At 51.0% G+C, this 230686-nt stretch carries 192 protein-coding genes, 1 tRNA gene and 3 pseudogenes (1 of these 196 running past the window's edge); 83 read left to right on the top strand and 113 right to left on the bottom strand.

What is annotated here, in order from left to right; all coding sequences use genetic code 11:
- Both HF324_RS13980 and HF324_RS13975 read right to left on the bottom strand, forming a co-directional pair.
- On the bottom strand, positions 1-642 hold the 5' portion of the coding sequence (locus tag HF324_RS13980; RefSeq protein WP_168860070.1) for an AraC family transcriptional regulator. 180 nt of this gene lie to the left of the window's left edge; 642 of the gene's 822 nt are visible here — the first part of the coding sequence; it begins with the start codon at positions 640-642; its stop codon lies off the left edge, out of view.
- A gap of 13 nt (positions 643-655) precedes the next feature.
- Positions 656-1111 carry an Lrp/AsnC family transcriptional regulator gene (locus tag HF324_RS13975; protein ID WP_168803053.1) on the bottom strand — a complete coding sequence of 152 codons (456 nt, stop codon included), beginning with the start codon at positions 1109-1111 and terminating at the stop codon, positions 656-658.
- A gap of 287 nt (positions 1112-1398) precedes the next feature.
- Here HF324_RS13975 and HF324_RS13970 point away from each other — a divergent pair, with 287 nt between their 5' ends.
- The gene (locus tag HF324_RS13970; protein WP_168803052.1) at positions 1399-2553 is read left to right on the top strand and encodes a cysteine desulfurase family protein; all 1155 of its coding nucleotides are present in this window, start codon (positions 1399-1401) and stop codon (positions 2551-2553) included.
- Positions 2554-2659: 106 nt separating this feature from the next.
- On the opposite strand, the gene HF324_RS13965 is transcribed toward HF324_RS13970, so the two are convergent.
- On the bottom strand, positions 2660-3934 hold the full coding sequence (locus HF324_RS13965; protein WP_168803051.1) for an epoxide hydrolase family protein: 1275 nt from the start codon (positions 3932-3934) through the stop codon (positions 2660-2662).
- Between the two features lie 217 nt (positions 3935-4151).
- On the opposite strand from HF324_RS13965, the gene HF324_RS13960 reads away from it, so the two are divergent.
- Complete coding sequence (locus tag HF324_RS13960; protein ID WP_168803050.1) at positions 4152-5033, top strand: DMT family transporter; 882 nt, start codon at positions 4152-4154, stop codon at positions 5031-5033.
- Positions 5034-5107: 74 nt separating this feature from the next.
- Here HF324_RS13960 and HF324_RS13955 read toward each other — a convergent pair whose 3' ends face one another.
- The 3 genes from HF324_RS13955 to HF324_RS13945 form a co-directional block, all read right to left on the bottom strand.
- Positions 5108-6457 (bottom strand): DNA/RNA non-specific endonuclease, encoded by a 1350-nt coding sequence (locus tag HF324_RS13955; protein WP_168860069.1) that lies wholly within the window; start codon positions 6455-6457, stop codon positions 5108-5110.
- 41 nt (positions 6458-6498) lie between these two features.
- Entirely contained in the window at positions 6499-6900 is a 402-nt protein-coding gene (locus HF324_RS13950) for a nuclease A inhibitor family protein (protein ID WP_168860068.1), read from the bottom strand.
- A gap of 344 nt (positions 6901-7244) precedes the next feature.
- Positions 7245-8003 carry an SDR family oxidoreductase gene (locus HF324_RS13945; protein ID WP_168860067.1) on the bottom strand — a complete coding sequence of 253 codons (759 nt, stop codon included), beginning with the start codon at positions 8001-8003 and terminating at the stop codon, positions 7245-7247.
- A 565-nt stretch (positions 8004-8568) separates the two neighbouring features.
- Between HF324_RS13945 and HF324_RS13940 the strand changes: the two genes are divergently transcribed.
- From HF324_RS13940 to HF324_RS13930, 3 genes and pseudogenes are all read left to right on the top strand, one after another.
- Positions 8569-9375, top strand: coding sequence for a helix-turn-helix domain-containing protein (locus HF324_RS13940; RefSeq protein WP_168803046.1), 807 nt, complete (start codon positions 8569-8571; stop codon positions 9373-9375).
- Positions 9376-9439: 64 nt separating this feature from the next.
- Positions 9440-9928 (top strand): GNAT family N-acetyltransferase, encoded by a 489-nt coding sequence (locus HF324_RS13935; RefSeq protein ID WP_168803045.1) that lies wholly within the window; start codon positions 9440-9442, stop codon positions 9926-9928.
- 5 nt (positions 9929-9933) lie between these two features.
- Positions 9934-11750, top strand: a pseudogene (locus tag HF324_RS13930) (DUF885 domain-containing protein).
- Here the strand turns inward: HF324_RS13930 and HF324_RS13920 are convergent.
- The 3 genes from HF324_RS13920 to HF324_RS13910 all read right to left on the bottom strand — a co-directional run bounded on the left by HF324_RS13920 (position 11695) and on the right by HF324_RS13910 (position 16424).
- A complete protein-coding gene (locus HF324_RS13920) occupies positions 11695-13641 on the bottom strand; it encodes an early set domain-containing protein (RefSeq protein ID WP_168860064.1) in 1947 nt (648 codons plus the stop codon). The pseudogene HF324_RS13930 and the gene HF324_RS13920 overlap by 56 nt on opposite strands.
- Positions 13642-13674: 33 nt before the next feature.
- Positions 13675-15363 carry an FAD-dependent oxidoreductase gene (locus HF324_RS13915; RefSeq protein WP_168803042.1) on the bottom strand — a complete coding sequence of 563 codons (1689 nt, stop codon included), beginning with the start codon at positions 15361-15363 and terminating at the stop codon, positions 13675-13677.
- Between the two features lie 149 nt (positions 15364-15512).
- A complete protein-coding gene (locus tag HF324_RS13910; protein ID WP_220101311.1) occupies positions 15513-16424 on the bottom strand; it encodes a helix-turn-helix transcriptional regulator in 912 nt (303 codons plus the stop codon).
- A gap of 122 nt (positions 16425-16546) precedes the next feature.
- Between HF324_RS13910 and HF324_RS13905 the strand changes: the two genes are divergently transcribed.
- Entirely contained in the window at positions 16547-18253 is a 1707-nt protein-coding gene (locus HF324_RS13905; protein ID WP_168803040.1) for an amidohydrolase family protein, read from the top strand.
- A gap of 65 nt (positions 18254-18318) precedes the next feature.
- On the opposite strand, the gene HF324_RS13900 is transcribed toward HF324_RS13905, so the two are convergent.
- Entirely contained in the window at positions 18319-19653 is a 1335-nt protein-coding gene (locus tag HF324_RS13900) for an amidohydrolase (RefSeq protein WP_168860063.1), read from the bottom strand.
- Positions 19654-19850: 197 nt separating this feature from the next.
- On the opposite strand from HF324_RS13900, the gene HF324_RS13895 reads away from it, so the two are divergent.
- The 9 genes from HF324_RS13895 (at position 19851) to HF324_RS13855 (ending at position 32581) form a co-directional block, all read left to right on the top strand.
- A complete protein-coding gene (locus HF324_RS13895) occupies positions 19851-21071 on the top strand; it encodes an amidohydrolase (RefSeq protein ID WP_258539523.1) in 1221 nt (406 codons plus the stop codon).
- A 111-nt stretch (positions 21072-21182) separates the two neighbouring features.
- Positions 21183-21671 carry a DUF4822 domain-containing protein gene (locus HF324_RS13890; protein ID WP_168860061.1) on the top strand — a complete coding sequence of 163 codons (489 nt, stop codon included), beginning with the start codon at positions 21183-21185 and terminating at the stop codon, positions 21669-21671.
- A gap of 112 nt (positions 21672-21783) precedes the next feature.
- The gene (locus HF324_RS13885; RefSeq protein ID WP_168803036.1) at positions 21784-22641 is read left to right on the top strand and encodes an AraC family transcriptional regulator; all 858 of its coding nucleotides are present in this window, start codon (positions 21784-21786) and stop codon (positions 22639-22641) included.
- Positions 22642-22736: 95 nt separating this feature from the next.
- Entirely contained in the window at positions 22737-23045 is a 309-nt protein-coding gene (locus HF324_RS13880) for a DUF6660 family protein (protein WP_168803035.1), read from the top strand.
- 85 nt (positions 23046-23130) lie between these two features.
- A complete protein-coding gene (locus HF324_RS13875) occupies positions 23131-27582 on the top strand; it encodes a CusA/CzcA family heavy metal efflux RND transporter (protein WP_258539522.1) in 4452 nt (1483 codons plus the stop codon).
- A 21-nt stretch (positions 27583-27603) separates the two neighbouring features.
- Entirely contained in the window at positions 27604-28908 is a 1305-nt protein-coding gene (locus tag HF324_RS13870) for an efflux RND transporter periplasmic adaptor subunit (protein ID WP_168860060.1), read from the top strand.
- A gap of 151 nt (positions 28909-29059) precedes the next feature.
- Positions 29060-29962, top strand: coding sequence for an AraC family transcriptional regulator (locus tag HF324_RS13865; protein WP_168860059.1), 903 nt, complete (start codon positions 29060-29062; stop codon positions 29960-29962).
- A gap of 232 nt (positions 29963-30194) precedes the next feature.
- Complete coding sequence (locus HF324_RS13860; RefSeq protein ID WP_168862360.1) at positions 30195-31880, top strand: GMC oxidoreductase; 1686 nt, start codon at positions 30195-30197, stop codon at positions 31878-31880.
- Between the two features lie 41 nt (positions 31881-31921).
- Entirely contained in the window at positions 31922-32581 is a 660-nt protein-coding gene (locus HF324_RS13855; RefSeq protein ID WP_168860058.1) for a gluconate 2-dehydrogenase subunit 3 family protein, read from the top strand.
- A gap of 109 nt (positions 32582-32690) precedes the next feature.
- Here HF324_RS13855 and HF324_RS13850 read toward each other — a convergent pair whose 3' ends face one another.
- The 3 genes from HF324_RS13850 to HF324_RS13840 all read right to left on the bottom strand — a co-directional run bounded on the left by HF324_RS13850 (position 32691) and on the right by HF324_RS13840 (position 34219).
- A complete protein-coding gene (locus HF324_RS13850; RefSeq protein WP_168860057.1) occupies positions 32691-33641 on the bottom strand; it encodes a hypothetical protein in 951 nt (316 codons plus the stop codon).
- A 74-nt stretch (positions 33642-33715) separates the two neighbouring features.
- Positions 33716-33853 carry a hypothetical protein gene (locus HF324_RS13845; RefSeq protein WP_168860056.1) on the bottom strand — a complete coding sequence of 46 codons (138 nt, stop codon included), beginning with the start codon at positions 33851-33853 and terminating at the stop codon, positions 33716-33718.
- Between the two features lie 51 nt (positions 33854-33904).
- The gene (locus HF324_RS13840) at positions 33905-34219 is read right to left on the bottom strand and encodes a hypothetical protein (RefSeq protein WP_168860055.1); all 315 of its coding nucleotides are present in this window, start codon (positions 34217-34219) and stop codon (positions 33905-33907) included.
- Positions 34220-34612: 393 nt separating this feature from the next.
- On the opposite strand from HF324_RS13840, the gene HF324_RS13835 reads away from it, so the two are divergent.
- Positions 34613-34735 (top strand): chromate transporter, encoded by a 123-nt coding sequence (locus HF324_RS13835; RefSeq protein WP_258539521.1) that lies wholly within the window; start codon positions 34613-34615, stop codon positions 34733-34735.
- Between the two features lie 221 nt (positions 34736-34956).
- On the opposite strand, the gene HF324_RS13830 is transcribed toward HF324_RS13835, so the two are convergent.
- The 10 genes from HF324_RS13830 to HF324_RS13790 all read right to left on the bottom strand — a co-directional run bounded on the left by HF324_RS13830 (position 34957) and on the right by HF324_RS13790 (position 46719).
- The gene (locus HF324_RS13830) at positions 34957-37656 is read right to left on the bottom strand and encodes a cation-translocating P-type ATPase (RefSeq protein ID WP_168860054.1); all 2700 of its coding nucleotides are present in this window, start codon (positions 37654-37656) and stop codon (positions 34957-34959) included.
- Positions 37657-37771: 115 nt separating this feature from the next.
- On the bottom strand, positions 37772-38926 hold the full coding sequence (locus HF324_RS13825) for an efflux RND transporter periplasmic adaptor subunit (RefSeq protein ID WP_168860053.1): 1155 nt from the start codon (positions 38924-38926) through the stop codon (positions 37772-37774).
- A 10-nt stretch (positions 38927-38936) separates the two neighbouring features.
- Positions 38937-40115, bottom strand: coding sequence for an efflux RND transporter periplasmic adaptor subunit (locus HF324_RS13820; protein WP_168860052.1), 1179 nt, complete (start codon positions 40113-40115; stop codon positions 38937-38939).
- 77 nt (positions 40116-40192) lie between these two features.
- Positions 40193-41455, bottom strand: coding sequence for a TolC family protein (locus tag HF324_RS13815; protein ID WP_168860051.1), 1263 nt, complete (start codon positions 41453-41455; stop codon positions 40193-40195).
- 13 nt (positions 41456-41468) lie between these two features.
- On the bottom strand, positions 41469-41735 hold the full coding sequence (locus tag HF324_RS33595) for an efflux RND transporter permease subunit (RefSeq protein ID WP_258539520.1): 267 nt from the start codon (positions 41733-41735) through the stop codon (positions 41469-41471).
- Positions 41732-43414, bottom strand: coding sequence for an efflux RND transporter permease subunit (locus HF324_RS13810; RefSeq protein WP_258539519.1), 1683 nt, complete (start codon positions 43412-43414; stop codon positions 41732-41734). The genes HF324_RS33595 and HF324_RS13810 overlap by 4 nt, the downstream gene beginning before the upstream one ends.
- Positions 43415-43425: 11 nt before the next feature.
- A complete protein-coding gene (locus HF324_RS13805; protein ID WP_168860050.1) occupies positions 43426-44697 on the bottom strand; it encodes an efflux RND transporter permease subunit in 1272 nt (423 codons plus the stop codon).
- A gap of 28 nt (positions 44698-44725) precedes the next feature.
- Entirely contained in the window at positions 44726-45208 is a 483-nt protein-coding gene (locus HF324_RS13800) for an SRPBCC family protein (protein ID WP_168860049.1), read from the bottom strand.
- A 63-nt stretch (positions 45209-45271) separates the two neighbouring features.
- The gene (locus tag HF324_RS13795; RefSeq protein WP_168860048.1) at positions 45272-45847 is read right to left on the bottom strand and encodes a hypothetical protein; all 576 of its coding nucleotides are present in this window, start codon (positions 45845-45847) and stop codon (positions 45272-45274) included.
- A 566-nt stretch (positions 45848-46413) separates the two neighbouring features.
- Positions 46414-46719, bottom strand: coding sequence for a DUF1905 domain-containing protein (locus tag HF324_RS13790; protein ID WP_168803026.1), 306 nt, complete (start codon positions 46717-46719; stop codon positions 46414-46416).
- Positions 46720-47320: 601 nt separating this feature from the next.
- Here HF324_RS13790 and tnpA point away from each other — a divergent pair.
- The 3 genes from tnpA (at position 47321) to HF324_RS13780 (ending at position 49987) form a co-directional block, all read left to right on the top strand.
- A complete protein-coding gene (gene tnpA / locus HF324_RS33400) occupies positions 47321-47587 on the top strand; it encodes an IS66 family insertion sequence element accessory protein TnpA (protein ID WP_168804560.1) in 267 nt (88 codons plus the stop codon).
- A gap of 23 nt (positions 47588-47610) precedes the next feature.
- On the top strand, positions 47611-48477 hold the full coding sequence (locus tag HF324_RS13785) for an IS3 family transposase (protein ID WP_220100703.1): 867 nt from the start codon (positions 47611-47613) through the stop codon (positions 48475-48477).
- A gap of 298 nt (positions 48478-48775) precedes the next feature.
- Positions 48776-49987: an IS256 family transposase gene (locus tag HF324_RS13780; protein WP_168860047.1), complete on the top strand. Its 1212-nt coding sequence runs from the start codon at positions 48776-48778 to the stop codon at positions 49985-49987.
- A gap of 132 nt (positions 49988-50119) precedes the next feature.
- Here HF324_RS13780 and HF324_RS13775 read toward each other — a convergent pair whose 3' ends face one another.
- Both HF324_RS13775 and HF324_RS13770 read right to left on the bottom strand, forming a co-directional pair.
- Positions 50120-50383 carry a hypothetical protein gene (locus HF324_RS13775; protein ID WP_168860046.1) on the bottom strand — a complete coding sequence of 88 codons (264 nt, stop codon included), beginning with the start codon at positions 50381-50383 and terminating at the stop codon, positions 50120-50122.
- On the bottom strand, positions 50373-51350 hold the full coding sequence (locus tag HF324_RS13770) for a sensor histidine kinase (protein WP_168860045.1): 978 nt from the start codon (positions 51348-51350) through the stop codon (positions 50373-50375). Before HF324_RS13770 ends, HF324_RS13775 begins: the two co-directional genes overlap by 11 nt.
- Before the next feature lie 494 nt (positions 51351-51844).
- Between HF324_RS13770 and HF324_RS13765 the strand changes: the two genes are divergently transcribed.
- Positions 51845-52189 (top strand): helix-turn-helix domain-containing protein, encoded by a 345-nt coding sequence (locus tag HF324_RS13765; protein WP_168860044.1) that lies wholly within the window; start codon positions 51845-51847, stop codon positions 52187-52189.
- A 266-nt stretch (positions 52190-52455) separates the two neighbouring features.
- On the opposite strand, the gene HF324_RS13760 is transcribed toward HF324_RS13765, so the two are convergent.
- From HF324_RS13760 to HF324_RS13750, 3 genes are all read right to left on the bottom strand, one after another.
- Entirely contained in the window at positions 52456-53541 is a 1086-nt protein-coding gene (locus tag HF324_RS13760; RefSeq protein ID WP_168860043.1) for a site-specific integrase, read from the bottom strand.
- A 316-nt stretch (positions 53542-53857) separates the two neighbouring features.
- A tRNA-Leu gene (locus tag HF324_RS13755) sits at positions 53858-53941 on the bottom strand.
- A 96-nt stretch (positions 53942-54037) separates the two neighbouring features.
- Positions 54038-54442, bottom strand: a complete 405-nt coding sequence (locus tag HF324_RS13750) for a carbohydrate-binding protein (RefSeq protein ID WP_168803019.1) — start codon at positions 54440-54442, stop codon at positions 54038-54040.
- Positions 54443-54591: 149 nt separating this feature from the next.
- Between HF324_RS13750 and HF324_RS13745 the strand changes: the two genes are divergently transcribed.
- Together HF324_RS13745 and HF324_RS13740 are read left to right on the top strand one after the other, a co-directional pair.
- A complete protein-coding gene (locus HF324_RS13745; RefSeq protein WP_168803018.1) occupies positions 54592-55218 on the top strand; it encodes a TetR/AcrR family transcriptional regulator in 627 nt (208 codons plus the stop codon).
- Between the two features lie 104 nt (positions 55219-55322).
- A complete protein-coding gene (locus HF324_RS13740) occupies positions 55323-56375 on the top strand; it encodes an AOC03_06830 family ribosome hibernation factor (protein ID WP_168803017.1) in 1053 nt (350 codons plus the stop codon).
- 77 nt (positions 56376-56452) lie between these two features.
- Here HF324_RS13740 and HF324_RS13735 read toward each other — a convergent pair whose 3' ends face one another.
- The 8 genes from HF324_RS13735 to HF324_RS13700 form a co-directional block, all read right to left on the bottom strand.
- Positions 56453-57520: a glycoside hydrolase family 76 protein gene (locus HF324_RS13735; RefSeq protein WP_168860042.1), complete on the bottom strand. Its 1068-nt coding sequence runs from the start codon at positions 57518-57520 to the stop codon at positions 56453-56455.
- Positions 57521-57525: 5 nt separating this feature from the next.
- Positions 57526-58671: a glycoside hydrolase family 76 protein gene (locus tag HF324_RS13730; protein WP_168860041.1), complete on the bottom strand. Its 1146-nt coding sequence runs from the start codon at positions 58669-58671 to the stop codon at positions 57526-57528.
- 7 nt (positions 58672-58678) lie between these two features.
- Positions 58679-59812 carry a SusE domain-containing protein gene (locus HF324_RS13725; protein ID WP_168860040.1) on the bottom strand — a complete coding sequence of 378 codons (1134 nt, stop codon included), beginning with the start codon at positions 59810-59812 and terminating at the stop codon, positions 58679-58681.
- Between the two features lie 27 nt (positions 59813-59839).
- A complete protein-coding gene (locus HF324_RS13720; protein WP_168860039.1) occupies positions 59840-61447 on the bottom strand; it encodes a RagB/SusD family nutrient uptake outer membrane protein in 1608 nt (535 codons plus the stop codon).
- Positions 61448-61466: 19 nt separating this feature from the next.
- The gene (locus HF324_RS13715) at positions 61467-64982 is read right to left on the bottom strand and encodes a TonB-dependent receptor (RefSeq protein WP_168860038.1); all 3516 of its coding nucleotides are present in this window, start codon (positions 64980-64982) and stop codon (positions 61467-61469) included.
- 40 nt (positions 64983-65022) lie between these two features.
- Positions 65023-66033 carry a FecR family protein gene (locus HF324_RS13710; RefSeq protein ID WP_168860037.1) on the bottom strand — a complete coding sequence of 337 codons (1011 nt, stop codon included), beginning with the start codon at positions 66031-66033 and terminating at the stop codon, positions 65023-65025.
- Positions 66034-66119: 86 nt separating this feature from the next.
- Positions 66120-66725 (bottom strand): RNA polymerase sigma-70 factor, encoded by a 606-nt coding sequence (locus HF324_RS13705; RefSeq protein WP_168860036.1) that lies wholly within the window; start codon positions 66723-66725, stop codon positions 66120-66122.
- A gap of 43 nt (positions 66726-66768) precedes the next feature.
- Positions 66769-67656 carry a LysR family transcriptional regulator gene (locus tag HF324_RS13700; protein ID WP_168803009.1) on the bottom strand — a complete coding sequence of 296 codons (888 nt, stop codon included), beginning with the start codon at positions 67654-67656 and terminating at the stop codon, positions 66769-66771.
- Between the two features lie 108 nt (positions 67657-67764).
- On the opposite strand from HF324_RS13700, the gene HF324_RS13695 reads away from it, so the two are divergent.
- From HF324_RS13695 to HF324_RS13685, 3 genes are all read left to right on the top strand, one after another.
- A complete protein-coding gene (locus HF324_RS13695) occupies positions 67765-69033 on the top strand; it encodes a serine hydrolase domain-containing protein (protein WP_168860035.1) in 1269 nt (422 codons plus the stop codon).
- 702 nt (positions 69034-69735) lie between these two features.
- Positions 69736-70857, top strand: a complete 1122-nt coding sequence (locus HF324_RS13690; RefSeq protein ID WP_168860034.1) for a lipid II:glycine glycyltransferase FemX — start codon at positions 69736-69738, stop codon at positions 70855-70857.
- A gap of 253 nt (positions 70858-71110) precedes the next feature.
- Positions 71111-71866 (top strand): XRE family transcriptional regulator, encoded by a 756-nt coding sequence (locus tag HF324_RS13685; protein WP_168860033.1) that lies wholly within the window; start codon positions 71111-71113, stop codon positions 71864-71866.
- Positions 71867-72032: 166 nt separating this feature from the next.
- Here the strand turns inward: HF324_RS13685 and HF324_RS13680 are convergent, their stop codons facing one another.
- From HF324_RS13680 to HF324_RS13660, 5 genes are all read right to left on the bottom strand, one after another.
- Positions 72033-72419 carry a DUF4402 domain-containing protein gene (locus HF324_RS13680; protein WP_168860032.1) on the bottom strand — a complete coding sequence of 129 codons (387 nt, stop codon included), beginning with the start codon at positions 72417-72419 and terminating at the stop codon, positions 72033-72035.
- 192 nt (positions 72420-72611) lie between these two features.
- On the bottom strand, positions 72612-73025 hold the full coding sequence (locus tag HF324_RS13675; RefSeq protein WP_168860031.1) for a carboxypeptidase-like regulatory domain-containing protein: 414 nt from the start codon (positions 73023-73025) through the stop codon (positions 72612-72614).
- Entirely contained in the window at positions 73013-73630 is a 618-nt protein-coding gene (locus HF324_RS13670; RefSeq protein WP_168860030.1) for a fimbrial biogenesis chaperone, read from the bottom strand. Before HF324_RS13670 ends, HF324_RS13675 begins: the two co-directional genes overlap by 13 nt.
- Positions 73631-73721: 91 nt before the next feature.
- Positions 73722-74033, bottom strand: coding sequence for a hypothetical protein (locus HF324_RS13665; RefSeq protein WP_168860029.1), 312 nt, complete (start codon positions 74031-74033; stop codon positions 73722-73724).
- A 509-nt stretch (positions 74034-74542) separates the two neighbouring features.
- Complete coding sequence (locus HF324_RS13660) at positions 74543-74938, bottom strand: TFIIB-type zinc ribbon-containing protein (RefSeq protein WP_168860028.1); 396 nt, start codon at positions 74936-74938, stop codon at positions 74543-74545.
- Positions 74939-75099: 161 nt separating this feature from the next.
- Here HF324_RS13660 and HF324_RS13655 point away from each other — a divergent pair, with 161 nt between their 5' ends.
- The 3 genes from HF324_RS13655 to HF324_RS13645 are packed head-to-tail and all read left to right on the top strand — an operon-like array spanning position 75100 to position 76809.
- A complete protein-coding gene (locus HF324_RS13655; protein WP_168802999.1) occupies positions 75100-75441 on the top strand; it encodes an ArsR/SmtB family transcription factor in 342 nt (113 codons plus the stop codon).
- Positions 75428-75928, top strand: a complete 501-nt coding sequence (locus tag HF324_RS13650; protein ID WP_168860027.1) for an SRPBCC domain-containing protein — start codon at positions 75428-75430, stop codon at positions 75926-75928. Before HF324_RS13655 ends, HF324_RS13650 begins: the two co-directional genes overlap by 14 nt.
- 26 nt (positions 75929-75954) lie before the next feature.
- Positions 75955-76809 (top strand): alpha/beta fold hydrolase, encoded by an 855-nt coding sequence (locus HF324_RS13645; RefSeq protein ID WP_168860026.1) that lies wholly within the window; start codon positions 75955-75957, stop codon positions 76807-76809.
- A gap of 36 nt (positions 76810-76845) precedes the next feature.
- Here HF324_RS13645 and HF324_RS13640 read toward each other — a convergent pair whose 3' ends face one another.
- The 7 genes from HF324_RS13640 to HF324_RS13610 form a co-directional block, all read right to left on the bottom strand.
- On the bottom strand, positions 76846-77352 hold the full coding sequence (locus HF324_RS13640) for an SRPBCC family protein (protein WP_168802996.1): 507 nt from the start codon (positions 77350-77352) through the stop codon (positions 76846-76848).
- A 28-nt stretch (positions 77353-77380) separates the two neighbouring features.
- Entirely contained in the window at positions 77381-78547 is a 1167-nt protein-coding gene (locus HF324_RS13635; protein ID WP_258539514.1) for a peroxiredoxin family protein, read from the bottom strand.
- Between the two features lie 20 nt (positions 78548-78567).
- Positions 78568-79770: a TlpA disulfide reductase family protein gene (locus tag HF324_RS13630; protein WP_168860025.1), complete on the bottom strand. Its 1203-nt coding sequence runs from the start codon at positions 79768-79770 to the stop codon at positions 78568-78570.
- Positions 79771-79793: 23 nt separating this feature from the next.
- On the bottom strand, positions 79794-81173 hold the full coding sequence (locus tag HF324_RS13625) for a RagB/SusD family nutrient uptake outer membrane protein (protein WP_168860024.1): 1380 nt from the start codon (positions 81171-81173) through the stop codon (positions 79794-79796).
- Positions 81174-81182: 9 nt separating this feature from the next.
- On the bottom strand, positions 81183-84656 hold the full coding sequence (locus tag HF324_RS13620) for a SusC/RagA family TonB-linked outer membrane protein (RefSeq protein WP_168860023.1): 3474 nt from the start codon (positions 84654-84656) through the stop codon (positions 81183-81185).
- Between the two features lie 212 nt (positions 84657-84868).
- Positions 84869-85831 (bottom strand): FecR family protein, encoded by a 963-nt coding sequence (locus HF324_RS13615; protein ID WP_168860022.1) that lies wholly within the window; start codon positions 85829-85831, stop codon positions 84869-84871.
- A gap of 69 nt (positions 85832-85900) precedes the next feature.
- On the bottom strand, positions 85901-86449 hold the full coding sequence (locus HF324_RS13610) for an RNA polymerase sigma-70 factor (protein WP_168860021.1): 549 nt from the start codon (positions 86447-86449) through the stop codon (positions 85901-85903).
- Positions 86450-86553: 104 nt separating this feature from the next.
- On the opposite strand from HF324_RS13610, the gene HF324_RS13605 reads away from it, so the two are divergent.
- A complete protein-coding gene (locus HF324_RS13605; RefSeq protein ID WP_168860020.1) occupies positions 86554-87321 on the top strand; it encodes an APH(3') family aminoglycoside O-phosphotransferase in 768 nt (255 codons plus the stop codon).
- 6 nt (positions 87322-87327) lie between these two features.
- On the opposite strand, the pseudogene HF324_RS13600 reads toward HF324_RS13605, so the two are convergent.
- From HF324_RS13600 to HF324_RS13530, 15 genes and pseudogenes are all read right to left on the bottom strand, one after another.
- A pseudogene (locus HF324_RS13600) lies at positions 87328-88362 on the bottom strand (IS256 family transposase); the annotation flags it as partial.
- A 470-nt stretch (positions 88363-88832) separates the two neighbouring features.
- Positions 88833-89294 carry a hypothetical protein gene (locus HF324_RS13595; protein ID WP_168860018.1) on the bottom strand — a complete coding sequence of 154 codons (462 nt, stop codon included), beginning with the start codon at positions 89292-89294 and terminating at the stop codon, positions 88833-88835.
- Position 89295: 1 nt separating this feature from the next.
- Complete coding sequence (locus tag HF324_RS13590) at positions 89296-91683, bottom strand: RHS repeat domain-containing protein (RefSeq protein ID WP_168860017.1); 2388 nt, start codon at positions 91681-91683, stop codon at positions 89296-89298.
- 309 nt (positions 91684-91992) lie between these two features.
- Complete coding sequence (locus tag HF324_RS13585) at positions 91993-92418, bottom strand: hypothetical protein (protein WP_168860016.1); 426 nt, start codon at positions 92416-92418, stop codon at positions 91993-91995.
- A gap of 392 nt (positions 92419-92810) precedes the next feature.
- Entirely contained in the window at positions 92811-93353 is a 543-nt protein-coding gene (locus tag HF324_RS13580) for a hypothetical protein (protein ID WP_168802984.1), read from the bottom strand.
- 5 nt (positions 93354-93358) lie between these two features.
- Positions 93359-93811 carry a polymorphic toxin type 44 domain-containing protein gene (locus HF324_RS13575; RefSeq protein WP_168860015.1) on the bottom strand — a complete coding sequence of 151 codons (453 nt, stop codon included), beginning with the start codon at positions 93809-93811 and terminating at the stop codon, positions 93359-93361.
- Positions 93812-93852: 41 nt separating this feature from the next.
- Positions 93853-94227, bottom strand: a complete 375-nt coding sequence (locus HF324_RS33395) for an RHS repeat domain-containing protein (protein WP_220101310.1) — start codon at positions 94225-94227, stop codon at positions 93853-93855.
- A 98-nt stretch (positions 94228-94325) separates the two neighbouring features.
- Positions 94326-94847 (bottom strand): hypothetical protein, encoded by a 522-nt coding sequence (locus tag HF324_RS13565; protein ID WP_168860014.1) that lies wholly within the window; start codon positions 94845-94847, stop codon positions 94326-94328.
- Between the two features lie 940 nt (positions 94848-95787).
- Positions 95788-96321 carry a hypothetical protein gene (locus HF324_RS13560; protein WP_168860013.1) on the bottom strand — a complete coding sequence of 178 codons (534 nt, stop codon included), beginning with the start codon at positions 96319-96321 and terminating at the stop codon, positions 95788-95790.
- Between the two features lie 5 nt (positions 96322-96326).
- A complete protein-coding gene (locus HF324_RS13555; RefSeq protein WP_220101309.1) occupies positions 96327-100736 on the bottom strand; it encodes a DUF6443 domain-containing protein in 4410 nt (1469 codons plus the stop codon).
- Positions 100737-101100: 364 nt separating this feature from the next.
- On the bottom strand, positions 101101-101730 hold the full coding sequence (locus HF324_RS13550; protein WP_168860012.1) for a hypothetical protein: 630 nt from the start codon (positions 101728-101730) through the stop codon (positions 101101-101103).
- 91 nt (positions 101731-101821) lie between these two features.
- The gene (locus HF324_RS13545) at positions 101822-102358 is read right to left on the bottom strand and encodes an ORF6N domain-containing protein (RefSeq protein WP_168802978.1); all 537 of its coding nucleotides are present in this window, start codon (positions 102356-102358) and stop codon (positions 101822-101824) included.
- Between the two features lie 145 nt (positions 102359-102503).
- Positions 102504-103007, bottom strand: coding sequence for a DinB family protein (locus HF324_RS13540; protein ID WP_168860011.1), 504 nt, complete (start codon positions 103005-103007; stop codon positions 102504-102506).
- Between the two features lie 2 nt (positions 103008-103009).
- Positions 103010-103450 (bottom strand): PaaI family thioesterase, encoded by a 441-nt coding sequence (locus tag HF324_RS13535; RefSeq protein WP_168802976.1) that lies wholly within the window; start codon positions 103448-103450, stop codon positions 103010-103012.
- 10 nt (positions 103451-103460) lie between these two features.
- The gene (locus tag HF324_RS13530) at positions 103461-104156 is read right to left on the bottom strand and encodes a DUF2461 domain-containing protein (protein WP_168802975.1); all 696 of its coding nucleotides are present in this window, start codon (positions 104154-104156) and stop codon (positions 103461-103463) included.
- A 163-nt stretch (positions 104157-104319) separates the two neighbouring features.
- On the opposite strand from HF324_RS13530, the gene HF324_RS13525 reads away from it, so the two are divergent.
- The 5 genes from HF324_RS13525 (at position 104320) to HF324_RS13505 (ending at position 112851) form a co-directional block, all read left to right on the top strand.
- A complete protein-coding gene (locus tag HF324_RS13525) occupies positions 104320-104883 on the top strand; it encodes an RNA polymerase sigma-70 factor (protein WP_168860010.1) in 564 nt (187 codons plus the stop codon).
- A gap of 77 nt (positions 104884-104960) precedes the next feature.
- Positions 104961-106076 carry a FecR family protein gene (locus tag HF324_RS13520; protein ID WP_168860009.1) on the top strand — a complete coding sequence of 372 codons (1116 nt, stop codon included), beginning with the start codon at positions 104961-104963 and terminating at the stop codon, positions 106074-106076.
- Between the two features lie 279 nt (positions 106077-106355).
- Positions 106356-109592, top strand: coding sequence for a SusC/RagA family TonB-linked outer membrane protein (locus tag HF324_RS13515; RefSeq protein WP_168860008.1), 3237 nt, complete (start codon positions 106356-106358; stop codon positions 109590-109592).
- A gap of 176 nt (positions 109593-109768) precedes the next feature.
- Positions 109769-111262, top strand: coding sequence for a RagB/SusD family nutrient uptake outer membrane protein (locus tag HF324_RS13510; RefSeq protein ID WP_168802971.1), 1494 nt, complete (start codon positions 109769-109771; stop codon positions 111260-111262).
- A gap of 5 nt (positions 111263-111267) precedes the next feature.
- Positions 111268-112851: a fibronectin type III domain-containing protein gene (locus HF324_RS13505; protein ID WP_168860007.1), complete on the top strand. Its 1584-nt coding sequence runs from the start codon at positions 111268-111270 to the stop codon at positions 112849-112851.
- A gap of 75 nt (positions 112852-112926) precedes the next feature.
- Here HF324_RS13505 and HF324_RS13500 read toward each other — a convergent pair whose 3' ends face one another.
- Complete coding sequence (locus HF324_RS13500) at positions 112927-113466, bottom strand: GNAT family N-acetyltransferase (protein WP_168802969.1); 540 nt, start codon at positions 113464-113466, stop codon at positions 112927-112929.
- 83 nt (positions 113467-113549) lie between these two features.
- A complete protein-coding gene (locus tag HF324_RS13495; RefSeq protein ID WP_168802968.1) occupies positions 113550-114080 on the bottom strand; it encodes a DinB family protein in 531 nt (176 codons plus the stop codon).
- A 67-nt stretch (positions 114081-114147) separates the two neighbouring features.
- On the opposite strand from HF324_RS13495, the gene HF324_RS13490 reads away from it, so the two are divergent.
- Complete coding sequence (locus tag HF324_RS13490; protein WP_168802967.1) at positions 114148-114615, top strand: hotdog fold thioesterase; 468 nt, start codon at positions 114148-114150, stop codon at positions 114613-114615.
- Between the two features lie 144 nt (positions 114616-114759).
- Positions 114760-114963, top strand: a complete 204-nt coding sequence (locus HF324_RS13485; RefSeq protein ID WP_168802966.1) for a CsbD family protein — start codon at positions 114760-114762, stop codon at positions 114961-114963.
- Between the two features lie 48 nt (positions 114964-115011).
- Here the strand turns inward: HF324_RS13485 and HF324_RS13480 are convergent, their stop codons facing one another.
- On the bottom strand, positions 115012-116397 hold the full coding sequence (locus HF324_RS13480; protein WP_168860006.1) for an MmgE/PrpD family protein: 1386 nt from the start codon (positions 116395-116397) through the stop codon (positions 115012-115014).
- Positions 116398-116471: 74 nt separating this feature from the next.
- Here HF324_RS13480 and HF324_RS13475 point away from each other — a divergent pair, with 74 nt between their 5' ends.
- Entirely contained in the window at positions 116472-116987 is a 516-nt protein-coding gene (locus HF324_RS13475) for a CinA family protein (RefSeq protein ID WP_168860005.1), read from the top strand.
- Positions 116988-117022: 35 nt separating this feature from the next.
- Here the strand turns inward: HF324_RS13475 and HF324_RS13470 are convergent, their stop codons facing one another.
- From HF324_RS13470 to HF324_RS13455, 4 genes and pseudogenes are all read right to left on the bottom strand, one after another.
- A complete protein-coding gene (locus HF324_RS13470; RefSeq protein WP_309475674.1) occupies positions 117023-117733 on the bottom strand; it encodes a type IX secretion system membrane protein PorP/SprF in 711 nt (236 codons plus the stop codon).
- Positions 117631-117891: pseudogene (locus HF324_RS33780) on the bottom strand (type IX secretion system membrane protein PorP/SprF); the annotation flags it as partial. The gene HF324_RS13470 and the pseudogene HF324_RS33780, both read right to left, overlap by 103 nt.
- 79 nt (positions 117892-117970) lie before the next feature.
- On the bottom strand, positions 117971-126580 hold the full coding sequence (locus HF324_RS13460) for an Ig-like domain-containing protein (protein WP_168860003.1): 8610 nt from the start codon (positions 126578-126580) through the stop codon (positions 117971-117973).
- 133 nt (positions 126581-126713) lie between these two features.
- Positions 126714-126860 (bottom strand): hypothetical protein, encoded by a 147-nt coding sequence (locus HF324_RS13455; RefSeq protein ID WP_168802961.1) that lies wholly within the window; start codon positions 126858-126860, stop codon positions 126714-126716.
- Positions 126861-127438: 578 nt separating this feature from the next.
- On the opposite strand from HF324_RS13455, the gene HF324_RS13450 reads away from it, so the two are divergent.
- Positions 127439-129196: a hybrid sensor histidine kinase/response regulator gene (locus HF324_RS13450; protein WP_168860002.1), complete on the top strand. Its 1758-nt coding sequence runs from the start codon at positions 127439-127441 to the stop codon at positions 129194-129196.
- A 70-nt stretch (positions 129197-129266) separates the two neighbouring features.
- Complete coding sequence (locus tag HF324_RS13445) at positions 129267-130250, top strand: terpene synthase family protein (RefSeq protein WP_168860001.1); 984 nt, start codon at positions 129267-129269, stop codon at positions 130248-130250.
- Here the strand turns inward: HF324_RS13445 and HF324_RS13440 are convergent.
- Positions 130236-131396 carry a cytochrome P450 gene (locus tag HF324_RS13440; RefSeq protein WP_168860000.1) on the bottom strand — a complete coding sequence of 387 codons (1161 nt, stop codon included), beginning with the start codon at positions 131394-131396 and terminating at the stop codon, positions 130236-130238. The two genes, HF324_RS13445 and HF324_RS13440, sit on opposite strands and share 15 nt — an antisense overlap.
- Before the next feature lie 203 nt (positions 131397-131599).
- On the opposite strand from HF324_RS13440, the gene HF324_RS13435 reads away from it, so the two are divergent.
- Positions 131600-133402, top strand: a complete 1803-nt coding sequence (locus tag HF324_RS13435) for an ATP-binding response regulator (protein ID WP_168859999.1) — start codon at positions 131600-131602, stop codon at positions 133400-133402.
- Between the two features lies 1 nt (position 133403).
- Here HF324_RS13435 and HF324_RS13430 read toward each other — a convergent pair whose 3' ends face one another.
- The 4 genes from HF324_RS13430 to HF324_RS13420 form a co-directional block, all read right to left on the bottom strand.
- Positions 133404-134351, bottom strand: coding sequence for a terpene synthase family protein (locus HF324_RS13430; protein ID WP_168802956.1), 948 nt, complete (start codon positions 134349-134351; stop codon positions 133404-133406).
- 749 nt (positions 134352-135100) lie between these two features.
- Positions 135101-135295 (bottom strand): LytTR family transcriptional regulator DNA-binding domain-containing protein, encoded by a 195-nt coding sequence (locus tag HF324_RS33585; protein WP_258539513.1) that lies wholly within the window; start codon positions 135293-135295, stop codon positions 135101-135103.
- Positions 135256-135861: a LytR/AlgR family response regulator transcription factor gene (locus tag HF324_RS13425; protein ID WP_258539512.1), complete on the bottom strand. Its 606-nt coding sequence runs from the start codon at positions 135859-135861 to the stop codon at positions 135256-135258. The genes HF324_RS33585 and HF324_RS13425 overlap by 40 nt, the downstream gene beginning before the upstream one ends.
- Positions 135842-136867 carry a sensor histidine kinase gene (locus tag HF324_RS13420; protein ID WP_168859998.1) on the bottom strand — a complete coding sequence of 342 codons (1026 nt, stop codon included), beginning with the start codon at positions 136865-136867 and terminating at the stop codon, positions 135842-135844. The genes HF324_RS13425 and HF324_RS13420 overlap by 20 nt, the downstream gene beginning before the upstream one ends.
- Positions 136868-137186: 319 nt before the next feature.
- Here HF324_RS13420 and HF324_RS13415 point away from each other — a divergent pair, with 319 nt between their 5' ends.
- From HF324_RS13415 to HF324_RS13350, 14 genes are all read left to right on the top strand, one after another.
- The gene (locus HF324_RS13415; protein WP_168859997.1) at positions 137187-137654 is read left to right on the top strand and encodes a protein-disulfide reductase DsbD domain-containing protein; all 468 of its coding nucleotides are present in this window, start codon (positions 137187-137189) and stop codon (positions 137652-137654) included.
- A 40-nt stretch (positions 137655-137694) separates the two neighbouring features.
- Entirely contained in the window at positions 137695-138126 is a 432-nt protein-coding gene (locus tag HF324_RS13410) for an organic hydroperoxide resistance protein (protein WP_168859996.1), read from the top strand.
- 2 nt (positions 138127-138128) lie between these two features.
- Positions 138129-138902 (top strand): alpha/beta hydrolase, encoded by a 774-nt coding sequence (locus HF324_RS13405; protein WP_168859995.1) that lies wholly within the window; start codon positions 138129-138131, stop codon positions 138900-138902.
- Between the two features lie 79 nt (positions 138903-138981).
- Positions 138982-139758: a DUF1223 domain-containing protein gene (locus tag HF324_RS13400; RefSeq protein ID WP_168802950.1), complete on the top strand. Its 777-nt coding sequence runs from the start codon at positions 138982-138984 to the stop codon at positions 139756-139758.
- Between the two features lie 123 nt (positions 139759-139881).
- A complete protein-coding gene (locus HF324_RS13395; protein ID WP_168859994.1) occupies positions 139882-140865 on the top strand; it encodes a heme-binding domain-containing protein in 984 nt (327 codons plus the stop codon).
- Complete coding sequence (locus tag HF324_RS13390; protein ID WP_168802948.1) at positions 140862-141278, top strand: cytochrome P460 family protein; 417 nt, start codon at positions 140862-140864, stop codon at positions 141276-141278. Before HF324_RS13395 ends, HF324_RS13390 begins: the two co-directional genes overlap by 4 nt.
- Positions 141279-141280: 2 nt before the next feature.
- Complete coding sequence (locus tag HF324_RS13385; protein ID WP_168802947.1) at positions 141281-142270, top strand: alpha/beta fold hydrolase; 990 nt, start codon at positions 141281-141283, stop codon at positions 142268-142270.
- Positions 142271-142303: 33 nt separating this feature from the next.
- Positions 142304-142708, top strand: a complete 405-nt coding sequence (locus HF324_RS13380) for a DoxX family protein (protein WP_168802946.1) — start codon at positions 142304-142306, stop codon at positions 142706-142708.
- Between the two features lie 104 nt (positions 142709-142812).
- A complete protein-coding gene (locus HF324_RS13375; RefSeq protein ID WP_168802945.1) occupies positions 142813-143871 on the top strand; it encodes a tellurite resistance/C4-dicarboxylate transporter family protein in 1059 nt (352 codons plus the stop codon).
- 16 nt (positions 143872-143887) lie between these two features.
- Positions 143888-144952: an MFS transporter gene (locus HF324_RS13370; RefSeq protein WP_192023251.1), complete on the top strand. Its 1065-nt coding sequence runs from the start codon at positions 143888-143890 to the stop codon at positions 144950-144952.
- A 38-nt stretch (positions 144953-144990) separates the two neighbouring features.
- Positions 144991-147204, top strand: coding sequence for a molybdopterin oxidoreductase family protein (locus HF324_RS13365; protein WP_168859993.1), 2214 nt, complete (start codon positions 144991-144993; stop codon positions 147202-147204).
- Positions 147205-147228: 24 nt separating this feature from the next.
- Entirely contained in the window at positions 147229-147798 is a 570-nt protein-coding gene (locus HF324_RS13360; protein ID WP_168802943.1) for a 4Fe-4S dicluster domain-containing protein, read from the top strand.
- A gap of 10 nt (positions 147799-147808) precedes the next feature.
- Positions 147809-148336, top strand: coding sequence for a QcrA and Rieske domain-containing protein (locus HF324_RS13355; RefSeq protein WP_168802942.1), 528 nt, complete (start codon positions 147809-147811; stop codon positions 148334-148336).
- An 11-nt stretch (positions 148337-148347) separates the two neighbouring features.
- Positions 148348-148605, top strand: a complete 258-nt coding sequence (locus HF324_RS13350; RefSeq protein ID WP_168802941.1) for a DUF6755 family protein — start codon at positions 148348-148350, stop codon at positions 148603-148605.
- Here HF324_RS13350 and HF324_RS13345 read toward each other — a convergent pair.
- Positions 148592-149482 (bottom strand): cation efflux transmembrane domain-containing protein, encoded by an 891-nt coding sequence (locus HF324_RS13345; RefSeq protein WP_168802940.1) that lies wholly within the window; start codon positions 149480-149482, stop codon positions 148592-148594. The genes HF324_RS13350 and HF324_RS13345 overlap by 14 nt on opposite strands.
- Before the next feature lie 158 nt (positions 149483-149640).
- On the opposite strand from HF324_RS13345, the gene HF324_RS13340 reads away from it, so the two are divergent.
- The gene (locus tag HF324_RS13340; protein WP_246269526.1) at positions 149641-150210 is read left to right on the top strand and encodes a hypothetical protein; all 570 of its coding nucleotides are present in this window, start codon (positions 149641-149643) and stop codon (positions 150208-150210) included.
- Positions 150211-150215: 5 nt separating this feature from the next.
- On the opposite strand, the gene HF324_RS13335 is transcribed toward HF324_RS13340, so the two are convergent.
- Both HF324_RS13335 and HF324_RS13330 read right to left on the bottom strand, forming a co-directional pair.
- Positions 150216-150500 (bottom strand): T9SS type B sorting domain-containing protein, encoded by a 285-nt coding sequence (locus HF324_RS13335; RefSeq protein WP_168859992.1) that lies wholly within the window; start codon positions 150498-150500, stop codon positions 150216-150218.
- A gap of 99 nt (positions 150501-150599) precedes the next feature.
- Positions 150600-151241, bottom strand: a complete 642-nt coding sequence (locus HF324_RS13330; RefSeq protein ID WP_168802938.1) for an NADPH-dependent F420 reductase — start codon at positions 151239-151241, stop codon at positions 150600-150602.
- A gap of 195 nt (positions 151242-151436) precedes the next feature.
- Here HF324_RS13330 and HF324_RS13325 point away from each other — a divergent pair, with 195 nt between their 5' ends.
- The gene (locus tag HF324_RS13325; protein WP_168859991.1) at positions 151437-152567 is read left to right on the top strand and encodes a hypothetical protein; all 1131 of its coding nucleotides are present in this window, start codon (positions 151437-151439) and stop codon (positions 152565-152567) included.
- Positions 152568-152620: 53 nt separating this feature from the next.
- Here the strand turns inward: HF324_RS13325 and HF324_RS13320 are convergent, their stop codons facing one another.
- The 14 genes from HF324_RS13320 to HF324_RS13255 all read right to left on the bottom strand — a co-directional run bounded on the left by HF324_RS13320 (position 152621) and on the right by HF324_RS13255 (position 168105).
- Entirely contained in the window at positions 152621-154129 is a 1509-nt protein-coding gene (locus HF324_RS13320) for a pyridoxal phosphate-dependent decarboxylase family protein (protein WP_168859990.1), read from the bottom strand.
- Between the two features lie 22 nt (positions 154130-154151).
- Positions 154152-155270: a Fe(II)-2OG oxygenase family protein gene (locus HF324_RS13315; protein ID WP_168859989.1), complete on the bottom strand. Its 1119-nt coding sequence runs from the start codon at positions 155268-155270 to the stop codon at positions 154152-154154.
- Positions 155267-156226 (bottom strand): sterol desaturase family protein, encoded by a 960-nt coding sequence (locus tag HF324_RS13310; protein WP_220101308.1) that lies wholly within the window; start codon positions 156224-156226, stop codon positions 155267-155269. Before HF324_RS13310 ends, HF324_RS13315 begins: the two co-directional genes overlap by 4 nt.
- Before the next feature lie 27 nt (positions 156227-156253).
- Complete coding sequence (locus HF324_RS13305; RefSeq protein WP_168859988.1) at positions 156254-156859, bottom strand: nitroreductase family protein; 606 nt, start codon at positions 156857-156859, stop codon at positions 156254-156256.
- Entirely contained in the window at positions 156856-158712 is a 1857-nt protein-coding gene (locus HF324_RS13300) for an IucA/IucC family protein (protein WP_309475673.1), read from the bottom strand. Before HF324_RS13300 ends, HF324_RS13305 begins: the two co-directional genes overlap by 4 nt.
- Before the next feature lie 7 nt (positions 158713-158719).
- Positions 158720-159295 (bottom strand): GNAT family N-acetyltransferase, encoded by a 576-nt coding sequence (locus tag HF324_RS13295; RefSeq protein WP_168802934.1) that lies wholly within the window; start codon positions 159293-159295, stop codon positions 158720-158722.
- Positions 159292-160470 (bottom strand): MFS transporter, encoded by a 1179-nt coding sequence (locus tag HF324_RS13290; RefSeq protein ID WP_220101307.1) that lies wholly within the window; start codon positions 160468-160470, stop codon positions 159292-159294. The genes HF324_RS13295 and HF324_RS13290 overlap by 4 nt, the downstream gene beginning before the upstream one ends.
- Position 160471: 1 nt before the next feature.
- Positions 160472-161776, bottom strand: a complete 1305-nt coding sequence (locus HF324_RS13285; RefSeq protein WP_168802933.1) for a lysine N(6)-hydroxylase/L-ornithine N(5)-oxygenase family protein — start codon at positions 161774-161776, stop codon at positions 160472-160474.
- A gap of 212 nt (positions 161777-161988) precedes the next feature.
- Positions 161989-162648, bottom strand: a complete 660-nt coding sequence (locus tag HF324_RS13280) for a response regulator transcription factor (RefSeq protein ID WP_168859987.1) — start codon at positions 162646-162648, stop codon at positions 161989-161991.
- 58 nt (positions 162649-162706) lie between these two features.
- Entirely contained in the window at positions 162707-163912 is a 1206-nt protein-coding gene (locus HF324_RS13275; protein WP_168859986.1) for a PepSY-associated TM helix domain-containing protein, read from the bottom strand.
- 5 nt (positions 163913-163917) lie between these two features.
- Positions 163918-164622, bottom strand: coding sequence for a hypothetical protein (locus HF324_RS13270; protein WP_168859985.1), 705 nt, complete (start codon positions 164620-164622; stop codon positions 163918-163920).
- 25 nt (positions 164623-164647) lie between these two features.
- The gene (locus HF324_RS13265) at positions 164648-167056 is read right to left on the bottom strand and encodes a TonB-dependent receptor (RefSeq protein ID WP_168859984.1); all 2409 of its coding nucleotides are present in this window, start codon (positions 167054-167056) and stop codon (positions 164648-164650) included.
- Between the two features lie 141 nt (positions 167057-167197).
- Entirely contained in the window at positions 167198-167803 is a 606-nt protein-coding gene (locus HF324_RS13260; RefSeq protein ID WP_168859983.1) for a DUF6630 family protein, read from the bottom strand.
- A gap of 17 nt (positions 167804-167820) precedes the next feature.
- Entirely contained in the window at positions 167821-168105 is a 285-nt protein-coding gene (locus HF324_RS13255; protein ID WP_168859982.1) for a hypothetical protein, read from the bottom strand.
- A gap of 474 nt (positions 168106-168579) precedes the next feature.
- Between HF324_RS13255 and HF324_RS13250 the strand changes: the two genes are divergently transcribed.
- The 9 genes from HF324_RS13250 to HF324_RS13210 all read left to right on the top strand — a co-directional run bounded on the left by HF324_RS13250 (position 168580) and on the right by HF324_RS13210 (position 180181).
- A complete protein-coding gene (locus HF324_RS13250; RefSeq protein WP_168802926.1) occupies positions 168580-169080 on the top strand; it encodes a DUF4199 domain-containing protein in 501 nt (166 codons plus the stop codon).
- A 311-nt stretch (positions 169081-169391) separates the two neighbouring features.
- Positions 169392-171056 (top strand): vitamin K epoxide reductase family protein, encoded by a 1665-nt coding sequence (locus HF324_RS13245; protein WP_168859981.1) that lies wholly within the window; start codon positions 169392-169394, stop codon positions 171054-171056.
- 68 nt (positions 171057-171124) lie between these two features.
- A complete protein-coding gene (locus HF324_RS13240; RefSeq protein ID WP_168802924.1) occupies positions 171125-171436 on the top strand; it encodes a hypothetical protein in 312 nt (103 codons plus the stop codon).
- Between the two features lie 205 nt (positions 171437-171641).
- Complete coding sequence (locus HF324_RS13235) at positions 171642-172232, top strand: RNA polymerase sigma factor (protein WP_168802923.1); 591 nt, start codon at positions 171642-171644, stop codon at positions 172230-172232.
- Positions 172233-172318: 86 nt separating this feature from the next.
- Positions 172319-173497 carry a FecR family protein gene (locus tag HF324_RS13230; protein ID WP_168859980.1) on the top strand — a complete coding sequence of 393 codons (1179 nt, stop codon included), beginning with the start codon at positions 172319-172321 and terminating at the stop codon, positions 173495-173497.
- 126 nt (positions 173498-173623) lie between these two features.
- Complete coding sequence (locus tag HF324_RS13225; RefSeq protein ID WP_220100738.1) at positions 173624-176779, top strand: SusC/RagA family TonB-linked outer membrane protein; 3156 nt, start codon at positions 173624-173626, stop codon at positions 176777-176779.
- 56 nt (positions 176780-176835) lie between these two features.
- Complete coding sequence (locus tag HF324_RS13220; RefSeq protein WP_168802920.1) at positions 176836-178437, top strand: RagB/SusD family nutrient uptake outer membrane protein; 1602 nt, start codon at positions 176836-176838, stop codon at positions 178435-178437.
- A gap of 88 nt (positions 178438-178525) precedes the next feature.
- Entirely contained in the window at positions 178526-179101 is a 576-nt protein-coding gene (locus HF324_RS13215; protein WP_168859979.1) for a Crp/Fnr family transcriptional regulator, read from the top strand.
- Positions 179102-179170: 69 nt separating this feature from the next.
- A complete protein-coding gene (locus HF324_RS13210; RefSeq protein ID WP_168859978.1) occupies positions 179171-180181 on the top strand; it encodes an NAD-dependent epimerase/dehydratase family protein in 1011 nt (336 codons plus the stop codon).
- 51 nt (positions 180182-180232) lie between these two features.
- Here the strand turns inward: HF324_RS13210 and HF324_RS13205 are convergent, their stop codons facing one another.
- The 8 genes from HF324_RS13205 to HF324_RS13170 form a co-directional block, all read right to left on the bottom strand.
- Positions 180233-180595 carry a DUF2200 domain-containing protein gene (locus HF324_RS13205; protein ID WP_168859977.1) on the bottom strand — a complete coding sequence of 121 codons (363 nt, stop codon included), beginning with the start codon at positions 180593-180595 and terminating at the stop codon, positions 180233-180235.
- A 69-nt stretch (positions 180596-180664) separates the two neighbouring features.
- A complete protein-coding gene (locus HF324_RS13200; protein ID WP_168802916.1) occupies positions 180665-181873 on the bottom strand; it encodes a TlpA disulfide reductase family protein in 1209 nt (402 codons plus the stop codon).
- Positions 181874-181919: 46 nt separating this feature from the next.
- Entirely contained in the window at positions 181920-183008 is a 1089-nt protein-coding gene (locus HF324_RS13195; protein WP_193114994.1) for a TlpA disulfide reductase family protein, read from the bottom strand.
- An 18-nt stretch (positions 183009-183026) separates the two neighbouring features.
- Positions 183027-184451: a RagB/SusD family nutrient uptake outer membrane protein gene (locus HF324_RS13190; RefSeq protein ID WP_168802914.1), complete on the bottom strand. Its 1425-nt coding sequence runs from the start codon at positions 184449-184451 to the stop codon at positions 183027-183029.
- A 21-nt stretch (positions 184452-184472) separates the two neighbouring features.
- The gene (locus tag HF324_RS13185) at positions 184473-187919 is read right to left on the bottom strand and encodes a TonB-dependent receptor (protein WP_168802913.1); all 3447 of its coding nucleotides are present in this window, start codon (positions 187917-187919) and stop codon (positions 184473-184475) included.
- Positions 187920-188315: 396 nt separating this feature from the next.
- A complete protein-coding gene (locus HF324_RS13180) occupies positions 188316-189452 on the bottom strand; it encodes a FecR family protein (RefSeq protein WP_168859975.1) in 1137 nt (378 codons plus the stop codon).
- Between the two features lie 80 nt (positions 189453-189532).
- Complete coding sequence (locus HF324_RS13175; RefSeq protein ID WP_168859974.1) at positions 189533-190093, bottom strand: sigma-70 family RNA polymerase sigma factor; 561 nt, start codon at positions 190091-190093, stop codon at positions 189533-189535.
- Positions 190094-190233: 140 nt separating this feature from the next.
- The gene (locus HF324_RS13170) at positions 190234-190752 is read right to left on the bottom strand and encodes an Lrp/AsnC family transcriptional regulator (protein WP_168802910.1); all 519 of its coding nucleotides are present in this window, start codon (positions 190750-190752) and stop codon (positions 190234-190236) included.
- A gap of 205 nt (positions 190753-190957) precedes the next feature.
- Here HF324_RS13170 and ppsA point away from each other — a divergent pair, with 205 nt between their 5' ends.
- From ppsA to HF324_RS13125, 9 genes are all read left to right on the top strand, one after another.
- On the top strand, positions 190958-193381 hold the full coding sequence (ppsA, locus tag HF324_RS13165; RefSeq protein ID WP_168859973.1) for a phosphoenolpyruvate synthase: 2424 nt from the start codon (positions 190958-190960) through the stop codon (positions 193379-193381).
- A gap of 124 nt (positions 193382-193505) precedes the next feature.
- Complete coding sequence (locus HF324_RS13160) at positions 193506-194111, top strand: RNA polymerase sigma-70 factor (protein WP_168802908.1); 606 nt, start codon at positions 193506-193508, stop codon at positions 194109-194111.
- Between the two features lie 75 nt (positions 194112-194186).
- Complete coding sequence (locus HF324_RS13155) at positions 194187-195353, top strand: FecR family protein (RefSeq protein WP_168859972.1); 1167 nt, start codon at positions 194187-194189, stop codon at positions 195351-195353.
- A 306-nt stretch (positions 195354-195659) separates the two neighbouring features.
- Complete coding sequence (locus HF324_RS13150) at positions 195660-199013, top strand: TonB-dependent receptor (protein ID WP_168859971.1); 3354 nt, start codon at positions 195660-195662, stop codon at positions 199011-199013.
- Positions 199014-199024: 11 nt separating this feature from the next.
- Positions 199025-200659 carry a RagB/SusD family nutrient uptake outer membrane protein gene (locus tag HF324_RS13145; RefSeq protein ID WP_168859970.1) on the top strand — a complete coding sequence of 545 codons (1635 nt, stop codon included), beginning with the start codon at positions 199025-199027 and terminating at the stop codon, positions 200657-200659.
- Positions 200660-200692: 33 nt separating this feature from the next.
- Positions 200693-202408 carry a DUF5018 domain-containing protein gene (locus HF324_RS13140; RefSeq protein WP_168802904.1) on the top strand — a complete coding sequence of 572 codons (1716 nt, stop codon included), beginning with the start codon at positions 200693-200695 and terminating at the stop codon, positions 202406-202408.
- A gap of 56 nt (positions 202409-202464) precedes the next feature.
- The gene (locus tag HF324_RS13135; RefSeq protein ID WP_168859969.1) at positions 202465-203634 is read left to right on the top strand and encodes a DUF4855 domain-containing protein; all 1170 of its coding nucleotides are present in this window, start codon (positions 202465-202467) and stop codon (positions 203632-203634) included.
- 35 nt (positions 203635-203669) lie between these two features.
- A complete protein-coding gene (locus HF324_RS13130) occupies positions 203670-204800 on the top strand; it encodes a DUF4855 domain-containing protein (RefSeq protein WP_168859968.1) in 1131 nt (376 codons plus the stop codon).
- 3 nt (positions 204801-204803) lie between these two features.
- Entirely contained in the window at positions 204804-207056 is a 2253-nt protein-coding gene (locus HF324_RS13125) for a DUF6259 domain-containing protein (RefSeq protein ID WP_168859967.1), read from the top strand.
- A 58-nt stretch (positions 207057-207114) separates the two neighbouring features.
- Here the strand turns inward: HF324_RS13125 and HF324_RS13120 are convergent, their stop codons facing one another.
- The 9 genes from HF324_RS13120 to agaR all read right to left on the bottom strand — a co-directional run bounded on the left by HF324_RS13120 (position 207115) and on the right by agaR (position 218834).
- Positions 207115-208209, bottom strand: a complete 1095-nt coding sequence (locus tag HF324_RS13120) for an amidohydrolase family protein (RefSeq protein ID WP_168859966.1) — start codon at positions 208207-208209, stop codon at positions 207115-207117.
- Between the two features lie 8 nt (positions 208210-208217).
- Positions 208218-209036, bottom strand: a complete 819-nt coding sequence (locus HF324_RS13115) for a glycoside hydrolase family 16 protein (RefSeq protein ID WP_168802899.1) — start codon at positions 209034-209036, stop codon at positions 208218-208220.
- 20 nt (positions 209037-209056) lie between these two features.
- Entirely contained in the window at positions 209057-209755 is a 699-nt protein-coding gene (locus tag HF324_RS13110) for a carbohydrate-binding family 9-like protein (RefSeq protein WP_168859965.1), read from the bottom strand.
- Positions 209752-211194, bottom strand: coding sequence for a RagB/SusD family nutrient uptake outer membrane protein (locus tag HF324_RS13105; RefSeq protein ID WP_168859964.1), 1443 nt, complete (start codon positions 211192-211194; stop codon positions 209752-209754). Before HF324_RS13105 ends, HF324_RS13110 begins: the two co-directional genes overlap by 4 nt.
- 11 nt (positions 211195-211205) lie before the next feature.
- Entirely contained in the window at positions 211206-214145 is a 2940-nt protein-coding gene (locus tag HF324_RS13100; protein ID WP_168859963.1) for a SusC/RagA family TonB-linked outer membrane protein, read from the bottom strand.
- Positions 214146-214284: 139 nt separating this feature from the next.
- The gene (locus tag HF324_RS13095; protein ID WP_168802895.1) at positions 214285-215373 is read right to left on the bottom strand and encodes an amidohydrolase family protein; all 1089 of its coding nucleotides are present in this window, start codon (positions 215371-215373) and stop codon (positions 214285-214287) included.
- Positions 215374-215469: 96 nt separating this feature from the next.
- Entirely contained in the window at positions 215470-216858 is a 1389-nt protein-coding gene (locus tag HF324_RS13090) for a hypothetical protein (RefSeq protein ID WP_168802894.1), read from the bottom strand.
- A 113-nt stretch (positions 216859-216971) separates the two neighbouring features.
- Positions 216972-217835, bottom strand: coding sequence for an EamA family transporter (locus HF324_RS13085; RefSeq protein WP_168859962.1), 864 nt, complete (start codon positions 217833-217835; stop codon positions 216972-216974).
- Positions 217836-218051: 216 nt separating this feature from the next.
- Positions 218052-218834, bottom strand: a complete 783-nt coding sequence (gene agaR / locus HF324_RS13080) for a transcriptional repressor AgaR (protein ID WP_168859961.1) — start codon at positions 218832-218834, stop codon at positions 218052-218054.
- A 176-nt stretch (positions 218835-219010) separates the two neighbouring features.
- Here agaR and HF324_RS13075 point away from each other — a divergent pair, with 176 nt between their 5' ends.
- From HF324_RS13075 to HF324_RS13065, 3 genes are read left to right on the top strand one after another with little or no spacing between them, the layout of a single operon-like run.
- Entirely contained in the window at positions 219011-220177 is a 1167-nt protein-coding gene (locus HF324_RS13075) for an SIS domain-containing protein (RefSeq protein ID WP_168859960.1), read from the top strand.
- Positions 220178-220191: 14 nt separating this feature from the next.
- Positions 220192-221145 (top strand): carbohydrate kinase family protein, encoded by a 954-nt coding sequence (locus HF324_RS13070; RefSeq protein ID WP_168802890.1) that lies wholly within the window; start codon positions 220192-220194, stop codon positions 221143-221145.
- Positions 221136-221945 (top strand): class II fructose-bisphosphate aldolase, encoded by an 810-nt coding sequence (locus HF324_RS13065; protein WP_168802889.1) that lies wholly within the window; start codon positions 221136-221138, stop codon positions 221943-221945. The genes HF324_RS13070 and HF324_RS13065 overlap by 10 nt, the downstream gene beginning before the upstream one ends.
- On the opposite strand, the gene HF324_RS13060 is transcribed toward HF324_RS13065, so the two are convergent.
- From HF324_RS13060 to HF324_RS13050, 3 genes are all read right to left on the bottom strand, one after another.
- The gene (locus HF324_RS13060; RefSeq protein WP_168859959.1) at positions 221942-223120 is read right to left on the bottom strand and encodes a helix-turn-helix domain-containing protein; all 1179 of its coding nucleotides are present in this window, start codon (positions 223118-223120) and stop codon (positions 221942-221944) included. The genes HF324_RS13065 and HF324_RS13060 overlap by 4 nt on opposite strands.
- A 77-nt stretch (positions 223121-223197) precedes the next feature.
- Positions 223198-223764, bottom strand: a complete 567-nt coding sequence (locus tag HF324_RS13055; protein WP_168859958.1) for a hypothetical protein — start codon at positions 223762-223764, stop codon at positions 223198-223200.
- Between the two features lie 8 nt (positions 223765-223772).
- Positions 223773-224573, bottom strand: a complete 801-nt coding sequence (locus HF324_RS13050) for an alpha/beta hydrolase (protein ID WP_168802886.1) — start codon at positions 224571-224573, stop codon at positions 223773-223775.
- A 268-nt stretch (positions 224574-224841) separates the two neighbouring features.
- Here HF324_RS13050 and HF324_RS13045 point away from each other — a divergent pair, with 268 nt between their 5' ends.
- Positions 224842-225258 (top strand): DUF4345 domain-containing protein, encoded by a 417-nt coding sequence (locus HF324_RS13045; RefSeq protein WP_168802885.1) that lies wholly within the window; start codon positions 224842-224844, stop codon positions 225256-225258.
- A 64-nt stretch (positions 225259-225322) separates the two neighbouring features.
- Here the strand turns inward: HF324_RS13045 and HF324_RS13040 are convergent, their stop codons facing one another.
- Complete coding sequence (locus tag HF324_RS13040; protein ID WP_168802884.1) at positions 225323-225682, bottom strand: nuclear transport factor 2 family protein; 360 nt, start codon at positions 225680-225682, stop codon at positions 225323-225325.
- A 214-nt stretch (positions 225683-225896) separates the two neighbouring features.
- Here HF324_RS13040 and HF324_RS13035 point away from each other — a divergent pair, with 214 nt between their 5' ends.
- From HF324_RS13035 to HF324_RS13015, 5 genes are read left to right on the top strand one after another with little or no spacing between them, the layout of a single operon-like run.
- Positions 225897-226847, top strand: coding sequence for a 1-phosphofructokinase family hexose kinase (locus HF324_RS13035; protein ID WP_168859957.1), 951 nt, complete (start codon positions 225897-225899; stop codon positions 226845-226847).
- A 3-nt stretch (positions 226848-226850) separates the two neighbouring features.
- On the top strand, positions 226851-228095 hold the full coding sequence (locus HF324_RS13030; protein ID WP_168859956.1) for an NRAMP family divalent metal transporter: 1245 nt from the start codon (positions 226851-226853) through the stop codon (positions 228093-228095).
- 30 nt (positions 228096-228125) lie between these two features.
- Complete coding sequence (locus HF324_RS13025) at positions 228126-228647, top strand: flavodoxin domain-containing protein (RefSeq protein WP_168859955.1); 522 nt, start codon at positions 228126-228128, stop codon at positions 228645-228647.
- A complete protein-coding gene (locus HF324_RS13020; protein ID WP_168859954.1) occupies positions 228647-230152 on the top strand; it encodes a L,D-transpeptidase family protein in 1506 nt (501 codons plus the stop codon). The genes HF324_RS13025 and HF324_RS13020 overlap by 1 nt, the downstream gene beginning before the upstream one ends.
- A 27-nt stretch (positions 230153-230179) precedes the next feature.
- A complete protein-coding gene (locus HF324_RS13015) occupies positions 230180-230458 on the top strand; it encodes a zinc ribbon domain-containing protein (RefSeq protein ID WP_168802879.1) in 279 nt (92 codons plus the stop codon).
- Positions 230459-230686: the final 228 nt, after the last annotated feature.

Raw genomic sequence — 230686 nt, 5'->3', positions numbered from 1 at the left:
CTGGTTCACCGCCTTGCGGCAGGCTGCATTTAAATTCTGCGGGGAGGTGTTCAGTTGTTCGGCATAGTACTGTACCTTATTGCGGATGACTTGTTCCCCGCTCAGCAACGACAGCAGGGAATGATACAGGTTAGCGGAGGTTTCCGCTTTGCCGGCAAACGGCTTTCCGTCTTCCGACACCAGCGCCAGCAATGCTTTCAGCAACCCTTCTTTCATCCGGAAGGCATTCTTTCCATTTTTCCGGTCTGTTTCGATCAGCAATTCAAACAGGGAACGGACCATCTCATGCTCCTGGGTATATACGCAGTTTTCCTTGCTGATATGGGTAAAAAGTGATTTCAGCTCACTGTCCAGGCTTTCTTCGATGAATGTTTTTTTGATGATGATCACATAACCATCCGGCTCGCTGTCCAGCTCCCAGCAATGCACCTGGTCTTTCCGGATAAAATACATGACAGGAGGCATCACCTCAAATTTCCTGGAGTCAATATAATGATACCCGCTGCCTTGCGACAGGTAGAGGATCTCGAAGTAATTATTATGTTTATGGGGGACGGTTTTCCGGATCTCCTTTTTGAACGGCGCGATCTTGATCGACTTGCCCGACTCGCTTTTATCTTTTATCTGCAGTTTGGTGACCATGGGTTTGCATTTTTTAAATCGGGTACGCAGTATCGCTTTTCGCTTCTGACAACACGAAAAAGCTTTGGATCGTGGTGATCGTGGAAATGGCCGCCAGCTTCCGGTAAAACGTATGGTACTCTTCCATATCGGCCGTAGCGATCCTTAAAATAAAGTCGAACGTGCCCGTCATCTGAACACATTCCATCACTTCCGGGAACTGTACCACGGCCTCTTCAAAGGAACTTAACGTGTGAGCGGAATGGTCTTTCAGCAACACGTGGCTGAACGCGATCAGGCCTTTGCCAATCATTCTTCTGTCCAGGATGGCGACCACCCTTTTAATATACCCCTCCTGTTTCAGACGGCGTATCCTTTCATGGATGGTGGCCACGGATTTATGCAGTTTGACGGAAATTTCCTTGTTGGTCAGCTCCGCATCGACCTGCAAAAGGCGTAAAATTTCGATATCGGTAGAATCCAGTGCCATATGTCTATTGTAAGAAATTCGGATTTGGTGATGACCACCAGCATTTTACACCCGAAAAATATCAGTTTTTCACCATAAAACCGAATTTTTTCTGGTTTTTTGACCAACTATTACTTATATCACAATTTTTTTTGAATTTCACTGAAATAATTACAGCGATTCAAAAACCAATCGTCGTACAGATTTCAAAGCAAAAACCGATAGAATCCAAAAACCAACCAGATGCATTACGGGCCCCCGTAACAGGGGGTCCTATGCTTTATTCAGAAAAAAACACTTCAAATACAATGGAACATACCGTTTACCTTGATAATGCTGCGACCACTTGCCTGGACAAAGAAGTACTCGAAGCCATGATGCCTTATCTGACAGAGTTATACGGCAACCCTTCTTCTACTTATTCATATGGCCGCACTGCCCGCCTGGCGATAGAAACGGCCCGCAAATCCGTGGCGGCGGCACTGGGCACAAAACCCAAAAGCATCCTGTTCACCAGCTGTGGCACGGAGAGCAACAATATGGCCATTGCCGCGGCTATCCGTGATCTCGGCTGCACCCACATCATCACCTCTCCTATTGAGCACCACGCGGTGCTGCATGCAGTGGAGCATTTCACAGCGATACACCAGGTGTCCTCTTCCTTCGTGGCACTGAAAGAAGAAGGACTGGTAGACTATGCCGACCTGGAAGCGCAACTGGCGCAATACGCGAAAGAAGGAAAAAAATGCCTTGTATCACTGATGCATGCCAACAATGAAATCGGCAACCTGCTGGACATGCAGCGGGTGGCTGAACTGTGCGCAAAGTTTGAAGCGATCTTTCATGCCGACTGTGTACAAACGGTAGGGCACTACCCCCTCGCACTCGACAACCTCGGCGTTCACTTTGCGTCCGGCTCCGGTCATAAATTCCATGGTCCCAAAGGAACAGGTATCCTGTATATCGCGCCTTCACTGGAAATCCGGCCTTTTATCCAGGGCGGCGGACAGGAGCGCAACCTGCGCGCCGGCACAGAGAACGTTGCAGGCATCGTAGGTTTTGCAAAGGCGCTGGCACTCGCCACGGCCAACTTCGACAAAGAGCAGGCAGCCATCGGCGCGCTGAAGTCCTATATGAAACAACGGTTACAGGCTGTTCTGCCGCAGGTTTCCTTCAACGGCACCGACGACACATTGTATACCGTCCTGAGCGTATGTTTCCCGAAAACAGCGGAAAGCGATGCGCTGTTGCTGCAGCTTGACATGGAAGGCATCTGCGTATCCGGCGGAAGCGCCTGCAGCAGCGGCGGCGGCGGTTCCCACGTAATGCGTGCGCTGAACAAAGGGACAGGCTGCAACACCATCCGGTTTTCTTTCAGCAAGTATAATACACAGCAGGATGTAAACCGCACCCTTGAAGTACTGGAGCGGGTACTGACAGCCAACCCTGTAGCTACCGTCTAAACGATACTCCATACACCAAAACAGCCCGCCGGGCATTTCCTTTACCGCATATCACATACAAAGGCGCCGTTAACGATGTTAACGGCGCCTTTTTTACACGGTCGGTTTATTTACGAAGCGATTTAAACGCTGCCCGCAGTTCTGCTGCATACAACTCCGGCTCTTCCCAGGAAGCAAAGTGGCCTCCTTTATTTACCTCATTGAAATAAACAAGTTTCGGATAAGCGCGCTCCGCCCAGGTCTTCGGCGCCTGGTAAATTTCTCCGGGAAACACGGTGATGGCAACAGGTACTTTTATATCGGCTGTTTTCTGTTCCACCGCATTAAAGTTGTTGTTGTTATTTTCCCAATAGAGTTGTGCGCCGGAGACTGCGGTGCTGGTCAGCCAGTACAGCGTGATGTCATCCAGTATTTCATCTTTGCTCAGCGATTTCTCTGCATTTCCGCCGCTATAGGTCCATTCATTCATCTTGTCCAGGAAGAAGGCGGCGAGCCCCACGGGTGAATCTGTCAGCCCATAGCCCAGCGTCTGCGGGCGCGTCACCATCATGCCGGCATAACCGCCGCCTTTTGTATAAAGTTTGTTCAACGATTCGAACGCAGCTTTTTCTTTAGGGGATAATCCCGCCGGTGCGGCGCCGCCTTCTTTGAGGACTTTCGCAACCTCCGCCGGTACGGTAGCCGGCATGTTCACATGAATGCCCAGCAGGCCTTCCGGCGCCTGTCTGCCCATAGCGTCGGCGATCACCGCGCCCCAGTCGCCCCCCTGCGCTACATAATGATGATAACCTAAACGTTTCATCAGCACGTCCCAGGCGGCGCCGATTTTTTCCGGCCCCCAGCCGGTGGTGGCGGGCCTTTCGGAAAAGCCGTACCCCGGCATGGAAGGGACCACTACGTCAAAGGCGTCTTCTGCTTTTCCGCCGTATTTGGTGGGGTTGGTCAGCGGGTCGATGGCTTTCAGCATTTCAAAGACAGACCCCGGCCAGCCGTGGGTGATGATCAGCGGCATGGCGTTTTTATGTTTGGAGCGTACATGGATAAAATGAATATCCAGCCCGTCGATCTTCGTCATAAACTGGGGCAGGGCGTTTAACCGTTGCTCCGCCTTGCGCCAGTCGTAGCCGTTTTCCCAGTACCGGACAAGTCCCTGCAGCTGGGCCAGTTTCACGCCCTGCGACTGATCGGCCACTGTTTCCTGTTGCGGCCACCTTGTGATGCTGATACGATGATGCAGATCTTTTACCTGCGCATCGGCTATCGCTACATGATAAGGGCGTACGGTCTCCTGGGCAGTTGTTTGCGCAAAGCCTGTCGTTGCAGCCAGTAGCAATAATCCGGTGGCTATTTTGTTTTTCAGGTAGATGTTTTTGTTCTTCATGATGTCTTTGTTTTATTGGGTGTAATGATTTACTGACCCAAAATAACGGCGGCCGGAGCGGCCTGGCAATTGCCATACAGGCGGACTGGACGAAAAGGGGGTTGAACTGGTCATTTCAAAGGACCACAAAACTGTGTCCTTTAAAAAACACGAAACTGAGGCCGTCTTCTCTCCTGTTCCCTGTTAATTTTGTAACGTCATTATTAAACTGTATTCGATGAGCGTCAGTATTTCAAAGGCCAATACCGGTGGCGGGTGGTTGAATGGTTTTATGGGGGTGGTGTTGTTCAGTGGTTCGTTGCCCGCAACAAGGGTAGCGGTTCTATCCTTCAGCCCCGTTTTCCTGACGGCGGCCCGGGCATCCATTGCAGGCATACTGGCTACGACCGCCTTGCTGGCTTTCAGGGAGAAACGCCCTGCCCGGGAACATATCTTTCCGCTGCTGACCGTCGCCCTCGGCGTGGTGATCGGGTTTCCGTTATTAACGGCGATGGCATTACAGTACATCACCTCGGCGCATTCCATCGTGTTCCTGGGCTTACTGCCGCTTGCTACGGCCGTCTTTGGCATCATCCGGGGCGGCGAGCGGCCCAAGCCTGTATTCTGGGCTTTTTCCGTGACCGGCAGCTTGCTGGTGACGGGTTATGCGGTAGCGCAGGGACTGTCGGCATCACCGGCGGGCGATGTCCTGATGGTGGCCGCGATCATTCTCTGCGGGCTGGGATATGCAGAAGGCGCCAAGCTCACCAAAATACTGGGCGGCTGGCAGGTGATCTCCTGGGCGCTGGTACTGGCGCTGCCGGTGATGCTGCCGGTCACGCTGATCGTGATGCCTGCTTCTTTTAAAGGGGTTCCTGCGGGTGCGTGGGTGAGCCTCGCTTATGTGTCGTTGTTCAGTATGTTTATTGGTTTCATCTTTTGGTATCGCGGCCTGGCACAGGGCGGTACTGCCACGGTAGGACAGCTGCAGCTGTTGCAGCCGTTCTTCGGGCTGGCGTTAGCGGCTTCGCTTTTACACGAAAAAGTAAGCGTGGGCATGCTGGCTGTGACGGTGGGCGTTATTTTGTGTGTGGCCGGTACAAAGAAATTTGCCAGATAATCTTGCTGATGCATAAAACAGAACGGCTTGTAAGTAATGCTTACAAGCCGTTCTGTTTTATGTCTTCCGCGTAATCACTGATCTATCCGGGTTTCCAGGCTGTCCTGCAAAGAAGGCCGGAGGGTGGACAGCAAATTGTATCCTGTAGCGCTTTCGATGTTGCGTACTGTCGTTTTGTATTGGGTCCAGTCTGTATTGATATCGTTGCGGTTAGGCGTATTGACAGCGATCACCCTGGTGTTACCGCTGATCCTGTTCAGATCGTTGCTACCGTCGGGGATGACCACCACCACTTTCCAGATGTTGGCAGGCACGGTCACGCGGCCGTTGTCAATCGTTGTAGTAACACCGCCCAATGATCCGGTGCCTCCCTGTCCGTAAGAACCGCAGATAACATATACTTCGTTGCCGGCCCTGACAAGGTCGCGGGTATAGTTCTCCAGGTTGGCCCATGTTTGCTGGTTATTGTTGGGCGCCTGGGGCATCATGTTCGTCATGAGGAAAGTAGCGGAATTAGCGGTGACTGTCGCCGTCCTGTCTGCCGAGGGGCAGTTGTGGCCACGATCGAAGCCGGAGCCGGAGTAGCTGCTGTTCTGCACCTGGTACCAGCCGGCGGGCAGTTCGGTGTCTGCGCGGAAGTCGTTGGTGCGGGATACGGAGCCCAGGTCTGCCGACTGTATATGCCAGCTCACCCAGTTGGGTGTTCCACGGCCGCGGCTATACGATAAAGCATAATATGGTTTTACCATCAGGTAATTATTCTCTGAAGATATATCGGCCAGGGCGTTGCTGGGATTTCCCAGCAGCAGGTTGCTGTCATCGCCGGGCGTAGTACCTCCGCCACCGCCGCTGCCGGCAGTCACGGTCACATCGTCGATGTTGATCCTGTTGGTTCCGCCGGAGGTTTTGCGGATGGAGATGCGCAGGCTGCCGGTGGCCGAAAGGGTGAAGGCAGTGGTTTGCAGGCTGCCCGAAGTAGTGATGGTGCTGCCCAGCTGCGCCCAGGTCTGCCCGTTGTCGGCCGAAGTCCACAGCTGCCAGCTGCTGTTCCCGTCTGATCCGTAGGTGCCGTGTTTCACACTGATGGTGACAGTACCGGTGGCGTTGCTGATGCTGAAATTGGTGGTGATGGCACCGGTGTTTCTTATACGGACAGATTTGGAACCGTTTTTCAGGTCGGCGGCGAGATTGCCGATCAACGCGTCGTCCAGCGTCCAGGAGCCACTGCCCAGCGATACGCTGCCGCTGGCGTAGGCGGTCTTGCTGCCTGATTCAAAGTCTTCATTCAGGAGAACAACGGATTCTGTGGATGCGGTACGTGGAGAGTCAATTTCCCGGGGTTCCAGGATAGCTTCTTTTTTACAGGCAGAAAATAACAGTCCGCCCAGGCAAATAACAATACAATGCCTGATGAATAGTTTCATAATGCAGATTTTTAAGGGTTTCTGTAATATGTGCTGATGGGTTAAGATTCTATCGCCGTGGTAGCCAGCGCTACGCAGGTACCATCCGGTTGGTGGCATACGATGTACACCGGAATGCGGGTACCGTTTTCCACCCGGACCACCTGGAGGCCGGTGAAGTGTTCGTTCAGAAACTGGTGCAGGGCTTTAAACTTTTGTGCATTGGCTGCGATGGGCGCATCGTTGGGATCGGACACCCGTTCTGCCTGGTGGAAAAAAACTGCCGGGTCCATGGGTTGTACTACGTTGGCGTCTACCGCATGCAGGGCGGCAATCTTCGCCGGAACGGCGGCTGCAGGCAACACGCCCCATTGTTCAATGGTCAATGGGTACTCCGATTCGCTGTAGTATAGGATACCGCTGATTTTGCCGGCGAGGTTTTCCAATAAATTTGTCGGTTGCATATAATGAAGTTAGTAATTCCGGGGGAGGTATTTTATCAGGATAAGAATGGTAACAATAGGTTAATGTGGCCTGTCATCTACAACACCTGAGTTGCTGAGGGCAACAAAGTTTTTTTTCCGCCACTGCACCTGTCCGCTTTTTTCCGTGTCTTTAGCATAGAAGGAAAGATAATACCCCATGTTTAGTATATAGGATATGGTTACGAATTAGGGTAACAGCGGAGATATTCATCTCATGCTGCATTTTTTTACTACTGCGGGCATCTCCGAAGCGTAATAACTCAAATTTTACAACAACACCGTTGTTCTGTTTCACCGGGAACCGAACAACGGTGTTGCCTGTTTTACCGGGTAGTATATCCTCCGTTGGCAAAGATAGTCTGACCGGTGATCCACCAGCCATCCGTTACCAGGAAGGTGATCAGCGGTACGATATCTTTAATATCGGTTAACCCACCCAATGCTGAGGCCGATTTATGGTAAGCAACAGCATCATCGCTTTCGGCCGGATAGAAGAATGGCGTATCCATAGGCCCCGGCGCCACAGCTGTTACCGAGATGCCCCGTGCGCCGTATTCTTTGGAGGCAGCCCGGGTGTAGTGTTCCACCGGCGCCTTCTGGCCGGCATAAGTAGAGTACAGTCCCGTATATGCAGCCAGCAGTGATGTAACGACGGTGCATATCTTACCGTTATCATTCAGTTTTTTGCCCGCTTCCTGAAGGAAAAAATAAGCCACCTTGGAATTGATGTCGGCCATGCTGTCATACTCCGCCTCTGTCGTTTCGATAAATGGTTTTTTCAACACCTTCCCTACCGTGTTGATCGCCACATCAATTCCTCCGAATCTGGAAACCGCTTCATCAAAAAACCGGGTAATGTTGCTCACCTGGGTGAGGTCTGCCTGAAAGAGCAGCCCTTCTGCACCGGCTGCTTCTATATCAGCCAACGTCGCTTCAGCGTCCGCCCGCGATTGTCCGCTGTTGTAATGGATCGCAATTTTTGCAGCGCCTTTCCGCGCCAGGTCGCGCGCCAGCAACCCTCCCAGGTTTTTACCGCCACCGGCAATCAGTACTACTTTTCCGTTTAAATCGTTTCTGGACATAGTCATTGTTTTAGATCAGAAAATTAAAATCTCCCGGCAAAGAGATCCGACAGCGCGGTAGTCTCACCGGCTGACAGTTACAGCCCGCAGCAAAACAGGCTTTTGTTTAAAGACAGAAAAAAAAGACAACAGGTGCAGCGACTGTATCATTTTTCAGCATAGTAAATCCTTCAACAGGTATCCGACAGCAACTTTTTTTTGACGGCACTGCACCTGTTTCATTTTCTGAGTGTCTTATAACAGAGGATACTTTGTGTTGTACCGGCGCCCGGGGTATTCCTCCGGGCACAACCGGTACATCTTGTCACCGGGCTGCGTTTCCCCGGAACAAGCCCCTTCCCGGGGCCACAGGATGCCCGATATTTGGTTGATTAGCCTAACAGCAGAGATGTCTATCTCTGGCTGGAGTTTGTTTTATATACAAGGAACCCGGATGATGGCCGTCACTATTATCCCGGGTTCCATCCCCGTTATCCGGTTTTATCCGCTCACGCACGCCGGTCAGCCGGTTAAAAACATACAATCAACTACCAAATGCGCTATCTTTAAGCGCTAATCACAAATTATGTCAGTTTCTCTTCCGGTTCAGCTTGCAGCAGGCACCTACGTAGGCACCAAGGTGAAAGAGCGTATATCCGGCGCTGTTATCACCAGCGAAACTACGTTTACGCCTCATATGGCGTCCGACTGGCATTTTCACATAAACCCCCACTTTTCCCATATACTGGAAGGTGGCAGCAAAGAAGCCCGGAAAGGCGGAACAGACAGGCAGTACGCCGGCACCGGCCTTTACTACCATCCCGGCGTAGCGCACCAGAACGCAGACTATCTCCCCGGCACCCGTATTTTTAATATAGAGCTGACCAGCGATTTCTTCAGCACCTTTGAGCTGACATGCCCTCCCCCCTCGCTCATGCAGGGAGATAAAGCCCAGCTCAATACCGGCGGACTGGTGCGGATCATGACAGAACATTACCTGCATGATGCCGACTCCGCGATCGCCATGGACCAGCTGTGCATAGCGCTGATAACGCCCTGCCAGCAGGACTTTCACTGCTTCCCCGAGTGGACGGAAAAAATCAGGGACATCATGTACGACCACTGGGACAAGCCGTTGTCGCTCCCCTTTCTCGCCGCTCAACTGGGACTGCATCCGGTGACCATCTCCCGTTACTTCTCCCGTTATTTCGGATGCTCCGCAGGAGAATATCTCCGCAGGATAAAAGTAGAGCGGGCTATCTCCCTGATAAAAAAAGAAAAAACACCGCTCACCAATATCGCCTATGAATGCGGCTTTACCGATCAGGCCCACTTCATCCGGACCTTCCGGCGTATTACCGGTATGCTGCCCAACCAATACAGAAAAATCTGATCTCCATCATCAGAAGGTTAATCCCGTACAATTTTAGCTGCCACAGGCCGGCTAGTTTTGTACCATGACGATCACTACTAAAATCAGACCGCTACAGGAAAGCGATAACCACTCACTCGGCGCCATCATACAACAGGTGCTGGAAGAATTCAACGCCAACAAACCAGGCACCGCCTATTTTGATAAAAACCTGTATGAGCTGCACAGTGCCTTTAACATCCCCAACGCCGCTTACTGGATTGCCGAAGCAGACGGCCGCGTGGTGGGAGGCGCCGGCATATTCCCGGTGCCCGGACTGCCACCGGCGCACTGCGAACTGGTAAAACTCTACCTGTTGCCCGAAGCGCGGGGACTGGGGCTCGGCAAACAACTGATTGCGCAATGCCTGCAATCAGCCGGCACGCTGGGTTACAGCCATGTGTACCTCGAAACCATGCCGGAACTGAAACAGGCCATACCACTATATGAGAAAATGGGATTTAGTTACTTACCTGCACCACTGGGGGCCGCTGTCCACTTTGGGTGCAGTATCTGGATGATCAAAGCAATATAACGACGATGAGAAACATAATCGCCTGCCTGCTGATGCTGGCCGCCACAGCTGCTGCTGCGCAGCAAAACAATCCACAGCTTCACCGGCTGTTTGACAGTTATTACAAAGAACGGATGCAACTGTTCCCGACGGAAGCCACTGCCGCCGGCGTCCACCAATACGACGACCGGCTGGCCATCGAAGGCTCCGCGCCTTACATCGCCGCAACAGAGAAGTTTTACAGGAAATATCTCGGAGAACTGAAAAAATTCGATAACGCGGCATTAAACACCGGCGACAGGATTTCGCTCGAAACACTCGCTTATACGTTGCAGGCCGCCCTGGAAGCACAGGCGCTTCACCTGGAATACCTGCCGATGAACCAGTTCATTTCCACACCGCTGGAACTGGCTTCCTTTGGCTCCGGTGACGGCGACCAACCGTTCCTGACCGTAAAAGATTATGAGCGCTGGGCCCGGCGGATGACCGCCTTTGCGGAGTGGACCGACACCTGCATCTCCAACTTCAACAAAGGCATAAAGGCAGGCGTGGTGCTGCCCAAAGCGCTGGTAAAACTGATGGTCCCGCAGATGGAAGCACTGGCGGAACAAGACACCGCGAAAAACATTTTCTACAAGCCCCTGTCAAAATTCCCGGCCTCCTTTACAGCGGCCGAAAGAGAGCGGATCTCCCGGCAGTACCATGCGGTGATTGCCTCTTACATGCGACCGGCCTACGCCCGGCTGGCCGCCTACCTGAAAGAACAATACCTTCCCGCAGCGCAGGACAAGGCAGGCCTTTTCGCGCTGCCAGGCGGCGACCGTATCTACCGTTATTATGTCAACTACTTTACCACCGCGCCGGACCTCACGCCGGAGCAGATATACCAGACGGGGTTAACCGAAGTGGCGAGGATACACGCGGCGATGGAACAGATAAAAACACAAACAGGCTTTACAGGCGATTTACCGGCGTTTTTCACCTGGCTGAAGACCAACCCCGCCCTCATGCCTTTTAAAAAGCCGGAAGAGGTACTGGAAGCTTACAGCGCCATCTACCGGAAGGTGCTGCCGTATATTCCGCAGTTATTCGGTCACCAGCCACTAACGCCCATGGAAGTACGCCGCGTGGAAGCTTACCGCGAAGCTGCCAGCGCCGGCCCCTTTTATATCAAAGGGAACATCGCGGAGAAACGGGCGGCGATCCTGTACGTACCCGTACCGGACGCCACCAAAGTAAACGTCACCTTTTATGGTATGGAAGCCACCTTCCTTCATGAAGGCATACCGGGGCATCACTTCCAGATTGCCTTACAGCAGGAAAATAAAGCAATACCCGCTTTTCGGCGGCAGCCCTCCTTCAGCGCCTATTTTGAAGGCTGGGCGTTGTATGTGGAATCACTGGGGAACAACTGGGCTGCTATCAGGATCCCTATCAGAAAATGGGCGCGCTGAACAACGAGATCCACCGCGCCATCCGGCTGGTGCTGGACGTAGCTATCCATACCGGCAAAATGACCCGCGAAGAAGCTATCGGCTACATGATGGCCAACGAAGCCGTCAGTAAAGCCATTGCAACGGCAGAAGTGGAGCGTTATATGGCGATGCCCGGACAGGCGCTGTCCTACAAAGCGGGCGAGATCCGCCTCAAAGCGCTACGGGACAAACTGGCGGCACAGCTGGGCGACCGCTTCAGCCTGCGCGACTTTCACGACGCCCTGCTGGCATACGGCGACATGCCGCTGCAAGTACTGGAAAAATATATGAACGACCGGGCGGCCCGTTACATCAATAGGTCAGTGTTATCTTCTTTTCCAGGAAACCGTCGCCATAAGCAACGCTGATGCGGTCCCCCGTTTTGATCGCCACCTTTCCGCGGTCCAGCAACAAGGACGACGGGGTTGTTTTCACGACACCTTTAAACACAGCGTTATTTTCCTTCAGCAGGATTTCCCCTTTCCGCTCACCGTTGACATACACGGTGAGCGGTAACGTCCCACTCACCGGCGCCTGCCACAAAACCTGCAGCCCGTCACTGGTACGGGTAAACGATACCGGGCGATTATCATACCAGCTCAGCACAGCGAGGCTCATATTCCATGCGGTATTATGGGCGATCCACCCTTCCAGGTGACGGTCTTTTCCCAACGGGTTAAAAGGATACATCTCCGATCCGGGCAAGCAGCTCAGTGAGCCGCGGCACAACTCCAGCCGGGCCGTCACGTCGTCAAAATAACCTTTAGGGTAACCTTTCGTAATTCCCCGGAATCCTTTTTCAGGATGATGGGCTGCATGCACGTTCAGCGGATTACGGCCGCAGAGGTTATCAAAATGGGCATACGCTATCTGCTCCAGCCGTTGTTTCCGGGCGGCATCTTTTACGACAGCCGCCGCCAGCAGCGCGGAAGCAGGGAAACCGGCCACGTTGCCCACCTCGTTGTATACCGGCACCGTCCAGCTGGTGTCTTTATCGCCGTACTTGCGGAAATCCCACGCATTGTCAGACCGGCGCACCATTACAGCTGCCCACTGCGCTATCTTCTGCTGCAGCCCCGCAGGCGCCTGGTCCTGATAACGCAACAGGTAAACTGCCAGGCCGGACATCAGCATATGCTCACTCATGCGCTGCCCTTTCGTTATCAGCGGGTCTTCCATGTCCAGTGAATCTGTCATCCACACGACCTGCCTGCGGGCCGCCTCCAGGTACGCGGCAGTATCGGGCCACCCCTCCCTCCTGCCTACCTCGTACATCAACAGGTTGGGCAACACAGAAAATCCCGGTGCATGGCGCCCCTTGGACGTGCCCACCTCCCGCTGCAGGTCCTGCAAGCCCGCTTTCGACCAATGGTCGCGGGTGAACTGTAATGCCTGCTGGTAGAACTTCCGGGAAAACCATTTATCGATATACGGGTACGCATACAGGAAAAAAGCAAACTGCGCGAGCGTTTGCGGGTGCAGCTGCCGTGGCAGCGAATCGCCGCTGGGGTCCTGCGTTTCGGGGTTCATGAGATAATACCCGATGCCCCAGTGCACGTTCATCAGCACATCCGGGATATCGTTGCGAAAAGGTTTATCCACTTCAGTAAAATATTTACGGGTGGAGCGCAGCGCCGTTGAATCCAACAGCCCCGGCACCAACCTGAAATCGGGCGCCATCACCATCGTTTTGAGGCTGTCGTAGGAAATGGTGGCAGGCATCGCATTGTAAGCCGCCGGATTGGAAAGATACATCCAGATCATAGACGGCACCTCGTAGGAGTAATAGGTACCATCGCGCCAGGGACAGCCCCCGTAGGCGGAATGATGCACCCCTGTTACGCTTCGGCAGTCACTCATGAACCATACGGAAGGCGCCAGCCCTTCCTTCTCTATCAGGAAAGGCGCTATGCGGAAAGGATAAGACACGCCCTCCGGCAGATGCCCTCCTTTCACATGGACCACATAAGACACCTGCGGGTCCGCCGGTCTGAAACCGGTAAAATCACCGGTCCCCCGGCGGGTCTTCCCCTTATAGAGCGGTTTGTTATCGCCGGCGCTGGTAATATAAAAATCAATGCTGCCCTGCAGCGCGGTAGGTACGGTAAAGCGTTTGGGCGCCCCGGTATTGTAACCGGTCTGGTTAACACAGACCCAATGTGTAGCAGGACGGAAAACATTATCCTGCGCATCAGCCGTTAATACGGTGGATAGTAACGTGGAAACAGCCAGCACTGCTGACCGGAATTTTTGTATCATGGTAACGGATTAAAACGCATTTTTTCACAACGTTCAGGTAGCAATGATCTGCCTGTCTGCCAACAGGCGCGTTTTCAGCAACGCATAAGGCACCTCCTGTACAGCGGTATCCCTTTCTATGGCGAGGCTCGCCGCCGTGGCAGCGGACTGCCCCAGCACCATAAAAACGGGCTCCATCCTGACAGACCCGTATGCCGCATGCGTAACAGAAGCGCAGACAGGCACCAGCAGGTTCCTGCACTCGCCCCGCTTCGGAACGATCGCACGATAACTGATGCCAAAGGGAGCGGGAATGTGAACGAACATGCCGCCCTCGCTGGTGACGTAACCATTGGGCGCCACAAAAAGTTTTATCGCATGGGAGTCCATGTGGTAAGAACCCAGCGCCACTGGATCAGACGCCACTTCCCTCCCCAGGGCGGTATGTTCTGTAATAACCACATCGCCCACCATACGCCGCGCTTCGCGGATATAAAGCTGAAACGGCCAGTGGCCGTTATCGGCAAATTCATCTTTTGCCAGTCCCCAGGGCGCATAACGGCGACGTATCTCCGCAGGGATACGCGGATGATGCTGCAACGTCCAGATAAAGCCCCGCTGCCACTGCTCATGCATCGCGGCGATGCGTTCCCGGGCAGCGTAATCTGCCTCCGGGTAGTCCCGGTTCATGCCGACAAAATCCGTAGAGATATAACCGTTATTGTTGGTGTCCGTCTTCCTGTTGGGCAACGGGTCGGACTTGAGGAAACTTCCTCCCAGCGCGGTCCTGAAAAAGTCGCTGTTCATGCCGCCCGCTGCGATAAAACGGAACAGCAGTTCATATTGTTCGTCCTGGTAACCGGCAGGCTTTTCAAAAGGCACCCTGTTTTCCGGCAGGTCTGTCAGGCATAACCGGTAGTTGTAAGCCTGCACGCCTTTGTCACCTTCGCCTGGTTTACCTCCCCAATCCGGATACACGCGAGGTAGCAGGCCGCTGCCGGGATCTCCCTTTACGCGGTAGGGATCGATGCCGTCGGGGAAACGGCCCGCCGCCGGCAAAGGCCGGATGCCGTTGTTGACTTCCCGGTACCGGCTGTTGGGCTCACGGCCCACCACATAGGAAACATTTGCGGCAGCCATCAGGTCGCCTTCATAGGTAGCGTCGATAAACATTTTAGCCTGAAAGACGCGCCCCGATTCCATCGTGACAGCGGTGATTTTTCCGTTTTTCATCTTCACTCCTGTCCGCCGGTCCAGCCTTTCATTCTTCACCACCGTTACCCGGGCTTCTTCCGCCATCTGGTCAAACAGCCGTTCCGCTACAGAGGGTTCCACGATCCACATGGTCTGATCATCCGGCGGCAGCGGTGCATGTTGCTCCGCCATTTTGTGTTTGGGCTCCCATTTCCAGGCGGCATCGTCCTGGTAGTGCTTCCAGACACGATGAAAATACTCGCGCGCCAGGCCGCCGATGGTCTTCGGATCACCTACATCCACCCAGCCCAGGCCGCCGCTGGTGAGGCCACCCAGGTGTTTGCCCGGCTCTATCAATGCTACCGTCCTGCCCATGCGGGCCGCCTGCACCGCGGCCATCACGCCGCCGCTCGTGCCACCGTAAACCACCACATCATACGCATCACTTCCTTCCGGATCGCGCTGAGAAAAAGACTTCCACGGAATGGCTGCGCCCAGCGCCAGCATTCCGGTCGTTCGTATAAAATGACGTCTGTTGAACGGGTCCATCTGTTAGTCAAAAGAAGAAACAAACACACTATCGATTCTAATTTTGAGAAAGAATTTGATGGAACAAAATATTCGGGGAGATATTTTTCATGGGAACGCTCCCATTATGCTGGGAGTGTTCCCAAAATAGTCCTGCTGTCATGTTCCGATTATCCCTCCGCCCGGAAACGGCCGGGTTGCACGCCATAGGCCGACTTAAACGCCCTGCTGAAGGCGGCGGCATTTTCAAATCCGCATGTCCAGGCAATGTCCTGCACCGGCTCCCCTGTACGCCGCAACAGGCCGGCCGCTTGTTGCAGCCGGATACCGGTCAGATAGCGGTAAGGCGTTGTATGAAAAACAGCTTTAAAATGCCGGACCAGCTGCGGCACGGACAGGCCGGCAGCAGCGCCGATTTTCTTTAGGTCGATATTGTCCCCGTGCGCTGTATGCAGCACATCCCGGGCAATGCATAAACGTTTATATATCTCCTTCCTGGTGCCGGCTTTCACCGCATCCACCAGGCCGGCGCCCTTCACATCCGACCGGTGCACGCCGATAAGGTGGTGCAGCATACAGACAAGATACTCATCGGTCATCATCTCGTTATCTCCTTCGGTTTCCAGCAGGTGAATGAGCCCGGATAATTGCCCGTCCATACCCGGCGTTACCGGGCGAAGGGTCTGAAAAAACTCCGGCATGCAGCCCGCTTCCATCACCGGGTTATCCAGCAGATAAGCCTCGCCGCGGAGTGCATCGGACAATACGGAAACTGCAAACTCCTTTTTAAAGAAAACAGACAAAGTCCGCGCCTTCTCCGTGCTGCTGATACGACAGGAATAACGCTGTTCATCGTTCAACAGCAGAAATAGTCCTGGCCGGACACGCAGTTGCCGGCCATCAACACCATAAATCTCTTCCCCGCTCAGCACCGTTTTAATGGAAAGACAGCCCACATGGTCCTCACAGCAGCTGTTGCTGCTTTCTGCATGAAAGATGATATTGTGCTTTTTGAACTGATTAAAATGCTGCGCTTCATCGAAGCCGGGTTGGGTATGGTCTGGCAAACGGGTAAAATACATGGTAATTGGCAAGCCGGGTTTGTGTTGTACAAGTTACCACTTTCGTTTGACTTTTTCCGCTGCCGGAAATTTGAGCATTTGAGCACAGTGCCACTGCACCGGCCGATCGTATTTTACGCTCTATGAAACGTCTGATTTTTTCTATGCTGATGACGGGCCTGGCAGCCAATGCCGCGCTCGCACAGGAAACCTGGATCACGAACGCCAGCCTTGTGGACCCTGCCAAACAAACCGTACAGCACGGTATGACGGTAGTGCTGAAAGAGGGTCTTATTACCGCCGTACATAAAAAGAAGGCACCGCCGCAAGCGACCACCATCGATGCGGCAGGAAAATACCTCCTGCCCGGATTGACGGACGCCCATGTGCATTTTTTCCAAAGCGGCGGGCTGTACACGCGACCGGACATCATCGACCTCCGTACGATCCGGCCCTATGCCGATGAAATAAAAGCAGTACATGCCGGCTTTGAACAACAGTTGCGGCGGTACCTGCAAAACGGCATCACCACCGTATTTGACGTGGGCGCTACCCAACGCTTCCTGGCAAGAAAAAAAGCCATCGAAGGATGGGCCGCCGCGCCGCAGGTATACATGGCCGGCCCTATTATCACAACAGGCCTGATACACCGTTACGACAGCCTGTATGAGGACACCCCTTTTATACTGGCCACCGACGCTGCGGCTGGCCGCAGGCTGGTACAGGAGCAACTGCCCTGGCAGCCGGACCTGATCAAACTACTGATATCATCCGATAGTGAAGCGCCCCGGAACTACCTGCCCATCGTGGAAGCTGTTATCAATGAAGCACACCTCCACGGCTTACGGGTGGCCGTACACGCCACCACCCTGGAAACAGCCCGGCAGGCCGCGGTTGCCGGCGCCGACTACCTCGTGCACAACGTGGAAACCGAGGCCATAGACGACGCCTTTGTAGCACTGCTCAAAAAGAAAAAGATCGTGCTGTGCCCCGCCCTGTCGGTTAAAAACGGCTACCTGCATACGTTCGACCAGTCCCGTGCCTTCACCACCCGCGAGCTGAATGGCGCCGAACCTTTTGCATTGGGCAGCGTGTATGATATCAAACAGCTGCCCGATACCGCCATCGCCCGCCTGTACAAGATGAAAGCCAACGAACGGCAGGAGCGGACGGCAGCGGCAGTACGCCTCAACCAGCAGAACCTTAAAAAATTAAGCGACGCCGGTGTACGCATCGTCAGCGGATCGGACGCTGGCAATATCGGTACATTGCATGCCGTCAGCCTCCTGCCGGAACTCCTGCTCATGCAACAAAGCGGCATGAGCAACTGGCAGGTGATACAGGCCGCCACCATCAACGCCGCCGGCATCCTGGACCGTCCGGGCTACACCGGCAACATCACCGCGGGGCAACCGGCCAACATGCTATTGCTGGAAGGCAATCCCACCACCGATCTGAAGGAGCTGGAACATATCCGCCTCGTTATCCGGAAAGGACAGGTAATCAGCCCGGACACCCTGCTGCGGCATACCCCGGAAACATTGGTACAGCAACAACTGAACGCCTACAATACCCGCAACATGGAAGCTTTCCTGGAGCCTTATGCCGATGACGTGGAGCTGTTCGTCTTCCCCGACAAACTGGTGTGCCGCGGAAAAGAACAAATGCGAAAAGTATATCACTTTTTTAACCTGGCCAGCCTGCTCCACTGCCGTATTGAGAAACGGATTATCGAGGGAAACTATGTGATCGACGAAGAACGTATTCTCGATGACCGCGGCAGGAAACGAGGCACCGCTGTTTACCACATACAAAAGGGGAAAATCAGGAAAGTGTTTTTTATCAATTAATGGTCATTAGTCATAAATAACAAAAGGGATGCGTTTGCATCCCTTTTCCTTTATAAGTCTGCCGGTTAATATACAATTTGCCCTTTGCTGATCAGCGACCTGACCGGCGACACCCGGGATACCGCTTCTGCCGAACAGCTGGCGTCTATCAGCACCATGTCTGCCGCATCGCCGGCTTTGGGCCATTGCTGCACGCCTTTTTCATCCAGCGGCAGCACATTGCCGGTGGCCAGCTTCAGGCTCCTGGATAACAGGAACTCCGTGGAATAACCGTACAGCTGCGCCATCAGGTTGGCTTTTTCCAATACGCTTCCGGAACCGAAGGTGCTCCAGTGGTCTACAATGCTGTCGTTGCCGGTCATCACCGTCACGTTGTGCTTGTAGAGCGTGGGGATCGGCATGACAAGGCTGCCGAATGGAATGGTGGAAACGATACCGATACCCGCAGCGCCCAGCTGCTCTGCCATCTGCTCCTGCTTCACTTTATCGATCCTGCCAAGCACAAAACAGTGGCTCAGGAATGTTTTGTGCTGAAGGGCCGGGTTTTCCATTACTTTCTTAATCAGGTATTCTACCGTCTTTAATCCCGATTCCTCTGATTCATGCAGGTGGATATCGATGCCTTTTTTATTGTCCAGCGCCAGCTGCACCGTAAAATCAATCGTCTTTTCAATAGCGCCGTCAATAGAATAGGGATCTACGCCGCCGATGAAACCGATGTCCATCTTCGCCGCTTCCTTCAGCCAGGGCACGGAGTCCGTATAAAATACGCCATGCTGCGGGAAAGCCACCAGCTCCGCGCCGAAGGTGCTTTTCCTGTTCTCCAGCGCTTTGAAAAGATTGTTGAGTGATTGCAGTTTGGACGTAGGCTCGATGTTTACATGACTTCTGGCGAAGCTGGTGCCTTTGGACTGCAACAGTTCTATCAGTTTTTCCGCCCTGTAGGTAGATGTTTTCAGCATCTCCGGGAGTATCTTCTGTTCAAGGGCGATCATCCCTTTCACGCCACCCGGCCCTCTCCGGGCAGCCTGCCACGGCCCGCCGTAGAATGTCTTGTCCAGGTGGATATGCATATCCCGGAAGGCCGGGAGCATCAGCCATCCTTTCGCATCAACAGCATTGGCGGCATTCGGTTTATTGGCGGAAATACGGCTGATGTTGCCGTCTTTTATTTCGACGCAAAATAATTCGGTCTTCGTGTGGACTACCTCGCCTTCTTCATATACAAATCCTGTTTCCAGCCGCACGTTCTTTAACAGGCAGCCTTTTCCGCCTTTGCTCCCTGCCTCCGCGGCAAACGCTTCCGCACCGCTCAGCAAGCCGGAGGCGAAAGCCGCTCCCGCCAGCCCCAGGCCGGACATCCTGATAAAATCCTTGCGGGAAATTTCCGTTTTCTTCATAGTCCCAGTCATTTTTTCACAAAAATAACCTTCTGCTCCGCTCTTTCTGTGTAGGATTCATGAATTGACTTGAAAGATTTATCAATCATCCGCCCGTCAATTATAAATCTTTCAAGCATCCGAATAGATACTGCAAAGCTCCCGGGATATTTACCGCTTACTTTGCTGTAGTGATCACAGCATAAAAAATGGAACAAATGGATAAGATAGTAAACAACAGCCACCTTACATTTAAAAACGTACTGCTGGAAACGGGTTTTGAGTACGATGGTGAAGAAGTCGTAAAAACGAAGACCGCGCTGTTCTGTATTGAAACGGAAGATGGGAAGATAACAGCTGTCACGCCCAACGACCCTCACATAAACGCCATTGATGCAAAAGGTTGGCTAATGCTGCCTGCATTCAAGGATATGCACGCGCACCTGGACAAAATGCTTTACGGCCTCCCCTGGCAGGCGGTTTCATCTAAAAGGAAAACCGTAAAAGACCAGATCGCCTATGAGCAGAAGATGATCCCCGAATGGCTGAAAACGTCCGTGGAACGGGCGGAAAAACTGATCGGCTTCTTACAGTCAAACGGTACGCACTATATCCGTTCCCATTTCAACATAGACCCCACTTCCGGTTTCGATTCGTTAAAACACCTCGAAACGGCGCTGAAAAACAAGGAGAAAACAGCAGGCGCCGAGCTGGTGGCTTTTCCCCAACACGGTATATTTTATACCGACACCGCTCCCCTGCTGAAAGAAGTGGTAAAAATGGACATTGATTTCATCGGTGGCGTAGATCCGTACTCCATCGACGGGAGCATAGAAAAACCGATGGACCTGATCACGCAACTGGCCATCGATCACAACAAAGGCATCGATATCCATCTGCATGAGGTGGGTGAAACCGGCGTGAAGACGATCGGATACCTGATCGATAAAACCAAAGAAAATCCCGGACTTCGTGGTAAAACATTTGTGAGCCATGCCTTCGCGCTGGGGCATCTTCCGCCGCTGGAAACAGAACGCATGGCCGCCCGCCTGGCCGAAGCCGGCGTAGGTATTGTGACTTCCGTACCTTTCGGCAACACGATTATGCCCATCCCCCTGTTGAGAAAACACGGCGTGGAAGTGCTCGTGGGCAACGATAATATCCAGGACCACTGGAGCACTTTCGGTCCGGGCCATATGCTGCAGAAAGCAAAGCTCATTGCCGCCTTGTACGGATACAGCTCCGAATGGGCGCTTTCCAGGACGCTGGCCTTTGCCACGCGGTATGTACTTCCGCTGGACGATAAAGGCAACCAGCAATGGCCCAAAGCCGGTCATGACGCCAACCTGGTGTTCCTCGAAGCTTCCTGCTCCGCTGAAGCGGTAGCCAGGGTTTCACCGGTCAGGTCACTGGTACATAAAGGGAATATTGTATTCTGACAAAACGTTCGTTCTTCTGTTCCGTGATAAAATCTTCAAGCTTTGGGATGAAAAACGCAACGCTTCGTTATACGGCGCAGATACCTTTGTAATGCTTAAAATTTCATTGATATGAAGCATGTAAAAAAAGTAACCGCAGTTCTTTTGCTGGCGATATGCAGCGCCTTTTTCTTTAGCTGTAACAAGGATAACGACAGTGAGCCGGAACCTAAACCGCTTACACCGGCCGAAATACTTGCCAGCACCCCCTGGGAAACGACCAACGCCAAAAACAACAAAGGTGAAAATGTAGCGCTGAGCGATGCGAATGTGGCCAACTTCGTGGGCTTCGCTTATTTCAGGGCAGATGGCACCTTCACCATGTTCAACCTGGACGATTCTCCTAAAATGCAGGGTGAATGGAGCGTTTCCGCTGACGGTAAAACCCGCACTATCATCGCAAAAAACGATGCCGGCGTTGTGCTCTTCACCCGCGTGGTGGATATCACCGTGCTGACCAAACAGGAGTTTACCTACCGCATTTACCCGAATGCCAGCGACAAAACGGTATACTTTGATATTATTCATACACCGACGACTCACCCGGCGCCTAAAAAATAACCTGGTATTGCTTATGAGGAGTGGATTGGCCCTGAAAACAGGTGGTCAATCCATTTTTTTTGTCCTAAATTTCCATATTTTAGAAGCCGAACGCCCACCTTAATTTGCTGATATGAAGATTTATGACGACACCGGTTACATCCCTGTCTTAGGTATCCAGGAGTTCAGGAAAGGCCAGCTCGCCGGCAGGGAAGACCTGCTATTCAATGAACTGCATGGAGAACGGCACATCGACCGGCCGCATAAGCACGATTTTTTTATCATCAACCTGTTTGAGTCCGCCAAAGGTGTTCACACTATTGACTTCCACGACTACCCAATCGCCAACCAGCAGGTGCATGTGCTGTTTCCCGGGCAGGTGCATACCTGGAGCATCAGGCCCAACACCACCGGTTACCAGCTGATGATACAACCGAATTTTTTCGAACGTTTCGCCCCCTTCTTCCGTTTTTCGTTTTCAAACTATATGAACCACCCTGTAATCCCGCTGACCAACGGCAATTTCAAATTGCTGAAGTACGAGTTCGATGCCATCAGGGATGAACTGAGCGCCCCCAACTCCGTACAGGAGATCATCAGCGCCCGGGCCGCCGTGATCGCCGCCATTGTGAGCAAGGAAGCGGAGAATATTTTCACCGACCTGAAAGTGTTTCAGTCCAATCCCAGGCTGGCAAACTTCAACATGCTGATCGATAAATTTTACAAGCAGGAAAAAGGGGTGGGATTTTACGCTTCCAGGCTGAACATCTCGGCCAACTATCTGAATATTCTTTGCAAGACCCACCTTCATGTATCGGCGACCAAACTGATACAACAGCGCGTGCTGCTGGAAGCCAGGCGGCTGCTGCAAACCACGGACCTCTCTATTAAAGAAATCGCCTTTGAACTGGGCTTTGTGGACCATGCGTATTTTTCCAATTTCTTTAAAGCACAGGCAGGTATCACTCCTACACAGTTCAGAGAAGGTTAGCCCCCAGGGCCGGGCCGGAGGCCTCCGCCCAAAATTGCAACATGGTTATTATAATAGTTATTTATCTGTATGTAAAATGTGTTATTTTTGTTCACGTGAGATTTTTTGCAGTCATATTGAGCATTGTCCTGTTGGCGCTTGGCACGGTTTCGTGCAGCGACGAGCTGCCGCTGTCCGGTACGGCAAGCAGCAGTTACCAGGCGGACAATGCCACCCATCAGCATGAGCACAAAGATTTCTGTTCCCCGTTTTGTGCCTGCAGCTGTTGCGCTGCGCCCGTGATCATCTCTCTTGTATATTCTGCACCGGTCCCGGCCTCCCATACCATTTTTAGTTACTCCGAAATGCCCGCCGGCATTATTTCAGATCTTCCGCAGCCTGTCTGGCAGCCTCCCCGGGCCTGATCGCCTTTTTCCATACTGATTTGTCTTTTGCCCGCTGATGCGGCAAACAGCTTACCTGTAAACTTCCGTGTCATCATTGTCATTAATGAAAAGCAGCCTCGCGCCCGTTCGTGCAACGGCGACCGTGTGCCTGTTAATACCTGGCAATGAAGAAGTGCATGATCGCTTTTCAGCGATCACCGGGCCTATCCTTTTTATACAACTACCATTAAGTATGCTGAACAGAATTATTCATTTTAGTATAAAGAACAAGCTGATCATCGGCCTGTTCACGCTGGCGCTGATCGTCTGGGGCGTTTGGAGCGCCCTGCGTTTGCCGGTGGACGCCGTACCGGACATCACCAACAACCAGGTACAGATCATCACCCAAACGCCTACACTGGCTGCGCAGGAAACAGAGCAACTGGTGACCTATCCGATCGAACAAAGCCTGGCCAACCTGCCGGACCTCGTGGAGATGCGTTCCATTTCAAGGTTTGGCCTGTCCGTTATCACTGTAGTGTTTGAAGACGATGTAGACATTTATTTCGCCCGTCAGCTGATCGGCGAGAAACTGAAAGAGGCCGAACAGAAAATACCCAGAGGCATCGGCACGCCCGAGTTGGCGCCTGTCAGCACCGGACTGGGCGAAGTATATCAGTATATCCTTCATCCCAAAAAAGGAGCAGAAAACAAATATACGGCCATGGACCTGCGTACCATGCAGGACTGGATCGTGGCCCGCCAGTTGTATGGCACCAGGGGCATCGCAGAAGTGAACAGCTTCGGTGGGTTGCTGAAGCAGTACGAAGTGGCGGTCAACCCCGCCAAACTCAAAGGCATGAACATCACCATGCCTGAAATTTTTAATGCGCTGGCTAAAAACAATGAGAACACCGGCGGCGCCTATATCGATAAAAAGCCCAATGCTTACTTCATCAGGGGCATTGGCCTTGTTGGCAATATGGAAGACATCCGCAACATCGCAGTCAAATCCGTGAACGGTATTCCCGTGCTGGTAAAAGATGTGGCGGAGGTGAGGCTGGGCAGTGCTATCCGCTATGGCTCCGTTACCTACAACGGCGAAAAGGAAGTCGTAGGCGGCATCGTGATGATGCTGAAAGGCGCTAACAGTGCCGCCGTTGTTACCCGCGTAAAAGAAAAACTCAAAACCATCCAAAAGTCTTTACCCGAAGATGTGGTGATCGAGGCGTATCTCGACAGGACAAACCTGGTGGACAGGGCGATCAACACCGTAAAAACCAACCTCATTGAAGGCGCACTGATCGTTATTTTCGTACTGGTCTTATTCCTCGGTAATTTCCGCGCAGGGCTGATCGTGGCATCTGCTATTCCCCTGTCTATGCTTTTCGCACTGGGGATGATGAACGCCTTTGGCGTCAGCGCCAACCTGATGAGCCTGGGCGCTATTGACTTCGGGCTGATCGTGGACGGCGCCGTGATCATCGTGGAAGCCACGCTGCATCACCTGGGGCTGCGGACATCTGCCCGGCAACTCACGCAAGCGGAAATGGACGAAGAAGTTTATCTCTCAGCTTCCAAAATCCGTAACAGCGCTGCCTTTGGAGAAATCATCATCATGATCGTTTATATCCCCATCCTCACGCTGGTAGGCATAGAAGGCAAGATGTTCAAACCGATGGCGCAGACCGTAGCCTTCGCCATCCTGGGTGCGCTGATCCTCTCACTGACCTATATTCCAATGGTCAGCGCGCTGATACTTCCGAAAAAGGTATCGCATAAAAAGAACTTCTCCGATAAGATCATGGATTTCTTCCATCGGTTATATGCGCCGGTACTGGCATGGGCCATCCGCTTCAAAGTAGCGGTGGTAGCAGTTACCATTGCCATCTTCGGCATAGCGGTATTGCTCTTCAGCCGCATGGGCGGCGAGTTTATCCCGCAACTGGAAGAAGGCGATTTTGCTTTCCACTGCATCCTGCCGCAGGGCACCTCCCTGTCGCAAAGCATTGAAACATCCATGCAGGCCAGCCGCATCATCCGCACTTTTCCCGAAGTGAAAATGGTGGTGGGTAAAACCGGCAGTGCCGAAGTGCCTACCGATCCGATGCCACCGGAGGCGACCGACCTCATGGTGCTGCTGAAGCCGAAATCGGAATGGACCACGGTAAAGACTTACAACCAGCTGGCCGATTCCATCATGGAGAAACTGGAGGTAATACCCGGCGTGTTCTTCGAGGCCAACCAGCCCATACAGATGCGTTTCAACGAACTGATGACCGGTGTAAGGCAGGATGTGGCCATCAAGATCTTCGGCGAAAATATAGACACGCTGGCCGCGCTGGCCCCGAAAGTGGCCGCTATTGTGCAATCGGTGAAAGGCGCCACGGAGCCGCAGATTGAAAGGACCACCGGTCTGCCTCAGATCACGGTACAATATGACCGCGCCAAGATAGCCGCCTACGGCATGAACGTAGAAGACATCAATCGCACCGTGCGCACCGCTTTTGCGGGTGAGGCTGCAGGCGTTGTTTTTGAGAACGAACGCAAGTTCGATATGGTGGTAAGGCTGGACAGTGCCAGCCGGTCCTCCATCGACGACGTGCGCGACCTGTTTGTGGCGCTGCCGGACGGCAACCAGATCCCGCTTTCCCAGCTGGCGAACATTGCCTTTAAGGAAGGTCCTGCGCAGATCAGCCGCGAAGACGGGCGGCGCAGAATTGTGGTGGGCTTCAACGTTAAAAACAGGGACGTACAAAGTGTGGTGAAAGATATACAACAGAAACTAAGCGCCGCCAACCTGCTGCCATCCGGTTATTATTATACCTATGGCGGCACCTTTGAAAACCTCCGGGAAGCGTCAGCACGGCTGATGGTCGCCGTACCGGTGGCATTAGCCCTGATATTTATGCTGCTGTATTTCACCTTCCGTTCCATCAAAGAATCGGTACTGATCTTTACCGCGATCCCTATGAGCGCCATCGGCGGCGTGTTTGCGCTGCTGCTGAGAGGCATGCCTTTCAGTATATCCGCCGGCGTAGGCTTCATCGCCTTGTTTGGTGTGGCGGTGCTGAACGGGATCGTGCTGATCAGCACCTTCAACAATCTCGAAAAAGAAGGATACACCGATGTCATCAAAAGGGTGATCGAAGGTACGAAGATCAGGCTGCGCCCTGTACTGATGACAGCCACCGTAGCCTCTTTCGGCTTCCTCCCCATGGCCCTGTCCAGGGGCGCCGGCGCCGAAGTACAACGGCCGCTGGCAACAGTAGTGATCGGCGGACTGGTGACCGCCACTTTCCTGACGCTGGTGGTGCTGCCGTTGTTATACATCCTTTTCAGCGAAGGATTTAAACGGAAATTACCGCCGGTCGCCGCCGTGGCGCTGCTGGGATTGCTCATCCTTCCCGGCGCGGTATCCGCACAGGAAGTGCCGGGCAAACGGTTAGGAGTAAACGAAGTGTTGTCCATGGCGCAGCAGAACCTGCAATACAACATCAACGCAGCGCAGGTCAACCGGACAAAGGTGCAGGTGCGCTCCGCGGGTATGCTGCCTAAAACCGGCGTCTTTGCAGAGAATGAAGACCTGCGGCCCAGCGACCATACCGGTATCCTGAAGGTGGGCGTATCCCAGGCGGTAGCCTGGCCGGGACTATATAAAGCGCAGAAAAAACTGTACACGGAACAAGCCAGATACTACGAAGTGAACGGCGCTGTGTTGAACGTATCCGTAAAGAGAGATATCCGGCAGGTATATTACCAGCTGTGGTACCTGCATGAAAAATCAAACCTTTACCTGCAGCTGGACAGTATCTACCGGTCCCTGTCCGACGCGGCGGTGCTGCGGGTGAGAGCAGGCGAGAATCCGGGGCTGGACAGCATCTCGGCGCAGGCCAAACAGAAAGAACTCAGGGCGCAGCTGGAACAATTGCACGACGACATGAACATCCAGCAGCAATCCCTGAAACAGTTGCTGAATACCGAAGATGCTATTCTCCCCGTAGCACAGCCGCTGGAAAAAATCGGGTTTACTTTCGCCGGTCCGGCTACCGATACCGTACACCCTACCCTCGCGCTGCAACAGCAGAACGTGAACATTGCAGCCGCCGGTGTGGCCGTGGCGAAGAATGAAAACCGGCCTGAATTTTCCGGCAGGTTTTTCAGCCAGCGGCTCTATGGCGTAAAAGATCCTTTCAGTGGTTTTTCCGTGACGGCCTCCGTTCCGCTGTTTGGCCTCGGCGCTTACCGTAATAAGGTAAGAGCCGCGCAGGCAGAGGCGGACGTGCAGCAACAACAACTGGCCTATAACAAACAGGTGTTCAGTACCCAACAGTCGCAGATGATAAAGGAAGTAGAGAAGAACAGCCGCATGCTCGTGTTTTATGAAAGCTCCGGCCTCGGGCAGGCGCGGGAGATCATCAAAGCAGCTGCGCTGGCCTATCGTTCAGGCGAGATCAGCTTCGCCGAGCTGTCCCAGTTCCTTACCCAGGCGATCACGATCAGACAGAATTACCTCGACGTACTGAACGCCTATAATCAGGCTGTTATTCAACACAACTATTTCAACAATCTGTAAATACTTTAAGCTTTGTATACCATGAGCAGGAAAATTATCATCGTCACCTTATGTGCAGGCGCCCTCTGGCTGACCGCATGCTCCGGGTCCGGTAACGGCGCAACGGAAAAAGAAGCGCAGGCCAGCGGTGAAGCAGGACATAAAGAAGAACATGAAAATCCCAATACGGTCACGTTTTCCCAAAACCAGATCAACAGCATCGGCATCCGTATTGGTGGCATAGAAACCAAACAACTGACGTCTTCCCTGAAAACCAATGGTACGCTCCGTGTGCCCAACCAGAACAAAGCGACGGTTAACTCGCTCTACAGTGGCGTTATCCGGACGCTGCTGGTCCAGCCGGGCAACACCGTTAATAAAGGACAGGTGATCGCCACCATCAGCAACCCGTCTTTTGTGCAATCGCAAAGCGAATACCTGTCCGTGATGACGCGGCTGAAACTGGCAGAGCAGGAAGTCACCCGTCAGCGGGAACTGACGGCCGGCAATGCGGGCGCCCTGAAGAACCTGCAGGCAGCAGAAACAGCCTTCAAGACCTTGCAGACCGAAAAGTCTACCCTTGGCCAGCAAATCAGGATGATGGGCATCAACCCCGAACAACTGTCGAACGGCAAACTGATCTCCAGCCTTTCCGTGCTCAGTCCTATCAGCGGCGTTGTCAGCGATGTGAAAGTACAGATCGGCAGTTATGTGGACCTTACCTCCCCTATTGCAGATATCGTGGACAATAGTCAGCTTCACCTCGATTTGTTTGTGTACGAAAAAGATCTTTCCAAACTGAGAGAAGGCCAGACGATCCACTTCACCCTGACCAACAATCCCGGCAAGGAATACGACGCTGAGATTTTCTCGCTGGGATCTACTTTTGAAGGGGAATCAAAGGCGGTGACCGTACACGCCAAGGTAAAGGGCGATAAGGCCGGACTGATAGACGGGATGAACATCACCGCCATCATCAGCCTGGAGAAAGCGACCGTGCAGGCCATCCCCACAGATGCCATCGTCAACTACCAGGGGCAGGATTATATCTTCTTTGTCACCGACGAACACGCCGAGGACGAGCATCATCAGGGCGCAGAAAGCGGCCATGACCACAGCTCCGGAGAGACCCATGACCATACGGAAGAAGGTGGCAAAAAAGCCGAAAGCAATCATGGAACGGGTATGACGTTTGAGAAAATACCGGTTGTGAAGGGCACTACCGATATTGGGTATACGGAGATTACGTTGCTGAAGGAAATACCTGCCGGCTCGAAGATTGTGGTGAAAGGTGCATTTTTTGTGTTGGCAAAGATGACGAATGCCGGAGAAGGGCATGAACATTAAGCAGGAGAATAAGATAAAAGATAAAAAAGCCGCTCCCAAACAAGAGGAGCGGCCTTTTTATCTTTACGGGATTCATGTCTTTTTTTTGTTATTTTTATGATCAGACTTTTTCTGAAAGTTGTAGTAGTGATGAGATTTAACATAACTTGAAATGAAAATAATTGTTGAGAAGCTTCCACTTTCTGACAATACATCGTTTGTCGCACGCACTTATAGTACCCCCAATTTCGAAGTGCCCTGGCACAGGCACATCGAACTGGAATTAATTTTAATAAAAGAAGGTGCCGGAATTAGCTTTATCGGTAACCATGTTGGAAGATTTGAAACAGGTGACATCTTCTTCATTGGGTCAAATGTTCCTCATACTTTCCAGAGGGATCCCGACCAGGCTACAAGCGCTGTGGTAGTCCAATTTAAAGAAGACTTTTTAGGAGATGTCTTTTTGAAACTACCGGAAAGCAAAGACCTTTTGAAGTTGTTTGAAATATCTTTGCATGGACTCGCCATTGAGGGTAAAAGTAAGCGGGCGCTGGCTTCGCTGATCCTTTCGCTGGAAAATCAAACAGGGCTAAAGCGTATCATATTATTATGTGAATGCCTTGATCTCATTACGAGAAGTAAAGGCTACACTTTACTTTCCACGCAAATGGAGGTAGGATTGAATGCAGAAAAGCAGGAACGCATTGATCAGATCTTCCAGTTTACATTGGAGCACTTCAAACGCCCCATTCAAATTTCGGAAATTGCAAAGACGGTTGGATTAAGCGTTCCCACTTTTTGTAATTATTTCAAAAAGTGTACAAAGAAAAAATACATTGACTTTTTGAACGAAATAAGGATAGGATATGCCTGTAAACTATTGATAGACACCCAGAAAAGCATCTCCGACATCTGTTACGAGAGTGGCTTCAACACGTTGGCCCATTTCAATAGCCAGTTCCGTAAATTTCATAACACAACCCCTTCAGGCTATAGGAAAGCCTTTCTTAGTGCGGGAGGTATGGAAAAGATATCCCTTATCGACAGGGAAGTATATGAATCCGGGAATGAGTGACCCCGCCGCTGATTAAAATACTTTATATTTTCAATAAAATACCATTTGTCGGGACCTTCGTTTGACGCTAATTTTAGCCAGGAATCAGATGATAACTTATGTTATTGACATCTATTCCATTTTAGAATCCACGATATGAAAACGGAATCTACGGATAGTAGTAGCTTTTCACGCCGTTTTATTACTCAATTTGAAAATTCGACTCTTGTTCCGGAGTCTGGAGGTTTTGTCTATGTCCGATAATAGCTATGACGCAATTGTTGTTGGTTCTGGCATCAGTGGCGGATGGGCCGCAAAAGAACTGACCGAAAAAGGATTAAAAGTGTTGATGCTGGAACGGGGTAAAGATGTAAAGCACATACAGGATTATGTAAATGCCACCAAGGGGCCATGGGAGTTTCCACACCATGGAAATCTTACATTGGCACAGAGGAATGCGAACCCCAACCGCATCAGGGGTTTCGGACCTAGTGAAATAAATCCCGACTGGTGGGCAAACGACGCCGAAACACCCTATTCTGAAATAAAACAATTTAACTGGTTTCGCGGGTACCAGGTAGGTGGACGGTCCCTGCTATGGGGAAAACAAACCTACCGCTGGAGCGATATTGACTTTGAAGCCAATAGCAAGGATGGGCTGGCAGTTGACTGGCCTGTCCGGTATAACGAGATCGCTCCCTGGTACGATCATGTCGAAAAGTTCATAGGAGTCAGTGGCAGTATCGAAAACCTGCCGCAGCTACCCGATGGTCAGTTTTTACCTCCTATGGAAATGAACGTTGTAGAAAAGGATATTGCAGCGCGTGTGAAAGAAGCCTATAAGGATATTGATCAACGCAGAATTATCATCGGCAGGTGTGCACATCTCACAGAGGCGCTGCCTGGCCGCAACAAATGCCAGTATCGAAATAAATGCCACCTCGGCTGTCCCTTTGGCGCCTATTTTAGCACACAATCTTCCACCTTGCCCGCAGCGATGAAAACAGGAAATCTGACACTCAGACCCTGGAGCATTGTGACGAAAGTATTATATGATAAAGATAAAAAGCGGGCAACGGGCGTAGAGGTATTAGATGCGGAAACCAATAAGACGTATGAATTCAAAGCGAAAATCATATTCCTGAATGCGTCTACACTTAACAGCACATGGATATTGCTCAATTCAGCCACGGATGTATGGCCCGGTGGCCTCGGCAGTAGCAGCGGCGAACTTGGGCACAATCTGATGGATCATCATCTGGGCTCTGGTGCTGCCGGCAGTGTGGAGGGGTATGAAGATAAAATCGTCTATGGCCGCCGGCCCAACGGGATTTATATCCCACGTTACAGAAATTTAAATCATGAAAAAAGAGACTATATACGTGGATTCGGATACCAGGGCGGGGCAGGTAGAGGAAGAGGCACAAAGGCCGCAGAGGAAATTGCGGTAGGTGCAGGTTTAAAACAGGCGTTGACAGCGTTTGACGGATGGAGCGTATCGATCGGCGGCTTTGGAGAAGTACTGCCTTACCATGAAAATAGGGTAACGCTTGACAAGAACAATAAGGACAAGTGGGGATTGAACATTTTAGCTATTGATGCAGAATTGAAGGAGAATGAATTGAATATGCGTAAGGAGATCGTCAACGACGGGAAAGAGATGTTGGAGAAAGCCGGTGTGAAAAATGTATATGGATTCGATAGTAATGGCATCATGGGACAGGGTATTCATGAAATGGGAACAGCGCGCATGGGAAATGATCCCAAAACATCCGTATTGAATAAGTGGAACCAGCTATGGGATGCTCCTAATGTATTTGTAACAGACGGTGCGTTCATGACCTCCGCCGGCTGTGTAAATCCTTCATTGACCTATATGGCATTTACCGCACGTGCAGTGGATTACGCGATAAGCGAGCTAAAGAAACAGAATATGTGATCTGCAGCGTATCGAATAACTATAGATTTAAATCTTCAATCATGAATAGAAGAGAAGCGTTGTCATATGTGGGTATTTTGCTTGGTGGAACTATTGTAGGCGCTAATGCCTTTCTTGCCGGATGTAAGCCATCCGTAAAAAAGGATGGGTTATTCAGTCCGGAAGACATGGCGCTGCTGGATGAAATTGCTGAAACCATTATTCCTGCGACCCCTGATTCAGGTGGAGGAAAGGCCGCTGATCTGGCGAAGTTTATGAGCCTTATTATTACGGATTGTTATACTGAAAATGAACGAAATGTTGTTCTAAAGGGTATTGACAAACTGAAAAAAGACTGCCTTGCAAAACATAAAAAGGATTTTATAACCCTCACCAACGCAGAAAAAGAAACCTTTCTTACCCAGTTACATGAGGAAGCTGTCAGCTATGTTAAAACAGAAGCCTACATTAAGGCAAAAGAGGATTTTGATAGACAACAGGACAATTGGATCCAATCTGAAAAGGAGAAAAAGAACTTTGGCGCACTCTATTTAAGAGAGAATTTCCCACCTCATTATTTTACAATGATAAGGCAGTTAACTCTTTGGGGATATTTCAGCTCTGAAGTCGGTATGACAAAAGCACTGCGATACATTGATACTCCGGGCCGTTATGATGGCGCCTATCCTTATAAAAAAGGAGACAAGGCATGGGCCATCTAATGGGAAAGCGGCGCTAACAGCTTGATCAGCGGGAGTACATCTATAAAAACGAAGCCTTGCAGGTATTCCCTGCAAGGCTTTTATCGCCCGCCACCGTTTCGGGTACTTTTCAATAATAGATGTCTACGATGCCGTTCGGCGTACCGTTTGTTACCACGGTGGAATGCTGTCCACAGTCGGTCACAGGATTGGCCACGGCCCATGACAGGGACGCCGGGGCGCCCCCTACCCGCAGGTCAATACCACTGAGCCTTGTTTTGGCGGTATTGGGATAATTGGAGCAGGTCACTACTCCATATGCCTCCATGGATTCCGCCGCCCAGTATAGCGTGGGGATATTGTTTACCGTGAGATTGATAGAAGGATAACCGGTAAAGACGGACGAGTAGCTGCGGGTGCTGCCGCTGCCGCCGATAAGGCTCATGATGCCCTGGAGGTTGGTGCCTGGGTTTACGCGTATCAGGCTGCTGTACACGGTATTGCCACCAACATACCAGTTGGCGATGGCCCAGTAGTTACCTCCGCCGGCTGCGGAAGGTCCCCACTGCAATACCGGTTGCAGGATGTTGCCGGAATTCTGCAGGCCGTTGAACAGGAAGATGGTCTGCCCAGAATTCACCGCCGGTGCGGGCGGAACGGTCCAGCTGGTGGCAAAATAGGAAATCGCCGAAGAAGAACTGTTGGTCCAGTGTGTGTAGGTGATCCAGCCGGAGCCCAGCGGGAAGATGTCTTTGCCGGGCCGTTGGGTATTGCCGGGGTAGAACGGTGTTTTCCGCGTATCCTGTTCGATGACGCCATAGTCCGCCAGCACTTTGCCGTTGCGGTCATACTTACGGAGCCGGTTACCCTCGCCGCTCAGGTATTCACCAGTTTCGACGTGATGCACTTTTGATTTGGCCACCCAGCCTACCGGCGTAAGTACCTCGTTTTCGTGATTGTTTGTCTGCACTTTTTCGGCAGGTGCCACTGTATTATCAGCTGAAGTGCTGTGCTGCTCTTTCTTACAGGCAGCCAATATCATAGCACTCAACAGCAACAAAGAGATGATATGTTTGCTCATAAATAGGGGATTGGGTTAAGAAATGTGAGAAATGGAGAAACGGATAGTTCGGGCTGCCACTAAAGTAGGAAAAGTTACTGCGAATAGGCAGTAGGCCGCCGTGCGCGGCCGGAGAAGCCGCGCAAACAGAAGAAAGGAAATACCGTCACCCCTTTTTCCAGGGGCTTGCCGGCACCAATTTCCGGGGGAAACGGGTGGATTCTTTCATGCATGAAAAAGCTGCGCAGCATTACTGCTGACAAGCACTTTCAATACATAACTGCTTATTTTGCTTTCGCCTGCCGGGTGATTTTCTGCAGGCTTACGTTCTCACTGACAGCATATACTGCGTAGAAGAACATCAGCATAAAGATGGTGTATTTGCTGGTGTTAGCCCTGTTGGCCACTGCATAGATGGTGATACCTGCCAGGCAAAGCATCATTCTGCTGATCATGGCGCCGTATACACGGAGCATAAATACACTGTTGCTTTCAGACTCTACGCCTTTGCGGCTCATGTTGTAGGTAAATGCTGAAAGTAAAGCTAAGGCAAGGTTCCCGAAGAGTAATACGTTGTGATGTACTCCATTGTTCAACATCCAGTCCTTGAATAAAAATAACGCGCCGTTCAATAAAATAAAAACGCTAATGACTCTAAAGTAAAATCTATCCCACATTTCTGTTCTAAAACATTTGGTAATGAGGGCGCAAAGGTACGATCAAAAGAATTAACTGCAAAATGTCTGCAGTGGAAAAAGTGTTTTTCTTAACACTGATTGAAAATTTCAGGTATTCCCGTTGATATTGTCGGTGTTGAGTACACGCATTACAATGATCAATGCACCTATAAATGAATTATAAAAAAAAAAATATAAAAGATACCGCCATCCATCTCATGGCGCCTATTGTCCGCGGAGCCAATACCGACCGCCATGATTTAGCCCCCTCAGGCATCCGGGCTGTGGGCATTGTCCGTAGCCCTGGCGGGCTATATGCATCGCAATCTTGTTGAAAACAAACGCTGGATCAGCGAAGAAGATTATAAAGAGGGGTTAGCGCTGGCACAACTCGCTCCCAGGCCGCTGGCGGCGCAATTAGGGATCTATTTGGGATAAGTTCATTACCGTCTTGCCGGCGCCACCCGCCAAATTACCTTTTCGCAAAGCAGCTGCGCTGCCCAAATTATTGATTCATCCGGTACTGTTGCAAAAATACCGGAACCGGTAATTATTTTACCTGGCGCAGCGACACGGTTGCTACGGAGGGATCATGATCCAGGTTAAAGGGAAGTTCCCGGTACCTGCAGCCGCATAGAAATATGCGGCTGCTCTTCCTTTTAAATCACCCACCTGATTTTCTTCAGGACCTGAATAATAACCAGGGAAAGTATAGGAAAAAAGACAACTACCGACCAATCCTCCCAGCTATATATTGATACCTGGAGCACTTTTCTCATAGGAACAACCCAATAAGATAACGTAGTGATCAGTATGCAGCTCCCGACAGCATACCACACGTATTTATTGCGAAAAACCGCTGTCCTGTAAAAAGGTAATCCTCTCTCAAAGGACATATTGAATACATGCAAAATTTGAGACAAGATCAGTGTATAAAAAAGAATATTGTTACATAGTTCGAAATTAAACTTCTCCTGGTTATGCAACAGCACATGACTAACAAACACCGCCCCTATTGACGAGCCAGCGATAACTACCGAGTATGTAAAAATCGCAGACCACCTTTTCCTGTCGATGACAGGGGTACCGGATGAATAAGGTCTTCGTTGCATGATATGTGGCGCAGCTTCTGTGAGGCCCAATGCTAAAGCAGGTAAAACGTCAGTAACAAGATTGATGAATAAAATCTGTAGCGGGAAAAGCCTGAAATGCAGATTAAGAATTGATGCTGCCGCAATGAGCAGTAATTCACTCAGATTACAGGACAAAAGGAAAATAACAAACTTTCTGATATTGTCGAAAATAACCCGCCCCTGCTTAATGGCAACCACGATAGAGGAAAAAGCGTCGTCTTTCAGCACCATGTCAGCCACATCCTGTGCCACCTGTGTTCCCCGCTGCCCCATTGCTATGCCTATATCAGCCTTTTTCAAGGCCGGTGCATCGTTCACACCATCCCCTGTCATACCCACTATCATTTTTCTTTCCTGGAATAATTTAACAAGGTTAAGTTTATGCTCAGGCGATACGCGGGCAAAAACAGGAGCGTGCAGCCATAGTTCTTTATCTTCATTGGTAAGTTGGTCAAAAGGTTTCATAGCGCTCCCATGTATTACCGCATCAGATTCATTTGCCAGTCCCAACTGCATAGCAATATTTCTGGCTGTAGCAGGGTGATCTCCGGTAATCATGACCACTTTTATCCCGGCAGATTTACACTCTTCAATAGCCGCAGGCACCTCAGGCCGCGGCGGATCAATAAACCCGATCAGGCCTGCCAATGTAAGCCGGTGCAGAAAGTCCGTTTCTTTTTCTTTACTAACCCTGAATGCAAAAGCCAGCACCCGTAGTCCGGATTGCGCTTGCTTTTCGGCCGACATAAGCCATTGTTTCTTCCTCTCCTCCGTCAAAGGAATAATGGTATCTGCTTCCAGTACTGTTGTGCAACGGAACAGCAGCGCTTCCACAGCACCTTTAGCTGCAATGTAAAATTCCTGTCCATTTCGGTGCAAAGTAGCCATTACCTTCGTGTCCGAAGAAAAAGGGATTTCATCGACTTTCGGAAACTGCGTGTTATAAGTTTCCTGCGTTATGCCGGCACAATACACCAATTTTAGCAGTCCTACCTCCAGCGGATCTCCTGACTCCTTTTCCGGCACACTGTCATGTTGATAGGAAGCCGTGTTGCACAAAGCCGCAATCCGGTATATATGCCGGCAGGCCGGGGTATCAGCGATGGATGAATCTCCCAGCCAGCGAACGGATGATGAACCCGGGTCAAGGTCAATTGCAGACGACGAATTGCCAATCTGTATAAAAGAAGCGGTAATCTTATTCTGCGTCAATGTTCCGGTCTTGTCAGTACATATTACATTGGTGCCGCCCAGTGTCTCAACGGAAGATAACTTCTTTACAATTATATTATGACGCGCCATGCGCAGCATACCAAAAGCCAGCGCCAATGTAGCCACAATCGGCAATCCTTCCGGCACCGCAGCTACAACCAGCGCAATGGATGTCTCCAACATCTCAACAAGCTTCTGCCCATTTACCAAACCGGCTATAAAAATGCTTACCGCCAATGCCACAGTAACCCATATCAGTTTCCTGCTAAATACCTGTAATTTCTTTTCCAGTGGAGTAGCCACCTGCCCGGCCTGTTGCACAAGGCGGGCAATAGCACCAAGTTCAGTCTTCATCCCGGTGCATACCACGACGGCGTAGCCATTTCCTTTTGAGACAAAAGTGCCCTTGTACAACATATTACTCCGCTCTGCCAGCGGAATGTCCCTGGGGAGGGCAACCGTCGTTTTTCCGACAGGCAGTGATTCGCCGGTAAGTGCTGATTCATCCGTTTGTAACTGGGCAGCCTGAAAAAGACGGGCATCAGCAGCAATCATATCTCCCGCCTCCACAAATATAATGTCACCCGGCACTACCTGTTCTGAAGGAATCGCTGTAAGCCTGTTATCACGCAATGCCCTCACGGGAACCATCGTGAGTTTTTTCAATGTCTCCATTGACCGTTCTGCCTGAAACTCCATAAAAAAACCAATAACGGCATTGATGAGAATGACGGCGACGATGGCAATGCCATCCAACCACTCTTCAAAAAAAAATGAAAGTCCCGCCGCGATGGCCAGCAATAATACGAAAGGGCTGACAAATTGATTCAGCAGTATCCGGAGCAGCCCTCGCCTTTTAATCGATTCAATGCTGTTCGGTCCGGCAATCTCAAGCCTTCTGGCGGCTTCTGGTGAGGTTAGTCCTGTTTCCTTCACGGCATGAAGTTTCTCCAGTACCTGACTTTGATCTTCAGCCCAGGGGATGCATATTCCTCCAGTTTCAGCAGTCAACATAATTGGTTAATCAGCGTTAAATAAATTCCTCATCAGGTGGAATATTCCTGTGTAATATCACCATTCAACGATTTCTCATTAAATCTCCTTCACAATCCGCTACTTTTAAGTATGGTCACATTTTCATCCCTCCCATTCCCTGCATACCGGCTCCTTTTTTAAGAACGAGCGCGCTGTTCAACAAATAGGCCCCATTGGTTACAATCAACTCTCCTTCTTTCAGCCCGTTGAGCACCTCCACCTCCTTTTTATTCTGAATACCCAATAAGATCACCCGGCTCTCATACATGCCATCGCCTGTTCTTACCCAGGCTGTGACAATATTGCCAACCAGGATAGAGGATTTCGGGATCACCAAAGCCTTCTTTTCATTTCGCCGGATACTCACATAAGCCAACATCCCAGGCTTTAACGTATGTTTTCCATTGGCAACAAGAAACCTGACCAGACTGATCTTCTGCCCCGTCTCCAAGGTGGGATTATCAAAAACCCGGGTCACCGGGAATATCATCCCGGGATAAGCATCAAATTCAGCAGTAACATCCGGCTTCTCAAATAACCATTTTAGTTCGCTGACATACATCTGCGCTTCAATCCAGAGTTGTGATAAGTCAGCAATGCGAAAAAGGGGGGCCCCGGTTTCCACATATTGCCCCTCGCTTACCGAGAGGTCAGTCAATGTACCGGATACAGGACTATAAAAGGTATCCAGCGGAGATACATTCCCGTTTTTCTCCAGCGCAGCGATTTGCCCGCTTGTCAGGCCATATAGTAACAGCCGCCTTCTTGCGCCTTCAATCAGCTGTTCCGATTGCTTTATATTACTTAGCTGTGAGCGCTGTTGTAAAAGGACCAACAATTCATTCTCATATGACAGCATTTCTTCACTATAAATAGCATATAACGGTTGCCCTGTTTCTACCCACTGTTGCGGGCTTGTCACGAACAATTTATCCAGCCGGCCGCGTATACGGGATGTGACGACCGATATTTTTCTCTCATCGAAACTAGTGGTTCCCGGCAGCACAGTGTATTCAGCGATTGTCTTTACTCTGACCGTATCTATAGTGATATTGGCATATAGTTCATCACGTTTTGTAAGCGCAATCATATCCGTCTGTGTACTGTCTTCCGGCATTTCCACATGCCTGCCACTGTTGTCCATGCTACTATGCACCTGCTTTTGAACCGGTGATCTTCTATCCGTGCAGGACATAACTGATACTACGAAGTATAGTGCAACAACAACTATGATTTGTTTGTTTTTCATACACCCTCCATTAATATTGAATGATTGCCTCGCCATCCGCGAGATAGCCCGCATCTTTGGCGATCTTCTCCTGCTGCGACAGCCCGTCCAATATTTCCACGACATCCCCGTTGCGATGCCCTACTCTTATTACCCTTGACTGAAAAATGCCATTCCCTTCCCCCGTTACCGCTATCTGCACCCAAGCTATAGCCACCTTGCCGAGATAGTAAACACTGCTTGCCGGAATCACTAGTGATTTAACCGGTACCCTAACGGTAGCAGTGATCAACGAATTTTGCTTCAATACTCCGGCCGGATTGGGGATGTATACTCTTGCCTGGGTGAACTTTTGCCGGTCCTGGTATACCTGCTCAACCAGTTGAATAGAAGTCCGTACAGGCCTTTCGGGAAATATTTCGCTTGTTACAGTCACATCCTGCCCCTTTCGGATGTACTTTTCATTTTCTTGGGTAAAACCAATGATGCCCCAGACTTCTCTGAAATCATTTACCCAAAACAAAGTTTGATCCTTAGAAAGATACATGCCTTCCCGGATACTGTTATCGGGAAGTACAGTCCCCCGGGCGGACAACGGCATACTATTTTTATCGTCAAAACTGTTGTTCATTCCGCCGGAACTATTTCCCGTATTATCCATTCCCTGAGCTGGAGAGGGAGAGAACAAGACGTAGCCTTCAAACGGACTATACACAGGAATGGTGGATGACACACCGCCTGACTGTTCAACCTCCCGGACCTGACCTGGGGTAAGTCCCAACAACAGCAACCTTTTCCGGGCGCTGTTTTGCAATATAGTATCCGAAGTTTGCCTCAGTAAATAAACATATTCATCTATATACGTATTCAGTTCCGGGCTGTACAGCTCAAGCATCTTCTCTCCTTTGTGCACATACTGATAATTATAGCGTATATACAGCCTTTCAATTCTGCCGGCCACCCTTATTGGTACTTTGCGGCTCCTCCGCACATCAAAAGTCACATAGCCATTGCCGGAAATAGCAAAATCCACCGTAATAAAAACAGGCGCTACCACCTGTTGGCGGGCAATCACTGTTCTATTGGCAGGCAGCGTATTCCAATAAGCTCCATTGATCGAATCATGCTGCAGGCTTGTATCCAAGCCGACGAAAGGGCTGCGTTGGCGCTTGTCTGTTTCCTGCCCTGCGGGGTTACATGCTGCTGCCATAACCATAGTTATGGCAGCTATCCAGGCACTGAACACCAGCCTCCTGACAGGTTTATATTGCACGCTATCGTCCATTGCTATTTTATCTCTTTTTGATATTCATATTCAGATTGTATTGTGAATACCTGCCCCAGTTTGTCCATTCGTTCAAGTTCCTTCATGAGCAACATATTCCAGGCATCGAGCAATACAAAAAAACTCCCTGTATTCTGTCTATAAGCAACCAGACTGGTTTCAAAATTCCGGTGATAAGCCGGTAAAACAGTATTATCATAACCATCCAGTTGCTTCTTTTCATAAAGCAGCATCACTATCTTTTCACGAATCATCTGCCGGACCATCAACTGCATGGTGGCTTTTTCCATTTGCATTGCCTCAATTTCAAAACCCATCGAGCTCACTTCAGACTTATACATTTTTGATGACCATGGCACAACGGGAATCGTTATCATGCCCATAACGGAAAACTGGTTGGGCATTCCAAACATTTGTCCGTGGGAGACCTGGATGCCAAAATCCGGCTTTGAGCTGGTAGCAACCCATATTCTACTAAATTTCATGGAACGGATGCGGCTATCAACAGCAAGTATGTCATTCCGCAATAGCCCGGAGCTGTCCAAATCCTGCAAATAACCGATACTATAGTCTTTTAGAACCAGTAAAGTATCAATAGAAAAAGTAGTATTAACATCGTGGTTCATCAGGGTGTTCAGACCTATATTGCCTTCGTTTGCCTGGGACAATAACATAGCTTCCATATTATTTAATTCGCCCTGAGATGCTTCCGCCTTAAAGATAGTAGGCAGGTCTGCCTGGTTATACGTATATTTCTCTTTGGCAGTTTTAAGCAGCAGCTGCAGTAATTCCCGGTATTCCCGGATGATGTTCAGTTTTTTTTCGGCGATATAGCGGCGATAGTAGTAAAGCTTTGCTGCAAAGTGCAATACGTTTTTTTGCCACTCCCAATCGTTGCGCTGCACATTTTCCAGTGACACAAGATAATCCCGCTTGGCATTCAGTTTAGCTGCATTCGGTATCATTTGCTGTACGGACAGCATAATACCAGCCTGATTATCCGGTGTTTTTTCCTTCATCATAGAAAAACGATACGAAAAACGGTCGAGGGAAAGTATAGCCATGGGAGGCATCCAGGCTTTGGCCCCCTCTACCAGTGAATGGACAGCGGCTATTTTTGATTGATAGAAACGCAGGGAAGGATGAGTCTTGTCCACTTCGGAAAACACCTCCTGCATACTGATTCTAACAGTATCCTTCACCTGACCGGTTACGCCTACCGGTAATTGAAGCAATAACGTAAATATCAAAAACCTACCCCACATCGTTTTGCGACATTTACCCTTTAACATTAAGAATAGTCAGTCTGCCATGCGTGTTCAGCTCTCTCTCTTTTATAAGGCTGTAAATAACCGGCAATACAATCAGTACAAACAATGTGGAAGTAATAAGGCCAAATACGAACGGAATGGCAATTGGCTTCATTACATCGCTGCCGGTCCCGGTTGACGCCATTACTGGTATCAAACCTATGATATTAGCCAATACTGTCATTAGTAACGGGCGTACGCGTTGTGTGGCGCCTTCCAGAAATGTTCTTTTCAACTCATTATGCTGATGTTCCTCGCATCGTGGCCCTTAGATTCCACCAGTTTCTTTACGGAATCATTCAGGTAAGCGATCATCAACACCCCCGTTTCAACGGATACGCCAAACAAGGCTATAAACCCTACTGCAACTGCGACAGAGAAATTAACGTGATAGTAATAAAGCGAATATACACCGCCTATCAGCGCTACAGGTATGCTGACAAAGACGATCAGCACTACTGTAAACGAATGAAAGGTGATGTACAGCACCAAGGAAATTACCAGCATCACGACAGGGATAATAATCTTCAGTCGCTGTTGCGCCCGTACCTGGTTTTCATATTGCCCACTCCAATCAATATAATATCCCTGTGGCAATTGCTTAAATGTTTCAGCAATTTTTCTCTTCGCATCATTTACCACACTTCCCATATCCCTGCCCCGTACATTAAACAAGACGGAACCTCTCAACATAGCATTCTCGGAATTGATCATGGGCGGCCCTTCCGTTACTTTCACATCGGCCACGGACGACAGGGGGACAACACCGTACATCATTGTTTGTATCGGTATGCGTTTTATCTCTTCGATATCGTCACGATAATCCTGTGCCAACCGAAGGTTTACGTTAAAGCGTTCCCTTCCTTCCACAGTTGTGGTGAGGACCATCCCTCCCAGAGCGCTTTCGATAACCATATTCACATCATCTATGTTTAATCCATACCGGGCTGCATCCGGTCTTCTTATCTTTATGTCAAGGTATTTTCCACCGGTAAGTTGCTCAACATATAAGTCAACCAGGCCCGGAATGTCTTTCAAGGCTTCTTCCACCCTGCGTCCGATATTATAGATACTGTCGAGGTCTTTACCATATATTTTAACGCCCACATCTGTGCGTATTCCTGTAGAGAGCATGTTAATACGGTTGATGATTGGCTGCGTCCAGCCGACGACAACTCCCGGAATCCGGACTTTTTCATCCATTTCCCTGATCAGCTTTTCCTTTGTCATCCCCGCTCTCCATTCTCTTTCTGGTTTCAGAACAATAATAGTCTCGATCATACTCATAGGAGCATTGTCGGTGGCGGTGTAGGCACGACCGGCTTTACCCAGTACATTCTCTACCTCGGGAATCCCCTTAATAATTTTGTCCTGCAATTGCATAATCCTTTTTGCTTCCGAATTGGAAACATCCGGTAGTGTGACAGGCATCAGTAACAGGGAGCCTTCGTCCAAAGGAGGCATAAATTCTGTTCCAAGATTAATAATCAAGGGTATGCTGCCTACTATTAAGGCCATACACATCGCCAATAACGTTTTGCGCCAGTTAAGACACCATCTCGCTATCGGCTTATAGAGTGTTATAAAAAAGTTGGAAACCGGATTCCTGCTCTCAGGTACCAACCGGCATTTCATGAATACGGCAGTTAACATAGGGGCAACCGTAATAGCCAGAACCGCAGCCCCTAACAGTGAAAATGTCTTTGTTAGCACCAACGGAGCGAATAGCTTTCTCTCCTGGCCGGTTAGGAAAAGAACCGGCGCAAAAGAAATGATCATGATAATCACCGAAAAGAAAACGGACCTACCCACCGTACGGGACGAATCTTCTATAACCCCGATCCTTTCTTCTTCGGGGATCTCCCTGGTATGCCCGATTCGTTCTCTTGTCTTTATTTTGTACCCCTTTTCCATAACGGATTTTTTTACTTATTCTGGAGAACACGATCAGTTAACTGCCTGTAAGCGTTTTCAGCCATGACAATACCCGGATCCACGACATCTCCAATTGCCAGGGCAATCCCACCCAGCGAAAGGATATTAGCCGTAATACCAAACAGATTCATAAGTATAAATCCGATCAGCACGGAAAGCAGGATGCTGAATATTGCCACAAGACCGCTCCGGACGCTGAATAAAAACAGGATTACAATTAAACACACGATCAGAACCTCCTGCCATAAGGCTTCTTTAAGCGTGTCAATAGCTGCAAGTATCAAGGTACTTCGATCATAGGCCGGCTTAAACTTAATGCCGGGAGGCAATCCACTTTCAATATCTTTCATCTTTGCCTTGACGCGCCCGATTACGTCTTTGGCATTCTCTCCGAACCGCATGACAACAATTCCACCTACTACTTCACCCTCTCCGTTTTCTTCCACAATACCCAGGCGTAAGTCAGGGCTCATCTGTACTTCGGAGATGTCGCTCAGTTTAATGGGAATAGACTTATAAGTACCGATAGGTATTTCTTTAATGTCATCGGGATTGGTGATATATCCTAACCCCCGGATGAGGTACCCGGTGGCATTCATTTCATACAAACTCCCACCTACATCACGGTTATTGGATGCTACGGCACGGGTAACATCCATTAACGGAATTCCGTAGTACACCAGCTTATGCGGATCAATGGTAACCTGGTAACGCTTTTGAAATCCACCGAAAGAAGCCACTTCGCTTACCCCCTCGACATTTTGAAGCGCAAATTTCACGTACCAATCCTGCAGGGCCCTCAGCTCTCCTAAATTATAGCCCTTACCTTGTAGCGTGTACCAGAAAACATGCCCCAGCCCGGTGCCATCGGGACCTAAGCCAGGTGTTATACCCTGAGGCAGGAATTTCTGTGCATAATTCAGCCGTTCCAATACTCTTGTCCGTGCCCAATATATATCCACATCGTCCTTAAAAACCACGAATATGAAGCTCATCCCAAACATGGATGCAGCACGGATAGATTTAACCCGCGGAATGCCCTGAAGATTCGACACGAGCGGATAGGTGATCTGATCTTCTATGATTTTGGGATTTCGCCCCATGTACTCGGTAAAAATGATCACCTGGTTTTCCGAGAGGTCAGGCAATGCGTCAACCGGAGTTTCTCTGATCGAATAAATACCTCCTATGGTAATGAGAATGATCCCAAGCCAGACAAAGAAACGGTTACGAATTGACCAGGAAACAATTCTTTCAATCATAATATGGATATTTTGTATTTATTTGGTGTTAACCGCTTAACATTTTCTTAGCGTCGCCCAGCATCTTTTTCAAACACCATCTGCAATACCAATCAGCCAAAAGAATACACAATATTTTATTGATGAACCCCTTCGGCTTCTCATAGGTGACGGATAATGCAGCTTTTGTACAATAGTCATCAACAGGACTTATTGTCAAATCCATCCGATACCAGGAAAAAATTATCATTTTCGGCTGGCCAATTGTTTCCCATACTTTTTCCTTCCCGTCAATCCATTTTGTCACCTCAACAGTAAAGTCTAACGGTATACCCATGATTTTTCCCGTCCACCTGTATTTTGTCCCCGTACCCTCCTTCTTTTCCGTCAGGTATTGCAAATGTAATTTGCTTCCCATCATCATTACTGATGACCGGTTCATGTGCATACCGGTCACCGCGAGGTCATCAATGCACCTGAATACCTTTCCGGTGGGTGCATCAAATGTTTCAGTCCTCTCTATAGATTTCATAAATAAAGGATTAAGCTAAAATCAACTCCGGCATGGATAGCAGGTTTACTTCCCTGTATGTCGTCATTGATTATTGGTGTAAATCCGGTTCAACTTATACACTTTATGATGGCTGTCATATTCAATCAGTTCCTCGTTTCTCCTGAATTGAAGCTCCAATGCATCATGAAACTTATGGTTATCCGGGAAAGCAGCTTTCAGGTTCGCTTTTGTCAAAGGCTGTAATTCAGCAACAGCATCCTTGCTGAAGAAATATTCCGGCTGGTACGTCTGCGCGTCTTTGGGAGAGTGGGCCAAATGTTTAAATTCGTATATCAATATTGATTCTTCGGGATTAAGGACTCTATATTCCTTCCTATCAACAAACCGGTATACATTTCCCTTTGTATCTTTAAATCCATAAGTCCTGGCTTTATCCATTGTATAGGTTCTGCCATCATGTTTGACTTTTATTTCATTGCCGTCAAACAGGATATTCGTTCTGATCTTATGTTTTTCTGTTCTGTAATTAATAGCATAAGACAGTTTCTTCTGTTGAAAGTCAGCGGCTGTCTGATAAATACCGCTGCTGTCTTTTTGCGCTACGGCTGTAGAAAAAGCAAAAAGGCTACCTGCCAGTAAGAGAAAAGAACTTTTCATTTTTCAAACGTTCAAATTTTAGTCATTCTCTTTATATCATTCATGGGCCACTTAGCAACCGCAAAGCGGCTATATCTTAACAGAGATGTATCAGATCCGGGAAACCTGCAAGAAGGGTGGCAGGTATAGGAGAACTTCTCCTGACGAAACAGAAATACGGTATGGAACAAAACACCAACAGAAATATGGCGACCAGCTTTTACATCTCAATAACCAGTTTCTTCCAATTCTTGCTCTAAAGTAGAATTTGAAGTGCTATTTTTTAATGATATTCGTCAGGATAGGGATGATAGTGATCATATAAAACGGCCATTAAACGTTTTAATACTATGTATTATGTTAACAATGCGCATATCCGCGCTGTTTGGCTGCATTTTTCTACAACTGGAAAAAGAAGTATGGAGGGCTGGACGTATAACAATTTTCGCCCCCACAGTTCGCTTAATAATCTAACGCCGAACGAGGTCGTTGAAATGCCCAAAATCTCAAGTTTACCGTATCCAGGATTGGGTACAAGCTCAATCTGCGGGCGTCACACAAGTTTAGTATATCAGTTACCGTAACAGCTATTCATACAGCCGTTCTTCCAGTACTACATTTATTTTGTCGCCTACATTTTTTTTGAGGGCTTCCCGGAGATCGGCTTTCACCGGTAATTTATGGGTACCATTGCCCAGCGCCATGAAGGAGCTGCGGAAAGGTTTGCCGTCCATGGTACCGCGTACCTTTACGAGGCCTCGTGTGCCAAAGAAGGCAACAGAGTCTGGCCATACGAGGTATGTCCAGCCGCCTTTATTGGGGCTTTGCTGCAATACGGCGCTGAACTTTTTATTCAGCAACCCGTTTGCCGGTGCATGTTGGGTTCGTGCCATTTTACATGTTTTTATTGGTTAAATATATTATCAATGCACAACTAAGGTAGACTGATTCCGGGAAAGCAAGGCTGGGTAAAGGCGACTTTTGCGAGGGCTGTTTGCGACATATTCCGTGCTACAGGTAAAAAGAGCAAATATGGAATGGTTCAAAAATAAAAAAGGTTGTAAGCCTAAGACTTACAACCTTTTTAGTGCCCAGAACTGGATTCTTATCTAGTTGCGGGTGAATATGTTGTGAGGTATTTGTGTCAATGGTGTGACGAGAATAGACTATAAATTAAGAAAAAATTTCGTTCCACCAATATCGGCAGAAAAAAATGCATATATAAATATTCTAAATAATAGATTATCTTTATTTTAGTGGGAATCTGTTTACTCTCAAAAAATCCAATTTTGAACAGCATACTCGCCCTATAAATTGATAATCATCCCAAAAATAGCTATGTTATTATGCTTAAAAGCATAGAATTTAAAAATTATAAAGCTTTCGCTGAAGGCAAGCTAGAAATTAAACCCCTTACAATATTGCTTGGTGCTGAAAGCTTCCCATTAAAACGTAACGGTTAAAAATATCGAATAATCGTTAAATTTAATGGGTATGAAAAAATCAAAATTTACAGAAAGCCAGATTATTGGGATTCTAAATGGCCAGGAATCAGGCAAATCGGTAGCCGACATCTGTCGTGATCATGGAATAAGCCAGGCGACATTTTATCAGTGGAAGTCGAAATACTCCGGGCTTGAAGTCAATCAGTTAAAGAAACTGAAGGATCTGGAGTCGGAACTTGCCCAGTACAAAAAAATAGTAGCGGAACAAGCCTTTCAGATCACCGTAATGAAAGATGTCATAGAAAAAAAGCTCTAACGCCTGCAGATAAGCGTGAGTTGGTGGATTATGCCCGTGATAGCCATAAAATGAGTATCCGGCAGGCGTTAAGATTGTTTCAAATCCATCCTTCTGTTTACTATTATAAACCATTGCCAGACGGTGACGAAGATATTCGGGAGAAATTATCTGAATTGTCGCAATTGCATAATCGCTGGGGATTCTGGATGATGCACCATTATCTGCGTAATCTGAACCACAAATGGAATCACAAGCGGGTATACAGGGTCTATACAGAGATGGGACTCAATATGAGGCGTAAGCATAAAAAACGCCTACCAGCAAGAATAATGGAGCCATTGCTACAGCCTCTCAGACCTAATATAACCTGGTCCATGGATTTTATGCATGACACACTAAGCAATGGTGTTACTTTCAGATCATTTAATATCATCGATGACTATAACAGAGAGGCTCTAAACATCACTATTGATACCAGCTTAACCAGCAAGCGTATTATCAGGCAGCTGGACCAATTGATTGCCTGGCGTGGACAACCGTTAAAGATCAGAGTCGATAATGGGCCGGAGTTTGTTGCTGAAGCACTCTCTCAATGGGCTGAGATCCGATGTGTCGAACTCAAATTCATCCAGAAGGGTAAACCTTTCCAGAATGGTTATATGGAGCGCTTCAATAGAAGCTACCGCGAGGAAGTATTGGATGCATTTTGTTTTACCCGCCTGGGGGAAGCTCAAATACTTTCAAACGCCTGGATGTGGGTGTACAACAACCAAAGACCACACAAGGCACTGGGTTACAGATCGCCAATAGATTTTCTATGTCGGCATCAAAAAACCAACACATTTCCTACTCTTCAAAAAGATGAAGGATTTGAGTGGGAAACCTTAGTTGAAAACGTTACTGTCTGAGGGAAGCTTTCACTTGGAGCTTTGCAATTAAAAAATGATGATCAACTATCTGAAAGAGGTTTTTTGGAACTCATGAAAATATCATTGAGTAAGTTAACCTTATTGAAGATTAATAACAAAGAAAATGAAAAGAAAGACAATTAGATCGGCAGCCTAAAAGTCGCCACCAGCAAGTTGTATGGTTGTTACACAACCACTTGAAAAGCTGCCTCCAAAGTCGGCGCTTTTGTGGAAATAATCGCTGAGACTATTACATAAAGTGTGTCAGTAAAAAGTTTTTTAACTTTAAACTGACAATATGGAAAAGCAAAACTTTGATTTCGAAGCCTTCAAGAAGCAAGCGGCGAGCCGTTTGAAGAACGGAGATACGCTTTTAGGTAAGGACGGCGTGCTAACGCCGTTGCTAAAGGAGTTTCTTGAAGGCGCCCTGGATGGTGAGTTGGAAGCGCATATTGAAGATGAAGGAGATGCCAACCGTAAGAACGGAAAAGGGCGTAAACAGGTAAAGACCGCCATTGGGTCGGTAGATATTAACCCGCCACGCGATCGTAATGGGACATTTGAGCCTGAGATAGTTCCCAAACGTCATAAAACGCTTGGGGTAGATTTGGATCGACAGATCATTTCTTTATACGCCCGTGGAGCCAGCTACAGCGATATCCGGGATCACCTGATGGATATGTATGGCTTGGAGGCTTCTACAGCCACGATAAGCCGTGTTACAGATAAAATTCTGCCATTGATACAAGAGTGGCGCAGTCGCCCTCTTGAGAGGGTTTACCCGTTCGTCTGGCTGGATGCCATCCATTATAAGGTCCGCCATGAGGGACGGGTTGTCAGCCGCGCTGTTTACTGCATTATAGGCCTTAATCAGGAGGGCTACAAAGAGTTGCTGGGTATGTATGTCGGGGAGAATGAAGGTGCTAAATTCTGGCTGCAGGTATTGACAGATCTACAGAATCGCGGTTTGGAAGATATCTTCATTGCCTGTATAGATAATCTTCAGGGCTTTGCTGATGCCATAGAAAGTATCTTCCCAAAGACCGAGGTTCAGCTCTGTATCGTACATCAGATACGCAATTCTCAGAAATATCTTTCCTACAAGGATGTTAAGCCATTTATGAAAGATCTTCAAAACGTCTACAAGTCCACTACTGCTGACCAGGCAGAACGAAGCCTTGATCAGCTGGAATCTAACTGGGGAACCAGGTATCCCAAAGTGATTGAATCCTGGCGAAAAAACTGGCCAAGATTGAGTAGCTATTTTCAGTACAACAAAGACATTCGCCGAATCATGTATACAACCAATATTATTGAAGGCTTCCACCGGCAGCTTCGCGCTGTTACAAAGTCAAAGGGCGCCTTCCAGTCGGAAGATGCCCTCATGAAGCTCTTATTCCTTGTCCAGGAGAATATATGTGCCAAATGGAACAAGCCAGTACACAACTGGAATCAGACATTGGCCCAATTATCTATTATCTTTAGTGAACGATTAAAACTTAATCTTTAATCACCCTGACACACTTTTTGTAATACTACCTAATCGCTCGGAACTCGCGATTATCCGAAACCAAATCCAGCCATAGTTATAATGAGACCGGCAGACTAACAGCCTGCCGATCTTAGATATTCTGGCATTAATTTACGCTTCAATTAACTGAATCAGGCAATTTTGAAGCCACTCTTTTACTTCAATAGCCACCATTTTCATCATCGTTTTTTCTGCATTACTTAGAGTAGATGTTAAGCTGGAATCCTTATCCCAATCATTCACTTGCCTCATTTTCCGATAGAAAGTTGGCATACTCCAGTTGCATTGCTCGCACATTCTTTCCCGAAAGAGAACCGGAATTCTGACAAAAACACCGTGCATGTCAGCAAGACTGTTGGTATTCTCATTTGCCATACTTATCGAGATTGATGGATGAGAAGGAAAGGATGACGGAGAAAGCGGTAAGCCCCTTTTTGCTCCTGACTTCGATGTTTCCACCTAATACATCAGTGTACTGTTTACAAAGATATAGCCCTAATCCAGCCCCGGCATTGACTTGGTCTAGTGTCTGGTAAGGCTCAAAAATCAATTTGATTTTTTCCTTTGGTATTGTCTTACCACGACTAATCACCTTCAAAATCATCTTTTCTCCGTAGACGTGGGCGCGGGCAATGATATAACTTTCCGGTTGAGCATATTTAAAAGCATTGAGCAAAAGATTGGAGAATATTTGCCGGAGCTTTACAAAATCAGTTACCCCTTTGATTCCAGGCGGCATAAAAACATCGCGGTCGATCCGTATATTTTGCAGGCTGCTGAGTATGGAAAATGAATCTATGCAGGACTGAATAAACGGCTCTACCAGCATTTCTTCCTCCAAAATTTTCAACTTTCCGTTCCCAGCCACAGAGGAAGCTATCATATTTTGATAGACAGTTTTTGCATTTAGGGTTATAATTTTGATATAGTCAATATAAACGTTGGCTTCTTCCGAAAAGGAGCCATCTGATTGCTTATGCATGTCAATGGAATTTAATGACTGGACTATTCCCGCAAGTTGTCCTTGCAGCTCATGGCCTAACAGTGCTATAAAATCTGATGATCGGGAAAGCGATTCTGCCGTTCTTTCCTGAGAGGTGTAACACGCTTCCATGAACCGCTCCAGTTCCTCCCTGAACCAAATATAATTCAGTGGATCGGGTGCATTACTGATTAAAACTCGGCTTAACCAATCGTTTAGTGTTTTGCGAATTTCCGGCAATGAAAAGTCCGCCATGAAGGTTTTTACTACAGTTAAGGGGTTGGCGATTTCTTTTTTAGTTAACCGGAACGGTTTACTGTGCCAGTCCGGGAGGGTCTTTGCAAGATTTTGTGTATGCATAAAGAGAGGTTTAAAGTGATTGGTATAGTTTGGACAATAGCGCGCTGGTCGGTAAATTGAAACCGATTTTTTAAAGAGGTTGAAGAAGTAATTTTCAGCGATGGAGACGTACTGCTGAATAGAAGAGGTAGGGGCAAAAAAAAGACGTGGGACAGTCCCTACCGAATCACTGGGCTACGACACCCCGACACCGAATAGTGACGCCCACGCCAGTAGCGTGAGCGCTTTACTCGATCCCCCGGTGTCTCAATTGTCGTAGTTTGTGATTCCGAGAACTAAGCAAATACGCCTAATATTTTTATGAAGCTGCTAAATTACACCATTAGGATGTATTAACAAATAGCCTAAATATCATATTGATATGCTTTTAATTGTTATCAGTAAGAGAAATAACAAGTCCAATCAAAAGGACTGGTATTATAAAGATAGGAAAAAATCGTTTTGATACTCGTTCTAGTATCAAAATATTTTGGAGATTTTCCCATTTTACTTTGATGGAAAAGGGGAAGAAATTCTATAAATACAGATTGGGATTAGGTTTGCTCCAGTGGATAGCCAATAATAAAGATATTGCTTCCAAAGATAAAGAAGCAGGGAGGCACCTGGTTAAAAGTCTGCGTGGCTTGGAATCCAGTTCAGGTATTAGCTATACAATTATTCAGGGGATTTCAAAAGGACAAAGAAGTCCGGAGTACACCACCTTGGAAGCCATTGCGGAAGCCCTGAACACGAAACTGAGCATATTTATTGCATTTTGTGAGACTATACCTGACGCCGAAGTATTAAAGGCAATTGAAAAGGACAACAAGTCTAAAAGCAAAAAACAGTCAGACAAATAACCTCCATTCTCCCTTCTCAAAAATAATTCACTGCTACGAGCCTACGAAACGCCGCGCCTCTGCTTCGCGCCGGCTTGCCCTTCGGGTGTACTGAATAAAAATCTCCACCCCGCATCATTTTAGCTTCACCTGCTGGCACCATACACGATGTAGCATTGTTACACCTTTCGGCTCTCGCAGCCGGGGTAGTATTTTTATTCAAACACGTTTCTCCGGCCTCCGCAGTGAATTGGCTGGTCGCTACGGGATAATGAAGGGCCGCACGTTCATATATTAAGAAAATAGGGTAATAGCTCTGGCGTGGGTAGTTGCCGGATTGTTGTTTGCTGGTCTGCCGGCCTATGACGTTTGTACGTTTTCTGTATCTGCTTAGTGGTGCTATGCCCCATTAAATAGGCAATAGTAGGGTCATCTACCAGTTTATCTTTTAAAAGAATGGCAAAACTCAACCGGGCGCAAGACCACGTTATGTATTTATCAATCTTGGTAGCGCTGAACCATTTTGCAAGTACTTTATTGGCTCCGTCAGCAGTAGGCAATCGGAAAAGTAATCCAGTAGCAGATTTCCGACGCTTATTTACGATAATATGCGCAATGGGATGCAAGGTTAAAGTAACAGGTAAGCCTGTTTTAGCCTGAATAATCCGTGTTGTCAGCGTAGGCCCATTAATCTGTTCTATCCGTAATTGTTTTACATCTACCCAACGCAACCCCGTGTAACAACAAAAGATGAAAGCATCTTTTACTTCTTCGTTGGTGCAAGGCGTATTTAGCAACTCCAGATATTCCGATACTTCCAGATGTTCTTTTAACCTGACACTGGGATTAGACTTAGCGGCCACCTTTTCTGTAGGGTTCACACGGAAATAACCATCAGAAGTAGCGGCTGCCAATACCCATTTAAAACGGGTGTAATAATCGGAGGGTGTTTCACCGGTGTATTTGTCTAACAAATACCGGCGGAAATTCTTACAAAGAACCTCTGTTATATCCACGGGGGAAATGAATTTCGTATCCAGAAACAACCTGAACTGATTCAGGCTATTTTGCAGGTGACGGTTACCATTCCGCCTATGGGTGCTTACGTATTCCTCGTAGTAATCAAGAAAGTTCTCTTTAAACTTATGCTGTGGAATGTAAGCCGTGCCTATAGATTGTTGTTCAATGATAACCTGGCTTTTCTTTACTTCCAGTAATGCTAAAGCCTGTTTGTTATGGTTCTTTTGTGTCTGATCTTTGGGCCTCGTATATACGAAGATACCTGTTGCGGGGCGTTGGCCTTTGCCACGTCCAAAGTCATAATAGTAATAGGTTCTATCTCCTTTTGCATTCTTTCGCTTCAATAGATTCATACCGCACGATGTTTAAAGGTGAAACCATAGGCGCTAATAGTATGCCGTGTCAGCAAGGATTTGATGCCATTTGCAAAATGGTGAGAAAGTGGGCCAAAGTGAAAGAAAGAATTTTTTTCGTACACAACAGTCGTTGTGTCATGCTGCTCAAATGTAGGACTGACTGGCAGCAGAGGAAAGAGAAAATAATTTTCGTGTGTCATGTCGTGTGTCAATTATGTGTCGCCAATAGTGGGCAGAAGCGGATAAAAGCGTACAAAAACGACATTGACACAAAAAAAATAGGTTGTAAGTCAAATACTTACAACCTATTACGTGCCCAGAACTGGATTCGAACCAGCACACCCTTGCAGGCGCTGCGACCTGAACACAGTGCGTCTACCAATTTCGCCATCTGGGCAACTGATATTGTGATCAGGGAGCGCAAAGATAAGCACTCATTTTAATTCACCAAATAAAAAGTAAAGTTTTTTTCACACTAACGGGAAAGTATATACTAATAATTATGGATAAAACTAAAGGAGGTCACACTGAAAGCCACGCCCCCTTTGGCTACGATGTACAGGTCGTGTACACCTTCCGCATGGCGCAGGTTGCCGGTCAGCTTGAGGGCGTAGGTACTGTCACCGGTGTAGGGGATATCCAGGGAGCCGATCATTTTGCCTTTGGGCTTGTCAATGCGGAACTCCAGTTTGGAACCACTCTTTTTATGTTCACAGGCCACCTCCACCTGGAACCCTATCTCCCCCATGCTCAGGTTCACCTGCGCAAAAGCCAGGTACGTCCCCTCTTTCATCTGAAACTCCGTGGCCCGGTTCCCCTTTTTAGCCGTCGGCTTCGCCGTCTGTCCGTAGACAGCCAGCTGCACAAAGGCAAAAACCAGGAACAACAACAGCCTCATAGGTTAGGATAGGTTTATCGTTTAACACAACGGGATCATCTCCCGCCCTGAAAAATAATGAAAAAATTAAAATTAAGGAATTATGTAATATTATATCAACATGAAGGCATAAAATATGTGTCAGGAGAAAAAATAGTACATTTGTACTAATGGTAGACACAAAAGAAAAAATCCGGAACGCCGCCCTCAAACTATTCAACGAGCAGGGCATCGACGTGATCACGATACGGCATATCGCCAAAGACCTGGACATCAGCCACGGCAACCTCCAGTACCACTATAAAAACACCAACGACATCATCCTGGTGCTCTTCAATGAGCTCAACGACGGCTTCTCCCGTGTTTTTATGCAACGTGAAAACATCCGTCACATCACCCTGGAACATTTCCGGCAATGGATAGAAGCGCTGATCGAACTCATATGGCAATATCGCTTTATCTTCCTCCACTTTGTGGAGGTAACCCGCCGCGTACCGGAAATCAAAACCATCTACAACAGCTGGGACAAAGCCCGCGAGGAACAGTTCTTCCTCCTCTTCAACACACTCATCGAAGAAGGCATCTTCCGGGACGATATCCCCCCCTACATCTGGAAAAACCTCATCACCCAGCAATATATCATGGCCGACTTCGCCCTGTCGCACAACGAAATCAAAGTGCACCTTAAAGGCAAAAAAGCGGTCCAGTACTACAGCCAGGTGCTGTTCAACCAGTTCTATCCCTACCTCACCAGCAAAGGACGCAGGCAGGCTGACGAACATCAGTCCGCCAACTGACCCCTGTCATTTTTCAGGTGCGCTTTTCCATGCACTTTTGTATGGTAAAATGTGATAAACATTACCAATTGCGGATTGTTTAACACCAGAAAAACAAGGACACTATGGAACAAGCACTGATCAAACTAAGCCAGTACACCGGCGCGCCGGCAGTCACCATCCTGCTGTCTACCCACCGCACCTTCCCGGATAACAAACAGGACAGTATCCATCTGAAAAACCTCATCGCGCAGGTGGAAAAAGAACTGTACGAACAGTACGATAAACGGACCGTATGGCCCGTCATCGGGAAAATAAAAGAGGCCGAAAACAATATCAATCACGATTACAATCTCGACACGCTGGCCCTCTTTGCCAGCGGGGACCTTATCCAGGTAAAACGCCTGCCTGTTGCTACCACCGACCGGTACGTGATCGGCGACCGTTTCGAAATCCGTCCCCTGCTGAAAGCCATCCAGCAGAGCGAGCACTATTACATCCTCGCCGTTTCGCGCCAGAAAATAAGGCTGCTGGAAGCGTTTAACGACAAAATAGAAAATGAGGTAAAAAACGCCGACTTCCCGTACACCAACAGCTATTATACCACCGATCCCATGCGTCAGCAACAGGACATGATCGTGGATAACCTCCTGAAAGAATTCTTTAACACAGCAGATAAACGATTTAAAAAATATTACGCGGAGAACCCCCTGCCGGTGATTTTGCTGGGAGAAGAAAGAAACCTCGCCTTTTACCAGGATGTGATGGACATTAAAGGATTGGTAGTAGCGACCCATCACGGCAACTTTGACGATACTTCCGACGCGGAAATCGCCAGGGTGACCTTCCCGCTGGTCCGGCAATATATCGCCGGTAAACAGGACGCCGCCATGCAGGACATTAGCACCGCACAGTCTGCCCAACGCCTGCTGGTAGACCTGAATGATATCTACACCGCCGCCGAAAACGGACAGGCAGATACACTCTACATTGAGCAAACCTTCCTTCCCACCGGCCACATCGATAACGGCACCATCAGCCTGGGGAACGGCAACGGATCTTCAGATGTTACGTTGCCCGTCATCGACGCGGTGATCAACAAAGGGGGGAACGTGGTATTTCTCGATGAAAACACCCTGAACGACTACCAGGGCATTGCATTGGTTACAAGATTTTAATCATACGACAACGACAACAACAGGGAAAGCCGCACTGGTGTCTACCAGCGCGGCTTATTTTTTCACCTGGTCATTTATTATTTCAGAGCTGCCAGCCGGGCATAAATCTCCATCATACCGGCCTGCCCCAGCAACTCTTTCTCCGGACGTTTCCCCAGCATATTGGAACCGGCGTCCCGGTCCTCTTCCCACACCTTATCGGCGTAAGCCTGCATAGCGTCTACATACCGCCGGTCCTTATCTTCCCGGTACAGCGCCAGGTACCCACGCAGCAACACGGCATTGAACCAGTACGACGAATGGAAACGGCCGTCCCTATAGAACCGTTGCAGCGTGCCGGCGGCGATCTGCTGCGCCTCCTTCAGGTACTGCGGCTGCTTCGTAATACGGTACAGCTTCACATTAGCCTCCAGCATGGTACCGCTGTTATAGGTATACGTAGCGGAATCGATCCGGTTGTTCTCCTGCGGCTTGATCGCATCCCAGAATACGCCGTTGGCATTCCGCAGATGTTTGTTGGTCCAGTGATACAGCAGCAAAGCCGTATCCAGGTAGCTCTTCCGGTGCGTGGCTTCATACAGCTGCAACGCCAGCAGGATACCCGGGCCATTGGAGCAGGTGTTTTTGGTGGTCTTATCCCCTTCTTTCCAGTACAACCCTCCCCCGCTCACCGTATCGTAACCGGTCATCATAAAACGATAGATCTCGGTCCCCTTATCCAGGTACAGCTGCTGCCTGGTACGGGCGAAAGCATCGAGATAAGCGATACCGATCCACTGGTTATCGTCGTAATACCGGTCCTCCCGCCGTTCCTTCACCACGTACGACGCATACCCCGGCGCCGGCGGTATCGGATCGTAGTACTGATCAATAGCACGGACTACCGGCTTCAGGTAAGCTTTCCCGGGATGCAGCCGCTCCATCTCGTTGGCAGCTTGCACCAACGCACAAAGTCCCCACAGATCGGCATGCGGATTATGGTTTTTGGCAGGGTCGCTGGTCTGGATGTAAAGGCCGGTGCCCGGTTCATACAGATGTTTGTCGACCGCCGCCTGTAACAGGCCGGCGCGCTGCGCATTGCGCTGGGCAAACGAAGTGGTCGCAAACAGTATATACGCCACCGTTAGCCATACTGAACGGTACATAAGCATTATTTTATAAGCCCCATCGCCTTCAGCTTTGCGGCGGCCTCCATCAGCATGGCCCCGCTCAGCTGCGTGGTCAGGTCACTGGCAGCATTGGTGGTCTGCCAGTTACTGTTAAACAATATTTGCGGCCGGAAGGTACCCTTCAGCCACAACGTTTCTGCATTCTGTTGCAGGAAGCCGGCAAACCGCGCGGCATCGCTGCTGTTGATGCTGCCATCGGTGATCAGCAACATCAGGTAACGTACCAACACCCCTTTGAACAACCCGCCATCACCACCACCCTCGTCTTTGAGGATGTTGTTTTGGGTGAAAGACCCCAACGCATTGCCTGCAGTACGCAGCGCATCGTTGAGATAGGACTGCTCGCCGGTGAGCTTGTACAGCTCCACCCCTGCCCCGATAAACACACCCTGGTTGTAGGTAAACAACCACGTCTTGTTCACCATGCCGCTGCCGTCCTGGTTGATACCATCCCACACCACGCCCGATGTCGGGTCTACCAGCGTGGCCTTCTGCCACTGGTAGATTTTCCGGGCCCAGGCGAGGTCGTCAGGGTTGCGGGTAACACCGTACATCCGGCAGGCGATAATACAGGCCGGCGCATTGGCCGGCGTATTCTTGTAGTTTTTGCTCTTGTCTTTGTTCCAGTGGAAACCACCGCCCCATACGTCATCCCAGCCGCCCTTGATATCGTTCCAGATCAACTGCGCCGCATCCTTGTAACGGGTATCCCCGGTGGCTTCAAAGGCACGCAGACAGGCCAGCGTCATCCACTCCATATCGTCATAAAAAAAGTTGATGTAGCTGTTGCCGTTCTTCGTTTTCACTCCCTCCAACAGCGTGGCCATCCTGGCTTTCAGCGCAGCGTCGTTGGTACGCACATAACCGTCTGTCAGCACATCCAGCGCATGAGCGCTGGGCCAGTAATGAAACGTGGCATTGCCTGCACTGTTCTGGTTGAAATACCCTGCCTGGTTCCAGAAGTTGCCCACCAGCGACACCTGCGACGAATCGGCGATCCTGTTCCAGTCAAACACATACCGCGCTTTGCCGGGATTAGGCCCCGGCCCGTCGTCTACCGGCTCCTTCAGACAAGCGGCGCTGCTCAGCAGCGTCATTAAAACTAAACAATATCGTATACACTTCATAGTTATCTTATTTAACGATCACTTCGTGGGTGTAATTTTTATCAGGCGCGAAATACACTTTCACATCGCAGTTCCTGTTATCCGCTTCTGTGGCGAACTTATAACAGTAGTTCCACTGGTCATTGTTGCCGATAGGCTTCAGCTCCCAGTAAGATAACGGCGAAGAAGCAGTAGGCCGGTTATTATCGGCGTTGCTGCTGCCGATCCATTCGTCAGCCGCGGTGCCATCACTACCGGTCACGGCCATACGGAATTTGTAACGCTCGTCACGGCCCCAGGATTCCTGCTTGAACACGATCTGCTGGCCCAGCGCCGCCCAGGTACTGTTGCCCTGGTAGCTCAGCTCAAACAAAAACTTGTTTAGCGGTGCAAACCAGAGCCCGATGCTGTTGATCCGGGTAACGGTAATCGCTGCATTGTTGAAGTCGAGGCGCAGGCGGTATACGTTGGTGCCGGCCGTATGTTCCGTCTCGCCGCCTTCTTTCAGTGCGCTGCCGCTCCAGGAGTAGGTGGCAGGCGTACCACTGTTACGCGCGGCAAAATGATACTTCCCGTTTTTCAGCGACGTATATATCTCAAACACGCCGGGGGCAGTCGCTTTCATCTTCATCGCCTTGCTCAGGTCCGCACCGGCTTCGGTAGCTTCACCGGTCAGAAACATATCCGCCGGCACCTCTGCAAAACCCGCCGGCCGCTCTACTTCTAGCAGCTTCGTCTCCGCCGCCTGCCGGATATTATATCCCTTGGCAGCCAGTACGGTCCATTTCAGTTTACCCACGCCCAACGAAGGGATGCCCGCCTTACCGGCAATGCTGTTCAGGTCTTTGTGAGACAACGTGAGCCTGTTTTGCACGCCGCCCCCGTCGGAGGTATACCGCGCCACCGGAGAAGAAAAATCACCGTTGGGTTTATCAAAGGCCACCTCATATTGTACAAGGGAACCATCTTCCGCACGGGCCTGGTCCCATTCAAACGTAACACTGGCACTGGTGGTAGGCTGCAGCTTCACATACTTGTTATCTGCCGGCGCGGTCAGGCGCGGCACCGGCTGCATATTGGTATTGAGCCGATAGTCGTCTTTCTGGCAGGCTGTCAGCAGCAGACCTAGGATACAGGAGAGATAGATAATATATGATTTCATGTGATGACTTTTTTTGGTGAGATGGATTTACCAGTCCTGGTTTTGTGAGAGATTTTTGTTCTGGTCGCGCTCAAACGTGGGCACCGGCCACAGGTAGTGTTTGGGATTGACGAACACCCGGTTTTCCACGATGATGTACCCTTGCGGGTCTTTGTTGAAAGAGCCGCTGGTGACTTTAATACCTCTCACCGGCCGGCTCAGCACCTGGTCGGCGATCTTCCAGCGGCGGATATCGAAAATACGTTGTCCTTCGAAGGCCAGTTCAGCCCGGCGTTCGCGGCGGATAATGGTCCGCTGCTCCGCCTGCGACCAGCTGCCGTCAAAGGTGAGCGCCGCCCCGTCAGTGAAACCGGCGCGGGCACGCAAGGCCCGGACGGTCTGGTCCCACACCCCTGCCGTCAGCTGCCCCTGTTCCATCTTCGCTTCTGCATACATCAGCAACACATCGGCGTAACGGACCAGGATGAGGTTGAGGCCCGACTGGTACACGGTAGCGGTGCGGTCATAGTACTTATAGAAATAGTACCCGGTAGGCGAAGCGCCCTGGTCATCCACCGTATTGGTGGCAGGCACAGAACCCGGCTGTGTGAGGATGGTCTGCTCCACGCCGCTGAAGTCAATGATCTTAGAACCATGATGCAGGATAGTGGCTTCAAAGCGGGGATCGCGGCCTGTATAGGGATTATTCTCGTTGTAACCGGAACCGGCTTCGCGGATACCTTTTCCGTTGAGCATCACATAGTCGTCTACCAGGTCCTGCGTAGGCACCAGCACGCTTCTCAGCGCGGCCACCGTCTGCGGCAGAAACTGCCGCTGTTTGTCGTACGTGCGTCCGCCACCGTATTGCAGGTCCAGTATCACTTCAGGATTGTATTCATTGGCTACGGTAAACTGGCTGCTGTAGCCTCCGAACAGCTGGTAGGTCCCGTTGTCTGTTTTACCGATCAGCTTTTCACAGTCAGTTACTACAGCCGCCCACTCACTGCGGAACAAATGCACCCGGGCACTCAGCGCAATAGCGGCGCCACGCGACACCCTGCCCCGGTCTTTCTCTGCGATCTGCGTATTCACCGGCAGATCAGGTTGTATCGCCGCCAGCTCCTGCAGCACAAACTGCTGGATAGTATTTTTATCCGTGCGGGAGATAGTCCTCGACTCGTCGATGGACAATACTTTGGTAGTAAAAGGCACATCGCCATACCAGGCGGTGAGCTGAAAATAAGCGTAGGCGCGGATAAAGCGGGCCTCGGCCACTATCCGCTTCTTCAGGGTGGCATCCATCGCAGGCACACGGTCTATATTCTCTGCCACAATGTTGCAACGGCGGATAGTGGTAAAATAGTAGCCCCACGTATCACGGTCACGGGCATTGGAAGCATCGTAGCTGCCGTTGGCGATCCTCGTTACGGCCAGCATCCCGTCGCCGCTCACATAGGCGTTGTCGCTCAGCGCTTCATCCCCGAAAAAGTAATCGTCTTTGGCCAGATGTTCATAGCAGGCTGTGAGCGCATCCAGCGCGTCCTGTGCATTACGCCAGTAGGCGTTCTCGGTAAACTCGCTGGTGATGGGCTGGTCCAGCTTGCGACAGCTGACAACCACACCGGCGAGTAATATCATGATGGTTAATTTCTTCATACAATAACACATTTAAGCATCAAAACTTAACGTCCAGCCCCACCGCAAAAGTCCGTGCGTTGGGATAGTTTCGGCCTGCCACCGGGTTATAGTTGGACATGGACATATGGTCGTCAAACTGTGTAAACTCGGGGTCTACGCCCAGCTCCCTGAAACGTGCAGGCATAATCGTGATCAGGTTCTGCGCGCTTACGTACAGGCGTACCTGTTGTATCCCGGCCCGGTTGGTCCAGGCGAAGGGCAGGTTATAGCCCAGCTGCACATTCTTCAGCCGCAGGTATTTGGTATCAAACAACCAGTAGTCGGAATACGCAAAGTTGTTGGCGTTGGCCGCACCGATGGTCAGCCTCGGGTAGCTGGAGCCGGGATTAAGCGGCGTCCAGCGGTCCAGGTGCTGGAGCATGGCGTGGTCTTCGTTATTGTGGAATGCTTCCACAATATCGCCGCGCAGGAACTGCGACCGTTTGCCCACTCCCTGCCAGAACATGGAGAAATCGAAGTTCTTCCAGCTTACATTATAGTTAAAACCGAAGGTATAGCGGGGAAAAGGATTACCGAATACATAACGGTCGTTTTCATCGATCACGCCGTCGCCGTTGCGGTCAATGTATTTCACGTCGCCGGGCATCACCTGCTGGTTATAGGCAAAAGGCACTTTCGGCGCGTTTTTGATGTCATCGAGGTTCTGGTACAGGCCGTTGGACTTGTAGCCGTAATAGGAAGCGATCGGGAATCCTTCCCTGATAATGAACTGCACATCGGAGCCACGGATGGATTCCTGTCCGAACCGGATCACTTTGTTCAGGTTGTCGGCAATATTAAACCCGAAAGCATGGCGGAAAGCACCGGTATTCATGCGGTACGTGAGCGCCAGCTCCCATCCTTTGTTGTCCACCTTGCCTACGTTTTCCAGCGGGGCGTCGATACCGGCGGTACCCGGCACCGTCTGGAACAGGTAGATACCGGTGGTTATCTTATCGAAATAATCGAAGGAAGCGGTCAGCTTTCCGTTGAAGAAATCGGCGTCAATGCCGTAGTTGCTCATCGTGGAAATCTCCCATTGCAACAGGTCGTTGTAGGTAGAAAAGGTAGCGCCGGTGGCGGGGGTGTTATTAAAAGAATAGTTACCTCTTCTGAAATCACCGTCGCCGTCCGTCAGGCGCACCCTTGCGAGATAGTTAAATCCGCCGATGTTGGAGTTACCCACACGCCCCCACGAATAGCGCAGCTTCACGTTACCGATATGTTCCTTCACATATTCCATAAAGGCTTCGTCTGTAACGCGCCATCCCAGCGAGAACGCGGGGAAGAACTGCCAGCGGTGGCCGGGCGCCAGCTTGGAAGAGCCGTCATAACGCCAGGTGAACTCCGCCAGGTAGCGGTCTTTGAAAGCGTAGTTCAGCCTGCCGAAAAGAGAGTTCAATGCGTACAGGTTAGGATTGGAGAAATCGTTATAGTCGTTGATGTTACCATAGTTGAAAGTACCGTCGGGATTGGGCTTGTACCCGCCGCCGATAGACCAGTCGCCGTCCAGGTTGGTGGTGCCGAAGCGGTCCATGCGGAAGCCGTAATGTTCGTCCACCGCGTCGCTGCGCACCCCTACCTGTCCTTTTACATAGTGCTGTCCGAAAGTATTTTCATATTCCGCGGTAGCGTACACGTTAGTGTACAGGTCTTTGTATTCCGATTTGTGCAGTTCATTGAACTGTGGCGCGGTAGCGGTAGTATAATACGGCGCATAGCTGTATTTGTTGATGCGCCGCGTTTCGGCGTTGATGTTATAATTACCCGATGCGTTGAGGTTTATTTTCAGGTGTGGCGCCGGGGTGATCACCACGTCCAGTCCGCCCATCAGGTTGTCAATGACATTCTGTTTGTAACCGCCTTCTCCCAGTTGGGCAAATACGCTGTTGCTGGTAAGGGCGGGCACCACCCAGTTGCCCAGCGAGTCTTTGACGGGATAGATACGGGGCACGCGCATCGCATCGCGCATGAGCAGGCCCATGTCGAACGCCTGCGTGCGGATATTGGAGCGGGTATACGCCACGTTACCGGATACTTTCACGTATTTACCGATATCGACGGACACGTTAAGGCGGGCATTATACCTTTTGTAATAGAAATCCTGCCCGGAAGGCAGCCAGCGGTTCTGCAACATATTTCCCTGATCGAGGTAGCCCAGCGACAGCAGGTAGCTGCTGGTTTTACCGCCGCCCGTAACGCTGAGGCTATGGTTTTGCTGCGGTGTAAACCGGCGGACCATCTCCCGCAGCATGGCGGGCTGTGAGCCCCGGTTATGCCAGAACGCTATCTCAGAAGGGGCGAACTGCGGTGTTTTACCGGAGTTCACCAGCGCCTCATTTTTAAGCGTCATATACTCCCATGCTTCCACCTGCCGGGGCAGCGTGGTGGGTGTTTGCCAACCATACAGGCCGTTGTATTGCACGGTGGGGCGCTCGTCTTTTTTCCCTCTTTTGGTGGTGATGTAAATGACGCCGTTGGCTGCCTGCGAGCCGTAGATGGCTGCCGATGCGGCGTCTTTGAGCACGGAGATACTCTCTACATCGTAAGGGTTGAGGTTTTGCAAGGCAGTAGTACCACCCTGTACCCCGTCCACAATCACAAGCGGCGCATTGCCGGTGAGGCTGCCCACGCCGCGGATGTTCAGGTTGATGGCCGCTCCCGGCTCCGCTACGTTTTGCTGGATAATCAGGTTGGGCGCCAGTCCCTGTAAGGCCTGGAACATATTAGTGGTGGGACGGCTGGTGATATCCTTGTTGGAAATGGTGCTGATGGCAGCGGTCACCTGCGTCTTTTTCTGCTGGCCGTAGGCAGTGACAACGATCTCACTGAGGTCTTTGGCGTCGGCGGCGAGCATGGCTACTATGCTGGTACGGCCGTTGATGCTGATTTCAGACGGTACATACCCCACCGATGAAAATACCAGGGTACCGTTGGCCTGTGCCGGCGGCACTTTCAGCGACCAGTTACCACGTGTATCCGTTACCGTACCGATGGACTGCCCCTGCAGCCGTACGTTGACATTGGCGATGCCTTCGCCTTTATTGTTGACCACACGCCCGGTGATCACCAGTTCCTGCTGCTGCCGGCTGACATCTACGGCGGTGGCATCTTTCAGGATGATTTTGTTGTTGATGAACTCATACCGGATATTCAACGGCAGCAAGAGCATCTGCAGCACGTCGTCCAGTTTGTTGTTTTTTACGTTGAGCGTGATTTTGCGGGTGGCTTTAATGTCTTCGTTGGCGTACACGAAAACGAGGGCCGTTTGTTGTTCTATTTTCTCCAGTACGGCAGCCAGCGGCAGGTCTTCTACCTGGAGGCTGACGGCATAGTCCGGAACACGGGCGGACGCCTGTCCCTGCGTTCCTGTCAGCTGGCGGCGGGTGGCGGAGGCATAGGCGACCTGGGCATCCAGGTCCAATACGCTCAGCAGCACCGCGCACAATACCAGTGAAAAGAAGGGAGGCCGGACCGTGCGCCCGTAAGGCGCTTTGATCAGTTCTTTTCTCATAACGTAGTGGTCAATTGGTAAATCGGTGAATGAATCGCATTTATTCGGATATCACCAGCGTACTGTCGGTGATGGTATAATGGAAAGGTTTGGAACGGCTCAGGTAATACATGATGTCCTGCAGGGAATTATTCCTGAAAGTGCCTGTCAGCCTGTACTGCCGTGGTGCGTCGGCATCGAACACCACACGTTTGCCGAAATTACGTTCGAGGCTGGCGCAGATCTCTTCCAGGGTGTTATTACGGAACACGAGGCGTCCTTCTGTCCAGGCTTTGTCGTTCAGGCTGGTGGTGGTGTCTTTTACGAGGGTGCCGGTGCGGGAGGTGTAAGACACTTTCACGTCCGGTGTGATCAGGATGGTATCCCTCGTTTGTTTGGCATCGTTGTATCTGGGAATGAACGCCACCTTGCCGCTTATCACGGCTGTTTGCACCGGCTCGTTGTGATAAGCCCGGATGTTAAACGCCGTGCCCAGCACCTTAACGGTACCTTCCCGCAGGTGTACGATGAACGGGCGTTTCACGTCGTCCGCCACTTCGAGGAAGGCCTCTCCTTCCAGGTATACCTCGCGGCTGTCGCCGAACTGCCGCGGATATTTCAGTTCACTTTCCGCATTTAGCCAGATACGCGTGCCGTCTGCCAGTGTCAGGAAGGACTTGATGCCTTTGGGGTTGGCCTGCTGCTGCCACTGCAGGGTGTTGCCGGCCATCGGAGCGGTAGCGGGACGCGACCGGAACAACAGGAATACCCCGACGGCCAGTCCGGATACCACCGCCGCTGCCGCCGCCCATTGCCAGCGAAAGGTTTTTCTTTTTTCTTTTTCGGGAGATAAGGGGGCTGTCTTTATTTTAGACAGTGTGCGTTGCAGCACCAGTTCCGCGTTGCTGGCTTTCCGGTGAGGCGCCTCTGCAAAATAGCGGGACAGCTGATGGTAGCGGGGCTTCAGCTCCGGGTGTTGCTCCAGCAGGGTGTCCAGCGCCTGTATCTCTTCAGCAGTGGCCACCCCGGCCAGCTTACGCGTGAGCAGTTGTATAAATGTATCGTTTGGCATGATAAAATGGGTCCGGTACGATAGAAGGACAGGTAAACTGGTCACAATTACTTACAAACGAAAAAAATATTTTTTGGAAGGCTGTTTTACAGGATCTGTGCGGAGAGACAAAAGAGGACCAGGAGCGGTGGCAGGAGGTTGTTGTCTTTGTGGAGTTGCGACAGGCCGTCCTGTAGCCGGCGCATCGCCCGGAAAAGCTGTGTTTCCACCGTACGCGGGGAGATGTTCAGTATTTCGGCCACCTCCTTATATTTAAGGCCGTCCTCTTTGATCAGTTTGAAGATACGCCGGCATTGCTCCGGCAGGGCGGCCACGATCTGGTCCATCTTAAAGCGCAGCTCTTTCCATTCGAGGTCCTGTTCAGGATCAGTGCTGTGCCGGAGATCGGCCATACCGGTAGCTTCAATAGGCACGATACGCAGCCTGGAATATTGTTCGAGGTAATTCAGCGAATGATTTTTGACCGCCACAAAAAGATATACCTGCAGGTTGGCTACTTTTTCCAGTTCACTGCGGCGATGCCATAACTTCACAAATACGTCCGACACAATTTCTTCCGCTACTTCCCGCGCATGAACATACTGCTCACAGAAATGCAGCAGCCGGTCATAAAAGTGCCGGAACAGGCAGGCGAAGGCCTGCTCATCATCATAACGGGAAATGCTCGTTTGCCATTCACCAACGCTGGACATACGGAAGCGGTTGTATTTACAGGACAATAATAACCAATAGGATCTATAAATGCAACAGCGCCTTTACCTGTTTCACCTGCGGGGTGGTCACCCTCGTTTTGTCATAAGCCAGGTAGATAGTCTGACAGGGAGCCTGGGCGTCAGTCCAGAGTTGTTTCAGTTCTTTTTTATGCAGCAGGTCTTTTACCAGGTAGTCCGCCACAATGGTGAGGCCATTGCCGGCAGCCAGAGCTTTCAGTATCCCGTCGTAGTCCGGTATCACAAAGCGGGGCTTTATCTGTGGGCGTTTGTTGAAATTTTCCTGCCAGAAGCGGCGGACAGCCGGGATATCACTGCTGTAGGAATACCAGGTTTGTTCGCTCAGCCACGCTTCCGCCGCCATGCGGTCATTTTTGCGGATAGCTTTACGGAAGATGGTATCATCCAGCCCGGCATTGCCGACCAGCACCTGCCGCTCTTCCAGCACCGGTTCATACAGGATGTTTTTCTCCTGGCCGCAGACCGTCGTCAGCGTAAAATACATATCCCCCCGGATGACTTTTTCCAGCAACTGTTTCGCATCTCCAAACTCAAAGATGAAGTTGGCGGCCGACTGACTGATACGCCGGGCTATCACCGCCTGAAAAAACTCTTTCGGCGCACCCACGCAGGTAAGCGGCACTTCGCGGGCGCAGGTGTTTCTGAAATCCATCTCCACGTTCTCCAGTTTCTCCACTGCATCGACGATCTCCGTATATAACAGTTTGCCGTAGTCGGTAGGCACCATGCGGCGCGGCTGTCTCTCAAACAGCGGGTGGCAGATATAAGCCTCCAGCGATGCCAGATGCTGGCTTACATTGGGTTGCGAGATCAGCAGCTCATGCGCCGCTCCTGTCAGCGTGCCTGTCTGGTAAATAGCTTTAAAAGTCCTGAACCATTCGAAATTGACCATATCCAAATATATAATTTATTTTATGGCTAGGTATAATTTAACCTATTTTTCTTATATCAAAAAGCGGCGCATTTTTGTGCTGTCAAATAAAAAAATACCAACTCCATCATGAAAAAGTATATGACTACTGTCATTACCGCGCTGGTAGTGACCTTTACTTCCTATGCCCAGTCCGGCCTGAACGCACAGCGGACTTCCCGTATCGACGACGTGATCAATCGCCATATAGCCGCGGGGCATATCCCGGGCGCCACCGCCCTGGTTATCCGCCACGGACAGGTTGTTTATAATAAAGCTTTCGGTTACGCCGACGTAGCGGCCCGCAAGCCTATGCAAACGGACAATATCTTCCGCATCGCATCGCAGACGAAAGCCATTACCAGCCTGGGTGTAATGATACTCTGGGAGGAAGGTAAATTTCAGCTGGATGATCCGGTGTCCAGGTTTATTCCGGCTTTTAAAAACCCACGGGTGAAGGTGTCTTTTAATCCGAAGGACAGCACCTACACCACGCGCCCGGCCAGCCGGGAGATCACGGTGCGCGATCTGCTTCGTCATACCTCCGGCATCGCCTATGCCGCCGTATTCAGCGACCCGCAGATGCAGGCCATCTATGCCAAAGCAGGAGTACCCAGCGGTATCGGCACCATGGCGTCTGACCTGAAAACAAAAATAAACCTGCTGGCACAGCAGCCACTGATGCACGATCCCGGACAAGCGTTTACCTACGGCCTCAACACCGACGTGCTGGGTTATCTCATCGAAATATGGAGCGGCCAGCGGCTGGACCTCTTCCTGCAACAGCGCGTATTCGCGCCGCTGGACATGCAGGACACTTATTTTCATCTGCCGGCAGGCAAACAACAAAAGCTCGTCACCCTTTATGAAGAGGTCAACGGTAAGATGCTGCCCGTCAGCCATCCTATCTACGAAGGTGTAGACCCGCTGTTTCCCAACCGCCAGGGCACCTACCTCTCCGGCGGCGCAGGACTGGTGTCCACTACGGGAGATTATGCCAAATTCCTGACGCTCCTCCTGCAAAAAGGGAAGTACAATAACAAGACTATTGTCAGTCCCGCTACAGTGACCCTGATGCTCAGCAACCAGCTCGAAACCGGCGTGCGTCCTTCTCCCCTGCCGGCGCAACCCGAACCCTTCGGTTTCGGACTTGGCTTCTCCCTGGAGACAAAAGAAAACGACCACCTTATGCCTTACAACATCGGCACCCTCAGCTGGGGCGGCGCTTTCAACACCCACTACTGGGTAGATCCGAAAGAAGAACTGATCGGACTTGTCTTTACACAGGAGTATTTATCGCCCTACTGGAGCATCGGCGACGAGTTTAAAGTGGCGGTGTACCAGGCTTTGGAAGATTAGACATCACCTGGAATTCCAGGGGCATTATCTGAATATCAGGGATCATCACCTGGAATCCCAGGGATCATCATCTGAATTTCAGGGATCATCACCTGGAATCCCAGGGCTTACGCCCTGGGCAACATTGTTGTTCAGGTCCATTCGTTCCATGGTTTTCATAAGTATTGGCCCTAATTTCATCGTTGTTCAGATTCTTTAGTTCTTTCCCTGGCTGCTTTTCGTTTGCGGTGGCGCCCCTCCTATTACCGAAGCCTCAGTACTTACCGGCGGTAATCCTTTGTCCTCCCCTCAGGAATTGTTTCTGAAAGACTTTGAACAACAACGTAACCCAGGGCGTAAGCCCTGGGATTTATGCGGCGATAACAACGCCCGGATTATGCAACGACGCCTCGAACCCTCTTCCGCCCCGGAAATTTTCGTACCTTTGCGTCCGTCATGTTACAGTTTTTATCATATAACACAAAGCAACGCCGTGCGTTTTCCGCCCCAGGAGCCGATATAGCTGCTGCTATCTCCTTCTGTTGCTTCTGCAAAAAGCTGTACTTCATTTCCAATTTCAAGGACTTCCATACACAAGCCCCGGGCTGTTAATCTTTTACGGCCGTATACCGGGGGCTTTGTCTTTCACCTTATTATTTATTATTCGTTTCATTTCCGGCGGGAAGTGAGGCGGTTTCTTTTTTCACCCAACCGTGAAGCATTATGTACATCGACATTTGCAAAAAAGAGATCAGGCAGGTAAACAAGACGGCTATTTTACAGCAGACGGCCTACTGGTCGGAGGTAAAGAGCCGTCAGGGCTGGGAGACCAGCGCGTTTGATTTTAAAGTGCGGCGCCGGGATTTGTTTGCCGGTGCGGCAGACCAGGACTATACTGTTAGTGACGTGCTGGTGATCCTGCGGCAGATCAGCGAAGAGCATTACATTGCCTATGTGCCTTATGGGCCGGAGATAGAGCCCGACACCGACTGCCAGGGTGTTTTCCTTGAGGAGCTGTCAGAGAGCCTGCGGCCGCTCCTGCCGGAAAAGTGTATCATGATCCGGTATGACCTCGCGTGGCAGTCGCACTGGTCGGGCGAGGAACAGTACTTCGACGAAAACGGCTGCTGGCTGGGGCCACCGGTCAAACAGCTGCAGGAGTTGCGTTTCAACTACAGCACCCGCAGCCATAACCTGAAAAAATCCAATACCGACATATTGCCTTCCAACACCATTTTTATGGACCTTCAGCAAGACGATCAGCTGTTACTGGACCGGATGAAGGCCAAAACCCGCTACAATATTCAGCTGGCAGGCCGTAAAGGCGTACAGGTAAAGACCGCCGGATTGGAGAATATTGACACGTGGTATAACCTGTACGCACAAACGTGCGCACGCAATGGTATTGTGCGGGAAGACATCGGCTACTTCCGGACCATCCTTACCGCCAGGGCTAACAACAGCACCTCTCCCGCAGACGTGGAGATGCTGCTGGCAGAGGCTGACGGTATTCCGCTGGCGGCTATGTTCCTCGTAGTGGCCGGCCACCGCGGCACCTACCTCTACGGAGCGTCTTCCAATACTCACCGTAACTATATGGGCACCTATATGCTGCAATGGGAAGCCATGCGGCGGGCTAAACGCAAGGGCTGTACGGAATACGACTTCTTCGGCGTGTCTCCGGCGCCTGATCCGCAACACCCGCTATACGGATTGTACAAGTTCAAAAACGGCTTCGGCGGAGAGCTGTTCCATCGGATGGGCTGCTGGGACTACCCATTACTGAAAGCCCCTTATACAGCGTATACCGCAACAGAGCTCTATAGTAAAGGCTATCACCGGTGATCAATTACGAATTACGAATTACGAATTTGGGAATGCTGATAGCATGGGGTACTAATGAATTTTTTAAAACTGGATCATGAACTTTCTAAAACAGGACCATGAACTTTCTAAAACAGAATCATGAACTTTTTAAAACAAAGTCACTAATGAATTTTCCAAAAAAGAACCCTCCAATTCGTAATTCGTAATTCGTAATTGATTACATTTGTGACTATTCGTTATAAATATAAATTATTTTAAATATAACCGGAAAATGATAAAAAGGCCAACTTTCTGGGCAGGGAACCTGAGGATATTACGCACGCGGAAAAAGCTTTCACAGCAGCAACTGGCAGATCTCCTGGGTATTAACAGGAACAAAATTACAGCACAGGAAAGCGGTAAAACACGAAATCCACGGCTGGAAGACCTGGTGCTGATCTCCGATTTTTTCCGGGTGGACCTTGACACGTTTATCAAAAATGACCTGCAGCAGGCTACGGAAGAACAATTACTCGCACTGGATGCAGGTAATACGATGGATTTAACAGGCAAACATATACGTATTCTGCCCATTACGGTGGACCAGGACAATGAAGAGAACATGGAATATGTACCTGCCAGGGCTAAAGCAGGCTACCGCAGTGGTTTTGCCGATCCGGAGTTTATAGCCGGGCTGCCGAAGTTCACCCTGCCGGAACTGCCCCGGGGCAAAACCATCCGCATGTTCCCCATCTCCGGCGATTCCATGCACCCCATCCCCGATGGCAGCCATATCATCGCCCAATACCTTGAAGACTGGTCATACCTGAAAGACAACACGGCGTGTGTGCTGGTACTGAAAGGCGGGGAGGAAGACATTATCTTCAAGCTTGTGAGCAGCCGTATCAAACAGAAAGGCACGCTGCTGCTGCGTTCCCTCAATGATGAATACGATGACTTCGAGGTGCCGGTGAGTGAAGTACTGGAAATATGGACTTTCATCGGTTACCTGAGTAAACAACTGCCGGAAATCACCGCGCTGCAATAAGAATACATTCAGCTTCCCGGGGATAGACCCCGGGAGGCGACGACCACAAAGGACCCGGCCTGTCTCATAACCCCGCAGCCGGATGTACGGCACTTCTCTGTATAAAAATAAAGAGGCCGCCCTATTATAAGGACAACCCCTTTTTTCCAGCAACCGCAACAATTGCTTAGTTATAATTTACTGTCACCAGGAAAGGCAGCAGGGTATTGCAGATACCGGCCGGCTGGTTAGGCCCTACAAACAGGGTAGCGCCTACGTTCAATGCCTGGGAGCCGCCGGTCAGCAAGCCGCCGGTAATCACGGAAGGTGAACTGGTGAAAGATGTTGCCAGCATGAACGCGCCGGGAACACTAGCGTTATTCAGCACTATCGGAATGATAGGCAGCGTAATCGCGTAGGTGTAGTTGTTTTCCCCTGCCACGGAAAAGAGTGCAGGCGTAACGGTACCGGTTGTAGGCAAAGTGGAAACACCGCCTGTGGTGGTACGGATACCGGCAGGGCTGAGTTTCAGCGTGCCCGGGATAGCGGAAGACGCCAGAATGCCGAAGTTCATGTCCAGCGTTTTGGTCAGGGTGACGGGTGTGAGATAGTTGCAGATGCATTGGCGGTTGCGGTAGCGGATGTTTGTGCAACTGCTTTACCAGCGAAGATCGCTGAAACGATAACCATTAATGACAACACCTTTTTCATAAGATTTGGGTTTTAAAAAATGAATAATAAATGATGAAATAAAAAGCTTTTGGGGTTAATCAAAGTGCGACTGTTTGGGTGGGTTAGCAAATAACATCGGAACAAGTTTAAACAGCAGTCCGTCAACAACGTCTCCATCCGGATTTCGTTTAATGGTAACGGTTATTTCAGCGGGTTGGGCTGTCATATGCAGGCGCTGCAGCTGCGCCGGGTCCGGGCTTAAGGTATAGGTGCCGGGACGAAGGCCAGGGTAGCTGAAATAACCGTCCGACTCCGCGAGCACGGAGGCCACAGTGTTGCAGCCGGCATCCAGTATATTCATCCGGATGCGGGACATGGCCAGTTTATTTGTACTCCGGACCATACCAGCCACTTCGCCGGAAACGGTCACGGGGATTTCTACCGGTTTGAACTGATTGGGCTGCGCCGTTACCCCCGACATGTTACCGCTGCGGGTCAGTGAAAACACACCTGTGGTTGTTGGGGGTTATTGAAGTCCACGCCCATCTCTGAGATGGCGACAGCAGTGGAATCAGCGCCCACACGGATGATGACAGGTACCGTGACACCGAATACGGGGACCAGTTTCACCTCCAGGCTGCTGGTATCTTTGGGCCGCAGTAAAGGTGTTTCACCGGCAGGTAAGGGACGGGGGACAGCCCTGAAATAAACATGAGATCTGTACTCACCAGGAGGAAGGCTGCCGGTGTTGACCACCTGCAGCTTCACGGCCTGTGATTCTTTGGGTGCAATAGATACGGTACGGGGAAAAATACGGAGGTTGTTGCTGGCGAAGCACTGTCCGGAATCCGGTTGCTCTATGTTTTCAAAAGAGCCGTCTTCCTTCATCCGGATCTGCACAAAAGACACCTGGTAGGTGGCAGTATCTGCGCCGGTGTTAGCCAGGCCGAGGTCCTGCGTTCTTTTGGCGCCGTCAAATACAACGCGTTTCGGACAGATCATCACGTCGCCCTGCGCGTGCACAATGACCGTGGACAGTAACAAAGAGAGGGCGAATGCGGTGGCAGAGACGATCTCATATCTCCGCTGCACGCGCAGGGTTAGTGGTTTCATAAGCATGGTTGCATACATCTTTCAAAAAATTTGGGTTGCTGACAGGGATACCAAAGGCCTGCACCCAGGTGAAGTACAGGGCCTTTTGGTTTTAGCCGGAATTGCCGATCAGTTCACGTTGGCAGTTAGCCACTTCACCTGTTACTGCAACAATGGCGGCGTTGATGGTACTTCGTTCCAGAAAAAAAGCAATCCTGCGGGTGGCGCCAGGAGCCGGTTCCACAGTGCCAGCTGTCCCGGAAGGCGCTGTGTTGCCAAAACTCATGTTACCGGTGGTCCGCAAAAACGTGACAGGGGCCGTCACTGCTGCGGAGACGTTCGCTGTTGCTGCCGGCGCAGATGCATGAACCTCCACCTGCGAGACCACAGCAAGCATGGTCCAGGATAAAATCTTCTTTTCCATCGGAAGTCAGATTTAAAACAATAAGCTAAGTCTTAAAGAACGGAAAAAACAAGCAGCGTGCAGCAGGGATAAGCGCTGCACTTCCTTATACGTAACCATACATTACGTAAACATTCACATGCACACTCGACAAAAAATCCGGATTCCCGACAGACACTGACGGATAGCATTGATAGCAGTTACCGTAGCGAAGGGATAATATTTGTAATACCTATGGAATTGTATTTCAGGATATAGCCAATCTCAGTATAAGTATAGTTTCTGGGGTACAACGATATTCAAACGCTTTGGGACAACTTTGGGACAGTTATTAACAGCTTATTTTAATAAAGTGAAGCGAAGATAAATAAGATTCCGATTTCACCAAATTTTTTCTCACAAAATTTCAAAAGATTAACAAATAAAATTCTTAAAGATCCATCAAACCATCTACCACAAAGCATTACAAGCCAATAAATAAATGAATCTTATAATTAGTTTTCCTCACTATAATATATAACGATCATTTTTTACAGATGCACCGGTTCATCCAATCTTTGGCGTATATCCATTTCCGTTATACCAGCACAGTGTGCTAAAATTCCCATTGCCTGCTCCTGTGTAACGGCTGTGCCGGCATGCTGCAGCGTCACTTCCAGCAATCTCCGCCATGTAACGAACGGCTGCGGAAAATCCGCATCTTCAAAAGAAATTCCCAGCTCCTCCTCCACGGCTAATATCAGCTCCAGGAATCCCGCATACCATTTATGTTCCTCCAACGCTTTGCCGACACGCTCCCGCACCTCCGGCGGATTGGTTTTCACAAATCCACATGCGCGGCAATGGATCTCCGGCAGCAGCATTGCCGACACCTCAAAATGATTTTGCGCGCCGCATTGCGCGCAGGTATACAACCATGGTCCCATCTGTATCAGTTTTCGGCGAAGATAACCCAAAAAAGAATCAGCCTTTCATAACAGCATCGTAACTACCTCACGTATCCCGTCATGTCGCCCGAAAAAAAATTTCCAAAAAAAACGTAAGCATTCACTTACATTTTATATATTTGTAAGCAAATACTTACATAATGGAGAAAAGAAGGGATATCTACCAGGCCATAGCAGACCCCACCCGGCGGGAAATCATCTCGCTGATAGCCCGCCAGTCCATGAACCTGAACGCGATCGCGGACAACTTCGACGCCAGCAGGCCGGCCATCTCCCAACATATTAAAGTGTTGACGGAATGCGGGCTGGTCATCATCCGGCAGCAAGGCAGGGAACGTTATTGTGAGCTGAAAATAGACAAGCTGAAAGAAGTCACCACCTGGGTGGAAGAATGCCGCAAGTACTGGAACGCTACTATCGACTCCATGGAAAACTATCTGCAGGAACTACAATCTAAAAATAAAAAGCATGGCAAACGTTAATCACGAGGATACATTTATCTCCCGTATCATCAACGCACCACAGGAACTGGTATTTGAAGCCTGGACCAGTGAAGAACATCTTCGGCACTGGTATGCACCGAAAGGCTGCACCATTCATTTCGCTGATGTCGATATCCGTCCGGGCGGCGGCTTCCTCTCCTGTATCCGCAATCCCAACGGCGCTTACAAAGACTGCTGGGCCAAAACCACTTTCCTGGAAATCACGCGCCCGGAGAAAATCGTCTGTAAGCTGCAGGTGGCGGATGCCAGCGGACGCCTGATCACTTCACGTGAAGCCGGCATGGACCCTGACTGGCCGGATGAAACCATCCTGACCGTTACGTTTACCGCACAGGGCGACAAGACGCTTTTCACCTTACACCAGACGGTAGACACGTCACTGGCTAAACGAACCGGCGCCTACCCCAGCTGGGAACAGATGCTCGACATACTGGAAGCACACCTGCAACCGACGGGCGCCCGTTAATCTCTTTAAATAAAAAAAACAGTTTTATGTTTAAAAGCATTTTTCTGGCCATGGCCATTGGCAGCGCCATGCCCGGAACGGCCACTCCTTTGCCTCTAACGGTCACGGATACTGTCAGCAGCTACGCAACGGTGAATGGTATCAGAATGTACTACGAGATACATGGCAGCGGCAGCCCGCTGGTACTGATCCATGGCGGCGGCTCCACCATCCGCACCACCTTCGGCCAGGTGCTGGGCGATTTTGCCAGGCACCATCGGGTGATTGCCGTGGAACTCCAGGGCCACGGGCATAGCGGCAGGCGCCCCGGTCCCACCACATTTGAACAGGATGCTGACGATGTGGCGGCGCTGCTGCAGACGCTGGGCATTCCTCAGGCAGACATCCTTGGCTTCAGCAACGGCGGCTGCACGGCCCTGCAGATCGGCATCCGTCACCCACAGGTAGTACGCCGTATTGTCGCCATCTCTGCATTTTACAAAAAAGAAGGACTGCCGCAAGGCATCTGGGACATGCTGCAGAAAGCACATTTCAGCGATATGCCACAACCTTTTAAAGACGCGTATCTCGCCATCCGCAAAGATCCTGAAGGACTGCTCGCCATGTTCAACCAGGACCATGACCGGATGCTGTCGTTTAAAGACTGGTCCGACGACATGATCCGTTCCATTAAAGCGCCTACGCTCGTGATGATCAGCGACCAGGACGCCACCCAGCCCGAACACGCTACGGCGATGTACCGGCTGCTGCCCAAAGGACACCTCGCCATATTGCCCGGCCAGCACGGGGAATTCCTCGGCGAAGTGCTGACCGCCAAACCCGGCAGCCATACACCGGCGCTGGCGGTGGCCATGATAGAAGATTTTCTGAATGAACAATAAAAAAGCCGGGCGTCAACCCGGCTTCTTTCTCTTTTACTATTCCAGCATCTTTTTCAGTCCTGCCTCATAGTTGGCTATCTCGGCGGAAAGACTGTCTACCAGCGGTTTTCTGCCGGCCTTATCTCCCTCCAGGATAATGCTCCAGCGCACGACCGACACATCGTCCCTGTCCGGCAGCGATTCCACCAGCGCGGTCACAATCGCTTTGCTGATGCCTGCCGGCAACGGGTCCGACACATGAAATACAAAGAACTTGTACTGGTCATGTATCTGTTCTATTTCGTCTGTACGCTTACGGCCGTCACTAAACGTAAGGTCGCGGTACCTGGTATCGTTCACCGTGCGAACGTTCACCTCACGGACCATTCCGTTGGAATATTCCTTTACCTGCGGCAGATCACGGATCACGCGCCAGATTTTCACCGGCGTACTTTTGATCTGTGTTTCATGGGTATAATCAGGGATAATTTTTTTAGCCGGTTGCATCTGGGCCATAGACGCACTGCTCCAGCAGATGCACAACAATAATAACAATCGCTTCATAACGTTTCTTTACAGTTTTATTTTAACACTATTTACCAAAGATCTCCTCCAGTTTTTTCGTCAGCTCTTCGCCGCGCAGGTCTTTGGCAACAATTTTCCCTTCCTTGTCGATCAGGAAATTGCTGGGTACCGCGCGGATATTGTACTCTTTCGCCACTTCATTTTTCCAGCCTTTCAGGTCGCTGACATGCTCCCAGGTAAGACCATCGTCCTTGATGGCTTTTACCCAGGCGTCTTTTTTATCGTCCAGCGATACGGCCAGTATCTCCAGTCCTTTACCGTGGTACTTCTCGTAATTGTCCAGCACATTAGGGTTTTCTGCCCGGCAGGGACCGCACCAGCTGGCCCAGAAATCGAGCAGCACGTATTTGCCGCGGTAGTCTTTCAACTGCACCGCTTTACCACTCACGTTGTTCTGCGTGAAGTTCATAGCAGTGGCGCCGATGCCGGTCTTACGGGCAATTGCTTCCGCCTTTACGATGTCAGCCTGTTTCCTTTTGGCTTCTTCGAAATAAGGATATTTCTTTACCAGTTTGGCTAATTCTGTGTTGATCAGCTCCTTGTCCTTCCGCGGATGCAGATAATCCAGCGCATATAACAGCACCGGCGTATTGGGGTACATCTTCACCAACAACTTTATGCGCTCGCCCATGTCATCGCCCAGCCAGTCGTACTGGTCCTGCATGACACGCACCAGCGCCGTATCCTTGGCGAGCGACGCCTGATATTGCAGACGGCCGTTCTGGATCATCTGCTGGTAATTACGGTAGGCAATAAAATTCACCTGGTTGATCAGGTTATTTTCTTCACTGCCGTGGATGTACACATACGGCGGATTTTTGATCTTCATCGCCGCGGTATCTTCCCCTCTGAAATCGATCTGAAGGTTGTCTTTGTTAGCCCAGATGGTCAGCCTGTCTTCTTCAAACTCATTCAGGACATAAAACTGCGGACGCGTAGCATCTATTTTGATACTATAGGAACCATCCGGTTTCAGGTGAATGGTATCGATGGTGATGCGATCATCTCCCACCTGCTTTTGTACGCGGAAAGGGAATTTCTCCTGTTGCTCTTTTGACGGGGGGAATTTAATTTTCCCGCTGACGGTGATATACCGTTTTGTTTGCGCCGCCGCCGGCAGAGCCATGGAAGCTGCGATCAGGGCCAGCAACCACGGACGTTGATTTTTTCTCATGTAGATGGTTTATGATATTACTATTGCAGAGGCGTCATTGGCATCGCTTTTATCACTTTGTCTTCTGTCTTTGGCTGCGCTTCCGCTTTTTTTACGGCGCCGCCAAACAGGGAAGCCAGTTTCTTTTCGATGTTACCATTGCCCGTTTCGTCGAACCCAATTTCTTTCATCATTATTTTTCCTTCGGGAGAAATCAGGTAAGTAGTAGGTACCCCGGTGATAGCGAAACCACTGCCGGCCACATTGATATTGTCCAGCGACTGCAACCAGGGGTTGTTCTCTTCTCCCACAGCTTTGAGCCAGTCCGCCTTGCTTTTGTCGATAGAAATACTGTAGATGATGAAGGGCTGGTCTTTGTACTGCTGGTACACCTTACGCATATGGGGGAACGACTTGCGGCAGGGCGCGCACCAGCTGGCCCAGAAGTCGATCAGCACATACTTTCCTTTGAGGCTGCTGAAAGGAATCATCTTCCCCTGTGGGTCCGGCAGACTGAAATCATTTACCTGTTTACCGATAGCGGAATTACGGATACCGTCGGTGAACTGGTGGAATTCCTTTGCCTGCATGGATGCCTTCATCTTTTTGGACAGCATGGCGTATAGCCGGTCCTGTTGGTCCACCGTGGCTATCTGGCGGGCGTCGTTGAGGCTGAAGACGGTCGCATAGGAATCAGGATGTTGTTTCACCAGCTTTTCCAGCAGCGGCAGCAGGTATTGTTTCTGCAATTCTCCCTGTCTTTTCTGAAAAGCTTCGTATTGCGGATCGTTTTCCTGTACCCACGCTTTGCCGAATTCTTTTTGCAGCGTGGCGCTGATGGTTTTCCAGGCGGCGGCTTTCTCTTTGCCGTAGGCCTGGTACAGCTCCGGCGCTTCGGAGCCTTTTACCGTGGAGGCGTTCATCCCTTTGCTGATATCTGAGGTGACCGTATAAGTGGTGGGCTTGTCCATCAGTACGCCATAAGGCACGTACATCTGGCGTTCGGCCGTCACATATTCCGGCAGCAGCATCATAAATACCGGCCCGCTGAAAGGAATTTTAAAGGAATAATGCCCGTTTTCTATGACAGCAGAGTCTTTGTAAGTACGGGTATAGATATACATTTTGTGATGTCCTTTCAGGTCTCCGCTGATATCGCCCTGCAGGGTGATCTGCTGTCCTGATTGTGCCAGGCTGCCGAGCGCGAGACAGGTCCCTGAGAGGATGGTGATGATTTTCTTCATGGTTTATCGTTTATATTGTTACGTTACTGTACATAACCGGGATTCTGTACAATGAGGCCACTGGTGATATCGATCTCCCGCTGTGGAATGGGCATGGCATATTTATTGGCCGGCAGTAGCGGATTTGGCTGCTGACCGCTGCGGATGGCGTCGAAACGGGCGAAGCCTTCAAACGCCAGTTCCCTTTTGCGTTCCAGCAGGATACGGTCTACCAGTTGCTGTTTGGTGGTAAAGTCTGCCACGGTATACACCCTGGGTACCGGAGTTTTCGTATAGGCGCGTGCATATACCCTGTTGAGCAGGTCCACGGAAGTGGCATTTACGCCGGCAGTCAGCGCCATCGCTTCGGCGGCGGTCAGCATCACCTCCGGCAACCGGATCATGGCCACGTTGTCCATCAACCTTGGGTCGGTGAATTTGCGCATCTGCTGTGTGGCAGTGAACATATCCGTGCGCCGTTCGTCCTGCGCTTCATAGATCGCCAGGAAGTCTGGCAGCGGCTGATAGTAGCCATAGGAATAATAAATGCCATGGTTACCATAAGATTTATTGTTCCAGCTTTCGGGGAAGGCGAATACGATCTCGCTGCTGAGCGGGTATTTACCGCTGCCTTTGGCATTATCCGGCCATAAGGTTTCAAAAGATGGCTGTAGGCTATAAAGCTGCGCAGCCAGCACCATATTAGCGTAGGCAGCCGCTTTCGCATAGTCCTGCTGATACAGGCACACCCTTGCTGCCAGTGCGGTAGCAGCGCCTTTGGTAGCGCGGCTCGCCTGTGCCACAGGGTCTGTTCTTTTCTCCGGCAGTACAGCGATGGCTTCATCTAAATCCTTTAGTATCTGCGTGTATACTTCCGCGTTGGTATTACGGGCTTTGTTCTGGGAACCGTCGTAACCATCGAAGGACTGCAGCATCAGGGGAATACCCATGTTATTGGGCTTGTTCTGTAAAGCGCCGTCGCCATACATGCGTAACAGCAGCAGGTGCCCGAAAGCACGGATAAATTTCGCTTCCGCTATGAACTGTTGCTGAAGGGTGGCATCAAAATCAGCATATTTGGACAGCTGAGTAATGATCACATTCGCCTGGTTGATGGTGGCATAGGGCGTGGACCACAGCGCATCATAGTTAGCATCCCGTGGGTCTACGGCGCCTTTCACCAGCGCCTGGTCGAAGCTGCTCACTATGTTGCCGGTCACATCACCGAAAATGAAGCCGTTCCCCGCTGCGCTTTTCATCAGCTGCAGGTAGGTGTCTGCCAGGAAACTTTCGGTGGTCTGTTTGTTTTTCAGCAGGTCAGCCTCCACCATGGTGCCTTCCGGCTTCAGGTCCAGCTGCCGGCTGCAGGCCCCCAGGGTGACCAGCAGCAGCGCAGCATATATATAACAGGAATATCTTTTCATAATCTCATTTTAAAAAGATGCTTTAATACCTACTCTCCACGTGCGCGGCGACGGCATGGTGAGTTCATCAAATCCCATATTCAGCGCGGAAGAGCCATAGGCGCTCACCTCGGGGTCCAGGCCGGAGTAATTGGTCAGGATCAGCAGGTTATTACCTTCCGCAAATACACGCAGCGATTTCACGGTCTGGCTGTGTCTCAGCAGGCGGCTGAAATTGTAGGTGAGCGTTACGCTTCTCAGCTTTACGAACGACGCATCTTCGAGGAAGCGGGAATTCTGGCGGCTGAGCGTATAGTCGTAAGAGCTGCCGAAGCCTGCGGAAGCGGCGTTGGACTTATTGATCAGCGCCGGGATATCTGTCTGCTGCCCCGGGTACTGCCAGTAGTGCAGGATTTCCGGGGAGAGGTTATATACGTTATTCGCTGTAGAGGAACTGCCCAGGTAGCTGTATTGGGCCGCCCTGGCGCCGTTGATCATCTTATTGCCCGCAGAGAAAGACAGGAAACAGTTCAGCTCAAGGTCTTTGTAGGTGAAGGTATTGCCCAGTCCGCCGAATACTACCGGCATGGCATCGCCCATGTATTCGCGGTGTACGTAGGGCGCGTTGGGATACTGTTGCTGGATGGGTTTTTCGGAGCTTTTGCCGGTATTGTCGATCCACAGCGGCTGACCGTTGTCCGGGTTAATACTGCCCCAGTTGTACAGGTAGAAGGCAGTAGCGGAATGTCCTACCCGCCAGAACCGGTTGCCGTCAATTTCGTTCTGGTTGGCCAGCTGGTCTTCACTGATTTTATGGAGCCGGACGATTTTATTCCGGTTGCCGGAGATGTTAAAGTTGGTGGTCCAGCTGAAATTTTTGCGGACCATATTCTGGCTGGTGACGCTGAACTCAATACCGTTATTGCTGAGGTCTGCCAGGTTTTGTTTCTGCATGGCGAAGCCCATGAAGTAAGGCAGTACAGAGCCGAGGATGGCATTGGACGTTTGTCGTCTGTAGTAGTCGAGCGTAGCGCTGACGCGGCCGTTGAGCATACTGAGGTCCATACCTGCGTTCCAGGTGGTGGTCCGTTCCCACTGCAGGTTAGGGTTGGCCGGCTGTTTCACGCCGATGGCAGACACGTTGCCATAGGAAGCGCCGTAATCGGCTATCACGTACTGTCCCTGGTTGCCGTAGTAGCCGTTACCACCGTCACTACCGGTGAAGCCTACACTACCGCGTATTTTCAGTTGCTCGATGAGTTTACTGCCTTTCAGGAAACTTTCTTCGCTGGGTATCCAGCCTACGGCGAAGGAAGGGAAACCTACATAACGGTGGTTGGCAGAGAAGCGGGAAGAGCCGTCCATCCGGTAGGTGACCCCTACCAGGTAGCGGTGCATATATTCATAGTTAAGCCTGCCGAGGAAAGACACCTGGGCCCACTGTTGTTGCAGGGAGTTCACCACCCGCCTGTTTTTAGCGGTGGAGATGCTGAGCATTTCGTTGTTCAGGAAGCCGTCACCCGCTACAGAGTTAACGTTCTCTACTGACTTTTCGAAGCTCTGGCCCAGCATGGCGCTGATAGCGTGGCCACCGTCGAAGGCTTTGTTGATATCGAGGCGGTTGTTGGTCACCCATTTGCGGAGCTGCTGCTGTGATTCGGTGGCATTGCCACCCGGCGACAGCGGCCGGTCGATGTTGCGGCTGTACGAGCGGGCACTGATCCAGTCCACTCCGAAATCGCTGTGCAGGCTAAGCCAGGAACGCAGTTTCAAATCGGCGAACACGTTGCCCAGCACGCGGCTATCGGTGGAATAGTTTTTACCGGTGGTCGCCTGCGCCACGGGGTTCACCACCGCTTCGGGCCCGGTGGGGTTGTTGCCGAAGCGCCAGTTGAAATTGCCGGTGCTGTCGTAGATGCCGATGTTGGGCGCTTTCTGGATAGCGTTGCGGTATACTTCCTGTGCGTTCAGCGAATTATTTTTGGCCTGGTTCATCGACATGCTCACGCCTACTTTCAGGGATTTCGTCATCTGGTTGTCGAAGTTGACACGGCCCTGGTAGCGGGTGAAATCATTATTGACGATGTACGACTGCTGCTGGTCATATCCCAGGCTGACGTAGTAGTTACTTTTTTCTGTGCCGCCGCTGAGGGACACATTGGCGTCGCTGCCTACAGCGTTGCGTGTCACTTCATCCAGCCAGCGGGTGTTTACGCCTTTGGGGAACTTGTAGTTCAGCGGGCGGTAAAAAGGGTTCCCTGCCTTACCGATAGAGTCTTTCAGGGCAAACAGCCGGGTATAGAAATCGGCGTACTGGTCGCCCGTCATGAGAGATGGCAGTTTACGGGGGGCGGCGATGGAAGCGCCCAGCTGCACGTCTACCCGTGACTTCCCGCGTTTCCCTTTTTTGGTGGTGATGAGGATCACGCCGCCGGAGCCACGGGAGCCGTAGATGGCGGTGGAATAGGCATCTTTCAGTACTTCGATGGATTCAATATCATCGGGGTTGAGGGTGGCCAGCGGGTTCTTCTCGAAGGTGGTAGGCTGGCGGTATTCATTTACCACCTGGTTGCCACCGAAGCTGAAGCCTTGCGAAGATCCTTTATTGTAATCAACCGTATTGAGGTTGGGATCGATGCCATAGATGGGCACGCCATCTACAACAATCAGCGGCGTGTTGCCGTTGGCGTTAAGGGTGCTGATACCACGGATGGTGATATTGCTGGCAGCGCCGGGCACGCCGCTGGAGGGCGCGATGAATACGCCCGGCAGTTTGCCCACCATGGCTTCATCCACGGAAATGGGCATCTGGCCGGGTAGTTCGCTCGCTTTGAAGCTGGTGACGGAGCCCAGCAGGCTGCGGCGTTCCTGTACGCCGTAGCCGATGACTACGGTCTCGGTTAAACGCGAAGCTTTCACTACCAGGGCCACAGGCACCGCTGCCACGGTGGCAGGGGTTACTTTCACGGCGGGTTTTATTTCTTCCTGGTAACCGATAAAAGAGTATTGGAGAGAATAATTACCGGGAGGCAATACCAGTTCGTATTCCCCTTCCGGGTTGGAGACTGCATAATATTTAGCGCCGGCCACGCGTACGGTTACACCGGGAACGGGGTTGTTGGTGGCGGCATCGGTGATGCGGCCGCGGACCTTACCGGAAAGCGCTGCGGCGGCAGGCGGGACTGACGGCTGTTTCACGATCAGGTAAACACCGTTTTTAGACTGGAAAGTAAAGGCTGTTTTTCTGAGGAGGGCTGCCAGCGCCTTCTCCAGCGGTTCGTTGACAAAATGTTGTTTATCTATCCGGTATTGGGACAATTCCTGGCTATCGTAGCCGAAAGACAGGTGGTAGCTGCGCTCCAGTTTTTTGAGACAAGACGCCAGCGTTTCATTTTCAAAAGCAGCGGTAACGGCGACCGGCTGTACGGACTGACTATATACCTGTGGAGCAAGGAAGCTGATATTTCCCAGTGAGAACACTGTGAACGCGACGCTCCATCTCACTAAGCTCCGTATATACGTTAGCGAAAGCGATTTTTGCATATCTTTGGTTGATTTTAGTGTTTTACTAAATGCATACAACATTGTATGATTCAAACCGTGTCTGCTGCAACAGACGCGGTTTTTTTGTACGCATATGATCATAGCGGCGCCAGGGATGATCCGACTGTTGTCATCCCGGTGTTAATAGCTGGTGCAACCTCCTGGGTGCTACATTAGTTTTTACGGTGAATAGTAATCTCGTTGTCCTTTATATCATATAGTATCGGATGTATGCTGCTGATGATGTCGAGTACTTCTGTTACCGACAGTTGTTTACTGCATCGCAGGGTATATTCGAATGTTTTCATTTCCACCGGGTTGTACCGGATACGGACGCCGTACTGGTTTTCCAGGGTGAGCGCCACTTCCGCGAAGCCGGCTTGTGACAGGCTGATCATGCCGTTGGCCCATTCGTTGATCTGGTCGTTTTCCACGGTAGATTTCATGTACTGTTGCGCTGAGCGGCTGTAGGTCAACTGGTCGTTGGCACTAAGCACGTCGAGGCCGGTTTGATGATGGAGCACCTTCACCATGCCTGTTTTCACCGTCACCTGTGTTTCATCCAGTGTGTTGTAGGCTTTCACGTCGAAAGAGGTACCCAGCACCTGTACATTCAGTTCCTGTGTATGTACTTCAAACGGATGCTGTGCATCCGGGTGTATGTCAAAGAATCCTTCTCCTTCCAGCTCCACCGTTCTCACCTCGCTGAAGGTGCGGGGATATTTTAATTTGGCGCCGGCGTTGAGCCATACCCGGGAGCTGTCGGGCAGCATCAGTTGCCGTTGTTGTCCCGGTCCTACTTCCACCAGCAAGAGGGTGTGTTGCTGGCGGTAGTCATGCCATAACCAGGCGCTGACCGATACTACGGCGGCCAGCAGGCCGGCGGCCGCCCACCACTTCTTATAGAAGGGCACTACCCTGCCTTCAGTGACAACAGGCACCGTATCCAGCTGATCATGGATATGCTGCAGCATCTCCGTTTGGAGCTGCTGCCGGTGGCTTTCATGACGGAACGCTGTGCTGGCCTGCATATCGTGGGATTGATACCATTCATGCAGCCATTCCAGTTCTTGTGGAGTACAGGTGCCGGTTTCCAGCCGTGTGATGATCGCTGCTATTTTTTCCTGATCGTGCACGTTTTTAACCGTTTTCTATAGTAATGACACCGCTCAGAAAAGATGGTACTAAAGGGGAGAAAAAAATTTTTATTTAAATCCGGCGAGGGCGTCTTTCAGGCGCTTCAGCGCCGTGGTGAGCTGGTTTTTGACAGTTTGCTGGGAAACGCCCAGCTGGTCGGCCATTTCGCGAACAGAAAGCTGTTCCTGACGGCTCAGGATATATACCTGCCGCGTCTTTTCCGGCAGGGCGGCCACCGTCTGCGCGATGATCTGCTGTATTTCCGCCAGGGCGAGGCGGTCGTCCGCCCGGTCAAATATCGCCGGCGGGATGGCCGAAAAAATATCGAGGTGTTTCTGGTAATTGAGATGACTACGGAGATGATTGAGTACCCTGTATTTAAGCGCCACATGCAGGTACGGCCCCAACGGCCCTTCAATCCGCAGCTCCCGGCGTTTATGCCACAGCGCTACGAACACTTCCTGCAGACAATCTTTAGCATCTGCTTCCTGCTGCAGTCTGGCATATGCGGCCATATAAAGCTGTTCCCAGTAGCGGTGATACAGTTCATCAAAGGCGGCCCTGTCATTATATGCCTGCATACGCTCCAACAACGCGGTATCCGGCAAGTGCTTCAAACAAGAAAGGTTTAGCCATAAAAATAAAAAAAAGCCTTTTACATATGCAAGCCTGCCGGGAAAATATTAAAATCCTATTTTTACAGCGAGACAAAAAAGGAACCATGCCCAAGCTCCCTCCAGACCTGGCCCACCTGCTGGCAGACACCACCTCCGAACCTGTTACCATCGGTTATTCGGCTGCCAGCGTGTACCGCTACACCAGCACCCACAGCGTATTTTACCTGAAGACACAAACCTCCGGGCAGGGACTTCGCCCCGAATATGAAGTGCTCACCTGGCTGCAGGACAAACTCCCCGTACCGGTGATACAATATTTCGGCGCACATGACGGCATCGATTACCTCCTCACCACCGCCGTAGACGGCGACATGCTCTGCGCCGACAACTACCTCGACAACCCCGAACTGACGGTCAAACTGCTGGCCGACGGCATACAACTGCTCTCTGCGCTGCCTATACATGACTGCCCCTTCGACAACAGCCTCGACCAAAAACTGGCAGCTGCCGCGTATAATGTACAACAAGGACTGGTAGACACCTCCGACTGGGAAGGCCATAACCGCTTCCCTACTCCACAGGCACTGCTGGATCATCTCATTGCTCACAAGCCGGCGCAATACACACCCGTATTTACGCACGGCGATTACTGTCTGCCTAATATCTTCGGTAAACAGGGACAGGTGAGCGGGTTTATCGATATCGGCGGCGCGGGCGTGGCGGATATTTACCAGGATATTGCGTTATGCGTGCGGTCGCTGAAGCATAATTTCGGGACGGATGCCTATGCGGCGGGGCTGTTTGAGAGGTTAGGAAGGGAAAGGGACGAGGAACGGGTGGCGTATTATGTGATGCTGGATGAGTTGTTTTGAGATCCTCTGCCGGTGGTAGCCTTCAATAATATTGGTTGTATACATGATCCGGCGAATGTCTTTGTTGTACTGAAAATAGCTACTCAATCCTGGCCAGTTTTTTCGCCAGGATTCAATCACTTTGGGATACCTGGCTCCCCAGTTAGATTCCAGCTGATCAAGGCTTCGTTCTGCCTGGTCAGCAGTAGTGGCCTTGTAGACGTTTTGAAGATCTTTCATAAATGGCTTGACATCCTTGTAGGAAAGATATTTCTGAGAATTGCGTATCTGATGTACGATACAGAGCTGAACCTCGGTCTTGGGGAAGACACTTTCTATGGCATCAGCAAAGCCCTGAAGATTATCTATACAGGCAATGAAGATATCTTCCAAACCGCGATTCTGTAAATCTGTTAATACCTGCAGCCAGAATTTAGCACCTTCATTCTCCCCGACATACATACCCAGCAGCTCTTTGTAGCCCTCCTGATTAAGGCCGATAATGCAGTAAACAGCGCGACCGATAACCCGGCCCTCATGGCGGACCTTATAATGGATAGCATCCAGCCAGACGAACGGGTAAACCCGCTCAAGAGGGCGGCTGCGCCACTCTTGTATCAATGGCAGAATTTTATCTGTAACACGGCTTATCGTAGCTGTAGAAGTCTCCAAACCATACATATCCATCAGGTGATCCCGTATATCGCTGTAGCTGGCTCCACGGACGTATAAAGAAATGATCTGTCGATCCAAATCCACCCCAAGCGTTTTATGACGTTTGGGAATTATCTCAGGCTCGAATGTCCCATTACGATCGCGTGGCGGGTTAATATCTACCGACCCAATGGCGGTCTTTACCTGTTTACGCGCTTTGTCGTTCTTACGGTTGGCATCTCCTTCATCTTCAATATGCGCTTCCAACTCACGATCCAGGGCGCCTTCAAGAAACTCCTTTAGTAACGGCGTTAGCACGCCGTCCTTACCTAAAAGCGTATCCCCGTTCTTCAAACGGCTCACCGCTTGCTTCTTGAAGGCTTCGAAATCAAAGTTTTGCTTTTCCATATTGTCAGTTTAAAGTTAAAAAACTTTTTACTGACACACTTTATGTAATAGTCTCAAGGCTCGCGGGCTAGCGGGACTTTCTTCATTTAAAGACCAACGCTATATCGGGCGTTAATCATGCTTTCTTAACCCTAAAGGCGTCGGTAAGGCATTTTAAGTTTACAATCAAAAAAAATGTCAATAAGAGCAACATCGAACCATTCTAAGACCACATGTATAAAACAGAATAGTGAATCGCGCTATCCTCATTAACATTTATAATTCAAAGCATTACATAACCTGTAGTGATCATGATTACATTAAACAGCATTAGGTAGCATCAATACGTCTATCATATACTCCTTTCAATTGCATTTTACCTAACAACAAATTGGCTTCTTCTCAGAAGTACCCTAAATATATTTTCCCTATCCAAACAGATGGCTAAAATTGCTACACCTAACATCATCTGCAACTTTTTTTCGAAAACTTTAAATATCAGGCAGTTTTTTAGGCTTTAACCAAAGGGAGACAAAGTTTTTATTACTGTCTATTACAGCTACACAATTAGTTATAAACTCAACCGCATCCCCTCCCTTTTCAGGATTCCCAATACAAACCCAACCCGTTTGAATATTCACGTATACTGGAAAATCTTCTTTACTTATTGCATAAGAACCCTCACCTGACACCAAGTCATCAAGTACCTTTAACACCCCACTTTTTCTTTCAGGGACTTGATAGTTTGATTTAATCCATTCATTGTATCCACAAAATCCTCCCACTTGAGCAATTTTATTATCATCATCTGTAGCGGTAAGGTTTAGCTTATTTAAAGCAATATCAAAATTAATTTCTTGAACCGCTGGTTCTGTATCAAAAGAGCATTCTTCAATATGGTAAATTAAGGTCTTTTGCTCTATAACATTGGTATAATTTATACAAAATTTCATATCAGTGAACAAAGTTAAAATGATAAATAACTTTCGTTTCAGGGTTGATTCCTAATTCCCAAACGCCCTGAGAATTTCTAAATGTCCCCGGTACTTTCCAATTCATCCCGCCTTTGAATGTTGCGTCAGGAATACCTTTACCTGCAGACATAATTTCTTGAATAGCTAAAGGTGATCTCATATAAGGTCTTGCAAGCTGTCCTGCATTTTCTCCTCGCTTTACCACCTCTGTTAAATGCTTCCCGGCGGACTTAGTAAATGTATACTCAGGTTGCGTTGCCATTTCAACAGCACTACCAGCCACTTTTTCCGTGACTGTCCGCTCAGCACCACGCACCACTGCACCTTCTACTGCTCCCATCACTTTTCCAGCCATTCCCAAAGCTTTTCCGATAGGAATAGCGGAAGCTGCACTTATTGCCGCGTCACCGGCAGTCATAGGCTGTCCGGTTTGTATGTCCTTTCCAGTAACTAATGCCTGAATCCCATTTACAGCAGCATAAACAGGATTTAGATTCTGATTTATCCCGGCGATTACTTCATTCGCTGTTCCTACGGCATACTGGCTTATATATTTAAGCGCAGATCCAATAGTAGTTGGAGCAGTCAAATTATACTCCCTGCCAGTAACAAGGCCAACTTTTTTAATAGGATCTCCTGGCCCATTGGGTTCATCTCCTAAAAAGTCATTGTACCTAATTGGGTTATCATAGTTAGAAGTATACGGGCTCCACATCTCCATTTTCTCAATCTTCGGATCTATCTGGTTCCACCTACCTATCTGTGGATCAAGATTCCTCAACTGCGCATCATATGTATTCAAGTCCAACTCATTCGTAAACTCTATTCCGTTATACTTCTTCCTATTCTCCGGATAGTTTTTCCCCACCAACGCATTCGCACTAATCCCCGCCATCGTCAACCCAAACGGATAATAATGCGTCTCCTCCAGCACCGGACCACTCATTTGCGCTACCATCAGGTTATCAAAGAACACTTCCTGTGGACTTTCATTACTGGTGTAAACATACAAAAATCCGCTCTTTTCCATGACCATCTTATCCTGAGACAGGGTCTGCAACTGATCAGGCTCGGCTTTTACCTGCTTCACCCCGCTGTTTTGCTCTACCATTTTAAACTGATCGTCAAATAAAACGTAGTTCAGGTAAGCTTTGGGCTTGCCGGGTTGCTGATCGGGGTTCTTCTCTTTCAGCTGACGATAATCATTATTGTAGAAATTGGCGTTGAAAGGCGTACTAGCCACTGATGCAGGAGCGCCGTGGGTGGCATCCGCGGAGGTGGCGCCACCAAATGCATTGATCAGGTCTGCCAGCATATTTTCAGCAGGTACAACAGGACTATTCTTGTCCACCGGACCATTGGATTTATAAAAAGCCTTGCTGCTCAACTGGATGGTGTCACCGGCCATTACCCTTAACACCAACGATGGACCGATCTTTTTACCGGTGCCAGTCGAGGTCAGTTTAGCGACAGATTCATTTTTACCGGCGCTCTCGTCCGCCGGGTACCCTACGGGTTTATTACTCCGGGTATTGTCGATGTTACTGAACAACAGGTTCTCTGTCGCGGCATTGGGCGTTTCCATGGTCGCGGCATACATGGTGAAGTTCGTCTGCTCTGTGAGTACCAGCCGGGTATTGCCAAGATGGTCTTTTACAAAATAGTCGTAGACAAATGTCGGCGTCTGACCGGCCTGGTAAACAGTCCGGATCCGTCCTTCTTCATGTCCGGCAAAACGCAGACTGTCATTTTCATAGACAAAGCCGCCCAGGAAATCTGTGGTGGTCACCTTAGCGGTGCCGGTAGTATTATCGGTAACGATCTTGCGCACCTTATTACCACCCGCATCGTACATAAACTGTATATTTCCCTTCCCGGTAACGGTTATCAGTTCCGGCAGGTTAAGGTGGTTGTAGCTGATGGAAGCGATTTGTTTGTTCCCGTCACGGGTAAGGTTGCCCACTCCGTCATAGGCATAGTCAACGCCATCCGTCTGGCTATCGGTAAAATCTCCCAGGCCGGTTTTAGCCCTTACCGTGTCATATACCGATTTCAGCTGGTTGCTGTTATCATTATAACGGTAGCTCAATTTATCTACCTCACCTTCCGCATTATCCACCTGACCGCGTTGTTTCATCGTCAACAGGTTACCATTAGCGTCATAATTAATATTGCTCACGGTAAAGTCCACCGCCCCGTTCTGCCAGTTTCCGGAAGTAAGTTGGGAGAACCCGGCACTTTTCAACCGGCTGATCTGATCATAGTTATAGCCGTAGGCACGCTGAGCGGTGTCATTCCAACCTTTCCAACGGATACCGGCAATATTACCACTAAAAGCCTGATTGGTAAATCCATAATCGTAGTTCAATTCCTGTCCGAAATGCGCGCCTCCGGAGCCATTTGCCAGACAATCCTTGCTAATGCTCCTCAGCCAGCCACGGAGTAAAAAGCGTATGTCCGTTCTTCAAACGGCTCGCCGCTTGCGTCTTGAAGGCTTCGAAATCAAAGTTTTGCTTTTCCATATTGTCAGTTTAAAGTTAAAAGACTTTTTACTGACACACTTTATGTAATAGTCTCTGGCCATCACATACAATAAAACTAAAAAAGCATATTCACGATAACGAGATAAGTCGCAGGCGATGCCTGCGACTTATCTCGTTATAATTCAAAAACCTTATTAGATACACTGATTACCACTCGATATAAAATGTAATACCTGGTAAAAGCCCTCATATGCATGCCCCATCTCCAAACTCAAGATATAAGCCCTATTATTCTTATCTTTCACCCGCAATCTTGTAAATCTATTTTTATCAGTTATCATATTCCCAAACTCTTCCTGCAAAGCAGGTGAGACATCAATAATATCAGAGTTAAGAAGAATAATATTTGAAGACGTTAAAACTCTCCTATTTGTTAATAGTACCCAATCTAAGGCATCTTTATAATATACTATTAATCCCTTTTCTCCTTGCTCTAAAGACGACAATAAATCGTTATACTGAGATTTATTATTTTCATATATAATCTTTGTAAGCTGACCTTCAGAGCCTTTTCTCCTAAATATTGATAGCAATATCGATGATTTATCCTTCTCTTCCATTATATTAAGGTGTTAATACTTTTTGCATAAAAACTCCGCTTCCGGATTGTTCAAATGAATATCCAAAACGTTCTGCTATTTTTCGGATTCAAAAATCCTTTATTTATTACGGATGAACCATAAATAGATATCTTATTAGCACCAGCTCCAATGGCTTCTGCCTCCATACTACTTATTAACACCCGTAATCCTGATACGCTTTTTTTGGTCGCGTCTAATAAAAAAATATTTCGATTAAAAGTATTTCCTACTAGGCCCTTCGTACCCCAGATTTCATAATTTCCCATTTTCTCAGCACCTTTAAATAAGGCTTACCCAAACGTTTCTTCTGTCATTGAAACTAAAGCCCCACCTCCTTTAATCAAATACCCCGAATCACTCTGGACACACCTTTATTCGTCCTCTCCAAAGTACCATCCAGGTTTAATACTATCTATTATTTGTATTTTTTCTTTCCAAAACTCATTTGTTACTTTAGACTCATCAGGCATGTATACTAAATATGTCTTATCATCAAAGTTAAAAACGAGCAAACCGTCATTACTTCCAAACACACTGTACATATCAATTTTCTCAAACGCTGACACTATACTATCTGAATATTTTTTGGTATACTGCCATGCCGCCTGAGGTGTTGAATATCCAAAATACTGACCATATTCCAATACATTGAAACCCCCTGCATTCTTGATCCTCACACTATCATATCGTGAAAAATTAGGCAGATAAAATTCCTTGTCATCCAACTTTTTATAAAAAGAATAAACAACAAAGGTATCATTCCTTTTTATCCTTGCCTCTATAAAAACACCCCTAAAAAAGTCAAGATTACTTTTTTCCAATTGCTGTATTTTTTCTTCACGTATCACTCTATAGTCCTTTCTGTGGCTACAGCCAACCAGCAAAAACGAAAAAAAACAAACAAACTTTTTCATAAAATTTAAATTTTACCGGGAAGCATACGTCGAACATCTGGTAATACGACACTCGGAACACCTTCCGGATAATAATAACCTTCGGTAATCGCTTTCTGATCTGCCGGGGAATCAAGAAGTGTATTATTTTTCATACTCTGATTATCCGACCGCCCATTAATTGCATTATTTAAATGGGCAGCATCTTTTAATGTATTGATATTAAATCCTAATTTACGTCCTGCTTGCCCAAACAAAAAGTTATCAAAATCATAATTATTATACCCAATGCCGTCAAGATTTGCGCCGTTTCCTTTTACAATATGTAATGCCTTCCGCTCTACTAAAGGGAAGGTTACCTGATCCAAATTCCCATTACTAACTCCAGAAAGTAACGATTTAGTTCCCGCTGGCCCACCTTCTCTCTCAGCATAAACAAATCTATTTTCGGTTGTATTATTTACACCATTTTGATTCATTTGTTCTTCTATCTGCTTGTTCGAAATAAATACTAATCGATCTATTTTTTTTGATATAATTGCTTCTCTATCCCTTTCGGATCATTAAACTCATATTTCCCTTCTACCTTCTGCGTTTTGGAATTTTCAACTACAATTTTATCAGGTTGATTATTTTTATCAATTCTCAAGAATTTACCCTTCTCATTAAATACAAAGTTATCCCAAGGAGCCATCCCGTCTGGATCAATAAACCTTATCGGATTATCGAAGGCATAATTATAGGGAGAATGCCTTCTCATTTTCTCTGATAATGGGTCTATTACCCACCAACGCCCAAGTTGTGGATCCTGCATCCTCGCCCCATAATCATACCACTCCAACCCACTTCCATCACCAAACTCTCGATTCTGCAACTCTTTGCCATTATACTTCAACCGATTCTCCGGATAATTCTTCCTCACCAACGCATTCGCACTAATCCCCAACATTGACAACCCAAACGGACAATAAAATATCTCCGCCTAATCTGGCTTTAAATAAACCTTTCCCTTGATTGATTGTGCAACTTAAATTTGACGCCATTTAATTGCCATATTTGAAGAATTTCGGATAGTTGGCTTACCTGTTGCTGCTTTAACAAAAACCTTATACTTTTACTTTCTCCTAAATATTGGAATACGATGGAGTTATCTACTCCCGTTTTGGTTGTAATGGCTCTCCCTCCATAAAATTCGCCTTTAACTCCCAAAATAAACACTTCTATATCCTTTAAATCCTCAAGAATATACTTCATTTCTAATTCTACTGTAGGTTTCACCACAATTTTATCTGGTAACAAATAAATATTCCCTACGACGCTATACTCCTTTATTATATAGTTGGCATTCAATAGCAGAATACTGATTGATAGAAAAATTAGAAAGCTGATTTTGTATCCTCTAAAAAGGATAAAAAATGAAAGGCATAGGAACAGCAATCCGAACCAAGTAAGTAATCTAAGTACGTGAAAATTTCTATCGGTGATCAGTGGAAGAATTGTTTCCTTTTTATTCATTTTCTATGATTTATAAGCCATGATTGACCTTGTACCGAAAAATCGGGCAGTTTAAAATTAGAGAAAATGGGCAATTGAGCTTGTCGCAAATCCGCATAAAATCATTGGCAGTAGAAAAAGTATCAGGCTCATTATCCCCCAAAATCTCCGTCTCCATTTGGGAAACTCTTCAAACCTCTTTAACAAAAGCGTAATTTTTTCCATAGAGTAATAGCGATAAACAATGGCCATCCAGGTCAGCATAATTGGCACAGCAATAAATTTGCTGTGAACATACACCGTAAAATCCCATACACCCAACCTCCTCACTAAGACTAACAGGAAGAGGGTAGTAACAAATTGGCTTACTGTAACTACAGCAGTAGCGCTAACCCGGGGTGTTTCGTTTTTAAATCTGGAATAATAGCGGTAGGTACTTATAAAGAACCATTTATACATTTGGTGATGCTTAACGATAATAGTTACAGAATTTTAAATCTGTTTATGAAGAAAGCCTTTTCGACTAGCGGAACTTTTCTCATTTAAAGACCAATGCCTTATCGGGGCATTAATCACGCTTTCTTAGTCCTAAAGGCATCAATAAGGTATTTTAAGTTTACAATCAAAAAAAATATCAACAAGAGCAACGCTAAAGGCTGAAAAACAGGAAATTTCATTGGTCCAATCCAGTATTGCCGGGTTGTTATACTCGTCGTAAATGCGGCCAAATTTATCGTTGCCAGGAACAAAGTTATTCCTGTCAATAAAACCCCCATCCTGAAACTGGAAAAATATAATATTACATTGAGCAGCTCGAAAACGCCACAAATGACATGCCTGATCTTTGCCACATGCGTCACAGATAACATCTCGATCCATGCTAAGGCTGAAAGTATAAACAGGATAGTAAATGGTAATATCCTTAACAGCCTTTTATAATCCATAGTTTTAAACCTAGCAATTAAAATCCTTGCAATTTCGCCACCGTGACCCCACAATGTAATCTACCCTTTTCAACATTAACCAATCCATCAAAATTGCGTCCTTTCTTCTCAAAGTAGTAGTATCTAAGTTCAATTTTTGGGGGCAAAGGATTTACCATTCGCTCCAACCGATCGATATCAAAATTAACTACCATACTATCACCTGGCAGCACCTGAAAAAAATTAAACTTTCTAATTCCGCTATGCGCTGCATCTTTCATGTATCCATCGTAATAACTATCAACAATCAAATGAGACTTTCGCGACCGAATATTTTTTCCTGAATAAAACATATCGAGATTATCCAACACTGTTGAAAAAATGTATATCGTATCCGCATTCCGATTGACTATTGGAATACTGATGACATTGAAATCACTTTGACTATGCTTAGCGACACTCATCCTCGATTGTATGTATCTCTCCCCCCCGTAATTGACATAGTCAAACTTCGAAGAAAAAATATCTTTTTCTCCCGCACATGAACATAGTGCGGTTGCTAAAATTAACATCCACCTCATTTTTTTTGTTTGTTAGGGTGATCAAGGTTATAAGCTTTCGCCGGTATCGGATTACTGGTCGCAGACTTGAAGGCTCCATTTGTATCATAGACAACTGTCTTACGAATAGCTCCCGCCATATTTTCCACTTCCATAGCCCGGCCTGGGTCTTGATCTCCACCAGCTCTCAGATGTCCTATACCGTGCCAAAAATTCTCATAAGGCGTAAAAGTTCTTAATGGCCCTCTTCCTCCGCCTTGAAGGATATCCATTGCATTAACAGGAACTTGATTTCCTTCTTCTGTATATTTAACATCCATTACATTCGCTTGCGTTGGGGCGGGATTTATTGCCAAGATCCCTTCACCATCCTTAGTTGAAGTTGGATAGACTGCTGCATCTCCTTTTGAGCCTTCATTACCGGTATTAACCTCAATCATACCGCCTTTTTTACTTTCAAATGAAATATTTTCCTCAATAATGACATTATACTTTATTTCAGAAGTCATTAAACCATTTAATTCGCCGAAGGCCTTCGCTTCATCACTGGTAAATTTAGAGACATCGCCACCAAAAACCAGCTTCCCACTCTTTTCATATGAAAAGTCTTTAGCTTTGTCTCCAAAAGATTGATACAAGAGATCCTTAACCGTCGCTTGATATTTTTCACCTACAATCACGTCAGCGGGTCCCCTTCCATCAGGATCGATAAAACGTAAAGGGTTATTAAAGGAATAGTTGTAAGGACTCCAACGTCTCATTTTCTCGCTCAATGGATCCAACGTATGCCATCGGGCTATCTGTACATCGTACATTCTGGCCCCATAGTCATACAGCTCCAGCCCTGATCCATCTCCAAATTCTCCACTTTGTAATTCCATACCATTATACTTCAACCGATTCTCCGGATAATTCTTCCCAGTAAGCGCATTCGAACTTATCCCCGCCATCGTCAACCCAAACGGATAATAATGCATTTCCTCCAGCACCGGGCCGGTCATTTGCGCTACCATTAGATTATCAAAGAACACCTCCTGTGAACTCTCATTACTGGTGTAAACATACAAAAATCCGCTCTTTTCCATGACCATCTTATCCTGAGAAAGTGTCTGTAACTGATCTGGCTCAGCTTTTACCTGCTTCACCCCGCTGTTTTGCTCTACCATTTTAAACTGATCATCGAACGAAACGTAGTTCAGGTAGGCTTTCGGCTTTCCGGGTTGCTGATCGGGGTTCTTCTCTTTCAGCTGGCGATAATCATTATTGTAAAAATTGGCGTTGAAGGGCGTACTTGCCACAGATGCAGGAGCGCCGTGGGTGGCATCCGCGGAGGTGGCGCCACCAAATGCATTGATTAGGTCCGCCAGCATATTTTCAGCAGGTACAACAGGACTATTCTTGTCCACCGGACCATTGGATTTATAAAAAGCCTTGCTGCTCAATTGTATGGTGTCACCGGCCATTACCCTTAACACCAGCGAAGGGCCGATCTTTTTACCGGTGCCGGTGGCGATCAGTTTAGCGACAGATTCATTTTTACCGGCGCTCTCGTCCGTCGGGTACCCTACCGGTTTATTACTCCGGGTATTGTCGATATTACTGAACAACAAATTCTCTGTCGCGGCATTGGGCGTTTCCATAGTTGCCGCATACATGGTGAAGTTCGTCTGCTCCGTGAGTACCAGCCGGGTATTGCCCAGATGGTCTTTTACAAAATAGTCGTAGACAAATGTCGGCGCCTGACCCGCCTGGTAGACGGTCCGGATCCGTCCTTCTTCATGTCCGGCAAAACGCAGACTGTCATTTTCATAGACAAAGCCGCCCAGGTAGTCTGTGGTGGTCACCTTAGCGGTGCCGGTAGTATTATCGGTAACGATCTTACGGACCTTATTACCACCTGCATCGTACATAAACCGGATATTTCCCTTTCCGGTAACAGTTATCAGTTCCGGCAGGTTAAGGTGGTTGTAGCTGATGGAAGCGATTTGTTTATTCCCGTCACGGGTAAGGTTGCCCACTCCGTCATAGGCATAATCAACGCCATCCGTCTGGCTATCGGTAAAATCACCTAAGCCTGTCTTAGCCCTTACGGTATCATAAACCGATTTCAGCTGGTTGCTGTTATCATTATAACGGTAACTCAATTTATCTACCTCACCTGCCGCATTATTCACCTGACCGCGTTGTTTCATCGTCAACAGGTTACCGTTAGCGTCATAATTAATATTGCTCACGGTAAAATCCACCGCTCCGTTCTGCCAGTTTCCGGAAGTAAGCTGGGAGAACCCCGCACCTTTCAACCGGCTGATCTGATCATAGTTATAGCCATAGGCACGCTGAGCGGTGTCATTCCATCCTTTCCAACGGATACCGGCGATATTACCACTAAAAGCCTGATTGGTAAATCCATAATCGTAGTTCAGTTCCTGTCCGAAATGCGCGCCCACGGAGCCATTCGCCAGATAATCCTTGCTGATGCTCCTCAGCCAGCCGCGGAGGTTATAATCATACGTCTGCCGTTCCAACGGGGCACCGGTCCCATTGATACCCAACTCCTTTACACTCAATTGCCCGATCTTATCGTAGGTATTCCTGGCAATGGTGCGTGTCAAGGCGGCATTGTCGTTCAACCGCTTGTTAATAGCTTTCACCCTGCCCTGATCGTCATAAACCATCGTTGTCAGGACAGTGGTTTGCGGTGTAGCCCCGCTCCGGCTGTTTTTATGCCGCTGGTAGGTGCTGACAACTTTCCCGTTAAAATTGTAACGGGAGGTTATTACGTCCGTGCCGCCGGTAGCATTGTCGGCTACCACCTGGCTTATCCTTCCTTTATCATTGTAGTAGGTGGTAGCGGTGAGCCAGGTATCGGTACCCAAAATGCGGGTACGCGTACCCGTTACCAGCCCTTTGGTGAGATTCCCGACCGTCACCGGCTCAACGTATACATTGCCTTCATCAGTCGGCTTGCTAAAATCGCCGCTGATCGCGCTTTGAACGCCAGGGAACTGATAATTATCGTAAAATGTATATGTTAACGGTGTCAGCGTACCATTGCTGAAGATATCCGGTAAGGGATTGCTGACAACGATATTCGCAGTGTCCCTCCTCAGCGACGGGTTAATCAGCATATCTACATTGACGCCACTGCCGGTATCAAAACCATCTTCCAGCGTTACGGAGTTCGTCGCTTCGTAAACGGTACGCGCCGGTTCATGATACGCGGTAACCAGGTCGGCAAGGCCCGGAAAAACGTAGTTGCTGGTGCCACTGTTATTAACGGCCCCGTTCATCTGTCCCTGTAACACCTGCCGGGAGATGTTCCGGTTGTACAACGTCGTTTCTATCGGCCGGTTCAGCTGATCGTAAAAAGTGACATGCCATACATTCTGTGCCCGCTGAACCGAGTCCCTGGTAAACACCAGTCGGTCACGGACATCATACACCATCTCCACCACACCGGCGCCGGGCACTTTTTTAGTGACCATCCGGTTCCTTTCGTCATAGGTATATTGAAAACAAAGGCCATCTGCGATAGCTGCGGTATTCCAGGTAGTCGTTATTTTTTCCACGCCCAGCGGTGGGATGACAAAGCGCAGGTTATTCAGGTCATCGTAGATGTAATAGGTACAAAACCAACCCATGTGTGCAGTGCCGGGATTGGCTCCTTTTAACTTTCTCAATACCAGCTGACCGGATTTGTCCTTATACTCCCTTATCTGACCACCGTCTTCATCAATGCTCACATCTACCGTCAGCTGACCGGGATCATAAGCGCGGGGACTGACCGGCAGTCCGGTAGCACCTATGGTCCAGATGCGTACAGAATCCTGGGCTGTGTTAACCAGGTACTGATGGCTCACCGGACGGGTAGCCCAACTGTTGCCGGGAGCGTAGGTTTTCATCACCCGGTTTAACGGAGATGCCTCAAATTCGGTCTGACTATAATATATTTTCTCTCCCGGATACCTGCCGGAATTCTGATAAAACTGTTGTTGTGCGCTAAAGGGAGATGTTTTGAATTTGCCATCGCCGGTAGTGTGCATATAAGGCAGATACTTATACTGCTCCCTTCCGAAAGCGTCGTATACGACCGGAGTTACAATATCCCTGGCGGAATCGCCCATCCCTTTGGCCACTGTCTGCAACGGCCGGCCAAGACCGTCAAAATACTGCGTACCCTGCTTTACCTCTTTTACCGTCCGGCTCTCCGCGATCACCGCAGCCGGATCTGTAGTGGGCATAGACGGTTCCCATGTGCGGATATAGTTAATAGACGGTGACGTGTAGGCGGCTGGTAAAGCCACCGGCGTAGCGGCAGGAAGTCCGGGGCCACCTGGTTGCTGCGCCTGAGCCGCCTGGCTGGCCAAGCCTAATGCGGGAACCAATAATGTAACGTGCAATAATCTGAACCAATTTCTTTCTCTCATAGGTCTTCTATTTGGGTAACAACTTTTCATGATGTAACCGGCGGTTGATATTTCAGAACTTTTCTATCCTTGTTGCTACATCTGGCCATTCCTCTCTTTAGGCACCGCAACTAACAGAGATAAGTTGATTAAACAGCTATTGGACCAGGAACAATCTATCAGGGGAGCGTCACCATAGGTAAGGAATGCATTCCGGATAGGAGGAATTGTTGGGCAACATCCAATATTTTTGCTACATAGTCAATGTTTCTTTTGTAACAACCAATGTTGCACAAGATAGAAAAATAGTTCGTTCCTGCAAAATCTCGCGGTCACTGGCATTACACCCTTCATTCAGGAGAACTTTATCTGTTTTCTCGCAATATTAAACAACGAGGCGTTTCCTCAGTACAAAGTCCTTCGCAATAATAAAAGAGTTATCCAAAAACAGGATTTTAAGGGCCTGAAAGCCTTCCATATGCGCTGTTCCATTCCAAAACACCGGCATGGAGGCTGCTGTTTGCGAACAACGGACACTCTCCTCTTCGAAACACCTGGCATATGCATCCATCAATTTCTGAGGCCCGCTTGCAAATAACCCGAACGGTGGCAAAAAGCCGTCCCGCTCCAGGAAAACAGTGTTCCAATAAGTTTCTGGCGGTAACAAATCACCGTAGATACCCCGGTGAGCCCGATGCAATTTCCCAAAAAGCCGGTACGGATCTTTTGCGACCCCGTTAAAATACAATGATGAGTTGAGATCATTGTATTTCCAGAGCAAAGGATGATCATTGACCACATCTATATCCGAAAAAACATCCTTTTGTAGTTTGAGGTCCTTGTATCCAACGATGTCTATGATAACGTTTTCAGATCTGACCTCTTCATCGTCGAGCTTAACCCACAAATCCAGAAATGGCTGGTCGGCATGTATATTTAAAGAAGAAATTTTAATCTCGATTTCCTCGGGATCAAAATTCTTCCGAATGTCAAGAACAAGGTTCTCTAATTGCATAGCAAAAAATTATCTTCTGCCTCACGAAATCTGCCATTTTTAGCACGCTTATTCCGTTACCAGCACGAAACCAGGTAGCTACCAACAACAATTACTGTTTTTTTTCCCTATTCAGGTTAAAACCGATCACATTACGTGGCTGCTCTGGCTTATGGATGAGATGCTCGAGCACCCGATAAATGTCCTCAAACTGATTATCATACTGAATCCTCATTTCATCCAACACCCTCATTACTTCCTGGTAATTAACAGATAATTTTCTCAATGACACAAAGGTTCTCATGATGGCGATATTCATTTCTATGGCTGTGTCACTCCTAAGTACACTGGATAACATCGCCACACCTGTTTCACTAAACGCAAAGGGCTTCGCACCTCCAAAGTGCTTTTTGTGTGGTATCACATTTTGTGATACCACTGACTCTATCTCCTCTTCTGTCAACTCAAACATAAAATCTTCCGGAAAGCGCTCTATGTTTCTTCTTACAGCTTGCTTGAGTGTCCGTGTTTCTACTCCGTACAACTCCGCAAGATGAAGATCCAGGATTACCTTTTCTCCTCTTACTTGTACTATCCGTTTTATAATTCTCTCTTCAGGAACAAGCTGTGACTGTTTTAACTTATTCATCTTAACATGTATCTGCTACTACTAACGTATTAGCAGGTTGACAAGTACTATTCGGGGCAATATAAAAAACAGACATAACTCATTTCACCTTATTCGTATTTTCAAATTTAAGTACCAGATCAGCTACGGCCATATTCATCCACTTTTACTCCCCCTTACCATACCCCGCCACTTCCTCCGCACTCAGCCCAAACATCGGCGGAGTCTTTACACCGATCATATTCAGGTAGATATACAACTGTGCGCGGTGATGGATTTCATGTTCTACCATGGCGCGCATCCATTTCCAGACAGGCATGGTAGCATTGCCGGGCGTGGTACATTTCCGCTGCAGGTCTTCATCGCTCAGTGCGCGGAAGATAGCTATCGACTCCTCGTGCTTTTCGTCGAAATACGCCATCACGGCGTCGTAGCCGTCTGCCTTCTCTTTACCGCAGCCGTCGTAGCTGCTGGGGCGACCGGCGATGGTTTCGGCGAACATATACCTTTCAATAGCCGCGATATGCCGTATCTCATCACCGATAGTGAACTTGCCCGGCATATAGGCCCAGTCCAGCGATTCGGGCGGCACCACGGCGAGCAGTCTTTTGGTGCGTTCACGGATTTTATCGTAGTAAGGCAGGAACGTGGTTACAGTAGTGATTTCCATGGTTAACGTTTTTTGATCTGCATCATCGTGACCAGCGCGGTGGCCACGTGGGTTTCGCGCTCGCCGGTACGGGTGTAGAGGTCTGTTTGTATAATGGTGAGCGTGGCGCCGGCTTTGATGGTCTTCCCGCGGCCGATCAGCAGTTCCCCTTTGGCCTGGTTCAGGAAATTGATCTTGAACTCCACGGTCACGAAATAAGGGTCTTCTACGGGAATGGTGGCCGCGCAATAGCCTGCCACCACATCTGTCAGCCCTGCGATGGCGCTGCCATGGAAGATGCCCGACGGGCGGAGGGCAATGTCGCTGGGCGGCATGCTGATCTCCACATACCCTTTGCCGATGCCGGTCAGGCTGGCGCCGTACAGCGCCATCATTTTCTGGCGGCCGAAACTATCGCGCACACGCTGCGCTATCTCCGGTGCTAACGGTTCAATGTTTTGCATATGCTGATGATTACAATCCGTTGGAATCGGTGGACAATACCTCACTCATATAGTCGAGGAAAGGACGCATGGCGGCAAAGGTTTTCCCGGCTTCTTTTCTGAACTGCGGTGACATCACCTCTTCGTCGGTAAAGCGGCGGATCAACAGGAACTGTTTGTAACGCAGCAGGTCGGCCCCTTCGTGTTCCGCGTCATAACCACGGGGCGTCTTTTTCAGCTGCTCCCCTTCCAGTGTGCCGAAAGTGGATTTAAAAGACTTGCTGTTGAGGATCTTTCGCAGCGGGCTCGGATCGAAGGCAATATCATCGCGGATCTTTTTGAGATCGTCGGCCACCGGCCCCCAGAAGCCGCCGCCGATAAAGGTATTGCCCTGCTCTATCTGAAAATAATAACCGCCGCGGCGCTGCCGGGTAGCCCGTTTGAAGCCACCGGCCCAATACGTTTTATAAGGTGTTTTATCTGAAGAGAAACGGGTGTCGCGGTAGATACGGAAAAGGCTCTTTTTGCCGGAAGGCGTTTCTATCACGTCATGTGCGGAAAGATCTGCCAGCAGGCCGTCCGCAAAGGTCTCCACTTCCTGTAACGCCCGGAGATAGTCGTCTTTGTGCGCATTGAACCACTCCCGGTTGTTATTTTTCTTTAACGCCTTTAAGAAATCAAATCCGGCCCGTTGTATGCCCGCTCCGCCTGTTGTTTGTTTTGCCATTTTGCTGATGTTTTTCAGGATGAAATCGACGAAAGCAAATATAAATTATTTTACCGCCGGAAGGGACCATCCGCGAAATCAAAAAATCCAATAATAAAATATCCAAATAACCAAATAACTAAATAAATTTGGCCGATGGGCTCTGCCGGAGGTTTATTAGTATATGAGGGATTATAACGCGTACAGTGATGCAGCATTGCTACCTTTATTAAAGGAAGGCGAAGTACAGGCCTTTAACGAGGTGTATGCCCGCTATTTCCGCCTGCTGTACCAGTACGCCTGGAATATCCTGGACAACGAAGATGAGTGCAGCGACGCCGTGCAGGAGATATTTGTGTGGCTGTGGGAACACCGCTCCACCCTCGAAGTCACCTCGCTGAAAGGCTACCTGATGGCCGCCGTCAAATACCGGCTGGCGCGCATCATCCAGACCTCCCGCCGCCGCGCGGCCATCCTCGCCGCCAACGTGGAACTGCCCACCACCACCCGCATAGAAGAAGATTTTGAAGTAAAAGAGCTGAGAAGGGTGATCACCGAATTCTCTGAAACACTTCCACAGCGCGCCCGTGAGATATTCCACCTCAGCCGCGTGCAACACCTCAGTAACAAAGAAATCGCCGCCCGCCTGGGCATCTCCGAAAAAACGGTGGAAAACCAGATCACCATCGCCCTGAAAAAACTACGGTCAGACCTGAGCAAAAAAATGCTCTCCTTCCTGTTGTTGTAATTTTTTTTGACCTCCTTTGGGGGGAAGCCCCTTTTTATGTCCCTTAGTATATTAAACAAGCACCTAACAGGCTTTCCATGGACCAGGCACGTATTGCAGACATTATAGAACGAATAGCGGCCAACACGGCCACAGATGAAGATCTGGCGGCATACAGCGCCTGGTGCGACGCACAGCAGGCCAGCCGGCCGGATATCGGCGACTTGTCCGCCAAGGAAAGCGCCCTGCTGGAAAGAATACACCGGCAGACAGGCATCTCCCGTGGAAGGGTATTTCCCTGGCGCATCGCTGCTGCCGCCGCCCTCACCGGCATACTGGCCGGCGGATTCTTCTGGTTCAGGCATAGCAGCCAGCCACCAGCCCCCGTCGCCATCCACGCCCTGCCACCTTCGGCAGACGTGGCGGCAGGCAAGAACACTGCCACCCTCACGCTGGCCAACGGGAAAAAGATACTACTCTCCGATGCCCGGGATGGCAAACTGACCGACCAGGACGGCGCGGAAGTCAGCAAAGCGGCCGACGGCTCACTGGAATACCGCCCGGTCAACGGCGCCACCGCCGTTCAGTACAATACCCTCAGCACCGCCCGTGGCGAACAATACCAAATCACCCTGTCAGACGGTACGCGGGTATGGCTCAATGCCGCCACCACGCTTACCTTCCCGGCCTCTTTCGCCCATCAGGCGGAACGCTCCGTGGAAGTAAACGGTGAAGCCTACTTTGAAGTGGCCGCCGATCCGGCCCACCCTTTTAAAGTACGCACCAGCCAGCAACAAATACAGGTATTGGGCACCAGCTTCAATGTCAACAACTACCCCGATGAACCGTCTGCCAGGACCACCCTGCTCCGCGGCGCTGTTAAAATCAACGACGCACAGGTGCTGAAACCCGGGCAACAGGCCATCAGCGGTAAAAACGGCGACGTAAAAATAGCCTCCGTCAACACCGACGGTATCGTTGCCTGGAAAAACGGCTACTTCGAATTCAACGATGAAAACATCTACGAAGTGATGCGGAAAATAACCCGCTGGTACGATGTAGAAGTCATCTACGAAGGCGACATCCCCACCAACGAAATGGTGGGCACCATCTCGCGGTTTGAAAACGTATCAAAAGTCTTAAATACCATCGAGAAAGCAGGCCTGTTGAAATTCAGGATCAGCGAAAAGAAAATTTATGTAAGCAAATACTGACTACGATTGTGAACGATGAATGTCAGGGAACAACTATTTAACAGTGAACTTTAAATCCACGCCAATGAAGTAATGCCAACAAACGGTGGCCTTATAAAAAACGTGAAAGTGAGGAAGCACTTCCACGTTCGGTCGTAAGGCTTCAATCAAAATCAATTTTTCACGCTCGGAAAAACAAACATTGAATTAAAAACCAAACCTCGTAAAGGTATGATATTAAACCTTCTTCACAAAGGAGGCAGGGCGAGCTATTGCCGGCCTTCCAAAATCTTCGTTTTCATGCGGATTGCAACCACCTTATTGCTTACAGCGTTCGTCGGCCTCAGTGCTGCAGCCAATGCACAGAAAGTAACCCTTTCTGAGAAAAACGCTTCCCTTGTCACCGTTATCCGGAAACTGAGAAGCCAGACTGGCTACAACTTCTTCTACGTTAAAGATCATATCAGCACCGCTAAACCGGTCAGCGTGAACCTCAACGATGTTCCGCTGAACGAAGCGCTGAAAGCCATTTTCGCCGACCAGCCCCTCTCCTACGTGATGGACGGCAAAGAGATCACCGTACGGAAAAAACCGGCAGCCACTACCCTGACAGACAGCCCGCTGACCGACGTGAACGGCAAGATCCTCGACGCTGACGGCGCCCCGCTGCCTTTTGTGACCGTAGCCGTAAAAGGCTCCCAGAAAGGCGCCATCACCAAAACCGATGGCAGCTTCACCCTCAACCTCGTAAAAGGCGATGTGGTGATAGTCCGCTCCATCGGTTTCGAAACCCAGGAAATCATCTACACCGGCCAGGCCACCCTGGACATCCGCCTGAAACGCGCTACCAATGCCCTGTCAGACGTAGTAGTGATCGGCTACGGCACCGTAAAACAGAAGAACCTCACCGGCGCCGTGACCACCGTAAAAGGCAAAGACCTTAACATCAGCGCCAGCACCAGCTTCCAAAGCGCCCTGCAGGGCAAGGCTTCCGGCGTACAGGTCACACAAACCACCGGTCAGCCCGGCGCAGGCATCAAAGTACAGATCAGAAGCAACCCGTCCTTCGCTAACGCCGGCGTGTTGTACGTGATCGACGGCGTACCCGTGATGGACGCTGCCGCACAGCCCATCACCGGCACCAAATACGGTAAAAATGCGGAAGGCGGCGTAGACAAATCCCCGCTGAACTTCATCAACCCGAACGATATCCAGTCCATCGAATTCCTGAAAGACGCCAGCGCCGCCTCTATCTACGGTGCACGCGCCGGCGCCGGCGTAGTGCTCATTACCACCAAAAAAGGCATCAACGGCAAACCAAAAGTGGAATATACCGGCTCTTACGGTATTCAGAACGTAGATAAAATGTACCCGGTATACGGCGCGGCAGACTACATGGTGCAACGCAACCTCCTGAGGGAAGAAATGTGGTACCGCGATAATAAAGTGGCTCCCTACTACGGCACCACCGATCCCGGATCTGTAGCCCAGCCCTATAAACCGATCTACTCCCAGGGCCAGATCGATTCCGCCCGCAGCTACAACGAAAAAGCTACCGACGCCATCACCCGCGCAGGTTACACCCAACAGCACAACATCGCTGTTTCCGGCGGTAACGGTAAAACCAACTACTACGCTTCCGGCAACTACTTCGATCAGAAAGGCGTGATCCTCGGCACTGACTTCAAACGTTACAACGGCCGCGTAAGCATCGACCAGGCAGTGTCCGACAAAATCAAACTGGGCGCCAGCATGATTCTCTCCAATGCTACTGCTAACAATACCTTTACCGGCGGCGCCAACGAAAACGGCGGCATCATCACCTCCGCCATCTACTGGGCGCCGGTGCAACCGCTGCAACTGCCCGACGGCACCTACCCCGTAAGCCCCTACTATCCTAACATCCCCAACCCGGTGTCGTACGGTACCATCACCGACCAGACCGTTACTACCCGCACCCTCAGCAGCGCTTTTGCAGAATGGAGCATCATCCCGGACCTGAAAGCCAACGTACGCTTCAGCTACGACAACTCCAACTCCAAACGCTCCACCTACCTGCCCAGGACATTCTACCTCGGCGCACAAGTGAACGGCTCTGCCAGCATCGCCCAGTCAGAAGCCAAATCCACCCTGCTGGAATATACCCTCGCCTATAACAAATCGTTCAACGAACAGCACAACCTCAGCGCCGTGGCCGGTTACAGCTACCAGAAATCCGGCTGGGAAGGCTTCAACGCCTCCAACCAGGGCTTCCTGTCTGATGTGTCCAAATACTATGACCTCGGCTCCGGTCAGGCCATCAAACCGATCGTAGGTTCCAGCAAATCAGAAACTATCTGGGCCTCCTACTTCGCCCGCGCTATCTATACCTACAGAGGCAATATCACCTTACAGGCGTCTATCCGCCGCGATGGCTCCTCCGTATTTGCCGCCAACAAAAAATGGGGTTACTTCCCCGGCGTATCTGCCGGCTGGGTGCTCTCCGATGAAGCGTTCCTGAAAGGCTTTACACCGCTCTCCTTCCTGAAGGTAAGAGCCGGCTACGGTGAAACCGGTAACAGTAACTTCGGCGCGGCGGCCAACAGGGTATACGACGCCTCCAGAAGCCCTTACTTCGGCACCGGCAATATCAATACCGGCGTAGTAATGACCCGCGACGAAAACCCCAACCTCACCTGGGAAACAGCCGGTGAACTGAACGCGGGCGTTGACTTCGCGTTCTTTAACAACCGCCTCTCCGGTTCATTCGACTACTTCCGCAAAGACATCCGCAACCTGATCTTCAGCGTCACCTATCCCACCGGTTTTGTGCTCAGGGAAGGATTTATCAATGCCGGGAAAACCAGGTCTACCGGTTACGAGATCGCCCTGCACAGTAAAAACATCCAGTCTGAAAACGGCTTCTCCTGGTCTACCAGCCTGAATTTCTCCCACTACCTCAGCTACTGGAAAGAACGTTCACCGGCAGCCATCGGCGCCCTGAAACCCTGGGAAGCCGCTACCGGCAAAGACGCACTGTTCAACCCGATCTATGGCTACTGGTCAACCGGTATCTATAACGGAGAGAAAGGCGGCGCACCGGCATATATGCCCGGCATGCTGCCCGGCGGTCTTATCCTGAGAGACATCCACGGCTTCGACGCCAATGGTAAAGTAGTAGGCCCCGATGGCGCTATTTCCGCAGCAGACAAAACCCTGCTCGCAAACGGCGACCCCCGTTTCAACTTCGGTATCGGTAACCAGTTCGCTTATAAAAATTTCGACCTGAACATCTTCTTCTCCGGCCTGGTCCAGAAAAAATGGTCCCCCTACCTGGCGGCAGAGTCAATGAAACCACCACCAATCCTTTTGGTTTCAACGCTATGCCGGTATCATCCAACCGCTGGACCTTCAAAAACCCGAACGGAGACTTCCCGACCGCCCTCACCGACGGCTCTTATTCCCAGTTCCAGAACGAAGCCAGCTACTGGCTCGCCGACGCTTCTTTCCTGCGCTGCCGCAACATCACGCTGGGTTATACCCTGCCTGCCAAAGTAGTAGAAAGACAAAAAGTATTCTCTGGTGTAAGGTTCTCCTTCGACGTTCAGAATCCGTTTACCATCACCCAATACCCCGGCCTGGACCCTGAGCTGGACCCGGACAACTTCTACCCGCTGGTAAAAAGTTATGTATTTGGCGTAAACGTATCCTTCTAATCACTTAACCGGACAATTATGAAAAACATATATCACCGACTCGTTTTGCTGGGCAGCCTCGCGGCTTTCAGCGCATGTGAAAAAGACCTGAAATATACCACCTACGGCAACCTCGCCGATGTAGTGAATACCAATGAAGGCGCCGTGGCCACCGTCAACGCCGCTTACACCGGCCTGGCCGGCGGCGCCGACTGGCAGGGCGGCTGGGATGCCGGCACCTACGCCTGGCGCACACAGGCCATGATGACCACCGACGAAGGCATCTGCTCCTGGGGCGGCAACTGGATACCGCTGCGTAACCTGAACTATACGCCCGACTTTGATTGGGTGACACACAACTACGGTAATTATACTTCCTATATTTCCCGTATCGCTATTGCACTGGGCAATCTCGAGAACCTGAACATCGAAGCCCAATTGAAACAGCGGTATATCGCCGAACTGAAGGCGCTGAGAGCCCACTATGCACAACTGCTGTATTTTAACTATGGTCCCTTCACCATCGTGACAGACCCTAAGATAGCAGCCGATCCCAATGCCCCTTACCTGCCCCGTCCGACCAAAGACGTAGTGGTGGCGCAGATCGAAAAAGACTATAAAGAAGCTGCTGCGGTATTGCCGGACAAGTTCACCGGTATGGATTACGGCCGCTTCTCCAAAGCCGCCGCCCTCACCGGCCTCATGAAACTATACATGCATGAGAAAAAATGGGCGGATGCAGTAACCACCGGTCAGCAACTGACACAGATGGGCTACTCCCTGATGGGCAACTACGAAGACAACTTCAACACCGCCAGCAAAGGCGGCAACTCTCCGGAGATGATCCTCGCCATCGTATGCTCTTCATCCGGCGGCGACCAGTACACCAATATGTGGCTGGCACACGCACTGCCCTCCGATTACAAAGACTCTACCGGCATCCCGCTGACAGCATGGGGCGGTTATAAAATGCCCTGGACCAGCTACGATAAATTCGATAAAAAGGATAAAAGGCTGAAAGTGCTGCTGGAGTCCTATCCTGTAGGGAAAGACCCCGGTGGAAAAGTGATCTATAAAAACGCCAGGACAGCGGGCGAACTGGGCGCTATCCCTGTGAAATTCGCTCCCGACCCGTCCCGCGCCAACTCACAGAACAGCGCGATCGACTTCCCTATCTATCGCTATGCCGACGTACTGCTGATGCTGGCAGAAAGCATCAACGAAGCTAACGGCGCTCCTAACCAGCAAGCTTACGACGCCATCAACGCCGTCAGGAGAAGAGCCGGGCTGGCAGACCTGCCCATAGGTCTCTCTAAAACCCAGTTCCTCGCCAAAATACAGGACGAACGCCTGTTTGAACTGTGGGGCGAAGGCTGGAGAAAAGATGACCTGATCCGCTGGAACCTCTATATCCAGCGCGCTGTCAACGATGGCTCCACTACCGCACAGCCTTATAAAGTGCTGCTGCCTTTACCCAGGCTGGTGATCACCCAAAGCGGCGGTGTCATCAAACAAAACGAAGGATATAACTAAGGACCATGAAGCGATTGTTTTATTTATTGTTTTTAACATCAACCGGTTTGCAGGCGCAGGATATATCCGCGCCTGCAAATCTCCGGCTGACGGGCACCCGCAGCTGGATCAGGGTTGACTGGGAGGATAAGGCCTCCAACGAAGCAGGCTACCACCTGTACTGGTCGGACAGTAACCACAAACCGGCCACACCTTCCGCCACGCTGCCCGCCAACAGCACCCGCTATTATATTCAGCAGGTGAAAGGCAACACCCGTTATCATGTATGGGTGGAAGCCTTCGACACACGGCAGCACAGCAAAGCGCTCACTGACGCCGTCCTCACCACCACACAGTGGTCGCTGGATACCGCCGAAGCCCGCCGGCTGGACATCGCCAGCTCCGCCGCCGTACCGGAAGGCATGGCCCTCTACTGGCATGATGAGTTCAACGACTCGCTGCTGGACCGCAACAAATGGCACACGACCTACTATTCCAATATTGACTTTCTGAAGAAAGACAACCTGGACAATATGCGCAACGGCACGCTTCCCGAAGCGGCCTATACGCTCAACGGCCATACCATCAACATTTTCACCAACGACTCCCTGCCGGCAAAAGCCTACTACCCTAACGGCCGGAAGATCTCTTCCATCCAGACATACGACTGGCGTACCAACGAAAACCTGCTGGACAACAGCCGTGGCGGATACTATGAGGTAAGGGTGAAACGCAGCTTCACCGGCAAGCCACAGGGACTGAACACCGCCTACTGGTTCGACTCGCCGGGGCCGGACCTGAAATACTACCTCCAGGAAGGCACCACGCTCGACGGCGTTACCGGCATCCGCCCGAAAGGACAGGTGTTCGAGATCGACGTATTCGAAAATATCGATGCACAGTTTGTACTGCATGGTCATGTGGATGATAAGGGCAGGTTCGTACACAACCTCAATACCCACATCGCCAAAGGCTTTGAGCACAAAGACCAGTGGGTCACCCACGGCATTCTCTGGACGCCCAACAGCATCAAACATTATATTAACAATCAACTGATAAAAGCTTACACCGACAAACACCAGATCTATTCCCCCAACCACGTGATGAACGTGTTCCTGGGCTCCTATGGCGGCGGTGGCTCTGTAAGCATGGAGGTAGATTATATCCGCGGTTATCAATGGCCGCTGGAAGGCAACAACGAACTGCCGAATCCCGGTTTTGAAGCCAACACCAGCCTGCTGCCCTGGGAAGGCAACGGCACGCTGGCGCCCGGCCGCAGTGGTAGCCATGGCCTGTTACTGAAGGCTGGTCAGGAAATGGAACAATATGTGTACCTGGACAATAACAGCAACTACCAGTTGACCTACTGGCAGAAAGGTAACAGCCCGCTGCACGCTGCAGTGGCCAATATGAAGCTGGTCACCGGCGACCTGCAACAGGCGGCGGCGCAGACACAAAGCGGCAACGCCGGTTTCACCCGCCAGCAGCTTTATTTTCAGACCGGTAAAGAATATGGCGGCAATATGAAAACCGTGCGCATTTACTTTAAAAACACCGGTCAGCAGGATATCATTCTCGATGATGTGACCATCAGCAAGACAGGCAAATAACCATCCGTTATATACTTCAAAGGGCTGCCGGCAATAAATGCGGCAGCCCTTTGTTATGGAACAGGCCTGGTGGCATCAGGCATGCTGTGCCGGCCAGTCTGTCTTATTTATTTCATAAATACAATTCAGGCGGGAAGGCTCGCCGAAGTAAGCCACTTCTTCTTCCTTCACCTTGCGGGCGCCCAGCCGTGTGATGGCTATCCGGGAGCGGGTGTTGACAGCGCCCACATGAAAAATGACCTTGTCCACATATTGAAAAATATACGACAGCATCAGGTCTTTTACCGAAGGATTCAGTCCGGTGCCCCAGCATTCGCGGCTATAGAAAGTATAACCGATCAGGATGCTGTTGTCTTCCGGGTTGTAATCGTAGAAACGGCTGCTGCCAGCTGTTTTACCGGTGGCTTTGTCCACGATGCGGAAAGCGCCGCCGCTTTTCATGGCGCCGTCGAAGTAGGTCTCAAATACCGGCCGTTGCCAGCGGGTTTTATTGGGATGCTGCTCCCATACCAGCGGATCGGACGCCACTTCATACAACGCTTCAAAATCATTTGGCTGCAGGGGATAAAGGATGGCCCGTTCGTTTTCCAGTTGAGGTTGTATAGAAAAGTTCATAGTAATTGTATTTGTCTTAGACAAAGTAACAACTATCCACCCGCTTCCCCTGCGTCCAATTGATACAAAACAGATAGTCCGGCTTAGAAAAGCTTCTCCTGTGGCGGCTTGGCGCCGGCCAGCCGGATATACACGGTGGTTTGGCCGCGGTGGTGCGTCTGATGCTCAAACGCTTTTTCAAAAGCGGCCTCGCGGCTCATGTCAAAGCGGCCAAACAGTTTGATCGGCTCCGGCATTTGCGCGTCTTTCATGTTTTTGAGCTTGTCGATGACAAAGTCGTAGCTGTCCATCACGGTTTTGGTCACCGATTGTTTGGAAGTGTCGCCGGACTTTTCCAGGTCGCCCGGTTTTCCCTGCATGGTGGCGCCGCTGGCGAAAGTGGCAAATCCGAAATTGGCTTCTGCAAGATGCAGCATCTGTCCGGCGAAGGAACGCATTTCAGGCGTAGGTTTCAGGCCATAAGAGCCCTCGGGCATGGCATCCAGGTACTCTTTAGTGTATTCCTTTGCCCTTTCCCATTCTTTGATCATTTTAGCGTTGATTTGCTGCGCATACATTTGCAGCGACAGGCATACGGTGATGCCGGTGGCGAGAAGTAATTTGAGAGGTTTCATATTTGGTGGAGTTATGTAGTCTACTAAATTACTATATTCCCTCTTTGCAAAAAAAGATATTTCACCCATGAACGCGACAAACATCTGGCATACGGTAGTTACTATTGCCGAACTGAATGAGAAAGGAAAATCCACGATGAATGAACATCTCGGTATGGAATTCACCGGCATCGGCGATAACTATCTGCGTATACGCATGCCTGTTGACCACCGCACCGTGCAGACTTACGGCATACTCCATGGCGGCGCGTCCGTAGCGCTGGCTGAAACAGTGGGCAGCATCGCCTCTACCCTCGTGATCGACCCCTCCACCGATGTCTGCGTAGGCATGGAGATCAACGCCAACCATGTCCGCAGCGCACGCGAAGGATATGTGCACGGCACTGCCACGCCCATACACCTGGGCCGCCGCAGCCACATCTGGGAAATCAGGATCACTGACGACCAGCAACGGCTGATCTGCATCTGCCGGCATACCGTGGCCGTATTGGACAAAGCCTCGTTTCTGTCCGGCTCAGACCGCGGACAAGGATAAGCAGATTGTCTACAGATGACCGCGGACGGGGATGTTTTTCCTCGCTTTCAGCGGCCGGAATCCATGAAAACAGGCACATGAACAGGTGGATTAATATTTGCCAGTTATCATCCGTAAATATTATTCACCCAAAAACTGTTTACTATGGACACTCAAAACAACAGCTTTCTCCTGAAGGTAAAAGGCAACTGGAATGAATTAAAAGGTAAGATCAAACAACAATACGCAGATCTTACGGACGACGACCTGCTCTATGTGGAAGGTAAGGAAGACGAGCTGCTGGGGCGCATTCAGCAGAAAACAGGCAAAACAAAAGAAGAGGTGAAATCGTGGATCGATAAATTATAGTACCCGCGAAATATATAAGCCCCGGACTCTCAGCCCGGGGCTTATATATTAAACCTCACGCTGCAACATGGCAGCCAGCAACTCATTGGCCGTATGGCTTTCCAGCTGTTCAATCATATCGCACACCACGTTGATTTTCTCTTCGGAAACATAAGGTTTGTTCAACCGTACCATTTTCTCCTTCACGTCTTCATATGTCAGCGGACGGGTAAAAAAACCTTTATAGTCTTCTTTTTCCCCGGTAAACTGCTCTCCGCGGATCGTGGTGATCTCCACTTTGCAACGCACTTTGTCCGGATAGGCCGCTGTATAAGGGTCAAGGATACCGGCCACTTTCACCGGCTTATGCAGGGGAAAACCGGTATGTATTTTCACTTTCTGCAACAACGATTGTACATCTTCCTGTGCGATCCGCTCTTCCGTCAGCTGGGGCGGATACACCTGCCTGTCCAGCAATACGACAGCCGCCAGGTAAGGCAGGCTGTGATCTGCCTGTTCTTTGGTGTAGACTTTCGTCCTGTCGCCGTATTCACCGTTGCCCACAATATGATACGCAGTGAGGAAAGTGGTGATATTAACTTCCGTGATCTCTGCGGCCCGCAGCTGATGCGCTTCTGCCATTTCCTGTATCAATTCCAGCACCGACTGCGTATGTACTTCCGCGTTATACGTCTTCAATATACAGCGGGAGAGCAACTGAAAGTCTTCCGCACTCCATTCATGTTCCAGCTTTTGCTCGTGTACGGCGTTATATCCTTTTTCCGGTATCTCAAACAGTTCCGGCGGACCGCTGACCCCGTTTTTTGCCATCATGACCAGGTTCATACAACCGGCGTTTACCAGCGCAGATGCCAGTCCCTTCCATTCGGTGGTATAAGACGCCCGCGAAGTAACAATGGGATTGATGTTACAGCCCGCTATTCCCAGCGCATGGGTCAGCGCTTTGGCGGACAGGTCCATCAGCCGGCCGGCGCCGGCTGTGGCGGAGAACGCCAGCAAGGTGGTATGGTCGAACCCGGCAATCATCACCGGATAGTTTTGTGTGAGTACACATTCCACCGCGTAGGCCGTTGCCATGGCGGACAAAAACCTTTCTCCGGAGATCTCTTTCAGGTGGCATGCCGCCAGCAGTATCCCGATATTGTCACTCGGGTGACAGGTAGACTCCTTCGCCAGGAAGTTGTCCATAAAATCAGGATAACGGATGAAGGCTGTATAGCACTGTGCCGCATGGTCTGCCGCCAGCGGCTGAGCCGTTGTGTATAACTGCCTGATGCCCGCTTCCATCTTCCGGGGCGTTTCCTGGAACTGTGCCCAGATAAAGGAAGCGGCTGCATCGAGTAAATGAATTTTCAGGCGCGACCGTATTTCCGGTGGTATGTCTTCATAATGAAACCGGAGCGCAAATTCAGCGATCTTTTCTGTCTGTGTCATCGGGCTTTCTTTTTAAACACCTGCTCTAAACCCCGTGCCAAACGCTGGCACGGGATTAGAAAAGAACCTTCATTATGGACACTATGAATCTTGACAGCATTAACCGGATCAGAACGATCCTGATGAACCGTCAGCAGACCCTTGCGGTAGCAGAAAGCGTCACCGCCGGCATGTTACAGGTCGCGTTTTCATCGGCCGACAAAGCGTCGGAATTTTTTCAGGGCGGCATTACAACGTATAATCTGGGACAGAAAGCGCGGCATCTGCATCTCGATCCGATCCACGGACAACGGTGCAATTGCGTATCTGCAGAAACCGCCCGCACTTTATCAGAAAACTGTTGTTCCTTTTTTTCATCACATTGGGGAATCGGCATTACGGGCTATGCTTCTACGGTACCGGAAGAAGGCATTACGGAGCTGTACAGCTACTACAGCATTGCGGCCGATGGGCAGGAGATGAAATCAGCACGGATAACTCCGCCGCCCGGAATGGACAATCCTATTGCCGTCCGGTATTTTTATACCAATACGGTGATTGACATCCTGCTGGACGTACTCACCAATACAATACAAAAAAAGCCCCGCTGAAAGCGGGGCCTTTGTCCGGATGGCACACCATCCGTTTACCTGAACAAATGTACGGAAGCGCCTATTTCGTAGGCGCCGTTATTAGGATTGTTGTAACCTCCGGTCTGTGCATGATAGAGCGCCTGTATCGTCACGGTATTACTGATGTTTACCCCAAAACCGGCTGTCAGGCTTTTGGAGGTGTGGTACAGCGCCATGATGTTTAGCAGGTTGTCCAGGAAAACTGCGTTCACTCCTACGTCTACTATATTATCATAACCGCGAACGCCCCGGAAGCTGACTTTAGGCGTCAGGCTTTCCAGTGCGCCTTCAAACCGGAATTTATATTCGGCTGCGGAATAGAAGATGGTACCGCCGTTCACCATTTTATTATCTCCTGTAACAACGCTTCTGACATTGGGCAAGGCAGCCTGCACGGTGAGCGCCCCTGTCGTATAGGCCATGCCGTATTCCCCTTCAAAATAGTTGTCCCGGCGGTTGAAGGCGCCCAGGGAAGGGTCGTTCGGGTCGCCGTTAACATGAGAAAGATCCAGCCGCTGGAAGTTGAGCGCCAGTGAAAGTCCGAAATGCAGTTGTTGCCCCGGGCTCCTACCGGCAGATGATAGGCATAACTCATTGCTACGCGGGTACGGTTGATCAGCCCTGCCACATCGTTGAAGACGTTCAGGCCCGCCCCTACTCTTTTGCCCAGTGCTCCGTCTACGGTGAGGAAACGTGTTTCCGGAGCGCCGGTAAGCTGTTTCCATTGACGGCGATACGCCAGGTTTACATGCAGCCCTGTATCCATGCCGGCCATCGCAGCGTTGGCCAGATACTGATTCTGGAAAAACTGCGTCCCGGAAGGGTCCAGCAGGGCCGGCGCGTCGCTGAGCGTTTGCGCCGAGGCGCCGCCTGCTGCCGTCATCAACAGCAGCAAGGCTAAACGCTTGGTCAGGGAGGATAGCATGCTTTTCATGTAATAATATTGATAAGACATCTTTATTCTATTGATCGTTCCGGATAATGGTGATAAATCCTTTCCACACACGGGAAGTACCGTTGACGGTGAGCACATAATAATAGGTGCCTTCTGCCAGCGGATGGCCGTTCAGCGTGCCGTCCCAGTCGTTGCTATAGTTACGGCGCTGGTATACCAGTCTGCCTGCGCGGTCGAATATCTTCACTTCGTTGTCGGGATAGCTGTCCAGGTTGCGGATGGTCCAGCGGTCGTTTTTACCGTCGCCGTTGGGCGTGAGCAGGTTGGTAGCATCCAGTTTATAGTCGTCCGTTACCCGGATGCTGATGGTGGCGCTGGCGCTGCAACCGGCCGCGCTGGTGCCTGTCACCTGGTAGGTAGCGTCAGCTGGCGGTTTTACCGTCAGCGTAGGTTCCTGCAGACTTCCATTGGCGCCGGCGGCGGGCTTCCAGCTGTAGGCAGCGGCCCCGGTTGCCGTCAGTGTAACGACATCACCTTTGGAGATGGTACCGCCTTTATCGCTGCTGATGCTGACAGCCGGCAGCGCATTGACGGTCAGGAAGAACGTCTGGCTGTAGGTGTCTTTACCGCCGTTGGCCGTGCCGCCGTCATCTTTCAGGGTGATGGTAACAACAGCGGAGCCGCTGCCCACGCCGGGTTTCAGCTGGTAGCGGATGGTATTGGCAGCTACATCAGCTTTAAGCACATCGAAATAAGGCTGGCTGGACGCCAGGCTGATGGTATAATGCTGGTCCGGTTCCACCGGCGATACACCGGTGAGTTGTATCGTTTGTGCTTCGGTGGTGGCGCAGAGATAAACATCCGCTACGGGGTCCATCACCGGTTGTTTGTTGACATAGGAGATCCGGACGTTCACGGTAACGGGAACGGCTGCACTGGTATTAAGACCGTCGCTGGCGGTTACCTGCAGGGTGATGGTTTTCCCGGCGACAGCGCGCAGCAGCGTATTGTCTTTTACGGTGATGCGGCCGTTGGCAGCGAGAGACAATGCGCCTCCGGAGCCATCGGTCACCAGTGTCCAGCCCTGCACCGTACCGGATGCATCCGTGCCCTGCAGCTGCCCCACGACGGCGCCGGCAGGACTATTATCATTAATGTCGAAGGATTGCTGACGAATAACGGGCGCTGTTGCATCATACGTCAGGTCAAGCTGGCCGGAGGCAAGGTTGCCGTTACCCGCTATGTCTGAAGCCACGTCCGCAGGCAATTGCACGATCACCTGACCATCCGCGGCCGGTGTGATCAGCACGGTGTAATGAATATTATCTGTGGTTTGCAACTGACTGGCGACGCCATTGTTGACCTGTATGCCGGTAACAGCCAGGCCGCGAACAGCGTCCGTGAACGCCAGGTTGACGGTAAACGGTGTATTGATACGGCCCTGGCTGCCGGAAGACAGCGTCACTCCCGGACGGTTTGTTTTCACGAGTATAGCATCGGTGGCAGGTACCTGGTGCAGTGCCGGCGCCGCGTTGTTACCGGCAGCATCTTTCAGCGCGCCGCCATTCAGTACGATAGCGTTGCCCACGCTGATGCCGTCCAGGTCCATATCACCCTGCTGAACGGTATAGCGGAATTGCAGTGTAGCCGTTCCCGTGCCGCCGGTGTAAATGGCCTGTACGGTCTGGTTACCGATGATCACCGGTATGGAGGGTGTGCCTGTCACGCTCACCGGTTCTGACAGGTAAACGCTGAAGTCCAGCGGCTGCCCGGCTTTATACGCGCCGTTGGCAGGTACGTTCACACGGGTGACCGCAGGAACGGTTATATCCGCGGTAAGCCCGATCGTATTGGAGGACTGGTTGTCGTTGCCCGCTTTATTCTGCGCCACGCCGGAAGGCACCCGGAGGCTCAGGGAGCCATCTGCGGAAGGCGTAATCAAAACAGTATAAGTAATATTGTCGGTGGTTTGTAACTGGCTCACCGTAGCGTTGGTGGCTGTAATGCCGCTCGCCGTAAATCCGGTCACCGCCTCGCTGAAAGTAATGGTCAGCGGGAAGGCTTGCCGTACGGGGCTGACAGCAGTGGTGCTGATAACGGCAGCAGGATGTTGTGTATTCACCAATACGCCGCTGGTGTTGCCTATGTTCATCAATGCCGGGTTAGCATTGTTGCCCGCTGCGTCTTTCAGCGCGCCGCCATTCAGTACGATGGCGTTGCCCACGCTGATGCCGTCCAGGTCCATATCACCCTGCTGAACGGTATAGCGGAATTGCAGTGAAGCCGTTCCCGTACCGCCGGTGTAAATGGCCTGTACGGTCTGGTTACCGATGATCACCGGTATGGAGGGGGTGCCTGTCACGCTCACCGGTTCTGACAGGTAAACGCTGAAGTTCAGTGGCTGCCCGGCTTTATACGCGCCATTGGCAGGTACGTCCACACGGGTGACCGCAGGAACGGTTATATCCGCGGTAAGCCCGATCGTATTGGAGGACTGGTTGTCGTTGCCCGCTTTATTCTGCGCCACGCCGGAAGGCACCCGGAGGCTCAGGGAGCCATCTGCGGAAGGCGTAATCAAAACAGTATAAGTAATATTATCGGTGGTTTGTAACTGGCTCACCGTAGCGTTGGTGGCTGTAATGCCGCTCGCCGTAAATCCGGTCACCGCCTCGCTGAAAGTAATGGTCAGCAGGAAGGCTTGCCGTACGGGGCTGACAGCAGTGGTGCTGATAACGGCAGCAGGATGTTGTGTATTCACCAATACGCCGCTGGCATTGCCGATGTTCATCAATGCCAGGTTAGCATTATTGCCCGCAGCGTCTTTCAGCGCGCCGCCATTCAGTACGATGGCGCTGCCCACGCTAATGCCGTCCAGGTCCATATCACCCTGCTGAACGGTATAGCGGAATTGCAGTGTAGCCGTTCCCGTGCCGCCGGTATAAATAGCCTGTACGGTCTGGTTACCGATGATTACCGGTATGGATGGTGTGCCTGTTACGCTCACCGGTTCTGACAGGTGAACGCTGAAGTTCAGTGGCTGCCCGGCTCTGTAATAACCACTACCGGGCACGTCTATACGGGCGACTACCGGTGCTGTTATTTTTGCCTGAAGGCTGAGCAGATTGGACGCTATGTTGTCATTCAGGCCTATGTTCTGTGCGGCGCCGGCAGGCACCTGCACCGTTATGGCGCCATCTGCCGCAGGCGTTATGGTTGTTGTATAAATGATATTATCGGTGGTTTGTAACTGGCTCACGGTAGCGTTGGTGACTGTAATGCCGTTCGCTGTAAATCCGGTTACCCGCTCGCTGAAAGTGATGGTGACCGGGAAAGATTGACGCACAGGGCTGACAGCAGGCGTAGCCACGGAAACCGTTGGATGTTGTGTATTGACAAACACGCCGCTGGTGTTACCAATGTTAACCAGGATTGGACCAGCGACGTTACCGGCTATATCTTTCACTGTGCCGTTGAGCACTCTTCCCAGGGTAATGCCGTCCATGTCCATGAAACCATCCTGGACAGTGCAGCTGAATTCCAGTGTAGCCGTTCCCGTACCACCGGTAAGGGTGGCCGGTACCACCGTCCCACCGATATATACCGTTAACCCGGTGGCAGCGGTGGCCGTTACCGGTTCTGACATATTTAAGGTGAAAACGAGCTGCTGACCGGCTTTATAGTATCCGGGAGACGGAACACTTACGCTGGTCACGACGGGGGCAGTCATATCTGCCTGAATGCTGAAAACATTCGATGCCAGGTTATCATTGCCCGATTGGCTCTTTACAACATTTGCCGGTATCTGTACGGTCACCGGGCCATCGGCCACGGGTGTTACCAGCACGGTATAGGTAATATTATCACTGGTTTGCAGCTGGGTGATGGTGGCATTGACCGCGTTCATGTCATCGGATGTAAACCCGGTGACAGCTTCGCTGAAGGTGGCCGTCAGCGGGAATGCCTGTGTAGTCGGATTGGCAGCAGTAGAGCTCAGGGTTACGCCGGGCTGCCGGGTATTGACAAGCACCTCGCTGGTGCTGCCCACATTATTTAATCTCAGCAAGGCGTTGTTGCCAGCCGCATCTTTCAGGGTACCGCCATTCAGCTGGAGCGCTGGTCCTGTAATGATCCCGTCCATATCATAGTCACCGTCCTTCACCACATAAAGGAAACCCAGGGCGGTTGTACCGGAGCCACCGGTGTAGGTAGCCTGTACGGTCTCATTACCGATGATAATGGGGATGGATGGCCCGCCTGTTACGGTCACCGGTTCCGACACGTTCACTGTAAAGCGCAGTGCCGTACCGGCTTTGTAGTAGCCTCTGCCCGGAACGGAAACATTCGTGATTTCCGGTGCTGTAGCGTCGTAGGCCAGCGTGAGGGTATTGGATGTCGTATTGCCGGTATTGGCATTATTCTTAGCGGCGCCGGCCGGCAGGCTGATGGTGACAATGCCGTCTGCCGCCGGAGAAATGGTCGCCGTATAGGTCCGGTTATCGGCCGTCGCCAGGTTGGAAATAGTACCATTGGTCACCTGGAAAGCAACACCGGTGAGACCGGTGACTACTTCGCTGAAGGTAGTAGTGATCGTAAACGCACTGCCGACCGGTGACGCGGCATCCGCAGACAACGTCACCGCCGGTGTAGCGGTATTGACAAGTATGCCTGTCGTAGCGGGTATACTGCGTAACGTCAGGTCTGCATTATTACCGGCATCATCTTTAATAGTACCGCCATTCAGTTGAATGGTATTATCCAGGGTAATGCCATCTGTGTCCATATCTCCCTGTACCACCTGGTAAACGAAGAACACGCGGTCTCCCGCCGTATTTAAGTAGCGGGCCTGCACCACCTTATTACCGATGGTCAGAGACAGGCTGGGCGCGCCTGTTACGGCAACGGGTTCATTATACCATACCACAAAGTTCATGATGCTGCCGGCAGCATAAACGCCGCCGGAGGGCACGTCTACACCGGACACTTCCGCCGGCGTGGCGTCATAGGTCACATTCAGGGTATTGGACGCGCTGTTACCCGTACCGGCTACGTTGGTTGCTGCACCGGCCGGCAGCGAGATGATGACGGCGCCGCTCTCCCTGGGCTTCACCAGCGCAGTGTAGGTCTTATTATCTGTTGTTTGCAGATTGCTGATATCGGCTTTTGTAGCGCTGAATGCCGTTGCCGCCAGTCCGTCTACCCTTTCGGAGAACGTGGCTGTTATGGTAAAATCATGATTCAGGGGAGATATCGCCGTAGTGCTCAATGTTACTGTGGGAGCGACGGTATGCACAAACACCTGCGAAGTACTGCCTACATTGCGTACAGGTGGCAGCGCGTCGTTACCGGCGGCATCCTTCAGGCTGCCGGCATTCAGGCTGAGACCACTGCCCACAGCGATGCCGTCCAGGTCCGTGTCTCCGTCCTGTACGATATACCGGAAAAGCAATACCGTTCCGGAGGTGTTACTGATATATTCAGCAAGTACGGTTTTGCTGCCGATAACGACAGGCAGCGTAGGCCTTCCCGTTATCGTTACCGGCTCGTCCATGGTTACATAGAATTCCAGTGATTTTCCTGTGCCGTAGTATCCACCGGAAGGAACCGCCACGCTGCTCACTTTGGGTGGCGTTACGTCCCAGGTAAATGTGAGTGTGTTCGACGGTAAGTTAATATTACCGCCTGCTTTCTGGGTCACTGTTCCTGACGGTAAAGACACTGTATATGATCGTTCACCTGTGGGAGTAAGGAGCATGGTGAAAGTACTGTCGTTGACCGCCGCCAGGCTGCTGACAGTGGTATTCAACACGCTGAGGTCCGATACTGTCAATCCTACTATCGGCTCGCTGAAACTCAGCGTCAGGAGGAAAGGCATGTTGAAAGCCGTTTTGGGCATAGAAAGAATACAGCTGACCGGGGTGGTGTTCACCCTGACAAACGTGGTGTTTCCAACACCGTTCAGCGTCAGGTCCGCATCGTTTCCTGCGTCGTCACGAACAGTACTACCGTTTAAGTGGAGGGCGTCTATCGTGATTCCGTCCATATCCTCGTCGCCTGGCATGATCTCATAACTAAAGACCAGCCTGTTGGAAGAATTAATGCTCAGATACTCTGCCTGTCTCACCGTTGAGCCGATGGTAATGCCCAGGGAAGGCTTACCCAGCGTTGTATTGACAGACACGTTTTCAGAGTAAGCAACTTCAAAATCGATCCTGTCTGCCACATGGTAATAGTCATTGGGGGGAACGGCTACCTGTGATACCACGGGCCTGGTCACGTCCGCCGTCATATTCACGGTATTGGAGGCGGTATTTCCTGTGTTGTATGCATTGACAGCCGCATTTGCCGGCAGCGAAATCTGTATCGGCCCGGTGTTGAAATTGCTGACGGTGGCCGTATAAAGGATATTGTTCGCAGTGACAATATTGCTCACTTCTCCGTTGGATATTTGTATATCCTCTTTCGCCAGTCCTGTTACACCTTCACTGAAAGTAATCGTCAGGGTAAAAGGGGCGTTGACCTGTGATTGGCTGACAGACAGGGCAGCCGACGGCGGAAGCGTATGTATTTTCACGCTGGCCAGTGTGCGGTCGCCGTTGAGCGACAGGGAGGCATCTGCGCCGCCGGTGCTCCAGATATTACCGCCGTTCAGCTCCAGCGTTGCTCCTGTAGAGATCCCGTCTGTCGCTTCATCTCCGGGCACTACGGTATACCGGAAGCTCAGTTCCTTCGTGCCGGTGCCGCCGGTATACAGGGCCTTCACATTAGCGGCGCCGATGGTTAACGGTAAACACGGCGTGCCTGCTACCAGTACCGGTACATCATATCGTACGAGAAAATCGAGCGTAGCGCCTGCATTGTAATATCCGTTGACGGGTACATCCATTCCCGTTACTACGGGCAGCGTTTCCACGGTCCAGCTGTAGGGTTTCCATGCAGACTGGTTGCCGGCCGGATCGGTAGCCCTGATCTCCAGCACATGTGGGGCGACGCTTATACCGGTAAGCAGCAGCGGGCTGGTGGCACTGCTGATAGTACCGCCATCGAGGCGAGCCTCATAGGTAGCTGGCTCGCCGGCCGTGAAGGTAAACATCGCCTGCGTGCCCGTTGTAATCATGGGAGGGCCGGCCGTGAAGGAGACGGATGGCGCGTGTGTATCGATCGTGATATCTTTCTGAATGATCAGATAATTGCCCGCCTTGTCTTTCACTTTCATATATACCGTCTTCTTACCTTCTCCCGGTGGCAACGTCCAGCTCACCCGGGAGGTGACGGGTTGCGCAGCGCTGTACGCTACAGCGTCGTTGGAAAACTCCATGGTCATGTCCGGAGAAGCGTCGCTGGCGGTGATATCCAGTGTCACGGTTGTACTGTTGGTATAGGCGGCGCCGTTATTAATCGTCAGTGTGCCGGAAGGCGGCGTTCTGTCAATGACATAGGCCGCGCCGGTGACAGGGGCGCTGTTGACAGGGTTCAACATGTTAGTGCCGTTCATTACCAGCGCCAGCGTGCCATCACCTGTGCCGGTACTGACGTCCACAGTAAAGTAGTCGAGATTCCATTGTACCTGTGTAACGGCGGCGCCGGAAACAGTACCCGTAGTGCTCACCGAGAACGCCTCCTTTGGTGGCGGGGCAGTCAGATTCGGATTGAACGTGACTTTGTAGCGTACGCTGGAAACGTTACCGGGACTGGTAGTCATCAGCGACATCTCTGTCACGGTGACCGGCGTGGCTGTTAATTTCCTGATGCCCGGAGCGGTGTACTGGTTATAATAGATCGTCGATGCGGCTCTGTCCACTATAATTCCCCACGGCAGCTGCGGCGGATCAATATTGGATATGGTAGCGCTGATGCCGCCCTGAACATAGTCAGGAAACAGCATTTCGGAATCAAACCGCCAGATCACGCCGGATGTCCCGCTGCCGGAACCGGCATCCACCGCATAGAGGTAACCGGCGTCGTCGCATGTAAGGGAAGTGAAGGTCCCGGAGCCATGTTTCGTTGGCGCCGCCGCCCCGTTCTTCAACCGGTAAATATTGTTTTTATTGGAGAAATCCCAAAAACCGGTGAAATAGATCGTATTGTTCTTATCAACCGCCAGCCCTGTGGGATAGGACGTAAACATGTTGTCCTGCATCTCGTACAGCACCGTGCCCGGCCCGGACTCATTGCCTTTGTTATATCTCATCAACCGGGCACGCCCTGAAACCATGTCTTCTTCCATTACTACCAGGTTCTCCTGCTGATCAAAGGCCAGGCTAATGTAGCCGGTGCCGGACCTCACTGTCTCCACCGGCAGGTAGCCCGCGCCGTTAAAACGTAGACGCATAATCCGGCCTGATCCCACGCTCCCGTCGGTAGCCGTGAAATATACATCTCCATACGCGTTGACGGCAATTCCCCAGTAGTAGCCACCATCCGGAACATACGCCGGACTTTCGTAAATCCAGTTCAGGTTGCCCGGATTACCGTTAATATACTTCGTAATAACACTACGCGAACTTCCGGCGTTATAGGAAATCGAATAGATGTTGTTGAACTTGTCGCGCGTAATAGCAGTTTGAAGCGGACTGTTTGAAAAGTCTGTCACACTGAACTGCGCGCTCACCGGCAAGGCCAGCAACAGGCACCACAATAAACAGGACCATCCGGAGCGGATGAGTGTAGGGATGTACATACAATTGAATTAACGGCAAACAGGTTTTAGCGGAATATGCCGGTCTGTGCATTTTCATGCACCCTGTTTGTTTTAACAGAACAAAGATTTTATCAGGAAATATTTATATAATACAGTTATTGATCGTTGACGGCTATACGCAGTATCCCGACGAAATGTCCCGCGAACGGGCCATGATGTCTTCCGGAATGATCAGGTGGTAGCAGGTGACAGGCGTGATCAACACAGGCACAGAGCGGGCAGTCTTTTCAGAAAAATGCTGATTTTCAGTTTGGTACATACGATCGTTGTGGTTTACACGGGTTGCCATGGACAAAAGGGAGTGGTTTGACTTTGGGATATCTGGCTAAAATTCTGGTGGCCGCAAAGGTATTCATTTTTTCAAATTCATGTCCGGGATTTTCCCCGCTGCTGCAACAACGCTGCCGTTCCCGACACTCCGGCAGCAGCCACTGCGCTGTTTTCCAGCCACTTTCTTATCATGATGCTTTTTATCTATCTCCAACGGGTATACGAAATATTGCCCGGCGGATGCCGGTCTTAAGTCTGTTTTGAATCATCTGCGGAGGTTAAAAAAAGCAGGAAACCGGCGCCGCCTGATCGCACTGCCGGTAGTGGCGCCTCCACCAAACTTATCCAGCAGGGAATTGTCATCATTTTTCAATAAATAACTTAAATAGTTTTATCTATTTCGTATCTTACAGACCAAGACTTACTACAACGATGTACAACTGTTCAGAAAACCTGGCGGTCAGGTAGTCACACCGGTACCCTGGCAAGCCTAAAAGTAAATGGCATCATTGCAATCAAGACCCTCAATTGATAACTTTGACCCAATCAAAAACCCACAATGAATGTATGCGTAGATTCTGGCGCCTGTTGAAAACTCTTCCATATCTTGGTACAGATGGAGCTCCGCTTCCGTTAAACAGCAAGCGGGTCATCATCATTCTTAACTCCCTGGCTTTACTGACCTCATTTCTGTGTTTCCTGATCTCGACTGTTTTATGGAACACAGCGCACGAAATCCGTATTTCCGGCGTTGGTTACGCCATGGCCATCATTTACCTGAGCGTGCCGTTGTTTAACAAAGCCGGTAAGACCAACTCCGCTTTACTGACCATCTTCATACTGCAGTCCTTCAGCGCCATGTATTACGGCGCCCTGCTGGGACCAGCCATCAACATCGAGGCGCTGGCCGTTTTCCTCTGTGGCGCCGCGCTGCTGATCATCAAATCCAGCCGTTACAAATGGGCGGCGATCAGTTTTGTGTTAACGGTGACGGTGATCCTGAAAGTCATCTGGTACGGCAACCTGGTAGATCCGCTGCCGCTGAGCATCAGCAACAACCGGCTGGTCTATTTCTTCGCCGCCGGGGCCGTGTTGCTCATGAATGCACTGCTGCTGTACTTCTACGAACGGGCGGTGAACAAAAGTAACCGGGAATTGGAAGCCCTTGTGGAAGAAAGGACGCTGGCGCTGGACCAGGCCAACCGTTATAAAACCACTTATCTCAACTCTTTGTCGCACGACTACCGTACTCAGCTGAACCCGATTTACGGCCTCGCTCACGAGCTGGTGCTGCAGGCGGAAGACGAAGGCATGCCCGATCAGATCCAGGTGTCTACCGATGTGATCCGTGCGCTCTATGCCTCTTCCCGTAACATGCTGGACATGACGAACGTGGTGCTGGACACCGCCCGTATCGAGGCAGGGATGTACGACGTGCCGCAGCCGGCGCCGTTTTCCGTGCGGCAATGGCTTTACCAGCAGCTGGACACCTACCAGTATGTTTCGCCGGTACCCCTGCAATTAAAAATCGCCGGCATCCCCGGACGAATAGTCTCCGATGCGGCGCTGCTGACGAGGATACTGAGCAACCTGCTTACCAACGCCATCAAGTTTTCCCGCCCCGGCGGCACCATCACCATTACCGCCCGCGCTACCAGTCAGCATTTCCTGCTGGAAGTCACCGATGAGGGCAAAGGCATCCCCGCAGAAGAACTGGAAAAAGTTTTTGACTTATACATTACCGGTTCCAAGCCCGGTGAAGGTACCGGGTTAGGACTGCCTATTTCCCGGAAGATAGCGGAGACGCTGGGCGGTACACTGACCGCTGCCAGCGAAACCGGCAAAGGCAGCACTTTCCGCCTGAGCATCCCTATGGTGGCAGACAACAGCCGGAAAAGCCAGCCGCAGCAGCCCAACGAGTTCGAACATTTCTACGGGGCCAAAGTGCTCTGCGTGGACGACGACCACAGCAACCGGCTGCTGGCCGAACTGCAGCTGAAACGCCTCGGATGTACGACCGCTTTTGCCGCCTCTTCCGGCGAAGCCCTGGAGAAAGCCCGCGAGATTATCCCGGATGTGATCCTGCTCGACTACTATCTGCCCGAGATATCCGGCATGGCACTGCTTGAAAAGATCCGTAAGGATACCCTGTTGCGTCATATCCCCGTAATTTTTATCAGCGGCAATACCGATACCGCAGAGGTCGCAGCCGCCAGGGCGCATGGCGACGGGTTCCTCTCCAAGCCCATTATGCTGGAACAACTCTACCATGCCTTACTCCCGTTTCTGTCCAGCAGGCTCGTCACTGAAAGCAGACCACTGTAACACAGGGGGATAAATGTTTTAATATTGCAGTAGATTATTGTACCTTATATGGCCAAATTATGTGATATATATGAATGCAATCATTCTCCCAATCCTCTACTGCCCTATTGAGCCAGCGATTAATCCAAACTACCAACATGCCATCGACCACACCAATGCGTGGGTAAAGAGATTTGCGCTGCATGCCGACGGCAGCTACGAAAAATACCTGGATGACAACTTCGGTATGATGACCGCCAGGTTTTATCCCGAATGCGGGCTGGACCAGCTGAAGCTGGCCAACGATGCCAACGTGCTGTTGTTTGTCATGGACGACGCCATGGACAACCAGATAGAGCGCGACGAACTGATACAGTCGCAGTTAAACTTCGAAAGTTTTGTGGCCGCCTGCAAACAGATCCTGGCCGATCCTCAGCCGCCCAAAAGCGGCGACACCGGTGTGATGGCCGCGCTGGCAGACGTATGGCTCCGTTTCAAAGCCTTCAGCACCACGGAATGGCAGCATAACTTCGTGGAGAGCCTCCACAAAATGTTCGCCGCCGGCCTCTGGGAATACGGGAACGTGCAGTCGGGCCAGCTTCCGACGGTGGCCGAATTTTACAAGAGAAGACAATACCTGGGCGCCGCACATGTCAGCACCGACATGATCGAAGTGATTGAAGAAATATCACTGCCGGCGCATATCCTTCAGCATCCGGCAGTGATGGAACTGGTGGTACTGGCGCGCAACCTGGTATGCTGGGCCAACGATCTTTTCTCCCTGTCGAAAGAACTGGACCATGGCGACCAGCATAACATGGTGCTCATCATGAAAGCCGAAAGGGAGCTGTCCCTGGAAACCGCCATCCTGCAGGCAGCAGCGCTGCACGACCAGGAAATGCGCCAGTTCGAACAGCTGTCCGCCGAACTTCCGGACTTCGGCCCCTATGATGCCGCCGTAAGAAAATATGTCCGCATTCTCGGCGCCATTCTGCGCGGCAATATGGACTGGAGCTACCGGGAAACCGCCCGGTACAACTTCGAATATGGACAGGTAGCTTTAGACCTTGTCTAATACCAGCGGCAGGCTCTTTAAGCTGTACACCAGCGCACTGATTTCCGGTTCCGGCGCTTCAGCCGTCGCCACCCGTACCCGCGCATGACGGAAGATCGTTTCAAAGGCAATCCGGGTTTCTATTCTGGCTAGCGGCGCACCAAGGCAATAATGAATACCATGACCGAAGCTCAGCGCCTGATTCAGGTTGGCCCGGTCCATGTCAAACGCGTCCGGATGCGCGAATACAGATTCATCTTTATTCGCGGTGCTGATGGACACATTCACCAGATCACCTTTTTTAATGGCTGCGGAGGAAACCATGACGTCCTTCGCAGCTATTCTCGGAAATCCTTTCACCGGCGATAATACCCGCAACGCTTCCGTAACGGCCTTCGGAATATCTTCGTGATGGGCCGCCAGATGCGACTGCACATCGGGCAGCTGGGAGAAAATATACATGGCGTTGGCCAGGGAGCTCTTCGTGGTTTCATAACCTCCCAGGAAAATAGCCACGCACATGGCAATCACGTCCATCGTCTCCAGCCGGTTGCCTTCCACTTCAGAAACAATCAGCTGCGAAATCAGATCGTCCTCCGGATGAGCCGTCCGTTTCTGAATCAGCTCAGAGAAAAAGATGCTCATCTCCTGCATGGACCGGCCGAATATTTCGACGCCGATCACCCGCGGATCACCTGCTACAGCAATAATCCATTGCCTTACCTTTTCCACCTCTGCGTCCGGCACTCCCAGCATGCGGGAGATCACGCGGTGAGGCAGTTGCAGGGCGAAGTCCCCCACAAACTCAATAGAACCAGTAGACAGATGGGGCAACAATAACTCTTCGCATTGTTGTCGTATCCACCCCTCCGACTGGGTGATAATGGCCGGCGAAAAAGCTTTCGTCGCCAACGCCCGCAGATGCCTGTGCTTCGGCGGATCGGTCACGTTCAGGTTACGTGTAAATACATTGTCATCGGTTTTAGGAATGTACTCACTGGAAAAAGTAGCATAGTCGCTCAATACAGCCACCACATCCTCGTAACGGGTTACCTGCCAGGCGCCCGGAATATGGTCAGAATAATAGGGCGTAAAACTGGCATCAAAAAAAGGGTGGGCGGCCTGCATACGGGGATGCAGGGGATGCTGGCTCAAAGGCGTTTTCATGTTTAGTAATGGATTAGAAAATGTTGAACAATCACTTTGGCAGGTAAATTACGTTAAATTCGATAATTTTATTTATCTTACCCACGAAACAACTGTACCCTGATTCCGCCACCCAAACAGATACTTAATCCTTTGATGAATACCCGCTTACAACGTGCAGATAGGACCAAGAATATGTATATTACCCTCAATATATCCGATTTATGAAACCTGACCATATTACGATGTCCGATGTAACCAGGCAAATGCTCCTACAACCCGTGGCAGGCGGTGTTTATGGTGACGAACAGGAAATAGCGCAACGCTCTGCGTTTATGTTAAATACCATCGCTATTATATTTTCTGCGTTAGTTGTCGGCATAGGAGGTTATTTCTATTTTCTTACACGAAGCCTGCTTTTTTTAACCGGCGTCCCTCTGGAAACATTTTGTTTTTTAACAGTGGTTTTTCTGAATCATAAGAAACAATATTTCTATGCTAATCTCCTCATGCTGGTCACCAATGTAATCTTTATCGGCTACTGGTCTACTGTACTGGGCGACGGTATGTCTCTTGAAATGCTACTGGCGTTTATGACAGTAATAACCTTTTATTTAATCTCCTCTTTTGTACTGCATAAAAAAAACAGGGCACTCTTCTATAGTATAATAGGATGTGTGGCGATCGTGATTTATATTATCTCAAACGCTTATTTCCGGTACATCACACCACTCGACCTCAGTAAAAACGTGATAACGGCTATGCGTTGGTCTACAAGCGCCGCTCTTCTGATTATTATCTTTGCCATATTAACCTCCTATGCTTCCCAGATAAATGGCTTGTTGATTGAATCCCGCAGGCTTCAGGCTGCATCCGAGCGAAAGACCGCTTACCTGTCTGAAGTGTTTCATGAGGTAAGGACCCCGTTAAATGTGGTATACAGTATCGCGCAGGTCTTCCTGTTGAAGAAAGACAAGCTTTCCAACCTGGAAGAAGAAAATTCTGACGAAGAATATAAACTGCCCAGCGGTGGCGAAATGGCTGATCAGCTATACAGTTCTACAGCACTTACCCGCAACATCATCAATCATGTGCTGGAAATCGCAAAAATAGAAAGCGGGAAATTTATAGAGATCAACAAGGAAGACTTCTCCCTGTTTGGCCTTGTCAATTCCACTATCGCCGCACACTCTTATCTGGCCAGCCCCAAAGGTATCAAAATAACGCTGGACATCGACGATGCGCTCAAACAAGCTATTCACAGCGATAAGATTATCTTAACCAAAATCTTTAACAACCTGCTGTCCAATAGCATTAAATACAGTACCAATAATACCGTAGTGCGGGTGGTACTTAAAAAAGCCGATACCTTCTGGACACTGGAGATCACCAACACCGGGAAAATAGATCCTATGATCGCTAAGGCCGCCTTCGAACGTTTTGTGGCCAAGAGTGAAAATGACTCCAGCAGCGGGCTTGGGCTAGCCATCACCAAACACCTCGTGGAATTGCTGGAAGGAGAAATCTCCATCGTACCCCAGCCCGACCCGGACCTGACCACTATGCACGTTAAACTGCCCTTTGTAGCCGGCGAAAAACCTGTCATACAACTTAACAAAGTAGCGGACGGGAGAAACATTTTCTGGAAGTCCAGAGTATTACTCTTTGAAGACGATCAGATGGGCGCGGGATGGGTGATGCGCTTCCTGAAAAAATGGGGCGTGGACGCTAAATTGTGTAAAGAAGATAATGTGGACAACGCTGTTGCCCGTATTGCTGCAGAAAGCCCGAACCTGGTAATTTCAGACCTGAACATGCCGGGGTTATCGGGGGAGATGCTTTTAAAGCGCATGAGAGAACATGCCACCTTAAAAAGCATCCCCGTTTTAATTGTTAGTGCGAGTGAGTCATTTACTGAAAACGATGCTGTCGCTATTGGTGCGAATGGATTCTTAAAAAAGCCGATCGATTTTGGTGAATTATGCCTGGCACTCGCCAAGTTCCTGCCCTATCGTGCAGTATCGTAGTTTAGCGGTAGCGCTCTGTGTCCAGCACTGCCCAATCATCATAACCTCTTACTATCTGATATACGCCAGCAATATATTTCGCCAATTGACTGTTGATGCGGTCTCCAAAATCAGGCAGAAAAGTACGGGCAACTTCAAACGCTTCCAAATGCCGTGCATGCTCGCTGGCAACAAAATCGATGGCATCATCCAACGTGAGGTTAAGCTCTCGCCTGGCAATCAGGATCAGGTTAAACCCACCTTCTTCCAGTTCGGCTTCACGACGGATAGAATGCAGGTCATTCGATAAGCAGCCCAATAAACTAATCTCCAGCTCTATTTTTTTTACAACAGGATGCATGTACACTTTCTCCGGAATACGCAGCCCCGCAAACATTGCCACCAGCGGATACATAATACAAAAGCCTGTAAAGGGCCGTTCCCTATAGTAATCTTCAATACTCATCTGATGACGATGCAGTTGCATCTTAATCTCCAACTTACATTCGGTCAGATAATCTTTCATGTGAATACAAAATTGCCGGTACAGGAAGGGCCGGTCATGGCAGATGATTTGCAATTTTTTGGCGATGTTCGCTAAAGCCAGCTCCAGGCGTCCATTACCACCATAAGGTTTCCTCTCCAGGATACTGATAAATACATCTAACTGGTCCGTCATTTCCGTTGCCAACGCCTTATCTTCCGAACCTCTGTCACAACTATCGTCCACGGTAAACAGCCACGTCAGCAGCTCTCCGGCCAATGTAATATGTTCCAGGCTGGCAAAGGGATACTCACGGGCGGCTTGTACTCCAAAGAGGGCGCGGTCATACCATTTCAACGGTTTGTAAAAAGGTGACAGGTTAAACTCCTGGGCCCAGTTGACAGTGTTGGTTTGCACGGTTTCACTAAAATGACTGATCTTGATGTCACCTGGTATGGTGACCATTGCATACTTTCGATTTAACATAACAATTTGATTTAAAAAGTGAAGAAGAAATAAAAAAGAGATGAAATAAGGTGGTAGCATTCTAAAGTGTAGATCTAACCAATCGCCAAGGGTACAAGCTGATGGTCTGGCTATTATGGAAAAAGTTCTCGTTGCTTTATTAAGATAGCTAAAAATTAAATATTACTTAAATCGAATAAGTACCGGCATACATATGCCGTCAAAAAAGCCCAAAGTAAAAAATACCCTGGGCTAATCCGTAAAATATGCTTTATCAAAACATTAATCAAAATCGATAGCAGCCCATATACCCTTGTGTGACAGCCCGGCCCGTTCCGGCAATAAAATAAAGTTTTCGCTCCCGGTCAGCTCTCTGTTGCGTCTTCATCTTCCTTTTACCTCTGTTTAACGTCAATTGTTGGCTGTTATTTTACTGACGCTCTTTCTGTAAATATACGCTTATAGACGGGCTTTCCCATAGGCTCATGGCAACGGCCATCACAGCATGGCATTGGTAAATTCACCGGGGCATGGCCGGCAAATTCCCCCCTCTAAAAGGGCAAAGACGAATCATCTGTCTCCTGCAACCGGCAAGGTATTCACGGCAAAACATCGCGCACCCTGCAGAAACGGCCACCACCAACGAATGTCCGCTCCTGCCGGGTATATATAAACCGGGAAAGAGGGAGCCTCCGCTCCCCTTTTTCCTATTAACTACGTAAAAAAACACCTTTTGGTTCGCCCGGTTACACGGCTATTTTTCCCATCCCTCACCTTTCTTCCAGCCATTGCAAAAATGCTGCAGTCTTCTCTTTTCCGATCAACAGCTTCTCCGGCGTCGCCACATGCAGGTTCACCAGCAGCTTCCGTGCGAAATAATGCTCCACCTCCCGCACCGCGGAAAAATTGATGAGGTACTGGCGGTTCAACCGGTAAAACTGACGGGCCGACAGCTGGTTTTGCACCTGGTCCAGAGACTGCGTAATGGTATACTCCTCCCCTTGAAAGTAACAATGGAAGGAGACGTGTACTTAATATAGATATACGCGATCTGGTCGGTCTGCACCGTCACATACTTGTTGTTCCTAAATACAAGGAAACTCTTCTTGCCTTCGTCTGCACTGATTTTGCGGATCAGATCTTCCAGGTTGCCGCCCGAATGCTGCTGGAAAAAGTTCCTGAAATTCTCCACTTTTTCAAAGGCTGCCTTCAAATCCTCTTCTGAGAAAGGCTTCAGCAGATAGTCCACCCCGTTGGCCTTGATGGCGTCCAGGGCATACTCCCCGTAAGCGGTACAGAACACCACCGGGCAGGTAACGGTAACGGTCTTGAATATATCAAAAGAGAGACCGTCGGACAGCTGTATGTCCATAAAAATCAGGTTGGGCATCTCATGGGACGACAACCAGTCGATCGCCGCTTCCACACTCTGTAATTTAGCCAGTACCTGGGTCGACGGACGCAGCTTCATGATCAGGTTTTCCAATGATCTGGCGGCCTTTACTTCATCTTCAATGATGATGACGTTCATATATGATCGGTAATTTAACAGTAAACTTTTCGGCGGTCACATCGATGATCATCTCACCATCCAGCAAATGCCGGTACCGCTGGTTGATATTTTCCAGCCCGATACCGGTCGACGATTCCGGCACCCGTTTGAGCTGGATATTGTTCTCCACCACCAGGTGCGTGGCGGTGGAATAAAGATAAATATGCAACGGCTTTTCCTCCGAAACAATATTGTGCTTGATACAGTTCTCTATGAGCAACTGCAGGGTAAAAGGCGGGATCATGGATGCATATACCTCCGCTGCGATCTCCTTTTTCAACGTTATACCGCTTTCAAAACGCGCTTTCAGCAGATACATATAGGAATCCAGTATCTCCATTTCCTCCGACAGCCGGACCAGGTTGAGCTTACGGCTCTCCAGCGTAAAACGGTAAAAATCAGACAGCTTCAGGATGAAATTGATCGCCTGCTTATCCTCGCTTTCCACCATATACTTCAGCGTGTTCAGGCTGTTGAAAAGGAAATGCGGGTTCACCTGCTGCTTCAGCAGTTCATACTGCGCCCACAGGTTGGCAGACGTGCTCCGCTCCAGCTCCAGCGACACCTGCTGGTTAAGGTAACTCTGGTGCAGCAGATGGATAAACATATAAAAGGTGAGGTTGATCAGGATGCCCCTCACCTCGAACATCAGCATCACCGGCCCGAAATTCAGATGGGACAACAGGTACTGCTGTATGCACGATAAGACAAACATGATCACCAGGCCCACCAGCAAGTTCCGCAGCAGCCTTTTCGTACCAAAGCCGCCGGCATTTTTGGCCGTATACGACGGGAACGTATATACGTTGTAGTACCATATCAGCAGGGAGAACCCCGAAGTCACCCCTGCATCTACCAGCGCCTCGTACAGCACGAACTGATGATCGGCGATTTTGGGTATGGCCGTCAGTATCCCCAGCGAAATGGAGCTTAACCAGATGATCCGGTTGGATATTTTAAATGCCGGTTGTTGTCGTGTATTCACTTTTTAGTCATTGATCTGTTGCAAATGTAGGCTTCCCCGCGGGAAAGCCACCGTTTCCATGGGTGAAATGGACATATCCGCTTCTCAACCGGACAATCTTACGCCCGAATCGGACAACCGGTCCTTTCCCGCTCCCACCAACGCTTTCCAGGCCAAAATCCTTCACGGCCGCTATTGTCCATTTCACCCGCCGGGATGCCGGATTCAACAGGTTTGTACTATGCCTTTCCTCCGCATTGTGTTCTCTTTGTGCTGTAATCGTTGCTCACCGCAGGATTGACAGGGCAACAAAATATTCATTACCACCATCATAAACAAGATGAAAAAGATATCCTTCACACTGATGCTGCTGCTGACCGGACTGGTTACCGCTTTCGGTCATGCCGCCAGCCAGGCGCCCAAAGGGCAGCCCATCCAATGGAAATATACCGCCCGGAAAACCGGCAACGGCGAAGCTGTGCTGCGCTTCACCGCCACCCTTGCCAACGGATGGCACCTGTTCGCCCTGAACAACCCGGCCAACAGCCCGGTGAGAATGGCTTTCACCTTCCTCCCCGGCCCGGCTTACCGCACGGAAGGCAATGTCAGCCAACCGGAGCCCATCACCCGGTTTGAGCAACTGTTCGGCACCAATATCAGCTATTTCGAAAACGAAGTGGTGTTTCAGCAGAAAGTCAGGCTGACCGGCAAAAGCGCCACGGTAAAAGGCAATATCGAATTCACGGTATGTGGTCCCCGCCAATGCCTGCCTCCTGAAACCATCGCATTCACCATCTCCATAAAATAATAAAAAACATACACATCACCCTTTATTAAAATTTAAAACGATGAACAACAGCAACACAACAGCGATCGAAAAAGTATTGTACACTGCCCACACCCGTACCACCGGCGGCAGGGAAGGCAAGGCCCAAAGCAATGACGGCAGGCTGGACATCTTACTCTCCCCTCCCGGCACCAGCGGCACCGGTACCAACCCGGAGCAACTTTTCGCCGCCGGATGGTCCGCCTGCTACATCGGAGCGCTGGGACTGGCCGCCAAAAAACTGGGCGCTGCCCTGCCCGCAGACACGCTGGTAGACGCAGCAGTAGACCTGGGCACCACCGACGGCGCCTACTTCCTGCAGGCACGCCTCTCCGTACACCTGCCGGGCATGGCGCCGGAACTGGCGCAGCAGCTGGTCGACCTGGCCCACCAGACCTGCCCCTACTCTAAAGCCATCAAAGGAAACATCAACGTCACCACAAATATTATCTGAGTATGAACACCATCAGCAAAAAACTCCGCCTCCTGTTCTCCGCCATCGTAGCGTTACTGTTCAGCGCCACCATCGCCTCCGCCCAAAATACCGCCGCCCGCATTCAGAACGTAGTGCTCGTACATGGCGCGTTCGTGGATGGCTCCGGCTGGAAAGGGGTATACGACATCCTCACGAAAAAAGGCTATAACGTCACCATCACACAGATTCCGCTCAGCTCCCTGCAGGACGATGCGGCCGTCGTGAAAAAAGCGCTGGACCGGCAAAACGGGCCGGCAGTGCTGGTCGGCCACTCCTGGGGCGGCACCGTCATCACCGAAGTAAGCGCCCATCCGAAAGTGGCCTCCCTGGTATATGTGACCGCTTTCCAGCCGGATAACGGTGAACCCACTACGAAATGGATCGCCACCGCACCGGCCCTGCCGGAAAACGGTATCCTGCCGCCCGATAAAGACGGACTGGTATACTACGACCGCGATAAATTCCATGCAGGCTTCGCCGCCGACCTTCCGCCGGCACAGGCGCTCTTTATGGCAGACGCCCAGAAACCCATTGCAGCGGCTTCTTTCGCCACACCGGTAACAGCCGCCGAATGGCATCACAAACCCACTTTCGGTATCGTGCCTACGGCAGACAAAAGCATCAACCCTGTTATTCTCAGGAATATGTTCCAACGCTCCGGCACCAAAGTCACCGAGATCAAAGGCGCCAGTCACGCCGTCTTTGTCTCCCACCCAAAAGAAGTGGCCAACGTGATCATCGCGGCTTCCAGATAAACTACCTTCTTACCGGGGCGAAAGCCCCGGGCTATTTCCGGCGCCTTCGGGCAGCTCCATCCTCTAAAACAGGTCCATCATGAAATACTTTAAAGAAATCGCTATATACATAGGCCTCCCGCTGATTTTTCTCGCCATTATGGCATTTAAAAACATCAATCACAGGAACATGATCACCAGCATTCAGCAAGACAGCCAGGACAAAGGGTTTGCCGTGGTGGAACTCTTCACGTCCGAAGGGTGCTGGAGCTGCCCGCCGGCAGATGAGCTGATCGCCCGGCTGCAAAAGGGCAACAACAATCAACAGCTTTATATCATGGCCTTCCATGTGGATTACTGGGACCACCAGGGCTGGAAAGACCGCTTCAGCCAGGCCGATTTCACCGAAAGGCAGAAACAATACGCCGCCTGGTTACGGCTGGGCAACATCTACACGCCACAGCTGGTCGTTAACGGCAAAACCGAAATGGTGGGATCAGATGAAGGCGCTGTGTTAGGCGCTATCAGCGCCGCGCTGCGGGGCGCCACCGCTCCGCCGCTGACGCTCAAAGCCGAACAGGGCAACGGCACGCTGACCATCACTTATGCCGGCGCGGTGCCGCACAAAAAGGCCCGACTCCTGACGGCGCTGGTACAGAAAACCGCCCGCTCCGAGGTGAATGCAGGGGAAAATGCCGGCAAACAGCTCTCCCACGTACAGATTGTACGCCAGCTGCAGCAGCAGGAACTGAAAGAACAAGGGACCGTTACCCTGAAACTGCCAGCCGGTTTCCGGGCCGGCGACTGGGAAGTGATCACTTTTGTGCAGCAGAAAAACACCGGTGAGATCACGCAGGCGGCCAAATTAACATGGTAGCCCACTATTGGAGGCGGGAAATGTCTAACTCAGCCTCCAATATGTCCGGCCCACCAGTTTCTGATTCTCCTCCCACCGCACGGGGCCTACTTTTGACATATCAAACACGGAAAAACAAGCCACATGGAAACGACAAAAAATACCAAACGCTTCAAACGCATCTACCTCATCCCGGCCGCGGTGATCGTGGTGCTGGCAGGGCTGCAACTGTTCAGTGAGCCTATCGCCTCCAAACCCGTTACCGGCCACATGGACGAGGCCCCGGCCGAAGTGCTGGCCATCCTGCAGCGCTCCTGCTACAACTGCCACTCCAACGAACAAAAGTTAAGCTGGTTCGATCAGCTGGCCCCCGCCTCCTGGGCAGTGAAGAAAGATGTGGACCGTGCACGGGAGGTAATGAATTTTTCTGAATGGGACAAGCTCTCTTCCGGTGAACGTACCGGCAAAATGTACGCGATACTCAACATGATGCAGGCAGGTAAAATGCCGCTCCGCGAATACCTGCTGCTGCATCCGGGCGCAAAAATCACAGAGAAGGATATTGAAACAGTAAAAAAATATACGCTGTCGCTTTCCGCGCAGAAAGCCCCGGCCGCAGCCATCGCCGGCGCTACCACTGTCGCAGCCGGCGCCGTTCCCACAACGTTCCCGGTGTCTCCCAACGGCGTGAAATATACCGACGCTTTCAAACAATGGACGGTGATCAGTATGAGCACGCTCTTCGACAATTCCATCCGGGTCATCTATGGCAACGGCATCGCGGTAAAAGCCGTACGTGAAGAAAACTTCTTCCCCTGGCCCGACGGCGCTATCGTGGTGAAAGCAGTATGGAAGCAGGTGACCATGCCCGACGGGGAAATCAGGCCCGGTGAATTTGTCAACGCGCAGTTCATGGAGAAAAACGCCGCAAAATATACCACTACCGAAGGGTGGGGATTCGCCAAGTTCAGTGGACAAAAGCTGGCCCCTACAGGAAAAGACGCCCTGTTTGCCCAGCAGTCCTGCATCAGCTGCCACCGGCAACTGGCATCATCCACCGGCTTCCTCTTCGATGTGCCGATGAAAGTAAATCCTAAAAGCTTAACCGAAAAAATTATTGCCCAATGAACCGCTTCTTCCTCCTGTTACTGATCGCTGCCGCATTCACCGCCTGTAAAAACGAGGCGCCCGCCGGTAACCAGGCACGCATCGTATTTGACGCCGGCAGCCTGCACTTCATTGCATCCTCGCTGAATCCGAAACTGGAGACCATGTCCGCTGTGTATGGCAACGACAGCGCGCTGCAGTCCCTCGCAAAAGGCGATCATCAACCGGCGGCGGGGGCCGTCCTGAAACTGGTCACCTGGCGCTATCACGACAACCCGCAGTACTTCGGCGGCAGGATCAACGGAGAGCTGCTGAGCGTGGAGACCATACAGGCCGGCAGCTGGCAGCTGGACTTCGGCGCCCTGCAACGCCCCGCTTCACCGTCAGAGAGGATCAGCTACATCATGAGTTATCAACCCGTACAAATACCATAATCATGAAAAAACTTACACACCTCATCGCAGCAGCGCTGCTCAGCATAGCCGCTACTACTACCGCTTTCGGTCAACAAAACAGTAATAATGCTTCAGGCGCCATCAAACAAATCAGGGCAGGCGTGCTGGACGTGGGTTACGCAGAAGCAGGCCCCGCTGACGGACAGGCTGTTATCCTCCTCCACGGCTGGCCTTACGATATTCATAGTTACACGGCCGTTACCGCTCAACTGGCCGCCAAGGGATACCACGTCATTGTGCCTTACCTGCGCGGTTACGGCAGCACCCGGTTCCTCTCGGCGCAAACCGCCAGAAACGGGCAGCAGTCGGCCTTTGCCGCCGACATCATCGCGCTGATGGACGCCTTGAAAATAGACAAAGCCATCGTGGGCGGTTTTGACTGGGGCGCCCGCACCGCCGATATTATCGCCGCCCTGTGGCCGGAACGTACCAAAGCGCTGGTATCCGTGAGCGGTTACCTGATCGGCAGCCAGCAGGCCAACAAAGCGCCGTTGACGCCCAAAGCCGAGCTGGCCTGGTGGTACCAGTTTTACTTCGCCACCGAACGCGGCAGGGCAGGCTACCAGGCCAATACCCGCGCATTCAACAAACTGATCTGGCAGACCGCCTCTCCCGACTGGCATTTCAGCGACAGCACTTTCGCAGCAAGCGCCGCTTCCTTCGACAATCCGGACCATGTAGCCATCGTGATCGACAACTACCGCTGGCGGTTAGGACTGGTGCCCGGCGAAAAACAATACGACGCGCTGGAACAGCAACTGGCGAAAAGCCCTGCGATCACCGTGCCGGCCGTTACCCTCGAAGGAGATGCCAACGGCGCGCCACATCCCGACCCCGCCGCGTATGCCGCTAAGTTCAAAGGCAAATACGTACATCATACTTTAACGGGAGGCGTAGGCCACAACCTGCCCGCCGAAGCCCCCGAAGCTTTTACAGCAGCTATCATAGAGGCAGGCCGCCTAGCACAATAACATCTTTTATTCATCTTCTTAAAATATAAAAAAATGAAAACGAAAACAGCTACTATCATCTATTGGTCCGCCACTATTTTTATGTCACTCTGGTTCGGCGCCAGCGGCTTCTTCGAACTGACAAAAAATCCCATCGTATGGGGCATCACCCAACAGTTAGGTTATCCGCCGCATTTCATTTACATCCTGGGCGTCTTTAAAATAGCCGGTGTCATTACGCTTTTAATTCCGCACAAATTTCTGCGGTTAAAAGAATGGGTATTTGCCGGCATGTTCTTCGATATCACCTTTGCCTTTTTCTCCAAGATCAGTGTGCTGGGCTTTCCCGCCACGGTAGATGCGATCATCGCTTTCACCGTGCTGAGCGCCGCTTACGTGATGTTCCGCAAGCTGTATCCCGCAAATTATGCCACCCTGGCCCCTGCGCCGTTATCATAACCAGCCCGTTCCTATAAAAGTGAAAAGCCAGGCAGTCAGCTGCCTGGTTTGCTTTTTTAAGGGTATTTGATTAAATTCAATGATCATCGATAAAAACCCTGCTCATGCCTTCCACCGAACTTGCCCATCCTGGCCAGCCGGTCAGCACCACGTCACTGGAAAATTTTTTCCCCGGCTACTTCGCCCTCGTCATGGCCACCGGTATTGTGTCTATCGGTCTGCACCTGTGGAAGTATCCGACGCTGGCCATTGTTTTCCTGTGGCTGAACATTTTCTTTTACGCATGGCTGTGGGTCATCCTGGTGGCGCGTATTATTAAATACCCGGTGGTGGTGTGGAACGACCTGCATCATCCGGCCAGGGGCGTTACCTTTCTCACCCTGGTGGCGGGCAATAATGTGCTGGGCAGCCAGGTAGCTATTCTCACCGGCCGTATGGACATCGCCATGGTGTTTTGGATAGCCGGCGCTGTGTTGTGGGCTTTGCTGATCTATACTTTTTTCCTGGTGAATATTATGAAGGAGCCAAAGCCGTCGCTCTCGCAGAGCATCAACGGGGCCTGGCTGCTGATAGTGGTGGCTACCGAATCGGTAGCTGTGCTGGGCGCTATTATTGCCAACAGCAGTCCTTACCACTGGCTGATCGCCTTTATCTCCCTCTGTTCGTATATGACCGGCGGCATGTTTTATTTTGTGCTGATAGGCCTGATCCTTTACCGCTGGCTGTTTTTCAGCATGAAAGCAGAAACCCTTACCCCACCCTACTGGATCAACATGGGCGCGGTAGCGATCATTACGCTGGCCGGCTCGCGGCTGGTGATGTATGCGCAGGCGCATGCGGCATTAAGTGCATGGGCTATTTTCGTACAGGCGTTCACTATGTTCTTCTGGGCATTTGCCAGCTGGTGGATACCGCTGTTATTCCTGATGTTCGCCTACCGGCATTTCATTGCGCGCGTGCCGCTGGCCTATGACCCGCAATACTGGTCCATGGTGTTTCCGCTGGGTATGTACGGCGTATGTACGTATATGTATGCAACCGTTACCGGCTTCACTTTCCTTAAACCCATTTCGGGTTTATTTGTTATATTAGCTTTAGTGACGTGGGTGATCGTTTTGATTGGTTTATTTATTGATCTCTTTTCGGTAGCAAAGAAAAAATAACAAAACCCTGATGGCCATGCAGTTTTCTCTCAATAAAAAAGCGACGCTGATTTCACTGGTAGTAACAATTGTCTGTGTCGTCATTTCCTTCTATGGTTCCCGGAAGCTGCAAAACTTCGATCCCGCACTGATCGCTTACCTGTTTGCCACCCTCTTTGCGCTGTTTGGCATCGTATACCGCTACTGTGTATGGTTGCAGCGCCCTCCTACCTGGATGTATTTTAAAAGGACATGGCAATTGGTCTTCACCGGCGCTTTCTGGAAAAATATTTTTTCGCTGGTGGTTGACTCCGTAAAGAACCTGTTGTTCCAACAATTTATTTATCCCCGCAGCAAAAAACGCTGGATCGCGCATTTCATGCTGGCCTCCGGCTGCCTGGCAGCTTTCGCCATCACTATACCGCTGACGCTGGGCTGGATCCATTTCACGCTGGACCCCGCCTCTGCACTGGACCCCGGCGCCACCAAACTATACTGGGCCAATTTCTTCGGCTTTAAAATACTGCAGTTTAAACTGGGATCAGCGTTGGCTTTTTTCATCTTCCACGCATTGACATGGTGCTCCTGGCTGGTCATCGCCGGCGCCGTTATCTTCCTCGTCAGGCGCCTGACCAACGCGGGACTGATTGCCTCGCAGACATTTGAAGGCGACCTGCTGCCGTTGATCCTGCTGATCATTATCTCGCTGACAGGGCTGGGGCTCAACTACAGCTACGCTTTCATGAAAGGCATCGCCTACGACTTCATGTCCGTCACTCATGCGATCTCCGTGATCCTTTTCCTCGTATGGATACCCTTCGGCAAATTCTTCCATATCATACAACGCCCGGCACAGATCGGCGCACACATCTACAGGCGGGAAGGCGCCAAAAAAGGCATGGCCGTTTGTCCGCATACCGGAAAACCTTTCACGACACAACTACATGTGGATGACCTGAAGACGGTCACTAAAGCAATAGGATTTGACTTTACACTGGAAGACGGCACCTCCCACCTGGACTACAGTCCTGAAGGCAAACGCTCCCTGCTGGCCAGGGCCCACCTCAGGGCACGGCAGGAAGGCGGCAACCTGTTTGGATAATCACCCGGCGCCATTGCCGGACATCAAAATACGACCGTATGGCAAAGCTACCAGCACCACCTGAAACAATTATCGCTAAGTTCGGCCCTCACCTCAACTTTGCGCCACAGGAGGGCTATCCTGGCAGGGATGAACCCGACGCCGTGGTGAAAACGCATTGCTGCTTCTGCGGTATGCAGTGTGGCATCCAGCTGCTGGTAAAAAACAATAAAGTGGTAGGCTTCGAACCCTGGATGGAGTTCCCTTTCAACGAGGGCAGGCTGTGCCCTAAAGGCGTACAGCGCTATCTGCAGGACAATCATCCCGACCGGCTGCTGGAACCGCTGGAGCGGGTAGAAGGCGAAGGCTTCCGGCCCATTGCCTGGGAACCGGCGCTGGACCGCGTAACTGCCGCCATCCGGAAAATACAGGCCAGTTACGGCAACGACGCTTTCGCGGTGCTGTCGGGCGTGTCGCTGACCAACGAAAAAAGTTACCTCATGGGCAAGTTTGCCCGTGTCGCCATCAAAACCGCCAACCTCGATTACAACGGCCGCCTCTGCATGGTGAGTGCCGGGGCAGGCAATAAAAAAGCGTTCGGGCTGGACCGTGCCTCCAACAGTTATGCTGACCTGGAACATGCAGAGGTGATCCTCGTCACCGGCGCCAATGTCAGCGAAACCTTCCCGACCCTCACCTACTGGCTGTGGCGGGCGAGAGACAACGGCGCAAAACTGATCGTGGTGGATCCCCGTGTCATCCCGCTGGCGCGTACTGCCGATATCCACCTGGATATCCGGCCCGGCACGGACTCCGCGTTGTATGGCGCTATGCTGAAATACCTGGGGGACCATGATATGCTCGATCATGATTTTATCCGCGAGCATACCACCGGCTTTGAAGATACCCTCGCCGCCGTACAGGAATACACCCTGGAATGGGCTGAGCAGGTGACCGGCATCGATAGAGAAAAAATACGGCAGGCCGCGGAACTATGGGGCAAAGCCGGCACCAGTTTCCTGTTGCACGCACGGGGCATCGAACACCATTCCAAAGGCGTGGAAAACGTGCTGGGATGTATCAACCTGGTACTGGCCACCGGCCGCATCGGTCGCCCTTACTGCGGCTACGGCACGATCACCGGTCAGGGTAACGGTCAGGGCGGCCGCGAGCATGGTCATAAATGTGACCAGCTGCCGGGCAACCGTGACATCACCAACCCCGAACACCGGAAATATATCGCCGGCGTGTGGGGCATCCCGGAATCCGAGCTGCCCGGCAAAGGGCTTACCGCCTGGGAACTGATAGAAGCGATCCATCGCGGGGAAGTGAAAGGATTGTTGTCCATCTGCTTCAACCCGCTGGTATCCTTACCCAATAACAATTATGTGAGGGAAGCGCTGGAGAAGCTGGAGTTCTACGTGTGTATTGATTTTTTCCTGAATGAAACCGCGCGTCATGCCGATATTGTGCTGGCCGGCTCTCTGCATGAGGAAGAAGAAGGCACCGTTACCACCGCCGAAGGAAGGGTAGTTCGTATACGCAGGGCCGTTACCCCACCGGGAAACGCCCGCACAGACACTTCCATCATCCTCGATCTTGCCGCCCGGCTGGGAGCTGCCGATAAGTTCACCTACGCAGATTCAGAAGCCATCTTCAACGAGCTGCGGGTGGCGTCCAAAGGCGGTACGGCCGATTATTACGGCATCACCTATAAAAAGATAGAAGACCATATGGGCATCTTCTGGCCCTGTCCTTCCGAAGACCATCCCGGTACGCCGCGGCTCTGGGAAGACAGGAAGTTCGCCACCCCCGATGGCAAAGCGCATTTCAACCCGGTGCATTTCCGTGAACCGTCGGAGGTGACGGACGAAGCCTATCCCGTGGTGCTGACGACCGGCCGCGTGGTATCGCAGTATCTCAGCGGCACACAGACGCGGCGCATCGGTAAACTGGTAGGCATCAACCCCGAGCCTTTGCTGGAGATACATCCGGAGCTGGCGGCAAAGTACAATATCCGGCAACGGGAAACGGTGCGCGTCACCACCCGGCGCGGAAGCGGCGAGTTTCCGGCCAATATCGTGGAGACCATCCGGAAAGACACCGTCTTCATCCCCTATCACTGGCCCGGTAAAAAGTCGGCCAACCAGCTGACCATCGGTACGCTGGACCCGGTATCCAAAATCCCGGAGTTTAAAGTGTGTGCATGCCGGTTAGAACCGCTGGACCGCTTTACCCAACCCGGGGAAATACATGCATTCGACAGTATCTGATTGTATATAAAACACTTCATCGCTATGGAAGTTACCGCCTATAAAACCGATATGGAGTTCTTCGTGGACATGCAGCGCTGCATCGGCTGCAAAGCCTGTGAAATGGCCTGCGCCGAATGCGAAACCAACGGCCACGAAAGTATGATCCATGTAAACTACGTGGAGCGGGCCGTCACCATACAGACCACCGTACAGGTATGTATGCACTGCGACGATCCGGTATGCGCCAAAGTATGCCCCGCAGACGCCATCACCAAAGACGACTTCGGCGTGGTGCACAGCGCCAACACCGCCCGCTGCATCGGTTGCTCCAACTGCGTAATGGCATGCCCCTTCGGCGTACCCATCAAAGAAGAGAAATATGACATGATGATGAAATGCAACATGTGCTATGACCGGACCAGCGCCGGCAAAAAACCGATGTGCGCCACCGTTTGCCCCAGCCAGGCACTGTTCTACGGCACCCGGGAAGAGATCAGTCGCATGCGGCCCAACAGCACACCTGTACGTGAATTCATCTTCGGGGCGCAGACCGTCACCACCAAAGTGAATATCATGATGCCTAAAGGAAGCACCCACCTGAAAATCCACTAAACTGAATGTTATGTCCGATAAAACCATGGAAGAACCGCACTGGAAACAGGATTTCCCGATAGAGAGAACGGCCGCCACCAAAATAAGCCGCCGGGACTTTGCGCGCTTCCTGTGCCTCGTGTCCGGCGGACTGGCAGCCGGCAGCGGCTATGTGGCTTTGAAAGCGAACTTCTTCCCGGAAGAAACCATCACCGGGGAACACTTTATCTGCAAGGCTTCCAGCGTGCCGGAAGGCGGCACCCGCTCCTTTACCCTTGAAGGCAGCACCATCCCCTATATCCTCATTCGTCTTGAAAACGGTAACTGGCGCGCCTATGAACAAAAATGCACCCACCTCTCCTGCGCCGTGTATTATAAACCCGGCAGCGGACAGATCGTGTGCCCCTGCCATGAAGGCTTCTTCGATGCCATGACCGGCGACGTTATCGCCGGACCGCCGCCCAGGCCGCTGCCGGCGCTGGACGTAATACTGAAAGGAGATGATGTGTACGTGAAAGCCAGCACCCGGCCGGTACCGGAACATAAAAACACCCTATAAACGACAGGACCATGAGCAACTTTAAAGACGCGCAAAACAACGCGCATCCCAATAAAACCAATACGCTGATCTCAGCGCTCATTATAATTCTCATTTTGAACATCAGCCTGCAGGTATGGCTGCTGTACACCGGCCTGAACAATGCCCTTGGCCACAACCGCGACATCGCGCTGCCGGCGTTTATCGCGTCGCTGGTGCTGTTCCTGATAGGCTTCTTCTGGCTGTACTTTCTGCCTATGGGCTACCGGAAAAAAATCAGGCAGAAGTAAAATTAAACGTCAGGTGATAGTTCTCGGTAATCTCCGCCAGGATCAGCTTCCCTTTCTCTTCCAAAGCCAGCAGCCCTTCATGGTCGAGCCCTTCGTTGTGGTTATATAGCTGCACCTCCACCCATAATACCCCTGACATGTCAATGGTGGTCAGGTGCGGATCAAAGGCCCTGATATGGGGGATCTCGTTGTAAAAACGCTCCCGGATGACTTTATAGGTGACCTTGTCTACCGAGGCCACAGACAACTTCTGGATATTCTCCCGGAACATCTTCAGCGGCAGGAAACTCATGATCAGGGAAAGCACAATGCAGGAAACCGGATCAATATGCGCTGCCAGTTTAACAAAACCAGCGTGCTTCAGGCCGAGCGACAGCGTAAAAGCCACCATCACACAAAGATTAAAATAGATGTCAATCTTCCATTCCAGCGCATCTACCTTTAGAATTTCAGAGCCTGTCTTTTTATAGGCCCTTTGTATATACACATAGGCGATCCCGTTAAACAACAACGTTACCCCGGCATAGAGCAACACCGTGTCGTGCTCCGTTTGGGACGGCCCGCTCACCAGGTCGCCAATCGAAGAACTGACGGCTTTCAGGCAGATCAGCAGAATCATAAAGCTGCGGATAAGGTTCAATATCGGAACGAAGCCAACATAGCCAAACGGGTGTACCCGGTCGGAAGGTCTGCTCTGCAGCTTCGACACATAAATAGTTATGATGCCTATCAAACCACTTACAATGTAAGCGCCGGCATCCAGCTCCACGATATTGGAGTCCGTAAATTCACAGAATATAAGTCCCCATACCATTAGTAACATGATCATGGCCAGTGATATCCGCAGGTAACGCTGTTCTTTTTGAGGTGTTTTCATCGCTACAGTTTATAAGGGTCCGATTCAATGTAACAAAAAAAAGTGGTAAACGAAACGGTTATACGTCAACAGGATAAGTTAAGGACATAAACAAAAAAGAACATCTCCGCTTCTTTGTTTTTTTTAGGTATTTGATTAAATTCAGAGAAACACAGACTATGGAAACTTTCGGCCACGTAAGAATGGTAATAGGCTTCATTCTCAGCCTGAGCCTCGCCCATCTTCTGAAAGGCACCGCCAAATTCATTCAGCATCCGGAACGCGAAAAGCCTTACTGGATACACCTTAGCTGGGTGGCTTATATCTTTATCCTGCTGGTGCATTTCTGGTGGTGGGAAATACCACTGCATGCCATCAAACGCTGGACATTCCCCGAATATATCTTCATCGTACTTTTTATCACCACGTTTTTCCTGCTCTGTGCCTTGTTATACCCCGACGACGTGAAAGATTACAAAGGTTACCAGGATTATTTTTTCTCGCGAAGGAAATGGTTCTTCGGCGTACTGGGTTTTTCTTTTATCGCCGATGTGGTGGACACCATGCTGAAAGGCACGCTGTACCTGCATCATTTCGGATGGGAATACCCGGTGCGCAACATCGCGCATGTGTTGTTATGCCTGCTGGCCATCCGTTCAAGCAACAGGACGTTCCACGGCGCGCTGGTCATCCTTTTCCTGTTGTATGAAATGTCTTATATCCTGCGGTTATACCTTTCAGTAGGGTAACCGCCTTAGCGGATCAGCAGGATACTGCCGCTCTTTTGAACTTCCTGACCGGCGATATCCACCGCTTTCAGCATCCAGACATAGTCGCCCGCCGGTAATGGCACGTTCTGACGGGTGCCGTCCCAGCCGCGCTGAAGGTCCTGCGTGGTAAACACCACCTGCCCCCAGCGGCTGTATACCTTAAGCACCGCGGCTTTAAGACTGGACGTAACCACAAAGGTATCAGCTTTTACCAGATGGGGAAACAACAAAAACAGGCAAATGATAACCTGCCTGAACTGTACAGACATACGGATAACAGGTATAGTGAATAATAAAATGCGAATTTATCCAAAAGTTGGCTTACCGGCCATAGCTTCTGGATAAATTCGCTCAAAATAATTACCTGTTTATTTCAATAATTTAAAGGCATGTGTCCATCGGTTCTGCAAAAATCCGGGAATGCACCATAGTATACACAGCGGCTCAATTGCCCGGGCAGCTTCCGCAGTGCCCATGTCTTCAGTTTCCCAGCCGAAGGCGGTGAGCAGACCGGTAACGGTCTTTTTGGCTTCTTCATCGTTGCCACAGATAAACATGGTCGGTTTCCCCTCTTTGAACTGTGGTTGATACATGGCGGCGTTACCGACTGAGTTAAAAGCTTTGACGAACTTCGCCGCCGGCGCCAGCTGCTGCAATTGTTCCATGAGGGAAAACTCCAGCGTGGTAAAGAAATGCAGCACCCCGTGGTCGGGCGCTTTTTCTGCCAGTGGGTTGGTGGCGTCAATAATGATCTTGTTATCCAGATGGGCAATGCCTGCCAGTCGCAGCGCATCGGCAGCTACCAGCCCTTTGGTGGCCAGTACCAGCAAATCCGCTGTTTTAGCGGTAGTTTCGAAATCTGCTATAGAAATACCTGTTTCTTTGTTGAACTGTACCGCTTCCGGTTTGGATGTGTCCCGGGTACCGAGGGTAACGGTATGCCCCTCCTGTTGAAAGCCTTTGGCTAATGCCTGCCCTACGGCGCCGGAACCAATGATTCCAATTTTCATAAGATGTTTTTTTGCGTGAGAGATGCTGATAAACGCTAACAGTAGGGAGAAGTTGGTCAAACGGGGTAACGAATGTAATCATTTTAAAGACATACCCTTCATTTGGTAACAGAAAAATCTCTATTTTCGCCGCAATTGTTAAACCCAATCATTTCCACCATTCAATATTTACAACATACGAGCATACAAAAACTAATGACTACCGCACTGTTGCTGGCGGTCAGCAGCGCCACGTTTGCCCAGAACAAATATTACCCGTTCGGGGCCGGCAAAAAATATGGCGCTACAGACACCCTGGGCAACGAACTGGTAAAACCTATCCATAAGTTCCGTGAAGTGTTTCCGTCAGGAAAGGAGTTCGCGCTGTACAACTTCAGCGACGAGGTAAAAGACCTGATCATCAATGCCGCCACCGGAAAAATTCAAGCGTTTGAATACATCGTTCCCAGTGAAGCTACTTTCAACGGTGTATCCTACACCATCATCCGGGAAAAAGACAAATGTTATCTCCGCAGCGAAGAAGACGGAAAAACCATCCTGCTGAAAAAAGATTATACCGATTTTTTCAGTGAAGGGAAATATGTCATCGCCAAACATTATCCCGACCCGCCACCGCCGCCACCCGCGCGGCCGGCGCCTAAACCGGTTAAAGTAAATGGCAAACTGATTCCTCCGCTACCACTGCCACCGCCACCGCCGCCACCGCTGCCGCCATTGGGCTTCGATGGCTACAGTGTCATCGGCGCCAATGACCTTACCTTAAAACCTGTTATGACCGGGATATTTAAAGCGTATCTCACGTTATATAAAAATGAGCAGGAGAATATGGCTGAAAGAATCGTGATAAAAAAACGTAAAGCCGGTGAGCATGCTGATTTCTATGCCATCATATTCAGTACGGACCATACCCATAGCTTATACGATTCCAGTATGAAGCTGGTTAAAAAGTTTGAATTAAAAGGCGCCCAGCAGGAGCAGCTGGAGAAGATAGCGTCTGATATCATGAAAACACCCTTATCGAACTTTGACAGGTCCAACGCCGCAGCGCCCATGGGGCTCCCGTCTAAAAACAGGCCGGAGCCGGTGATCGTCTACCCTGTTTTTGAAGTGGTGAAAGCAGACAACGGCAATAACCAGCTGGTATTGAAACGCAGCGCCACAGAGGTGAAAGTGATTTTTGAAAGTCCCGGCAGGATCAGCTGGAACCCCTACACGCATATCGCCGGCATACCCGATACCAATACTGAATTTAATATCAGTCCGGAGACCGGAAGAATATTCCTGCCACAAAAATACTGGGAAGCTGCAGGCATTATCGTAAAATAGTCCCACTAGTAAACCCGTCCCGGACAAGCTGCCCGGGACGGGCTACCAGCACGTCAGAGCAAACTATATCCCTTCGCTTTCACCGCAGCCAGGATCTCACGTATATGCGACAACGTAGTCACGGGGTTCAGTATGGTGAACTTCAGATAAAAGTTCCCGTCTACCTTGGTGCTGGCCAGGATGTAGGTCCCGTCAAAGAACAATGACTGTTTGATGCGCAGGTTCAGCGCCGACAGGTCCGTATCGATGGCCACCGGCCGGAAACGGAACACCAGCACCCCAAGGTCCGAACTGCTCAGCAACTCAAACTCCGGGTCCTGCTGCAGCAAAGCAGCGGTGCCGGCGGCGGTATCGATCATCATATCGGTATAAATTCCCAGCTTCTGTTTTCCCATCAACCGCAGCGTGCACCACAGCTTTAAGGCATCGAACCGGCGGGTGCTTTGGGTTATCGACTTATTGATCTGCGCCGGCAACTCTTCGTAATCCTGCTCCGCAGGGTTCAGATAGTCCGCATGATGCCGCACCAGCTGCAGCGTTGCTTTGTCCTTCACAAGGAAAGCACTGCTGCTGATCGGCTGGAAAAATGACTTGTGATAGTCGATCGTCACGGAGTCAGCCTGCTCTATTCCGTTCAGCAGATGGCGGTATTTGGCGGACAACAGCAGCCCGCAGCCATAGGCGGCATCTACGTGCATCCATACCTGGTATTCGGCGGCCAGCGCTGCGATGGACTGCAGCGGGTCTATGTTGCCGAAGTCGGTCGTACCGGCGGTAGCTACTACGGCGATAGGGATGTTGCCCAGGCTGAGCTGCCTGTCCAGCGCCTCTTTCAGCGCTGCGGCATCCATCCGGAAACGGCTGTCGGTCTTCACCCTTACGATCGCCTGCTCCCCCAGCCCCAGCAACGACGCGTTTTTATCGTTGCTGAAATGCGCTTTATCAGAAACAAATATCCTGAACCGGTTTGCCTGCGGGGGCAGGCCGTCGAGTTTGATATTATGCCCCAGCAGCTGCATGGCAAAATGGTCCCTTGCCAGCAGCAGCCCCATCAGGTTGGACTGGGAGCCGCCGCCGGTAAATACACCGTCAGCTTTCGTATAACCGATCTCGTGGGCCGTCCAGTCTATCAGCCTTCTTTCAATGAAAGTGCCGCCGGCGCTCTGGTCGTACGTATCCTGCGAGGAATTGATGGCGCTGATGATCACTTCTGCCGCCAGCGCCGGTATCACTACGGGGCAGTTCAGATGGGCGATGTATTGCGGCAGGTGAAAAGCCGTAGCGTGACGGACATACAGCTCGTTCACCTCTGCCAGCAGCTCGTCGTAGCCGGCGAGCGGCCTGCCCAGGTCTACGCCGTATACCGCTTCCCGCATGGCCGATGGCCGGACGCCGGTGAAAGGCTGCCGGGTGTTCAGCAGGAAATCTTCTACGGCCATACGCGCCTTCTCCACCGCCTGGTGATATTCTGCGGCTGTCTCTTCATAAAATATATCGCGGAGCAATTTGTTGTTTTTATTTTGCGGCTGCACGGGGGCAACCGTCACCTGGTCTGTATGCATATCATAATTTTTTTAGGAATGATTAACGGAAGATGCTGCCATAGTGCTCTTCCATGATAAAATACGGGTCGTTGGTTTTTGTGACGGCGCGGATGTTGATCAGGCTCGTCTTGCTCATCATCCTCAGCATCATCCTTCTTTCGCAGGGCACCAGCATTCCTTTCTCTTCCCGGTAACCGGCCATGAAAGCATTTCTGCCGTGGGCGCAGAGGTGGTTGTTCACGAAGATGAGATCTCCCGCCTCCGGCACGAAATCGTTGTAGATATGCGTTTTGGCCACTTTCCAGAACTCTTCGAGGTAATGCATGGCTTCGGCACTCTGGCCGGCGTCCGGGTTATACAGCTGCTCAGCCGCATCAAAACGGATGAAAGGATAGGTCTCGTTGCCATACAGCACGGAGGTACTTACCTCCTCTCCCGCGGCGGCATCCGGGGCGTAGTTGGCATCTTTCGGGCATTTGTAAAGGGGGCGGAACAAAGGCCGCATGATGTCGTCGGTAGCGCCGTGCGACCGGATAGAGTATAACGTGGAAGGCACTCTTTCTTCATTCCGGATAAACAGGAAACTTAAAAAGTCGGCCTGGTGGAACAGGAAGGCGTCTTCCGTATGAACAAACAGATCGGTACGGGAACCGCTGCCGGTCTGCGTATGGGTCATTTTTTCGTCCGGGATGATAGCATGCATCAGTCCTCCGCCTTTGCGCTGTGCATAGTACTGCACGGGCTTGCTGGGCACCGCGCCGTGCATCAGGCTACTGATAAAGCCATAGGCTTTCAGCTTTTCGTAGTCTGCCTCCTTCCAGTTGGAGGGCGTGCGGCCCAGCTCCTCCTGGTCCACCTGTATCAACCCCCGGAAAACGAGGGCGCCATACTGGGTAGCGGAATAGTCGGTACCAAACTGGCTGAGGATGCGGGCAATACGTTCGGGCAACAGCTGATAAGCGTTCAGGTGCAGCGTAGCGATAAACGCCGGGTTTTCATAGCTGCCATATTCTCTGATGAGTTGCTTGCCGATGTAGTACATCGCGGTAGATTCCCGGGCGGTAATATCTACGATGAGCGGTTCGGATGGCGGTGTAACGGCCGTTTCAGCCCATACGTCCGTCATGATGCCGGGTGTTGTCACTGTTATGTTTTTCATGCTGAAGGGTTTAAGTGGGCCACTGATTTTTTCTTCTTTTCTTCGCGGAGGACTTTCCATCCTTCCGCACGATAGCCGGCGGCCATTTTTCCGCCGTCGATATGGTTCCAGCCGGGAGGCATGACGACGTATTTCAGTTTGTTTTTCAGTCCCGGCGCCTGCTTTACGTCTGTCCACAGGTCGCGCCACAACTGCAGCTGTACCTGCAACAGGCTTTTGCCGTTGATCCTGTCGTTCAGGATACCGTACACGGGCTTCACCTGGTCCATTTCCGTTTGGAAGGTGCCGAAGATCCTGTCCCATATGGAGAAAGTCTCCCCGTAGTTCCTGTCGAGATAGATATGGTTTTTAGCATGATGCACCCGGTGTACCGAAGGTGTGATGAACAGGAACTCCAGCCAGCGCTGTTTGCCTGCGATCTCATCAAAATGATCGTTGACGTGTTCGTAGAGGCCGTATAACCTGGCGATGGCTTCACAGATAAAGATCATGAAAGGATCGAATCCCAGGATGGGCAGCGCGATGACGGTGAGGGGTATATGCAGTATCCCGAGGAAGGAACCGCGGACCGCCACGGTGAGTTTCATCTCTTCGGCGGTATGGTGTACCCCGTGGATACACCAGAAAAAGCGCACTTTGTGCCCCAGATAATGCACCGACCAGAACATAAAATCATACACCAGGTACGCGAGTATCCATACATACCAGGCATAGCCGAGGGTGAAAAAGCGGTATTCGTACATCCACATCATGGTGCCGAAAACCACGAACTTACCGAGGAAGAAATAGGGAAAACTGTCCAGTACATAAGAGATCACGTTCACCCATCCTTCGCGGTTGCTTTCCATTTTTTTGGAGATGACCAGTATTACCCATTCGAGTGCTACCAGTCCCAACACAATATATCCGAAAACGCTCTGCATTTTACCAAGCAGTTGCGGAAGAACAGTTCCCATAGAATAGCCATTAAGCGGGTCAAAAAATCAATAGAGCCAGGTCGTTTTTTTGTCAATGCCGGTGCGCCTCTTGGCGCTGTGGTGTTTCTGCCGGTCGTAATAACCCATATAAAAGAATCCGAGGCATTGTTCGTTTTCTTCCAGCCAGTGTTGCCGGGCGTATTCGATGCAGGCATCGCAGCTATCCCAGTAGGCGCCGATATCATACGCCTCGCAGGTCAGCGCCATGTTCTGCACCGCGCAGCACACGGCCGCCATTTCCTCCCATTCCTTAATATCTATTTTCAGGTTACGGCGCAGGACAATGACGATGATGCACGGCGCCTTCTCCGGATACAACCGTGCGCGTTCATGCCGGGTATGCGGCCATTCTTCTGCGGGCAGCCGTTGCCGGTAGTACTCCGCCAGGTATTCCCCGAAGGGCGCACGCTGACTGTCCTGCAACACGATGAAGCGCCACGGCTGTGTCATCTTGTAAGTCGGCGCCCAGGTGGCGTTGGTCAGTATCTCCCGGATAACATCTTCCGGCACCGGTATATCAAGATAATCATCTGCAAAAATGCTTCGCCTCCGGCGGATGATGTCCGTCAGCACCTGCTGACGGACATCCCTTTTCTCTTCCCAGGCAATCATTGGCTGACGGTATTGGCCATCTCCGCGGGAACGGAGACAGTGCGTTTGAACGGCGCGATCGGGTTCTGCAACATACCGGCCAGCTGCAGGCTGCCCGCCGGATCGGCGAGGTCCACCATCTGGCGGTTATTGCGCAGCTGCAGGCGGTTCAGGCACGACAATATAAATTCGGGCGCAAACATATCGTACTGTTCAAATTTAGCCGCATGCTGTGGCTGGTCCTCCTGGTATGCATACACGCAGTCAGCCACCTGCCGCCAGAAATCCTCTTCACGGTAGTCGCATTTGGTGACAAGGATATTGGACAGGAAACGGAAAAAGCAGTCGAACACGTCGGTGAGGATGCTCAGTATCCGCAGCTCCTCGGGAACGGTGACGCATATACGCCTTCCTTTCTCCGCGATGTCTGTGTTCATCCTGAACACGCCGATTTCTTCGGTGATGTCTTTCATAATGGCTTTTACCGGCACATGGTTTTCCAGCACAAGGATGAGATTTTCCCCATGCGGCATAAACACGAGATCATGTTCGTAGAAACAGTGCAGCAACGGCGTAAGGTAAGCACGCAGATAACTGGCCAGCCAGTCATGGGTAGAAAGGCCTGACGCGGCTATCAGCGCGGGCAGCAGCGCGTTGCCCTGGAAATCGATATGCAGCAGGGCCGCCATCGTCATCAGTTGCTGGCCAGGCTGCAGCACTTTAGCAGGGCTCTCCCGCCAGAGGCCCGCCAGCATTTTATTATAGGGCACCTGTTTTCCGAAAGGCTCGTAATAGAAATTGCGATAACCTACCGTGGCCACTTCGCACAACAGGGTGAAGCCGTTCTGTTTCAGATAGGGGTCTTCCCCTACATATTTCCGTATCCATGCCGTAATGGGCGGCGTACTGTCCATATAGTACGGTGTAAGCCCGCGCACGAAGCCCATATTCAGAATAGACAGGGCTGTTTTGGTATAGTGTTTTTCAGGATGACTGAGATTGTAAAACGTGCGGATAGACTGTTGCGCGTTAAATAAATCAGGGCTGTAACCCAGGCAGACCAGGTGCTGGTTGGCCAGGTCCGGTGCGCAGATAATGGCCAGTTTATTGAACCACTGCCATGGATGCACGGGAATGAAGAAGTAGTCGTCCGGCGAAAGCCCGCTGTCCGTCAGCTTTTTATTAAAGAGAGACAATACCTCCTGTCCCAGCTCATCGGCGATGAGTTGGGGATAGGGCAGTTCGTCCACCGCGCTGTAGGCGGTGCGGCTCTTGTGGCCGGCCAGCCAGATCAGGCGGATGGGCTGGTCAGCCTCGGGTGCATACTGCCGGTAGTCATGGGCATCGAAACCGATGCGGCCATTATTGGCCACAAAACAGGGGTGCCCGGAAGTCATGGCATGTTCGAAGGTCTGATAGCCGGACCGAACCAGCTGTTCCATGGGCAGCTGCGGGCGGCTCATCATATAGGCGCTGCCGTTAAGCGTGCTGGTGATCTCTTCGAGGTAGGCAGGCAGGTTCTCCGTGCTGATATTTAACTGGCTGCGGAACTCGGTGATGAACAGGATACTGTCCAGCGGCAGCTCCTGGCTGTTGCTCACTTTGCGGATACTGTCTGCATCGATGGACCAGTGGTTGAGGCTGAGCAGGCGGGCGAAGAAAAAGTAGGTGACCTGTTCGGCATCGGGAGCGTGTAGCCGGTACTGTGACCAGTCGCCGTCGTCGCTGATCCATTCGGGCTGCAGCAGCAGCTCGTGGGTAAACTCACTGATGATCTTGGCTACGTGCAGCCTGTTGGCTTTTGCCCAGATATGGGGTTGCAGGTGGGTTACAACCGCTTCGGGGGCATTCATGCTCGTTTCGTTGATATACATACGTCAATTATTTTTCTTTGGATTGAAAATATTGCTGCCTGGTACAGAAGGCCAGCGCAGCGGTTTTATGCGGCAGCTGTACGTCCTTTACGTAGGTAAAGCCAGCCTTTTTGTTGAGCCGGTGGATCTTTTCATTGCGGGCATCCGGCTCTACCACTACCCTGTTGTGTGACGGGTTGTCGAAAAGAAAATCCATCACGACGGAGAATACCTGCCAGGTAAAGCCATGAATGGGTTTTTCCGCCGGCCCTATCAGGATGTGCATGCCCACATCTCCCGGCGCCGGGTCATAAAAGCGGCCGATGAGGTCATGCGCCGGGTCATAACATTCGCAGAGGAAAGCCGTCTTCCCGTTGATTTTTCCGATCAGCGCGGCGGCGTGCGGGTTATGATGGATGGCGGTATATTCTGCCAGCACCTCGTCGTAGGTTTTGGCGGTCATGCCCCAGTAGCGGGCGTATGGCCGGGTCACCCAGCGATAGATCTCCGGCGTGTCCTGGCGCAGGTCCATAGGCCATAGTTCTACCATCCCCAGCGGATGGTCTGGCACTGTGTAAGCGGGTATCATATTGAGTGTCTTCATGATCCGGATGGATTAACGGGGTGAACATGCGGACGTGCCAGCTGGTAATACAGGGCCGCTACGAGCAGATACCCTCCAAAGGCTACGATGAAAGGCACGTTCAGCGGATAGTGTTCTACCAGTATACCGGCCGAAAAAGAGGCCGTTAGTACGCCCAGGTTTTGAAAGAAATGGATCTTGCTGTATTCCACCGCATAAGAGGCGGGGTCGCTGACATGGAACAGCAGGGCGTCGAAGCGGACGGCCGACTGGAAAAACGCCCAGCCATAAAGGCAGCGTCCTGCGATGATGGCGCCCGTAGCCGGCCATGACTGCAGCAGCAGGCCGGCCAGCGCCAGCAATAAAGCGGGCAGTATGGCATGCCAGGGCGACTCCGGCGTTTTGCGCCGCCGGTTCATCCAGAGGGCAAACACCGCCACCGCCGCAGGGATGGCATACACAGCGCCGGAGACGATCCGCAGCTGCATACCCGATACGCTCTCCCAATAGCGTACAAAAAACGGACGGATGATAAAATCACCATAGTAAAAGAACAGGGTGATCACACTCAATCGCAGTACGGTGCCCGAAGGCAGCAGGTCGGCCCAGCTGCGTGCAGCCGGCTCCGTTAGCGCCGGTCCCGGTATGTAGCGGCGGGACAACAGCAGCCAGCCACTCAGTCCTGCCTGGAAGAAATCTCCGGCGGCCATGCCGAGGTAGATGTACTGCGGCTGCATCCAGTCGATGACCATCCCGCCAAATACCGCTCCCAGCACACTGCCGAGGTGAATGATCACAGACAGGACACTGATGATGCCTATATGTTTGTCCGTATCCGTGATACGGAGAATGAAAGGGTACACCAGCAGGTAACTGCCTTTAAAAATGATGATGGCCAGCGATACCACCCAAAACAGCCCGTAATGGGTGATAAAAGCGCAGGAAGCCGCCAGTATGCCGGCGATCACCTGCGTGTACACCAGTATCCGCAGCTCGGAGACCCGCCTGGATACCAGCGCCCATACCGGGAAGGCTACCATCACCGTGGCGCATACCGCACTGAAATAGGTCCCGGTGATCCGCGGGTCTTCTATCCCGAACCGGGAAGCAAAAAACAACGGGTAAAACGGATGCATCATGTAATCGCTCACCACCGCCACCAGCGTCATGAGTATGAGGTAAAACCGCAGCGGCATATTATATCAGGTGAGGTTGTGCAGGAACAATTTCTTCGTCGGCGCTTACGGCGAACTGCTGGAAAGCGATCCGCTGTTCAATGGGATACACCTCCCGCCCCAGCATCTCCCGGATGATCCAGGCGTTGCGGTAACAGCCCATGCCCAGGTCGGGCGTCACGAAGCCGTGGGTATGCAGCTCTGCATTCTGTACGAAGATGGAACCTGCGTTGTCGATGGTGTAGTTACGGTTCACTGCGAAACGGCCTTTCTCGTCCAGCTGTACTTTGTGCAGCAGCGGATCCATAAAATCGGGGATGCGGTGCGTATAACCTGTGGCCAGCACCAGTCCGGCCGTCTGATGAGCATAGTATTTCTCCTGTTCTTCCTGGAAGAAGGTGAGGCGGAACCCGCCGGCATCGTCATGGGTGACTTCCCGCAGGTCGGCATTGGTACGCAGGGAAATATCAATATCGGCCACCAGTTTCTTAGCGTAGATCGTATCGAAGACAGCGGCGATCAGATCGTTGTTGATGCCCTTGTAAAGGTGCTTCTGGCGATGCAGCAGATCATCCCTTTTGGACTGCGGCAGGTCATAGAAATAATCTACGTATTCCGGTGAGGTCATCTCCAGCGTGAGTTTACTGTACTCCAGCGGGTAAAACCGGGGGGAACGGGTGATCCAGTGCAGCGCGTAACCGTAGGTATCGATATCCTGCAGCAGGTCGTAATAAATCTCCGCCGCGCTTTGTCCGCTGCCTACGATGGTGATGGAGCGCTGCGATTGCAGGGCGTGCTTATGTTGCAGGTAGTGGGCGGAATGGGTGGCTTTATCCATCCACTGGCGGCAGTTGGCCGGCACATAGGGCACGGTACCGGTGCCCAACACCAGTTTACGCGCCCGGAACAGCTGCTGGTCGCATTGCAGCAGGTACAGCTGCGCCGCTTCATCAAATTCGATCTTTTTCACCGCGGTATTAAAACGCACTTCCGGCAGCTTGCTGATAGCCCACTGGCAATACTGGTTGTATTCATTGCGGAGCATTTTAAAATTTTCACGGATGTAAAAAGCGTATATGCGTCCCTGTTCTTTGAGGTAGTTCAGAAAGCTGAAGGGATTGGTAGGATCAGCGAGAGTAACGTGATCAGCAAGGAAAGGCACCTGCAGGGTGGTGTCCTGCATTAACATGCCTGGGTGCCAGTTGAATCCGGATCTTTTGTCGAGGAAAATACCGTCCAGGTCGGGAATGGTATGCGTGAGGCACGCCAGTCCGAGGTTAAAAGGGCCAACGCCAACAGCCGCAAAATCATAGATCTTTTTGTCCATAGAATTTTCATTTTATTGATAGCAGAAGATTAAAAGTACGGGTGTTGACGCGGGACGACAATCGCCCGGCGATGGTAAAAAAAGGGTATGGCGGTGGTAATCAAATTACCATGATCGTGGTATAAAATGCGGAGAGGTTGCAGGGAGACAAAAAAAGAGCGGGGCAACCGTATGGTACGGCTGCCCCGCTGTCTGGCAGGTAAATGCCTTGCTTAGCTTTCCGGTTTAACAATGCCGGTTTCCAGTGCGTAATTACACAATTCAACAGCAGAGTGCAGCTGCAGTTTCCGCATAATATTCCTGCGGTGCGTGTGAATCGTGTGCTGGCTTAAATGCATGGCGCCGGCGATCTCTTTGTTGGACTTTCCGGTTACTATCTGACGGATGACTTCTGTTTCCCGGGCGGATAAGCCTTCCGGAGGGCAACAGGTTGCGGTAGTGGTCTTTTTTCTGTCGGCCAGTAATAAATCGAGGGCGAAAGTGCAGAAAAACTTCTCTCCCCGGATGGCGCAACAGACAGCCTGATGGATATCTTTCTTCCTGCACTCTTTGGTCAGCACGCAGTATACGTTACCGTCCAGCAGCCGGAAGATATCCACTTTTTTTTTCTGGCTGGAAATGAGTATCACCTTGCATTCCTGTATAACAGACAAAGTTTGGAGGAGTTCGTCGGCATCAAAATAAGCCGGATCATAGTCCAGTATCAGGATGTCCGGCTGAAAGGAGAGCAAAGCAGGCCGCAGCTCTTCACTGTTGCCTGCTTCTTCTATCTGGTAATTATTTTGATGATCTGCTAACAAACTTCTGATTCCTTCCCTGTAAACAGGTTGCGCATCCGCCAGTATAATACGGGTCGTGACTGTACTGTTCATTCGCTGATAACACTTTACAATGACCTGTTTTTTGGACGCAGAAGATATATGGTTAATGTTACTTCAGGGTTACCGGTTTTTGCTGCCGGACTTTTTTGGGCTGACTGTTTTTGTTTACCTGCGGCGCCGCCTGCTTTTTATTTCGTCTTCCCCACCAGATATAAAAACCGGTGACGGGCAGCGAAGCTGCAATGAGAGAGGCCAGGAAGGCCAGGATCTTTCCCGGTATGCCCAGTACAGCGCCTACATGTATGTCGTAATTCATGGCGTTGATCCGTTCACCGTTACCCATATCCGAAAAGGTACGGCGGGAGAGCATAGTGGCCGAGTGCTGATCGTACTGCATACGGGTAGCTTTGTACAACGGCTTGCCGTCTCTGCGGGCAAATACAGATACTGCCGCTTTGCCGTCTTTCGGTATGCTGACAAAAAACATGGTCCCCTGTGGCGCTTTTATTACCGCGTCGGACAATATTTTCTCCAGCGAATAGGCGTTCACGTTAGTAGTGTCTGAAAATACCGGCGCCGGCAATACGGTCGGTTTGCCGCCGTTGGCGATCCACTGTATGCTGTTGCTGACCCATGGATAAGAGATCACCAGTCCTGTGATGGAAATGATCAGTAATACGGCCATGGAATAGAACCCGAGGATGTTGTGGAGGTCGTAATTTTTGCGTTTCCATTTGGTAGACTCCTTCCATTTAAAACGGAAGCGCTGTTTGGCAGCAGCTTTGTTGGCCGGCCACCAGAGAACGATCCCGGAGATCAGCATCACCAAAAAAATGATAACGGACCAGTTCACGATGGTACCACCGATCTTTGGTCCGAGTAAGAGGTTGATATGGAGGTTGACCACCAAATTAAAAAATTCCCATTTGGTATTTTCTATCTTCAGTACTTTCCCCGTGTAAGGGTCGACGTATATCCGGTAGAAATATTCCATGTAGGTGGCATACGACAGCCCGTCCGGATTTACTTTCAAGGTCCGGAACGACACGCTCCTGTTTGCCCCTGCCGGCACTTCCGCCAGTTGTAATTTATACTTCTCCCCGACGGCTGCCTGGGCTTTCTCCCTGACCACGTCCAAGGGCAAACGCCGCGCACCCACAGGCGCCTCCACGTACATGCGCTGTTTGTAAACCACCGGCTTCAGTTCGTCGATGAAGGCGTAGATACAGCCGGTGATGCCCAGTATAAAAACAACCAGCCCGGACGCAAGTCCGAGCCAGCGGTGTATTTTCAGGATAGTCTTTTTGAAGGGCATATGGCTTATTTAGTAACGTCCTTGCAATAGGTAACGCAATGCCATACACGCTCAAAAGGTTTTCCTTCATGTTCTCCTTTTACATCTTCGGTGAAAGTGCCTTCCAGCAGGTATCTGCCGTTCCACGCCGGTACATAGGTGAAAGCATCGTCAGCGCTTTTCACTTTTTTGGTCCAGCCGTCGGGAGACAGTACTGTCAGTTCTGCTTTAGGCAGAGTGGTTTTGGTTTTGTGCAGCAGGGATACTTTTTCCGGCACGTTTACTTTTTTGGCACCGTTGCCTGTCAGCAATACGAAGTCGTTCTGTTTCAGGTTTTCGATGCCTTTGGTGTTATTGACCTGTACGATGCCCTGCGCATAGTAACGGATTTTGCTGCCGCTATACACTTCCTGCACGGTATGGTCGATGTACAGCACATAAGCGCCGTCGGTCTGCGGGGTAAAGGTTGCTTTAAAGTGGTTACCGTTCGGCGTGCATTCCAGTTGTTGTTTTTTGCCGGAGGGGTCAATAACATAGAGTTTAAAATCCCGCATGTTGCTGAACCAGTTTTGTGTGGAGTCGCGTTCGTTTTCGGCGTATTCGCCGAGGAACACTTTCACTTCCTGTGCCTGGCCTTTCTTACCATTTACAACGGTCTCAATCCAGAGGGCATGTCCGAAAGCGGTTGCCATGCAGCAGCATAATAAGGCGGAGAATAATAACTTTTTCATATCTGTTCAGGTTTAAGTTTAAAGTTTAGAAACGATAGCCAACGCTCATCCGCACGTTACGTCCGGGTTCTGTTTGCCAGTAATAGATTTTATTGCCATAGCCATCAGCGGAAGGGGCGCCGGTGAACAGGTATTTGTTCAGCACATTGTTGACCAGCACGTTCACGCTGAATTTATTAACCGTATATCCCAGGCCGGCGTCCATTCTGAAATAGTCCGGCAGGAAATTTTCGCTTTTGTCATATACCTGGCCGGCTACACGGCCTGCCTGGTATTGATAGCCCACGTTTCCACGGAGACCTTTCAGCACGCCGTCTCCGATGGTGTAGCTCAGCCAGGTGTTCTGGATATGTTTGGCGATGCCCGGCACATAGTTGCCTGTCAGTTCAGGTTTGGCGTCTTTAGACACGATACCGTCTGTATAGGCGTAGTTTACCACCAGGTTCAGCCCTTTCACCACTTCTCCCTGGAAATCGGCTTCCAGTCCGCGGATGCGCTGCTGTCCGTTCTGGCGGCTGTAGATGAAGTTTTTGGTTACGGGGTCCGGATGGTCCAGGTCTGTGGTCAGCACATTGTTTTTAGTGATCTGGTATACCGCGAGCGTGGAGGTAAAGCGGCCTTTGAACCAGTCGCGTTTAACGCCAAACTCAATGTTGTCGCCGGTCATGGGATCAAATGGTTTTTTCTGCCAGTCGAGTCCCGGGTTCTGGATGAAGCTTACGTCATATACGCCGTAGATGGAGCTGTTCCTGTCGAAGGAGTAGCTGACACCGAAGCGGGGGGTGAATTTGCTGTCTTTGTTGGTGCCGTCGTAAGGGCTTACCACGTTGTTGGTGGTGTAGCGGCCGGCGACGGTTACACGGAGACGGTCATCGAAGAAGCCCACCTGGTCCTGCAGGTATACGGCGCTGTAGCCATAGTCATATTGTACGCCACGGGTACGGATATCCGCAGATCGGTCCCATTTATGCTGCACCACGTTGCCGTGTTTAGGCTGGTAAATATTGAAGGTGGAATCGCCGTAGGCGCCGCCTTGTGCCCAGTCAGCATAATAGTTGCTGTATTTCATGTCCACGCCGCCGAGGATATTGTGTGTCAGGGCGCCGGTACGGAAGGTGCCGTTCACAAATACCTGTGCGGTTTTATTCAGGCCCAGTGCATCCCAGATGTTGATGTTCCGCTGCAGCAGGCTGTCATTTCCTTTGGTGGAGAAGCCGGAGGGCCACATGCTCTGGCCGGTCTGTCTGTAATGGAAATAACCGAACTGGGCAGTCAGCTTCCAGCCGGGGCTGAACTTATGTTCATAATAAGCCATGACGCTGTTATCGCTGATTTTGGTGGGGGCCATATTGCCTTCGATGGTGGTGAAGTTCATGGGCAGATCGCCATAACCACGTTTGGAGAAGGAATAGTTACCGCCGATCACCGGCAGCTGCATATACTGGAGGTTGTATTCCAGCGTTACGGCGTTCTTTTCGTCGATCAGGTATTTGAGTACCGGGGAGATGCTGTAGCGGTTGGTATAATCGAAATCGCGCCAGCCGTTTTTCAGTTCACCTGCCAGGTTGAGGCGGTACAGCAGTTTTCCGTTCTTAGACAGTTTCCCGTCGAGGTCCAGGGTGGTGCGGTAGTTGTCATAGCTGCCGAGTGACATGGTGACTTCCCCCTGGCTGATGCCGGTAGGCTTTTTAGTGACTACGTTGTACAGGCCGCCGGGTTCTCCGTTGGACATCATAAAGCCTGCGGGGCCTTTGATGAATTCGATGCGGTCCACCATGCTCATATCTTCCGTGAGCGGGCTCCAGGAGCTGATATATACGTTCATGCCGTTGCGGAGGGAGCTGGCGCGGGAGCCACGGATTTGGATATTGGAGTACATATCCCAGTGGCCCAGCCGTGAGGCGCCGCTTACATTACGGGTAACGCCTTCGTGCATGTTGAAGATCTGCTGGTCGGCCAGCACTTCTTTGGAGATCTCCGAGATGCTTTGTGGTATTTCTACGAGGGGTGCGTTCAGGCGGAGGGAATTGGAGGGGGTAAGTACCGTATAGCGGTTATATTCCCCTACAACGGTGATTTCCTTCATTTGCTGACCGGAAGCACCCAGGGTGATAGTGGTCTGGCTGATCTTATCCGTTTCCACCGCTACTTCCTGTAGCACATTTTCATAGCCGACGAGCGATACGACAAGGGTATAATTGCCGGGTTTCACCCTTTTGATCACAAATTCGCCATTGGCGTCTGTGAGGGCGCCGTGATTGGAGTGTTGTATTCTAACGGTTACGTAGGGTGCAGGCAGCCCATCCGATGTAAGTACCTTTCCTTTGATGGCAGACAGAATATCGTCTGCGGATGCCTGTCCGCATATAGCCAACAGGACTGCTAACAGTGTAAGTATGCGTTTCGCCGGGATTCGCAGATAGTACGGCTCCATGATATCTTTTACATTTTGCGTGCAAAAGTAGGGCTGCGAATCCCGGTTGAGTTACGCCATCGGGAAATTGATTTTCGCAATCAGGAAAAATCGCTAAAATTTGTCATATCGACTGACAATCAATGCCGATAAAACTACATTCTATACATAGTCCTTTTGAACAGGAAGAGACGATTTACCGTCTTTATCGAAGATCTCCCGGTTACAGTCATCGCAGTTACTTTCGGTGATCACTTCACCCCGCTTCACCTGCCATACGTTCATGCTGCCACAGGAGCAATATACGGTATACAACACTTCCCCGGTGCCTTGTCCGGCGGGTCGCCAGGCCCAGACCTCAGAAGATTGTTTCTTTAAGTCCTTTGCGTTTTTATCTGTTGTCAGGGAGATATAATAGCTGTCATCGCCGCGGTCCAGTTGCACAATGGCCAGCTTTTCTTTTTTGAGCAATTGCTGGAATGACTTGAGCAGAAAAGGGACACTGTCGCCCGGTTCAAAACCCGCGGCCTCCTCCTGGAGGGACCTGTAAACACTTTCAGTATCTAAATCAAAGCCTGGTTTGAGCGCAGCGGCCCTGGTTTTCAGGAAATCCCCTATCTGATTGGGTTCTTCCTCCCCTTTCCAGTCAATCATCAATAGATAGCGATGCTTCAGCAGGGCATCCAGTAGCTGCTCATCGTCCTGGGCGGAGCTCAGCTGCTTTTCTTCTTCGGGTAAAACAAGGTGACGGAGAAAATTTGCATTCATAGTTAAACACTTAACGGTTAGGTTGTTTTTTTAAATCGATTCCATAATACCAATACCCCCAGTGACAGGAACGTGGCTATGACAATATCTTTTACGAGGTGACGGCTTTCGAAAGAAACCGCCATGCCCGTTTCACCGGTAGTGATGTTCATGCCGTAACTCTTCCGGTAAAATACAAAGGGAAAGCCCACTTCCATGGAGCCATCGTTGTTGAGCTCATTCTGGCAGGTAACGAGGGTTGTAACAGCGAAAACAATGGCGGTCATCCACAAACCGGCCAGTGCAAATTGTTTGTTCGACATACAGGATACAACATTAAAGCAGAAAACACAGGGCGCAAAAATCAGCATATGTTTGTCAATAGCACAACAGCCCTAAATATAAACATGACAATGGTTGCCAAAACGCCGCCGCCCACCAGTATTACAGTAGCGGCATCTATGTGGCCACCTCCCAGTTTCAGTTCAACTTTATACCAGTTTTTCTTGTATTTCCTTTTTATGAGTAGTACAAATGCAAAGGTAGCCAGGCAGTAGACCAGCGTCCAAATTAGAAGGGCGGTAATGTGACCAATAGTCATCGGGACAAACAATTTGTTTGGCTTAAAGCTACTAATTTTTACGCAGACCGTTGTACGGAATAATTAATTGATTATCAACACCATAATAAATTAATCCAAAAACTGTTTGTCCCGCTCTCGTTTCAACGTATATTAGAGTGCGTTTACATAAGTGAGAGCAGGGCAAATTCTATCATCCTTATAAAACTATCACCTCATGAACAAAAACTATGCACAGTATGGCCTGATCATCAGCGCGATATTAGTTGTATTATCCGTCTTATTTTACATTTTGAACCTCAACCAGGAACGATGGGCACAATGGGTTGGCGTTGCTGTTATGTTTGTCGGCATTGTAATCACCTGTATCAACTACGCAAAGATCAACGACGGTTACGTTACCTTCGGCAACGTTTTCGCGAACGGTTTTAAGGCAACCATGATCATCACCGTGATCACGGTGATCTTCTCCGTTATAATGCTGATGATATTCCCGGACATCAAGGACAAAGCGATTGAAGTGTCCCGTGCAGAGATGGAAAAGAAAGGCGCATCCGAAGATCAGATTGAAATGGGCATCAACTTCACCAAAAAATTCTTCCTGGTATTCATGGTAGTCGGCGGCCTGGTTTTCAGCCTTTTCTTTGGCGCTATCGCTTCGCTGGTAGGCGCCGCAGCTGCGCAGAAAAAACCGATGAACAAGTCTCCCCAGCCGTAAACCACAGCGTTTATCTTCTATAAAATAAAAACTCCTGCATCTGCCGGTGCAGGAGTTTTTTTATCTCCTGCCACAACACGGAAAGTTTGTAAAACAACCTCCCCTGCTGGAAAAAAACTTTCAAAGTGATTATTCCATGCGGAAAGACATCCGCTTGTTGCCCGATGACCAACAAGATTTATCCGAATATTTTTTTTGATTGATTTTTTGTTTTAGATTCATTTCAACAAATTCCCGATACCAAATCTGTCAACTTTAAAATCTGTCTGTCTTATTTAATACCCTCAACGATTTGTCTTATGTTATCCCGTTTGAAGCAACTAATATTCCCTGTTAGCGGTGAAGTAGCGTCCACCAAACTGCTGCTCGATCATTTAAAGGTAAAGGTCTCTCTTACAACGCTGGCCACAGAGATGGAATCTCACCCTGACTTTCCCGGTATACTCAGTGTCAGTGACATCCTTTCGAAATTCGGCGTGGAAAATCTCCTGGCGAAATTTGATGCTGAGCAATTACCGCAACTGCCGGCGCCTTTTCTGACACAAATCAGCAGTCATGATGGCATTGGCGTTTATTTTACGGTTGTCCGGAAAATAGATGAACGGCAGGTAACTTATTATGACAAGGAGACCCGCAGCTGGAAGACCGCCGCTACAGAAAACTTTCAGAAGAACTATATGGGATTGGTGCTGTTGGCGGAAGCAGGTGAACATGCAGGGGAAGCGGACTACCAACAACATATCAATGCTGAAAAACGGCAGTTGACACTGCAGTATGCGAAACTATTCATCCTGCCATTCATCAGCCTGCTCGCTATGGCGGCAGCCCTTTTCCTGGAGGGATGGAACGCCCTGCTGCCTGTTGGTTTTACACTCACTGCCGTGCTGGGTGCGATGGTGGGCTTCCTGTTGCTCTGGTATGAAACCGATCAGTATAATCCTTTACTGCAACAGATCTGTACCGCCGGAAAAAAAGTAAATTGTGGCGCCGTGGTCCACTCCAAAGCGTCTAAAATTGCCGGCATCAGCTGGAGTATCATTGGCACCAGTTATTTTACCGGCAGCCTCCTGTTTATGTTGTTCTCCGGCATCACCAGCGTACAGTCGCTGCTGGTCATGTCGGGGCTAACAGTCCTGGCAGCGCCTTATACTATCTTTTCTGTCTACTATCAGTGGAAAGTAGCCAAACAATGGTGCCTGCTTTGTTTGTCGGTACAGTTCATTCTTTTGCTGCAATTACTGATCCCAATTGCGGGAAAATGGCATACGCTTGCGCCTTTATCATCCATCACACTGTTTACCGGTATCTCCTTTGCGCTGTCTTACTTGTTGCCATTCCTGGTGATCACGCAACTGATGCCCGCTTTCCGCGCTTCCAGGGAGGCGCGGCAAAACAAGATGAAGTTTAATCAGCTGAAACATAACCAGCAGATATTTGAAGCGCTGTTAGCCAAACAAAAAGCCGTGGAAGAAAGCACCACCGGACTGGGTATCACCCTGGGCAATCCCGATGCCCGTATAAAACTGGTCAAAGTTTGTAACCCTTACTGCGGGCCATGTTCGAAAGCACATGCGCCTATTGAGGAACTACTGCATGGTAGCGACGATTTACAGGTACAGATTATATTCACCGCCACCAATAAAGAAGATGATCACCGCAGCCTCCCTGTCAAACATTTTCTGGCCGTAGCTGAAAGCGGAGATAACCGGCAGCTCAAAGAAGTGCTCGATGGCTGGTACCTGTCACCCACGAAAGACTACCGGCAATTCTCCGGTAAGTACATGCTCCCTGACGGCGCGATGGCCAGGCAGGGAAAGAAAGTGGAGGCGATGAGAAGCTGGTGCGACAGGGCGGGCATCAAGGCCACGCCCACTTTTTTCCTCTCTATGCCGTCTGCTGACCAGACAACCACTGCATTATACCAGCTTCCCGACATCTATCAAATCAAAGACCTGAAATACATCCTCAACGTGTAAGTAAAATTAAGGCCTGATGGCCCCGGCCTTATAGGGGCATCCATTTTTTAATCATCAAAATTTAATGCATGAAAGCCTTAAAGTTGAAGGCGCTGGAACTCGGCGCGCGGGAAATCCTTAGCAGGGAACAAATGAAAGCTGTATCCGGTGGTGCCGGCTGTCAATCCGACATGGAATGCCCTCCCGGCCTTGTATGTTCTGACGGCATCTGCGCTGACGGTAGCGGCGGCGGACGCTGTCGCGACCAGCGGTCCTGCACCATTGCCGTACCAGGTGATCCAAATGCAGCAGGCATTTGCGAAACCAATTCTGTCAACCGTTGCATTTGCAAAGCATTGGATTATTCGGCCAGCGCCGCGTCCGCAGAATGCCTCGCTTAAAAGCATCTTTACAGGTATGCCCGCTGCCATCATAACGGTAGCGGGCATGCCCTTTTATTCCTCTCTGTCAACTACCCGGAAGCTTTTCTTCCCCTCTGCCTGCGGCACCGCTTTTATTTCCCTCCGCTCTTTTCTATCTTTACCGACACATTATTCTATTTCTTTAATTGATTACGGGCGATTCAAAAAAGTCTTATTTTAAGGTATGGAGCGTATGTCCACGGAAGAAGAAGTGCTGTTGCGGATGATCCAGGGGGATGAATCGGCCTTTTCGGGCATCTACCGGCACTACCATCCTGCTTTATACATTTATCTGCTGCGTTTCTGTAAGGTCCCTTCTCTTGCAGAAGACCTGGTGCACGACGTATTTCTCAAAATCTGGGAGGTCAGGGAGCGTATTAACCCAAAACTTTCTTTCAGCGGGTACCTTTACCGTATCGCCCGCAACCATGTCTTTAAAACCATATCACGACTGGCCACTGACGAGCAGATGCGGGAGCAGTTATACCGGCAGCTGGCAGATATTGACCCGGCGCAACCCGAAGAAGTGGTACGCACCCGGGAATACGAACGCCTTTTCGAGGAAGCACTTTCCAAACTAACCACCCAGCGTCTGAAGGTGTTCCGTTTATGCCGCCAGGAAGGGAAAAGCTACGACGAAGCCGCGGCCATCCTGGGCATTTCCCGTAACGCGGTAAAAAAACACATGGTGCTGGGCATGCGCTTCATCGAAGACTATGTCTACCGCCACGGCGACATTTTTATGGCGATCTGGCTGATCTCCGCCTTTTATTAAAAAATATTTTCCCACAGGGGTACCCTCTTTTATTATTTCCGGATAATATATAGTACCCCCCTTTGCAAAAGGGGCAATGAAAAAATATGTCACAACCTGAAAACGCTTACGAGCAGCTGTTTCAGCGTTATCTGAACGGGCAGTGCAGCCGGGAAGAAATGGATACGTTGTTCGGATATCTTAACACCACCGCATCCAGGCGCCCCCTGCTGGCAGCCATGCAACAGGAATTCGAGCGTGTCCTGCAAGAAAAACATGACCTGCCGCAAGGCCTGGGAGACCGTATAGAGACACGGCTGCTGCAGGAAATCGGCCGCACCGGCGTGACGCCCGTGCGCTCCTTCCGTTATTTAAAATGGAGCGCCGCCGCCGCCGTGGCCCTACTGCTGTCGACAGCCATCGGTTTTTATATCACCCGCCAACCGGCAGCACCCCGGCTGGCACATCAACGCGCCGTACAAACAGGATCACCGGGCAGCAACAAAGCGAAGCTCACCCTTTCAGACGGCTCTGTAGTAACGCTGGACAGCGCCGGCAACCAGGTCATCCGGCAGGGCGATGTGACCGTTCAGCAGCACAACGGACAACTACTCTACCCGCTTACCGCCGGCCCTTCATCCATTGTCAGATATAACCTGCTGGCTGTGCCCCGTGGCGGGCAGTTCAACGTAGTGCTGCCCGACGGCAGCCACGTATGGCTCAACGCCGCATCCAGCATGCGCTATCCGACGTCGTTCGCCGCCAACCACCGCACCGTGGAAATACAGGGACAAGCCTATTTTGATATCCAACCGGTGGCCGGACAACCCTTTATCGTAAAAGTGAACAATATGGAAATACAGGTACTGGGCACCAGCTTCGACGTCATGGCCTATGCCGACGAGCCGGTTACCCGCACCACGCTGATACAGGGAGCAGTGAAAGTAACATCCGGCAACAACGAAAGCTACCTCCATCCCGGACAGGCAGCTGCAGTGAACAACACCTCCGGCGCCATCTCCGTGCAACCGGCAGACCTCCGCGAAGCCACCGCCTGGAGAGCAGGCTACTTCGACTTCGAAAACGCCACCCTCGCCAGTGTGCTGAAACAACTGTCGAGATGGTACGACGTGGAAGCCGATTTCGCCACCCTGCCGGAAGGAAACCGCTTCGGCGGATATATCAACCGTAACCTGTCCCTGCAGGAAATATTACCGATGCTGGAAACAGACAAGGTAAAACTCAAACTGGAAGGCAGGACCATCAAAGTAATACAGACCAGGTAAAATGCCAGCCCGTGTAGTCACCATTCTTTTATGATCACAATAAACCGACAACGTTAAAAAACCAAACAGCCACAACAAGACCGTTGTGGTCCGCAATCGCTCTGTTCAACCAAAATGTTCTACGTTATGAGATTTACCGCCTTCCTCCTGCTTGCGGTCTGCCTGCAATGCAGTGCCGTAGCCTTATCGCAGCAGATCACGCTTTCGGAAAGAAACGCCCCGCTGAAAAAAGTGCTCAAAGAAATGGCCGCCCAGGCCGGGGTATCCGTGGCCTATAGTGAAAACATGATGGCCGCCACCAAGCCCGTCACCATCGATGTCAAAAACGCTACGGTGGAACATGTGCTGGAGATAGCGCTCCGCGATCAACCGCTGCGCTATACCATCGACAACGGCCGCATCCTGCTCAACAGCCGCTCAGGCCGCGCCGCCGACTCCACCCTCACCGCCACCGGCAGGGTCACCAGCGAAAAAGGTGAACCCATACCGGGCGCCAGCGTCCTCATCAAAGGCACCAACATCGGTACCGCCACCGGCAACGATGGCCGGTTCGAAATTAAAATCCCCCGGGAGGCCGTCACCCTCATCATCAGCGCCATGGGATTCCAACCCATGGAAATAACCGCCCAGCTCCATACCAATATGGAAGTACGCCTGAAAACAGGCACCAAAAGCCTGTCCGAAGTGGTGGTAATGGGCTTCTCTGAAGTGGAACGCCGCCACGTGGCCTCTTCCGTAGCCCAGGTGGACGTTAAACTCACCAAAACCCGGCCCATCGCCAAACTGCAGGAAGCCTTTACCGGCACCGTCCCCGGCGTTACCGTCCAGCAAACCACCAACCTGCCCGGCAGCGTGCCCGGCATCACCATCAGGGGCATCAGCACCCTCCAGAATGCCGGCCCCCTCGTGATCGTAGACGGGATGGAACAAAGCCTCAACGATATAGACCCCAACCAGGTGAAAAGCATCACCGTACTGAAAGATGCCGCCTCCGCCTCCATGTACGGCTCCCGCGGCGCCAACGGGGTAATCATCATAGAAACGGAACGCGGACAGATGGGACGGTTTAAAGTGGATGTCAACTCATGGGGCGCCATACAGCGGCCCATCGACCTGCCTAAGTTCGTTAACGGTACCGACTATATGAAATTAAACAACGAGGCGAGGAACTTCCAGGGTCAGACACCCCTTTACAACGATGAAGATATCCGCAAAATGGAATCCGGAGAAACCCCTTCGGTAGACTGGCTCAAAGAAGGCATGCCCCGCAAGGCTAACTCACAGAACCTCACCATGAGCGTTTCCGGCGGCGGCGGCATCGGCTCTTTCAACCTCATGATGGGCTACCTCAAAGAAAATGGCCTCAACTCCTACGAAGGCTCCGGTAAATATTCCGCACGCTTCAATACCAATGTGAACATCGCTGATAAATTCGTACTGCTGGCAGACTTCTATGCCCACCGCCTGCAGATCAACCGCCTCAAAGAAAATGATGACGGAACAGGACTGTATGAAAATCTCTGGAAGATGAATCCCACCCAGCAGATATACTACCCCAACAGCAGTATACCTGAGCATTACATCCTGTACAATGATATGAACCCCATCGCCTCCATTAACCGCGGCGGCTCCCGGAACAACCTGTACGATTTCAGCTCCGTGAACCTGCGGCCAAGATATAACATCAGCAAACACCTCAGCCTCGAAGGCAACGTGTCTTACCAGATCAGCAAATCTGCCAACAAAAGAGCACGGGAGACTTTCAAATTCTTTGACGGCAACGGTAAACCGGTGAAAATATGGAAGAATGAAGTGGGCGCCGACCAGGACGTAAGCCAAAGCCAGCTGACCGCCCGCGGTTTGCTCAACTACACCGGCAGCCTGCGCCACCAGGCGGATAAAATATACGTCACCGCCGGCTCAGAAGTGATGAGCTTCAACTACACCGACTATAAGGAAATCACCAAAGCTTCTTTCTTCGGTAAACTGAACTACTCTTTTGACAACAGGTATATCCTCGAGTTCACCGCCCGCGGAGATGGTAGCAGCAAGTTTGCCCCCGGCAAACAATGGGGCTTTTTCCCCGCAGGCGCTATCGCCTGGAACGTCACCAACGAGCATTTCATGAAAGGCATGGTCAACAACAGGATCATCAACAACCTGAAACTCCGCGCCTCCTATGGCCTTATCGGTAACGAAAACGTAGACCCGTACCTGTGGGAAGAGAACGTCAACGAATGGGGATGGCTCATGCGTGTGCCCAACTTAAACTTCACCTGGGAAAAACAAAAACAGGGTAACATCGGGATAGAATTAACCATGCTCGACAACCGGTTGAGCGTAACGGCGGAAGCCTATAAAAAGAACTCCTACGACCTGATCTATTCCAGGTTCCCCGTACCGCCCATCACCGGCTCCAGCTCTCTCGAAGCTGCTTTTAACATCGGGGAAGTGGAAAACAACGGGTACGAAATCTCCGTTCAGTGGCAGGATAAAATCGGTAACCTCGGCTACAGCATCGGCGCCATGTTGTTTGACAACAGGAACAAAGTGCTGAAGGCCGGTTACAGGGATGGCGACACCCTCATTTTTAAAGACGATAACGATAAAATCTGGTATAAAGGCATCGCCATTGATAACTATTACGGCTATAAAAGCGATGGCTTCTTCCGCGACCAGCGCGATGTGGACAACACTCCCGCAAAACTGCCCAATACCCTCCCCGGCGATATCAAATATATAGATCAGAATGGCGACGGTATCATCAACGACGCAGACAGGATCAACCTGGGAGACCCTTTCCCCCACCTGAACTATTCCATCAATCTTGGTTTAACGTATAAAAACTGGGACTTCAACCTGCTGGGCCAGGGCGTCGGAAAAAGAACCGGCCGCCTCAACGGCCTGGAAGGTTACCCTATCCTGGTGGATGGCAGCAGCAATTCACTGGGCAGGCCGCAACAGTATTATGCAGACAACCGGTGGACACCGGAAACGCCCAACAGCAGGTTCCCCAGGGTATGGACCGGATCCAGCACCAACGCTTACCTCAGCGACATCTGGCTGGGCAACGCCGCCTTCTTCCGCGTGAAAGTGCTGCAGCTGGGGTATACGTTCCCGTTAACAGGTAAAATGATCCGCAACGTAAGGGTATACGTCAATGCGCAGGACGCCATCACCTTCACCCGCTGGGAAGGACTGGAGCCCGAACGCGATGGCGGCAGCGGCAACTATCCCCGCATGGCGGTATACAGCCTCGGCGTCAGGGCCACCCTGTTTTAATGAACGTAGCCGCACCAACGAAAATTTATTTCACTCCACTGCAAAATATGCATCAGATGAAAAAGAGACTCATTCTACTGGCATTCCTCTCCGCGCTCCTGCCGGCATGCCAGAAATTCCTGGACAAACCGGACCCCACCGCCACCAAATTCGACGAGTTCTTTAATACTGAAGAAGACCTCCGGCGCGTGGTATACAGCACCTACCTGGACGTATTTACCAATAAAGACGACAGAAGGCTGCTTTTTTACATGGAAGACAGTAAATCAGATAATGCCTACAGCCGCGTGGAAGGCGACAACCACCAACGTATTGCCAATGGCAGCTATGATGCCAACACAAGGGCTTTTGAATATTACTACACCATCCACATGAAACACATCGGCCGTCTGAATACCTACTTAAAAAGTATCAATACGCCTTATGTGGAAGATGAATCCATCCGTACAAAATACAAAGGCATACTGGAAGGACTGCGGGTCTGGCACTATTTCAAAATAGTGTCCCGCTGGGGAAACGTCCCTTTTTATCTCGAACCCGTGGATATTTCCCAGGTAATACAACCCGCCAAATCAAAGGAAGAAATACTGAACACGCTTTTCCCCATGGCAGAAGCTACCGCCAACAGCCTGCCTGACAAGGAGTATAACTCCGACGGCTATATGTTCAACAAATACTCGCTCAAAGCGCTGATTATGCGCTACGCGCTGTACAACGGCCGATATGACCTGGCAGCGCGGCTGGCCAAAGAGATCATGGACAGCGGCAACTACTCGCTGTATCCGAACTATGCAGACCTGTTCAGCTATAAAGGCGATAAAATCAACAAAGAGTTCATCATCACCATGGACATGCAAAGCCACGGCAACAGCGGCACTAACTCGTTCGAACATCTCGGCCCGCATTTCCGGACAGGCAAAGGACAGTCTTACGCCGTACCGCTAAAATCACTGGTAGATGCCTACTGGACATTACAGGGCAATAAAATCGACGCCTGCCCGCTGCATACAAAACAGGAATACGAACTGAACCCGAAACTGAACAGAGATCCCCGCTATGCCGCCAGCATCATGGGCCAGGGCGATATATTCGTTAACGAGCCGATCAACATCTACGACCAGAACAGCCCCATGTTCCATGAAAAAGAACGGGCAAGCCGCTCCGGCTACTGGTTCAGAAAATTCGTGGACGAAACAGACGCCTTCAAAGGAGAGGGCAATATGCACTTCCCGATATTAAGGTATGCAGAAGTACTGCTCACCTACGCAGAAGCCAAAATCATGACCAACAGCGTAGACAACCTCGCCAAAAGCTGTATCAACCAGCTGAGGACCAGGGCAGGTCTCGACATGAAAGAAGCGGACGTAACCCTACCGAAGTATGCCGCCTATACGCAACAGCAGTGGGTAGAGCTGATCAGAAATGAACGGAGAACAGAACTGGCAGGCGAAGGAGTACGCTATGATGATATTTTAAGATGGAAAATCGGTGAGCAGGTGATGACCAAACCCGCCATGGGACATACCCGGCTGGTAAATGGCAATCTGGTGTCCCTGAAGATAGAAGACCGCTCTTTCCAATCACGGAACTACCTGTGGCCGTTCCATTCCGGCAGTTTGAAAATTGAGCCGGGGTTAACGCAGAATCCGGGGTATTAATGCCACAGAGAAAGATCACACATCAGCCGTATATTCCTGTTAACAAGCGTATAGGGCTAATGTGTGATCTTTTTTTTAACTTTACGGCATGCACGAGCAACTGGTCCGTCTTATTACCCAAAAAGTAAAACTTTCTGATAAGGAAAGAGACTTGTGCGTACAATATTTTGAACCGGTGTCATACCCTAAAAACCAGGTACTGGAAGAAGAAGGAAAGGTCCCCGGCTATCTGTATTTTGTGATATCAGGTTTTGTCCGTTTATTCCATTATAATGACAAGGGAGATGAAATAACATCCCACATCAACTGTCCGCCGGGTTTCATCACTTCCTATACTAATTTCATCGATCAAACCAGGTCCGAAGAAAACCTTGAGTCGATTACCGAATGTGAACTTTTACGCATTACAAAGACCCATCTGGACCTGCTTACCCAACAAAGCCCGGCGTTTAAGGACTTCAGCATTCTCGTGTTCCAGCAATCGCTGTCGTATAATGAAAAACGCTCGAAGGAGCTGGCAACGCTCAGCGCCGAGGAGCGCTATTTAAAACTGATCCACGAACATCCCGAAATACTCCACCACGTTCCAATGCAATACATCGCGTCCTTCCTTGGAATGAACCCCAAAAGTTTAAGCCGTATCCGAAGACAAATTATTAAGTAACATTTGTGAAGTGCTTTTGAATAACCAGGGTTGATCTTTGCCCTATTATTAAAAACCATTTCAATGGATATGACAAGTAAAAAACTGGCCCTTGTATCCGGCGCCAACGGACACCTTGGCAATAACCTGGTAAGACTTCTCCTCCAAAAAGGAATCCCGGTGCGTGCTTCCGTTCGTAACATCAAAAACAAAGACTGTTTCAAAGACCTGGACTGTGAAGTGGTACAGGCAGATATTACTGACAAGACCTCTTTTAAAGCCGCGCTGCAGGGCGTAGATACCTTTTACGCAGTAGGCGCCGCTTTCAAACTATGGGCAAAAGACCCCAAAAAAGAAATCTATGATGTAAATATGCGGGGAACCCGAAATACAATAGAAGCTGCCGCAGCCGCAGGGGTGAAAAGAATTGTCTATGTAAGTTCCATCGCCGCGCTGAATTACACCCATCTCCCGACAAAAGAAAGCAACGGCTATAACCCGGACCGCCGGGACATGTATTACAACTCCAAAAACGATGGCGAAAAACTGGCATTTCAGCTGGCCGAAGAACACGGGATTGAATTGGTGGCCGTTATGCCGGGAGCAATGATAGGAGGCGAAGCATTCGCCCCGCTGAATGTTTCTTACAATGTGCTAAAGCTGATTTTGAACAAACAAATACCGGTGGACACCAATATTACCCTCAACTGGGTAGACGTAAAAGATGTGGCTGAAGGCTGTTATCTGGCCGCGCAGAAAGGCAGGCCGGGCCAGCGTTATATTCTTGCCAATGAAAAATGTATGACTATTACAGACACCACTAAGCTGGCGCAGGAGTTCTACCCGGAGCTGAAATTGAAAATACCGGGGGCCGTTCCAAAGTTTATGCTTTACGCCATCGCCGGGGTGATGGAAATTTCCGCCAGGATAAGCGGAAAACCGCCTGTGCTCACCACCAAGGATATTGCCATGTTTTCCGGCTTGCAGCAGGATTTTGACATCTCCAGGTCAAGAAATGAATTGGGATTTAACCCGAAGAATAACCGGCAGGTAGTGAAAGAAGCGCTGGCTTATCTGATGACGCATAAGGAACTATTGTAGTCCATACAGGGCAATAGTCCATCTGTCACAGGGGGCTATTGTCCATTGCTGCTACCCCCTCAGGATCTTCTCCATCTTCCGCCCTTTCGCCAGTTCGTCCACCAGCTTATCCAAATAGCGGACCTGCTGTGTCAGCGGATTTTGGATCTCTTCTACGCGGTATCCGCAGATAACGCCGGTAATCAGTCCCGCACGGGGATTGAGCGTGGCGCGCTGAAAGAAAGTTTCATAGGTCACTTTCTCGTGTATCAGTTTCTCCAGCTGTTTGTCATCGAAGCCGGTCAGCCATGCTATCACCTGATGCAACTCTTCCTTTGTTCTGCCCTTCTTTTCCACTTTTGCCAACAACAAAGGGTAGACCGAAGCAAAGGTCATTTTGGCGATACGCTGGTCATGTGAATCGGTATTGCTCATACCCAAATATACCGCTGAATATTTAAAGAAAAAAGCCTTGTAAATGAGACATTTACAAGGCTCTCCAAGCTACGCGCCGAATATCTCCCGCAGCTTCCTGTCCATCGCTTCGTCATCCTCTCCGCCGCCGCCATAGCGGCCAATGATCATGCCCTGGGGATCAATCAGGATTTTGGTGGGCAACGAATGGATACCATAATCGTCACTGACATCTTCGGGATTAGGCAGGTTGTTTTTCCGCTTTTCCCAGTCGAGCCCGCGCAGCACATGTTTCCAGATGCCGATGCCATCCTGCGACACGGCTTTTTTCCAGGCGTCGTGATTGGAATCGTCGTCGGAGATACCGATGATTTCAAAGCCTTTGTCTTTATACTTGCCGTACAACGCTTTCAGGTGCGGGTTGCCTTTGCGGCAGGGGCCGCACCAGCTGGCCCAGAAATCGAGCATCACGTATTTGCCTTTGAAGTCCGACAGGTTCAGCGTTTTACCATCGATGTCCGTTTTGGTGAAAGTGTGCGCCACGCTGCCGGGCGAACCGGCACGCAGTCCGTCCAGTTCCTTTTTAATCTCCAGACCGTCGGCGCTCTGCTGCATCTCCGGCGACATACGGGCATAGTAAGCCTCTCCTTCTTTCAGAGGCATACTGCTGACACGGAAACGCAATAACTGCGCGCTCACATAAGAGTCAGGGTATTTATCGATGAATGCCTTGTCGATTTTCTCCATGGCTTCGTAATGCGGCTCCATCTGGTCTTTCAGTTTTTCCAGCTTATCTTTCAGCGGTTCGAGCGCAGCCTCCGTCTTCTTTGCACGCAGGCCGGCTCCGTATTCTTTGTTCAGCTTGCCATAGGCAGCCGACAAAGGAGCCAGTTTTTTCATCACCGGCGCCCGCATGGCCTCCAGCTCTTCCTGTTCCAGCTGTACTTTGGAACCGGTGAGTTTAGCGTCTTTCAGTTTTGCGGTGGCCGATTTCAGCTGCAGGGTGCCCGGCTCTATAAAAAAGGAGGTTACATCCCCTTCGCCATACATCGCTTTCACTTTGTCAACGTACAATCTGGCCTGCGTAGGCTGCGACAGCTCACCGGAGAAGGTGAATTTACCGTTACGGGTCATGACGCTGTCTTGCCTAAACTTGTTGGCGCCTTCGGCATAACCCAAATAGATGTAGCGGTCAGGCAGCCCTTTGATGTCTCCCTTCAGGGTAAAAGATTTGTTGTCTTGTGCCGATACCTGCAAGGCTGGCAGCAAACATGAAAAAAGGAACCAATTATATTTCATGTGATGTTAGTTTTAAGATGATGCGCTAAATAGTCCGGTTAATTTTTTACTGAAGAGTTTCCGCCAGCTTTGTATGCAGGGCCGCTCCTCTCAGGTCTTTGGCGATAATGATCCCCTGCGGGTCTATGAGGAACGAACAAGGGATGGCCTGTATACCGTACTGCTGCGCTACCTCGTTGCGGAAACCTTTCAGGTCAGACACCTGCATCCAGGGCATGCCGTCCTGTTCGATGGCCTGCTTCCACTTGTCTGCTTTGTCATCCAGCGATACGCCAAGTACGGTGAAGTTTTTGTCCTTGAAGGTATTGTAGGCCTTTAATACGTTAGGGTTCTCCGCCCTGCAGGGGCCGCACCAGCTGGCCCAGAAATCGAGCAGCACGTATTTGCCTTTGAAATCGGACAGGCGCACCGGTTTACCGTTAACGTCCGCCTGTGTGAAGTCGATCATCGGTTGACCGATAGCGCTCCGCTTCAGCACCTCCAGCCGTTTACCCAGCCGGGTACCGGCGGCCGACTGCTGCGCCGCAGGCGTCAGCTGGCGGTACAGGCTGTCCAGCGGCGCATACTCGCCGAGAATGGCCATATCTGCAATGAGGTCTACGCTCACCGGGCTTTCAGGATGGGCAGCGATGTATTGTTTGCTCCGCGCCCGCCGCTGCACCCGCAGCGTTTCCAGTTTAGCTTCCAGCGCCGCCTCGGCGGTATCATTCCCTTTCACCGCCGGATACTGCTGGTACAGCGAATCCTGGATGGCTGTAATATCGGAGATCGATTGCTGATAGGCTTCATAGGCCGTCTGCGTAGCGGAACCGGTAATCTTCACCTGGTCCAGCGAATCCATGCTGCCTTTCAGGCTGACGTCCGTGTTCTCCATAAACAGCTCCATATAACGGGAAGAGGTGCCGATATAAATTTTCTGTGGTTCGGTGACCACTCCGGTCCAGGTGAACTTACCATCCTTCACCGGCACGGTGTCTGTCCTGGCGGAATCGGCAACCGGTACGGAGATAAAAACGACTGAATCTTTTAGTCCCTTCAGTTCCCCGGTAAGTGTGGCATGCGGCGGGGCGGCTTGCTGGCAGGCAGTGGCCAGCAACAGGGCGGTCAAAAAAGTTTTCGTGTGGAGATGCATCATTAAAATTTTAAAGGTCAATTATTGCTGGTAGCCGGGGTTCTGTGGACCAATAGCGGGATTGTAAAGGAACTCGCTATGTGGTATCGGCAAAATATATCTGATCTTGTCATTGGCCGTTGGACGCAACTCCTGTATCAGCGACGATGGCAGGCGTAATAACGCCATCCATTCCTGCCCGTCTTCCGCAATGAGATTTCTCACAAATTCGAGGTACAACTGTTTCAGCAGCTCGTTCACAGAAGCCGCGTTATCTACCGCGCTGAAATCGGTCACCCCTGCGCGGCCCATCACTTCCTTCAGGATATTGCGGGCGGCCTGTAAGCTACCACCGGAACGCACGATGGCTTCCGCTTTCAGCAGATACACTTCCGTCAGACGGAAAGCATAGGACGTTTCTGACAGCATAGAAGGGGCGTCTCCCTGTTTGATATATTTCAGGAAATAAAAGGTGCCTTTGGTATATCTGTTTTCGGTACCGATCATCCAGGCGCCGCGCGGATCGTTCTGTAGCAGGTCTTTCAGCGCTGTTTTGGCAATATACAGCGAAGAAGCGCCCGGCCAGTATTGCCTGCTGAGCACATAGTAGAAACTCTCCTGGTTTTGTTGCGGTTTGATGCCCAGTATCACTTCCGGGCTGCCCAGCCCCTTGGTGTAAAAGATGTCTTTCGTTTGCGGCTCCGGTTTGTATTTGCTGTTGAGGATGATGGAATCCGCCAGATCACTTACCTGTTGATAGTCCCCTGGCTGCCCGTGGCTCATCAGCACCCGCATTTTGAGCGCCATGGCCGCCCAGCGGGTGGCGTACCATGCTTTATTCTCCGCCGGCGCGTTGGCAATGGCCTCGTCCACATCGGCCAGGATAAAGGCATAACTGTCTTTCACAGAGCTGCGGGCTTTTGGCACGGCGTCTACCTGTACAAAATCCTCGCGGATCAATGCGCCGTACGGACTGTTCAGATCAAACCACTGCCCAAAAAAACTCAGCAGCTTGAAGTGCCCGTAAGCTCTCAGGAAGCGGGCTTCTGCCAGTATTCCTTTTTTACGGTTGCCGGTGAACAGTTTATCATCCAGGGCGTTCACACCTTTTATCACGCCGTTGGCCGCGTTGATCAACTGGTAGGAAGATGTCCAGTAAATATCGGCGAAGCCCGACTTCGCATAGTTATTATTGATCTCCGCGGCATCTGCGCCATAACCATAGCCTATATACCCCGCAAACATCGCAGGTGGTACCTCATGCTCAAACCATTTGGTGACATTGTCGGAATTCACGGCGGCAAACCGGTAATAAACGCCATTGAGCGCTATTTCAGAAGTCCGCTGGTCGAGGATGGTGTTACCGTCCACTTTGGCGTTTTCCGGCAGTTTCCCTAGTTCTTTCCGGCAGGCGGCACTGGCGATCACCACAGCGCCGAGCAACGTATATATAATCCTTTTCATCATAATTAGCTGGTTTAATTGTTTTTAAAATCCGAAACGCAGGCCTACGTTAAACTGCTTCACCGTCGGAAAAGTGCTGACATCACTGCTGCCGTTGATCAGGCTGTAGGGATTATTGCTCACCTCCGGATCCGGACCGGGATATTTGGTGATGGTGAACAGGTTGGTAGCGGAGGCATACACGGACGCATCACGGACATGCATTTTGTTTGCAGCCGGTGCCGGCAGCTGGTAAGTGATGGTGATGGATTTCAGTTTCAGGTAGGAAGCATCGTATACTTCAGCAGTGCTGGTGGTGGTGCCATACTCACCCAAAATCAGCCTTGGCCTGTCGGCAGAAGGGTTTTCAGGTGTCCAGCGACCGAGAATGCGCGCCCCCCTGTTCGCGAAGCTCTCAAAGTTTTTGTTTTGTATGTCCGCGAGATATAACAGCTGTCCTCCGTAGGAGAAAGTCAGCAGCGTGATCAGGCTAAAGTTCTTATAGGTAAAGGTATTCGTAAAACCGCCATAGAAATCAGGCTGCGCCTGTCCTATGACATCCCGTTTATAAAACCCTTTATCAATGCCTTCTGTGGCAATTTCATACATGGCATCGCCGATGCCCAGGTAGGGCGCCATGTACTGCGCATAGGTAAAGACTTTACTGTAGTCTTCCAGCTGTTTCTGATCGCGGATAATACCTGTTTGTTTGTAGCCGTAAAAAAGCCCCAGCGGTTCTCCTTTGCGTACCACGGCATTGGCACTGAGGTAGGTGGCACCCGGATCGTTCGGATCGGAAAAATCATTGTTGATATCTTCCACGCGGGAGCGGTTACCGGAAACATTCAGCGCGCCGGTCCACTGAAAATGCCGGTGCTTAATGAAATCCGTACGAAGATCTATCTCCAGTCCCTTATTGCTGATGGTGGCGATATTCGATATCACACTGCCGTAGGAAGAACTGGGCGCCAGCTGCGTAGACAACAACAAGCCGGTGGTGATCTTCTCATAATAACCAATCACGCCGCGCAGGCGGGAACCGAATAATTCGAAATCCAACCCGAGGTCTTTCTGCAGGGTGGACTCCCACTTGATCTTACTATTCCCCAGCTGCGAAGGCACCAAAGCATTCACACCGCCATAAGAACCCGGCGTATACAACGTATAATAAAGATGGTCACCGAAGTTCTGCGTACCGGTATAACCGGCGCTCACACGAAGTTTCAGTTCATTCACCCATTCGGCCTTTTTCATGAAAGGCTCTTCTGAAATACGCCATGCGGCACCGCCGGAGGGGAAATAGCCCACCCGGTTATTTGACGGGAATTTGGAAGAAGCGTCCGAACGACCCGTAAAAGTCAACAGGTATTTTTCTTTGAGCGCATAGTTGGCGCGCATATAAAAACTGAGCAGTGAATTCTGGCCGGAAGTACCGGTGGCCGGTAAAGTGATGGCCGCAGAAGAGATATTGTTCAGGTATTTATCGTCCGGAAACCCCTGACCACTCGCGGAGAAAGAGTTGAAACGGAATTTCTGCCAGGAGGTACCGCCCAGGAGGTTCAACCGGTGGTTTTCATTGAACTGCTTGTCCCAGGTAAGGGTGTTTTCGACGAACACGTTCACGTCTTCTGTCTGCCCCTGGGAGGCAGTACCGCCGTTGGAACTGCTGACACCGCTCTCTGATGCGATCACCGCCGTGCTGGGAACGTAGTTCTGCTGGTGGAAGTTATTATAGTTAACAGACAACGTACTTCTGAACTTCAGGTTTTTCAGCACATCGTAATCACCGGACAGGGAACCGATCAGCGAAGCGGTTTTGCCGGTGTTGATACCATCCAGTAGTACCATAGGGTTCTGAAATCCCTGGTAGTCGTAGCCGCCAATCTGCGATCCGAGGAACTGGTAGGGCGATCCGTCGGGATTAAACGCCGGCAATGTAGGCGGGGCGTACATAGCAGCCGGATAGACACCGTTGGTGATATTGTTTTTGGTGAAACCATAATCCAGGTTGGTGATGATACGGAGCCTGCTGGTGATTTCATTATCGAGACTGATTTTACCCGCAATACGGGAGAAGTCGGTGCCTTGCAGTACGCCTTCCTGTTTCGTATAGGCGAGGGAGGTATAATAGCGGGAACCGGCGCCGCCGCCGCGTACGGAGATGTCGGCATTGTGGGCAATAGCATTCCGCAGTACCAGCTTCAGCCAGTCGGTATTAGCGGTCCCCAAGCTTTGCGGATTGTTGATGATATTGGTAGCAGTGGGATCGGGATCTTCACCGGCAGCAGCCCTGACGGCGTTTTTGGTCTTCGCGGCTTCCTGCAGCAGCTCCACATATTGCTGTGCGTTCAGTAGCTTCTCTTTGATAGGCTGGCTCACGCCGGTGTAGTAGTTGGCTTCCAGCACCGGCTTCTGGTTCAGTTTTCCTTTTTTGGTGGTGATGATGATAACGCCGTTGGCTGCCTTGGAGCCATAGATGGCGGTGGCGGAAGCGTCTTTCAGGATATCGATGGATTCGATATCGTTGATGTTCAGGCCGGCGAGGCTGTTGAGCCCGCGGGTAAACGATCCGTTGACCGAGTTGTTGGGATCGTCGCTGCCGGCTCTTTCGATGGGGTTCACCACTTCTGCCTGGTTTTGGATGTAGCGGTTCTGGATGGTGACCTGTACGCCGTCGATGATATACAGCGGATCGTTGCCGCCCAGCAGCGAGGTGCCGCCACGAATGCGGATCTTGGCCACACCGCCGGGCGAGCCGTCGGCTTGTGTTACCTGTACGCCGGCGGCTTTACCGGACAGCGCCTGGTCGATGCTGGCGAAGGGTACGTTCTTCACTTCGTCCACGTTCACCGAAGCCACGGAGCCGGTCAGGTCTTTCCTTTTAGTGCTGCCGTAACCCACTACCACGTACTGGTTGAGGTCATCCACTTTGGCGCTGAGTTGTATTACCAGTTGGGTTTTTCCGCCGAGGGAGACAGTACGGGGCTCGAATCCCACGCAGGACACGAGCAGTTCCGCTTTTGCGTCGGCATTGCGCAGCACAAAGAACCCGGCGCGGTCTGTGATGGCGGCCAGGCTGCTGCCTTTCACGCGGATGGTAACACCGGGCACAGGATCGCCGTGTTTGTCCACCACCCTGCCCTGTACGTCTACCGGCGGCGCCAGGTCCGGCTGTTCCGCTTTTGTTTCGGGGGCGGCCACTTTCCGGGAAATGACGATGGTATTGCCTTCAATGTCAAAAATAAGGGGCTTGTCCTGCAATATCCTGGCCAGCGCGGTGCGCAGCGGCTGTTCGCGGATGTCTGCCGAGACCGGACGCATGTCCGACAAGTCCTGGTTCCGGTAAAAGAACACGAATCCCGTCTGTTGTTTAATAACACTGAACACCTGCTGTAGCGGCATGTTCCTGCATGCCACGGTAACGGTCTGGGAATTCCCGGTGGCGTAGATGTTGAGCGCCACCACCGTTAATAAAAACGCGGTCAATTTCATTGCTCTCCAGATTTTGGTCACACAGTGATTTTCGGTTACCCGGGGTATATCACCCCTGGTCGATACAAAAGTTTTGCGCCTGTTGCGGACAACATTAATTTTCATACCTTAGGTTTGGTTTTTGGTTGACAAAATGTTTCCCATCCGCCCCGTAAAGAGCAGCAGGAAGGGTTCGGAAAGAGTTAACCGACAATCAAACCTGGTGCGGACGCCAATCTTGACACCAGGTTTTTTTATGGATGAAACATAAGCCTGCCGTACCCGGTGGGCTTCATTTTTTTCATAACATGATTTTGTTGGATAGCTATCGCTCAGGCCTTTGAACAGGCCCGGTTAAACGGTTCACCGGCCGATTGTACCGGTAGTTGATAATGGTTGGTTACAGATGATAACAGATTATGGATAAATAACAAGCTTCCTCCCCTCTTCCAGCTTACAGTTAATTCTCGCCTGTGTCAGTATTTTCATCAATTGGTTTTGTGTCAGGTTTCTGCCTATTTCACCGGTGAACGTACCTTCCGGCACTTTGCCGGCATAGCTTACTTCGATATTGTACCACCGCGCCAGCTGCCGCATGACAGTAGGGATATCGGCGTCGTCAAAAGAGAAATAACCATTTTTCCAGGCCACGGCGCTGTTGACGTCCACATGCTTCAGCCATTCGATATCGTTGCTGCCGGGCTTTACGCGTGCCTGCTGGCCAGGCTCCAGGTGTTTGTAGGCGCCAGGCGTTCTTATCAGCACCGCACCTTCCAGCAGCGTCGTTTTAACTGTTTGCTCATCGTCATAAGCGTTGATATTAAAATGGGTGCCGAGCACCAATACGTCAATATCGTTCACTTTTACCTCGAACGGTCGTGCCGCGTCGGCAGCCACTTCAAAATACACCTCTCCCGTTATGGCCACTTTCCGGTTATCGCCGGTAAAGGCCGTAGGGTAACTGATAGAGGAAGAAGCGTTCAGCCATACGTGCGTACCGTCGGGCAGCGTTACCTTAAACTGTCCGCCCCTGGGCGTACGCAGCACGTTATTATTAGCCACGTCGCCATTGCCCTTATAAACGATCTGGCCATGTTGGGTCTTCTCTACTTTCGCTCCCTGTAAGGTCAGCATACCGGTCCCGATACTGTCGAGGTTTACGACAGAACCATCGGCCAGCGTCAGCGTCGCCTTATCGCCCCCGGGCTCCACCCGGGCAGGTACTGTCGCTGCTGCCGGGGCAGCTTTCCGCACCTGCGTGAAGTAATAATACCCGCCGCCGGCCATGATCAGCAGCAGCGCTGCGGCGGCCACCTTTCCGTACCATCCTTCCATCCGGCGTACCCGCTGCGGAGGCTGCGTGGCAGCCTGCAACCGCTGGTACATCCGGTCTCTCAGCAGGCCTTCCGTCTCCGGTCCTCTCACCGTCACCCGGGCGGTCAGCTCCTGTTCATCATAGGCGTTATACCATTGCAGCAGACGGTCTACTTCCGCTTCACTGGCTGTGCCGGCAAGATACTTTTCCGATAGTATAGCCAGTTCTTGCTTATCCATTCACTTTAGAATTTACAGGTGTTATATAATGTAAGTATGGAAACGGCAGGCTTACCCTACCCCGCGGACAAATTTTTTTTTCAGCAGAGGAATATGGCGTGAAAGTAGTTCCTGAACTGCACGCGCAGCCGCTGTAATGCTTTGGTGATATGTTTCTCCACTGCTTTCTCGGAGATCTGCAGTTCAGCGGCTATTTCGCGGTTACTAAGGCCTTCGTTGCGGCTGTAGTTAAAAACGAGGCGGCATTTTTCGGGCAACTTTTTCAGTTGCTGTTCCATAGACTGCTGCAGGAAATGCAGCTGCGCCGTTTCATCGGCCACGGCCTGCAGGGATTCGGGAAGCGCTTCTACGGTGATGACCTTCGCTGATTTAGATAGTTGGGCAAATACGGCGTAACGGTTGGCGGTAGCCAGGTAGGCGGGCAGTGAACGGATAACAGACTGGCTCCTGCGTTGCCACAGGCCGGTAAACACGTCCTGCACTACATCTTCTGCCAGCTCACGGGAATGCAGGCGGTCATAAGCCAGTACATACAGGCGTTTCCAATACCTGTTGTAGATCTCCGTAAAGGCGGTGTGATCGTCAGCGGCCATCAGTTGAACCAGCTCTTCATCAGCATAGAAGGTGTAGTCTGTCATCATCTTAATACGTATAACACTGCTATCGCCGGCTATTATTCAGGACTATCTGGTTGATTTTTCAGTCGGTTTCTTCACTCAAAACTAAGGTTTAAGGGGCAGATAAACAAGCGGGGGAAGCATGAAAATTCCGTCAGGCGATGTTACTTATCCGGACCGAAGCCCGTCTTCTGCCGGCCTTTCGGAAGCTGCGCCGTCTTGAGGTTCAGGCCTGTCTCCTTCTTCGTTTCCGACAACACAAACAGGCTTCTGATCTTCGATATGTTTTCCAGTTTGGATAGTTTGTTGGAATAAAAAAGTTCATATGCCTCCATGTCGGCAATCACAATTTTCAGCAGGTAGTCGAATTGGCCGCTCATCTTATAACTCTCCAGCACCTCCGGAAATGAATTGATCTTCTGCTCAAAGCTCTGCAGCTTGTCATGCCCATGGCTTTCCAGCGTTACGCTGGTATAGGCGATCAGCGTGCTGCCCAGCTTATGGGGATTGAGCACGGCCACATACCCGGTGATATATCCTTCAGCTTCCAACCGCTTCACCCTGTCAAAAACAGACGTTACCGATTTCCCCAACCTGGCCGCTATCTCTTTGTTGGTGGTCCTGGCATCTGTCTGCAGTATGTCCAGAATGCATAGGTCTGTCATGTCCGGTGTGAAACTCATGGCTGGTTTTTGATCAAAAATAGGGATATGGGCACATATTGCCGAAAAAAAATCGGCGGCAGGAGCAGTTGGCGGTTTTGTTTTCGGCGGTGGCGCCTTCACATCCCGCGGGATACCAATTACCATAACTTTCAGGAGAAACAATTTACCACGTATGGAAGGCTGATGATAGTGCCTGCCTGTCAACATTAAACAACAACAATCCATGAAAGAAAGCATTGTACTCCCGCTGCAAAAGGTGGGTCTGGACGCTATTGCCCTGGTAGGAGGAAAATCGGCCTCGCTGGGTGAAATGATCTCCGGGCTGTCGGAAGCCGGCGTAAAAGTCCCGGGCGGATTCGCCATCACGACGAAAGCCTATTATCATTTTATGCAAAACAGTGGCCTGGACCAGTTCATCAGGGACCAGATAGCACAGATCGACTTCAACAACATCAGCTCGCTGCGCAGGGCCGGCCAGCGGATCAGGCAGGAGATCAGCAACTCCCGGTTCCCCCATGAACTCAGCCAGGAAATTATTGCCGCTTACCAGGCATTGTCCGCACAATACGGCCAGGAACAGACCGACGTGGCCGTGCGTTCTTCCGCAACTGCAGAAGACCTCCCGGATGCTTCCTTTGCAGGGCAACAGGAAACTTTTCTCAACGTCCGCGGACCGGTAGCGCTGATAGACTCCGTACGGAACTGCTTCGCCTCCCTGTTCACCGACCGCGCCATCAGCTACCGCGAAAATTTCGGCTATGATCATTTCAGTGTAGGCCTCTCCGTGTGCGTCCAGAAAATGGTGCGTTCAGACCTCGGCGCTTCCGGCGTAGCCTTCTCCCTCGATACCGAGTCGGGCTTCCGTGACGTGGTGCTGATCAACGGCTCCTTTGGACTGGGGGAACTGGTGGTACAAGGCGCCGTATCACCGGATGAGTTCATCGTCTACAAACCCCTGATACAATCCCAATACAAACCTATCCTCGAAAAAAAGATGGGCGTAAAGGACAAAAAGATGATCTATGGTGAAAGCAGCGACGAGCGCACCCGCGTGATCCCTGCCACCAAACAGCAGCAGCACAGCTTCTGCCTCACCGATGACCAGATATTGCAACTGGCCGCCTGGGTACAACGCATTGAATCCTATTACTCCGGTAAAAAAGGCCACTGGTGCCCGATGGACGTAGAATGGGCGCTCGACGGCCTTAGCCAGGAACTCTACATTGTACAGGCGCGGCCCGAAACCATCCATTCACGCAGAGACAGGAACAGGATCACCACCCGTACCCTGGATACCGGCGGCGCCACGCCCCGGCAACTGCTGAAAGGCATTGCCGTCGGTGATGGTATCGCAGCCGGCAATGTCAACATCCTGTTCTCCCTCGATAACCGGGTGGCCACTACCACCTTCCAGCCAGGAGACGTGCTGGTAACCGATATGACCGACCCCGACTGGGAGCCGATCATGAAAATGGCTTCCGCCATCGTGACCAACAAAGGCGGTCGCACCTGCCATGCGGCCATCGTAGCGCGGGAAATGGGCATCCCCGCCATCGTAGGCTGCGAAGACGCTACCGAGAAACTTAACAGCGGACAAGCCATCACCGTGAGCTGCGCCGAAGGCACAGAAGGCGTGGTATATGAAGGTATCCTGCCGGTAAAAGAAGGGCTGCTCGAACTGTCCAGCCTCCCTGCCGTGAAAACGCCCCTCATGCTGAACGTAGGATCTCCTTCCATGGCGTTCCAGTTCACCCACCTGCCCGGCAAAGGCATCGGCCTGGCCAGGGAAGAGTTTATCATCAACAACTATATTAAAGTCCACCCGCTGGCGTTGCTGCATCACCGTGAGCTGAACGACGCCGCCCTGTCGGCCGAAATAGCGCAACTGGTCCACGGCTATGAAAACGAGGCGGACTACTTCATCAGCAAACTGGCGTCCGGCGTGGGTAAGATCGCTGCTTCCAGCTATCCCAACAAAGCGATTGTGCGTTTCTCCGATTTCAAGAGCAACGAATATTACAACCTGCCGGGCGGGAAATATTTCGAGCCGAAGGAAGAGAACCCTATGATAGGCTGGCGGGGCGCTTCGCGTTATTACTCGGAAAAATATAAGACCGCTTTTATGCTGGAATGCGCCGCTATCCGCAAGGCCAGGGAAACCATGGGACTGAACAACATTGTGGTCATGATCCCTTTCTGCCGCACCGTGGAAGAACTGGAGCAGGTACTGGCGGTGATGGAAGAAGCCGGGCTGGCCAGAGGGCAGAACGGGCTGGAAGTATACCTCATGGCGGAACTGCCGTCCAATATCATGATGGCGGAAGAGTTTGCGCCGCATATCGACGGTTTCTCCATCGGGTCCAACGATCTCACGCAGCTCACCCTCGGGCTGGACAGGGACTCCGAACTGGTGTCCGGTTTGTACAATGAACTGAGTCCTGCCGTGCTGCGTATGATATCACGGCTGATTAAAGTTGCCAAAGAATATAAAGTGAAAGTCGGCATCTGCGGACAGGGGCCCTCTGATTTCCCGGAGCTGACAAGGTTCCTGGTGCAGCATGGCATAGACAGTATTTCCGTGACGCCCGATGCGCTGGTCAAAACGCTGTGGGCGGTGCATGAAGCGGAGCAGCTGGTAGAGGCGTGAACAGAAGACACCAAAACAAGAGATATTAGGACCTAAAAAAGTTGGGGAGATCATCTCTCCAACTTTTTTTTATATTTTTTGATCGATAAATTATTAAGATTGCAGGGAGAAATGCAAAGTCTGATTGTCATTACAGCCACTAAATAATGAGCGGCAGTTACTGCTACAGGTATCTGAGGGCGACGAAACCGCTTTCCGGCAACTGCTCTATGCCTATAGCGACCGCCTGGGCGCCTTCGTTTACAAAATCACCGGTTCACGGGAAGTCAGCCAGGAGATCGTGCAGGACATCTTTATAAAGGTCTGGCATAAACGGACCACCTTATCCGCAGTAACACAGCTGGATAACTATCTCTTTATCATAGCGCGTAATCTTACCTATAACCATATCAGGGACCAGGCGCGAATAGCTGTCAGATACCAGACATGGCTCCGGGACGTGGAAAACAGCGACGACATGGTGCTCCCCGCCGCTGACGAAGAAGGGCTCGCTCAATACCTGCCGCTCATCGATGAGGCTATCGACCGGTTACCTCCGCAACAACGGAAGGTATTTGAGCTGGCCAGAAAGCAGTCTTTGTCTCACAAACAAATTGCCGAACAGATGCAGCTGTCCCCTGAATCTGTAAAAAAATACATGAAGCTGGCCTTAAACACCGTGCGGGAGCATGTCCGCGACCGTATGCCCTTTCCGGTGCTGCTGGTATTATTACTTCCGGTCACCTATTAACAAAAAAAATATTCTTCTATACATATCCCCCTGCCACCGGTGACGGTGTCTTTATCATGATAACGTTACACAGCTATGTCACAGGAACAAGTACGCGATTTATGGAACAAGGTATACGCCGGCGGCGCCAGCGAAGCGGAAAAGCAGGCGCTGGAACAGGTGCTGGCCGACGACAGCTACCAGGACGTTATTGCACAGCTGCTGGAAGAAACGTATGTAACGATGCCTCCTGCCGGCGCTTTTTTCACAGAACAGGAGAAAACAGTGATGATACACGCGGCCACCGGCAGGAAGGTGCTGCCGCTGAAAACAAGGCACATAAGACGATGGGCCTCCGCTGCCATCATAACCGGCGTGATCGCTGCAGGCAGCTACTATTTGTTGCGTCAGCACCCATCCCATCCCGCACCGGTAGCGGTACAACATCAGGAAACTACTCCCGGCAACAAAGCTGTGCTCACACTGGCGAACGGGCAGCACATTACGCTGGACAATACCGGTACAGGTGAACTGGCCCGGCAACCGGGAGCGACTGTCATTCAGACCGACAGCGGCAGTATAGCCTACAAAGGCACTGCTGCTCAAGCGGCCGTCAGCTTCAATACGCTCACTACGCCCCGTGGCGGCCAGTTTAAATTACTGCTGCCCGACGGCTCCGCCGCCTGGCTGAATGCGGCGTCGTCCATCACCTATCCCACCGCTTTTAACAGCAAAGAACGACGCGTGGAAATTACCGGCGAAGTATACCTGGAAGTAGCCCGTAACGAACGGCAGCCGTTCTTCGTCACTACCGGTCAACAAGAGATAGCTGTGCTGGGCACCAGTTTCAACGTCAACGCCTATACGGATGAAGCCAGCATTAACACCACGCTGCTGGACGGAGCAATCAGCATCACGCCGGCCAATGGCCAGACCACGTTGCTACGGCCGGGGCAACAGGCATCCGTACATCGCCCAAACGGGCAGTTAAAGGTGCAACCGGTCAATACCGCGCTGGTGATGGCCTGGAAAAACGGGCTTTTCAGCTTTGAGCGCGCCAATATACAAACCGTCATGCGCCAGCTAAGCCGCTGGTACAACGTAGCCGTCGTCTATGAAGGCAGCATCCCCACACAAACATTCTCCGGTGATATCTACCGGGACCTCCCGCTTCCCAAAGCGCTCGAAATGCTGGCGTTCGTAGGATTTCATTTCGAGGTAAAAAATAACGGGAACGGCAACACGATTATTGTCAGGCCGTAAGGACCACCATTATATCCAATCATTTATCAACCATCAACAAAACAGTCATGAAAAAACACTTTCCGTCAGCTATTCACCGCCGCTGTTAGATACTGAAAAGCCGGAAGTGTTAGCGACACATTCCGGCTGTGTTCAGGCTAACCGTTCTCTTACATTATGACATATCAAAAAACAGTTTCAGCCTAAAACAGTCTAAAATTAATGAATTCCACCACATCATGGGATATTTTATATCCCTGCGCCCCGTCGTATGCCGGTAGCCAACCTGTGCCGGCACTACCACGCGGCCTCACAAAACGTCTTATTATGCGGATAAGTTTGACGACCGCGCTACTGCTGCTTGCATTGCTGCAGATCAGCGCCAGAGGATACGGGCAGATCACGCTCGACGAGCAACATACGCCATTGGTAACCATATTGCAGCAGATCAAAGCGCAAACCGGATACGTGTTCTTTTACAGCGACACACAGCTACAGGGTGTGAAGGCCAGTGTAAAGGTAAAAGATGCTGATATCAATACCACCCTGGCCCAATGCTTCAGAGGGTTGAACTACGCGTACCGTATCGCGGAAAAGAACGTGTTTATTACTGCGGAAAAACCCAATGCAGCTCCTGTTCCACCGGCTGTCGTCACCGGCGCCGTTACCGACAGTACCGGCCATCCGCTGCCTGGGGTAACCATACAGGTTAAAGGCACCAACCGCGGCGCTGTAACGGATGGCAATGGGAGCTACCAGCTGGAGGCCGGCGAAGGCGCCGTCCTTGAATTCAAACTGCTGGGCTTCGAAACACAGACAGTCCCCGTGCTTTCGCGCAACCGCATTGACATCCGGATGAAACCCAGCCGCGGAGAACTGAACGAAGTGATCGTAGTGGGTTATACCACCCAAAAGAAGATGGACGTTACCGGTTCAGTAGCCCAGGTATCGGCGGCAGAACTGGTGAAAGCGCCGATGACCAATGTCAGCCAGATGCTGACCGGCAAACTGCCGGGCGTAACCTTCCGGCAACCGAGCGGACAACCGGGCTACGACGATGCCACCATGCTGGTACGCGGCTTCGGCACCTTTAACAATTCATCGCCACTCCTGCTGGTAGACGGCGTAGAACGCGCCTTTGGCCGTATAGACCCGAATGATATAGAAACGGTGTCTGTATTAAAAGATGCCGCCGCCTCCGCGGTATACGGTGTAAAAGGCGCTCACGGCGTAATCCTCATCACCACCAAAAGAGGTAAAGCCGGCGGCAAACCCCTCTTCTCCTACAGCGGCTCGGCCACCGTTTCTCAAAATACGCAGCTGCCCGATTTCCTCACCGGTACTGAATATGCCTACTGGCATAATAAAGCCAATGAAATGGACGGTAACAGGAAATGGTTCTCCGATGAACAAATAGCTGCCATGACCAACGGAGATCCCTCCGATGGCCTCGAAAACACCAACTGGCAACGGGAGTTCCTTCACAAACCCGCTTTCGTCAATCAACACAACCTGTCCGTCAGCGGAGGGGCCGACAACATCCGCTACTTCACCAGCATCGGCACTATGCAACAGGGCGGCATCGTAAAAGACATGAAACTGGAACGGTACAACGTAAGAGCGAACCTCGACATGACACCGGACAAACACTGGGCCATTTCCCTGAACCTTGCCGGCCGCACGGAGAAGCTTCATACGCCCGGCTCCGCCTCCTACGAGAAACAATCCATCTTCAGTCCTATATCACAGGCCCTGTATATGTACCCCTTCCTGCCCTTTGAATATAAAGGGTTGCCGACAGCATCGTCTTACATGACGCTGAACCCCTTCGCCGTGGCAGAACTCAGCGGATTTCAAAAATCAGCCAACACCATGATAGAGACTTCCGCCAGGATCAGTTATACTCCCTCCTTTATCAGCGGATTAAAAACATCGCTGTTCGGCAGCTATGACCGCAAATACAGCGACGCCAAAACATTTTCCACCCCCTATAATGTCAATGCCTTCATCTCTGAAACAGGGAAGTACGGCAAGTCGCTCGCCGATGGTTATATGGCTAACGGCAGCCTGATACAGACCGCCGACAATTTTGACTACATGGTGGTCAGACCATCCCTCGAATATGAACGGACAACCGGCAAACACCATATCGGCGCCCTCTTCCTCTATGAGTGGCAAAAAGGAAACACCAGCAACCTCTATGCTTCCCGCTGGGGCTACCTCCTGAAAGAAATTCCGGAACTCTCCTTTGGGCAACAACTACCGCCGGTGCCCAACCTCGGAGGCTCCTCCTCCAATGTACAGGCAGGTTATGTAGGCCGCCTGAATTATGCTTTCGACCGGAAATACCTGCTGGAAGTGGCTGCCCGGTACGACGCCTCCTATAAGTTTCCGAAAAACTCCCGCTGGGGCTTTTTCCCCTCCGTGTCCGCCGGATGGGTGATCTCGGAAGAACCCTTTTTTAAAGACAACGTCTGCAACGTCGACTTCCTGAAGCTGCGGGGCTCTGCCGGTATGCTGGGACGCGATAACGTGACGCCTTTCCTCTATGAACAATACTTCAACCTGACACAAACACCGGTGATAGCACTGGGCGATAAGCTGAACACCCTCTACGGGCTCAGCTCCTCCAGCTCCTATCCGAGCACGCACCTCACCTGGGAAAAAACACGCAACTACAACCTCGGCGTTGAACTGACCATGTGGAAAGGGCTGCTGAGCGCAGAAGCCGATGTCTTCTACAAATACACCTCCGACATTCTTCAGCATACCGGCAGCGTATATCCCTCTTCGTTAGGAGGCAATTTCCCGGAAATAGAAAACAGTGGTTCCGTAGATGTCCGCGGCATAGAACTGCAGCTGTCGCATAAGTACCATATCGGCAAACTACAGTATACCCTGTCCGGCAACTTCAGTTACGCAAAGAACCGCATCCTCTCCATCATCCAGCCGGAGAACGTACAGCCCTGGCAAAATATGATCGGTAAATCCATCGGCCAGCGGCTGGCCTATATCGCCACCGGCCTATTCCAGACAAACGAACAATTGCAGAACAGTCCCGCCCCTCCCGGAGGCGGCTACAAAAGACTGGGCGATATCATGTACCAGGATATTAACGGCGACGGTAAACTGACCCGTGAAGACGATATGGCGGTAGCCACACGCCCCGACATGCCGCCCGTGATGTATGCTTTCAACCTTGAGCTCCGCTACCGTCAGTTCGACTTCTCCATGATGTGGCAGGGCGGCGCAGGAAACGATATCCTGTTGAGCGGCATGTACGACAACGGCATTCCGGACAATACCATATTCACCAAACCCTTCTATGGTAACGGCTACAACAGTCCGCGCTACCTGCTGGAAGACTCCTGGACACCGGAGCATACCAATGCCCGTTATCCCCGGCTGTCACTGATCCCCAGCGGTGGCAACTCCCTCGATGCTACCTGGTGGATAAGACCGGGAGGATATATACGGCTCAAAAATGCCGTGCTGGGCTACAGCCTGCCAGCATCCGCACTCCGGGCTATCAGCATCAAAGGCCTCAGGCTGTACATGGCCGGTACCAACCTGCTCACTTTCTCCCGGTTCAAATACATTGACCCGGAAAGTCCCAGCGTCAACAACGGTTATTACCCGCAGCAACGAACCTATAGCGCCGGCGCTAACCTGACCTTTTAATTCACAAGAACATGAGAAAGATCGTATACATACTTCTACTGGCATCCTGCACCTGGTCCTGCTCCCGGAGCCTGGACGTAGCACCCGGTGACAAATATTCCAACAGTGTTGTCTGGAAAAACACCAATAACCTTGACCTCTACGTCAACAGCCTCTATGGCGCACTGTATCAGTTCGCCGAAATCGGCGGACCGGACCTGAGCGACGGCTACACGGATATCCTTAAATACTCACAGACCTACATGGATACTTACCACAACAGGATCTGTCTTTCGCCCGCTTTTCTCTCGCCCGCCACCACGGAAGCCATCAGCCCCTGGTCAGCAGCCTACACCCATATCCGGAAGCTGAACGAATTCATCATCGACGCCCGTAAATACGCCGGTAACATCAACGCCGCCGACCTGAAGGTCCGTCTTGCCGAAATCCGCTTTCTCCGCGCCTTTGTGTACAGCAAGCTCATTACCCGCCATGGCGGCATAGTACTGCGCACAGATAACGAAAACCTCGACGGACCCGCGCAAAAAAATAAAGCCCGTGCCACCACCAAAGAAAGCTGGCAATGGGTCATCAGTGAACTGAAAACCGTAGCAGACCAGCTGCCGGAAGCATGGGACAACAACAGCACCGGCCGCATCACCAAAGGCGCCGCTTATGCGCTTCTTGCCAGGGCCGCCCTGTACGCTGAGCAATGGGACGAAGCCATCAGCGCAGCCAGGAAAGTGGAGTCGATGGCTAACGGCGGTAAATATGCACTGATGAATAAATTCGAAGACGTATTCTACACGCCGCACAATAAAGAACTTATCCTCGCAGCCTATTACAAACGGCCCGATCTGACCAATAACTTCGACCGCTATTTTGCGCCTACCGGCGATATAGAACGCTACGGCGGCTATGCTTCCCCCACGGAGGAACTGGTATCCCAATTTGATATTAAAACGGGAAACCGCTGGGAACGTTTCAGCTGGGATAATCCGGAACATAAAGCCAATCCCTATAAGAACAGGGATCCCCGTTTCTACGCCACGATACTGTATAACGGCGCACCCTGGAAAGGACGGACACTGGAAACCTACGTGGGCGGCGCCGACAGCTATATCGAGTACTTCGATGGTAACGCCCGGAACCGCTCTGTCACAGGATACTTCATCCGGAAATTCCTCGAAAACAAAGTAAAAGACTTTGTGTCGGAAAAGGGGGATCAGTACTGGATCGAATTCCGCTACGCAGAAATCATTACTATTTTATCTGAAGCCTATGGCCGCGGAAAAGGAGATTTCATCGCCGCCTACCGCTACCTCAACATGCTGCGGGAACGTCCCGGCGTAGCCCTCCCCGCCTTGCCGGTGAAAGATAAGGCGGAAGAATACCTGGATGACCTGCAAAAAGAAAAGATGTGTGAATTCGCCTTTGAAGGCCATCGCTACTGGGACCTGAGAAGATGGAAAAAAGCCGGTACCGCACTGAATGGTGTACGCATGCACGGCATGGAGATAAAAAAATCGGGCGACAGCTATGAATACAACCTGGTAGACTGCGACAAGGCAGACCGCTTTTTCCCCGAGCGCTACTATGTAATGCCGATCCCCGATTTTGAAATCAAAAATAATCTTGCCTGCAGGCAAGACCCTGCATGGCAATAACCCAATCTCCCCCGTTCTTAAAATGTGCAACTCATGAAACCAGTCCAATATATAGGGTTCCTGTTCTGCTTACTGGTGGCCGCCTGCCATAAGCCCGACGCCCCCAGCAACAGCAACGACAGCAGGATCCGGTCGATCTACGTGAAGTTCGCCGGTACCGACAAACAATATCCCGGCGTTATCAGCGACGGCAAAATATCCTTTGACGTGCCCATTTACCTGCCGGGCACCGACTCGCTGATCTCCACCGACCTTTCGAAGATGGAAATTGTAGCATCAATTCCGGTAGGCGCCACCGTTACCCCGGGACTGACAGGGATCAAAGACCTCTCAGCACCGATGCTGGTCACCGTCGCCGCTGCCAACGGCGCCCGGCAACAGTACACCTTAACGGCCCGCAAAACGGGCATGAATTATACCAAAGGCCTGCTCGAATTTGCCGTTTACAAAGAAGGGCAGACGAAGGTATACCAGTCCGCCAAAGCAGCTCCCTACAACGACGGAGATACCCTCTTCATCGATGTCCCCGATACGCCGAAAGACCCGCTGAACATCACCCGGCTGCTCACAAAAGTGAAACTGGAGCCCACCTGCACGATGACACCGGAACTGAAGCCGGACGCGACGACTGACTTCTCCCGGCCGCTGGAAATAAAAGTAACCGATGGTATCGGTACCATTCGCACCCATTACATCGCCATCAGGCCCACCAAATTTGTAAAGGCCCGGTTCAGGGAAGTATGGTTCAAATCTGTAGAAGAGCTGGGCCTGACCAGAAGCAATATCAGAAGCCTCGCCGTATCGGCAGATTATTTCTTCATCCCCGAATTCAATGACTGGAACACCGACGGCAAACTCTTTGTTTTCAGCACCGCCGACGGTCGCCTGGCGAAAAAAATAGACCCTCCTGCCACTTTTTCTTCGCGCGTAACCACAGACGACCAGGGCAGATTCCTGGTATCCACCTGGAACGAATCCGGCAAAGGGTTTATCCTTTACCGTTATAACGATATACAGAGCAATCCGGAACAAATACTGAACCTCGTCTCCTGGGATGATCCGCAGTATATTCCCGCACAACTGGGCGTCAATAAAATAAGTATTACCGGCAACACCAAATCCGGCAAGGCTTTCATGTACACCACCATGCCTGACGGGAAATACTATACGTGGGAATTCAACAACGGTGTGCCCATATCGCCAAGGCCCGCGGTAATACAGTTTGACCCGGCCAAAACAGGCGGCACGTGGGACATCGCAGCCGTTAAGAGACTAACCACAGACGCCCTGTCCGACATCTGCTTCAGCTGGTATAATGAAGGCGCTGCTGAAACAGACGGAAAAGGCAGCCGCTTTGAAATAAAGGATGCCGCCGGCAACTATTACCGGCTGAACCCCGCCAATCATCCCTATAAAATACTGGCTTATGACGTATTCACGGTAAACAATGACCGGTTTGTAGCCATGCTGGCGCAAGGCATCAGGAACAACAGCGAGGCCCGCATGCTCGTTTTCGAGATCAGCGATAAAACCAAACTACCGCTGGCAGTGGGTGATCCGGGTTATACAGACCTTAAGCTGTTCCAATCCGCTCCGCTCGGGATCACTACCGACTTCAGCTCCGGCGAAGTTCATGTAATCGTCAACGGCCTGCATGCCGACATCTACGTGGGCACCACCGCTATTTCCTCTCAGGCCGCTGCCAATGCAGGCGTGCGGAAGTTCAACATGGAGTACCAGGTGGAATAGGCTATCGCCATATCATGCACTTATCATCATTTTTCACTGTTATAAACTGATCTTTTATGAATTGTTTTAACATCACATCGAAAACGATTTACTGCTGCCTCGGCATAGCATGGATATTGGCGACGACATCGTGCAGAAAAGGATTTAGTGATACCGGGTACGAAAAAACTACTGATATAACCGCAACATCCACTTCGGCCAACGGGACACTCTCCACGCCCAAAACGAGGGCGCGCGACATGGTGCTGATCTACGGCGCAGGCACGGAAGGCGGCCAACAGTGGGACTACTACGCTTTCCATCCATATGTGGTCTATAAAAACAAACAAAACCAATATGACTGGATGTTTGACGGATTCCTGTTCCTGGAACTGAACGACCAGTGGAACTTCTCGTTCACCACAGGTCATGGCGACCCCAGCAAACCGGCGCTGAAAGCCAACTGGAATACGCTCCTGGATAAGTATTTTTCCGCCGGGCGTTCGTTGCATGCACTTGACCAGGCCATAGACGACGCTACCTGGAGCGCCGGCCAGCCGCCGGCCAAAAGAAAGGTGATCATCGGCATACCGGAACCCCTGAAATCCGCCGGCAGCAACTGGGGGATGGCCAACGGCATCTGGCTCGATTTTCAAAATGACACCCATCGCACCATGGCCTGCAAATGGTTTATAGACGAGGTCATCACCCGTTTTGATACTGCTCATTTCAGACACCTGGTACTGGACGGCTTTTATTGGATCGGAGAAGCGGTAGGCGATGCCAGCGCGGTAACACAGGACGTGGCAGCTTACCTGGCGCCTAAAAACTACTGCTTCACCTGGATACCGTGGTGGCAATCGCCCGGATACAACAACCCGCAGGCTTTCGGGTTCTCCGATACTTACCTCCAACCCAATTATTTTTTCTACAACACCGTGCCCTATTCACGCCTGCAGGACGCCTGTAATGCAGCCTACGCCAACAACATCTACCTGGAGATGGAATTCGACGACAACGTGTTGTATTATGCGCCCTACCGGACAAAGATGAACGAGTACATGGATGTTTTTGGCAGCAATAACGTGTACGCCAATATGAAACTGACTTACTACCAGTCACAAAGCACCATACTCAAACTCTTTACACAAAAAGACTATCATCCGCCGCTGGACAGCATATACAGGAAATTCTGCGAAATTATTACTGCGCGCCAGAAGGTGGTGAACCCACCCTACATGAACTAAATTCTTTAAACTCAATTGTATAAAACTGACTGACTATGATGAGGAACGTTTTCCTTTGGATGTTGATGCTGCTGGCGGTGCCCACCACATCGTGCAGTAAAAAATATATGTATCCCGATTACGATGGCAATGAAAAAAAAGACAGCACGGCCACCCCGCCGGCAGATACCGGCGATGTCCGCAAAACAGCGGTCCGCGACCTGGTGCTGATCTATGGCGGCGGGGCCGATGGCGCTCAGGCATGGACGAAAGATGCTTTTTATCCTTACGTAAGCTATGAAAATAACGGCGCCTGGGATTGGATGTTCGACGGCTTCCTGTTTCTCGAACTAAAGGATGGCAACGGGCACGCCTATACCACCGGACACGCTCCGGAACCGGCCCTGAAGGAACACTGGGAACAGCTGCTCACCAAGTATTTCAGGAAAGGCTATGCTTTTTCTGCCCTGAACGATTGCATCGCAGACGTTATCGTTAAAACGGGCCATCCGTCCCGTAAAAGAAAAGTCATCGTTGGTATCCCTGAGCCGATGAAAGCCGCCACCCAATGGGGAGAAATAGATGGTAAAATGCTCGATTTCTCTAAAGACGCCGACAGGATCACCGCCTGTAAATGGTTCATTGACCAGGTAAAAGAAAAATTCACCGCCGCCGCCTATCCCAACATCGAACTGGAAGGATTTTACTGGATAGCGGAAGAAGTAGAAAACACCGCCCCGATCATTGCGTCTATCGGCGATCACCTGAAAAAAGGCAAGAGCACTTTTCTCTGGATACCCTGGTGGAAATCGCCCGGCTATGATAACTACAAGCCATATGGCTTCAGCGACGTATACCTGCAGCCCAATTACTTTTTCAGCGACGACGTGCCCTACTCCCGCCTTCAGGAAGCCTGCGATGAAGCCGGCAAATATCACATCAACCTCGAAGTGGAATTCGATGAAAGAGTGCTGGGAGGTAAAGGACAAAAGCTATACGACTACCTCGAGGTATTCCAGCAAAACAAGGTATATGAAACCCGCAAGCTGGCTTACTATCAATCAGAAAACACAATACTGAAACTATTTCAGTCATCGAATACGGCCGATAAGGATTTATATAAACGTTTATGTGAGATCATTGTCAAAAGGCAGAAAGAAACCGCACCTGCCTATATGGAAAAGTAACCGATGAAGATAAAAAACAACAAATGCTATGCACTGACAATAGCACTCTGGTTTCTTACAACCGCGGCATCCGGAACTCACTATGACCTGGTACTGCAGAACCGGTCTGTGAAACTCACCTTTGACGCTGGCACCGGTGCGCTGTTGTCCTTTTACGACCGCAATGCCTCTCTGGAATTCCTGGACCGCAAAAGCGGGGAGCGCGGTTCTCTCTGGGAACTTGAACTGGAAGAAGGAGGCGCCGTGCGAAAGATAAACCTACCCCAGGCCGGAACATTCCACTCCTCCAGGCCCGACGTGCATACGTTGGTCCTGGAGTGGAGCCGGTTTTCCGGCTTAACGCCGTCACTGAGAGTCAAAGTGACCATACAGTTGCAGGGAGAACAATCATTCACCGGCTGGCACCTGGCACTGTCCGGTATCAGCGGCCAGCAACCGGAAAAGATCATTTTCCCGCGTATCAGCGGTTTACAGGACATGAAAGACGAAGAACTCGCTGTGCCGGTATGGCTGGGAGAACTATATAAATCGCCCCGTACATCGGGGCAGCATTATACATGGCACTACCCCGGGCTGTTGTCTCTCCAGATGCTGTCATTATATAATCCCCGTACCCATGGGTTTTACGCAGCCTGTAATGATACGGCCGGCTATACGAAAACATTCTCCTTCTCGCCCGACAGCAGCCGGCATTTTACCTATCAGATGGACAACTACCCTGTTACAGCAGCCGGCGATAGCGTTTATACGTTACCGTATAACGCCATTATAGGCGCTTTCAAAGGCGACTGGCTGTCGGCCGCCACGACCTACCGCGATTGGGCCGTTCACCAGCCGTGGTGCCGCGACAGCCGCTTCCGGAAACATGCCGCGGAAAGCGGCGCCGCCCGCACGGCGCTCTGGGTATGGAACCGCGGCAGATCTGACAATGTGCTCACACCGGCCGTCGACCTGAAAAAAAGGACAGGGTTGCCGGTGAATGTATTATGGCACTGGTGGCATGCCGCCGCCTATGACGATGGTTTTCCTGAATATTTTCCTCCAAGGGAAGGAGACAGCTCCTTTCAATCGGCCATCAGCAACGCCCGCCAACAGGATGTACAAGCGCTGGTATACATGAATACGTATCAGTGGGGCACCCATACGGCGGGTTTTGAAAAAGAAAATGCGCTGAACAACGCCGTAAAAGACAAGGCAGGCCGTACGGAGGCACATGTGTATAATATCTTTACCCAACACTCGCTGACGCCCATGTGCCTGGCTACCAACTGGAAAAACAAATATGCAGGGCTCGCCGGCAAAGCCATCAATGACTACCATACCGGCGGCATCTACATGGACCAGGCCTGCCTGCATCACCGGTGCTATGATAAGTCCCACGATCATACTACCGGCGGCGGCAATTACTGGGTACACCATTTCGGGATGCTGACCAACATGATCCGCCGGAGCAACAGTGCGAAAGACAATACCATACTGGCGGGCGAAGGCTGCGGGGAATCCTGGCTTCCCTACCTGGATGCCTTCCTCACGCTGCAGGTCAGCAAAGAACGTTATGCAGGCATATCCGGAGCCGCTACCATTCCCCTCTTCCAGGCGGTTTATCACGACTACGCCGTTACTTTCGGCAGTTACGCTTCTCTCGTAACACCGCCCTATGACGAGTTATGGCCTGCTGCGTACGCCCCCCCCGACGCAGAACAACCGCTGGCAGCAGAATTTGATGAACAATTCCTGATGGAGCAGGCACGCGCCTTTGTATGGGGCATGCAACCCACAATCGCCAACTATCATGAAACACTGGCCGTGCGTAAAAAAAAGGAAATTTCCTACCTGGTACATCTGGCACAACTGAGGTATAAACAACTGCCATACCTGCTCTATGGCCGGTTTATGCGGCCTCCCCGGATGACCATCCCGGAGAAAACAATCGCTGTATCGAGGCTTTCCATCTATACCGGCCAGCACCAGGACAGGGTAAAGCGGCAGCAGCAACAGGTCCCTTTGATATACACCAGCGCCTGGAAATCTCCTTCCGGTGCTCTGGGCATCGCCGTAGCGAGCATCAGCGATACACCACAACTGATACAGTTCAGTATCCGTACCCGTGATTACGGACTGCCGTCATCCGGCAAAGTATATGTGACCGATACCAGCGGCAGAAAGCTGCTGTCGGCATACAAAAACGGCTCAGTGAAAGTGCATTATGCGTTGGCGGAAAGAGGTGCGTGTATGGTGGAAGTGGGAACGAACTGACAGTTTACCTGCATGAAGGAATAAAAAGCCCGGATAGACATCCGGGCGTCGCGCTCGTTTATCGATTCATGTTTCGTATGGATAGCAACTTCGTAGCATTTTTATTGTACAACTTTTCCAGCACGCTGTCCGGCAGGTATATGCCGGTGATCATCCAACGCGCCTGCATATGGTGGCTGGGCGCGGGATCAATGTATTCGTCCTTTGTTTCGAGGAATCGGTAATAGATCCGGTAAGCTTCTGCATCACAGGGCGTATCGGTACCGAACAATATCCTGTCCTGGTACCTGATCATGAAATCGCGGCAGGTATAAGGCTGCCGCCCCAATTCGCTGATCCGCGCTGATATCTCCACATAAAAATTCGGATACCGGTCCAGCCATGCACCTACCTTGTTCAGCTCCTCCGGCAGATTGCCTACATGCGCGCCGATGAAGATGGTGTTCGGATGCCGCGCTATCACACGGTTGCGCTGTTCGATGATGGAATCTTTCTTTGGGAACTGATCTCCGTAAAACGACCAGTCGGGATGCGCGCCCAGTTCATCGTAACGTTCATTGTATTTGTCTACCGGCGTGAAAAAAGCTTTGGGATCGGAAACATGCATCAGCACCGGTATTCCCAGCGCTCCGCATTTCTCCCAGAAAGGACCTAACCGCGGATCATCCACCGGCACTACTTTCCCGCTCTTGTCCTTTACGGTAAGCCCCAGCTCTTTGGCGATCTTTACGCCCCGTATCCCCTGCCGCACGGCCTTCTCCAGCCTGGCAGCTTCGCGCTCGCCAAATCCCGGTTCATCTATCTTGCTGTAGTCAGGCCGGAAGAAAACGAGGAAACGTTCCTTAGACACTGCCCGTGACGCTTTCAGATGTTCCAGGTACTGGTCGTTGGCGGAGTAGCCATCCAGGCTAACGCAGGACACTACGCCTGCTTTGTCCATCTCCTGCAGGTAGTGTTTTGTCTGCGCCAGCCCGCCCAGGTGGTTGTGAATATCGATCACCGGAAATTTCGGTTTTTCTATTGGTGTCACATGAGTGACCAGCTGGCTGCGGGGCTGCCAGTCCAGCAACTTCAGCTCTCCCGCCTGCTGCGCCCGCAGCAGACAAGGGGTGACCATCAACAGGAAGATGATTTTTAATAGCCGTTGTTTCATGATGCCTGCTATTTTGTTTCGTATACCCTTACATAGTCGATCACAAAATCTGCCGGGAACACGGTAGGATCGATGCCCTGCTCTCCGCCCCAGTCGCCGCCGATGGCCAGGTTCAGCAGCAGATACTGCGGCGTGTCATAAGCCCATTTACCGGGTGGTACGTCTTTCCTGAGATAAGAGAAATACAGTTTGTCATCGAAATAAAAATCGATCCGGTCTTTCTTCCAGTCAACCGCATACACGTGAAAATCTTCCCATGGTTTCTCTACCGTGATCTTGCCGCCACGGCTGCCACCTTCATACCCGGGGTGGATATTGGCGTGAATGGAGTTAGGATCATGCCCTACAAATTCCATGATATCAATTTCAGAATACACCCAGGAGGAATCCCCCGGGCCCCAGGCGAGGTTATTGCCCAGCGTCCAGATGGCCGGCCAGACACCTCTGCCGTGCGGCAGTTTGGCGCGTACTTCCACACGGCCGGTAACGAATTCAAAAATATCTTCCGTATTCAGACAGGCGGAAGTAAATTCCCCTCCGCTGTCGGAGGTAACGAAACTGGTACCCCCTTTGATCAGCCGCAGCGGCTCTTCCTTGATAGCGCGGATCACCAGGTGCCCGTCTTTCACATGTGCATTCCTATAACGGTTCTTGGTGTAATACTGCGCTTCGCGGTGGCGTACAAATCCTTCTTCAAACCGCCATTTCTTCGGATCGGGCAGACCGTCGGTATTAAATTCATCCGACCATATCAGTTTCCCTTTCTGTGCAGAAACAATCACCGGGAACAACAGTAACAGGCCTGCTAAAATTTTCTTCATCATCATCGTGGTATTTTTTTAAAACGTTATTCAAAGTGAAGCCATCCAAAATGCGGCAGGTCGTGGAAACTCGGGCCCGTCAGCTGCCAGCACCATTCCGCCGGTCCTTTATCATAATCCACCCGGTAGAAGTTGCCCTTCCATACCGTCCCTGCTGTAGGGTAAGCGTTGTTCAGCGGCCTTAATAGTTTGTACGGAATAAAAAATTCAGCCGTCCATCCTTTGACGGTGGCGCCGCTTTTCTTCTCTCCGCCCTGTACGGCGGTAGCGTGAAGTGTCCGGTGGTCTTTCTCGTAGTGAAAGGGCTGCCAGCCCGCCAGATCGTTCTGCTGATTGGAGATCAGTAGCACCAGCTCATAGTTCAGCGGTGACAGCTCGTATTCGAAATAAGCCGGCTGTGTGGTGTCGGGCCAGAGAAATGCCTCCACCACATCTTCCTTCCACAGGTCCAGCATATCGGCCTGCATGGTGTTGCTCAAACGCTTGTCTTCACAGCGGAACAGAAAATAGATCCCTTTTCCGGAATAGAGCGCTTTTACCTGTGTTTTCGCCGGCACATCGCCGGAGCGTTGCGAAAGGGTTATCCAGTCCGTTTTATGCCAGTTGGCGTCCGTACCGGCGCCGGTGATGGTAAAATCGGGTGTGTTCCTGACTTTCAGCACTGACTGCGCCTGCGCCAGCAGGCAGGCAATACACAGTGTAAGGGTACATAGTAATTGTCTCATGGGTTCTGTGTTAAGTTCGGGTTCAGCCCTGTTTCCCGTTCCGGTATATAGTTGATCACCTGCGGATCGTTGGGCTGTATCGTAAGATCATATTGATTGTTGCCATGGAAACCGGGATACGCTCTTACCATGGGCAGGTTGTTGCGGAACAGGTCATACGGCCGGTGCGCTTCAAATGCCAGTTCCAGCCGGCGCTCTTCCAGTACCACTTCCAGCACGGTGGCATGTCCTTTCAGGTTGCCGGTGGTATAGAGCGCGTTGCCGGAAAGGCCTGCCCTGCTGCGGATAAGGTTGACGTCTGCAATGGCGGCGGCATCGTTGCCCAGTTTGGCATTGGCTTCTGCGCGGACCAGGTACACTTCGGCCAAACGCAGGATCACCGGGGAGCTAAGGTTGGCAATGCCTTCCTGCCAGTTGTATTTGTTGATGTAATAAATGGGCGTCTGGTTACGCTTCAGCATATTGCCGTTGCCATCCCGCTGCGGCTCTATAAAGCTATGGCGCACGTCTTCCGGGTATTTGTCCAGCAGCTTTACGAAAGCTACGGAGGCGTATACTTCGCCCCATCCGGTGGACTGAGTAACAGGATCGTTGTAATACATGGAACCGATGGCATCTTTTCCCCTGTCGTCTGCCACGGTGTGACGGATGGCAAAAATCGTCTCCGGATTTTCTTCGGGCACCACCCTGAAATAGGTTTTATAAGGCTGCGTCGCCATCAGATGATAACGGTTGGAACTGATCACTTTCTCCGCATATTTCAGTGCGTTGGCGTTGTCGCCCATATAGAGGTATACGCGGGCAAGGAGTGCTTCGGCGACCTCTTTTGAAGCGAAGGCGGCATTCTTGTTCATTGTCATCAATGCTGCCGCCTTCTGCAGATCGGAAATCACAAAATCATACACGGCTTTTACGCTGCTGCGGGCAGGACGGTCGTCGCGGGTGTTGTCTTTGATCACCACGCCCGGATTATTGCCGTTACCCTGCAGGTAGGGCCGGCCAAATAACCGCACCAGGTCGAAATGAGCCATGGCGCGGAGATATAGGTTCTCTCCCTTCAGCTGGTCCAGCTGCGCGGAGGTGCCGTCGGTGATTTTTTCGATGATGGCATTGGCGGAATAGATCACTTTATAAGCGCCCTGCCAGAACTGTTCTGTATTGCCCATGCCCGGGAAATGGGTATAGGTATAGGTGTAGAATACCTGGTCGCCGGTGGCGCCGCTCAGGGCCACATCATCGCCGGGATATTCCCCCAGCTGGTTCAGGTTCTTGGTGTACTTACGGTCTACCAGCCCCGCATATACGCCGTACGTGGCGGTCTGCAGGTCTTCCGGTGTCTCCAGCGCTGTTTTGTCCGATTTGCCGTTGTAGGGCTCCAGGTTCTTACTGCATGCCGTCAGCGACAAGACGGCGGCCATGAGTATATGATGTGTCTTCATAACGACTACAATTAAAAGGTGATGTTAATGCCCACCAGCAGTTTCCTGGCCAGCGGATATTTGGTGCTGTTCTGCTGGAAATTGTTTCCGCTCTCTCCTGCCGGCGTGGCATAAGGCCGCAGCCCCATTTCCGGGTCCAGGCCGGAGAAGCTGGTCCAGGTCCAGAGGTTATCGCCACTCAGGAACACCCTTGCATTGGCCAGCTTCACGGTGCGCAGGAAGCGCTCGGGCAGGTCGTAAGACAGGGTAACGTTGCGCAGGCGCAGGTAACTGCCGTCTTCCAGGAAGCGGGACGACTCCAGGTCAGAATTCTTATTACCGCCATACACGGCCCTGGGATCGGTGGCGATATCCCCCGGTTTCTGCCAGCGGGTACGGCCGCCGGGCAGCACCCTTACATTGGAAGTCGGTTCACTACCGTCATTGGTACTCTCTTCATACACTTTATTTCCGCTGACGAAGTTGACAAATACACTCAGGCTGATGCCTTTATAGGACAACCGGTTGGTCATGCCGCCGGTGAATTTGGGCGATGCGGCGCCAACATATTGCAGCGTGGCGTCGTCGTAGGAATTGGTGGTGGTGACCACCGGTTTACCGTTGCTGTCGGTTGTTACTACTTCCCACAGCGGGTCGCCATTTTGCGGGTCTACGCCGGCCCACTTACGCATATGCCAGCTGTAGAGGTCCCGTCCTTCGCTGATCCACTGCAAAGACGAATAGGCGATGTCTTCATGATTGTTCAGCTTCAGCACCTTGTTGCGGTTGATGGAAAGATTAAAGCCTGTTTCCCACGTAAAGTGCGGCCGCACGATATTTTTGGTATTAAGGTTGATCTCTATGCCCCTGTTGCGCACGGAGCCTACGTTGCGGGTCACGAAGTCGTAGCCGCTGGTATAGGGCACGGGCACATCGAGCAGCAGGTCGGTGGTGGTTTTATCGTACAGGTCAACGGTGAGGGATATACGTTTTAACATGTCTATATCCAGCCCCAGGTTGATGTTTTTGGTTTTCTCCCAGGTAAGGTCCGGGTTGCCCTGCACCGCGGGCACCGATCCCGGGTTGGAGGCATACTGGGAAGTATAGGAATAGATGCCCAGTGCCTGGTAGTCGCCTATTTCGGCGTTGCCGGTCAGCCCGTAACTGGCCCTGAGTTTGAGCAGATCGAACACGGGCAGGCTACGCATAAACGATTCTTTGCTGATGGTCCAGGAGCCGCCCAGGGTATAGAACCCGGCGGAGCGGTGATTGGCGCCGAAGCGGGAAGACGATTCCAGTATGTAGGCGCCGATGAGGTTATATTTACCCAGGTAGGTATAGTCTGCCTGTACCAGTCCTTTGGTAAAACGGTTCTCCGTTTTGGTGCCCGGCCCGAACTGCGACCGCTGGATATTCGCCGCGGCATCCATGATGTGCAGGCCGGCGGGTATCTTGTTTCCATAGAGGCTGTTGCGTTCGAAGGTGTTCTTCTCTCCTTCTGCCACGCCGATAATATTCAGCGCATGTTCGCCGAACTGCCGGTTGTAATTCAGTCGGTTGGAGGTAATGAGGCGCTGTTCCATGGAGGAATTATTATACAGTTCTCCTAGTCCCCTGCCGGCTTTGGAGCGTACATCATAGTACAGTTCGCTTCGCAGGCCGGAGTAACTGACACGGTTATACGTGGAAAAGGTAAGATGTGGCGTGATATAGTAATCCAGGTTCACATCGGCGTAGGCGGTGATTTGTTTTCCTTTATCGAAGTTGTATTGCCAGCCGTGCAGGAAGTTATCGTGCTCGCGTCCTATCCAACCCGGCTCTGTCCCCATTTTAATACTGCCGTCTGCGTTATAGGGATTGTCCCAGGGGAGGTTCAGGCGGGACAGCAGCAGGGCGCCGTAGTTACCGGAGGCTTCATTTTCGAAGTTACGGGAGGAGGCGTTCACACGGGTGCTAAGTTTTAATTTATCATTGATACGGTGGGCGATGTTCACCCGGAGGTTATATACTTCATTGCCTGTATGCCGGATGATACCCTGTTCATTGTAGTAGTTGCCCGATACATAGAACTGTGTTTTTTCGGAGCCGCCGGAGAGGGACAGGTGGTGGTTCTGCGTCAGCCCGGTGCGGTAGGCAAGGTCCATCCAGTCGGTATTTTGCGACAGCAGGTTGGCGGGCCGTTCCTGCTGAAAAGTGGCGGGGTCGAAGTAGGATTTCTGGTAGTCGTACAGCTGCTGGCTGTTCATGAGCCGCATGTTGCCCATGCTCATTTTATTGGCGCCTGCGCTGGTGTTGAGGTGGATGACCGTTTTGCCGGCTTTTCCCGATTTGGTGGTGATGATGATCACGCCGTTGGCAGAGCGGGCGCCGTACAAGCCGGCGGCCGCGGCATCTTTCAGCACGGTAACGGATTCAATATCGTTCGGATTGGCGGTACCGCCGATGATGCCGTCCACTACGTAGAGCGGACCGGCGGCGGCGCTGATGGAGCTGGCGCCGCGAATGGTGACGTCTGCCGCCACGTTTGGATTGCCGGACGGGTTTTGTACCACTACGCCGGCTACTTTGCCCTGCAGCAGGCTACCCACATTGTTGGACGTAACGTCGTTCAGCTGCTTTCCTGAAACAACAGATATCGCGCTGGAAATCTGCGATAGTCTTTTGGAGGTATAACCTACCACCACCACTTCATTGAGCGCCGCGTTTTCTACTTCCATGGTCACCGGCAGCGAGCTGCGTCCGGAGACCGGCAGCGTCATCGTTTTGTAGCCAATGGCTTTGAAAATGATTTCTCCGCCGGCCGGCGCCTGGAGAACGTATTTGCCGCCGGCGTCTGTGGTGGCGCCTTTCTTCGTGGCAGGCACATAAACGGTAACGCCCGGGAAGGGATTGCCTTTTTCATCCTTCACCGTTCCGGTGAGACGGACTTCCGGCTGCTGCGCTATCACGGCAGATGTTATCAGCGACAGCAAAAATAATAAGATACAGGTTGGTCGTAAGCGGGAGCCTGTGAAACGCTTTGATTTGGTTGATAACCGGCCATCCGGTAGTTTTTTCATCATTTGGAAATACATAAGGCGCACAATATTTGAAGTAATGACACAACAATCTTTACTGCTGAAGGAGCTTCAGGGCATTGAGCCGGTAGATTTTTTCCAGCACCTGCGGGCTCAGTCCGAGGCCATACAATGGCCAGTGATAGGTAAATATTCCATGCTCATAAAAATGATCATCCGTGGATTCCATAATGCGGAAGGCTACCTGGTAGAACTTCGCCGCATATTCCATATTCATTTCCAGGTCATAGCCCAGGTCGGTACCAAAGAGCAGCCGGTCCTGGTAACGTTCGTAAAAAGCTTTGGCTACGCGGGGAATGGTGGCTGTTTCCGCGAAACGCGCCGCATTGTCGACATACAGATTGGGATAGGTGTCCAGCAGGCGCGCCACGATGTTCAGATCGTAGGTGCAGTTGGCGAAATGGCAGGCAATGAACATCGTTTCCGGGTGATTCCTCACCACGTTTTCGAAGGTCTGCAACAGGGCGCCGTGGTCCAGCAGGCCGGGCTGTGCAGGATCGATGCGCCATTCATAGGCATTCATCAGCCCGTCGTTCTGCGCGTCCATAGGCAGGTACATCCACATAGGGTCTGCAATGTGGATATTGACCGGCATCTTCAACTCCCCGCATTTGCGGAAGAGGGGTTTCATGCGCGGATCGTCGAGATGGAGCCCGTATCCCGCCACCGGCCGGGAGTAGAATTCGCCCACGCCTTTATCGCCCAGCTCCCCTACGCCTTTGGCGCCCATGCGATAGCACCTTTCCAGTTCCGCTACGGCATGGTCCGTCCAGCTGTCATCTCCCTGGTCATACCCCGTATAGTCGAAGCCGCACCAGAGATCGAAGCGATCGGCGTATTTCGCATACTGCTGTACTACGGCATCGAAGCCGGCGCCGGTTTCAAAGGTGAGCACCACGCTTTTTTCTATGTTGGCCGCATCCATCCTGCTCACCCATTGGCTAACGTCCAGTTGCAGCTGCCAGGCATGCGTATGCATGTCTATAACGGGAAAGCTTGCACGCCGTACGTCTGTTTGGGGTATATTAAAAATGGACACGGGCCGGTAGTCGTTCAGCCGGATATTTTCCGGTGACAGCGCGGCATTTTCAAATGGTTTAGGTTTCACTTTTTCCAGATCCATCGTTATATATTTTAAGGTGGTAGATGCCGGTTGCGAATTATTTTACCGGCGGCCGGTTTCCCTCCTCCGGGCCGCCGGTAGAATATTTTCAGGTGCTTATGGCACGGTCACATACTTCACCTGGTAAGGGTTCAGGGTGACCGAAAGCGTGTTGTTGATCTTTGTCTTCTGCTGGCTGGCCGTCTTATTGATCAGCATGATCTTCGTCTGCGACGACATCACCATCACGCGGCTGTCGTCCGAAACGGTGGTAGTGTATAGCTTTGTGCCAGCCGGGAAATAGGTATTAAAATCCTTGTACACGTAGTAGTTATTGAAGGGCATGCCGCCGTTGCTTTGCAGGGTGCTGCTGAAAAAGTTGCTCACATTGCCGTCGCCGGGCTGCTCTTCGGGCGACCAGCGCAGGGACACGGCATCGCCTGCCAGCGCGTGGTACACCAGCATACAACCCAGTGCTGCCGGCTGTATGAGCGTGTCGGTATGCATACCTACATAATCTTCGGACCACCAGACAGGCAGCGTGGTATGGTTATGCAGCCAGGTGCTGATGTCTTTGAACTTTTTGGTAGAGCCGATGATATCGGTGGCGTCTGCGTCGTTACCGTCAATACCACCGTCAATGCAGAGGAAGTCGCCGCCGTGCTTATGCTGCAGCCAGTAGGTCACCACATCGAAACAGCGCTGGTCCAGTTCTCCGTATATCGGATCGGTAATGCCGCTGTGGGCGTTGGAGGGCGCACCGTTTTTCCAGGAGTCGATACCGATGTAAGGTCCGCCGATAATAGCATCCGGGCGTACGTTCTTTACAGAGTCGTATATCAGGTTGTACAGGCGGGTATAGCGTTCATAATCCCAGCGGTTATGCCCAGGCAGGGTGTCCCACATGGATTTCAGTTCATTCCATACCTGGAAGTACTTCACCTGCGGATATCTTTTGGCTGCCAGTGCGCACAGGTGTGCGTAGTCTTTCTCATGGGAGAAGAGCGGCGCCCATTCGATTTTATCCCAGTCGGTATCGTCTTCCGGATATTTGCCGGCGTACCAGGTGGTGTCTGTCATCCAGGTGGGCGCTGTGGCGAAAGTGAGGATGGGGGTAGCGCCCATGGTAGTGGTCATCAGGTCTACGCGGTGATCGAGCGACGTCCAGTTAAAGTCACCGGGACGGGGCTCCGGGTTATCGGCGCCAAATCCGCAGATGTGCTGGTTGTGGAACACTACCGATCCTTTGAGGAGGCTGATGCCCCTGGTGAGGGCAGCGCCGCTGCCATCCAGCGTTTTCTGCATATAGGTCACCCCCAGCTGCAGCGAACTGGTCATCAGTTGCTGGCTTTTGTTGACCGTAATCTTCACGGTATCGGCCAGCAGTTCGCCTTTGGCGAGGGTGTTCAATTGATGGTCGAGGGCTTCGCGGTCCTGTTTACAGGAGACCGCGGCAAGCGCAATGAGCGCTATGGCGATGAAGGATTTCCAATTAAAGGTGATCATTGCATGTGTTTTTGGCGCTTATGGTCAAAGCGTTTTTTGGTTAATAAAACTCTGTGTCGCAGTTGCAGATGGAGGCTGCAGCTGTGAAGGAAACCTGTTTCTGTTTAACCGTTTTACTCAGAGAGGATCACTATTGCTACTGATGCCAGCAGTAGTCCGGCCGATAACACTGCATCCGGCACCACGCCATAAATGATGAGGGAAAGAATAACGGTGATTACAGAAGAGAGGCTGGTGAGCGGTATCACGATGATGGCTTTGCCGAATCGCAGGGCATATACCAGCATCAGTGCCCCTATTGCGTTGAGCAGGTGGACAGGGATGGCCATGCCGAATCCTTTCCATCCCCAGTTGATCGGCTGGGAGAAGTCGGTCATCGCCAATGCCACCGGCACCAGTAACAGGGAGGCCACTGCCATATAAAAAAAGATACTTTCTGCTTTCATGGTGTTGTTGGCAAACTTCATCACATAGGCTTGCGTGCCCCACATTACAAACACCGCCATGGCCATGATGAGCCATATATTCCCGCTGGCCGGCCCGTGCTTGCCTGGTTGGAAAGCCAGGAAAAAAGCCGCCAGCAGGGCAACGGCGATGCCTGTCCACTGGCGCCGCGAGCAGGTTTCCCGCAGCAGTACGACCGACAACAGGATGGTGAGCAGCGGAAACAGCGTGATCAGGGGAAACAGGATGTAGGCCGGCCCGATGCGGAGCGCTTCAAAAAGCATGAGCTGCCCGCCGGCGCCCAGCAGCCCTACCATGGCGCCCAGGAAAATGCTGCGCAGGTCCGTCTCCAGCTTCCATCCCGTCAGATAGAGCGACAGCAATGTACAGGGCAACATGGTGGCTACCCATACCACATAGCCCAGGGTTGCCGGGAAACCGGCTTTTTCAGGCAATTCGATAAAAGCCCCCCATATCCCGATGAATATGGTGTTGATAGCGGTATATAATAACCAGAGGCGGGATTTTTGCATACGTGGCTCTTTATTGTTCCAAAGGAGGCATTACCTTCAAAACCTTATTTTTATTTCAAAAACAAAGTAAATATAAGAGATAAAACTAAAAAACAAGCTTAAAATATTTTTTATAGAAAGTTTTTGAAAAACATCAACAAAGGAAAAGAAATAAAAAACCCTCTTCCCGGGAGGAAAGAGGGCAATAAAAATGTCTTAAAGGATTAAAACAAAGAATCAGGCGATGATCACCTTTATATCCAGGTCTTCCAGCCTCTTTTTATCGTCTGCCTGTATACCGGCATCAGTGATCACTGTATGAATTTTATTCGGGGCGCAGATAAAGGCCAAACTTTTCTTGTTGAACTTACTGGAGTCCGCCAGCACGATCACCTGGTTGGCGATATCGATCATGATCTCGTTGAGATAGGCTTCTTCCATATTGGGGGTGTAAATTCCGCTGCGGGTATCGAAGCCGTCCACCCCCAGGAAAAGCTTGTCCACATGAAAGCTGCGCAGGTTCTTCTCTGCCAGCGGCCCCACGAGCGACATGGAGTTTTGCCGGAGATAACCGCCCGGAATGATCACATTAATATTAGGGTAGTTCACCAGCATGTTGACGATATTCATGGCGTTGGTGATCACATTCAGGCTTTTAAAGGACTGCAGGTGTTTGACCAGTTCCGCAGTGGTGGTGCCGGAATCCACGATCATGGTGTCATTTTCCCGTACCAGCGCGGCGGCGGCTTTACCGATAGCCATCTTCTCTACATAATGCAGCTTGTTCTTCTCGCTGATCTGCTGGTCCACCCCTACATTGTGCTCCAGTTTGATAGCCCCGCCCCTGGCCCGCAGCAGCATGTTCTTCTGTTCCAGCTGGTCAAGGTCATTCCTGATCGTCACCTCGCTCACATTAAACTCTTTGCTCAGCTCCGTAATCAGCACCTGCCCTTTCTTGTGCAGTTTTTTCAGTATCTCATTCCTGCGGGTGACGGTTGAACCGCTTTGACTTTCTTCCATTGCAGATATTGGTTTTATTAAAATACTTAACATTTAAAAGCAAGCGAAGTTACATAATATTAAGTAAAATCCCTGAAACAAAACCAAAACAAAAATCAAAGAAAAAATAAAAAGCTTTTGAAAGTAAATAGTCTTTTAATACATTTGCTTTCAGTTCACCATTCATCATCCGTTCTATGCAATCATTCTTTGGTCTGGCTATTCCGGAATTAGAAAGTAAAGGAGCCCTTCACACCGCCCGGGAAATCGTACAACAACCCGACATCTGGCATAAGATACTGGAAGGGATCATCGGGCAAAGCAGCGAACTGCAGCACTTTCTTCAGCAGGCCTGCAGCGCGGCAGACAACATCATCCTGACGGGCGCCGGCACCAGCGCCTACATCGGCCTTTCCTTACAGGGCAGCTTCTTCCGCCATACCAACATCCTTACCCGCGCCGTCGCCACTACCGACCTGGTAGCGCACCCGCAGGACTATTTTCACCGCAACAAAACGCCGCTGATCATCTCTTTCGCCCGGTCGGGCAACAGCCCCGAGAGCTGCGCAGCACTGGAACTGGCAGATGAGCTGTCCGCCGCCTGTTACCACCTGGTCATCACCTGCAACAGTCACGGCAGCCTGGCCAGGTGGCAGAGCCGCCACCCGCAGCAACGTATCCTGCTCCCGCCGGAGTGCAACGATAAAAGTCTCGCTATGACCAGCAGCTACAGCGGCATGTTGTTCGCCGGCACCCTGCTGACAAGACTGCACCACCTGCCGGCGCTGCAACGCCAGGCCAGCAGACTCTTTACCTACGGCAAATCGCTGCTGCGCACCTATACGCCCGTGATGCAACAGATCGCAGCAGCGCCTTTCCGCAGGGCCGTATTCCTGGGAGACGGCGCTTTCTTCGGCACGGCCACAGAAGGGCAACTGAAGCTGCAGGAACTCACCAACGGGAAAGTCATCTGCAAAAGCGACAGCTTCCTCGGCTTCCGTCACGGCCCCAAAGCGGTCATAGATGAATCCACGCTCGTCATCTACCTGTTCTCCAACAGCCCTTATGTGCTCCGGTACGAAAAAGACCTTGTGCTTTCCATGAAACAGGGCAACAAAGCACTGATGGAAATAGGCGTGCTGCCTGCCAATACACATATCCCGGAACTGGATTATCTTATACTGACAAACGACAACCAGTCGATGCTGGAAGAAGACCTGCTGTGTGTCTGTAACATCATCCCGTTGCAACTGCTGGCTTTCTTTACCGCGCTGAAACTGGGCATCCATCCGGACAATCCTTCCGACAACGGCGCCATCACCCGCGTCGTGGAAGGCGTATCTATCTATCCGCTTAAAGCCTGATAAAATCTTCCGTTATGAAAAACTTCGATGTGCTGGTGGCAGGAGAGCTGAACGTAGACCTGATATTTAACCGGTTAAGCAGCCTGCCCAGCCTGGGCAAAGAAATACTGGCCGGAGAAATGACTTTCACCCTTGGCAGCAGCTCCGCCATCTTCGCCTGCAACCTCAGCACCCTCGGCGCCAGCGTAGCCTTCGCCGGCAAAATCGGGAACGACACCTTCGGCCGTCAGCTGTTGCACGACCTGCAGCAAAGAAACGTCGACACCCGCTTTATCACCGCCACCGCTGCCGCCGGCACCGGCATCAGCGTAGCGCTCAACGACGGACAGGAAAGAGCCATGATCACCTATCCCGGCGCCATGAACACTTTCACCGCAGCAGACGTCAGCGACGAAATGCTCCGCACCGCACGGCACCTGCACGTCAGCTCCGTGTTCCTCCAACCGGGCCTCGCTCCCGGCCTCGCAACCCTCTTTCAACGCGCGAAAATGCAGGGCCTCACCACCTCGCTGGACCCGCAATGGGACCCCGCCGAAAAATGGCAGCTGGAACTACCGGCGCTATTACCCTATGTAGACGTGTTCCTGCCCAACATCGCGGAACTCCGGGCGTTCACCGGCGAAACCAGCGTGGAAGCCTGTGTACAGGCGCTCAGCTACCACCCCGGCATCCTGGCCGTTAAACATGGCGAAGCAGGCGCCTATATATGGGACGGCTATACGCTGTTTCACCAGCCGCCTTTCCTGCACAACGAAATCGCCGACTGCATCGGCGCCGGCGACAGCTTCAACGCAGGATTTATCAGCCGTTACCTCCTCGGCGGCAATATCACGCAATGCGCTGCTTTCGCCGCACTGGCCGGCGCCGTGAACACCACCGCCCCCGGCGGTATCACCGCCTTCGACACCATCGATACCTTCCGGGCTATCGCATCACAAAAATTTAACTATCAGCAACCATGGACCTGAAACAACAATTGCAATACTGCTCCGCCTCAGGGACCGCCCTGCTGGCCGTGAACTTCTACAATTTTGAAACACTGAAAGGCTTGCTGCTGGCAGCCAAAGCCAATAACTGCAGCCTCATTCTGCAGCTCTCCGAAGGGACGCTCCAGTACCTCGGCATCCACTCCGCCGTCAACATGGCCAGGGCCGCTCTGCGCCAGTTCGGTGTCCGGGGATGGATACACCTCGACCACGGCAACAACATCAGCACCATCCGCGAGTGCCTCGACGCCGGCTTCGACTCCGTCATGATCGACGCCAGCGAAGCTTCCTTCTCTGAAAATGTGAAAACCACCTCCGCAGTGGTAAAACTTGCAGAAGCCTATAATGTCAATGTGGAAGCGGAACTGGGTTATATCGCCAAACTGGGCCAGCAGCAACAGGGCGCTTTTACCAGCCCGGCAGATGCGCACCGGTTTGTCAGCGAAACCGGCGTCAATGCCCTGGCCGTAGCCATCGGCACCGCCCACGGATTTTACAAAGACCCGCCCAACTTACAAATAGCATTATTAAAGGAGATACACGCCGCTACTCCCGCCGCGCTGGTGCTCCACGGCAGCTCCGGCGTACCGGACGATCAACTGAAAGCAGCGGTAAAAAACGGTATCGCCAAAGTGAACCTGGCCACCGAAACAAAAAACATCTTCATGAAAACATTACAGCAACAACTCCGGCAAACGGAAGACATAGACCTGCGACGGGTATTTCCCAAAGCCATAGACGCCGTCACCTCGCTCATATCGCAGAAACTACAGGTGATCTAACCCTCCTCCTGCATATTTATATGCATCGCCTTCACATAAGCACTGGGCGAAAGCTGGGTGATCTTCTTAAAATTCCGGTTAAAGCTCGTCTTGGAATTAAACCCGCATTCAAAAGCCAGCGACAACAAGGTATACTGCTGGCTTGCCGGCTGCAGCAGCAATTGTTTAAAAGCTTCGACCCGGAGCACATTGATATAATCGTAAAAACTACTGGCCTCTTTGGAATTGATCACCTGGGAAAGTACGGCAGGATGCACATTCAACGCTTTGGCGAGATCCCCCAGTGTTAAGCCGGCATCTTTGTAACACTGCTGCTCCTGCATGAGCGCCGTCAGCGCAGCATGAATTCGTGCAGCCTCCGCGTCGGTAAGACTGCTTTTTTCATACTTCACTTTCGGGCTGCTGTCATCCGTGTCCGCTGCGGTTGTCTTTTCCACCGCCAGCACCGGCTCCTCCGGCCGGACCACCGCAGGAAGATATACTTCATGTGCAGGCGGCGGGTTGGAGAAAATACCTACCTGGCGGATGCCAAAGTAACCGATAAAGAAAATAAACAACGCTACCACAAAGTATAACGACGCAGCAGACTCGAAAAAGATGACCACGATCCAAATAACGCCCATGCCGCCAATGAGGTAGCGCAACCAATTGAGCGTAATCTTATCGGTGTTGGAAAACTGGACGGCCACGTTCCGGCGGTGACGACGCAGCAGGTAAAGAGACAGTATCACATACACGACTCCGGAAACCATAATACCCCCTACCATTACATGGAACAGCGGCGCAAACTTCGACGGAACAACGCCCAGCTTTTCCGCTACCGGCATCAAAGGGAGCACCCACGCCATTAGCCCAGCGACCAGCACCGCCGGGATGAAGTGAAGCATATTACGCCACCCCTGGCGTTGCTGGCCGGTAAGAAACAAAATATACAGGTACAAAAACGGACCATGCAGGAAAGGGAATGGCAGCTCCCAGCCAATCAGCGCCGGCATGTCGCTCATCTTATTAAAGGCATACCAGCCAATCAACGCCTGATGCACCACAGCAAAAAAGAACCAGGCACTCAGTATTTTGTCCGCCGTACTTTTTTTGCGTTTGCTGACAAGGAGGATGAACAGGAACAACGAGATAAAAACGCCCCCTATATAGATAACACGCCAGTCCGATAACATATCACTTGCTAGTCTGATGTAAGAAATACCAAATATAAGGGTTTCAACCAGGTATTTGTTACGCCAACTGCCCTGCATCAGCGTTTCAGCCGTATGCCCATACCCATTTCCATACTGATGTGCTGGAAAGTACTGACAGGATATTCCTCAAAAGGATAAAAAGGCAGGTAGACCTTTGCATTGAAAGTATGCCGTTTTCTCCCGAGAGACCAGTCCAGCAGCAGGCCCACATCCGGCATCGTGGTGCTGCTTTTGGTCGTGATCTTCTCCAGCCCGGGGTAGTCGAGCGTTTCTTTAAAAGCAATACGCCGCACACCGCCCATGGCCAACATGGTAAGCCTGACAAACTTCTTAGGCCCCGTCATCGTATAGCCCACGCCCAGCTGATGAGACAGTTGAAAACTGTAATTCGTTTCCACGTTGTAGGTATTTTTAGCCCCTGCACTGGCCAGCATAGCACGTGCTCCCAGCACCCAGTTGCCCTTCAGGGAATATTCTATAGAAACAGCAGCGAGTCCTTTTACCGGAAGGCTCCATGGCAAAGCGCCAACGGCCGGTTTGATGGTAAAGCGGGATAACGGTTGCTCCTGCCCATGCAGACTGATGGTCAGCAGCAACAGGCCAATAAAAAACAGGTTTCGCATAAACGGGTTTAGTTGTTTTCAAAGAAAAAAGTGAGTGCCTTTTTGATGTTCGTCTTTTTGGAGTCGAGGTGCCCCTTCCCGGGGGTGATGTAATCCTGCAGTGCATAATGAGGATAATACGCCTGTAGCGCGTTGCGGAAGCCTGTAAAAGGCGGGCGCATCTTTTCTTCCAGTTCACCCAGCCCGAGAAAAAAAGTACCGCTCCCCACCTTGTTTTGTTCGCGGTAAGCCTTTTCGTTGCGGAGCGCAATCGCATCGTCATACCAGAACGAAGGGCTCAGGCACAGGTAGTGGCCAAAGATCCGGTTATGATTGGTGAAGCTGTGGCCTACCAGCAGTCCGCCGGCGGAATGTCCCAGGATGGCCCTCGCTGACCGGGCGGGTGTTGCATGAAACTCGGTCTCTATCCGTGGAATGAGTTCCGCTTCTATGAACTCGATAAATTTATCGGCCCCGCCACTGCCGATATCGCTGGGCGTCGGGGTATAATCATCCATACGGTCGTGGCCGTAGCCAATACCGACAACCAGCATCCCTTCCTGGTGACGGTCACGGGCCTGCTTTTCGCATTCCACCGCGGTAAAGTCAAAATCCAGCCTGGCATCCAGCACGTAGAGGGTGCGATATCCCTTTGCAGGGGAATAGTTTTCGGGCAGTGCCACCCGGATGTCATAGTTGCCACCGTTGACAGCCGACAAGAGACCGAACTCCCGGACGCGGCCTTTTTCGATGGTTTCCTTCTTACAAGCAGAGAAAATAAGCGTCAGGCATAAACATCCAGCCAGGCGCCAGGTACTACACAGTTTCATCCATTCGTGATTTTAAAGTAAAAGACGTGGCCGAAGGCACGGCCGTTTGTGCGGGCAAAACTATCGAAGCGCTCTGGCATAAACGGTTCACCTTATAAGGTGGCACCTATACGGGTAAAGGATTCCGGAGAGATGGAACCCGTTATGCTGTAGAAAAAGTGATGCTGGCGCAGTGCTATAGTAAGCGCTTATTACCACAAAAATCTTGACACACGCAAAGATTTTATTAATGCGGCGCCGCCAAATTTGCGTTATAAAAAGTCTAAACATGCATCTATCCCGAACGATTAAAATTTTGGCCCGCATCTACCTGTTGCTGTCTGCAGGAAGTTTTTTTATGGTGAGCATGATGGGATTTTTCAGTCCGCAGGCGGTTATGGACCTCGTACAGGTGAAGCTTCCGAACAATGACGCATTCAGCTCCATCCGGGGCGTATATGGCGGCGTAGGGTTAACGATCACGGTCATGCTTGTACGCTGGGCGCTCAAAGATATACAGCAGGGCGTTGTTTTTTTATGCTGGCTATGGGGGCTGTACGCGCTCTCGAGAATAATAACATGGACGGCAGAAGGTCCGCTGGGAGCATTCGGTACGCAATGGCTGGTCATTGAAAGCGTGTTTTTTGCGATGGGAATGTTACTATTCCTCCGGCTACCCAAAAACAAGCCTGCTGCTCATGGCTAACAATATAAGCCCCCGTATGCCAGCAGGCCGTCTCTAAGCTGCGACGGCCTGTTTTTTTTGTTCCTTACATAAAAAACTGCTCCGAAATAATTTTACCATCCTTCACGGTATACACGCAAAGTTCCGTCATGGTCTGGCGGTCTCCTCCTTTCATTTTAATGTCCATTGTCAATACAAAGGAAAAGGCGTTGCCGGCGATCAGCGGCTCGGAAACCGAAGTACCATGCCGGGATTCCACCATCTCGTTAAACTTCCGGTCTTTTTCCCGGAGCGCTTCCTTTCCTTTGGTTTCCCTGTCAAAACCAGGAATATCAGCGGGTTCTATGCTGACGGCCTCGTCAGCGTAAAGCTCCTGCTGCGCCCGGCTAAATTCTTCATTACGGCAATATTCAGCCAAACGGGTGGCAACTTGTGCAACTGTCATAAGCGTGACTTTTAACTAAAGTTACAAATGTTGCCGGTTAATTCACCTGTCAGCATTCCCCTCCTGGTTTTACGATAATAACAGAAACCGCCGCCTCATGCCTGACAAAAATCAGCATGGTGTCTAATAACGGTCATAGTAATCGACGCAGCAGGCTGGTATCTTTGGTTTGTTTCCGATACACAAGGGGAACGACCATCTTAAATCCAAAGGTATGTCCGGCATTATCACTATTACACTGAATCCTGCCATTGATAAAAGCACTACCGTACCCAGGCTGGTACCGGAACGAAAGCTACAATGCAGTCATCCTGTCTTTGAACCCGGTGGCGGCGGGGTAAACGTGGCGAGGGCCATCATACAGTTAGGCGGCAACGCCCGGGCTATTTACCTGGCGGGGGGCCATCCCGGTAAATTTTTCGACGCCTTGCTAAATGCTGAAGGAGTGCCTGCGGTGTCTGTCCCTATTGCAGGGAACACCCGGGAAAATCTGATCGTCACCGATATCGCCGATAACGCACAGTACCGGCTGGATATGCCCGGACCGGCAGTGGACGCCTACGAATGGCAGCACTTGCTGGAAGTTATCCGGGGCATCGGTCAGGTGGATTATATCGTTGCGAGCGGCAGCCTGGCGCCGGGGGTCCCGCCGGATATATTTGCGTCTTTCAGCGCCATAGCGGCCCTGAAAGGCGCCCGGTTTGTTGTGGACACATCCCGGGAAGCCTTAAAACAGGCATTGCGGGAAGGCGCCTACCTTGTCAAACCCAACATCAGGGAACTCGCGGGCTTTGCAGGCAAAGACATGCTTAACACAGAAGAGATCGTGGAAGTGGCCCAACAAATCATCCGCAAAAATCAATGTGAAGTGGTCGTCGTATCCATGGGAGAAACAGGCGCCATGTTAATAACGGACAGCATGGCCGTAAAGATCCCGGCGCCAAGGGTGCAACGGGTAAGTACCGTTGGCGCAGGCGACAGCATGATGGCAGGCATTGTTTACAGCCTGTCTGCCGGCCGGGATATATTGGAAGCTGCACAATTCGGCGTCGCCTGTGGCACAGCCGCCACACTGAACCCCGGCACCGCCCTGTGTAAAAAAGAAGATGCGCAACGGCTTTTCGAAGAAATACACCAAACACAGTCATTTACCATCAGCCGTTAACAGATGAAAGCTGCCAGCATCAGAAAAGTTATCAAAGTTTTAGGGCCCGGCCTTATCACAGGGGCCAGCGACGACGACCCTTCCGGCATCGCCACTTATTCGCAGGCCGGCGCACAGTTCGGGCTTTCCACCCTATGGACGGCACTCTTCACCTTTCCGCTAATGGCCGCCATTCAGGGGATGTGCGCGCGGATAGGGCTCGTTACCTCCCAGGGCCTCACCGCCACGATCCGGCAACATTATCCGAAGCCCTTCCTCTATTTCATACTGCTTTTAAGCTTCCCCGCCATTACACTGAACATAGGAGCAGATCTGCAGGGAATGGGCGCCGTCCTTCACATGATCTTCCCCGCCGTTTCTGTATCTGTTTTCTGCATCGCCATCACCCTTTTACTGATGATCGTTATCATCCGGTATCCCTATCAGAAAATCGCCGCCATTTTAAAATGGCTTTGTATTTCATTGCTGTTGTACATTATTGTCCCCTTCATGGTAGAGCAGCGCTGGGACCTCGTTGTCAGAAACACTTTCCTGCCGGACATGCGTTTCGATAAAATGTCAGCATCCATTCTTGTAGCGCTGCTGGGGACCACCATTTCCCCTTATCTTTTTTACTGGCAGACTACCATGGAAGCGGAAGACGTCATCCACCGCCATATTGTAGTGGATAAAAAAATACTGAACGGCATGAAAACAGATGTGAACACCGGTATGCTGTTCTCCAATATCGTGATGTTTTTTATCATCCTCACCGCCGGAACAGTGCTCTACCCGGCGGGCATCCGGCAGGTAGACACCGTAGACCAGGCTGCCCGGGCACTGGAACCGCTGGCAGGCAAACTAACCTATCTCATTTTCGCTACCGGCGTACTGGGAACAGGGCTGCTGGCCATTCCCGTACTGGCGGGAGCGCAATCCTATATGCTGGCGGAAACACTGGGATGGACGGAAGGTCTCGACAAAAAATTCGCGCAGGCAAAACCCTTCTATTTTTCCATCATCATTTCATTGCTGGTAGGCCTGCTGCTGCAGTTCTCCGGTATCAATCCCCTGAAAGCGTTACTGTATACCGCCATTTTATACGGGATAACAGCCCCCGTATTAATAGCGGCCATCCTGCATATCGGCAACAACAAAAAGATCATGCACGACAATACCAACTCCTGGTTTTCCAATTTCCTGGGAGTGATCACCCTGGTTGTAATGTCCGCCGCCGCATTGATGCTCATCTGGTTCCAGCTGAGTTGAAGTTTTTCTCACCTTATCAATAAAAAAGCTATGGACAAGAAAGGTATCATCATCTACAAAGGAAAATACGGCGCTACGCAACAATATGCCACCTGGCTGGCAGCGGCGCTGAACATCCAGGCGGTGACAGCCGGTCAGGAAACGAAGCAGCAACTGGCTGCTGCCGGCTACGTCGTCCTGGGTACCAGCATTTATATCGGAAAGCTCCAGCTGCGCAACTGGATAAACAACCACAAGGACCAGCTGGCAGGTAAAAAATTATTCCTCTACCTGGTGGCCGGCACCCCCGTATCAGAAACACAAAAGCTCGAAGGCTACCTCACCGCTAATATCAGCGACGACATCAGGCTCAGATGCCAGTGCTTTTTCCTGCCCGGCAAACTGGAGTTCGGCAAACTCTCCCTGCCCGACAGATGGCTGTTATCCATCGGCGCGTGGCTGGCCAAAAGGCGCGGGGAAAATATTGTGACAGCAGATTATAACCACGTGCGGCCGGAAAATCTTACCGACATCATCAACGCAGTAAACGCAACAAATGAAGTCCCTGCCTGATGAAAATATTCTTGTCCATATGGCTGCTTCTCTCCGGGCTGCACACAGCAGCCCAGCCGGCCCGCCTGACCGGACAACCGGCGGATGCAGGCGTTCAGCTTTTTTATCAGAAAACCGGTGGCCGCAGCGTCTGGATCACGGCAACCGGACGACAGCATCTGGATTCGCTGGCTGCCTGCCTTCAAAAGGCAGCTTACCTCGGATTGAATGCCAACGACTATGAGCCCCTTCTGATAAACGCTTTAGCCGGCAACAGCTATCAAATGGCCGAAACCGCAGACACTTTACGCACGGATTTCATCATAACATCAACGGCCATACGGTTCTTCAGCGATGTGGCATATGGCCGGCTGACAAAGCCTCCCGTAAAATACAGCGAGTTACCTCCCCTCCAAAATACTGCCCTGAACATAGCGTCCCAACTGGCCGACTCACTTTTGGCAGGAAGCCTTTCCGGTCTTCTGCAGTCCATAGAACCCGCAGACACCACCTGCCTGCAACTGAAAAACAGTATCGCCACCTATTACAAGGCAATGACAGACACCGCTTTTAAAGAAACAGCCGTAACATCCCTGAAGGCAGACAGCTCCAATACGCCGCTGTTATTAAGATTGAAACAGCTCGGTATCAGGGATTCACTTTCCGGCAACAGTACAAAAGACCTGCAGGCACAAATCAGAAAGGCACAACAGCTGTTTAACATGCTGGACGACGGGGTATTGAGAGAGCGGTTCCTGAAAGCATTGAATACGCCGTTGTCATACCGGCTACAGGAACTATACAGTGCATTGAACCAGGCAAGGTGGCTACATTATTACAAAACGCAGGCCGCTGCCATATTGGTGAATATCCCTTCCACTACGTTGTTTTTTTATGACCATGAAAAAACGGCGCTGTATTCAAGGGTCATCACCGGGAAAAAAAGCACGCCCACTCCCACCCTTGGAAGCCGCCTTACTGAAGTAATACTCTTCCCTTACTGGAACGTACCGCATAAAATAGCGGTACGGGAACTACTGCCTTACATAAAAAGAAGCCGGCAATACCTGGCCGATAACCAGTATGAAATACTGGATAAGTCAGGGCGCGTGCTGGACCCGGCAACGATCAACTGGAATAATCTTGGCGTCAATAACTTCCCTTACGTAATCCGGCAGAATACAGGTTGTGATAATTCCCTGGGCATTGTAAAGTTGAATTTTTATAGTCCATTTGGTGTTTATCTGCACGATACCCCGGGCAAGAACCTGTTTATGCTGCAACGACGCTTTTTCAGCCACGGATGTGTAAGGGTGGAAGAGGCGGTACAGCTGGGCCATTTACTCGTAGAGGAAGAAACAGCCGCTGCTATGATGGCACTGGAAGCAAAAGGAAATCAGCCGGACCAGAAGCCGGTTGTATTCCGGGTCCCGGCTACCGTCTATGTATTTGTTTTATACAATACCGCCTGGCCGGATGCCAATGGACAGGTCCGGTTTTATGAAGATGTTTACGGAAAGAACTGAATTAGTTAACTATTAATAGCTACCCTCATGGAAAACAGAAAATTTTGTCAGAGCTGCAGCATGCCGCTGGACAACGCAGCACTTTTAGGAACAGAAAAAGACGGATCTCCCAGCCAGGAATATTGTAAGTTCTGCTATCAGCACGGAGCGTTCACTCATCCCGGGTTCTCGCTGGATGATATGAAGCAGCACATGATGAACCTGATGGATAAGGAAAAAATGCCGGAAGATATACTGGAAGCGGCTATCAACCGCCTGCCGCATTTAAAGAGATGGGCCGGTAAGCCTGCCGGCAACGCTCACTAGCAGTGCTGGGTTATGGTTACTGCGACTGTTCGGACAGGTGCCCCGGTATTATCTTTTTAGGATAATTCATGATACACTTACATTTTGGGGGAGCGTCCCGGACATAAACAATATACCAACTGCCTCCTCACGGCGTCGTGGTACTGAAACTCACCGGCGCCAGCACGCCATTCAGTATTTTCGCAAAAGCACCATAAAAAATGAACAAGGCCTCCCGTTATGGGAGGC

Source organism: Chitinophaga oryzae (assembly GCF_012516375.2).
Taxonomy (GTDB): domain Bacteria; phylum Bacteroidota; class Bacteroidia; order Chitinophagales; family Chitinophagaceae; genus Chitinophaga; species Chitinophaga oryzae.
This window is presented reverse-complemented; position numbering and strand designations above follow the sequence as displayed.

What these genes read in the sequence shown, in the direction of transcription:
- HF324_RS13635 (WP_258539514.1), bottom strand. Translation starts at nt 78,547, where the DNA reads ATGAGAAAAAATCAACGTCCGTGGTTGCTGGCCCTGATCGCAGCTTCC.
- HF324_RS13795 (WP_168860048.1), bottom strand. Translation starts at nt 45,847, where the DNA reads ATGAAAAGTTCTTTTCTCTTACTGGCAGGTAGCCTTTTTGCTTTTTCT.
- HF324_RS13370 (WP_192023251.1), top strand. Translation starts at nt 143,888, where the DNA reads ATGCAGTTTTCTCTCAATAAAAAAGCGACGCTGATTTCACTGGTAGTA.
- HF324_RS13445 (WP_168860001.1), top strand. Translation starts at nt 129,267, where the DNA reads ATGAATGCAATCATTCTCCCAATCCTCTACTGCCCTATTGAGCCAGCG.
- HF324_RS13480 (WP_168860006.1), bottom strand. Translation starts at nt 116,397, where the DNA reads ATGACACAGACAGAAAAGATCGCTGAATTTGCGCTCCGGTTTCATTAT.
- HF324_RS13660 (WP_168860028.1), bottom strand. Translation starts at nt 74,938, where the DNA reads ATGGGACCATGGTTGTATACCTGCGCGCAATGCGGCGCGCAAAATCAT.
- HF324_RS13350 (WP_168802941.1), top strand. Translation starts at nt 148,348, where the DNA reads ATGAGCAACTTTAAAGACGCGCAAAACAACGCGCATCCCAATAAAACC.
- HF324_RS13525 (WP_168860010.1), top strand. Translation starts at nt 104,320, where the DNA reads ATGAGGGATTATAACGCGTACAGTGATGCAGCATTGCTACCTTTATTA.
- HF324_RS13215 (WP_168859979.1), top strand. Translation starts at nt 178,526, where the DNA reads ATGCACGAGCAACTGGTCCGTCTTATTACCCAAAAAGTAAAACTTTCT.
- HF324_RS13110 (WP_168859965.1), bottom strand. Translation starts at nt 209,755, where the DNA reads ATGAGACAATTACTATGTACCCTTACACTGTGTATTGCCTGCCTGCTG.
- HF324_RS13015 (WP_168802879.1), top strand. Translation starts at nt 230,180, where the DNA reads ATGGAAAACAGAAAATTTTGTCAGAGCTGCAGCATGCCGCTGGACAAC.
- HF324_RS13315 (WP_168859989.1), bottom strand. Translation starts at nt 155,270, where the DNA reads ATGAAAAACATAACAGTGACAACACCCGGCATCATGACGGACGTATGG.
- HF324_RS13565 (WP_168860014.1), bottom strand. Translation starts at nt 94,847, where the DNA reads ATGAATAAAAAGGAAACAATTCTTCCACTGATCACCGATAGAAATTTT.
- HF324_RS13055 (WP_168859958.1), bottom strand. Translation starts at nt 223,764, where the DNA reads ATGCGAAACCTGTTTTTTATTGGCCTGTTGCTGCTGACCATCAGTCTG.
- HF324_RS13645 (WP_168860026.1), top strand. Translation starts at nt 75,955, where the DNA reads ATGTTTAAAAGCATTTTTCTGGCCATGGCCATTGGCAGCGCCATGCCC.
- HF324_RS13710 (WP_168860037.1), bottom strand. Translation starts at nt 66,033, where the DNA reads ATGCCAAACGATACATTTATACAACTGCTCACGCGTAAGCTGGCCGGG.
- HF324_RS13390 (WP_168802948.1), top strand. Translation starts at nt 140,862, where the DNA reads ATGAACCGCTTCTTCCTCCTGTTACTGATCGCTGCCGCATTCACCGCC.
- HF324_RS13120 (WP_168859966.1), bottom strand. Translation starts at nt 208,209, where the DNA reads ATGAAACAACGGCTATTAAAAATCATCTTCCTGTTGATGGTCACCCCT.
- HF324_RS13030 (WP_168859956.1), top strand. Translation starts at nt 226,851, where the DNA reads ATGAAAGCTGCCAGCATCAGAAAAGTTATCAAAGTTTTAGGGCCCGGC.
- HF324_RS13490 (WP_168802967.1), top strand. Translation starts at nt 114,148, where the DNA reads ATGAACGCGACAAACATCTGGCATACGGTAGTTACTATTGCCGAACTG.
- HF324_RS13270 (WP_168859985.1), bottom strand. Translation starts at nt 164,622, where the DNA reads ATGAAAAAGTTATTATTCTCCGCCTTATTATGCTGCTGCATGGCAACC.
- HF324_RS13185 (WP_168802913.1), bottom strand. Translation starts at nt 187,919, where the DNA reads ATGAAATTGACCGCGTTTTTATTAACGGTGGTGGCGCTCAACATCTAC.
- HF324_RS13295 (WP_168802934.1), bottom strand. Translation starts at nt 159,295, where the DNA reads ATGAAGACACTCAATATGATACCCGCTTACACAGTGCCAGACCATCCG.
- HF324_RS13060 (WP_168859959.1), bottom strand. Translation starts at nt 223,120, where the DNA reads ATGTTATCGGACTGGCGTGTTATCTATATAGGGGGCGTTTTTATCTCG.
- HF324_RS13285 (WP_168802933.1), bottom strand. Translation starts at nt 161,776, where the DNA reads ATGGACAAAAAGATCTATGATTTTGCGGCTGTTGGCGTTGGCCCTTTT.
- HF324_RS13595 (WP_168860018.1), bottom strand. Translation starts at nt 89,294, where the DNA reads ATGAAATTTTGTATAAATTATACCAATGTTATAGAGCAAAAGACCTTA.
- HF324_RS13375 (WP_168802945.1), top strand. Translation starts at nt 142,813, where the DNA reads ATGCCTTCCACCGAACTTGCCCATCCTGGCCAGCCGGTCAGCACCACG.
- HF324_RS13460 (WP_168860003.1), bottom strand. Translation starts at nt 126,580, where the DNA reads ATGTACATCCCTACACTCATCCGCTCCGGATGGTCCTGTTTATTGTGG.
- HF324_RS13325 (WP_168859991.1), top strand. Translation starts at nt 151,437, where the DNA reads ATGACTACCGCACTGTTGCTGGCGGTCAGCAGCGCCACGTTTGCCCAG.
- HF324_RS13205 (WP_168859977.1), bottom strand. Translation starts at nt 180,595, where the DNA reads ATGAGCAATACCGATTCACATGACCAGCGTATCGCCAAAATGACCTTT.
- HF324_RS13910 (WP_220101311.1), bottom strand. Translation starts at nt 16,424, where the DNA reads ATGTATTTTACCCGTTTGCCAGACCATACCCAACCCGGCTTCGATGAA.
- HF324_RS13555 (WP_220101309.1), bottom strand. Translation starts at nt 100,736, where the DNA reads ATGAGAGAAAGAAATTGGTTCAGATTATTGCACGTTACATTATTGGTT.
- HF324_RS13905 (WP_168803040.1), top strand. Translation starts at nt 16,547, where the DNA reads ATGAAACGTCTGATTTTTTCTATGCTGATGACGGGCCTGGCAGCCAAT.
- HF324_RS13735 (WP_168860042.1), bottom strand. Translation starts at nt 57,520, where the DNA reads ATGTACCGTTCAGTATGGCTAACGGTGGCGTATATACTGTTTGCGACC.
- HF324_RS13250 (WP_168802926.1), top strand. Translation starts at nt 168,580, where the DNA reads ATGAACAAAAACTATGCACAGTATGGCCTGATCATCAGCGCGATATTA.
- HF324_RS13210 (WP_168859978.1), top strand. Translation starts at nt 179,171, where the DNA reads ATGACAAGTAAAAAACTGGCCCTTGTATCCGGCGCCAACGGACACCTT.
- HF324_RS13800 (WP_168860049.1), bottom strand. Translation starts at nt 45,208, where the DNA reads ATGAAATCTATAGAGAGGACTGAAACATTTGATGCACCCACCGGAAAG.
- HF324_RS13075 (WP_168859960.1), top strand. Translation starts at nt 219,011, where the DNA reads ATGCAATCATTCTTTGGTCTGGCTATTCCGGAATTAGAAAGTAAAGGA.
- HF324_RS13335 (WP_168859992.1), bottom strand. Translation starts at nt 150,500, where the DNA reads ATGTCTGTACAGTTCAGGCAGGTTATCATTTGCCTGTTTTTGTTGTTT.
- HF324_RS13330 (WP_168802938.1), bottom strand. Translation starts at nt 151,241, where the DNA reads ATGAAAATTGGAATCATTGGTTCCGGCGCCGTAGGGCAGGCATTAGCC.
- HF324_RS13585 (WP_168860016.1), bottom strand. Translation starts at nt 92,418, where the DNA reads ATGGAAGAGAAGGATAAATCATCGATATTGCTATCAATATTTAGGAGA.
- HF324_RS13455 (WP_168802961.1), bottom strand. Translation starts at nt 126,860, where the DNA reads ATGTACCAAACTGAAAATCAGCATTTTTCTGAAAAGACTGCCCGCTCT.
- HF324_RS13415 (WP_168859997.1), top strand. Translation starts at nt 137,187, where the DNA reads ATGAAAAAGATATCCTTCACACTGATGCTGCTGCTGACCGGACTGGTT.
- HF324_RS13435 (WP_168859999.1), top strand. Translation starts at nt 131,600, where the DNA reads ATGAAACCTGACCATATTACGATGTCCGATGTAACCAGGCAAATGCTC.
- HF324_RS13960 (WP_168803050.1), top strand. Translation starts at nt 4,152, where the DNA reads ATGAGCGTCAGTATTTCAAAGGCCAATACCGGTGGCGGGTGGTTGAAT.
- HF324_RS13425 (WP_258539512.1), bottom strand. Translation starts at nt 135,861, where the DNA reads ATGAACGTCATCATCATTGAAGATGAAGTAAAGGCCGCCAGATCATTG.
- HF324_RS13765 (WP_168860044.1), top strand. Translation starts at nt 51,845, where the DNA reads ATGGAAAAGGGGAAGAAATTCTATAAATACAGATTGGGATTAGGTTTG.
- HF324_RS13225 (WP_220100738.1), top strand. Translation starts at nt 173,624, where the DNA reads ATGAGATTTACCGCCTTCCTCCTGCTTGCGGTCTGCCTGCAATGCAGT.
- HF324_RS13745 (WP_168803018.1), top strand. Translation starts at nt 54,592, where the DNA reads ATGGTAGACACAAAAGAAAAAATCCGGAACGCCGCCCTCAAACTATTC.
- HF324_RS13230 (WP_168859980.1), top strand. Translation starts at nt 172,319, where the DNA reads ATGTCACAACCTGAAAACGCTTACGAGCAGCTGTTTCAGCGTTATCTG.
- HF324_RS13655 (WP_168802999.1), top strand. Translation starts at nt 75,100, where the DNA reads ATGGAGAAAAGAAGGGATATCTACCAGGCCATAGCAGACCCCACCCGG.
- HF324_RS13850 (WP_168860057.1), bottom strand. Translation starts at nt 33,641, where the DNA reads ATGAGCAAACATATCATCTCTTTGTTGCTGTTGAGTGCTATGATATTG.
- HF324_RS13320 (WP_168859990.1), bottom strand. Translation starts at nt 154,129, where the DNA reads ATGCATACAGACCAGGTGACGGTTGCCCCCGTGCAGCCGCAAAATAAA.
- HF324_RS13625 (WP_168860024.1), bottom strand. Translation starts at nt 81,173, where the DNA reads ATGAAAAGATATTCCTGTTATATATATGCTGCGCTGCTGCTGGTCACC.
- HF324_RS13095 (WP_168802895.1), bottom strand. Translation starts at nt 215,373, where the DNA reads ATGGATCTGGAAAAAGTGAAACCTAAACCATTTGAAAATGCCGCGCTG.
- HF324_RS13935 (WP_168803045.1), top strand. Translation starts at nt 9,440, where the DNA reads ATGACGATCACTACTAAAATCAGACCGCTACAGGAAAGCGATAACCAC.
- HF324_RS13860 (WP_168862360.1), top strand. Translation starts at nt 30,195, where the DNA reads ATGTCCGATAATAGCTATGACGCAATTGTTGTTGGTTCTGGCATCAGT.
- HF324_RS13750 (WP_168803019.1), bottom strand. Translation starts at nt 54,442, where the DNA reads ATGAGGCTGTTGTTGTTCCTGGTTTTTGCCTTTGTGCAGCTGGCTGTC.
- HF324_RS13035 (WP_168859957.1), top strand. Translation starts at nt 225,897, where the DNA reads ATGTCCGGCATTATCACTATTACACTGAATCCTGCCATTGATAAAAGC.
- HF324_RS13235 (WP_168802923.1), top strand. Translation starts at nt 171,642, where the DNA reads ATGGAGCGTATGTCCACGGAAGAAGAAGTGCTGTTGCGGATGATCCAG.
- HF324_RS13510 (WP_168802971.1), top strand. Translation starts at nt 109,769, where the DNA reads ATGAAAAACATATATCACCGACTCGTTTTGCTGGGCAGCCTCGCGGCT.
- HF324_RS13280 (WP_168859987.1), bottom strand. Translation starts at nt 162,648, where the DNA reads ATGAACAGTACAGTCACGACCCGTATTATACTGGCGGATGCGCAACCT.
- HF324_RS13535 (WP_168802976.1), bottom strand. Translation starts at nt 103,450, where the DNA reads ATGCAAAACATTGAACCGTTAGCACCGGAGATAGCGCAGCGTGTGCGC.
- HF324_RS13855 (WP_168860058.1), top strand. Translation starts at nt 31,922, where the DNA reads ATGAATAGAAGAGAAGCGTTGTCATATGTGGGTATTTTGCTTGGTGGA.
- HF324_RS13915 (WP_168803042.1), bottom strand. Translation starts at nt 15,363, where the DNA reads ATGGACCCGTTCAACAGACGTCATTTTATACGAACGACCGGAATGCTG.
- HF324_RS13720 (WP_168860039.1), bottom strand. Translation starts at nt 61,447, where the DNA reads ATGAAGAAATTAACCATCATGATATTACTCGCCGGTGTGGTTGTCAGC.
- HF324_RS13640 (WP_168802996.1), bottom strand. Translation starts at nt 77,352, where the DNA reads ATGAAGCGATTGTTATTATTGTTGTGCATCTGCTGGAGCAGTGCGTCT.
- HF324_RS13920 (WP_168860064.1), bottom strand. Translation starts at nt 13,641, where the DNA reads ATGATACAAAAATTCCGGTCAGCAGTGCTGGCTGTTTCCACGTTACTA.
- HF324_RS13275 (WP_168859986.1), bottom strand. Translation starts at nt 163,912, where the DNA reads ATGCCCTTCAAAAAGACTATCCTGAAAATACACCGCTGGCTCGGACTT.
- HF324_RS13200 (WP_168802916.1), bottom strand. Translation starts at nt 181,873, where the DNA reads ATGAAATATAATTGGTTCCTTTTTTCATGTTTGCTGCCAGCCTTGCAG.
- HF324_RS13560 (WP_168860013.1), bottom strand. Translation starts at nt 96,321, where the DNA reads ATGTTAATTTTAGCAACCGCACTATGTTCATGTGCGGGAGAAAAAGAT.
- HF324_RS13265 (WP_168859984.1), bottom strand. Translation starts at nt 167,056, where the DNA reads ATGGAGCCGTACTATCTGCGAATCCCGGCGAAACGCATACTTACACTG.
- HF324_RS13950 (WP_168860068.1), bottom strand. Translation starts at nt 6,900, where the DNA reads ATGCAACCGACAAATTTATTGGAAAACCTCGCCGGCAAAATCAGCGGT.
- HF324_RS13065 (WP_168802889.1), top strand. Translation starts at nt 221,136, where the DNA reads ATGGACCTGAAACAACAATTGCAATACTGCTCCGCCTCAGGGACCGCC.
- HF324_RS13770 (WP_168860045.1), bottom strand. Translation starts at nt 51,350, where the DNA reads ATGCATACACAAAATCTTGCAAAGACCCTCCCGGACTGGCACAGTAAA.
- HF324_RS13405 (WP_168859995.1), top strand. Translation starts at nt 138,129, where the DNA reads ATGAACACCATCAGCAAAAAACTCCGCCTCCTGTTCTCCGCCATCGTA.
- HF324_RS13365 (WP_168859993.1), top strand. Translation starts at nt 144,991, where the DNA reads ATGGCAAAGCTACCAGCACCACCTGAAACAATTATCGCTAAGTTCGGC.
- HF324_RS13090 (WP_168802894.1), bottom strand. Translation starts at nt 216,858, where the DNA reads ATGATCACCTTTAATTGGAAATCCTTCATCGCCATAGCGCTCATTGCG.
- HF324_RS13145 (WP_168859970.1), top strand. Translation starts at nt 199,025, where the DNA reads ATGAGAAAGATCGTATACATACTTCTACTGGCATCCTGCACCTGGTCC.
- HF324_RS13260 (WP_168859983.1), bottom strand. Translation starts at nt 167,803, where the DNA reads ATGAATGCAAATTTTCTCCGTCACCTTGTTTTACCCGAAGAAGAAAAG.
- HF324_RS13340 (WP_246269526.1), top strand. Translation starts at nt 149,641, where the DNA reads ATGGAAACTTTCGGCCACGTAAGAATGGTAATAGGCTTCATTCTCAGC.
- HF324_RS13135 (WP_168859969.1), top strand. Translation starts at nt 202,465, where the DNA reads ATGAATTGTTTTAACATCACATCGAAAACGATTTACTGCTGCCTCGGC.
- HF324_RS13820 (WP_168860052.1), bottom strand. Translation starts at nt 40,115, where the DNA reads ATGGCAGCAGCATGTAACCCCGCAGGGCAGGAAACAGACAAGCGCCAA.
- HF324_RS13410 (WP_168859996.1), top strand. Translation starts at nt 137,695, where the DNA reads ATGAACAACAGCAACACAACAGCGATCGAAAAAGTATTGTACACTGCC.
- HF324_RS13175 (WP_168859974.1), bottom strand. Translation starts at nt 190,093, where the DNA reads ATGATGACAGACTACACCTTCTATGCTGATGAAGAGCTGGTTCAACTG.
- HF324_RS13515 (WP_168860008.1), top strand. Translation starts at nt 106,356, where the DNA reads ATGCGGATTGCAACCACCTTATTGCTTACAGCGTTCGTCGGCCTCAGT.
- HF324_RS13470 (WP_309475674.1), bottom strand. Translation starts at nt 117,733, where the DNA reads ATGGAAACAGCTTACCGGCGCTCCGGAAACACGTTTCCTCACCGTAGA.
- HF324_RS13300 (WP_309475673.1), bottom strand. Translation starts at nt 158,712, where the DNA reads ATGTATATCAACGAAACGAGCATGAATGCCCCCGAAGCGGTTGTAACC.
- HF324_RS13520 (WP_168860009.1), top strand. Translation starts at nt 104,961, where the DNA reads ATGGACCAGGCACGTATTGCAGACATTATAGAACGAATAGCGGCCAAC.
- HF324_RS13310 (WP_220101308.1), bottom strand. Translation starts at nt 156,226, where the DNA reads ATGGGAACTGTTCTTCCGCAACTGCTTGGTAAAATGCAGAGCGTTTTC.
- HF324_RS13665 (WP_168860029.1), bottom strand. Translation starts at nt 74,033, where the DNA reads ATGGAAAAGAAGATTTTATCCTGGACCATGCTTGCTGTGGTCTCGCAG.
- HF324_RS13020 (WP_168859954.1), top strand. Translation starts at nt 228,647, where the DNA reads ATGAAAATATTCTTGTCCATATGGCTGCTTCTCTCCGGGCTGCACACA.
- HF324_RS13380 (WP_168802946.1), top strand. Translation starts at nt 142,304, where the DNA reads ATGAAAACGAAAACAGCTACTATCATCTATTGGTCCGCCACTATTTTT.
- HF324_RS13975 (WP_168803053.1), bottom strand. Translation starts at nt 1,111, where the DNA reads ATGGCACTGGATTCTACCGATATCGAAATTTTACGCCTTTTGCAGGTC.
- HF324_RS13025 (WP_168859955.1), top strand. Translation starts at nt 228,126, where the DNA reads ATGGACAAGAAAGGTATCATCATCTACAAAGGAAAATACGGCGCTACG.
- HF324_RS13890 (WP_168860061.1), top strand. Translation starts at nt 21,183, where the DNA reads ATGAAGCATGTAAAAAAAGTAACCGCAGTTCTTTTGCTGGCGATATGC.
- HF324_RS13475 (WP_168860005.1), top strand. Translation starts at nt 116,472, where the DNA reads ATGGACACTATGAATCTTGACAGCATTAACCGGATCAGAACGATCCTG.
- HF324_RS13790 (WP_168803026.1), bottom strand. Translation starts at nt 46,719, where the DNA reads ATGGCACGAACCCAACATGCACCGGCAAACGGGTTGCTGAATAAAAAG.
- HF324_RS13045 (WP_168802885.1), top strand. Translation starts at nt 224,842, where the DNA reads ATGCATCTATCCCGAACGATTAAAATTTTGGCCCGCATCTACCTGTTG.
- HF324_RS13810 (WP_258539519.1), bottom strand. Translation starts at nt 43,414, where the DNA reads ATGGAAAAGGGGTACAAAATAAAGACAAGAGAACGAATCGGGCATACC.
- HF324_RS13240 (WP_168802924.1), top strand. Translation starts at nt 171,125, where the DNA reads ATGAAAGCCTTAAAGTTGAAGGCGCTGGAACTCGGCGCGCGGGAAATC.
- HF324_RS13180 (WP_168859975.1), bottom strand. Translation starts at nt 189,452, where the DNA reads ATGGATAAGCAAGAACTGGCTATACTATCGGAAAAGTATCTTGCCGGC.
- tnpA (WP_168804560.1), top strand. Translation starts at nt 47,321, where the DNA reads ATGAAAAAATCAAAATTTACAGAAAGCCAGATTATTGGGATTCTAAAT.
- HF324_RS13070 (WP_168802890.1), top strand. Translation starts at nt 220,192, where the DNA reads ATGAAAAACTTCGATGTGCTGGTGGCAGGAGAGCTGAACGTAGACCTG.
- HF324_RS13545 (WP_168802978.1), bottom strand. Translation starts at nt 102,358, where the DNA reads ATGAATAAGTTAAAACAGTCACAGCTTGTTCCTGAAGAGAGAATTATA.
- HF324_RS13605 (WP_168860020.1), top strand. Translation starts at nt 86,554, where the DNA reads ATGCCCAAGCTCCCTCCAGACCTGGCCCACCTGCTGGCAGACACCACC.
- HF324_RS13835 (WP_258539521.1), top strand. Translation starts at nt 34,613, where the DNA reads ATGCATCGCAATCTTGTTGAAAACAAACGCTGGATCAGCGAAGAAGAT.
- HF324_RS13195 (WP_193114994.1), bottom strand. Translation starts at nt 183,008, where the DNA reads ATGATGCATCTCCACACGAAAACTTTTTTGACCGCCCTGTTGCTGGCC.
- ppsA (WP_168859973.1), top strand. Translation starts at nt 190,958, where the DNA reads ATGAAAGAAAGCATTGTACTCCCGCTGCAAAAGGTGGGTCTGGACGCT.
- HF324_RS13700 (WP_168803009.1), bottom strand. Translation starts at nt 67,656, where the DNA reads ATGGTCAATTTCGAATGGTTCAGGACTTTTAAAGCTATTTACCAGACA.
- HF324_RS13725 (WP_168860040.1), bottom strand. Translation starts at nt 59,812, where the DNA reads ATGAAATCATATATTATCTATCTCTCCTGTATCCTAGGTCTGCTGCTG.
- HF324_RS13650 (WP_168860027.1), top strand. Translation starts at nt 75,428, where the DNA reads ATGGCAAACGTTAATCACGAGGATACATTTATCTCCCGTATCATCAAC.
- HF324_RS13125 (WP_168859967.1), top strand. Translation starts at nt 204,804, where the DNA reads ATGAAGATAAAAAACAACAAATGCTATGCACTGACAATAGCACTCTGG.
- HF324_RS13690 (WP_168860034.1), top strand. Translation starts at nt 69,736, where the DNA reads ATGTACATCGACATTTGCAAAAAAGAGATCAGGCAGGTAAACAAGACG.
- HF324_RS13865 (WP_168860059.1), top strand. Translation starts at nt 29,060, where the DNA reads ATGAAAATAATTGTTGAGAAGCTTCCACTTTCTGACAATACATCGTTT.
- agaR (WP_168859961.1), bottom strand. Translation starts at nt 218,834, where the DNA reads ATGGAAGAAAGTCAAAGCGGTTCAACCGTCACCCGCAGGAATGAGATA.
- HF324_RS13050 (WP_168802886.1), bottom strand. Translation starts at nt 224,573, where the DNA reads ATGAAACTGTGTAGTACCTGGCGCCTGGCTGGATGTTTATGCCTGACG.
- HF324_RS13220 (WP_168802920.1), top strand. Translation starts at nt 176,836, where the DNA reads ATGAAAAAGAGACTCATTCTACTGGCATTCCTCTCCGCGCTCCTGCCG.
- HF324_RS13830 (WP_168860054.1), bottom strand. Translation starts at nt 37,656, where the DNA reads ATGTTGACTGCTGAAACTGGAGGAATATGCATCCCCTGGGCTGAAGAT.
- HF324_RS13885 (WP_168803036.1), top strand. Translation starts at nt 21,784, where the DNA reads ATGAAGATTTATGACGACACCGGTTACATCCCTGTCTTAGGTATCCAG.
- HF324_RS13140 (WP_168802904.1), top strand. Translation starts at nt 200,693, where the DNA reads ATGAAACCAGTCCAATATATAGGGTTCCTGTTCTGCTTACTGGTGGCC.
- HF324_RS13360 (WP_168802943.1), top strand. Translation starts at nt 147,229, where the DNA reads ATGGAAGTTACCGCCTATAAAACCGATATGGAGTTCTTCGTGGACATG.
- HF324_RS13105 (WP_168859964.1), bottom strand. Translation starts at nt 211,194, where the DNA reads ATGAAGACACATCATATACTCATGGCCGCCGTCTTGTCGCTGACGGCA.
- HF324_RS13170 (WP_168802910.1), bottom strand. Translation starts at nt 190,752, where the DNA reads ATGAGTTTCACACCGGACATGACAGACCTATGCATTCTGGACATACTG.
- HF324_RS13305 (WP_168859988.1), bottom strand. Translation starts at nt 156,859, where the DNA reads ATGATTGCCTGGGAAGAGAAAAGGGATGTCCGTCAGCAGGTGCTGACG.
- HF324_RS13505 (WP_168860007.1), top strand. Translation starts at nt 111,268, where the DNA reads ATGAAGCGATTGTTTTATTTATTGTTTTTAACATCAACCGGTTTGCAG.
- HF324_RS13815 (WP_168860051.1), bottom strand. Translation starts at nt 41,455, where the DNA reads ATGTGGGGTAGGTTTTTGATATTTACGTTATTGCTTCAATTACCGGTA.
- HF324_RS13705 (WP_168860036.1), bottom strand. Translation starts at nt 66,725, where the DNA reads ATGTCCAGCGTTGGTGAATGGCAAACGAGCATTTCCCGTTATGATGAT.
- HF324_RS13715 (WP_168860038.1), bottom strand. Translation starts at nt 64,982, where the DNA reads ATGAGAAAAGAACTGATCAAAGCGCCTTACGGGCGCACGGTCCGGCCT.
- HF324_RS13540 (WP_168860011.1), bottom strand. Translation starts at nt 103,007, where the DNA reads ATGGAAATCACTACTGTAACCACGTTCCTGCCTTACTACGATAAAATC.
- HF324_RS13840 (WP_168860055.1), bottom strand. Translation starts at nt 34,219, where the DNA reads ATGTTGAACAATGGAGTACATCACAACGTATTACTCTTCGGGAACCTT.
- HF324_RS13900 (WP_168860063.1), bottom strand. Translation starts at nt 19,653, where the DNA reads ATGAAGAAAACGGAAATTTCCCGCAAGGATTTTATCAGGATGTCCGGC.
- HF324_RS13965 (WP_168803051.1), bottom strand. Translation starts at nt 3,934, where the DNA reads ATGAAGAACAAAAACATCTACCTGAAAAACAAAATAGCCACCGGATTA.
- HF324_RS13940 (WP_168803046.1), top strand. Translation starts at nt 8,569, where the DNA reads ATGTCAGTTTCTCTTCCGGTTCAGCTTGCAGCAGGCACCTACGTAGGC.
- HF324_RS13970 (WP_168803052.1), top strand. Translation starts at nt 1,399, where the DNA reads ATGGAACATACCGTTTACCTTGATAATGCTGCGACCACTTGCCTGGAC.
- HF324_RS13580 (WP_168802984.1), bottom strand. Translation starts at nt 93,353, where the DNA reads ATGAAAAAGTTTGTTTGTTTTTTTTCGTTTTTGCTGGTTGGCTGTAGC.
- HF324_RS13345 (WP_168802940.1), bottom strand. Translation starts at nt 149,482, where the DNA reads ATGAAAACACCTCAAAAAGAACAGCGTTACCTGCGGATATCACTGGCC.
- HF324_RS13155 (WP_168859972.1), top strand. Translation starts at nt 194,187, where the DNA reads ATGTCACAGGAACAAGTACGCGATTTATGGAACAAGGTATACGCCGGC.
- HF324_RS13190 (WP_168802914.1), bottom strand. Translation starts at nt 184,451, where the DNA reads ATGATGAAAAGGATTATATATACGTTGCTCGGCGCTGTGGTGATCGCC.
- HF324_RS13085 (WP_168859962.1), bottom strand. Translation starts at nt 217,835, where the DNA reads ATGCAAAAATCCCGCCTCTGGTTATTATATACCGCTATCAACACCATA.
- HF324_RS13150 (WP_168859971.1), top strand. Translation starts at nt 195,660, where the DNA reads ATGCGGATAAGTTTGACGACCGCGCTACTGCTGCTTGCATTGCTGCAG.
- HF324_RS13385 (WP_168802947.1), top strand. Translation starts at nt 141,281, where the DNA reads ATGAAAAAACTTACACACCTCATCGCAGCAGCGCTGCTCAGCATAGCC.
- HF324_RS13440 (WP_168860000.1), bottom strand. Translation starts at nt 131,396, where the DNA reads ATGAAAACGCCTTTGAGCCAGCATCCCCTGCATCCCCGTATGCAGGCC.
- HF324_RS13255 (WP_168859982.1), bottom strand. Translation starts at nt 168,105, where the DNA reads ATGTCGAACAAACAATTTGCACTGGCCGGTTTGTGGATGACCGCCATT.
- HF324_RS13680 (WP_168860032.1), bottom strand. Translation starts at nt 72,419, where the DNA reads ATGAACTTCGGCATTCTGGCGTCTTCCGCTATCCCGGGCACGCTGAAA.
- HF324_RS13845 (WP_168860056.1), bottom strand. Translation starts at nt 33,853, where the DNA reads ATGCATGAAAGAATCCACCCGTTTCCCCCGGAAATTGGTGCCGGCAAG.
- HF324_RS13130 (WP_168859968.1), top strand. Translation starts at nt 203,670, where the DNA reads ATGATGAGGAACGTTTTCCTTTGGATGTTGATGCTGCTGGCGGTGCCC.
- HF324_RS13760 (WP_168860043.1), bottom strand. Translation starts at nt 53,541, where the DNA reads ATGAATCTATTGAAGCGAAAGAATGCAAAAGGAGATAGAACCTATTAC.
- HF324_RS13040 (WP_168802884.1), bottom strand. Translation starts at nt 225,682, where the DNA reads ATGACAGTTGCACAAGTTGCCACCCGTTTGGCTGAATATTGCCGTAAT.
- HF324_RS13355 (WP_168802942.1), top strand. Translation starts at nt 147,809, where the DNA reads ATGTCCGATAAAACCATGGAAGAACCGCACTGGAAACAGGATTTCCCG.
- HF324_RS13495 (WP_168802968.1), bottom strand. Translation starts at nt 114,080, where the DNA reads ATGAAACCTCTCAAATTACTTCTCGCCACCGGCATCACCGTATGCCTG.
- HF324_RS13115 (WP_168802899.1), bottom strand. Translation starts at nt 209,036, where the DNA reads ATGATGATGAAGAAAATTTTAGCAGGCCTGTTACTGTTGTTCCCGGTG.
- HF324_RS13825 (WP_168860053.1), bottom strand. Translation starts at nt 38,926, where the DNA reads ATGAAAAACAAACAAATCATAGTTGTTGTTGCACTATACTTCGTAGTA.
- HF324_RS13430 (WP_168802956.1), bottom strand. Translation starts at nt 134,351, where the DNA reads ATGTTAAATCGAAAGTATGCAATGGTCACCATACCAGGTGACATCAAG.
- HF324_RS13780 (WP_168860047.1), top strand. Translation starts at nt 48,776, where the DNA reads ATGGAAAAGCAAAACTTTGATTTCGAAGCCTTCAAGAAGCAAGCGGCG.
- HF324_RS13740 (WP_168803017.1), top strand. Translation starts at nt 55,323, where the DNA reads ATGGAACAAGCACTGATCAAACTAAGCCAGTACACCGGCGCGCCGGCA.
- HF324_RS13450 (WP_168860002.1), top strand. Translation starts at nt 127,439, where the DNA reads ATGCGTAGATTCTGGCGCCTGTTGAAAACTCTTCCATATCTTGGTACA.
- HF324_RS13670 (WP_168860030.1), bottom strand. Translation starts at nt 73,630, where the DNA reads ATGAAACCACTAACCCTGCGCGTGCAGCGGAGATATGAGATCGTCTCT.
- HF324_RS13575 (WP_168860015.1), bottom strand. Translation starts at nt 93,811, where the DNA reads ATGAATCAAAATGGTGTAAATAATACAACCGAAAATAGATTTGTTTAT.
- HF324_RS13805 (WP_168860050.1), bottom strand. Translation starts at nt 44,697, where the DNA reads ATGATTGAAAGAATTGTTTCCTGGTCAATTCGTAACCGTTTCTTTGTC.
- HF324_RS13955 (WP_168860069.1), bottom strand. Translation starts at nt 6,457, where the DNA reads ATGAAACTATTCATCAGGCATTGTATTGTTATTTGCCTGGGCGGACTG.
- HF324_RS13775 (WP_168860046.1), bottom strand. Translation starts at nt 50,383, where the DNA reads ATGGCAAATGAGAATACCAACAGTCTTGCTGACATGCACGGTGTTTTT.
- HF324_RS13485 (WP_168802966.1), top strand. Translation starts at nt 114,760, where the DNA reads ATGGACACTCAAAACAACAGCTTTCTCCTGAAGGTAAAAGGCAACTGG.
- HF324_RS13550 (WP_168860012.1), bottom strand. Translation starts at nt 101,730, where the DNA reads ATGCAATTAGAGAACCTTGTTCTTGACATTCGGAAGAATTTTGATCCC.
- HF324_RS13400 (WP_168802950.1), top strand. Translation starts at nt 138,982, where the DNA reads ATGAAATACTTTAAAGAAATCGCTATATACATAGGCCTCCCGCTGATT.
- HF324_RS13875 (WP_258539522.1), top strand. Translation starts at nt 23,131, where the DNA reads ATGAAAAGCAGCCTCGCGCCCGTTCGTGCAACGGCGACCGTGTGCCTG.
- HF324_RS13395 (WP_168859994.1), top strand. Translation starts at nt 139,882, where the DNA reads ATGGAAACGACAAAAAATACCAAACGCTTCAAACGCATCTACCTCATC.
- HF324_RS13290 (WP_220101307.1), bottom strand. Translation starts at nt 160,470, where the DNA reads ATGCCGCTGCGGTTTTACCTCATACTCATGACGCTGGTGGCGGTGGTG.
- HF324_RS13730 (WP_168860041.1), bottom strand. Translation starts at nt 58,671, where the DNA reads ATGAAGTGTATACGATATTGTTTAGTTTTAATGACGCTGCTGAGCAGC.
- HF324_RS13500 (WP_168802969.1), bottom strand. Translation starts at nt 113,466, where the DNA reads ATGAACTTTTCTATACAACCTCAACTGGAAAACGAACGGGCCATCCTT.
- HF324_RS13895 (WP_258539523.1), top strand. Translation starts at nt 19,851, where the DNA reads ATGGATAAGATAGTAAACAACAGCCACCTTACATTTAAAAACGTACTG.
- HF324_RS13530 (WP_168802975.1), bottom strand. Translation starts at nt 104,156, where the DNA reads ATGGCAAAACAAACAACAGGCGGAGCGGGCATACAACGGGCCGGATTT.
- HF324_RS13945 (WP_168860067.1), bottom strand. Translation starts at nt 8,003, where the DNA reads ATGTCCAGAAACGATTTAAACGGAAAAGTAGTACTGATTGCCGGTGGC.
- HF324_RS13685 (WP_168860033.1), top strand. Translation starts at nt 71,111, where the DNA reads ATGATAAAAAGGCCAACTTTCTGGGCAGGGAACCTGAGGATATTACGC.
- HF324_RS13630 (WP_168860025.1), bottom strand. Translation starts at nt 79,770, where the DNA reads ATGAAGAAAATCATCACCATCCTCTCAGGGACCTGTCTCGCGCTCGGC.
- HF324_RS13695 (WP_168860035.1), top strand. Translation starts at nt 67,765, where the DNA reads ATGAAAAAGTATATGACTACTGTCATTACCGCGCTGGTAGTGACCTTT.
- HF324_RS13870 (WP_168860060.1), top strand. Translation starts at nt 27,604, where the DNA reads ATGAGCAGGAAAATTATCATCGTCACCTTATGTGCAGGCGCCCTCTGG.